The 230686-nt window shown below is 54.2% G+C and carries 221 protein-coding genes and 1 other annotated feature (1 of these 222 running past the window's edge); of the genes, 36 read left to right on the top strand and 185 right to left on the bottom strand.

What is annotated here, in order from left to right; translation table 11 throughout:
- Nucleotides 1-53: 53 nt before the first annotated feature.
- Both MKY74_RS16590 and MKY74_RS16585 read left to right on the top strand, forming a co-directional pair.
- Nucleotides 54-566: a TetR/AcrR family transcriptional regulator gene (locus MKY74_RS16590; RefSeq protein ID WP_076167639.1), complete on the top strand. Its 513-nt coding sequence runs from the start codon at nt 54-56 to the stop codon at nt 564-566.
- 169 nt (nt 567-735) lie between these two features.
- Nucleotides 736-1635, top strand: coding sequence for a hypothetical protein (locus tag MKY74_RS16585; RefSeq protein ID WP_076167641.1), 900 nt, complete (start codon nt 736-738; stop codon nt 1633-1635).
- A 10-nt stretch (nt 1636-1645) separates the two neighbouring features.
- Here MKY74_RS16585 and MKY74_RS16580 read toward each other — a convergent pair whose 3' ends face one another.
- Nucleotides 1646-2134, bottom strand: coding sequence for a DUF1259 domain-containing protein (locus tag MKY74_RS16580; protein ID WP_076167644.1), 489 nt, complete (start codon nt 2132-2134; stop codon nt 1646-1648).
- A 160-nt stretch (nt 2135-2294) separates the two neighbouring features.
- Between MKY74_RS16580 and MKY74_RS16575 the strand changes: the two genes are divergently transcribed.
- Nucleotides 2295-3545, top strand: coding sequence for a methyl-accepting chemotaxis protein (locus tag MKY74_RS16575; RefSeq protein WP_076167646.1), 1251 nt, complete (start codon nt 2295-2297; stop codon nt 3543-3545).
- Nucleotides 3546-3683: 138 nt separating this feature from the next.
- Here MKY74_RS16575 and MKY74_RS16570 read toward each other — a convergent pair whose 3' ends face one another.
- Nucleotides 3684-5453 (bottom strand): SgrR family transcriptional regulator, encoded by a 1770-nt coding sequence (locus tag MKY74_RS16570; RefSeq protein ID WP_084203750.1) that lies wholly within the window; start codon nt 5451-5453, stop codon nt 3684-3686.
- Between the two features lie 155 nt (nt 5454-5608).
- Here MKY74_RS16570 and MKY74_RS16565 point away from each other — a divergent pair, with 155 nt between their 5' ends.
- Nucleotides 5609-5809, top strand: coding sequence for a hypothetical protein (locus MKY74_RS16565; protein ID WP_076167649.1), 201 nt, complete (start codon nt 5609-5611; stop codon nt 5807-5809).
- Nucleotides 5810-5922: 113 nt separating this feature from the next.
- On the opposite strand, the gene MKY74_RS16560 is transcribed toward MKY74_RS16565, so the two are convergent.
- The 16 genes from MKY74_RS16560 to MKY74_RS16485 all read right to left on the bottom strand — a co-directional run bounded on the left by MKY74_RS16560 (nt 5923) and on the right by MKY74_RS16485 (nt 22920).
- A complete protein-coding gene (locus MKY74_RS16560; protein WP_084203751.1) occupies nt 5923-7404 on the bottom strand; it encodes a sensor histidine kinase in 1482 nt (493 codons plus the stop codon).
- Nucleotides 7383-8078 (bottom strand): response regulator transcription factor, encoded by a 696-nt coding sequence (locus MKY74_RS16555; protein ID WP_076167651.1) that lies wholly within the window; start codon nt 8076-8078, stop codon nt 7383-7385. Before MKY74_RS16555 ends, MKY74_RS16560 begins: the two co-directional genes overlap by 22 nt.
- 24 nt (nt 8079-8102) lie before the next feature.
- The gene (locus tag MKY74_RS16550; RefSeq protein WP_144025350.1) at nt 8103-8876 is read right to left on the bottom strand and encodes a hypothetical protein; all 774 of its coding nucleotides are present in this window, start codon (nt 8874-8876) and stop codon (nt 8103-8105) included.
- Nucleotides 8877-8885: 9 nt separating this feature from the next.
- A complete protein-coding gene (locus MKY74_RS16545) occupies nt 8886-9731 on the bottom strand; it encodes an ABC transporter permease (protein ID WP_076167656.1) in 846 nt (281 codons plus the stop codon).
- Nucleotides 9728-10465: an ABC transporter ATP-binding protein gene (locus tag MKY74_RS16540; RefSeq protein WP_076169489.1), complete on the bottom strand. Its 738-nt coding sequence runs from the start codon at nt 10463-10465 to the stop codon at nt 9728-9730. The genes MKY74_RS16545 and MKY74_RS16540 overlap by 4 nt, the downstream gene beginning before the upstream one ends.
- 240 nt (nt 10466-10705) lie before the next feature.
- Nucleotides 10706-11842 (bottom strand): zinc-dependent alcohol dehydrogenase, encoded by a 1137-nt coding sequence (locus tag MKY74_RS16535; RefSeq protein WP_076167659.1) that lies wholly within the window; start codon nt 11840-11842, stop codon nt 10706-10708.
- Nucleotides 11843-12077: 235 nt separating this feature from the next.
- A complete protein-coding gene (locus tag MKY74_RS16530) occupies nt 12078-13274 on the bottom strand; it encodes a GTP-binding protein (RefSeq protein WP_076167662.1) in 1197 nt (398 codons plus the stop codon).
- A 25-nt stretch (nt 13275-13299) separates the two neighbouring features.
- The gene (locus MKY74_RS16525) at nt 13300-14355 is read right to left on the bottom strand and encodes a metal ABC transporter solute-binding protein, Zn/Mn family (protein ID WP_076167665.1); all 1056 of its coding nucleotides are present in this window, start codon (nt 14353-14355) and stop codon (nt 13300-13302) included.
- Nucleotides 14352-15254, bottom strand: a complete 903-nt coding sequence (locus tag MKY74_RS16520) for a metal ABC transporter permease (protein ID WP_076167668.1) — start codon at nt 15252-15254, stop codon at nt 14352-14354. Before MKY74_RS16520 ends, MKY74_RS16525 begins: the two co-directional genes overlap by 4 nt.
- Entirely contained in the window at nt 15191-15898 is a 708-nt protein-coding gene (locus tag MKY74_RS16515; protein WP_076169492.1) for a metal ABC transporter ATP-binding protein, read from the bottom strand. Before MKY74_RS16515 ends, MKY74_RS16520 begins: the two co-directional genes overlap by 64 nt.
- A 386-nt stretch (nt 15899-16284) precedes the next feature.
- A complete protein-coding gene (locus MKY74_RS16510; protein ID WP_076167671.1) occupies nt 16285-17211 on the bottom strand; it encodes a DMT family transporter in 927 nt (308 codons plus the stop codon).
- 80 nt (nt 17212-17291) lie between these two features.
- The gene (locus tag MKY74_RS16505; RefSeq protein WP_076167673.1) at nt 17292-17774 is read right to left on the bottom strand and encodes a hypothetical protein; all 483 of its coding nucleotides are present in this window, start codon (nt 17772-17774) and stop codon (nt 17292-17294) included.
- Between the two features lie 104 nt (nt 17775-17878).
- Nucleotides 17879-18748, bottom strand: coding sequence for an MBL fold metallo-hydrolase (locus MKY74_RS16500; RefSeq protein ID WP_076167675.1), 870 nt, complete (start codon nt 18746-18748; stop codon nt 17879-17881).
- 45 nt (nt 18749-18793) lie between these two features.
- Nucleotides 18794-20077, bottom strand: a complete 1284-nt coding sequence (locus MKY74_RS16495; RefSeq protein WP_076167677.1) for an MFS transporter — start codon at nt 20075-20077, stop codon at nt 18794-18796.
- Nucleotides 20067-21119 (bottom strand): ArsR/SmtB family transcription factor, encoded by a 1053-nt coding sequence (locus MKY74_RS16490; protein ID WP_076167680.1) that lies wholly within the window; start codon nt 21117-21119, stop codon nt 20067-20069. The genes MKY74_RS16495 and MKY74_RS16490 overlap by 11 nt, the downstream gene beginning before the upstream one ends.
- A gap of 199 nt (nt 21120-21318) precedes the next feature.
- A complete protein-coding gene (locus tag MKY74_RS16485) occupies nt 21319-22920 on the bottom strand; it encodes an S-layer homology domain-containing protein (RefSeq protein WP_244169192.1) in 1602 nt (533 codons plus the stop codon).
- A gap of 287 nt (nt 22921-23207) precedes the next feature.
- Here MKY74_RS16485 and MKY74_RS16480 point away from each other — a divergent pair, with 287 nt between their 5' ends.
- Nucleotides 23208-23777: a GNAT family N-acetyltransferase gene (locus tag MKY74_RS16480; RefSeq protein ID WP_076167682.1), complete on the top strand. Its 570-nt coding sequence runs from the start codon at nt 23208-23210 to the stop codon at nt 23775-23777.
- Between the two features lie 197 nt (nt 23778-23974).
- A complete protein-coding gene (locus tag MKY74_RS16475; protein WP_076167685.1) occupies nt 23975-24721 on the top strand; it encodes a hypothetical protein in 747 nt (248 codons plus the stop codon).
- Nucleotides 24722-24811: 90 nt separating this feature from the next.
- On the opposite strand, the gene MKY74_RS16470 is transcribed toward MKY74_RS16475, so the two are convergent.
- From MKY74_RS16470 to MKY74_RS16450, 5 genes are all read right to left on the bottom strand, one after another.
- Nucleotides 24812-25375, bottom strand: a complete 564-nt coding sequence (locus MKY74_RS16470; protein ID WP_076167687.1) for a GNAT family N-acetyltransferase — start codon at nt 25373-25375, stop codon at nt 24812-24814.
- 79 nt (nt 25376-25454) lie between these two features.
- Entirely contained in the window at nt 25455-27179 is a 1725-nt protein-coding gene (locus MKY74_RS16465; RefSeq protein WP_076169497.1) for a proline--tRNA ligase, read from the bottom strand.
- Between the two features lie 413 nt (nt 27180-27592).
- Complete coding sequence (locus MKY74_RS16460) at nt 27593-28261, bottom strand: class II aldolase/adducin family protein (RefSeq protein ID WP_076167690.1); 669 nt, start codon at nt 28259-28261, stop codon at nt 27593-27595.
- A gap of 200 nt (nt 28262-28461) precedes the next feature.
- Nucleotides 28462-29958: a rhamnulokinase gene (locus MKY74_RS16455; RefSeq protein ID WP_076167693.1), complete on the bottom strand. Its 1497-nt coding sequence runs from the start codon at nt 29956-29958 to the stop codon at nt 28462-28464.
- A gap of 27 nt (nt 29959-29985) precedes the next feature.
- Entirely contained in the window at nt 29986-31776 is a 1791-nt protein-coding gene (locus MKY74_RS16450) for an L-fucose isomerase (RefSeq protein WP_076167696.1), read from the bottom strand.
- A gap of 502 nt (nt 31777-32278) precedes the next feature.
- Between MKY74_RS16450 and MKY74_RS16445 the strand changes: the two genes are divergently transcribed.
- The 3 genes from MKY74_RS16445 to MKY74_RS16435 are packed head-to-tail and all read left to right on the top strand — an operon-like array spanning nt 32279 to nt 35167.
- Nucleotides 32279-33283: a LacI family DNA-binding transcriptional regulator gene (locus tag MKY74_RS16445; RefSeq protein ID WP_076167698.1), complete on the top strand. Its 1005-nt coding sequence runs from the start codon at nt 32279-32281 to the stop codon at nt 33281-33283.
- Nucleotides 33284-33320: 37 nt separating this feature from the next.
- Nucleotides 33321-34682, top strand: coding sequence for a TrkH family potassium uptake protein (locus tag MKY74_RS16440; protein WP_076167701.1), 1362 nt, complete (start codon nt 33321-33323; stop codon nt 34680-34682).
- 59 nt (nt 34683-34741) lie between these two features.
- Nucleotides 34742-35167, top strand: coding sequence for a cytidine deaminase (locus MKY74_RS16435; RefSeq protein ID WP_076167703.1), 426 nt, complete (start codon nt 34742-34744; stop codon nt 35165-35167).
- Nucleotides 35168-35233: 66 nt separating this feature from the next.
- Here the strand turns inward: MKY74_RS16435 and nagE are convergent, their stop codons facing one another.
- From nagE to MKY74_RS16395, 8 genes are all read right to left on the bottom strand, one after another.
- Nucleotides 35234-36700 carry an N-acetylglucosamine-specific PTS transporter subunit IIBC gene (gene nagE, locus MKY74_RS16430; protein ID WP_076167706.1) on the bottom strand — a complete coding sequence of 489 codons (1467 nt, stop codon included), beginning with the start codon at nt 36698-36700 and terminating at the stop codon, nt 35234-35236.
- Nucleotides 36701-36733: 33 nt separating this feature from the next.
- On the bottom strand, nt 36734-37228 hold the full coding sequence (locus MKY74_RS16425; protein WP_076167708.1) for a PTS sugar transporter subunit IIA: 495 nt from the start codon (nt 37226-37228) through the stop codon (nt 36734-36736).
- Nucleotides 37229-37634: 406 nt separating this feature from the next.
- On the bottom strand, nt 37635-38852 hold the full coding sequence (locus MKY74_RS16420; RefSeq protein ID WP_076167711.1) for a GerAB/ArcD/ProY family transporter: 1218 nt from the start codon (nt 38850-38852) through the stop codon (nt 37635-37637).
- On the bottom strand, nt 38845-39099 hold the full coding sequence (locus MKY74_RS16415) for a hypothetical protein (RefSeq protein WP_076167713.1): 255 nt from the start codon (nt 39097-39099) through the stop codon (nt 38845-38847). Before MKY74_RS16415 ends, MKY74_RS16420 begins: the two co-directional genes overlap by 8 nt.
- Before the next feature lie 10 nt (nt 39100-39109).
- Complete coding sequence (locus MKY74_RS16410) at nt 39110-40327, bottom strand: Ger(x)C family spore germination protein (protein WP_076167716.1); 1218 nt, start codon at nt 40325-40327, stop codon at nt 39110-39112.
- A gap of 64 nt (nt 40328-40391) precedes the next feature.
- Entirely contained in the window at nt 40392-42185 is a 1794-nt protein-coding gene (locus tag MKY74_RS16405) for a spore germination protein (RefSeq protein ID WP_076167719.1), read from the bottom strand.
- Nucleotides 42186-42312: 127 nt separating this feature from the next.
- The gene (locus MKY74_RS16400) at nt 42313-42990 is read right to left on the bottom strand and encodes a response regulator (protein ID WP_076167721.1); all 678 of its coding nucleotides are present in this window, start codon (nt 42988-42990) and stop codon (nt 42313-42315) included.
- Entirely contained in the window at nt 42987-43823 is an 837-nt protein-coding gene (locus MKY74_RS16395) for a sensor histidine kinase (RefSeq protein WP_076169499.1), read from the bottom strand. The genes MKY74_RS16400 and MKY74_RS16395 overlap by 4 nt, the downstream gene beginning before the upstream one ends.
- 172 nt (nt 43824-43995) lie before the next feature.
- Between MKY74_RS16395 and MKY74_RS16390 the strand changes: the two genes are divergently transcribed.
- On the top strand, nt 43996-44733 hold the full coding sequence (locus tag MKY74_RS16390; protein WP_076167724.1) for a polysaccharide deacetylase family protein: 738 nt from the start codon (nt 43996-43998) through the stop codon (nt 44731-44733).
- A gap of 7 nt (nt 44734-44740) precedes the next feature.
- On the opposite strand, the gene MKY74_RS16385 is transcribed toward MKY74_RS16390, so the two are convergent.
- Entirely contained in the window at nt 44741-45409 is a 669-nt protein-coding gene (locus MKY74_RS16385) for an HD domain-containing protein (RefSeq protein WP_076167727.1), read from the bottom strand.
- Nucleotides 45410-45513: 104 nt separating this feature from the next.
- Here MKY74_RS16385 and MKY74_RS16380 point away from each other — a divergent pair, with 104 nt between their 5' ends.
- The 3 genes from MKY74_RS16380 (at nt 45514) to MKY74_RS16370 (ending at nt 48663) form a co-directional block, all read left to right on the top strand.
- Nucleotides 45514-45777, top strand: coding sequence for a YolD-like family protein (locus MKY74_RS16380; protein WP_084203754.1), 264 nt, complete (start codon nt 45514-45516; stop codon nt 45775-45777).
- Nucleotides 45778-45899: 122 nt separating this feature from the next.
- A complete protein-coding gene (locus tag MKY74_RS16375; protein WP_076167733.1) occupies nt 45900-46427 on the top strand; it encodes a YfiT family bacillithiol transferase in 528 nt (175 codons plus the stop codon).
- Nucleotides 46428-46509: 82 nt separating this feature from the next.
- Entirely contained in the window at nt 46510-48663 is a 2154-nt protein-coding gene (locus MKY74_RS16370; protein WP_076167736.1) for a YhgE/Pip domain-containing protein, read from the top strand.
- Between the two features lie 83 nt (nt 48664-48746).
- Here MKY74_RS16370 and MKY74_RS16365 read toward each other — a convergent pair whose 3' ends face one another.
- From MKY74_RS16365 to pfkB, 10 genes are all read right to left on the bottom strand, one after another.
- On the bottom strand, nt 48747-49853 hold the full coding sequence (locus MKY74_RS16365) for a Gfo/Idh/MocA family protein (protein ID WP_076167738.1): 1107 nt from the start codon (nt 49851-49853) through the stop codon (nt 48747-48749).
- Between the two features lie 14 nt (nt 49854-49867).
- Nucleotides 49868-50590 carry a ThuA domain-containing protein gene (locus tag MKY74_RS16360; protein ID WP_076167741.1) on the bottom strand — a complete coding sequence of 241 codons (723 nt, stop codon included), beginning with the start codon at nt 50588-50590 and terminating at the stop codon, nt 49868-49870.
- Nucleotides 50591-50657: 67 nt separating this feature from the next.
- Nucleotides 50658-51821, bottom strand: a complete 1164-nt coding sequence (locus tag MKY74_RS16355; protein ID WP_076169501.1) for a Gfo/Idh/MocA family protein — start codon at nt 51819-51821, stop codon at nt 50658-50660.
- Between the two features lie 49 nt (nt 51822-51870).
- Nucleotides 51871-52944 (bottom strand): LacI family DNA-binding transcriptional regulator, encoded by a 1074-nt coding sequence (locus MKY74_RS16350; protein WP_076167743.1) that lies wholly within the window; start codon nt 52942-52944, stop codon nt 51871-51873.
- Between the two features lie 134 nt (nt 52945-53078).
- Complete coding sequence (locus MKY74_RS16345) at nt 53079-55853, bottom strand: CHASE3 domain-containing protein (RefSeq protein ID WP_144025351.1); 2775 nt, start codon at nt 55851-55853, stop codon at nt 53079-53081.
- 361 nt (nt 55854-56214) lie between these two features.
- Entirely contained in the window at nt 56215-57009 is a 795-nt protein-coding gene (locus tag MKY74_RS16340) for an ABC transporter ATP-binding protein (RefSeq protein WP_076167745.1), read from the bottom strand.
- Nucleotides 57009-57932 carry an ABC transporter permease gene (locus tag MKY74_RS16335; RefSeq protein ID WP_076167748.1) on the bottom strand — a complete coding sequence of 308 codons (924 nt, stop codon included), beginning with the start codon at nt 57930-57932 and terminating at the stop codon, nt 57009-57011. Before MKY74_RS16335 ends, MKY74_RS16340 begins: the two co-directional genes overlap by 1 nt.
- 63 nt (nt 57933-57995) lie before the next feature.
- Nucleotides 57996-59054, bottom strand: coding sequence for an ABC transporter substrate-binding protein (locus MKY74_RS16330; RefSeq protein ID WP_076167750.1), 1059 nt, complete (start codon nt 59052-59054; stop codon nt 57996-57998).
- A gap of 234 nt (nt 59055-59288) precedes the next feature.
- Nucleotides 59289-59948, bottom strand: coding sequence for an HAD family hydrolase (locus MKY74_RS16325; RefSeq protein ID WP_084203755.1), 660 nt, complete (start codon nt 59946-59948; stop codon nt 59289-59291).
- Nucleotides 59949-60108: 160 nt separating this feature from the next.
- Nucleotides 60109-61041, bottom strand: coding sequence for a 1-phosphofructokinase (gene pfkB / locus MKY74_RS16320; RefSeq protein ID WP_076167753.1), 933 nt, complete (start codon nt 61039-61041; stop codon nt 60109-60111).
- A gap of 314 nt (nt 61042-61355) precedes the next feature.
- On the opposite strand from pfkB, the gene MKY74_RS16315 reads away from it, so the two are divergent.
- The gene (locus MKY74_RS16315; protein WP_076167758.1) at nt 61356-61688 is read left to right on the top strand and encodes a DUF3889 domain-containing protein; all 333 of its coding nucleotides are present in this window, start codon (nt 61356-61358) and stop codon (nt 61686-61688) included.
- 26 nt (nt 61689-61714) lie between these two features.
- Here the strand turns inward: MKY74_RS16315 and MKY74_RS16310 are convergent, their stop codons facing one another.
- Genes MKY74_RS16310 through MKY74_RS16300 form a run of 3 tightly spaced genes read right to left on the bottom strand, consistent with a single transcriptional unit; the run spans nt 61715 to nt 63782 of the window.
- Complete coding sequence (locus tag MKY74_RS16310; protein ID WP_076167761.1) at nt 61715-62299, bottom strand: histidine phosphatase family protein; 585 nt, start codon at nt 62297-62299, stop codon at nt 61715-61717.
- Nucleotides 62296-62733: a metallothiol transferase FosB gene (gene fosB, locus MKY74_RS16305; protein WP_076167763.1), complete on the bottom strand. Its 438-nt coding sequence runs from the start codon at nt 62731-62733 to the stop codon at nt 62296-62298. The genes MKY74_RS16310 and fosB overlap by 4 nt, the downstream gene beginning before the upstream one ends.
- 53 nt (nt 62734-62786) lie before the next feature.
- Complete coding sequence (locus tag MKY74_RS16300) at nt 62787-63782, bottom strand: tetratricopeptide repeat protein (protein ID WP_341012507.1); 996 nt, start codon at nt 63780-63782, stop codon at nt 62787-62789.
- 195 nt (nt 63783-63977) lie between these two features.
- Between MKY74_RS16300 and MKY74_RS16295 the strand changes: the two genes are divergently transcribed.
- Nucleotides 63978-64748 (top strand): MBL fold metallo-hydrolase, encoded by a 771-nt coding sequence (locus MKY74_RS16295; protein ID WP_076167766.1) that lies wholly within the window; start codon nt 63978-63980, stop codon nt 64746-64748.
- Here MKY74_RS16295 and murI read toward each other — a convergent pair.
- The 6 genes from murI to MKY74_RS16265 all read right to left on the bottom strand — a co-directional run bounded on the left by murI (nt 64745) and on the right by MKY74_RS16265 (nt 68027).
- Complete coding sequence (gene murI, locus MKY74_RS16290; protein ID WP_076167769.1) at nt 64745-65551, bottom strand: glutamate racemase; 807 nt, start codon at nt 65549-65551, stop codon at nt 64745-64747. The two genes, MKY74_RS16295 and murI, sit on opposite strands and share 4 nt — an antisense overlap.
- 97 nt (nt 65552-65648) lie before the next feature.
- Entirely contained in the window at nt 65649-66158 is a 510-nt protein-coding gene (locus MKY74_RS16285) for a GNAT family N-acetyltransferase (protein ID WP_076167771.1), read from the bottom strand.
- Between the two features lie 26 nt (nt 66159-66184).
- Nucleotides 66185-66652: a DinB family protein gene (locus MKY74_RS16280; RefSeq protein ID WP_076167774.1), complete on the bottom strand. Its 468-nt coding sequence runs from the start codon at nt 66650-66652 to the stop codon at nt 66185-66187.
- Between the two features lie 99 nt (nt 66653-66751).
- A complete protein-coding gene (locus MKY74_RS16275) occupies nt 66752-67162 on the bottom strand; it encodes a VOC family protein (RefSeq protein ID WP_084203757.1) in 411 nt (136 codons plus the stop codon).
- 35 nt (nt 67163-67197) lie between these two features.
- A complete protein-coding gene (locus MKY74_RS16270; protein ID WP_076167779.1) occupies nt 67198-67833 on the bottom strand; it encodes a pyridoxamine 5'-phosphate oxidase family protein in 636 nt (211 codons plus the stop codon).
- On the bottom strand, nt 67830-68027 hold the full coding sequence (locus MKY74_RS16265) for a hypothetical protein (RefSeq protein ID WP_076167781.1): 198 nt from the start codon (nt 68025-68027) through the stop codon (nt 67830-67832). The genes MKY74_RS16270 and MKY74_RS16265 overlap by 4 nt, the downstream gene beginning before the upstream one ends.
- Before the next feature lie 163 nt (nt 68028-68190).
- Here MKY74_RS16265 and pepT point away from each other — a divergent pair, with 163 nt between their 5' ends.
- Complete coding sequence (gene pepT, locus MKY74_RS16260; RefSeq protein ID WP_076169509.1) at nt 68191-69429, top strand: peptidase T; 1239 nt, start codon at nt 68191-68193, stop codon at nt 69427-69429.
- A gap of 2 nt (nt 69430-69431) precedes the next feature.
- On the top strand, nt 69432-70253 hold the full coding sequence (locus tag MKY74_RS16255; RefSeq protein ID WP_076169511.1) for a class I SAM-dependent methyltransferase: 822 nt from the start codon (nt 69432-69434) through the stop codon (nt 70251-70253).
- A 141-nt stretch (nt 70254-70394) separates the two neighbouring features.
- On the opposite strand, the gene MKY74_RS16250 is transcribed toward MKY74_RS16255, so the two are convergent.
- The 8 genes from MKY74_RS16250 to MKY74_RS16215 all read right to left on the bottom strand — a co-directional run bounded on the left by MKY74_RS16250 (nt 70395) and on the right by MKY74_RS16215 (nt 76532).
- Entirely contained in the window at nt 70395-71093 is a 699-nt protein-coding gene (locus MKY74_RS16250) for an ABC transporter permease (protein WP_076167783.1), read from the bottom strand.
- Nucleotides 71086-72009: an ABC transporter ATP-binding protein gene (locus MKY74_RS16245; protein ID WP_076167786.1), complete on the bottom strand. Its 924-nt coding sequence runs from the start codon at nt 72007-72009 to the stop codon at nt 71086-71088. Before MKY74_RS16245 ends, MKY74_RS16250 begins: the two co-directional genes overlap by 8 nt.
- Nucleotides 72010-72155: 146 nt before the next feature.
- Entirely contained in the window at nt 72156-73091 is a 936-nt protein-coding gene (locus MKY74_RS16240) for a sensor histidine kinase (RefSeq protein ID WP_076167789.1), read from the bottom strand.
- Nucleotides 73092-73093: 2 nt separating this feature from the next.
- The gene (locus tag MKY74_RS16235) at nt 73094-73789 is read right to left on the bottom strand and encodes a response regulator transcription factor (RefSeq protein WP_076167791.1); all 696 of its coding nucleotides are present in this window, start codon (nt 73787-73789) and stop codon (nt 73094-73096) included.
- A gap of 49 nt (nt 73790-73838) precedes the next feature.
- Nucleotides 73839-74267 (bottom strand): threonine/serine exporter family protein, encoded by a 429-nt coding sequence (locus MKY74_RS16230; protein ID WP_076167793.1) that lies wholly within the window; start codon nt 74265-74267, stop codon nt 73839-73841.
- A gap of 12 nt (nt 74268-74279) precedes the next feature.
- Nucleotides 74280-75038, bottom strand: coding sequence for a threonine/serine exporter family protein (locus MKY74_RS16225; protein ID WP_076167797.1), 759 nt, complete (start codon nt 75036-75038; stop codon nt 74280-74282).
- A gap of 128 nt (nt 75039-75166) precedes the next feature.
- A complete protein-coding gene (locus tag MKY74_RS16220) occupies nt 75167-75982 on the bottom strand; it encodes a class I SAM-dependent methyltransferase (RefSeq protein WP_076167799.1) in 816 nt (271 codons plus the stop codon).
- Between the two features lie 43 nt (nt 75983-76025).
- Complete coding sequence (locus MKY74_RS16215) at nt 76026-76532, bottom strand: GNAT family N-acetyltransferase (RefSeq protein ID WP_076167801.1); 507 nt, start codon at nt 76530-76532, stop codon at nt 76026-76028.
- A gap of 191 nt (nt 76533-76723) precedes the next feature.
- On the opposite strand from MKY74_RS16215, the gene MKY74_RS16210 reads away from it, so the two are divergent.
- Nucleotides 76724-77194: a DinB family protein gene (locus MKY74_RS16210; RefSeq protein WP_076167803.1), complete on the top strand. Its 471-nt coding sequence runs from the start codon at nt 76724-76726 to the stop codon at nt 77192-77194.
- Nucleotides 77195-77263: 69 nt separating this feature from the next.
- Here the strand turns inward: MKY74_RS16210 and MKY74_RS16205 are convergent, their stop codons facing one another.
- The 6 genes from MKY74_RS16205 to MKY74_RS16180 form a co-directional block, all read right to left on the bottom strand.
- Nucleotides 77264-77569 carry an antibiotic biosynthesis monooxygenase family protein gene (locus MKY74_RS16205; RefSeq protein WP_076167805.1) on the bottom strand — a complete coding sequence of 102 codons (306 nt, stop codon included), beginning with the start codon at nt 77567-77569 and terminating at the stop codon, nt 77264-77266.
- 51 nt (nt 77570-77620) lie between these two features.
- Nucleotides 77621-78067, bottom strand: coding sequence for a GNAT family N-acetyltransferase (locus MKY74_RS16200; RefSeq protein ID WP_076167807.1), 447 nt, complete (start codon nt 78065-78067; stop codon nt 77621-77623).
- A gap of 15 nt (nt 78068-78082) precedes the next feature.
- Entirely contained in the window at nt 78083-78295 is a 213-nt protein-coding gene (locus MKY74_RS16195) for a hypothetical protein (protein ID WP_432206594.1), read from the bottom strand.
- The gene (locus MKY74_RS16190) at nt 78292-79053 is read right to left on the bottom strand and encodes a DUF3891 family protein (RefSeq protein ID WP_076167810.1); all 762 of its coding nucleotides are present in this window, start codon (nt 79051-79053) and stop codon (nt 78292-78294) included. The genes MKY74_RS16195 and MKY74_RS16190 overlap by 4 nt, the downstream gene beginning before the upstream one ends.
- 204 nt (nt 79054-79257) lie before the next feature.
- Complete coding sequence (locus MKY74_RS16185) at nt 79258-79545, bottom strand: hypothetical protein (RefSeq protein ID WP_076167812.1); 288 nt, start codon at nt 79543-79545, stop codon at nt 79258-79260.
- Nucleotides 79546-79692: 147 nt separating this feature from the next.
- Nucleotides 79693-80154 (bottom strand): GNAT family N-acetyltransferase, encoded by a 462-nt coding sequence (locus tag MKY74_RS16180; protein WP_076167814.1) that lies wholly within the window; start codon nt 80152-80154, stop codon nt 79693-79695.
- Between MKY74_RS16180 and MKY74_RS16175 the strand changes: the two genes are divergently transcribed.
- On the top strand, nt 80141-81586 hold the full coding sequence (locus tag MKY74_RS16175; protein ID WP_341012501.1) for an MFS transporter: 1446 nt from the start codon (nt 80141-80143) through the stop codon (nt 81584-81586). The genes MKY74_RS16180 and MKY74_RS16175 overlap by 14 nt on opposite strands.
- Nucleotides 81587-81638: 52 nt before the next feature.
- Here the strand turns inward: MKY74_RS16175 and MKY74_RS16170 are convergent, their stop codons facing one another.
- The 3 genes from MKY74_RS16170 to MKY74_RS16160 all read right to left on the bottom strand — a co-directional run bounded on the left by MKY74_RS16170 (nt 81639) and on the right by MKY74_RS16160 (nt 83983).
- A complete protein-coding gene (locus MKY74_RS16170) occupies nt 81639-82325 on the bottom strand; it encodes an HAD family hydrolase (protein ID WP_076167816.1) in 687 nt (228 codons plus the stop codon).
- 14 nt (nt 82326-82339) lie between these two features.
- Entirely contained in the window at nt 82340-82936 is a 597-nt protein-coding gene (locus MKY74_RS16165) for an AAA family ATPase (protein WP_076167818.1), read from the bottom strand.
- A gap of 174 nt (nt 82937-83110) precedes the next feature.
- On the bottom strand, nt 83111-83983 hold the full coding sequence (locus MKY74_RS16160; protein WP_144025352.1) for a CAP domain-containing protein: 873 nt from the start codon (nt 83981-83983) through the stop codon (nt 83111-83113).
- 153 nt (nt 83984-84136) lie between these two features.
- Between MKY74_RS16160 and MKY74_RS16155 the strand changes: the two genes are divergently transcribed.
- Genes MKY74_RS16155 through MKY74_RS16145 form a run of 3 tightly spaced genes read left to right on the top strand, consistent with a single transcriptional unit; the run spans nt 84137 to nt 87898 of the window.
- Entirely contained in the window at nt 84137-85603 is a 1467-nt protein-coding gene (locus MKY74_RS16155) for a spore germination protein (protein ID WP_076167821.1), read from the top strand.
- A gap of 28 nt (nt 85604-85631) precedes the next feature.
- On the top strand, nt 85632-86768 hold the full coding sequence (locus tag MKY74_RS16150; protein WP_076167824.1) for a Ger(x)C family spore germination protein: 1137 nt from the start codon (nt 85632-85634) through the stop codon (nt 86766-86768).
- A 44-nt stretch (nt 86769-86812) separates the two neighbouring features.
- Entirely contained in the window at nt 86813-87898 is a 1086-nt protein-coding gene (locus tag MKY74_RS16145) for a GerAB/ArcD/ProY family transporter (RefSeq protein ID WP_076167826.1), read from the top strand.
- A gap of 16 nt (nt 87899-87914) precedes the next feature.
- On the opposite strand, the gene MKY74_RS16140 is transcribed toward MKY74_RS16145, so the two are convergent.
- From MKY74_RS16140 to MKY74_RS16110, 7 genes are all read right to left on the bottom strand, one after another.
- Complete coding sequence (locus tag MKY74_RS16140) at nt 87915-88688, bottom strand: class I SAM-dependent methyltransferase (protein WP_076167828.1); 774 nt, start codon at nt 88686-88688, stop codon at nt 87915-87917.
- A 33-nt stretch (nt 88689-88721) separates the two neighbouring features.
- On the bottom strand, nt 88722-89192 hold the full coding sequence (locus tag MKY74_RS16135; RefSeq protein WP_341012496.1) for a GNAT family N-acetyltransferase: 471 nt from the start codon (nt 89190-89192) through the stop codon (nt 88722-88724).
- Between the two features lie 57 nt (nt 89193-89249).
- A complete protein-coding gene (locus MKY74_RS16130) occupies nt 89250-90068 on the bottom strand; it encodes a GNAT family N-acetyltransferase (RefSeq protein WP_341012494.1) in 819 nt (272 codons plus the stop codon).
- 116 nt (nt 90069-90184) lie between these two features.
- The gene (locus tag MKY74_RS16125) at nt 90185-93364 is read right to left on the bottom strand and encodes a bifunctional cytochrome P450/NADPH--P450 reductase (protein WP_076167830.1); all 3180 of its coding nucleotides are present in this window, start codon (nt 93362-93364) and stop codon (nt 90185-90187) included.
- A 276-nt stretch (nt 93365-93640) separates the two neighbouring features.
- Nucleotides 93641-94042: an RDD family protein gene (locus MKY74_RS16120; RefSeq protein WP_076167832.1), complete on the bottom strand. Its 402-nt coding sequence runs from the start codon at nt 94040-94042 to the stop codon at nt 93641-93643.
- A 195-nt stretch (nt 94043-94237) separates the two neighbouring features.
- A complete protein-coding gene (locus MKY74_RS16115; RefSeq protein WP_076167834.1) occupies nt 94238-94798 on the bottom strand; it encodes an AAA family ATPase in 561 nt (186 codons plus the stop codon).
- Nucleotides 94799-94989: 191 nt separating this feature from the next.
- Nucleotides 94990-95367: a DivIVA domain-containing protein gene (locus tag MKY74_RS16110; RefSeq protein WP_076167836.1), complete on the bottom strand. Its 378-nt coding sequence runs from the start codon at nt 95365-95367 to the stop codon at nt 94990-94992.
- 271 nt (nt 95368-95638) lie between these two features.
- Here MKY74_RS16110 and MKY74_RS16105 point away from each other — a divergent pair, with 271 nt between their 5' ends.
- Together MKY74_RS16105 and MKY74_RS16100 are read left to right on the top strand one after the other, a co-directional pair.
- Nucleotides 95639-96589, top strand: a complete 951-nt coding sequence (locus MKY74_RS16105) for a cation diffusion facilitator family transporter (protein WP_076167838.1) — start codon at nt 95639-95641, stop codon at nt 96587-96589.
- Between the two features lie 105 nt (nt 96590-96694).
- Nucleotides 96695-97264 (top strand): TraR/DksA C4-type zinc finger protein, encoded by a 570-nt coding sequence (locus MKY74_RS16100; protein WP_076167840.1) that lies wholly within the window; start codon nt 96695-96697, stop codon nt 97262-97264.
- A 107-nt stretch (nt 97265-97371) separates the two neighbouring features.
- On the opposite strand, the gene MKY74_RS16095 is transcribed toward MKY74_RS16100, so the two are convergent.
- From MKY74_RS16095 to MKY74_RS16075, 5 genes are all read right to left on the bottom strand, one after another.
- Nucleotides 97372-98376: a Gfo/Idh/MocA family protein gene (locus MKY74_RS16095; protein WP_076167842.1), complete on the bottom strand. Its 1005-nt coding sequence runs from the start codon at nt 98374-98376 to the stop codon at nt 97372-97374.
- Between the two features lie 27 nt (nt 98377-98403).
- Nucleotides 98404-98766, bottom strand: coding sequence for a helix-turn-helix transcriptional regulator (locus MKY74_RS16090; RefSeq protein WP_076169519.1), 363 nt, complete (start codon nt 98764-98766; stop codon nt 98404-98406).
- Between the two features lie 550 nt (nt 98767-99316).
- The gene (locus tag MKY74_RS16085) at nt 99317-100480 is read right to left on the bottom strand and encodes an acyltransferase (protein ID WP_076167844.1); all 1164 of its coding nucleotides are present in this window, start codon (nt 100478-100480) and stop codon (nt 99317-99319) included.
- A gap of 166 nt (nt 100481-100646) precedes the next feature.
- Nucleotides 100647-101429 (bottom strand): pirin family protein, encoded by a 783-nt coding sequence (locus tag MKY74_RS16080; RefSeq protein ID WP_341012490.1) that lies wholly within the window; start codon nt 101427-101429, stop codon nt 100647-100649.
- 135 nt (nt 101430-101564) lie between these two features.
- Nucleotides 101565-101954: a DoxX family protein gene (locus MKY74_RS16075; RefSeq protein ID WP_076167846.1), complete on the bottom strand. Its 390-nt coding sequence runs from the start codon at nt 101952-101954 to the stop codon at nt 101565-101567.
- A gap of 328 nt (nt 101955-102282) precedes the next feature.
- On the opposite strand from MKY74_RS16075, the gene MKY74_RS16070 reads away from it, so the two are divergent.
- Together MKY74_RS16070 and MKY74_RS16065 are read left to right on the top strand one after the other, a co-directional pair.
- The gene (locus MKY74_RS16070) at nt 102283-102576 is read left to right on the top strand and encodes a hypothetical protein (protein ID WP_144025353.1); all 294 of its coding nucleotides are present in this window, start codon (nt 102283-102285) and stop codon (nt 102574-102576) included.
- Complete coding sequence (locus MKY74_RS16065) at nt 102530-102817, top strand: hypothetical protein (RefSeq protein WP_076167850.1); 288 nt, start codon at nt 102530-102532, stop codon at nt 102815-102817. Before MKY74_RS16070 ends, MKY74_RS16065 begins: the two co-directional genes overlap by 47 nt.
- A gap of 44 nt (nt 102818-102861) precedes the next feature.
- Here the strand turns inward: MKY74_RS16065 and MKY74_RS16060 are convergent, their stop codons facing one another.
- Complete coding sequence (locus tag MKY74_RS16060; protein WP_373309538.1) at nt 102862-103431, bottom strand: general stress protein; 570 nt, start codon at nt 103429-103431, stop codon at nt 102862-102864.
- A gap of 89 nt (nt 103432-103520) precedes the next feature.
- On the bottom strand, nt 103521-106028 hold the full coding sequence (gene hrpB / locus MKY74_RS16055) for an ATP-dependent helicase HrpB (RefSeq protein ID WP_076167852.1): 2508 nt from the start codon (nt 106026-106028) through the stop codon (nt 103521-103523).
- Between the two features lie 178 nt (nt 106029-106206).
- Between hrpB and gluQRS the strand changes: the two genes are divergently transcribed.
- Complete coding sequence (gluQRS, locus tag MKY74_RS16050; RefSeq protein WP_076167855.1) at nt 106207-107187, top strand: tRNA glutamyl-Q(34) synthetase GluQRS; 981 nt, start codon at nt 106207-106209, stop codon at nt 107185-107187.
- Nucleotides 107188-107338: 151 nt separating this feature from the next.
- Here gluQRS and MKY74_RS16045 read toward each other — a convergent pair whose 3' ends face one another.
- The 10 genes from MKY74_RS16045 to MKY74_RS16000 all read right to left on the bottom strand — a co-directional run bounded on the left by MKY74_RS16045 (nt 107339) and on the right by MKY74_RS16000 (nt 119249).
- The gene (locus tag MKY74_RS16045) at nt 107339-108145 is read right to left on the bottom strand and encodes an SDR family oxidoreductase (RefSeq protein WP_076167858.1); all 807 of its coding nucleotides are present in this window, start codon (nt 108143-108145) and stop codon (nt 107339-107341) included.
- A 134-nt stretch (nt 108146-108279) separates the two neighbouring features.
- Entirely contained in the window at nt 108280-109089 is an 810-nt protein-coding gene (locus MKY74_RS16040) for a hypothetical protein (protein ID WP_240913011.1), read from the bottom strand.
- Between the two features lie 13 nt (nt 109090-109102).
- Nucleotides 109103-109858 (bottom strand): vWA domain-containing protein, encoded by a 756-nt coding sequence (locus MKY74_RS16035; RefSeq protein ID WP_076167860.1) that lies wholly within the window; start codon nt 109856-109858, stop codon nt 109103-109105.
- A gap of 47 nt (nt 109859-109905) precedes the next feature.
- Nucleotides 109906-112041, bottom strand: coding sequence for a hypothetical protein (locus MKY74_RS16030; RefSeq protein ID WP_076167862.1), 2136 nt, complete (start codon nt 112039-112041; stop codon nt 109906-109908).
- 120 nt (nt 112042-112161) lie between these two features.
- Nucleotides 112162-112437 carry a WXG100 family type VII secretion target gene (locus MKY74_RS16025; RefSeq protein ID WP_076167864.1) on the bottom strand — a complete coding sequence of 92 codons (276 nt, stop codon included), beginning with the start codon at nt 112435-112437 and terminating at the stop codon, nt 112162-112164.
- A gap of 83 nt (nt 112438-112520) precedes the next feature.
- On the bottom strand, nt 112521-112805 hold the full coding sequence (locus tag MKY74_RS16020; protein ID WP_076167866.1) for a DUF4176 domain-containing protein: 285 nt from the start codon (nt 112803-112805) through the stop codon (nt 112521-112523).
- 127 nt (nt 112806-112932) lie between these two features.
- Entirely contained in the window at nt 112933-113988 is a 1056-nt protein-coding gene (locus MKY74_RS16015) for a WXG100 family type VII secretion target (RefSeq protein WP_144025354.1), read from the bottom strand.
- A 6-nt stretch (nt 113989-113994) separates the two neighbouring features.
- On the bottom strand, nt 113995-114822 hold the full coding sequence (locus MKY74_RS16010) for a hypothetical protein (protein ID WP_076167870.1): 828 nt from the start codon (nt 114820-114822) through the stop codon (nt 113995-113997).
- A 16-nt stretch (nt 114823-114838) separates the two neighbouring features.
- Entirely contained in the window at nt 114839-118828 is a 3990-nt protein-coding gene (gene essC / locus MKY74_RS16005; protein ID WP_076167872.1) for a type VII secretion protein EssC, read from the bottom strand.
- Between the two features lie 88 nt (nt 118829-118916).
- Entirely contained in the window at nt 118917-119249 is a 333-nt protein-coding gene (locus MKY74_RS16000) for a hypothetical protein (RefSeq protein ID WP_076167874.1), read from the bottom strand.
- 524 nt (nt 119250-119773) lie between these two features.
- On the opposite strand from MKY74_RS16000, the gene MKY74_RS15995 reads away from it, so the two are divergent.
- The gene (locus MKY74_RS15995) at nt 119774-120013 is read left to right on the top strand and encodes a hypothetical protein (RefSeq protein ID WP_076167876.1); all 240 of its coding nucleotides are present in this window, start codon (nt 119774-119776) and stop codon (nt 120011-120013) included.
- A 21-nt stretch (nt 120014-120034) separates the two neighbouring features.
- Here MKY74_RS15995 and MKY74_RS15990 read toward each other — a convergent pair whose 3' ends face one another.
- The 3 genes from MKY74_RS15990 to MKY74_RS15980 all read right to left on the bottom strand — a co-directional run bounded on the left by MKY74_RS15990 (nt 120035) and on the right by MKY74_RS15980 (nt 121679).
- Nucleotides 120035-120700: an S-layer homology domain-containing protein gene (locus MKY74_RS15990; RefSeq protein ID WP_244169193.1), complete on the bottom strand. Its 666-nt coding sequence runs from the start codon at nt 120698-120700 to the stop codon at nt 120035-120037.
- A gap of 216 nt (nt 120701-120916) precedes the next feature.
- Nucleotides 120917-121054, bottom strand: a complete 138-nt coding sequence (locus tag MKY74_RS15985) for a hypothetical protein (protein ID WP_167372839.1) — start codon at nt 121052-121054, stop codon at nt 120917-120919.
- Between the two features lie 97 nt (nt 121055-121151).
- Nucleotides 121152-121679 carry a hypothetical protein gene (locus MKY74_RS15980; protein ID WP_076167878.1) on the bottom strand — a complete coding sequence of 176 codons (528 nt, stop codon included), beginning with the start codon at nt 121677-121679 and terminating at the stop codon, nt 121152-121154.
- A 211-nt stretch (nt 121680-121890) separates the two neighbouring features.
- Between MKY74_RS15980 and MKY74_RS15975 the strand changes: the two genes are divergently transcribed.
- Entirely contained in the window at nt 121891-122517 is a 627-nt protein-coding gene (locus tag MKY74_RS15975; protein ID WP_076167880.1) for an FMN-dependent NADH-azoreductase, read from the top strand.
- 79 nt (nt 122518-122596) lie between these two features.
- Here MKY74_RS15975 and rsgA read toward each other — a convergent pair whose 3' ends face one another.
- Complete coding sequence (gene rsgA / locus MKY74_RS15970; RefSeq protein WP_076167882.1) at nt 122597-123685, bottom strand: ribosome small subunit-dependent GTPase A; 1089 nt, start codon at nt 123683-123685, stop codon at nt 122597-122599.
- Nucleotides 123686-124121: 436 nt separating this feature from the next.
- Nucleotides 124122-124457 (bottom strand): DUF2087 domain-containing protein, encoded by a 336-nt coding sequence (locus MKY74_RS15965; RefSeq protein ID WP_244169194.1) that lies wholly within the window; start codon nt 124455-124457, stop codon nt 124122-124124.
- A gap of 388 nt (nt 124458-124845) precedes the next feature.
- Between MKY74_RS15965 and MKY74_RS15960 the strand changes: the two genes are divergently transcribed.
- Together MKY74_RS15960 and MKY74_RS15955 are read left to right on the top strand one after the other, a co-directional pair.
- Nucleotides 124846-125835, top strand: coding sequence for a YpdA family putative bacillithiol disulfide reductase (locus MKY74_RS15960; RefSeq protein WP_076167886.1), 990 nt, complete (start codon nt 124846-124848; stop codon nt 125833-125835).
- A 73-nt stretch (nt 125836-125908) separates the two neighbouring features.
- Entirely contained in the window at nt 125909-126361 is a 453-nt protein-coding gene (locus MKY74_RS15955) for a DUF441 domain-containing protein (protein WP_076167888.1), read from the top strand.
- Nucleotides 126362-126444: 83 nt separating this feature from the next.
- Here the strand turns inward: MKY74_RS15955 and MKY74_RS15950 are convergent, their stop codons facing one another.
- Together MKY74_RS15950 and MKY74_RS15945 are read right to left on the bottom strand one after the other, a co-directional pair.
- Nucleotides 126445-128193: an ABC transporter ATP-binding protein gene (locus tag MKY74_RS15950; RefSeq protein ID WP_076167891.1), complete on the bottom strand. Its 1749-nt coding sequence runs from the start codon at nt 128191-128193 to the stop codon at nt 126445-126447.
- Between the two features lie 88 nt (nt 128194-128281).
- Nucleotides 128282-128440, bottom strand: coding sequence for a hypothetical protein (locus tag MKY74_RS15945; RefSeq protein ID WP_167372840.1), 159 nt, complete (start codon nt 128438-128440; stop codon nt 128282-128284).
- A gap of 133 nt (nt 128441-128573) precedes the next feature.
- On the opposite strand from MKY74_RS15945, the gene MKY74_RS15940 reads away from it, so the two are divergent.
- A complete protein-coding gene (locus MKY74_RS15940; RefSeq protein WP_076167894.1) occupies nt 128574-129089 on the top strand; it encodes an ADP-heptose synthase in 516 nt (171 codons plus the stop codon).
- A gap of 148 nt (nt 129090-129237) precedes the next feature.
- On the opposite strand, the gene MKY74_RS15935 is transcribed toward MKY74_RS15940, so the two are convergent.
- The 6 genes from MKY74_RS15935 to MKY74_RS15910 all read right to left on the bottom strand — a co-directional run bounded on the left by MKY74_RS15935 (nt 129238) and on the right by MKY74_RS15910 (nt 139166).
- Nucleotides 129238-129972: a DUF1961 family protein gene (locus tag MKY74_RS15935; protein ID WP_084203763.1), complete on the bottom strand. Its 735-nt coding sequence runs from the start codon at nt 129970-129972 to the stop codon at nt 129238-129240.
- Between the two features lie 54 nt (nt 129973-130026).
- Nucleotides 130027-132630 (bottom strand): exo-rhamnogalacturonan lyase family protein, encoded by a 2604-nt coding sequence (locus MKY74_RS15930; protein WP_076169526.1) that lies wholly within the window; start codon nt 132628-132630, stop codon nt 130027-130029.
- Nucleotides 132631-132919: 289 nt separating this feature from the next.
- Nucleotides 132920-135265, bottom strand: coding sequence for a helix-turn-helix domain-containing protein (locus MKY74_RS15925; RefSeq protein WP_244169235.1), 2346 nt, complete (start codon nt 135263-135265; stop codon nt 132920-132922).
- A gap of 297 nt (nt 135266-135562) precedes the next feature.
- On the bottom strand, nt 135563-137161 hold the full coding sequence (locus tag MKY74_RS15920; protein ID WP_076167898.1) for an extracellular solute-binding protein: 1599 nt from the start codon (nt 137159-137161) through the stop codon (nt 135563-135565).
- Nucleotides 137162-137293: 132 nt separating this feature from the next.
- Complete coding sequence (locus tag MKY74_RS15915; protein ID WP_076167901.1) at nt 137294-138178, bottom strand: carbohydrate ABC transporter permease; 885 nt, start codon at nt 138176-138178, stop codon at nt 137294-137296.
- Between the two features lie 25 nt (nt 138179-138203).
- Nucleotides 138204-139166, bottom strand: a complete 963-nt coding sequence (locus MKY74_RS15910; RefSeq protein WP_076167903.1) for an ABC transporter permease — start codon at nt 139164-139166, stop codon at nt 138204-138206.
- 214 nt (nt 139167-139380) lie between these two features.
- Here MKY74_RS15910 and MKY74_RS15905 point away from each other — a divergent pair, with 214 nt between their 5' ends.
- Nucleotides 139381-139968, top strand: coding sequence for a Beta-galactosidase C-terminal domain (locus MKY74_RS15905; RefSeq protein ID WP_076167906.1), 588 nt, complete (start codon nt 139381-139383; stop codon nt 139966-139968).
- Here MKY74_RS15905 and MKY74_RS15900 read toward each other — a convergent pair.
- Nucleotides 139889-140209 carry a HesB/YadR/YfhF family protein gene (locus tag MKY74_RS15900; protein WP_076167909.1) on the bottom strand — a complete coding sequence of 107 codons (321 nt, stop codon included), beginning with the start codon at nt 140207-140209 and terminating at the stop codon, nt 139889-139891. The two genes, MKY74_RS15905 and MKY74_RS15900, sit on opposite strands and share 80 nt — an antisense overlap.
- A gap of 525 nt (nt 140210-140734) precedes the next feature.
- Between MKY74_RS15900 and MKY74_RS15895 the strand changes: the two genes are divergently transcribed.
- Both MKY74_RS15895 and MKY74_RS15890 read left to right on the top strand, forming a co-directional pair.
- Complete coding sequence (locus MKY74_RS15895; RefSeq protein ID WP_076167914.1) at nt 140735-142480, top strand: ABC transporter ATP-binding protein; 1746 nt, start codon at nt 140735-140737, stop codon at nt 142478-142480.
- A gap of 17 nt (nt 142481-142497) precedes the next feature.
- Nucleotides 142498-144582 carry an ABC transporter ATP-binding protein gene (locus MKY74_RS15890; protein WP_167372841.1) on the top strand — a complete coding sequence of 695 codons (2085 nt, stop codon included), beginning with the start codon at nt 142498-142500 and terminating at the stop codon, nt 144580-144582.
- A 257-nt stretch (nt 144583-144839) separates the two neighbouring features.
- Here MKY74_RS15890 and MKY74_RS15885 read toward each other — a convergent pair whose 3' ends face one another.
- The 14 genes from MKY74_RS15885 to MKY74_RS15820 form a co-directional block, all read right to left on the bottom strand.
- Nucleotides 144840-146708 carry a sensor histidine kinase gene (locus MKY74_RS15885; protein WP_084203764.1) on the bottom strand — a complete coding sequence of 623 codons (1869 nt, stop codon included), beginning with the start codon at nt 146706-146708 and terminating at the stop codon, nt 144840-144842.
- Entirely contained in the window at nt 146708-148273 is a 1566-nt protein-coding gene (locus tag MKY74_RS15880; RefSeq protein WP_076167922.1) for a response regulator, read from the bottom strand. Before MKY74_RS15880 ends, MKY74_RS15885 begins: the two co-directional genes overlap by 1 nt.
- A 204-nt stretch (nt 148274-148477) precedes the next feature.
- Nucleotides 148478-150157, bottom strand: coding sequence for an extracellular solute-binding protein (locus MKY74_RS15875; RefSeq protein ID WP_076167924.1), 1680 nt, complete (start codon nt 150155-150157; stop codon nt 148478-148480).
- 61 nt (nt 150158-150218) lie between these two features.
- Nucleotides 150219-151085 (bottom strand): carbohydrate ABC transporter permease, encoded by an 867-nt coding sequence (locus MKY74_RS15870; protein WP_076169528.1) that lies wholly within the window; start codon nt 151083-151085, stop codon nt 150219-150221.
- A 70-nt stretch (nt 151086-151155) separates the two neighbouring features.
- The gene (locus MKY74_RS15865) at nt 151156-152046 is read right to left on the bottom strand and encodes an ABC transporter permease (RefSeq protein ID WP_244169236.1); all 891 of its coding nucleotides are present in this window, start codon (nt 152044-152046) and stop codon (nt 151156-151158) included.
- A 263-nt stretch (nt 152047-152309) separates the two neighbouring features.
- The gene (locus MKY74_RS15860) at nt 152310-153266 is read right to left on the bottom strand and encodes a protease complex subunit PrcB family protein (protein ID WP_076167930.1); all 957 of its coding nucleotides are present in this window, start codon (nt 153264-153266) and stop codon (nt 152310-152312) included.
- 88 nt (nt 153267-153354) lie between these two features.
- Nucleotides 153355-153837 (bottom strand): hypothetical protein, encoded by a 483-nt coding sequence (locus MKY74_RS15855; RefSeq protein WP_076167933.1) that lies wholly within the window; start codon nt 153835-153837, stop codon nt 153355-153357.
- Nucleotides 153838-154133: 296 nt separating this feature from the next.
- On the bottom strand, nt 154134-154709 hold the full coding sequence (locus MKY74_RS15850; RefSeq protein WP_076167936.1) for a hypothetical protein: 576 nt from the start codon (nt 154707-154709) through the stop codon (nt 154134-154136).
- Complete coding sequence (locus tag MKY74_RS15845; protein WP_076167939.1) at nt 154706-155659, bottom strand: ABC transporter ATP-binding protein; 954 nt, start codon at nt 155657-155659, stop codon at nt 154706-154708. Before MKY74_RS15845 ends, MKY74_RS15850 begins: the two co-directional genes overlap by 4 nt.
- A 30-nt stretch (nt 155660-155689) precedes the next feature.
- A complete protein-coding gene (gene argS / locus MKY74_RS15840) occupies nt 155690-157390 on the bottom strand; it encodes an arginine--tRNA ligase (RefSeq protein ID WP_076167942.1) in 1701 nt (566 codons plus the stop codon).
- A 58-nt stretch (nt 157391-157448) separates the two neighbouring features.
- Nucleotides 157449-157699 (bottom strand) — a binding site (T-box leader).
- 83 nt (nt 157700-157782) lie between these two features.
- Complete coding sequence (locus MKY74_RS15835; RefSeq protein ID WP_076167945.1) at nt 157783-158181, bottom strand: PqqD family protein; 399 nt, start codon at nt 158179-158181, stop codon at nt 157783-157785.
- 4 nt (nt 158182-158185) lie between these two features.
- Entirely contained in the window at nt 158186-160099 is a 1914-nt protein-coding gene (locus MKY74_RS15830; RefSeq protein WP_076167948.1) for an OPT family oligopeptide transporter, read from the bottom strand.
- Nucleotides 160100-160267: 168 nt separating this feature from the next.
- Nucleotides 160268-160606, bottom strand: coding sequence for a four-helix bundle copper-binding protein (locus MKY74_RS15825; RefSeq protein WP_076169531.1), 339 nt, complete (start codon nt 160604-160606; stop codon nt 160268-160270).
- Between the two features lie 77 nt (nt 160607-160683).
- Nucleotides 160684-161769: a CobW family GTP-binding protein gene (locus tag MKY74_RS15820; protein WP_076167951.1), complete on the bottom strand. Its 1086-nt coding sequence runs from the start codon at nt 161767-161769 to the stop codon at nt 160684-160686.
- A gap of 207 nt (nt 161770-161976) precedes the next feature.
- On the opposite strand from MKY74_RS15820, the gene MKY74_RS15815 reads away from it, so the two are divergent.
- Entirely contained in the window at nt 161977-162498 is a 522-nt protein-coding gene (locus MKY74_RS15815; protein WP_076167953.1) for a MogA/MoaB family molybdenum cofactor biosynthesis protein, read from the top strand.
- 78 nt (nt 162499-162576) lie between these two features.
- Here the strand turns inward: MKY74_RS15815 and MKY74_RS15810 are convergent, their stop codons facing one another.
- The 65 genes from MKY74_RS15810 to MKY74_RS15490 all read right to left on the bottom strand — a co-directional run.
- Nucleotides 162577-163086 (bottom strand): hypothetical protein, encoded by a 510-nt coding sequence (locus MKY74_RS15810; RefSeq protein ID WP_076167956.1) that lies wholly within the window; start codon nt 163084-163086, stop codon nt 162577-162579.
- Nucleotides 163087-163185: 99 nt separating this feature from the next.
- Entirely contained in the window at nt 163186-164196 is a 1011-nt protein-coding gene (locus MKY74_RS15805; RefSeq protein ID WP_076167959.1) for an acrylyl-CoA reductase family protein, read from the bottom strand.
- Between the two features lie 387 nt (nt 164197-164583).
- The gene (locus MKY74_RS15800; RefSeq protein WP_076167962.1) at nt 164584-166035 is read right to left on the bottom strand and encodes a nicotinate phosphoribosyltransferase; all 1452 of its coding nucleotides are present in this window, start codon (nt 166033-166035) and stop codon (nt 164584-164586) included.
- Nucleotides 166036-166100: 65 nt separating this feature from the next.
- Nucleotides 166101-166649 carry a cysteine hydrolase family protein gene (locus tag MKY74_RS15795; protein WP_076167965.1) on the bottom strand — a complete coding sequence of 183 codons (549 nt, stop codon included), beginning with the start codon at nt 166647-166649 and terminating at the stop codon, nt 166101-166103.
- Nucleotides 166650-166663: 14 nt separating this feature from the next.
- Complete coding sequence (locus tag MKY74_RS15790; RefSeq protein WP_076169533.1) at nt 166664-167416, bottom strand: NUDIX hydrolase; 753 nt, start codon at nt 167414-167416, stop codon at nt 166664-166666.
- 192 nt (nt 167417-167608) lie between these two features.
- On the bottom strand, nt 167609-168010 hold the full coding sequence (locus MKY74_RS15785) for a PaaI family thioesterase (protein WP_076167968.1): 402 nt from the start codon (nt 168008-168010) through the stop codon (nt 167609-167611).
- A 316-nt stretch (nt 168011-168326) separates the two neighbouring features.
- Nucleotides 168327-168770, bottom strand: a complete 444-nt coding sequence (locus MKY74_RS15780) for a RicAFT regulatory complex protein RicA family protein (RefSeq protein ID WP_076167971.1) — start codon at nt 168768-168770, stop codon at nt 168327-168329.
- Between the two features lie 32 nt (nt 168771-168802).
- Nucleotides 168803-170365, bottom strand: a complete 1563-nt coding sequence (gene miaB, locus MKY74_RS15775; protein WP_076167973.1) for a tRNA (N6-isopentenyl adenosine(37)-C2)-methylthiotransferase MiaB — start codon at nt 170363-170365, stop codon at nt 168803-168805.
- A 231-nt stretch (nt 170366-170596) separates the two neighbouring features.
- Nucleotides 170597-171169, bottom strand: coding sequence for a phosphate propanoyltransferase (gene pduL / locus MKY74_RS15770; protein ID WP_076167976.1), 573 nt, complete (start codon nt 171167-171169; stop codon nt 170597-170599).
- Nucleotides 171170-171354: 185 nt separating this feature from the next.
- Nucleotides 171355-172350, bottom strand: a complete 996-nt coding sequence (locus MKY74_RS15765) for a dipeptidase (protein WP_076167979.1) — start codon at nt 172348-172350, stop codon at nt 171355-171357.
- Between the two features lie 162 nt (nt 172351-172512).
- Nucleotides 172513-172773: a stage V sporulation protein S gene (locus MKY74_RS15760; RefSeq protein ID WP_006286829.1), complete on the bottom strand. Its 261-nt coding sequence runs from the start codon at nt 172771-172773 to the stop codon at nt 172513-172515.
- A gap of 131 nt (nt 172774-172904) precedes the next feature.
- A complete protein-coding gene (locus MKY74_RS15755) occupies nt 172905-173699 on the bottom strand; it encodes a TIGR00282 family metallophosphoesterase (protein WP_084203849.1) in 795 nt (264 codons plus the stop codon).
- Between the two features lie 70 nt (nt 173700-173769).
- Entirely contained in the window at nt 173770-175311 is a 1542-nt protein-coding gene (gene rny / locus MKY74_RS15750; protein WP_076167981.1) for a ribonuclease Y, read from the bottom strand.
- A 326-nt stretch (nt 175312-175637) separates the two neighbouring features.
- A complete protein-coding gene (locus MKY74_RS15745; protein WP_084203766.1) occupies nt 175638-176414 on the bottom strand; it encodes a regulatory protein RecX in 777 nt (258 codons plus the stop codon).
- A gap of 159 nt (nt 176415-176573) precedes the next feature.
- A complete protein-coding gene (recA, locus tag MKY74_RS15740; RefSeq protein WP_076167984.1) occupies nt 176574-177635 on the bottom strand; it encodes a recombinase RecA in 1062 nt (353 codons plus the stop codon).
- Between the two features lie 337 nt (nt 177636-177972).
- Nucleotides 177973-179259, bottom strand: a complete 1287-nt coding sequence (locus MKY74_RS15735) for a competence/damage-inducible protein A (protein WP_076167987.1) — start codon at nt 179257-179259, stop codon at nt 177973-177975.
- Nucleotides 179260-179387: 128 nt separating this feature from the next.
- Nucleotides 179388-179975 (bottom strand): CDP-diacylglycerol--glycerol-3-phosphate 3-phosphatidyltransferase, encoded by a 588-nt coding sequence (gene pgsA / locus MKY74_RS15730; protein WP_076167990.1) that lies wholly within the window; start codon nt 179973-179975, stop codon nt 179388-179390.
- Between the two features lie 255 nt (nt 179976-180230).
- Nucleotides 180231-180722 carry a YajQ family cyclic di-GMP-binding protein gene (locus MKY74_RS15725; RefSeq protein ID WP_076169539.1) on the bottom strand — a complete coding sequence of 164 codons (492 nt, stop codon included), beginning with the start codon at nt 180720-180722 and terminating at the stop codon, nt 180231-180233.
- A gap of 240 nt (nt 180723-180962) precedes the next feature.
- Nucleotides 180963-181133: a hypothetical protein gene (locus MKY74_RS15720; RefSeq protein WP_163872676.1), complete on the bottom strand. Its 171-nt coding sequence runs from the start codon at nt 181131-181133 to the stop codon at nt 180963-180965.
- Between the two features lie 100 nt (nt 181134-181233).
- The gene (locus tag MKY74_RS15715; protein ID WP_076167993.1) at nt 181234-182340 is read right to left on the bottom strand and encodes a RodZ domain-containing protein; all 1107 of its coding nucleotides are present in this window, start codon (nt 182338-182340) and stop codon (nt 181234-181236) included.
- Between the two features lie 25 nt (nt 182341-182365).
- Nucleotides 182366-183133, bottom strand: coding sequence for a DUF3388 domain-containing protein (locus tag MKY74_RS15710; protein ID WP_076169541.1), 768 nt, complete (start codon nt 183131-183133; stop codon nt 182366-182368).
- A 189-nt stretch (nt 183134-183322) separates the two neighbouring features.
- The gene (locus tag MKY74_RS15705; protein ID WP_076167995.1) at nt 183323-183577 is read right to left on the bottom strand and encodes a DUF3243 domain-containing protein; all 255 of its coding nucleotides are present in this window, start codon (nt 183575-183577) and stop codon (nt 183323-183325) included.
- 103 nt (nt 183578-183680) lie between these two features.
- Entirely contained in the window at nt 183681-184454 is a 774-nt protein-coding gene (gene ymfI / locus MKY74_RS15700) for an elongation factor P 5-aminopentanone reductase (protein WP_076167998.1), read from the bottom strand.
- Nucleotides 184454-185734 (bottom strand): EF-P 5-aminopentanol modification-associated protein YfmH, encoded by a 1281-nt coding sequence (gene yfmH, locus MKY74_RS15695; RefSeq protein ID WP_076168001.1) that lies wholly within the window; start codon nt 185732-185734, stop codon nt 184454-184456. Before yfmH ends, ymfI begins: the two co-directional genes overlap by 1 nt.
- Nucleotides 185735-185737: 3 nt before the next feature.
- Complete coding sequence (gene yfmF, locus MKY74_RS15690) at nt 185738-187018, bottom strand: EF-P 5-aminopentanol modification-associated protein YfmF (RefSeq protein ID WP_076168004.1); 1281 nt, start codon at nt 187016-187018, stop codon at nt 185738-185740.
- A 181-nt stretch (nt 187019-187199) separates the two neighbouring features.
- Nucleotides 187200-188024 (bottom strand): spore cortex-lytic enzyme, encoded by an 825-nt coding sequence (gene sleB, locus MKY74_RS15685; RefSeq protein WP_076168007.1) that lies wholly within the window; start codon nt 188022-188024, stop codon nt 187200-187202.
- Between the two features lie 220 nt (nt 188025-188244).
- A complete protein-coding gene (locus tag MKY74_RS15680; RefSeq protein WP_076168009.1) occupies nt 188245-190923 on the bottom strand; it encodes an FtsK/SpoIIIE family DNA translocase in 2679 nt (892 codons plus the stop codon).
- A gap of 78 nt (nt 190924-191001) precedes the next feature.
- A complete protein-coding gene (locus tag MKY74_RS15675) occupies nt 191002-191220 on the bottom strand; it encodes a YlzJ-like family protein (RefSeq protein WP_076168012.1) in 219 nt (72 codons plus the stop codon).
- Nucleotides 191217-191978, bottom strand: coding sequence for a ClpP family protease (locus MKY74_RS15670; RefSeq protein WP_076168014.1), 762 nt, complete (start codon nt 191976-191978; stop codon nt 191217-191219). The genes MKY74_RS15675 and MKY74_RS15670 overlap by 4 nt, the downstream gene beginning before the upstream one ends.
- Nucleotides 191979-192180: 202 nt before the next feature.
- Nucleotides 192181-193860 (bottom strand): ribonuclease J, encoded by a 1680-nt coding sequence (locus tag MKY74_RS15665; RefSeq protein WP_076168017.1) that lies wholly within the window; start codon nt 193858-193860, stop codon nt 192181-192183.
- Nucleotides 193861-194164: 304 nt separating this feature from the next.
- Nucleotides 194165-195052 carry a 4-hydroxy-tetrahydrodipicolinate synthase gene (dapA, locus tag MKY74_RS15660; RefSeq protein ID WP_076168019.1) on the bottom strand — a complete coding sequence of 296 codons (888 nt, stop codon included), beginning with the start codon at nt 195050-195052 and terminating at the stop codon, nt 194165-194167.
- A gap of 50 nt (nt 195053-195102) precedes the next feature.
- Nucleotides 195103-196320: an aspartate kinase gene (dapG, locus tag MKY74_RS15655; protein ID WP_076168022.1), complete on the bottom strand. Its 1218-nt coding sequence runs from the start codon at nt 196318-196320 to the stop codon at nt 195103-195105.
- A 458-nt stretch (nt 196321-196778) separates the two neighbouring features.
- Complete coding sequence (locus MKY74_RS15650) at nt 196779-197375, bottom strand: dipicolinate synthase subunit B (RefSeq protein ID WP_076168024.1); 597 nt, start codon at nt 197373-197375, stop codon at nt 196779-196781.
- A complete protein-coding gene (gene dpsA / locus MKY74_RS15645; RefSeq protein ID WP_076168027.1) occupies nt 197372-198271 on the bottom strand; it encodes a dipicolinate synthase subunit DpsA in 900 nt (299 codons plus the stop codon). Before dpsA ends, MKY74_RS15650 begins: the two co-directional genes overlap by 4 nt.
- A 238-nt stretch (nt 198272-198509) precedes the next feature.
- Nucleotides 198510-198956 carry a dUTP diphosphatase gene (dut, locus tag MKY74_RS15640; protein ID WP_076168030.1) on the bottom strand — a complete coding sequence of 149 codons (447 nt, stop codon included), beginning with the start codon at nt 198954-198956 and terminating at the stop codon, nt 198510-198512.
- A complete protein-coding gene (locus MKY74_RS15635) occupies nt 198931-200160 on the bottom strand; it encodes a M16 family metallopeptidase (protein ID WP_373309585.1) in 1230 nt (409 codons plus the stop codon). Before MKY74_RS15635 ends, dut begins: the two co-directional genes overlap by 26 nt.
- Nucleotides 200161-200350: 190 nt before the next feature.
- Nucleotides 200351-201340, bottom strand: coding sequence for a polysaccharide deacetylase family protein (locus MKY74_RS15630; protein WP_144025355.1), 990 nt, complete (start codon nt 201338-201340; stop codon nt 200351-200353).
- Between the two features lie 257 nt (nt 201341-201597).
- Nucleotides 201598-203694, bottom strand: coding sequence for a polyribonucleotide nucleotidyltransferase (gene pnp, locus MKY74_RS15625; protein WP_076168037.1), 2097 nt, complete (start codon nt 203692-203694; stop codon nt 201598-201600).
- A 150-nt stretch (nt 203695-203844) separates the two neighbouring features.
- Nucleotides 203845-204114 (bottom strand): 30S ribosomal protein S15, encoded by a 270-nt coding sequence (gene rpsO / locus MKY74_RS15620; RefSeq protein WP_076168040.1) that lies wholly within the window; start codon nt 204112-204114, stop codon nt 203845-203847.
- Between the two features lie 161 nt (nt 204115-204275).
- A complete protein-coding gene (locus MKY74_RS15615) occupies nt 204276-205256 on the bottom strand; it encodes a bifunctional riboflavin kinase/FAD synthetase (RefSeq protein WP_373309536.1) in 981 nt (326 codons plus the stop codon).
- Nucleotides 205256-206176, bottom strand: coding sequence for a tRNA pseudouridine(55) synthase TruB (truB, locus tag MKY74_RS15610; RefSeq protein WP_076168045.1), 921 nt, complete (start codon nt 206174-206176; stop codon nt 205256-205258). The genes MKY74_RS15615 and truB overlap by 1 nt, the downstream gene beginning before the upstream one ends.
- Entirely contained in the window at nt 206173-207150 is a 978-nt protein-coding gene (locus MKY74_RS15605; protein ID WP_076168048.1) for a DHH family phosphoesterase, read from the bottom strand. The genes truB and MKY74_RS15605 overlap by 4 nt, the downstream gene beginning before the upstream one ends.
- 25 nt (nt 207151-207175) lie before the next feature.
- Nucleotides 207176-207529 carry a 30S ribosome-binding factor RbfA gene (rbfA, locus tag MKY74_RS15600; protein WP_076168050.1) on the bottom strand — a complete coding sequence of 118 codons (354 nt, stop codon included), beginning with the start codon at nt 207527-207529 and terminating at the stop codon, nt 207176-207178.
- Nucleotides 207530-207543: 14 nt separating this feature from the next.
- Nucleotides 207544-210168 carry a translation initiation factor IF-2 gene (gene infB / locus MKY74_RS15595; protein WP_076168052.1) on the bottom strand — a complete coding sequence of 875 codons (2625 nt, stop codon included), beginning with the start codon at nt 210166-210168 and terminating at the stop codon, nt 207544-207546.
- Nucleotides 210161-210484, bottom strand: coding sequence for a YlxQ family RNA-binding protein (locus tag MKY74_RS15590; protein WP_076168054.1), 324 nt, complete (start codon nt 210482-210484; stop codon nt 210161-210163). Before MKY74_RS15590 ends, infB begins: the two co-directional genes overlap by 8 nt.
- Nucleotides 210477-210785 carry an RNase P modulator RnpM gene (rnpM, locus tag MKY74_RS15585; protein ID WP_076168056.1) on the bottom strand — a complete coding sequence of 103 codons (309 nt, stop codon included), beginning with the start codon at nt 210783-210785 and terminating at the stop codon, nt 210477-210479. Before rnpM ends, MKY74_RS15590 begins: the two co-directional genes overlap by 8 nt.
- Before the next feature lie 25 nt (nt 210786-210810).
- Nucleotides 210811-211908: a transcription termination factor NusA gene (nusA, locus tag MKY74_RS15580; RefSeq protein ID WP_076168058.1), complete on the bottom strand. Its 1098-nt coding sequence runs from the start codon at nt 211906-211908 to the stop codon at nt 210811-210813.
- Between the two features lie 38 nt (nt 211909-211946).
- A complete protein-coding gene (gene rimP, locus MKY74_RS15575) occupies nt 211947-212408 on the bottom strand; it encodes a ribosome maturation factor RimP (RefSeq protein ID WP_076168060.1) in 462 nt (153 codons plus the stop codon).
- A 195-nt stretch (nt 212409-212603) separates the two neighbouring features.
- Nucleotides 212604-216920 carry a PolC-type DNA polymerase III gene (locus MKY74_RS15570; protein ID WP_076168062.1) on the bottom strand — a complete coding sequence of 1439 codons (4317 nt, stop codon included), beginning with the start codon at nt 216918-216920 and terminating at the stop codon, nt 212604-212606.
- 197 nt (nt 216921-217117) lie between these two features.
- Nucleotides 217118-218566: a proline--tRNA ligase gene (gene proS / locus MKY74_RS15565; protein WP_076168065.1), complete on the bottom strand. Its 1449-nt coding sequence runs from the start codon at nt 218564-218566 to the stop codon at nt 217118-217120.
- Nucleotides 218567-218618: 52 nt separating this feature from the next.
- Nucleotides 218619-219890 (bottom strand): RIP metalloprotease RseP, encoded by a 1272-nt coding sequence (rseP, locus tag MKY74_RS15560; protein ID WP_076168067.1) that lies wholly within the window; start codon nt 219888-219890, stop codon nt 218619-218621.
- Nucleotides 219891-220106: 216 nt separating this feature from the next.
- Entirely contained in the window at nt 220107-221246 is a 1140-nt protein-coding gene (locus MKY74_RS15555) for a 1-deoxy-D-xylulose-5-phosphate reductoisomerase (protein WP_076168069.1), read from the bottom strand.
- A gap of 18 nt (nt 221247-221264) precedes the next feature.
- On the bottom strand, nt 221265-222065 hold the full coding sequence (locus MKY74_RS15550) for a phosphatidate cytidylyltransferase (RefSeq protein WP_076168071.1): 801 nt from the start codon (nt 222063-222065) through the stop codon (nt 221265-221267).
- A gap of 21 nt (nt 222066-222086) precedes the next feature.
- Nucleotides 222087-222854, bottom strand: coding sequence for an isoprenyl transferase (locus MKY74_RS15545; RefSeq protein ID WP_076168074.1), 768 nt, complete (start codon nt 222852-222854; stop codon nt 222087-222089).
- A gap of 71 nt (nt 222855-222925) precedes the next feature.
- A complete protein-coding gene (frr, locus tag MKY74_RS15540) occupies nt 222926-223480 on the bottom strand; it encodes a ribosome recycling factor (RefSeq protein WP_076168076.1) in 555 nt (184 codons plus the stop codon).
- Entirely contained in the window at nt 223480-224208 is a 729-nt protein-coding gene (gene pyrH, locus MKY74_RS15535) for a UMP kinase (protein WP_076168079.1), read from the bottom strand. Before pyrH ends, frr begins: the two co-directional genes overlap by 1 nt.
- A 200-nt stretch (nt 224209-224408) precedes the next feature.
- Nucleotides 224409-225059 carry a translation elongation factor Ts gene (tsf, locus tag MKY74_RS15530; protein ID WP_076168081.1) on the bottom strand — a complete coding sequence of 217 codons (651 nt, stop codon included), beginning with the start codon at nt 225057-225059 and terminating at the stop codon, nt 224409-224411.
- Between the two features lie 151 nt (nt 225060-225210).
- Nucleotides 225211-225909 (bottom strand): 30S ribosomal protein S2, encoded by a 699-nt coding sequence (rpsB, locus tag MKY74_RS15525; protein ID WP_076168084.1) that lies wholly within the window; start codon nt 225907-225909, stop codon nt 225211-225213.
- Between the two features lie 206 nt (nt 225910-226115).
- The gene (locus MKY74_RS15520) at nt 226116-226751 is read right to left on the bottom strand and encodes an endolytic transglycosylase MltG (protein WP_076168087.1); all 636 of its coding nucleotides are present in this window, start codon (nt 226749-226751) and stop codon (nt 226116-226118) included.
- Nucleotides 226748-227341, bottom strand: a complete 594-nt coding sequence (locus tag MKY74_RS15515) for a hypothetical protein (protein ID WP_208629253.1) — start codon at nt 227339-227341, stop codon at nt 226748-226750. The genes MKY74_RS15520 and MKY74_RS15515 overlap by 4 nt, the downstream gene beginning before the upstream one ends.
- Nucleotides 227342-227386: 45 nt before the next feature.
- Nucleotides 227387-227698 (bottom strand): hypothetical protein, encoded by a 312-nt coding sequence (locus MKY74_RS15510; RefSeq protein WP_076168090.1) that lies wholly within the window; start codon nt 227696-227698, stop codon nt 227387-227389.
- Nucleotides 227699-227806: 108 nt separating this feature from the next.
- On the bottom strand, nt 227807-229216 hold the full coding sequence (locus MKY74_RS15505) for a DUF342 domain-containing protein (protein WP_076168092.1): 1410 nt from the start codon (nt 229214-229216) through the stop codon (nt 227807-227809).
- A 30-nt stretch (nt 229217-229246) separates the two neighbouring features.
- The gene (locus MKY74_RS15500) at nt 229247-230035 is read right to left on the bottom strand and encodes a FliA/WhiG family RNA polymerase sigma factor (protein WP_076168095.1); all 789 of its coding nucleotides are present in this window, start codon (nt 230033-230035) and stop codon (nt 229247-229249) included.
- Nucleotides 230036-230047: 12 nt separating this feature from the next.
- Nucleotides 230048-230446: a hypothetical protein gene (locus MKY74_RS15495; protein ID WP_076168097.1), complete on the bottom strand. Its 399-nt coding sequence runs from the start codon at nt 230444-230446 to the stop codon at nt 230048-230050.
- A 2-nt stretch (nt 230447-230448) separates the two neighbouring features.
- On the bottom strand, nt 230449-230686 hold the 3' portion of the coding sequence (locus MKY74_RS15490; protein ID WP_076168100.1) for a chemotaxis protein CheD. The gene runs 260 nt beyond the window's last position; only the last 238 of its 498 coding nucleotides appear in the window; the start codon falls outside the window, past its right edge — the gene reads right to left on this strand; its stop codon occupies nt 230449-230451.

Below are 230686 nucleotides of genomic sequence, written 5' to 3'. Positions count from 1 at the left end.
CGATGGTGAAGCTATTATTTATTTATTTATCAATAAATAAGGGAGTAACGAAGATGGTCATCCGGCAGGATCGCAAAGAACAAATTTTAGCCAAAGCAGTCGATGTATTTGCCGAACTCGGGTATTACAAAGCAACAACGGCGCGGGTAGCCAAGGAAGCTGGCGTTACGCAGCCGTATGTGTTTCATTTTTTCAGCAACAAGGAAGAGTTGTTTATCGCTGTCATCGATCAAGCTATCGGGCGGATCGCCGATGCCTTTTCACGGGTAGAAGCGCCCGCCGATCAGCTTATGGAAACGATGGGGCAAGTATTTGATGACGTAATGAGCAGCTACCGGGCAGAGACGCTGCTCGTCATGCAGGCGCATACGATCCCCGAACCGGCGATTCGTGAGCATGTGCGCGGGCTTTTTTCCAATATATTCAGTTCGGTGCTGGAGAAATTTACCGCCGCCGGTTTGCCGGAGCCCGAAGCCGCAGCAAGCCAGTTTATGGGCATGGGGTACCTGATTACGGTGGCTGAAGTGCTGGATTTACCGCAAATGCTTTGCTTCAAGGATTGTTAGAGTGGTACTTATTTGAGCATGGGGACTAAACGCTAGACGCTTCTAGATGGTTCAAATTCCAGCCGGTCTGGAGCAAAACAGAGAATACAAAAAGGCAGTTACAGACTGCCTTTTTTGTAGCCTATATATTTATTTATCAATAAATAAAAAACAGGAGGTTTGAGGATTGATGGAAAACTATATTCGTTTGGCTTTGCGGGGCGCCGGACGCCTTTTTGCGGAGGAGAAGCTGCTTGCTTGGCTCGGTGTTGCGGGGTTTGTCCTTGCCGCGGGCATCGCTGCATATATCGGCATGTTCGGCCCGATTGTACCGCCGGAGGGCAATGTCGCCAGTGCCTTTTCGTTCAATGCGGCGATCGGCGTATTTATGCTGTCGATTGCCATGCTGCTGCCGCTGTCCGGCTTTAAGGCAAAGGCACGGACGGCCATCCGCCGGGTGTTTGTTCCGATCGTCGTCTATGCATACGCCGTGGAGACGATCCAGCATTTTCGGGGCGTGAACCCGCGTTTCTCACAATCCGGTTCAATCATCGATACGATCGCCGGAACTGCGTTTGGCCTTGCGTCCTTCATCCTTATTATCGTGACGACCGTTGTTGCCGTTGCCTTTTTCCGCCGCAAGCTCCTGGCCGCACGCCCGCTGCTGATCCTCGGCATCCGCTATTCATTTGTGTCGGTGACGCTTAGCTTTGCGGCCGGCTTGTGGATGATCGCCCTGAACGGGCGCTTTACAGGAGCAGGCGGCAATATCATCGTCCTGCACGGCCTTGGCTTTCATGCGCTGCAGGTTCTGCCGCTGCTCGGCTGGTTGTTGGAGCGCTCACGGGCCGAAGCCCGGCGCGCACAGCTGCTGTTGCATACAGGCAGCGCCGCTTGGATCGCATCCGTTGCCGCGGTCGCTATTCAGACCGCCGCGGGCCGCACCATTTTCGAGTGGTCAGCGCTGCCCGTCGTGGCGGCCGCCGGATTGCTTCTTTGCCTGGCATCCATTGCAGCCGCGGCGGGCACCGAGTTGTTAAAGCCGCGCTTCGCCCCTGCTGTTCCGTCCTTCACTGATCTGGAGCGGTAAACAAACAGTTTTAATGGACCGTGCCTTGGTGTTTCACCGCTTCCATGGCATGGTATACCGTATGACTGAGGGAGGCGAGGTCTCCTTCCGCCTGAAAATGAAGGTACAGCACCTCCGGCTCCTGCTGCATCCAATGGTTATGCACAGCCGAGATGTTGATCTGGCCTTTGCGGAGTGCATCAATGACCGGATTGACTTCGTCCTCCAGCAGCGCGAATTCACCGGTCACCACTCCCTTTGCCCCTTGGGGGTCCGTGTGCTCGAAAGTGGCACCCAGGGCAAGATCCATCAGCTCCGGCGACAGGTGACGGCCCATAAGCGACACCTTCAGGTCGCTGCGTTTGATATGCACGTCGCAGACGTTTCCTTCCTGCTGGACGTTTGATTTAAACAGACTCTTCTCGATTTTGCAAACATCGGCTGGCTTTGCTGATGCAGCTCCTGCCGGAGCAGCCGCTGCCGCCAGAACCATCATCCAAATCATCAACACTATACGCATCGGTAATAACCTCCTGACAACTCACTTTTTTGGTTTATTATGGCTTCATGGAATCACTTTCATGTAGTGAATCGACAAAAATATTCATATATAGACCTTTTGCTCATATCGATGTTATAATATGGTAAAATTTGCTCAATTGAAGGAGGTCTATTTTCCTATGTCTTGGCTGAAGAATCTTCCTCTGTCCCAGCGGGTCATGGCCGGATGCTACTTGGTGGCCGCATTGTTCGCACTCCCAGCCCTGATTATTTTCATTCTGATCGGGGAAATCCTGATCGGCGCGGCGTTCGTCATCATCTTTGCCGCACTGACTTACCCTTTAGCCCGCTACATCGAGAAAACGCTTACATCTTCGTTTGACAGCATTGCTAACGCCACAGCCAGCATTGCCAAAGGCGATTTTACGAATCGTGTCGATGAATCGGGTTCCATGGGCGACGTCAGCCGATCGTTTAACAGCATGGTGGACAAGCTGAAGAAAATTTTGAACGACGCGTCAAGCATCACCCGCCAGGTGATGGATTCGAGCCGCGGTATCGCAGATAAAAATCAGGAGCTTAAAACCGTCATGGCGACAGTCGCCACTTCGGCCAACGAGCTGGCCGTCGGCGCAAACGAAATTTCCTCGGACGTCGCCGGCATGACCGAATCCATCCAGGCCATCGAGCTCAAAGTCGGCAACTATGCGGCCTCAACCAAAGAAATGAAGCAGCAGTCCGAAATTACCTTCAGCCTCGTAGAGAAAGGACGCCAGTCTGTGGAGAAGCAGGCGGAAGGGATGCGGCAGAACGTCGAAGCAACGGAGAATGTGGCCAAGACCATTGACACGCTGTCCAAAAATGCCCAAGGCATCACGAAGATCACCAAGACGATTTCCGAACTTGCCGAACAGACCAACCTCTTGTCCTTAAACGCTTCGATCGAGGCGGCGCGGGCAGGCGAGCATGGGCTTGGCTTTGCCGTGGTTGCCCAGGAAGTCCGCAAGCTTGCGGAGGAATCAACTGCGTCTACACAGGAAGTATTCAGCCTCGTTAAAAGCATTGAGCAGAGCATTCACCAGGCGATTGACAACATCAAGATCAACGAGGATGTGGTGCAGCAGCAAAATGAACGGATCCGCGAGGCCGAGCAGATCTTTGCCCACATCGTCGAAAGCGTACAATACATAACCGAGCAAATCACTTCATTCTCAAATGAAAGTGACCTGATGCTGGACAGTGCCCGTAAAATATCGGCGGCCATCCAGAATATTTCGGCCATCACCGAGCAGTCCTCCGCCGGTACGGAGCAGGTGTCCGCCGCCATGAACGAGCAGATGAAGTCGATCGAGGCGGTCGTCGATGAGACCGAAGCGATGAGACAGGCCGTGTTCCAGCTGCAGAAGACGATCCAGATTTTTAAATTCTAATCGGTATATATGAATAAAGCAGGCATACAGTGGGGTTCATCCCGCGGTATGCCTGCTTTTATGATTAAGCAACAGATTAGTCCTAAGCCTCACAAACGTTTCATACTTGAGCACGAGCTTCGCTTTTGCAGCCTTTCGTCATGCCTGTTCCAGCCATACATCCTTAAAGTCGATCCACCCGAGGGGATTCAGGCTGACACCGCGTACCGAGGGATGCAAAAAGGTGCTCAGCCTCCGGTGGTGCAGAAAAATGACCGTCGCCTCATCGCGGAGATGTTCCTCAATCTCCTTCAAGAACATCCGCCGCTGGTCCGTAGATTCGGCCGCCACGGCCGCATCGATCCGGCCAGTAATCCATTCCTTCCGTTCACGGTCAAAATAAGCCTGCATGACGCAATCCCGGTGTTCATAAGCTTCAATTTCGCATACCTCGTCTTCAGGAAATACCAGGCCGGAGATAACGAAATCCGATTCCGGCCACTGGTCATAATCCAGGGTCTCGATTTGGATTCCCCAGGCAGCCAGCCGGTTTACGACCCACATGCCGTCTTCCCCATATTTTTGGTGGCATGCAAAGCGGAGGACCTCTCCGTTATAACCCGATTCTTCCAGCGCCCTCCGGACGCGATCGGGACGCGTCGGTTCCACCGCGTGGGAACGGCTCGCGTCAGGACGGAACCCAAAAGCCGGCAGCGCCCGTTCGCCGCCCAGCTCCGCAACCATATCACCAGGATGCAGGATCATCCGCACGGCCCGCCGGAACGCCTCCGACTGCTGCACACCTTCACGTGATACGTTCCAGGTAAGCAGCGTACAGCCCTGGCACAGTTTCTCGATCTCCTGCCAGGTATCCTCCGGCGTACTCCGGTCCATACGCATCGTATCCAGGCTGTGGTGAACCTTGGCGATTCCGTCCATTTCCGTGCTGCATTCTTCCGGCATGATCACGATGTCGACGCCGTCCAGATACGGCCTCCCCTGAAAATAGGCGTCAAACGCCGCCATCTCGATCCGGCCGCTGGTCCAAGTGACCAGACGGAATGGGCCTGTTCCGAGTGGATGGCTCCAATAGCTGTCTTCTTCCATGCCTGCGAAGCCGAAGGGCAGAATCGAAGCCGCCGCCGAGCACATGAACCGGTCAAACATCCAGTTAGGCCGGTTCAGCTTGACCCGCAGAACCCGGGGTCCGATCGTTTCAACACGCTCTACGCCTCGCATCAGCCATCCGTTGGCCGTCCCGTCCTTAAGGCGTTCAAGCGTGAACTGCACATCGCGTGAGGTCAGTTCCTGCCCGTTATGGAAGCGAACCCCCTTGCGCAAATAAAACGTCCATTCCGTGGCGCTGTCGTTCGATGACCAGGTATGAGCGATCATCGGCGCAATCGTGCCGGTCTGTTCATCAAACCTCAGCAGCCGGTCAAAAATTTGCCGGATCAAATGCGAATCGAACGCGTACAGCAAATCGGCGGGATCCAGCGTATGCGGAGATTTCAGCACGGGAAAGATCAGCGTATCATCGGGGCCGCCTTCTTCCCCTTTTTTGTAGCCGAAGTGGTTATCCAGCCATTCGAGAAATTTCGGCTTGGCGTACGTTCCGTTTCCAAATTCCCCGATCAGGTCGAAGGCGCGTTTGTAATCGCCGTTCTCCACAAGATGCTGGGAATACTCGATCAAATAGGCTTCCTTGTCGGCTTTGAACACGATCCTCGACCGGTTCCCCCGGCCCAGCCCGGGCAGCCACTCGATCAAATGCTCGCTTTCAAGTTTTCTTAAAATCAGCTTGGCGTTACGGCTGGTACAATACAGCGCATCGGCCAGCTCATCCAGCGTCACTTCGATAGGTATCCCCAGCTCCGTGCCGCCGCCAAAGCGCTCATGCAGCAGCAAATACCTTTCATCCAACAGCATACTCAGCCCTCCTTGCCTGACGTCCCAAATAAAAGAGGAAATCCTTTTGCGCAAGTATACACTTTTTATCCCCTTTTGAATAGATCATAATGGCATTAGACAGAGAAAAGACAGATTCATCCAATACCGGAACATTTATTCGAGGAGGAGAACACATGCTGGAACATCATTATGTGCAAGAAAAGTTGATGGAATACCGCCAAGCTGAGCATCACCGCAAGCATGCCGGCGTATCAGAAACTACGGAATCAGCCGATCGTTATAAGTCCGTCAAATCCCATAAAAACACGCGTTGGATGCTCGCCATCACTTCAAGCCTGTTAAGACGAAAAAAAGGGAAGCATCCTTTCGCATAAACATCGGTTAGGAGGTCTCATTCACCGTTTCGTTGTGAGACCCGCCGCCGACAAAACAAAAGACAGGATGAACGCATCCTGTCTTTGCCGGTGCCTTTATAGACGCTTTCCGTTCATTGCCCCGTTTCACCGTTATGCATGTCCGTCCGAACCGTAAACGTAATGCAGGCCCCGCCCTCCGGCCGGTTGGAAGCCTGAATGCCTCCCCCATGCTTATCGCAAATGACGCGGGCTGTATACAGGCCAAGCCCGGTTTGTCCCTTGTCGCCTTTGTAAAATTTTCGGAACAGATTCGGAATGTCCGCTTCGTTGAAACCAGGCCCCGTATCACAGATTTCGTACCGGATGTCCTTCTCGCGAATGGTGAAGGATACGCTGAGGCTCCCCTTCTCCGGAACATACCGGAGGCTGTTCGTAATGACGTTATCCAGAACCTGCCCGACGCGCTGGACGTCCATATAGACGGGATACGGCTCCGGCCGCTCATCGGTCACCGTATATTCCAGCCGGATCTGCTTGCCTGCGCACAGATAGCGGATCTCTCGTTCTTTGGCGCCTGCAAACTCCGCGACATCCGTTTCCTTCACATACAGCGGGAAATATTCCATATCCTTCTCGGAAGCCACCTGAATATCCTGAATCAGCCGGTTGACCCGTTGAATGTTGCCCTCCACGACGCGCAGGCGTTCTTCCAGCTTGTCACGCGGAATCACTCCTGCGGTATCCGTCAGCATTTCTACATTGCCCTGAATGATCGTCATCGGTGTCCGGAGGTCGTGGGCGATGGCATCCATCATATCCCGGCGCTCCTGCTCGAGCTTCCATTCCCGGAGCAGGGAGTCTTTTAGAGCAGCCCGCATCTTTTCAAAAGAATCGGTGAGCAGTCCCAGCTCATTGGCCGCCTTGTAAGTGATCGTAAAATCAAGGTCCTGCCTGCGGATCCGTTCGGATGCATCGATGAGCTCGTGAACGGGACGGCTGATCCGCCTTCCGAACCGGGCTGCAAATATATACGTAAAGAGCGCAATGTAAATAAAAGGCGCCGCAAGAAAACAAATATTCAGGGCGAACTTGAGAATGTCCGCTGACCCTGGGCCACCGTTGGAAGTCACCTCAAGCTTGTACTCCAGCGCGATGGCGCCGCGCAGCTCTCCTGAGGAAGACGTCACCGGGACGATCTTCGTAATGACGCCGCCGAACCCGATGCTGGGCTGCCGCGAAAAAGAGGTATTTAAGCGTTGGACCAAATCCCCTTTTTGCTTAAAAACCGGTCCGGTCAGCGTTCCGTATAACGCCTTGCCTCCGGCGTCCATCACTTGATACTTGATCCCTTCTCCGGGAATCTTCTCCTCCAGTTTCGGCCGGCTGGCAGGATCCAGCACCGCTTCTCCCAAACTGCGCGAGTACGCGGCAATCGCCGGAATCTTCTGTTCGTAGTGATTGGCCGGATTGAACCAGCTGCTGCTCGTGAGCCACCAGAAGCCAACAATATAGGTTACCGCCGTCAGCACCAGACTGAGCAGCATGATCAGGATGAACGTAGAGATCAGCTGCTTTTTAATGGAAAGCCGCTCTATAAAGCCGATTTTTCCCATTTATACCCGACCCCCCAAACCGTCGTGATGTATGGGGTATCCGGATCCGTACCGGTCAGCTTCGCCCGGATTTTCTTCACATGCTCCGTTACCGTGCTGGCATCGCCCATCGCCTCAAGCCCCCACACTTTGTCATAGATCTGCTCCTTGGAAAAAACCTGGCCGGGATGCAGCGCAAGCAGCTCGATAATGTCGAATTCCTTCGCAGTCAGCGGAATCTCGGTCTGCTTGTAGGCGACGCTCCGCCCTTTCAGATCGATATGCAGCAGCCCGTACCGCAAGGTGGACCGTTCCGCCTGCTGGCCGGCAGCCCTCCGGCTCCCCCGGAGATGGGCCGCGACGCGGGCCTTCAGCTCCCGGATGCTGAACGGCTTCGTAATATAGTCATCGCCGCCGATGGACAGCCCCTGGATCCGGTCTGCTTCGGCCTGCCTCGCGCTTACGAACAATATCGGGCAGCCGACTTCCTCGCGGATCATTTGGCACAGCTCAAAGCCGTTGACGTGCGGCATCATGACGTCCAGAATAATCAAATCCGGCCGGTCGTGGATCCGTTCCAGCGCCTCACGCCCGTCTGCGGCGGTCATCACCTCGTAACCCTCCATCGTCAGCGCCTGCTCCAGCAGGGCGGCAATTTCGGCTTCGTCATCCACGATCAGTATTTTGTCGCTCATTCCATGTACCTCTTTCTTCTCTCTCTATTTGGTCCAGCCTCTCCGCTGCCATATTCCCATTGTAACGGCAAAACCGAATCCAAGACACACCAGAAGCGGCAAATAAAAAGGATGATGGTATAATCCCGCCGTCAATTTAAAGATCGTATTCATTCCCATCAGAAGAAACCCGAATGAATCAGAGACATACAAAGAACCGGCTGCGACCGCAATCCACCCCAAATAACTGAGCACAACGCCCGGCAGCAGCGTGCAGATCAGGCTGGTCAGACTCAGCTGCGCCAGCAGGATCAGATAAAAATGGCCGTAAGACTTCAAGCAGTAGAAGAACGCCCCAGTCGGGCCGTATTGCTGTTCCGGATTCAAAAACACCACGGTATCCGCGCCGGGCAGAAAAGCATAGCCGAAGGCTTCGCCGACGGCAAACGTTACAGCCGTGAACAGCAGCAGCATTCCCGCCAGGTTCATCCATTTAGCCAGGAACAGCTTGACGAAGGATACCGGTCGAATCAGCACCATCCGCAGCTGTCCTGATGTGTACTCCCCGTTCATGCTGTCGATGATCAGCATCGGTCCGATAATGAGCACGAGGAAGAACGACACCTCTTTTAACAAAAACAAAGCGAAATTTTCCGACACAAGCGGAACGGTTGATACGTTATCGAACGCCCCCAACTTCTGCATGCTTAAAAAAAGACAATCCAATCCTATAATCAAGGCAAAAATCAGCAGACTGACGAGCGTCTTTTTCCGTCTCCACATCCGTTCCCAGTCGCTTAACATCATCGCAAGCATCATTTATCCCCCTTACATCCACCGGTCCGATTTTGAAAATACAAGCAGCGATCCCACGCCGAAAACCGCGGCATATCCTAAGCCCACAAGCAGCGCGGTCAGGGCTGCGGCTTCCGAACTCACCGCCTGGGCCTGACCCAGCATAACCGCGATTCCGCTGTACTGAATTTCAGTCAACGACAAATACTTGAGCATCGCCGGCAATCCCAGGCCGCCAACCCGGTTGGCCAGCTCATAAATCAGCGGAAATCCGAGTGAGCACAGCAGAAATCCGAGCCCCAAACCGACGGCGCCCGTCGTCGTTCGTGAAATGACGGCCGCCGCCATGAAGACACTCCCGATTGCCAGCACGCTCAGAAACGCAAGTCCATAATACAACAAGGTGTAGCCGATCATCCCTTTTAAGGGGACGGTATGGTCATGGTAAAACAGCTGAATGTGTTCATGAGGCTCGAAGAACAGCAGGCCGGCGGCCACCGACAACAGCAGGTATACGGTAAAATACAGCGCCATCACCGCCATATGGGCCAGCCATTTGGCGCGCAGCAGCTGCCCTGCCGTGAACGAACGGAGCATGACCATCCGGATCTGCCCGCTGCGGTATTCCTCCGTGACGGAAAGCGTGAGCAGGATCAGAGACATCACATTGAACACAACGATCAGCTGCTCGATCAAGGCCATCACCGGAAAATTCCCCGCCCAGGTATACTCCGCACTCGCGGGTGAAATTCCCCGATTGTGGCCGGCATAATATTTGGCGGTAGCCGCGACGACAGCAGGCATGGCGATCAGGAACAGCCAGGTGATTTTGCGCTTCCACATCCGTTCCCACTCGCTTAGAAACAAGGCGCTGTTCATGAGGTCATCATCTCCACAAAGTGATCTTCAATCCCCTTCGCCCCGGCCACCTCCTGCCACTCGCGGCTTGTGCCTTCCCAGACCAGCTTGCCTTCCTTGATGATGACAAAGCGGCTGCAAATCCGCTGCAGCTCGTCCAGCAGGTGGCTCGAAACCAGAAACGTAATCCCGCGCTCCTGGTTCAGCCGCTGGATCAGCTGGCGCAGCTCGCGGATGCCCATCGGGTCAAGGCCGTTCGCCGGTTCGTCCAGAATGATCAGCCGCGGATCCCCAAGCAAAGCCTGGGCGATGCCGAGCCGCTGCTTCATGCCGAGGGAGTAGGTTTTTACTTTGTCCGAGCCCCGTTCGCTCAGCCCAACAATCGACAGAACCTCCTCCACGCGTGCTTTCCGCTCTGTCCCCGGCACATTCGGATGCAGCCTTGCCAGGTTCAGCAGGTTGTCCCTGCCTGACATATAAGGAAAAAAGATCGGCGATTCCACAATCGCCCCGACCCGGGACAGCGCCTTGACCCGCTCGCGCCCCACATCGGTTCCGTCAATACGGATGCTCCCGCCCCCCGGCTTGATCAGTCCTGTCATCATCCGGATCAGCGTCGTTTTCCCGGCTCCGTTCGGACCGACAAAACCGCATACATCCCCCGCCTGTATGGAAAAGGACACGTGGTCCACCAAGGTACGCGCCCCCGCTTTTTTCGATACGTTCAATACTTCCAGTACGTTAGTCTCGTTCATTTCGTTCATATGATCTCCTCCTGCCAAGAAGTATAGGAGGCAATTCTAAAGAATTTATAACGTCGGCAAAAAAACCTTGAAAGCAGGGGGGCTTCCTCACTGCAAGAGTCAGAAGCTGTTCAGGTATACGAAAAAAAGGAGGGCGGCAGGATCATTCCTGCACACCGCTCCTTTTTGGACGCGTGATTCGATGATTCGCTTATATCACGGGATGTGCTTCTGAACCCGCTTGATATCTCCCTAGGGCTTCAGCACGACCTTGATGCAGCTCTCATCCTTGTTATCGAAAATTTCGTAAGCTCGCGGCGCATCGCTAATATGCAGCCGATGCGTAATGATGTCGGTCGGGTCGATTTTCCCAGTTTGGATCTGCCGGAACAGCTCGGGCATGTAATGAATGACGGGGGCCTGCCCCATTTTCACCTGCACGTTGCGCTCAAACAGATGGCCGAACGGGAACATGTTGTATTTCAGTCCATACACCCCGATCACCTGAATCGTTCCGAACTTGCGGACGACATTGGCGGCCGTGTTAAAGGCACCAAGCGATCCTCCCTGCAGCATCAGGGCTGTCTCGACCTTCTCCATAGCGGTCCGTTTGGCATCCAGTCCCACACAGTCGATGACAACGTCCGCTCCGCCCTTTGTCGCCTCCAGCAGCGTTTGGTCGATGTCATGAGTCTTCTCGAAGTTGTACGTCTCCACGTTGTTTGTCCGTTTGGCATGCTCCAGCCGATAGTCCACATGGTCGACCGCGATGACGCGCTTGGCCCCTTTTTGCCAGGCGAATTTCTGCGCCAGCAGGCCGACCGGGCCGCAGCCGAGAATAATGACCGTATCGCCGTTCTTCACGCCGGCATTGTCTACCCCCCAATAGGCGGTCGGAAGAATATCGGAGAGGAACAGAATTTTCTCGTCCTCCACCTCGGCATCCTCCGGTACCTTGAAAGGCACGAAATTGCCGAAGGGCACCCGGAGCAGCTCCGCCTGCCCTCCCATGTAACCGCCGTACGTCTCCGAGTAGCCGAAATAACCGCCCGTATCCTTGGCGTCATTGGCGTTGTCGCATTGGCTTTCCATCTGGTTTTGGCAGAAAAAGCACTCTCCGCACGCAACATTGAACGGTATGATGACCCTGTCGCCTTTTTTGACGCGGGTGACATCAGGTCCGGTCTCCTCAACGATCCCCATCGGCTCATGACCGATGACATAATCGTCGTACATCCCCGGAATCAGCCCGTGGTAAATGTGAAGATCCGAACCGCAGATCGCGGTGCTCGTCACCCGGACGAGAATGTCATCCCGCTTGACAAGCTTCGCGTCACCGACCTCCTTCACTTCCACCTTCTTTTTGCCCTGATAGGTTACAGCTTTCATGCCAGCATCGTCCCTCCTTGGATTTGACCGTAGTGTCTCCCCGAACCTGCGTTTTCACGCATGGGCGGCGGGTGAAGTCCCTTATCCTTTACACGCAATCCGGCAAATTCAAACGCGGGACGGGCTTGTGATGCTCCATAGAGCCTCGGAAGGCGTAACTTGGCGAATTACGAAAAAAAAGCCGCCCGAATGAACCCTTTTTCGGACGGCCAAGCTCTGTACGTAAGTACCTATGTTACTGGATTTCGATCCAAGGCAGCGGATTTCGAAACTCCGCCCAGTTCATTTCCATCTCTCCGCTGGTCAGCAGGCACTCATCGAGGCGGCGGGTGATGCCTTCCCGGTCCATGCCGATCCCGATCAACACAATCTCGTTCATCTGGTCACCCCAGGTTTCGTCCCATCTGCGCCGGAGATCCGGCTCCTGTGCCAGCCATTCCCGCTGCTCCGCCTCCGGAAGCGAAGCGACCCAATAGCCTGCCGGGCCAAATTGGATCGACGGCCCAGCCTGGCTGATGCTCGCCGCCATGTCGCCGCGGACGGCCAACCAGACCAATCCCTTGGCGCGGACGATCTCCTCCGGCCAGTCCGACAGCTGCGCGGCAAGCCGCTCCGGATGAAACGGGACCCGCCGGCGGTATACGAAGGAGCCGATGCCGTATTCCTCCGTTTCGGGCGTATGATGTTCGCGCTGCAGCTCCTGAATCCAGCCGGAAGACTGGCTCGCCGCATCAAAATCGAACAGGCCCGTGTTCATGATTTCACCCGGTGCGACCTCCCCGTTCACGGTCCGGATGATTTTGGCTGAGGGCTGCAGCTTCCGGATCAATCCCTCCAGCTGGTTTAACGCCTCTTCTTCCACCAGGTCGCATTTGTTGAGGAGCAGCACGTCGCAGGTTTCGATCTGATCGATGAGCAGATCGGCCACATCGCGGTCATCCTCCTCCCCGGCGCCTTCCTTCCGGTCGAGCAGCGTCTCCCCTGAGGCAAAATCATGCCAGAAGCGGTACGCATCGACTACGGTAACCATGCAGTCCAGCCGGGCGTATTTCGTCAAATCGATCCCGGAGGCCTCGTCCTGGTAATGAAACGTTTGCGCAACGGGGATCGGCTCGGAGATGCCTGTCGATTCGATCAGAATGTAGTCAAATCTCCGCTCCTCCGCCAGCTTGCGGACTTCCTGCAGCAGGTCGTCCCGCAGCGTGCAGCAGATGCAGCCGTTGGACATTTCGACCAGCTTCTCGTCCGTGCGCGACAAGGAAGTCTCCGATTGAACGAGCCGCGCGTCTACGTTAATTTCGCTCATATCGTTCACGATGACGGCGACCTTAACGCCTTCGCGGTTGTTCAGCACATGGTTTAAAACCGTCGTTTTGCCAGATCCGAGATAACCGCTCAAGACGGTGACCGGAATGACGGATGATTGGTTCATAAGAGCAAGTCCTCCTGTCATGGGATTATTCATTCAGCGCCTTCACCAGCGCCGTTAAGTTTGCCTGCATAATCTGGAGATAGTCGAGGTTATTGGCTTCGTCTTCGGCGGTCAGCCCCTCGATCGGATTCAGCACGGCCGACTTCGCCCCGACCTCTTTGGCGATCGTATCCGCTACACTGGAGGATACCAGCGTCTCGAAGAAAATCGTCTTCACCTGATGAGCCTTGGCGAACTTCACGACCTCCGCCATCGCCTGCGCCGACGGTTCCTGTTCGGGAGAGAGACCAGCAATCGATACCTGCGTCAGTCCATACGTGTGGGCCAGGTATCCGAAAGCTGCATGCTGCGTAACAAAATCTTTGCGCTTTGTGCCCGACAGCTCTTTCGTGTACTGCTCGTCCAGCTGCTGCAGCTTGGCTATGTAGGCAGCGGCATTTTTTTCAAACTGTGCCTTGTGCTCCGGCGCCTTCGCGGACAGCGCTGCTTCGATTGTGCGGACTTCTCCGATGGCAAGCTTCGGCGACAGCCAAACATGGGGATCGAAAGCGCCGTGATCGTGCTCGTGTTCATGCTCATGAGCAGGCTCCTCTTCGTGCCCGGTTTCCGCTTCAGCCGCATGCGCGTCTCCATCTGCAGCGTCATGGTCATGGTCATGATCGTGGTCTTCTTCTTCCGTTCCCGGGATCAGCTCCAAGCCCTTGCTCGCTTCTACCGCCGTCATCCCCTTGCCGTCCGAGCCGGAGACCACCTGATCCACCCAGCTTTCCAACCCGGCTCCGTTATAGACCAATATGTCCGCCTGCTCGATCGCGGCCATATCCTTCGGCGTTGGTTCCCAATCGTGGGGCTCGGTGCCTGCAGGAACGAGCAGATGCACATCCGCCAAATCGCCGGCAACCTGGCGGGTAAATTCATACATCGGGTAGAAGCTCGTTTCGATTTTGAGTTTGTCCTTGCCGGCCACGGTCGCTGCAGCCGGCTCCGCGCTATCATTCTTCGCTGCCGATCCGCATCCGGCCAGGACCAGGATCATCGAACTTACGATAAGTGCAGATAGAAAGGGTGTTCTTTTATTCATGATACGTTTGTCTCCTCTTCTTGATATGATGTGCTCATTACCTGCCTGGATGCGGACGGAACAGCCCTGACCGCTTCTCCCAAGTGGCGCTGTCTGCGGCGCTGGCCGACCTTCTGGACGGCAATGCCCGCAAGAAGGATCAGCAGTAGCGTCAGCGCAATCGTGCCGCCTGGCGGAGTATCCGTGTAATAGGAAGCCGTCAGGCCGCCGAACACGCCGGTCAGACCGGCACAAACCGCCAAGATGCACGCCTGCAGAAAGCCGCCGGCAAAGCGCAGCGCAAATGCGGAAGGCAGCACGATCAGTGCCGAAACCAGCAGGACGCCGACAATCGGCATCGCCGCAGCCACGATCAGTCCCGACATGACCGCGAATGCGAACGTCAGCAGCTTGACCTGTACGCCACCCACGGCAGCCGTCTCCTCATCGAATGTCAGCGTATAGAGGTGGCGCCGAAGGACGGCGAAGAAGATCAGTCCACCCGCTGTCACCGCGGCGATGATCATCAGCTGCAGCGGATTCACGGCCACGATGGAGCCGAACAGGTAGCTGCTGAAGCTTTTGCTCAGGCTGCTCTTCATGCTCATCAGCACCATCGCCAGCGCCAGCCCGGACGTCATAATGATCGCAACAGGAACCTCGCTGTATGCACGGTAGGACCTCCTGAGCTGTTCAATCGCAATCCCGCCGATCACCGCGAACAGGAATCCCGCCAGTACAGGGCTCATATGCAGGACGCTCCCAAGCGCCACGCCCGCCATAGATACATGCGACAGGGTGTCCGCCATCAGCGACTGCCGCCGCAGGACGAGAAACACGCCGAGGATCGGGGCGATTAATGCAATAAGACCTCCTGCCCAAAAGGCGCGCTGCATGAATTCGAAGTGAAGCATTGGCAGTCCTCCTCCTTTCCTTCCAACCGGATGACCCGGTCTAAATAGGGACGGGCTTCATCCAGTCCATGCGTCACCATGAGCACGGTGCGTCTGGCATCCGCGGATACATAGTCCCTCATCCATTGGTAAAATTGCAGCCTGCTGCCTGCATCCATGCCAGTTACCGGCTCGTCCAGGACGACCAGATCGGGCTGCTGGGCCATGACGCGGGCGATGCATGCCTTCTGCTTCTGGCCGCCGGATAACCCGCCGATTTTTCTGGTGCGGTATTCCCACATTCCCGCCCGCCGGAGGCTCCATTCCACGAGTGCATGCTGCTCGGCGCCGAAGCGGCGGAACAATCCAAGCTTCGGGTAGCAGCCGGAACGGACCAGCTCGATCACCTTGCTCGGAAATCCGCTGTTGAACGAAGCTGCCTGCTGCGGCAAATACCCGATGGCCTTCCGGTTAAAATCCGGGGCGTAGCTGACCTCGCCGCTCCACGGCTTTACCAAGCCGAGCAGCAGTCTCAGCAGCGTCGACTTGGCTGCACCATTCGGCCCGCTGACCGCGATAAACTCGCCGGATTCAATCCGAAGCGAGACGTTATGTATGACGGGGACCCCATCATAACCGTATACAACGTTGTTCATTGCTGCGATATTCATCCCGTTTTCTCCCTCCTCATCGTCAAGGGAATGAATCATTCCCCCTCGAATTTATTCGTAAATATTACGATTAATTCCAGACAAAAAATTTTTGCCCTTTCTGCAGCTTATGGAGTTTCAAAGCGACTGCCGTTCCTGTGGCTTGCTTATCATCTTACTTATCATCCATTCAGTCCGATCTATTCGGGGAATAGGATGGCAAATATTCAAATCGGTACATTATATAGATTATTAATCGTAATTATTACGCTTTAACGATTAAACCATAAAACACCCAAGCTGGCAAGTAAATCGTAATAATTACTATTAAATTTTCTGTATAAAGGGTTTCATCGCAAAAAAAGCGGCTCCGACCATAGGTCGGAGCCGCTTCGTAGTTGGTCAAATCATGGCGCCGGATGGGCCGGCTCGACGGGAATATCACTTTTCGGCCGGCTTTTGAACTTCCCGGCGTTCAGAAATACGATCAGGCCGGCAATCGCCAGCAGTCCCCCCGCCAGCTGAAACAGCGTGATCGCTTCACCAAGGATCAGGAAGGCGAGCAGGCTCGCGCCAACCGGTTCTCCCAGGATGCTCATCGAAATCGTCGATGCGGGCACGTACTGCAGCAGCCAGTTAAACAGCAGATGGCCAAATACCGTCGGGACGACGGCCAGCAGCAGAAATATTCCCCAGTCCCGTCCCGGGTATGCCGTAAAAGACACCCCGGCCGCCGCGTTATATACGGCAAACACGACCGCGGCCGAAAGAAACACGACAAAGCTGTACACAAAGGATGGCACGCGAGCGACCATTTTTTGCCCGATCAGCATGTGCACGGACACCGCGAGCGTGCCGAGGACGGACAGCAGATCGCCAAGCAGATTGTCACGGGATACGCCGATATCGCCGAGTCCGATCAGAACGGCTCCGGCAATGGCGACCACCATGCCCGAAATGGCTGCAGCCGACGTTTTTTCCTTATAAAAGAAGAACGCCCCGATGACGATAAAAACCGGCTCCAGCGCTAATATAATCGTCGAGCTGGAGACGCTCGTCAGCTTGAGCGATCCCATCCAGAGCAGGAAGTGAAGCGCGAGGAAAAAGCCGGACGTCCCGAGGAGCAGCCAATTTTTTATGGATAGTGCCCGTAATTCCTTCCAATGGGGCTTGAGGAAGGGAAGCATCAAAATCGCGGTAAACAACAGACGGTACATGCCCTGCACCGACGCAGGCGCGGACGACCATTTTACGAAGATGGAAGAGAACGATATCGCCGTAATGCCGATCAGTAATGGAATGAATGTAGGTAGGGGGGCGGATGTTTTTCTCATGGATGTTCCTTTCAACTGACATAGGGTGCGTTACAACATGTTATTGTAGCACGCCTTCTCCGCCCCGTCATGCCGAAAGTTTAGTACGGGCGTCTGGATACGACCCACCATCCGCATAGCATGGCCGCCGATACACAGAATAACAAAATATGGGCATTGTAATAGAGCGAATTATTATACGGATTTAGAACACCAAGGAATAGTGGCGAGCCAAGCCTCTCCGTCATCTGGCGGTAAGTATCCACCCACTGCATGATTTTGCGGTATTGGAAATAAACGGACAGTAGCAGGGCTAGCAAGGAAAAAAGCGGTAACCAGAACCGGTAAGCCTTCTTTACGATATGGTCGCTGAGATCGTCAAAATATTTAACGGCCATAATAAAGGTCGCGATCATCAGCATCAGCGCGGCCGTCCAGGCCGGAAACAAAAACAGCAGTCCGGGATTACCGTTGCCGGATATCGTCCTCCCGTTGTAACGAAAGGTCGTCAGGTCGACGAGATACACGAGGAGTACGCACAGCAGCACAAGCACGGCATACCATTTCACCGATTTTACGGACAAGAGTTCGGTTCACTTCCTTTCTTCAAACGGTGTACTTTTGATAAAAAAAGCCGTATTCCAGGAGTATGGCCCCCCGTTGTACGGCTGATCGTTCTAAGCTGCGATTAATGTTCGTACCGTTTCACGTAGGTCCCGTGATCCGGAATGGCCAAGCTGTCAAATTGTTCCACCAGCCTCTTCAATCCCGCCGCAAGCGTCTCGCCGGTTACGGGCTCTCCGTGCCCGGTGACGGCTGCATCCGGGTGCAGAGCCTCCAGCCGTTTGACCGACTGCCAGGCCGCAAACCAATCCGGCGTAAAATACCGCGGCGGTCCGCTAATTTCGACCTTCTGGGTCAGCACTTTGTAGAGCTCATCCTGCCGGACGGTCGTAAAGGCGTCCCCAGCAATCAAAGTCCGGTCCCTTTCCCGGAACAGGGATACATGCCCGGGCGAATGTCCCGGCGTAGGAATCCACCTGTATTCCGGCATGCCCGGTACGCTTCCGTTATCCGGCAGCGGCTTGACCCATGGTCCCACGTTGACCGGCTCGTTCGGAAACGCAAAGGACAGCTTCGCGAGCACTCCGCCTTCCACGGTCGGGTCGGGCTTCGGATAGCTTTCCTGTCCCGTCAGGTATGGCATCTCCAGCTTATGGGCATATACCGGGACTTCCCAGTGCTTCACCAAATCGATCAGTGCGCCCACGTGGTCAAAATGGGCATGGGTCAATATAATCGCTTCCGGACGGCGGTCGGACCCGAAGCGCTCTTCCACCATCCGGATGATGTCATCCGCCGAACCCGGCATCCCTGCATCGATCAATACGAACGATCCAGCCTGCGGGGCACCGGCCAGCACAATATTTACGATTTGCACCGTGTAGCTGTATACGTCCGGGCGAACCTCCACGCCCTCACCGCTGGCCGCCGAGGTGGCAGGAATATAATGATAGTCTGATCCGTAAGACAGCTCTTGATCGGTACCTTTCTCCATAGTCAACCTCTTTTCCTTCATGTGGTATGTAAAACGGTTGTTTTCCTATGGATATTTTCTCAATTCACCTGCCGGATTATGTCTGAAAATCATCGTCCAGGCCACACCGATTCCCGTCACAGCCATAATGAGCAGTCCGACCGTCAAGAAAAGACGGGGAATTCCGTACGCCGCGGCGCAAAAAGTGCCGTAGAGGATACCAAGCGGCCCGGCAAATTTGACAAGCAGCAGCCGCATCGATAAAACCTGCCCAAGGACCTGCTCAGGGACCAGCCTGTAGAAAGCATTACTGCTGAAGACATTCCAGAACGGCATCGCGATCCCCGCAGCCAGCTCGATCACCAAGGCAGCAGGCAGGCTGCGAACGAGCGACAGCCCGACGTAAGTCGCCCCGCCGGTCAGGAGAGCGGTGAGCATGGTGCCAAGCATCGGTGAGGTTCCCTTTATTCTGCCGGCTGCCCAGCTGCCCAGCACATACCCGCAGGGAAATGCGGCCGTAAACCAGCCATATTCCGCCGCGCCGCCGCCAAGCACCTCCGAGACGTACGGGATATACATCGCCTGCGTAGCCGCTACGCCAAAGCTTGTAACGGAGACAAACATCGCGAGTGCAACCAGCAGGCGGTTGCCCGAAAATACCCTCCATCCGGCCCGGACCTGACCGAACCAAGCCGCTCCCGCGCCTGACCGGCCTTGTTCAGGAGAAGCAGCGTAGGCAGGTGGCCCCTCCCGAATGCAGCAGATGCACAGGAAAGAGCCGGCAAACAGCAAAGACAGGATCAGAAGGAGTGCTCCCGGTTCAAGGACCTGTACGCCAAGACCCGCCAGCGGGAAGGCTAAAGTTCGCATCAGCTGCACGCTTCCCGACATCCATGCATTTTTGCGGGTCAATTCTTCCGGCCTGACCAGCTTCGGAAGCAGGGCACCGGAAGCAAGGTCGTACATGACAAACGAGCTGATCCAAGATGCCGTATACAATATATATGACTGTCTTTCCCCGGCTATCCACATCAGGCCCGCGGCAAGATATACCGCAGCCCGGACGGCTTCCGACAGCTTCATGACCGCCGTTCTTTTCCATCGGTCGATCAGGGGACCGGCAAGCAGCTGAACGCCCCATTGGGAAGCGAAGCTGATCAGCCACAGCCCTCCCATCGCCACTGTGGAGCCTGTCACCTCATACAGCAGCCAGGAGAGGATAAACGTACCGCAGGTGCCAGCGAACATGGACAGCAGCTGGTCCGCATACAGCCATGCGAAATTTTGCGGCCACTGCCTCGGCTGTGCGTAATCACCCTCCGCTTGTTCCGGGTTCTGCCTATTGATCATGGCTGCCAGTCAAAAATTCGTTCAGCTCCCGTTCATGATGGTGAAGTGACTGCGGATTCCAGGCATAGCTGCCGCCCTTCACCCGGATGAGCCCGGCTGCGCGCAGAACGGCCAGATGATGATGCACCGTCGTTTTCCCCAGCCCAAGGGCGTCGGTCAGCTCCTTCAGCGTCCGGTCCTTCCCGGCGATCAGCTTCAAGGCGCGGAGCCTTTTTTCATCTCCCAGCGCCTTGTAGATCTGCACCAGCCTGGACGGCGGCTCGTAAGGATCCCGGAGCCCCGGCAGGCTGGTATCGCTGACAGGATAATAGAATACCTTCGTTTGCGGCAGTGAAGCCTCGACCGTAAACGGCCTATAAATGATATGAGGAATGAGCAGCACCTGCTGAACCCCCGGCTCGGGGGCATACTCCACACCGGTTGCCCTCAGGACAGCCTCCTCAGGTGAAAGCGTCCGAAGCCAGGCCTCCTTCTCCTCCGCATCCCGCTTCAGCACGGCCGCCGTTATCTCCCGCTCGCGTTCCATAAACTCCGCGTCCCACAGCTGCAGCAGAGCAATCAGATGGTCCCTTAGCGTATCGGCATCCGTCGTCATCACATCATGAATCAATTGTGGAAAAAAACGGTGTCTGCGGCAGGCATCCATCATCTCTTCCGCACCAGCAGTGTCTCCTTCCGCCGCCCGTCTGCGGGCTGGCTCCAAAGCTGTCTCCAGGTATGGGAGCACAAGAAAGCGGAACTCCTCCCTGCTTAGAGCATGAGTCTCCATTGCAAAGCTTTCAATCGTCTCGCAGTTTAAGGAATGCAGCAGCTGGAGCAGCATTTTCCAGGTGTTATGCTCCTGGCAGAACTCAAGCTCGGCTTCGAGCCGGCTGCTGGCTCTTTGACGCAGCTGGGCATAATATTCTGCGGGCTTGTCCAGCGACCCGTGAAGCTTCGGGTAGGTCAGCACGGCTGCACCCAGCGCGCACTCATACCAGATGGAGGACAACACTTTGGCCTCATAGCTCGTTCTTTTAAAGGAAAGATCCAGCAAGTTCATCCCAATTCTCCTTCCAAAATTCCATAGTATCGATACCGGTGAATTCCAAAATCTGGACCAATATGTTTTTATTCTAATCGATCAGCTTCATATATTCAATAATTATAGAATATATAATTCTAATTTAATTGAATATTAATGTAAAAATAGAGCCTGATCTATCCCAAGATCAGACTCCACTTATTTTACTGGTCATGAATTAGTAGGAAGCATACCTTGCCGCATTGGACATCGCCGTCCATACGTCAGGCGTCTCCGCCCCCATATACCAGAAAGCGTAACCGGCTACTCCCCGGTCGGCTGCCATGACATATTTTTTCGTGATGGACCGGCTGTCCTCAATCCATATTTTATGGGTATATCCCTGTTTTTGATATTTGAAAACGTACTGCCCCAGGTTGTCGTCCCAGGTGCGGTTATAGGCCACAGAACGTGTTCGGACGCCCTGCTGTGCCAGGTTCAATTCTTCTGAAGTGGCTCCTCCTTCTTTCAGCGTCCAGTCCCGGGTATAGAATGGAAGGGCCAGGATCGTCTTGGACGATGGCACGGAGCGAAGAAGCTTATCCAGCGCGCTTTCCACCCACGGGTAAGAAGAAACGGACCCGGCGATCGGGTCGCCACCCCAGTGCTCATCGTAACCCATCAGAATGATATAATCCGCCGCCTGTCCCAGCGCCTTGTAATCAAAGGCTTCCGTCCAGTCGGTTCCGAGGTCCGGCGACACGTCGATCGATACGACGCCGCCCACGGTACGCAGGCTTTGGTCCAGCTCCGTCACGAACGCCGTCAGCGCTTCACGGTCCTGAGGGCTGACATTTTCAAAATCGACGTTGATGCCGTTCAGACCGTACGATTTGACATAAGCGGCCAGCTGTTTGATCAAGCTGCTTTTCTTCGCAGGATCGGTCAAAATATCGTCCGTCAGCTCGGGATCCGAATGATTGCCGAGGAGCGCCCACACTTTTTTATGATTCTGCTTCGCCCAGTTCAACAGGCTGGCGTCTACGTGGTTGGACAAGGAGCCGGTCCCCTCCTCCAGAAAAAACCAACGGGGTACGATCGTGTTGACGTTGGATGCCTTCACCTTGGCGATAAACTGGGAGATGGTCAAACCGTTCTGCCATCCGACCTGCAGAGAGGACGCCGGCGTGGAATGGATCGCCTGATCCCATGACGAAATTTGCAGCACGCGGTCAAGCACGGCCGCCGTTTCTTCGCGGGTCATATTAGCTTTGGGGCGGAATTTTCCGTCCGCTCCTTCCATCAGGCCTAGTGAAGCCGCGGCTTTGACATAAGGGCGCGCCCATGCGGAAATGCTCGCGGCATCCTGATACGGCAGCTGCCCTGCGCTGACCGCAGCCGGTTCCTTTTTCAGCGCGCGAACGATCAGGACTGCGGCTTCCTCCCGGGTAATATTCGCCTTCGGCTCAAAGGTGCTGTCGCTTTTCCCCTGAACAATGCCAAGGTTCAGTCCGGCCTGCACCCAGCCGTAATACCAGGATGTGCGCGGAACATCACGAAAAGCCGGGATGTCCCCGTCCACTTCCTTCAATTTAAGCAATCGGTCCGTCATGGCGGTAAACTCGGCACGCGTCACCGTTTTGCGCGGTTCAAACGCTCCCCCTCCCGTTCCTTCAACAACGCCCTCGTGAACGAGGTCGACGATTTCATCCCGGGCGAAGCTCCCCGAAATGTCATGAAAAGGCAGACTCGAGCTGCCGGATGCGGCATATACCGGTCCAGTACTTGCGGCCAGCATGAATGCTGCAAATAAGGTTACTAACTTTTGCGGTTTAATCAAGGGAGGGTGCCTCACTTTTCATAGAATAGATTTTCTTTCATAGAATGCTTACTCTTATCCTATCAAAAAGATGCGGACGATTTGATCGCTAAATATTGGTAGATATGGTATAAAAACTGTCACAGTAAAGTGGAATGAAAACGGGAAGATACGACAGCATTTGCCATGGACAGGCCTGGAAATTAGACTTATATTACTGTAAGCAGGCATCCAGATTGCCGATATGAAGCGGCCGGAAATATAGTTGGAATGCCATCGACCGATATTATATTTAAGGAGGGATTGTAATGCTGCTGGATCAGCATGAGGCCATTTATTTAAGAGAGCTGGTGGAAGAGGATGCAGAGGCGCTTTTTACGCTGCGCCGAAATAACCGCGACTTTCTTCAGCCCTTCGAACCGATTCGTCCCGAATCGTTCTGGACGCTGGAAGGACAGGTCAAGGACGTGTGGAACGGCATCACGGGCGCTGAGCTGGATCAGGCTTGTGTATTGGGCATCTTTTTAAAGGAATCGGATCGGCTGATCGGCCGGGTTGCCTTGACGGCATTTGCGCGGGGCGTATTTCAAAACGCCAACATCGGCTACTTTATGGCCCAGGATCAGAACGGAAAAGGTTATATGACCGCGGCCGTCCGCATGAGCGTGGATCATGCGTTTCGAAGCCTCGGGCTGCACCGGGTGCAGGCAGGCGTCATGCCGCGGAACCTGCGTTCGCTGCGCGTGCTGGAAAAAGCAGGCTTCCGCCGGGAAGGCCTTGCGGAGCGGTATTTGCAAATCAACGGCGTGTGGGAGGATCATGTCCTGCTTGCCGTGACGGCGGAAGAATGGCCGGGCATCGAGCAGTCGGCGGAATAGCAAAGAGCTTAGAAGGAAGGCTTGCGATTTGCCGGACGATCTTGAGTCCTTCGTGAGGCTTTTTCGCGTTTCTTTTGTGCGGCATTTGGGCGGAGACCCTTCCCGTGCTACAATGTTACCAGTTACATAGAATGAATAACTACTATACTTTCTTTCTTAAAAAACGCAAACACACCAACGGCTGAAAGGTAAACGATATGGAATACTTGTATGAAACAAAAGCGGACAGCTACGAGGACTACGCCAGCGGCAGGGTACTCTATAATGCCCCCGGCGTGACCTCCTTCCCGGTGCGGCTCGGAAGCGAAATCGTCCAGCGGTGCTTCGGCATCCTGGAGGATCGGGGAATTTCCGGCCCTTATACCCTATACGATCCCTGCTGCGGCGGAGCCTACCTGCTGACCATAACCGGTCTTCTTCACGGAACTAAGGTCCGGCGGATGTATGCCTCGGATGTCGATCCGAACGCCCTGTCCGTCGCGGGCAAAAATTTGGCGCTCCTGACGAAGCAGGGGCTCACCGAACGGGAGCTCCAACTGCGGGAGCTGTACGGAAACTACGGCAAACCTTCGCATAAGGAAGCGCTGGAGAGCTTGGCCCGCCTTGAGTCTGCAGTCTCGGGCCTGACTTTGGACGCAAGCGTCGTTTTTCAGGACAATATTACGGAGCCGCATCACCTGGATCACGTCGATCAGCCGATCCATCTCGTGCTGACCGACCTTCCCTACGGGGATCTCGTCAGCTGGGAAAGCGGCGACGCCGACCCGGTGTCCGCTTTATTTGAGCATATCTATCCGCTGCTCAGCAGCGAAGGTGCGGTCGTCGCGATGATCGCGGACAAAAGCCAGAAGCTAGGGCATGCCCGTTATAAGCGGCTTCAGCATTTCAAGGTCGGCAAGCGGCAGGTGGCGATCTTTGAACCGATCCGGGAAACGAAGGCTTGATGTGCCTGAAATGACCGCTGCCAGTATATAAATGCAGCAAAGGACAGCCCGCCGGCTGTCCTTTTTCTGTTCATTCTTCGTGGGCTGACTTCAGCCCAAATGTTTGACCATATGATAATACACATGGCCGTTAATCATAATGTTTTTATCGGTCTGATATCCGAGCTTCAGGTACAGCGAATGGGCCTTCGTGTTATCCGTGACAACCGCCATGGCGATTTTAGCGTATCCGTATGCACTTGCCCGTTCCTCGGCTGCCCGAATCAGGGACGTGCCGATCCCCCGTCCGCCATACTCCGGCGAGACCGAAAGCGTGTCGATGTAATATTCGTCGAGGTCCGCTTCCTTATCCAGCTGCAAATCCGGGTTCTGCTTCATGGTACGCAGCCTCGCAAGGATGGGCCGGTCCAGCTCCGCCGCCTGATCGCCTCCATATGCCACCACAAGGCCTACCGGACGTTCATCCAGTTCTTTCACCAGCGTCTGATTGTAGCTAAGACGGCCTTCCTCGGCGGCAAAATAGGCTTCAAGCGCGGCCAGCACGGATTCCTCGCTGTCCTCTCCGGTTAATTGATGCGCAACATCGTGCAGCGCATCGTACAGCAGCCGGGCGGCATGATGCGCGTCTTCTCGTTTTGCGGGTCTGATTGTCATAGCTTCCTCCATCATAGCAATACATAGGGTTAATCTGCCCAGGAAATTCCATTCCTGTGTGCAGGCACAATCCCTTCTATTATAGAGTTTCCCACGACGCGGAACAAATTTCAGCAGCCAGCCGCGCAGCCTCCTGCCACGCTACCTCAGTCCGTCCACCGGCCCTGCGGTCTGTCCACTCGACGACGCCTTCCCCGGCCCGTTTGCCTACGACAATGCGAAGCGGCAGGCCGATCAAGTCGGCATCCTTGAACTTCACACCCGGCCGCTCCTCCCGGTCATCGACGAGGCATTCCACGCCCTGCCGCGCAAACTCCTTGGCAATCTGGTCCACAACCGCCGCCTGATCCGGATCCTGGGCGGAGACGGGAATCAGATGCACAGAATACGGGGCAATGCCGAGCGGCCAGCACATCCCTTGTTCCGCGGGCGATTGCTCGGCCACTGCCGAAAGGAGGCGGGAAATCCCGATGCCGTAACAGCCCATGATCATCGTCTGCTCCCGGCCGGCTTCGTCCGTATATCCGGCATCGAGAACGCTGCTGTATTTGGTGCCCAGCTTGAAGACGTGGCCTACTTCGATGCCTTTGGCAAAATGCAGCGTCTCCCCGCAGTTCGGACAGCGGTCCCCCTCCTGCACGCTGCGGTAATCGCCGATATGCGCCGGCTGAAAATCCCGGAACGGCACCACGTTCCGCAAGTGCGCATGTTCCTCTCCCGCTCCGGCTGCCGCACCGCCGTGCAGCACGGCATCGCGATCCAAATATACAGGAATATCATGGCCGACAGGTCCAGCATAACCGTGAGGTGCTCCCGTCACCTTCAGCACCTCCTGCGGGTCGGCGAGTTCAAGCGTCACACACCCAATCGCTGCGGCCAGCTTATTCTCGTTGACTTCATGATCTCCCCGTACGACGGCAGCGACTGGCTTATCGTCAGCCATATAAATCATCGTCTTCAAAATATGTGATGAAGGCACCCCAAGGAAGGCGCTCACTTCTTCGATCGTCCTTGTGTTCGGCGTGGCGACTTTTTCGATGGCGGGAGCTTGGCGTTCCGCTTCATCCGCCGCACGTTCTCCGGCAGCCGCAGCGGCCTTCTCCAGATTGGCCGCATACCCGCAGGCCATGCAGCTGACGATCGTATCCTCGCCGATTTCCGCGGGCGCCATGAACTCGTGCGTTTCCCCTTCACCGCCGATGGCTCCCGCCTCCGCTTCCACCATGCTGAACTTCAGGCCGCAGCGGGTGAAGATGCGGCGGTAAGCATCCCGGACCGCCTGATAGGTCCGGTCCAGCTCCTCCCAGCTGCGGTCAAACGAATACGCATCCTTCATCAGGAACTCGCGCCCCCGGAGCAATCCAAAGCGCGGACGCCGCTCATCCCGGAACTTCGTCTGGATTTGGTACAGGCGAAGCGGGAGCTTGCGGTACGTATTCACCTCGCTCGCAGCAAGCGCCGTGATGACCTCCTCATGCGTCGGTCCGAGCACAAAATCGCGCTCATGCCTGTCCTGCAGGCGGATCAGCTCCGCCCCGTAGGCCCCGTACCGTCCGGAGCGCTCCCACAGCTCGGCCGGCTGCATCGCCGGCAGGTGCAGCTCCTGGAACCCGGCCTGGTCCATTTCTTCGCGGACGATTGTCTGAATCCGGCGCAGCACGCGCCAGCCAAGCGGCAGGTAGCTGTAAATCCCCGCAGCCAGCTGCCGGATAAAGCCCGCCCGGAGCAGCAGCTGGTGGCTTCGCGCTTCCGCTTCGGCAGGCGCTTCGCGCAGCGTTGGGATCAGCAGGGACGTTTGCTTAATAATATAACGGCTCATCGCCGATCAGCCTCCTCGTATCTTTTAATGCAGCACATATTCGCGACAAACACAAACTCAATCTCAAACAACAAAAAACACATCCGTCCTGAAGGGACGAATGTGTTCGTGGTACCACCCTGTATTCAACCGCCGCAAGTACGGCAGTCCTTAATTGGCAACATAACGGGATCACCCGGCCATGAGTACTCGAACCTGCAGATTCTTTCATCACGGCAGCTACAAGACGGGAAGCTCATGTCCGTGTGCGGAAACCTTTCAGCCAGGGGTTTCTTCTCTGGAACACGCCGGTCTTCATGAACTGTTACTCTTGATTATCGCTTTGGAAATTTGACAAACCATGGTTTGTTTTTTCCATACTTTACAGGATGATCAAGACCTATGTCAAGAGCCGGATATCACTTCATTTTCTGCAGGAGCTGCACCCGGTAGGCTTCGCTTTCGAGCGACTGAATCTCTTTGTACTCGGCGTCGGTCAGCACTTTCGGCTCGCCCACCGCCTTGGCGGCGAGGTACACCTTCGCGCTTTCCTCCACTACCTCGGTCCGGTAGTACGCTTCGCGCAGATTTTTCCCGGTCGTCACGAGTCCATGATTTTCGAGCAAAATCGAGTTGTGATCCCCGACTTTCTCCGCGACCGCATTGGCCAGCAGATCGGTCGTCGGCAGCACGTAGGGCACAAAGGCGATGTCGCCAACAAGCGCGGCCTGGTCCGGGAACAGCATCGGCAGCTCCTTCGAGACCAGCGTCAACGCGATGCAGTGGGCCGGATGGGTATGCACGATCGCCTGGATATCCGGATTCACCCGGTAGGCAAACAGATGCATCAGTACCTCTGATGACGGCCGCACCTCTTGATCCAGCACGTTGCCGGAGTCGATCTCCACCCGGATCCACTGCTCCGGCTCAATGTCTTCAAGTGCAAACCCGCTCGGAGACAGCAGCATGATGTTACCCGCTTTCGCGCTAATGTTCCCGCCCGGTCCCACTACCAGCCCTTTGGCTACGGTTTTCCGGGCATACTTGGTCAACTCTTCCCTGACTTGCTGTTCAAGTTGCACAGTCATTTCTCTCCACTCTCCTTTATAGAGGTTGTTCAAAAAGTCCGCTTTTGATCACGAAGTAAATCGGGAAGCTGGTTCGGCATCGAATCTTGAATTCAGCCGGGCCTTCCGGTGCTCACGTACCCACACGTACGCTCTGCTCCTCAGTCCCTAGCTTCATCCAATCTTCTCGGTGCTGAAAACCGACCTTTTTGAACACACACTTATACCGTCTCTTGACGTTTAAAAAGCTTCACGTACTGCTGGTAGCGTTCCTCCCACATCGCCGCATCCTCCGGCAGATAGGTTTCCGGCGGAAAGGATTCAAGAACGACCTGCCGGATCTCGGCAAGGTCCTTCACTTCGCCGTGCGCCAGCGCCTGCATCATCAGATTGCCGATGGCCGTGGCTTCCACCGGCCCGGCAATCACCGGACGGCCGGTAACGTTGGCCGTCAGCTGGCACAGCAGCCGGTTCTGAATGCCGCCGCCGACGATATGAATATGCTCCATCCGCTCTCCGGCGAGCTTCTCGATTTCGTCCAGCGTCTGGCGGTATTGAAGCGCCAGGCTTTCGACAATGCAGCGGACGATGGCCGCGCGGGATTCCGGCACCTTCTGCCCGCTGTCCCGGCAGTATTCGCGGATCCGCTGCGGCATGCCGCCCGGCGGCAGGAAGACGGCGTCGGCAGCGTCGATATAGCTGCCGTTCTCCGGCGCCGACAGCGCCAGCTCGGTCAGCTCGTCGTACGTGAGCGGCGTGCCTTCCAGCGCCCACGTGCGACGGCACTCCTGCAGCAGCCACAGCCCCATGATGTTCTTGAGCAGCCGGATTTTGCCGCCCGCTCCCCCTTCATTACTGAAAAGGCTGTCCCGGCTGTAATCGCTGAGCGCCGGCTGATCGAGCTCGATGCCCATCAGCGACCAGGTTCCGGAGCTGATGAAGGCATACGGGGCAGCCCCCGCCGGAACGGACGCCACCGCGGCCGCCGTGTCGTGGCCCGCCGCGGCGATCACCGCCATGTCCGGCACCTGCAGCTCCTCGCGGATGTCCTGCCGCAGCTGTCCCAGCATCGTTCCCGGCATCACGATCTCCGAGAACAGCGATTCCGGAATGGACAGCGTGTTCAGAATGCCGCTATGCCATGTACGGCTGCGCGGATCGAGCAGTCCGCTCGTGCTGGCAATTGTATATTCATTGGCCATGACGCCAGACAAATAGTAATGGAACAGATCCGGCATCATCAGCATTTTTAACCCGTCCGCCCCATAGCCGGAGCGGACCTTCTCCTCGGCATACAGCTGATAAATCGTGTTGATCGAGGAGGAGCGGATGCCGGTCATCCGGAACAATTCTTTTTCCGGAATCGCTGAGAATACTTCCGGCATGACCTGCTCTGTCCGCAGATCCCGATAATGATAAGGGTTGCCGGCCAGTCTCCCCTTGGCATCCACCAAGCCGTAATCAACGCCCCAGGTGTCCACCGCCACCGATACCGGGGCACCGCCCGCCATCCGCCGGGAAGCGTGAATGCCCTGCTTCAGCTCATGGAATAGCCGCAGAAAATCCCAGTGGAAATGCTCCCCGAGGCGAACCGGTTCGTTACTGAAACGATGCACCTCGTTAACGGTCAGCGTTCGGCCATTGAATGCACCCGTCACGGCGCGTCCGCTGCTTGCCCCGAAATCCACCGCCAGCATGTGTAAGGATTGCGAACCCATTAGCCTCACCTCGCCCGTAGAAAATGCTTACTTGTACAGCGGTCCGAAGTTTTGGCAGGCCCGGAAGTCCGCTCCCTCCGGATCGCTTGTTCCGAACAGCCCCCAGGCTCTCGGACGGAATACCTGCTCCTCCGAAACGTTGTGCATGCTCACCGGAATGCGCAGGATCGAAGCCAGTGTGATCAGGTCCGCGCCGATATGTCCGTAGCTGATCGCACCGTGGTTGGCTCCCCAGTGATCCATCACGGAATACACGTCTTTGAACGCTCCCTCGCCCGTCAGGTTCGGGGCAAACCAGGTGGTCGGCCACGTCGGGTCGGTCCGCTGATCCAGCTTGTCATGCACTTCCTCAGGCAGGTCGACCGTATATCCTTCGGCAATTTGCAGGACAGGACCAAGCCCTTTGACCAGGTTCAGCCTGGACATCGTTACCGGCATGCCGCCGCGCGTCAGGAAGTCGGACGAGAAGCCGCCTCCGCGGAAATATTCCACTGCCGCCGGGCGCCAGGACGTGGCCTTGAGGCAGTTGTCCGCGTCCTCCTGCGTAATTTCCCAGAACGGCTTCAAGGCAGGCTTGCCGTCCTTCATCTGCTCCCCGGTACCATCCAGCGCCGCCGGTCCGGAGTTAATCAAATGCAAGAGGCCGTTCGCCGCGGCTCCGCCGAGCTCATGACCGGTCACCCGTTTCACCGCGTCGGGACTCCAGTATGTACGGACGTCGGCAAAGATTTGGGCGGTATTCGTCAGCAGGTATCCGAAGAGCATCGATACGCCGTTCAGGCTGTCATTTTCGGTAGCCACCAAATAAGGCGCCCGGATGCCGTTCCAGTCGAACGAGGAATTCAGAATCGCTTCATGGAAGTCACCGTTCGGGAAGTGGTCTGTCCACTGCCGCTGTCCCTGGAAGCCGGACACGATCGCGTGATGGCCCATGGCCTCTTCTTCAAAGCCAAGCTCAGCCAGACGCGGATTGCCCACCATCAGGTCGCGTACGATCTGCGTCATTTTGACAACCGTCTCCCAGTCCTTATCCTTCTTCTCGCGCGAAGTCCGGATCGCTTCAGGATTGTTGTCCGGCCCTTCATTGCAGTTCTCCTTCACCCAAGCCATGGCCAGCTTGAACTCTTCCGGATCGTAAATCTCCTCTTCGATCCGCCGCGTAATCTCCGACATGTCCACGTACTCGTTGCGCATGCCCAAATATTCCTGGAAGAAGTCCGGATCGATCATCGAGCCGGCGATGCCCATCGACACCGAGCCGATGGCCAGGTAAGATTTGCCCTTCATCGTTGCAGCAGCCAGACCGGCTCTCGCAAAACGCAGCAGCTTCTCCTGCACGTCGGCAGGAATCGAAGGATCGTTCAGATCCTGCACGTCACGCCCGTAAATGCCGAACGCCGGAAGTCCCTTCTGCGCATGGGCAGACAATACGGCGGCCAAATAGACCGCTCCCGGTCTTTCCGTACCGTTGAATCCCCATACTGCCTTCGGAATCGAAGGATCCATGTCCATCGTTTCCGTACCGTAGCACCAGCATGGCGTCACGGTGATGGATACGCCTACGCCGGCTTTGGCGAATTTGTCGGCGCAAGCCGCCGCTTCCGCCACGCCTCCGATGCAGGTGTCCGCAATGACGCATTCCACCGGAGAACCGTCAGGGTAGCGAAGCTGTTCGCCCAGAAAAGCAGCGACCGACTTCGCCAGATTCATCGTCATATCCTCCAGGGACTCCCGAACCCCCTTCCGTCTGCCGTCGATCGTCGGCCGGATGCCGATCTTGGGGAAGCCGTGCTTCCATCTTTCGTTCTGGTTGGACATCGTTTGTTTCCTCCTCAGCTTTTCTTATGATTTTTCATTGCTTACGATTGGGGTTACCGGTAACCCTAAAATAAAAAAATATACAGCCTTCCAATCCGTCGTTCCTATGAAAAACGTCAATCGGCATGCATTTTGGGAATACAGAACAAGCCTGAAGGAAAGCGACATGGATCGATCGGAGCACCGTCACTAAACCGAAACACGTGCTGATCTCTTCAAAAAAAAGAAGACTGCTTTCCTGAAATTTCAACGCTGCTGCTCTATATAACATACCGGTCCCGCTGCCTCGTCCGCTCTTTAGATCGTCCTCAGCTCCAGGTACAAAACGCCTTGCATGATTGCTTGAATTGGATCTGCTGCATTGATGCTGGGTCAAATGCTAAAAAAAATGTATAATGAGTTATCGGTAACTTTAAAATAACAATGAAAGCGATTACTGTCAATCCGTATTTTCTTTTATCCGGGCGGTTCTGATAGAATATACAGCAAAGAGGGGTTTACATTGGTAACAATTTACGATATAGCGCAAAAGGCCAACGTCTCGGCCATGACGGTCTCCAAGGTCATCAACAACACCGGGCGGATCAGTGAGGAGACACGCCGCAAAGTCAAAAAAGTGATGGAAGAGCTTAATTACATACCGAATTCAAATGCCCGGAGCCTTGTCCTGCAGCAGACCCAAATTCTGTCCCTGCTCATCACGGACATCACCAACCCGTTCTATACGAGCCTGGCCCGCGGTGCCGAAGACGGTGCCAAACAGTACGGCTACCGCCTTCTGTTCGGCAACAGTGACGAGGATTACGCGAAGGAAAAGGATTATGTCGACATGATCCTGTCCACGCGGGTCGATGGCGTGCTGTTTGCTCCTGCAGGGGACCTGTCACTGAAAAATCTCGAGAAACTGCGGGCTCACAACATCCCGTTCGTCATTATGGACCGGGCGGTGCCCGGAATCGAGTCGGATATGATCTGCGGAGACAGCAAGGAAGGCGCCCGGAAGCTTGTCGATTACCTGATCGGGCTGGGCCATCGCCGCATCGCGCTTGTCAACGGCTCCCTCGACGTCTCTACGGCCCGGCTCCGTTATGAGGGATACGCGGAGGCGTTGGCCCTTCAGGGCATCCCGTTGGATGAGACGCTCATCATCCACCAGAACTACCGCGATTACCATGCGGATGATCATCTGGAGCAGCTGCTCGAGCAGCCTTCCCCTCCGACCGCGATTTTTGCGGCCAACAACGTATTGGCGGTCGGTGTAATCCGGGATCTGCGTGAGCGCGGCATCCGGGTGCCGGAGGACATCTCCGTCGTTTGCTTTGACGACCTCGATCTCTCGTCGGCGCTGGACCCGTTTCTAACGGTGGCGGCACAGCCGGCTTACCAGTTTGGCGCCATGGGCATACAGCTGCTGGTAGAGCGGATTCGGGGCAGCTCGGTTCCGGAGTCCCGCAAGGTAATTTTGCCGTCGGAGCTGGTGATCCGCTCGTCTGCCAAACCTATCTAAGTCACAGCAAGAGGTGAGTTTCATTTTACAAAAAAGCATGACCCGGGGGCATTGGTCCAAACGACTGCTCACGCCCCCTAAAATTCTGGTATTCGGGTTTCTGATCATGATCGCTGCCGGGACCCTGCTTCTGACGCTGCCGGCAGCCTCGGCTACCGGCATCTCGATCGGGCCCCTGAACGCGCTGTTCACGGCAACTTCAGCCGCCTGCGTGACCGGCCTTACAGTCGTCGACACGGGAACGGCTTTTTCCGTGTTCGGACAAACCGTCATTCTGCTATTGGTCCAAGTCGGCGGCATCGGCTTCATGACGATGGCAACGCTGATCGCGCTCGTGCTGAACAAGCGGATTTCGCTGAGAGAGCGGCTGGTTTTGCAGGAAGCGCTGAACCACGGCACCATCGACGGCGTTGTCCGGCTGGTCAAGAAGGTTATTCTGTATTCCCTGCTGATCGAAGTAGCGGGGGCACTGCTGCTTGCGGTCCATTATGTCTTCTCCCTTTCTCTGCCGCCGGGCAAGGCCGTCTATTTCGGTGTCTATCACAGCATCTCGCTGTTTAACAACGCCGGATTCGATTTGATGGGAAGCGTGCAGGGACCGTTCAGCGGTATGGCCTCCTTCGTGAGCGACCCGTTTATGAATATCGTCCTGATGGCACTTATTTTTCTGGGTGGGATCGGCTTTATCGTGCTGTCAGACCTGCTGGAATACCCGAAGGTCCGCAAAATTTCACTGCACAGCAAGGTTGTGCTCAGCGCGACCGCAGTGCTTGTCTTCGTCGGCGGCCTCATCATTTTCCTGATGGAGGTCAACAATCCGCGAACGTTGGGTCCGCTTAATACAGGCGGCAAGATTTGGGCTTCGCTGTTCCAATCGGTGACGACCCGCTCCGGCGGTGTCAATACGGTCGATATCGGCGGCCTTCACCAGTCAACGCAGTTCTTCATGATCCTGTTGATGTTCATCGGCGCAGCACCCGGCTCGACCGGAGGCGGCATCAAAATTACGACGTTTGTGCTGCTCCTCGGTGCCGTGCATGCGATGATCCGCGGCCGGGAGGATGTCGTCCTGTTCCGCAAACGGATCGCCAAGGATGTGGTGTACAAAGCCATCACGCTGACGCTCCTTTCCATTCTGCTGATCATCCTGTTTGCCATGCTGCTGTCGGTGACGGAAGACCATGATTTTATGTCAATCCTGTTTGAATCGGCTTCGGCCTTCGGCACGACAGGCATCTCCATGGGACTGACCACCGAGCTCAGCCCCTTCGGTAAGGTATGGGTGATCTGCCTGATGTACCTGGGCCGATTGGGTCCGCTTACCCTTGCGTACGCGCTGACCCGGGACAACAAGAAGGAGCCGTACAATCATCCGGAAGGGAAAATCATTATCGGTTAAACCCGTTGTGGGTCTCAACTTATGCGGGGATTGCAATTTTTTGAAATGAGGCTGTCAATATGAGTATTGAGCAACAAATGTATGATGAAGTTATTGAACTTATCAGAAAAAGGTATCCGACAGGCTGGGGCGGCGCTGCAGCCGTCCGTCTTATAGACGGAACGATCCTCACCAGCGTGGCTCCCGAAGTCATCAACGACTCCACTCATCTGTGTATGGAGACGGGAGCTATATTGGAAGCCCACAAGCTGAACAAGAAAGTAACGCATTCCATCTGCTTGGCACGGGATGACGAGATGTCGCCGTACAAGGTGCTCTCTCCTTGCGGGATCTGCCAGGAGCGCTTGTTTTATTGGGGACCGGGCGTGAAATGCGCCGTCACCGTCCCTGGTAACGAGCTCGTCTTCAAAACGTTGGCGGAAATTCAGCCGTATCACTGGAGCACTGCTTATGACGATCTGAAAGAAAAATGGACGACGTCCTGATACACTGCCGAATGCCAAAAGAGGCTCCCCTTCATGGGGAGCCTCTTTGTCATACCGCCGACTTCATTACATCAGCTTCTGAATTTCATCCTTCAGCACCTCGGACTGCGGTCCGAACACCACCTGGACGGCGCCTTTGCCGAGCCGCATGACGCCGGAAGCGCCGAGCTGCTTCAGTCCTTGATCGTTGACGACCGACTCGTCTTTGACGACAAGACGCAGACGGGTAATGCATGCATCGATACTCTCGATGTTGTCCGTGCCCCCGATATTTGCGAGCACTCTGGCTGCCTTGCTGTCCGATGCCGCAACGCCCGCATCTGCTGCACCGCCTTCTATTGCTTCGTCCGCCACCTGAACATCATCCTCCCGACCCGGCGTTTTCAGGTTGAGCTTCACGATCAGCACCCGGAACAGGACGTAGTACACGACCGCGAAGACCAGACCTACCGGAATGAGCAGCAGCGGCTTGGTGGACAGCGGATAGTTCAGCGCATAGTCGATAAAACCGGCCGAGAATCCGAAGCCGAGCTTCACGCCCAGCGCATACATCACGTAACCGGCCACCCCCGCCAGCACTGCATGTATACCATATAGTACAGGAGCGACGAACATGAATGCAAATTCAAGCGGTTCTGTGATCCCTGTCAGGAATGAAGCGACTGCGGCACCGATAAAGATCGAGGCCACCGCCTTGCGCTTCTCCTTCTTGGCGGTATGGATAATAGCTAGTGCCGCTGCCGGCAGGCCGAACATCATAATCGGGAAGAAGCCGGTCATGAACATGCCCGCGGATTTGTCTCCCGCAAAGAACCGGTACAGGTCGCCGTGAACGACTTTTCCTGCCGCATCGGTATAATCCCCGATCTGGAACCAGACGATCGAGTTGATAATATGGTGCAGGCCGAACGGAACGAGCAGGCGGTTTGCGATCAAATATACCGCGCTGCCGATTCCTCCGAGGCTGACGATCCAGCGGCCGAACGTATCCAGCACGTCCTGGATTGGCCCCCAGATGAGGCCGAGAACGATGCCGACGAATACCATCGTGACGGACGTAATAATCGGCACAAAGCGTTTGCCGCCGAAAAATCCGAGCCAGTCAGGCAGCTTGATTTTATGAAAACGGTTGTATAAAAAGGCGGAAATCAGACCGACGATGATGCCCCCGAGAACCCCTGTGTTAAGCTCCGCGCCTTTATCCATAACAGTCGTAAACGCAAGCGGTACCTTAACCAGCACCTTTAAGAGAATAATGTGGCCGATGACGGCAGAGAGCGCAGCGACAGCGTCACCCGTCAATCCGATAGCCACCCCGACGGCAAAGATGAGCGGCAGGTTATCGAAGATCGTCGATCCGCCGGCATCCAGAAACGGTGCAATGTAATGGTTCAGGAACCATCCCACCTGGTTGCCCAGGTGGAAGTCCTTAATATAGTCGATGTTGCCAAAACGCATCAGAATCGCCGCCGCCGGCAGCGTCGCCACCGGAAGCATCAGCGACTTCCCGATTTTTTGCAGAAATGCTAGCATGTTCTGTCATCCCTTTCTCGTTCGAAAGTAGCTTTAGGATTTAAGTGTAACGCTCAGGATTTCGGTCTGTCCGGCGGTTACCGCCCCCAGCTTCGTTTCCATCTGCTCCACTTTGTCTTCGCTGTTCGTGATAATGATCGGCGTTACGGTAGGCAGACCGGCTGCGCGAATTGCCTCCATGTCGAATTCGATCAGCGTTTGCCCCGCCTTCACCTTGTCTCCCGTGTTGACATGGCTTGTAAATCCGCTGCCTTTCAGCCCTACTGTGTTAATGCCGATATGAAACAGAAACTGCAGGCCGTTCTCATGCTCTACAATGACCGCATGCTTGGACTTGATCACGTGAGCCACGACGCCGTCAAACGGAGCGATCAGCTTGCCGTCGGCAGGCTCAATGGCGAGCCCTTTGCCCATATGTCCGCCTGCAAAAGCTTCATCCGGGACCTGATCAAGCGGTACTGCCGTACCCGTAAGCGGGGACGTAATCTCTAACGTTTGCTGCTTTTTGGATTTCCATTTTGAAAACATGAATATTCCTCCTTGACGAAATCTGCGTGAATCTCCGATCGGTTGTCATCATCCGGGCTATGAAAAAAGGATCTTTTCCATTATGTCCAGGAACGGATGAACTATGTGGAACCTGGTATATGCTTGCGGTTGGAAGCTGCCTGAGAACATAACCTTTGAAACGGAAGCGATTTCAAAACGTTGGGAGCTCCCTTCAATGCCACACACTCCTCCCCAAAAGACCAACAAAAAAAGCCAAGAATAGACTCCACGCAGGAATCGATTCTTGGCTCATGCCCAATGTTAAGGTAACACGCCAATTTCAAGTATTCACTTATGTGCCTATATTAAAACAAGATACAGCGATACGTCAATAGCCAATCTATTCAATTTTGTATCCTGGTCGATAAGCCCTTATTCTGGATTGTTACTCAGGCTGTGGATACGGCTGCGACTGCGACTGCATCTGTGACTGAGGCAGCGACTGCGACTGCGACTGTGATTGCGGTTGTGATTGCGGTTGTAACTGTGACTGCGGCTGTGTCTGCGCTTCCGAACCTTGCTTATTCCGACTGCGGAAATTCCCAACGATCAGCAGCGCTGCCGGTATAACGAATCCCGGGAACACCGCCATCATCGGGTAAACAATTCCAGACCATTCCAGCTCCGCCGTATTCCGAAGAACCCAAAGGGACAACGGCAGCAGCAAAAAGAAAAAGGGAATCACCAAGCTCTTGTAATTTATTACGTCAAAGCACTGCACGGTTGTAATCACAGTACCATAGAAGCAAATCAGAAGCTTCATGAACGATGTAATCAGCCAGATAATGCCCACAATGACCTCTGCCCGTTCCAACACCCGCTCAATCCGGATCTCGCGTGCCACGTCATAGACAGCATAAGGAGATCGGGCCGTCATGTCCACGCCAAGCACCATGATCGTGATTACGCTGAGCAGTGCGCCGGAGATCAGAGTCCCCACGCTGGTGACATAAAAATATTTTTTAATTTTTTGCTGGTTTTGTACAAACGGGATGAGCAGGAGGCAGATGGAAATTTCCAGCGAAGGGAAACCTAGCAGCGGATAACCCGCCTTAATCGCCGGCATTACCCCTTCGGGAAACATCGGAAACAGCTCGCCCGGATGCATTTTAGGAATCAAGAGCAGCGCTGTAATGACAAAAACGCCCATCGCCCACGGATACAAAATTTCCCCTGTCCTTCCAATAACTTCAATCCCTAAATAGCAGCCGTAAAGCACCGGGATTAAGATAACCACCATATTAACAACCAGCGGCGTTTGAGGGAGTACGACCGAGCCGATAAAATTGCCGATATTCCGTGCCACATAGGCGGTCAAAATCAAAAAATAAAACATATATACGACTGCTATGGCCGAACCGAACCATTTACCCGTCAGTATGCGGCCGTACTCGATAATCGTCTGTTTCGGATACCGGAAGCCGAGTTTCATATAGAGCGTAATGAGACCGAGCTGAATGATTCCAACAATGATGACGCTGAACCAGGCGTCTTGTCCAGCAATGGACACAAGCGTATGCGGCTGAACGAGCGCGGCCGTGCCGATAATATACAAATACATCAGCAAAGCAAACTGCAGAGCCGAAATTTTGCCCTTATCCATGGATCACCTTGCCCTCCGACACCCATTGCATGACCGGCTTGGCGATAGGTCCGAAAACATGGCCCATCACGATCACAAAAGACGGCAGCGGGATGTCCATGATCAGCATGATATACAAAAACCCACCGAACAACATGATCGTCGTTGAAATCCATAGTTCCTTTTTTGACGCCTTCCGCCTGAGCGCAATAAAATTCAAGATCACAGCTGCAAAGGTTGCTGCGGTAATGATATAGTCGGGACCCACAAGAAACACCTCACTTCATATTTTGCAGATAGGATTGATTGCGGACTCCCGTCGAATAGATCTCCACATCGGCACTTACGACCGTCCGGATTTCGGGGAACAGCGTGTCCCATTTTTTCTTATTGGCTTTCCAGTATGACGGGCTGGCCTTATATACCAGGTTTCCGTAACCCAACGCATCGCTGTCCAGTTCATGCTGAAGGGTCGAAATGGTGCCGTTCACCATCTTGATGACCTGCTGTTCGGCTTCTTTTTCCAGCCAGCTGATCGTTTCCTTTTTATCCACCTTGACTTTGTGGCTGTTCACATCAAACACATTCGCCTTCTGCTTGATATGGATGACGACTTCAGGCTTGCCCCGGCTGAACCGGGCTTTCACCGAGGCCTTGCTGTGAAGGATCGCGACATGTACCTTTCCGTCCTCAACGGGAATCGGCACGACAAGCCGCTGCACTTTATTTTTGATGATGGCAAGCCCCTTGGATTCGCTTTGGTTTAAATAACCCACCAGCTTTCCGTTTTTGAACACAGCCATATTTCCGATTCGCAAATAGCCGTCAGGTGAAATCTTCTCTACATTTTCCTTCGTTCCCGCCTTTTCAGGATCACCGACAAACTCAACGCTGCCGGTGACGGCCATTGCCATGGGATTGTCCAATGTGAGAATAAAATCCTTCATACTGACGGGATAGGCTGCGCTGGCCCGCTTATTGTAGCTTTCTAGCGTTTTGTACATTTGCTTCACCGGCAATTTCTCCATGTTCGTCAAAGTTTCCAATACTTGGGCCGCTGTCCCGTGTTTCGCGACAAGCATAGAAAAATCGATCCGGATTTCCGGGTCCCGGTCAATCAAATCGAATAAATCAAAAACCCCTTTTTTGGCCAAATCTTCACCGATAATCATCATTTGGTTGTGGGCGAAATAAAAGCGGCGCGGTGCGACGTTGTCCATATTCTGCAATGCGTCCAGCATAGTTTTTCCCCTTCCGATATATTTCGTCACCGGAATGCCGCTGGTTCCACCGCCTCCGCCCGGACTGCTCTCTGAAGCCTGGCTGGGCACCACCACCTGCAGAGTCACGAGTATGTTATCCGGATTGTCGGGATCTTCGTCCAGTCCAATGCCCAAAACGATGGAGAGCTGGTCCAGAAACTTAATATCCCAGCAGCCTGACAGGGACAGCAAGAGCACCAGACATATAGTGATATGGCAGATCCGTTGAAACATATCAGCGCTCTCTCCCTTCATGGCTAAATCTCGAATACATTTTGACTATTCACATCATATCCGGTTACACTTCGCTCGGATCCTGTGTTTGATGCGGCTCATTCTCATCCCGGTCCGCCTGTTGATTGCCCATCGCGCCTTCCCGGAACCGGACCGGGTTATTCCTGCTGATCAGCTTAGGTCTCTTCTTCATATAATCCTGAGGCATGCGCAGCATTGAATCTTTCATATCCGGATAGATCATCGGCGCATACGGAGCCATATAAGGAACATTCAGAGACTTAAGGCTGCATAGATGCAGAACAAGGATCAGCAGCATACAGGCAATCCCGTAGATACCAAACATCGATGCCGCAATCAGCATGACAAAACGGAGCATCCGTGCGGCAATCCCGATGTTATAGGCCGGGGACACGAAACTCGCAATGGCCGTCAGCGATACGACGATAACGACGACCGGGGAGACGATCCCGGCTTCGACTGCGGCCTGCCCCAGTACCAGGCCCCCCACGATCGAAATGGTGTTCCCGACGGACCGGGGCATCCGCACGCCGGCTTCCCGCAAAATTTCAAAAACCGTTTCCATGATAAAGGCCTCGACAAAGGCGGGAAAAGGAACCCCCTCCCGCTGCACTGCCAGCTTCAGCAGCCAGGAAGTCGGAATCATCTCTTGGTGAAATCCGATGATGGCCACATAAAAGGAAGGCAGCAGCAGGCCGATGAGAAACGAGAAGTATCGCAGAAACCGAATTAAACTCCCCACATCAAACCGGTTGTAATAGTCTTCCGCCGCCTGAAAGAACATATTAAAGGTGGAAGGAAGCAGCAGAACAAACGGGGTTCCGTCAACTAGGATCGCTATCCGGCCTTCCAGCAGGCTTGCGGCGATCACGTCAGGACGTTCGCTGTGATAGATGGTTGGAAAAATCGTCTTATTCGTATTTTCGAGAAGCTCCTCAATATACCCCGACTCCAGGACGCCGTCGATATCAATGACCGAGAGACGTTTCCGGACCTCGTCCACATTTTTTTCGTCCACGATACCGTGAATATACATGATGCCTACGTCGGTTTGCGTCACTCTCCCCAGCTGCATTTCTTCCAGCCACAGATTGGGACTTTTGATTTTCCTTCTGAGCAGCGCCGTGTTCGTTCGAAGCGATTCCGTAAAGCCTTCGCGCGGGCCTCGGATGACCGTCTGCGACTCCGGCTCGGTGACGCTCCGCCGTTCTCCGCCTTTGGTGCTGGCGATAACCGCACTGCCAATCCGATCGATAAAAAGCAGCGTATCTCCGGACAGCAGATGCAGGTACAGCTTGCTCCAATCAGAGATCTGGTAAATCTCACCGGCGGCCAGCGCCTTTTCCTTGAACTGCTGCAAAAATTTCCTGTCTTCTTCTGACGTTATGCCTCTATACCCTCCATGAGAATCTTCTCCGAGCTCGTCTTCGGCCTCGTATCGGGCTTCGCCTTCTTTTCGTCCTTCCTCCGCATCCCGCTCCAATTCCCATGCTTCTACAAGCTCTGCTTCCGATGCGAACTGCTTGATTTCGTTCAAGACAGTTTCAATCGCAAACTCCGAAACCGATGTCGGGTCTACCAGACCGTCAACATATACAAAAGCAACTTTCCTGCCGAAGTTCCGGGCAAGGATTTCACGGATGACTATATCACCGCTTCCTCCCATGTCCCTTTTCAAACGATCCAGATTGCTTTTTAAATCAGAGGACAGCCTGTCCGGGTGCAGGTCTGCCGGATCCGTCCCCGCAGATTCCTGATACGGTGAGCCGTTCTTCCCAGCCTGGCTTGAAGGCTGCTGTTGTGTTGAAGCATTGCGGGATTTCTTTTTGCCGACCATCCGGGTCTCCACCTTGTCCATTTATGATGCTTATACTTTCCAATTCAGGGTAATTTCATCCAAGTCGGTCTCCATGCAAGCACAAAAAAACGCAGGGTTTACACCCTGCGCTGCTTAAAAACGGCAACTACTCTTTTTTCAATTTCTGGAACAAACCCTGCCGCCGGCTTACTAAGCCTTTCTCCAAGGCATAACGCGTCAGCTGAACCCGGTTCTCCAAATGAAGCTTCTGCAATATGTTTTTCAGGTGGTTTTTAACCGTCTGGTCAGAAATCTTGAGTTCTGCGGCAATTTCCTTGTTGGTAAGCCCCGAAGCCACCCAATTTAAAATTTCGCGCTCCCGCGCGGTCAACGTCTCATGATGCTCCGGACTCTTGGGGGCAAGCGGAAATTCCCTTAAAATTTGCGTGGCAAGTTCCCGGCTGAGCGGCGCTTCGTCGCTCATGATCCCCCGTAAATACTCAAGCCATGTCGACGGGGATAAATTTTTGAGCAGATAGCCCTGCGCTCCCTGCTTTAACGCCTCGAACAAATGCGTCACATCGTCCGACACCGTGATCATAACGATTTTGACGTAAGGATACTGCAGCTTGATCTGCCTTGTCGCCTCCAACCCGCCAATGCCCTGCATTTGGATGTCCATCAGGATCAGGTCGGGCATCAATAACTCGGTCATACTTACGGCTTCCTCGCCGCTGTGGGCCATGCCGATCACTTCAAACGCCGGGTCAGCCGACAGGATATCGGTCACCGCTTCGCGCGCATGAGCGGAGTCATCGGCAACCAGCACTCTGAACGTATTCAATGGTTATGGGCCTCCTTTCTGATCTCCACCCGGCTGCCCCGCTGCATCGGCAGAATCAGCATTTTCCAGCCAAGCTCCTCGGCGCGCTCCTTCATGATCCGAAGGCCGTACCGGTCCTTCAAATGAAATGGATCCGTATGGATCCCCCTGCCGTTGTCATCGACGAAAACCGTCCAGCCCCGGCCGTCCAGCGTGCCTTTGATCGTCACCTTGGTGGCATGGGCATGCTTGTGAATGTTCAGCAGCGCTTCCCGGATGCAGGCCAGAAGCTCCACTTTTTCCTTGGCGCTCAAGGCCGCATCCGGAATGGACCATTCGATCCAGGGCTGGATCAGCGTTTCCTTGGCTGTATGTTCGATCCTTGAACGCATCGAAGCCTGATACTCCCGCTCCTCCGGCGATTCCGGATAGCGAAGATTGGCGATCGCCTGCCGCACATACCGGTTCACCTCATGAACCGATTTGCGCAGCTCCTGGAAGTCCGCCGATTCCCGGGCTCCCCGGCCGCGCGACTCCGCCCGGTCCATCTTGACCGACAGCAGAAACAGGGACTGCGCGATGCCGTCATGCAGTTCCCTGGCAAGCAGATCCCGTTCTTCCAGGGCTGCTTTTTCCGCCCGCTCCCGGTTCAGCTCCTCCTGCACCTGTTCCAGCCTCCGGAACAGCATGCTGAGCAGGGTCATGCTGATAAAGAACAGAAACACCGGCGTAAGAAAATTACCCACCTTCATCGATATATAAGGCATCAAAAACGCATGCCTCGCATATTCCCATATCCCTACGGCCAATGTAGGAATAATCAATATCATCCATTTGATTTGTTTATAGGACATGCCTTGATCCGCACCTTCCCCGGGCACTCCCGGCATATTCAGACTTGTCTCTATTGTATCACGGCCTGCCCGGCGTATGTTAGAACGGTTCGTGTCACATACTACGAAGCGAACTTGTCTTTGTTTGGACGTCTGAATGGAAGCATCGACAACGAACAACCGGGAGGACCTTATGCGCACAAGGCTTTATGCAACGCTATCCATGCTGCTTTTGACGATTTCGGTGACGGCTGCTCCGGCAGCGGGGGCTTCTCCCGTAAACCAAGGCAGAGAGTACTATGAACAAAGGGGAGACGTCATCTGGGAGATTCCGAACCGGGAAAAGATTATAGCACTGACCTTCGATGACGGACCGGATCCTGAGGATACGCCGCAGATTCTCGACCTGCTGAAGCAGTATCACGCAAAGGCAACGTTTTTTGTCGTCGGCAAACAGGTTCAGGAGCACCCGGAGCTGGCCAAGCGGCAGGTGGCCGAAGGCCATGAGCTTGCCAACCACACCTTCGACCATATGTATTTTAACCGCCGAAGCTCACCGGAGGTCATCGTGCGGGAGCTGCGGGAAACCCAGGAAGCCATATACCAGATTACCGGTAAAAAAACCTACCTGTTTCGCCCACCCGGAGGATATTATAACGACCGTATGATCCAAATTTGCAAGAAGGAGGGTTATCTCGTCGTTATGTGGTCCTGGCATCAGGACACCTGGGACTGGAACCGGCCGGGCGTCGCTAAGATCGTGAACAAGGTGCTGAACAACGCGCGCAACGGCGACATCGTCCTGATGCACGACCACGTGGAGGGCAAGTCCCAAACGGTCGACGCGTTAAAACAAATCCTGCCTGAACTGCAGAAGCGCGGATATCGCTTCGTTACCGTATCGGAGCTGGTAGAGTACAACATTCCTTAAGGGGCGTTTAATCGCGCCCCTTTTTTGGCGTTTCCTCCCCGGGCCATTCACAGTGGAACTGCGCAAGAAACTGCTCCATAAATGCGTGACGGGCAGCAGCCTCCCGCTGGGCCGCCGGCGTATTCATCAGATCTTTCAGCTTCAGCAGCTTCTCGTAAAAATGGTTCACCGTCGTCCCCTGCCGGCTGCGGTACTCCTCCTGTGTCATACTGTTCCGCGGCGGCTCGGCGGGGTCATACATGAGTCTTCCCCTTGATCCGCCAAAGGCAAACGTGCGGGCAATACCGATCGCTCCGATGGCGTCCAGACGATCTGCGTCCTGCACGACCCGCCCCTCCAAAGTCGACATGGGCCTGCCGCCTCCGCCGCCATAAGACATGGTCCCGATAATCTCCAGCACATGATCCACGAGCGCTGCATCCGCCCCATGTTCCGTGAGCCAAGAGGAAATAGCTGCCATGCCCTCCTCTTTCGAAGCTACGATTTTCTCGTCGGCCAGGTCATGAAAAAGGGCCGCCAGCTCGCAGACGACCGGGTCGGCACCTTCCTGCTCCGCCAGCCTCTTCGACCACTCCGCCACCCGGTAAATATGCCACCAATCGTGGCCAGACGGCTCAGACTTTAAACGATCCTTCACGTATTCCCTTGCTTCCATAATCATTCGGTCGGTCCCCATATGCTTTCCTCCAAACAGCTTTATTTTTCTGAACAATCGCGGTTGAATCCGAACATATATTCGCCTATAATACAATGCATAGCTCTTTTAATAAATGAGGTGAAATGATGATTAACCGAACCTGTGAACCGTCGGCGAGTTTCAATTCTACCATGAAAGAGGCTGCTTGGACACAGACCAGCCGCTTGCTGGAGGAATCCCTCCGCCGTCACCTGAAAGTAACCCTGCACCTTACCGGTGCCGGACCCGAACAAGAAATCCGGGGCTTCGTCACCGTGATTAACACCTATCTGGAAGAGATCAAGTTTAGAGCTGAAGACGAATGGCTGTGGATCAAATTCAGCGAGATCATTTCCGCGCATACATAAAGCCGGCTTGGAGGAAGACAAGGAACCCTTAGCGAAAATGTTACAAGGGAAACAGGCTTATTTCATATTGGAATGCAATGGTTTCCCGTACACATATTACTGAGCAAACGGAGGGGTTAGCTATGACCGATAATTTGAAATATCCTATCGGACTTTGCGTAACGAATAAAGAACTGAGCGGAGATGAGCGGACAGCATTAATCGGCGAAATCCGCAGCCTGCCTTCGAAACTGCGGCAAGCCGTCAGCGGATGGTCCAAAGAGCAGCTGGACACGCCTTATCGGCCGGGCGGCTGGACCGTCCGTCAAGTCGTGCACCATGTCGGAGACAGCCACATGAACAGCCTGATTCGGCTTAAACTTGCTTTAACCGAGGATAATCCGGTGATAAAACCTTATGAGGAGCAATTATGGGCTGAACTTGCGGATTCCGCGCTGCCTGATCCGGAGATTTCCCTGAATCTGCTGGAGGCGCTGCATGAACGGTTTGTGCTTGTTCTGGAAAGCTTGAACAGCGACCAGTGGCTCAGAACATACAACCATCCGGCGAACGGAGAAACCAATTTGAACGAGCATCTATGCACGTATGCTTGGCATGGCAACCACCATCTTGCGCACATCACGACCCTCAAAGAACGAATGGGCTGGTAAGGCGGGATTCAGGTTCTTCGGTATGACGCCCTTCCTCAAATGAAATACTAACCAAAATGGTATGATTGAGGCAGGTGTTCTCATGAGTAAAATCTTGTCCATCTACGGCAGAGATGTGAAAAACATTGTCACGAACTGGGCCGCGCTCGTCATCATCGCCGGCCTTGTTATGCTTCCTTCCCTGTACGCCTGGTTCAACATCAAGGCATCCTGGGATCCCTACGGCAATACCGGCGATATTGCGATTGCCGTCGCGAACAACGACAAAGGGACGACGATGAAGGGACAGTCGCTGAATCTCGGCAAGGAGGTCGTCGCCTCGCTGAAGGACAATCATAAGCTGGGCTGGAGGTTCGTCTCCGAGGCGGACGCCATGAGAGGCGTCCGGCACGGGGATTACTATGCGAGCATCATCATCCCGGACAATTTTTCGGCCTCGATTGCCACGGTGCTGTCGGACAACCCGACCCACGCCGAAATTTTGTATTATGTGAACGAAAAGATCAATGCGGTATCCCCGAAGATTACATCTTCCGGAGCCAGCGGCATCATCCAGGAAGTCAGCAAAAATTTCGTCAAAACCGCCAACGGCACGATTTTTAAAATTTTCAACGAGCTTGGCATCGAGCTGCAAAATCAGCTGCCGACCATTGAGAAGGTCCGCTCGCTGGTGTTTGAGCTGGAGAAAAATTTCCCGGAAATCAACCAAGCCGTAAACACGGCGGCGCAGGACATCCATACGACCAACGAGCTGGTATCCAAAGCTCAAGGGGCGCTGCCCATAGTGACCGACCTGGCCAAGAACGGGCAGCAGTTGGCGGCTGGTCTGGACGATTTTATGGGCAAGGCTTCCACGGCTGCCAAGGATATCGCGCCGAACGTAAAGCAGGATCTGCTGCTTCTGCAGCAGACTTCCATGGCTACGGAGCAGCTGACCGCGCTCCTGAAGGATCCCGACGTCGATCCGAAGACTGCGCTTGATGCGCTGGACCGGATATCCTCCAGGTTAACTACCGGCCTGGAAGTGCAGGAAGCGCTGATCAGCTGGTTCGACCGGCTGAACCAGACCGCAGGCGGCCGACTGGATTTCGTCAGCTCCAAGCTGAAGCAGGTCCGGGACAAAATGCAGTCTCAGCTGACGCTTGTCAATCAAATCCGCAGCGGGGTAAAGAAAGGCGAGAAACCGGCCATGGATCTGGTGAATAAGCTGAACACAATCTCCGGCGACGTATCCGATCTGTTAGGGGACATCCTCGGGCGGTATGACAGCGAAATTCAGCCGGCGATCGAAAGCGGGCTGCAGAAGGCGGTCAAGTCCGCCGCCGAAGCGAAGAAGGTGATGGATTCTGCCGTTCAGAGCCTGCCGGACGTCAAGAAGGTGCTGTCCGACGCTTCCAAGGGATTGGCGATCGGCACGCAGGGCATTTCCGTCATCCAGAAGGAGCTTCCGGGCGTGGAAGCCAAAGTCAAGGAACTGGCGGACCGGATGCGCAAATTCGAATCGGAGGGCAACCTGCAGGAAGTCATCGACCTGCTGAAAAACAACTTCCAGCAGGAAGGACAGTTCTTCGCCGAGCCTGTCGTGCTGAAGGAGAATCAGCTGTTTCCGATACCGAATTACGGATCCGCCATGTCGCCCTTCTTCTCAACGCTGGCCCTCTGGGTCGGAGCGACGCTGCTCGTATCCCTGGTGACGACGGAAGTGCATTCGCCTGCAGCCGGAACGGATTATAACAGCATCCAGATTTATTTCGGGCGGTTTCTGACCTTCCTGACGCTGGCGCTGCTGCAATCGGTCCTCGTCACGGCAGGCGATATCTTCCTCTTGGGAACCTATGTGGTGGACAAAGGCTGGTTCATCTTATTCGGATTGGTCAACAGCGCTGTCTTTATGCTGATCGTCTACACCCTCGTTTCCGTGTTCGGCAATGTCGGCAAGGCGCTTGCCATCGTTCTGCTGGTGCTGCAGCTTGCTGGATCAGGCGGAACCTTTCCTATTCAGACGACACCGCCGTTCTTCCGGGCGATCCATCCGTTCCTTCCGTTTACCTACGGCATCAGCATGATGCGCGAAGCGGTGGGAGGCATGATCTGGAGCGTCGTTCGCAGCGATCTGCTCATCATGTGCGTGTATGTCGTGATCACGCTCGTGATTGGTCTTGCGCTGAAAGGGATCATCAATCAGCTTGCCGCTGGCCTCGTCAAGAAAGCGAAGGAAAGTAAACTGATTCATTGATCACGGTATAAAGGTATAAACCAAACAAGCCTCCCCAGCAGTCAAGCTGCTGATGGGAGGCTTTATGATTCATGCCTATTTCATTATTGATCCAATGTATAAGGTGCAAGGCCGGTAGGCATCGGTGCAGGAGGCGTGCAGGTGCTTTGCATCTCGTAATGCTTTTTCTCATCCGAAGCATCATGGAACGCCCACATGGCTTCCAGCACATGGTACGCCAGCTCACCGGAAGCCCGGTGAGGACGACCGCTCTGCAGCGCGTACGCCATGTCGGCTGCGGCGATGCCGCGTGTATTCTCCGCGTAGCCGAACAGCAGCGGCTGTTCCTTCCACTCGGCTTCGCCGGCAATCCGGTACTGCACCTTGCCGCCAAAGTTGTTCGGATCGGGTACGCGCAGCGTTCCTTTCGTGCCGTAAATTTCGATGTTCGGCAGATTGCTGCCGCCGAATACGTCAAAGCTGGTGATGATCGTTCCAATCGCACCTTCGGCGAACTGGATCAGCCCAGCGACGTGGGTAGGGATTTCCACCGGTATTTTTTGACCGTATTTTTTGGAACTGGTGATCGTTCTTTCTTCCAGCGCCTTGCCGGTCATACCCGTGATGGTCTTGATCGGACCGAGCAGCTGCACGAGTGCGGTCAGGTAGTACGGCCCCATGTCGAACATCGGTCCTCCGCCGGCCTGATAATAAAATTCGGGATCCGGATGCCAGGTCTCGTGACCTCCGCCGAGCATAAATGCCGTGGCAGCGACCGGACGTCCGATCAGCCCATCCTGGATCACTTTGAGGCAGGTCTGAATTCCGGCGCCATAGAACGTTTCGGGCGCGCAGCCCACGCGCAGGCCTTTTTCCTTGGCGAGCTGGAGCACCTTCTGTCCATCTTCACGGGTGACGGCCAGTGGCTTTTCAACGTATACATGCTTACCGGCCTCAAGAGCCTGCAGGCAGACCGACGCATGCGCAGCAGGGATCGTCAGGTTGATCACGATTTGAATTTCGGGATCCGCGAGCAGCTCTTCAGGGGAATACACTCTGGGTATGCCGAATTCGGCTGCTTTTTCTGCGGCACGCTCCTTATCGATGTCAGCGCAAGCTACCAAATCCAGCACATCGAATTTTTTGCAGTTTTCCATATAAATGCTGCTGATTTTCCCGCAGCCGATAATGCCTACTTTGATCTGCTCCAAGAATAACCCTCCCCTTAATATTGGCTGTCTGCCATGCCGTTATATGCTGTCTCCGGCTTCCAGTCGGAGCCGGCTTCTTTGCCTTCGGCGGCCCATACGAAGCCGCGTCTCATCATTTCCTTCACCTGTGGCATGTCGACGATATCCGCATGGTGCCCGAGCGAATTGTAGAAGACGCGTCCACCGCCCCAGTACTTCGTCCAGACTACCGGCATGTCAACCGGTTTGTTGGCCGAATGCGGGCCATGAACGACCGGGAAGCGGGTCGTGGCGTGAACTTCCACCGCAGGATCCACATGCAGGTAATACTGCTCGCTCGCGACCTCGAAGTCCGCGATCCCCTGCAGCAGGGAGCCTTCCTCTTCGTCTGTCACGTTAACCATGTATCGAACCCCGTCATTCCCCGGGTGGGCGACCCACTGTCCGCCAGTCATGAACTGCCAATCGACCTGCGTCCGGAAGGAGTCGCACATGCCGCCGTGGCAGCCGGCAAGGCCCACACCGCTCTGCACGGCCTCCGACACGTTGCTCACCAGCTCATTCCGGATTTCTCCCATCGTCCAGCAAGGGACGATCAGATCAAGACCGAGGAGCTTCTCCTTGTCGGCAAACGCTTCCAGCGTATCCGATACTTCTACTTCAAACTGCTCGGCTTCCAGCACGTTTTTGAAAATCTCTGCCACCTGCTTGGGCTCATGGCCATCCCATCCGCCCCATACGATCAGTGCTTTTTTCATGCGGCACGCTCCTTGTCTATGCTTGATATGCTCGCTACTCGTTATTCAATATCTTCGCCTGATTGGCTTACATTTCCGAAATTTCCACCCAGCGCCGCTCCTCGACGGAACGCTCCACCGCCTCAAGCACCGCCTGACATTTCACACCGTCGTGGAAGTTCGGGGAAGGCTGTCTGTCCTCGTGAATCGCTTCCATCAGCTCCAGCATTTCATGCGTAAACGTGTGCTCAAAGCCGATGGTGTGTCCGGCAGGCCACCAAGCATGCGAATACGCGTGAGCGGCGTCGGTCGCAAGCACCCGGCGGAAGCCCTGCACATCCTCCTGGTCGTCGGTAAAGTACACTTCCAGCTCGTTCATCCGCTCAAAATCAAACTTGACACTGCCTTTGCTGCCGTTGATCTCGAACGAGTTCGTGCTGCGGTGTCCCGCCGCAAACCGGGTCGCCTCAAAGCTACCGAGCGCGCCTCCTGTGAACCGGGCCATAAACAGGGTTGCATCATCGACGGTCACTTTGCCCATCGGTCCGCCCAGACTGCCTTTGGCGCTGAGTCCGGTCATATTTTCTGCGAGCGGTCTCTCCTTGATAAACGTTTCGCTCATGCCGATGACTTCCTGGATATCGCCGACGAGGTAGTGGGCCAAATCGATCAGATGGGCCCCAAGATCGCCGTGAGAGCCCGAACCCGCGATATCTTTCTGCAGCCGCCATACTAACGGGAAGGCAGGGTCCAGAATCCAGTCCTGCAGAAACCAGGCGCGGAAATGATAGATCTGTCCCAGCCGGCCGCTTTCGATCAGATTTTTGGCCAGCCGGACCGCAGGCGAGAACCGGTAGTTAAAGCCGACCATGTGCTTCACTCCCGCCTCCTCTGCAGCCTTCAGCATTTCACGGGAGTCGGCAAGCGTCAGGGCTAGCGGCTTCTCGCAGAAAATATGCTTCCCTGCCTTGGCGGCAGCCAGCGCGATGTCCTTATGCGCATCACTCGGCGCGTTGATGTCGATCAGGTCGATGTCATCCCGCGCCACCAGGTTTCGCCAATCCGTCTCCGTTTCGGCCCAGCCGTACTGCCCGGCCGCCTGCTGAACCGCATCGGCATCACGGCCGCAAATCGCCGCCATCTGCGGCTGAATCGGCGCCTCCGGGAAAAACATGGGCAGCGCCCGGTACGCATTGCTGTGGGCCTTCCCCATAAATTTGTAGCCTACCATGCCAATTCGCAGCGCTTTCATTTCCATCCGAATTCCTCCATCTCTTTGGTATATTGGACTTTCTGGCTCATTAGAGCCGCAGATTCTGGGACGATGCCCGGATGACCAGCTCCGTCGGAAGCATGATCCGAAAGGGTTCACCCGAAGCCGATGCTCCCTGCTCCAGCCGCTTCAGCACTTCAGCGACCGCAATTTCCCCCATTTCATAAAAAGGAACCTTTACGCTGCTCAGTTCAGGCGTCGTTACCTGTGAAGCATCCGAATTGTCATAGCCGAACATGGCCGGAAAACGCTCTTCAGACAGCCCAAGATCCCGGAGCCCCTGCATCAAGCCGATGGCCATCCGGTCGTTTGCGGCAAAGACGGCATCCACCTGATCGATGACCTTCATTAATTCGGAAGCAGCGGTGATGCCGCTGCTGCGGCTGAAGTTTCCGCTGAAGATCAGTTCCTCCTCCAGCACCAAACCCGCCTCGGCCAGCGCTTTCTCGCAGCCTTGAAGGCGATCCCGGCTGTTGGAGTAGGTCAACGGCCCGTTCATGAACGCGATCCGGCGATATCCCTGTTCGATCAGATGGCGGACCGCCATATAGCTGCCCTGTACATGGTCTGCATCGACCTCACTGAAGGGCTCGCCTTCAAAGTGCTGATTGATCAGGCAGAAAGGCAGTCCTTCCTCTGCGAGACGGCGAAGGGCCAGCAGTTCTTCCGGATCATCCTTCGCCCCCAGGATGATGCATGTATCGATTTTATGCGCATGAAACCAGCGGACATAATCCATGGACTCGCCGGGCGTCTGAAACAGCAGCAGGATATCATGACCCAGCTCCCTCGCTTTGCTGCCGATTCCGCTTAAAATTTCCGAGAAGAAAAAGCTCGAAAACATATGCACCTTCGGCACATATGGAAGAACGACACCAATGTTGCCGCTGCGGCTGGTCGCAAAATTACGGGCCAATGCACTGGGAACGTAATTCAGCTTCTTGGCAGCTTCCATGACGCGTTGTCTCGTTTCTTCTTTCATGGGGCCAACTCCGTTGAGCACCCGCGACACCGTCGCTTCCGATACCCCGGCTAGCTCGGCCACCTCTTTGCGGGATGCGATGGCAACTCCCCCTTTTCCGAATGATGTACGCGCGTACATTTTCTCACCTAACCATCCTATTGTCAAGGCAAGTTTTTCAAAAAAACGCTCCGATTTCGGCGGTTTAACCAAATAAAAAGCGACCGAACCGGAGACTTCCCGCTGGGTCGCTTTTTATTGAATCGATGACTATATCAAATTTCCGATCTCGTCAGCCAAACTTTAATTCTGGCAATCACTTCATTGATGTTCAGCGGTTTGCTCAAATAGTCGGAAGCGCCGGCCGCCAAGCACTTATCCCGATCCTCTTTCATCGCCTTGGCGGTCAACGCAAGGATCGGCAGATCGGTCATCTCCAGCGTCTGGCGGATATTCCGCATCGTCTGGTAACCGTCCATTTCAGGCATCATAATGTCCATCAGGATCATATCGATATCCGGTTCGGCCTGAAGCAAGTCCAGGCACTCGTATCCGTTCTGTGCGGTGAGCACCTGCATATTATATCTCTCCAAGGCATTGGCCAGCGCATATACGTTTCGAATGTCGTCGTCAACAACGAGGATTTTCTTCCCATCGAACAAGGCCGAGTCTTCCAGGAACATATCCTCTGCGGCCGGCGGATCGGTGGCAGGCTCCTCCGCATAAATCCGACTTCCCACAGGACGCGCAGCCTGCGCCGAAGCCGTACTTAACGGACCGGAGATGGCTGCCGCTGCCTCGGCTTGCATCACCAGCATCGGCGACTCATCGACATACTCGGTCTGGTAAGGGAGGTAAAGGGTGAACGTGCTTCCTTTGCCGGGTTCGCTCTCCACGACCAGCTCTCCTCCCAGCAGTTTGGCGAATTGAAGCGAGATGGACAGTCCGAGTCCTGTGCCGCCATATTTCCGCGCCGTTGCTCCATCCGCCTGTTTAAAGGCCTCGAAGATCACCTGCTGCTGCTCCTCGGTAATTCCGATTCCGGTATCGCGAACCGCGAAGGCCAATGTCTCATAAGGCATGGAAAACTGCGGGGTCGAAACCGAGTCGAGCTTGTATATGCTTAAAGACACTTCCCCGCGTTCGGTAAATTTGAACGCATTGGACAACAGGTTCCGCAATATTTGATGGAGTCTTAACTCGTCGCTGAAAAAGACGTCGCCTACGTTCGGCGCGATTTCGACTTTGAAGTCCAGCGACTTGGCCTCGGCCGTTTTGGCAAAGTAGCGGTACATGATCTCCGGCAGTTCACCCGCGTTGATCGAGCTGATATCCAGCTGGATCTGTCCCGATTCTACCTTGGACAAATCCAAAATATCGTTGATCAGCCGCAACAGGTCCGTACCGGAGGAATGGATGACGTTGGCGTAATTGACCTCTTCCTCCTGCAGCGTTCCGTTCTTGTTCTCCGACAAAATCTGGGACAGAATAAGCATGCTGTTCAGCGGAGTGCGCAACTCGTGCGACATGTTGGCCAAAAACTCGGATTTATAATTGGAACTGAGCTTCGCCTGTTCCGCGTATTTTTCCATCTCGGCCGCCGCTTCCTCCGCCTGAGCTTTCTGATACTCCAGTTTATCATTCAAGCTTTGGAGCTCGTCGGTTTGCATCTGCAGCTCTTCGGACTGAACCTGCAGTTCTTCCGTCTGCACCTGCATCTCCTCAGACTGGGCCTGGAGCTCTTCATTCATCGTCTGGGCTTCCATATACAAGCGCTGGATTTGCGCTCGGTTGATCACGCTGTGCATCGTGACGCCAACCGTATCCAAGAGCTGCCGCAGCATGTCCAATTGGTGCTTGCTGAACGTCACCAGCGCGGCAATTTCGATCACAGCCAGCGTCCTGCCCTCGAACACGATCGGAGCAACAGCAAGATAGGTCGGAACGGCGCTCCCCAATCCCGAGGAGATGTGTATGTAGTTGTTCGGTACCCGGTCCAGTGTGATCATGCTCTGATCGGCGGCACACTGGCCGACAAGTCCCTGACCCCAGGCGATGACCGATTTGCCTGCCTCACCCTCGTGTTCTCCTGCATAGGAAGCGAGCCGCACCAGCTCCTCCTCCTTGGCTTCGTACAATACGATATAAGGCACCTGGAAAATCGAAGCGAGCCGATTGACAAACACGCGGCTTAGACTGGCCAGGCCCGCTTCGTTCTGAAGCAGTGTAGCGGTGGCGGCAATCTGCTCCTTCATTTCATTCTGCTGCTGCACTTCCCGAAGCAGGTCGTTCGTTGCACTGCCGAGTTCTGCGATTTCATCGCGCGTGCGGGTATGGATGCGCTTGTTCAAATTGCCGCCTGAGGCGATTTCACGAATTGTGCCCGTAACTTCCTTGATCGTCGTAACGATATTTCTTGAGATCAGCACGGCTGCTGAGATGGATATGGCCGCGAGCACAATCCAAAGAAGATAGATGATCGTGATCAGTCTGCGGTTATTGTCCTCAAGCGTCTGCACCCGCTCGCTCGTCAGCCCTTTCTCCGTGTCCAAAAACGCCGTTAATTTTTCCCGCATGGCGTCCATTTCCGGCTTGCCCGGGTCACGTTGGAAAAATGTCCGGACTTCAGCATCCTGACCGCTGCGCTTCATCTCAATGGACGGCTTGCCTGCGATCTCAATCCATCGGTCGATATTCGCCTTGATGTCCTCCAGATTTTTCTGCTGCTCAGGGTTGTCCGCCAGCAAACGATACAGCTGGTTGTACTCGCTCTCCCATTTCGAGCTGGCCGCCGTGTACGGCTCCAGATAGCTCGTGTCTCCCGTGATCATATATCCGCGCTGGCCTGTCTCCATGTCCAGCAAGGACTTTTCAATGTTGTGGGCCAGGTCATGGACCTCGATGTCATGCTGGCTGATAAAATCGGTTTCCCGCTGCAGCGAAGCAACCCGGCTCGAAATCACTCCCAGGAACACCACAACGCACACGAGCACAAAAATATATCCAAGAATAATCTTGGACCGAATGCTGAGCCTCATCTTTCCTAACAAAATCGAAACCTCCATCCAACGGGTGTTCTCTTTCTTCTAATAACTATAGAGTGACCAGTTCATTCAATATAGTATTTTAGAACTTGTTGGAACGAATATCAATAACTAGAGTTATCATCAAGGCAGGATAAACCGTTGACGGGCGGCATCGCTGAAGCCCGCTGCAGGTGGTTTCCAGTGGATCCGCCAAAGCAGTCCTTTGTATATTCGTATGTAAAACGTATGGATAACAACTGTGTCCATTATCGTCTAATCGATGATTCTCCTGCTCGGATTCAATAGATTCCCCACGTTGCTTCAGCAAAAAAGAGGCCTCCGCGGCTTTAACCGCGAAGGCCCTCTTCCCCTCATCTTCAAGATATTATCCCAGGACAACCCTGTCGTCGGACAGCTTATGTCCGCTGATTTGCTCGAATTCAGCCAGCAGCTCTTCGACGGTCAGCGTCTTTTTTCGCTGTTCGTTGATGTCCAGAATGATTCTGCCTTTGTCCATCATGATCAAACGGTTGCCGAGCCGGATCGCCTGCTCCATATTGTGCGTGACCATCAGGGTCGTCAGGTTCAGCTCCCGAACAATCCGGTCGGTGAGCCGCGTGATCAGCTCCGCCCTTGCAGGGTCCAGCGCCGCGGTATGCTCATCCAGCAGCAAAATTTGCGGCTTGGTGAACGTGGCCATCAACAAGCTGAGCGCCTGACGCTCTCCTCCGGACAGCAAACCGACCTTCGCCCGCAGCCGCCCTTCCAGGCCGATGCCGAGCTTGGACAGCTCTTCCTTGAACATCGCCCGCCGGCCGGACTTGATGCTCAGCCCCAGTCCTCTCTGCTTTCCTCTCGTATAAGCCATTGCCAGGTTTTCCTCGATCGTCATGTGGGGAGCGGTGCCCGCCATCGGATCCTGGAATACGCGGCCGATCCAGCGGCTCCGGCGGAATTCCGGAAGCTGGCTGATCACCGCTCCCTCGATCCGCACATCCCCTGCGTCGGGCTTCATGACGCCGGAAATGATGTTCATGAGCGTGGACTTGCCCGCCCCGTTACTTCCGATCACCGTGACGAAGTCGCCGGGATTCAGCTTCAACGAAATGTCGTGCAGCGCAATTTTTTCATCCGGCGTGCCCGGATTAAACAGCTTCGATACTCTGCTCAGCTCCAGCATCAGAAATCACCTCCAACCGTCCGGCCTGTTCTGCTGCCCAGCTGGCTGGACAGCTCTTCCGTTCGGCGCTTGGCCAGCTGCTTCTGACGAAGAGCGCGCCTTGCGGTTGGAAGCACCAAAGCGATGATCACGATGATGGCTGTGATGAGCTTCAGGTCGGACGTATCGAGCCATTCCACCCGGAGCGCGAGCGCCACGACGATCCGGTACACGATCGCCCCGAGCACGACGGAAATGGTCGTATGGATCACATTCGTCGCTCCGAATATCGCCTCACCGATAATGACGGAAGCCAGCCCGATGACGATCATGCCGATCCCCATGGAAATATCCGCGAATCCTGACTGCTGGGCAACCAGTGCGCCGGAGAGGGCGACCAGTCCATTGGCCAGACTGACGCCGAGAACCGTCGTCGTATCCGTGTTGGCGCCGAAACTGCGGATCATCCGTGCGTTATCTCCCGTTGCGCGTAATGCAAGCCCCAAATCGGTCCGCAGGAACAGATTCAGCAGAAGCAAAATCAGGATCACCGCGATCGGCATCGTAATGAAAGCGTTCACGGATGAAAAAACGGTGCTTTCCCCAAGCAGGGACGTGTTCGGTTTTCCCATAATCCGCATGTTGATCGAATACAGCGCAATCATCATGATAATACCGGATAACAGTGCATTGATTTTCCCCTTGGTATGGAGAAGTCCCGTACAAATTCCCGCGAGAAGCCCGCCGCCGAACGCCGCCAGGCTTGCCAGCCAAGGATTGTAGCCGTGGGTAATCATCACGGCGGCGATTCCACCGCCGGTGGTGAAGCTGCCATCCACCGTCAGATCCGGAAAATCAAGAATGCGATAAGTGATATATACGCCGAGCGCCATCAGCGAGTACAGCAGCCCGAGCTCAAGTGCTCCCAGTAGTGAATCCAGCATGGTGTCAGCCTCCCTTATGACGAAGGGAGTGGACGAAGATTCCGGCCACTCCCCATCGCTCGATTACTGAATAATATCGTTTTCTTTGTCCGTTACTTTGTCTTTCATGGCGTCGGTTACTGTGATTCCTTGCGCTTCAGCCGCCTTCAGGTTCAGAATCAGGTCCAGCTTCTCCTGCATCGTCACTTTCATATCGCCCGGCTTCTTGCCGTTCTTCAAAATATCGACCGCCATCTGGCCTACCTGGTAGCCATGGTCATAGTATTTAAAACCGACCGTAGCAAAGGCTCCCTTCTCGACCGTATCCCGGTCGCTGGAGAAGAACGGAATGTGCTTCTCGTTCGCCAGCTGGATAATGGAATCCACGCCGTCAACGACGGTGTTGTCCAGCGTAATGAACAGCGCATCCACCCGTCCCACCAAGGACTCGGCAGCCTGCTTCACTTCCGATGTGTTCGTTACTGCCGCGCGCACCAGCTTGATGTTATGCTTTTTCAGCGTTTCCTCGGCATTTTTGGCCATCACGATCGCGTTAGGCTCGCCTTCGTTAATGACGATCCCGACGTTCTTCACGTTCGGGAAGCTCTCAGCGATGAAGTCCATCAGCCGTTGAACCGCTTCCGGATTCGTGTCCGAGCCTCCGGTTACGTTGCCCCCTGGCTGATCCAGATTCGAGACGATCTTGGCATCCAGCGGGTCGGTAACTGCCGCGAACAGCACCGGCGTATCTTTGACCTGCTGTACCAGGGCTTGCGCCGAACCGGTAGAAATACCAAGAACGAGATCATTTTTACCGGAGGCGATCTTTTGGGCAATGGAAAGGTTGTTAGCCGGATCTCCCTGCGCGTTGTTGAAATCGATCTTCAGGTTATCGCCTTCCGTAATCCCCGCATCCTTCAATGCGGCGATGAAGCCCTCGCGCGTGGCATCCAGGGAAGGATGCTCGACGATTTGCGAAATGGCTACGGTGTAGGTCTTTTTGTCTGTGCTACCTGCATCGGTCCCGGTCCCGCTACCTGACCCGGCTTCACTGGACTTGGTGCCCGAGTTTCCGCAGCCGGCCGCCATGGTTACGAGGAGTGCGGACATCACGACGGATAATAGCAAATTTCTCTTTTTCATGTTCATAACCCCTTCCGATTCTCTTCTTTAGCACTTTCATATACGAAAGCATTAAAGTAAATAAGTGCGAAAAATACCGTATCGGGCGGACACACGGGTGCATGAACTGCCTGCCCGGATATTTTTCATAGAATTAAATAACCACTGGATTATTCATTATCATAAGGGGCACTGCCAATATACGTCAATCAATAAGTTGCAAAAAAGTACAGGTTTTTCCGGGCTTTTGCAGCCTTACGCTTCCAGCTCCCGGACAAGATCCTGCAGCTTCATCTCCGACATGCTGGGAATCATCATATCATAGCCTTCAAAAGGGAAGGTCTGGGTCATCGAATTAGGCACGATCACCGTATGTACGCCTGCTCCTTTGGCTGCAATAAAGCCGTTAAGCGAATCCTCAAAAGACACCGCCTGATCCGGGGTTACTTCCAGCTTCTGCAATGCCAGCAGGTACAGCTCGGGATCCGGTTTGACCTTGGACACGAGGTCCGCCGTACAAATAACATCGAAGTAAGATTCCAATTCGAATTTGTTGAAATATGGCTCAATCCAGTTGTAATAAGAGCTTGATGCCAGCGCGATCTTCAGCCCGAGCCGTTTGGCCTCCGCTAAATAGTCCTCAACCCCCGGTCTGACTTCAACATCCTTGAGCAGCTCCCGGTAGATGACATTGACCTGTTCCTTGACCAGGGCCGGATCCACTTCCCTGCCCAGGCACTCGGACAAATACGTATACGGATTAAATACATCGAAATTGGTGCCGACGCACTTCGCGTACGTCTCCAGCGGCAGTTCTGTGCCATGCTCCCGGTAAATCTCACAGAAAGCGTGATAGGCCGGCGTTTCGGTATCGACGATGAGACCGTCAAAATCAAAAATCAATGCTTGAATCAAGCCGTTCACCCCTTCTTTATCTTAGTCGATGGGCTGTAAAGCCGCATTAATAGATTCGCCTTGCGGCAGGGCTATTCCTCCCTGATATCACCATGTAGTCAAACAGGCCGCGATTCAGGAACCGCAGCCTGTGCACAAATATAAAGCTGTCATTCGGAGCTTACATTCTGCTGATCTCCACTTGGCCAAGCAGCCGGCGGAAGGTGTCCGGATCGACGCTGCCGGCCATGGCCGATAAGGCGTTCGCCGTCCCCGCGGCAGCGGCCATAGCGATGCCCTCCTCGGCGGGGAGCTGCTTCAGCAGCGACACGGCCATGCCCGCCACAAAAGAATCACCGCAGCCTACCGTATTGACCACCTGAATCGGAGGAGTCACGGCACGATAACGTCCCTGCGAAGTGACGGTCAGGGATCCGGCACCCCCGAGCGACACGCAGACGCGCTCCATCCGGTACTCGCGGAGCAAGTCTTCCATCGCCCGGAGCAGCTCCTGCTCATCCCGGATGCCCGTGCCAAGCAGAGCAGCAACCTCTTCTTCGTTGGGCTTGATCATATCCGGATTTGCCTGCAGTCCGAATCGGAGCGCGTCACCGCTGGCGTCAAGAATCACATATGCCCCTTCCTTCTTGGCCGCGCCGACAAGACGGATGTAATAATCGGCCGGGGCCCCGGCCGGCAGGCTGCCGCTGATGCAGACGACTTTCGATGTACGTGCCAGTGCGGACATCGTCTGCACCATCGCGTCAAGTGCCCGGTTATCCACCACCGGACCGGGCTCCAGAAGCTCTGTCGACGACCCGGTCTCTTCATCGATGATGTTGAGGCATAGTCTCGACTCCCCTTCCACGGCGACAAATTGATGCGCAATGCTCATATCATCCAGCTGCTTCTTGATGATTTCCCCGTTCATGCCGCCGACGATGCCCGAAGCGGTAACCTCTGCCCCGAGCTGTGCGGCGACTTTCGCCACATTAATGCCTTTCCCCCCGGGGGCTGCCAGATATTGTCTGACCCGGGATACCTTCCCGTGCGGAAATGCCGGCAAGTAGTATGTTTTGTCAATGGCTGCGTTCATCGTTACGGTCGTTATCATAAGATCCCATCCCATCTATGGCTTGATTTCGCAAGGCAGCTCCGATGCCTGTATCTCCGCCGTGTGGTGCCATCTGCCTACATATTTCAATGTTTGGAAAGCTTTGTTCCAGCTTGGGGTTGACGAATGCAGGCTTCCGGACGAGCCCGAAACCACGAGCACGATTCCTCTATATAGCACGACCCTGCCGATTTCATTGCGGATAAACCATGGCTGCATTCCTCATAGACCTGCAAAACATGGGAATTCTATGTATGCCGGCACCTCACGCTGCAGGTGAACGGTCAGATTTATACTCAGGAGGCAATAGAGCTATGAAGTGGATGTCCGCCGTATTCGTCAAATCCGTCGCCTTGTCCCTCGCGCTGTCTCTCTCGCTGCTCGTTGCCGAGCCGGACCCTTCCGTTGATCCTCCCTACGCCAAGTGGGGCCTGATCGCCGTGAAGGAAGCCCAGAAAAAATACAACTCGGAAATTACGGATTACCTGCATATCGGACGCATCAATCTGTCGCCGACGGAAGCGGAAGAAACGTTCAAGCTGCTCCTTAGCCGGCAGGGCATGCCGGCAGCTGTGCTCGCTACCGTCCGGTTTAACACGGTGACCGAAAGACTGATCTCCATTAAGTTCAGAGATACACAGCCTTAAAACCGATCCTTAACAGGCAGGCTCGTTCAGATCGTCAGCTGCTCCAAATGCTTGACGCAGTTGAATAGCCCGCATTCCCAGCTCTCTTCGATCTTTCGGATGACGGTGATGGATGTGTTATGCAGATGCTCGGATGTGTCCGTGTGCGGAATCAGAACAGGAAGCAGCGTGCCGATCAGCGCCCCATGACTTACCACGAGGACGCGATCTTCAGGATGGCTGGCGCAAATGTCCATGACCGCTTCCATTCCTCTGGCAATCATCGAGTCGTCGGTCTCGATCCCGAGATCCAGCGAAGCCCAATCATAACCCCATCGAAGCACCCGGTCTTCCTCGACCGTCCCTTCAATCTGACCGCAGTGGATTTCCCGCAGCCGCGGATCGACCTGGACGGTGAGCCCCAGCGCGGCCGCAATCGTTTCGGCGGTTTCCCGCGCCCGCGACAAATCGCTGGCATAGACGGCGTCCCACCGCTCTTTCTTCAGCCGTGCAGCCAAGGCTCTTGCCTGGGCCCGCCCGGTTTCGTTCAAAGGGATATCCGTCTGGCCTTGCGCCCTGCGCTCGATGTTCCAATCCGTGATGCCGTGCCTTACAAATCCGATCGTCGTCATTTGCCAACATCCTCCTTGTCGTAAAACTTCATATGGCCCTTCGTCTCCCGATAATAGGCGAGCCGATCCGCAAGCGTGCCGGTATGGAGCTCAAACCGATGCCCGTCCGGGTCCAGGAAATATACCGAGAGCTTGTCCCGCTCATCCCGCTGCCTGCCCTCAAGTATGCGAACGCCGTAACTCTGCAGTCGGGACAGCCAGGCTTCGAAATCCTGATCTTTCACCGTAAAGGCGATATGAGTATACGTCGATGGTGTATCCCCCCGCTCCGCATCCTCCTGATTCAGCGCAATCCAGAGTCCGGCTAGATCAAAGTAAGCCAGCTTCCGGCCCTGCACGAGCAGCTGGGCGCCCAGAACGTCCCTGTAAAAAGCGATGGACCGATCCAGATCCGAAACGGAAAAACAAAAATGATTCACACCCTGTATGTTCATGATTCCTCCTGCATTCAGCCTTTTCGTACCCACACAGCTGGCCGTTAACAAGGCTAATCCCACACCTGATCCAGCTTATCGGCATAAAAGGCAATCGCCTTCCGGTACGCTTGGATCCCGTTGTCCGCGCTGGTTTCCGCAAGCTGCCCGAGGAGCTCCTCCATTGCAGCGGCATGCTCCCCTAAATTGTAAAGAGCCATGGCGTAAAAAACAGAAAACTCCCTGCGTTCGGGAAACTTCTCCATCGCCTGCTTCAACAGCGACTTTGCGTCCTCATATCGTCCCAGCGTACGGTATGTACTGCCGAGCCCAAGCATCGCCCCCGCCAGCTCTTCGTCCTGCAGTCCGAGCGAAATCGCCTTTTCATAATAAGGCACGGCTTCCTTCTCCAAGCCAAGCACGTCGTGGGTCCATGCGGTCTGATACAAGATCTCCGGCTGCTCAGGCTGTTCCGCCAGCAGGGAAAGCCAAATTTCCCTGGACTGCTCGGCATTCCCTGACTGCCGGAGCGTTACGGCGTTCCTGAAGGTGCGGCGCCCGGCAAAATCCTCTCTTCCGGCCCTGAAAACGATCAAGTGGCCGTCCCGCAGGTGGTTCTCCCGAAAACCGAGCCTTCTCAGAACCTTTTGCGATCGAGGATGATCCTGCTCCACATGGGCTTCGATCTCATCCAGCTTCATCACTTCAAAGCCGGCCTTCATCAATTCTTCAAGCGCCTCAGGCATATAACCGCTGCCCCAATACTCTGGTGACAGATCATAGCCCATTTCCGCCCTTGCTCTCTCGCCGTCCTGGACCCAACAATGGAATCCGCAGGTGCCCATAAACGTATCGTTCTCACGGTCAAATATGGCATACCTGCAGCCGGAACTGCGGGTGAGCGCAATAATTTCGTCCGCTTCCTCCAGGCTCACCAAAGGCTCAATATCCATGAACCGGGTGACTTCCGGGTTGGAGAACAACCGAAAGACGTCTTCCCGGTCCTCCGGCTCAAGCGGCCTCAACCTCAGCCTTTCCGTATGCAGGATAGGGTACTGTACATCACGCATCGCTGGGCCCCCTTCATGTTGATATTTTTGCAAAAAACGCCGGATTACCATACTGCATATAGCACCAAAAATATATATTGACAAAATAACGGTTTTGTGTTATAATAAAATATTTATTTTGACAACTTAGTTCCCTGTCCGTAATATAGACTCTGTCTTGAAATCCATGAGTTGGAATTAGGGAGGAATCGAAGGATGAGTACGAACCAAGCTGCCACAAGCGTGTTAATGCTGGACGTATCCGCCGTCATGATGGGCAGCGTTAACACCGTTCACCCTGCGGTCATTACGGATGGAAACGATACGCTCCTGATTGACACCGGCTACCCCGGTCAGTATCCCCTCTTGCGGGAAGCGATGAAGTCCCATGGCCTATCGATCGATTCGATTACCCATGTCATCATTACGCATCAGGATCTGGATCATATCGGCAGCCTGCCGGCCATACGCCAGCACGCCCCTCGTCCGGTCGAAGTCATGTCCAGTCAAGAAGAAAGGCCCTATATTCAGGGTGAAAAGCGTTTGATCAAGGTAACCACGGAGGCGATCGAACGGGCCAAAGCGTCTCTGCCTCCGGAAGTACCTGCTGAGTGGCGTAATGCCTTTATTTCTACGCTGGAGAATCCACCCCGGTCACCTGTCGACACAATCATCCATGAAGGGGAAGAGCTCCCCATCTGTGGCGGCATCGTCGTGATTGGCACACCGGGGCACACTCCCGGGCATATCAGTTTATACCATCGGCCGACCCGGACGCTGATCGCGGCCGACGCCCTCCGGGTCGTTGACGGAGAGCTGCATGGGCCGGATGCCGACACGACCGTCGATATGCCGCTTGCGACGCAGTCCATCGCCCAACTGGCCGCCTACGACATATCATCCGTTATTTGCTACCACGGCGGAAAACTTGAAGGACCCGTTGTACAGCGGCTACTGGAGCTAAGCGGAACGCAGCGTTCCCTTTAGAAAGAAGGATCAGCGGCCCGTTCGAAGCCGGCGACCTGAGTGCTGTAATAGTCGTAAGCTCTATGCATTTTTGCCATATATTCCGGATCCCCGCTGGAACAGGCAAAACGGATATCTCCTCCGCGCTGCGTTCCGGACGTTCCCGTTTTCTTAAGAATATAGTCCAGCCTCCGCACCGTCCCGGCGCTCCCGTCAATGATCTCAATATGCGGCGGCAGAATCTGCCTCAAGATCCGGGTATAGAAGGGATAATGCGTGCATCCGAGCACTAGGGTTCCGTATTCCTCCAGCCGGTAATCGGCAAATTTATCCAGAAAATACCGTGTCATCCGGTCCGGGTCGAACTCCAGCGCTTCGCAGTATCCGACCAGCTCGGGGAGCGGCAGGGAGTCTACGATGCTGTGGTCATCCACCCTGGAAACGAGCTGGGTGTATTTAGACTGGTGCAGGGTCAGCGGGGTTGCCGCCACCAGCACCCTTTTCCCGGTCAGCCGGTTCATTTCAACTGCGGGCTTAACCGCAGGCTCCATCCCGATGATCGGAATGTCGTATTCCCGGCGAAGCTCCTCCGCCGCGGCGCTCGTCGCCGTATTGCAGGCAATGACAAGCGCTTTGATCTCGTCCTGCAGAATCATGTCCACGGACTGGCGGACATAATCCAGAACCTGATCCTTTGTCTTGGTTCCGTAAGGAACGTGAAGCGTGTCTGCAAAAAATAAAAAGTCTTCGTTGGGCAGCTGCTTTACGGCTTCAGACAGCACGGTCAGTCCGCCGAGGCCTGAATCAAAAAGCGCAATTCGCATGTTGTTCACCTGATTTTTCTTAATAATTGCTCCGGGCGCATATCCATGGCTGCCCGGCGATGTTCCATCCGGGGCCGTCAGCCCCGGAGTTATTATATCATGTTGTCCGGGCATCATCGGGAAATCTGTAAACCATGCCGATAAAGAGCACGTTCCGCCCCCCCACCATCGAGGAGAACTCGCAGGTCTCCCTGAATCCTGCCCTGCTGTATACCTTTGCAGCACGCTGATTGAATTTGGCCACCGCTAGGCGGATTCCCTTCCCGGGAAACTTATCGGAAACATAAGCCATGCCTGCTTTTACAAAATCCAGGCCTGCACCCTGCCCCGTCAGCTCGGGATTCATGCCCAATCCGTAATCAACGCAGGTATCATCTTCGTATAGACCGGCCCCATAACCTCCGGCAACACGGGCTGAATTGCCCGTGCAGTAAAAACCGACCAAATTTCCGGCGGAGTCCGACGCTGCTGCATAATCCCCGTTCATCAGCTCCAATATATCTTCTTCATCTGCTGCCATACTATAGAAGTCATACGGAGCCGGATAGCGCCATGTCGATATCCGGGCGGCAGCTTCCCGGGTCATCGGTTGAATCTGTATTTCCATGCCTAATGGTTACCTTCCTTCAAGTTTTACTGCTCACCAAGTCCACGGCCGATAAAATTGGCCGAAACCCTTGGCACATGAAGCTCTTTGGCCCAAACGGACAGCTGGCCCATATGATGAATTTCATGGGCGATGACGTGCTTTGCGACCTCTCCGTAACGCAAGGGTTCGGCATGCCAGGCGGCCTTGACGATTTCCCCGTCCCGCTCAGGACTCCGGCTCAGAATCAGCGGACGAAGCTCTGTCACGTAGCTGTCGGACAAGGCTCTGACTTTGCTCAGGGTCGCGAAATCCTCGAATTTTGGTTCTGCAGCCTCCTTGCCTTCGGCAGCCAGCATCCAACTGTACTCGACGTCAGCGATGTGGAACAAGGTTTTCAGGATGGAGCCAACTCCGCCCGTTCGCTCCTTCAGTAATTCTTCATGACTCAACTGTGCGCAGACATCAAACCATTCATCGCGTACCTGCCAATTATATAGAAAAAGGGATTTCATCATTTCCTCCTGGCGCAGTGTTCCTGCGCTCATTGTTCATGTTATGAACCCGACGCTTGCCCCGACCGGGCGGGCTCCCGGGAAAATTGTTCGGCAGTTTCAATTTCCTTGAATTATTTTTTTCTGCGGTACGGTCTTCAAGGGCTCGGCAATCATCCAGACATGGCCGAACGGATCCTTGATCTTCCCAACCAAGTCCCCGTGAGGCTGTGCGGCAACCTCCCTAAGCATGGCCGCTCCAGCCGCAAGGGCGTTGTTCACTGTTTCCAATGCATCCTCAACGGTGATATACAAAATCACCGGCGTTCCACCGAGCGTTTCCGCTGCGGTATTATGCTCGGGAAATTCGTCCGCGACCATGAACCGCGCATCACCGACCCGGATTTCAGCATGCGATGTTTTCCCGTCTTCCGTAACCATCCGGTTCGCTTCCGTCGCGCCAAACACCGATTGGTAAAAAGAAATGGCAGCGGCAGCATCATGAACGGCCAACATCGGAATGATACTCAAAGCCAGCCCCCCTATTAAAGATCATATCCGTTCTATTAATATAATCGCTTTTCGTAGCTTTCCGCCAGCGACCGTGCGACCTGCTCCTCCGTAACCTTTAATCCGCGCACATGATCCGCGATGATGGCGGCAGGATTTGGCAGGTTCTCCCGCTTCGGCCATTGTTCCGGATCCCACAGCTTGGAGCGCTTGAAGGCTTTGGCGCAGTGAATATAGCACTCCTCGACCTCCACGCCGATGCCTATTTGCGGGATTTTCCCCTGGGCGGACAGTTTCTCCATCAGCTCAGGATCCGCAGTAATGCAGGCCTTTCCGTTAATCCGGAGCGTCTCCTCCAGCCCTGGAATGATAAAGATCAGCCCGGCACTCGGGTTCTGCAAAATATTTAGCAGCGAATCATACCTCCGGTTACCTGGTCTTTCCGGAATGACCAGCCGCGTATCATCCAATATGTATACAAAGCCCGGTGCATCGCCGCGGGGTGATACGTCGCAGCTGCCCTCCGCGTCACTCGTGGACAGGAACAGCAGCGGAGACTTGGAAATAAATTCGCGGCAGTGGGAATCCAAACGCGTGATAACCTTGTTCCTGACCAGTTCGCTGGGAGGACTGCTCAGTAATCGAAGCTCCTCCTCCGATTGAATAATTGCCTTAAAAGGACTTGCCGTCATCGCTCATCCCCCTGTTTCTCATTCATTTTGTATATAATGTAATCCAGCTTCTCCTCAACTCTCCTCAAGGCGGCATCGGAATTTCTGACATGCCTGCTGCCGTTGGATACGTATTTGAACAAGCCGAAGAAAAACAAAAGGATCAAGCCGATCACGACAAGCGAAAATACAAGGCTGAACACGTTAACCGACACTTCCAACGCACCTCCATGAACCTATTATAATCGTTTTGGACAGGGAAGACAGCCGGACGGGCGCTAATCACTTCGGCTTTTCGGATCAAGCTTGTGATTTTGCCCCTTGCCCATGATATCATATCAAGTAGTACACCATTTACATAAAGGGAGATGAAGGATGTTGAAACAGGAACTCACGGAACGGTTAATCTCTTACGCCAGGGTGGAGACCCAATCGAATGAAGAAAGCAGCACCACGCCTTCGACTCCGGGACAGCTCACCCTTGCGCGCATGCTGGTGGAAGAGCTGAATTCCATCGGCATGAAGGACGTCACGATGGATGAGAACGGCTATGTCATGGCCACGCTTCCTTCCAATACGGACAAGGATGGCGTGCCGACGATCGGCTTCCTCGCCCATGTGGATACCGCAACGGATTTTACCGGCAAAGGCGTCAATCCGCAAATCGTCGACAACTATGACGGAGGCGATATCGTTCTGAACGCGGGACTAGGCGTCGTCCTTTCCCCAAAGCTGTTTCCTGAGCTGCCTCAGTACAAAGGGCACACGCTGATCACGACGGACGGAACGACCCTGCTTGGCGCAGATAACAAAGCCGGCATAGCCGAAATCATGACTGCGATGGCTTACCTGATCGGCCATCCGGAAATCAAGCACGGGACGGTCAGAGTCGCGTTTACCCCCGACGAGGAAATCGGCCGCGGCCCCGAGAAATTCGATGTTGCGGCTTTCAACGCCGATTTTGCCTACACCGTGGACGGCGGTCCTCTTGGCGAGCTGGAATACGAGAGCTTTAACGCAGCCAAGGCAAGCATCACGATCCAAGGCACCAACGTTCATCCGGGCACGGCGAAGAACAAGATGGTAAACTCGATCAAAATCGCCATGGAGCTGAATTCCATGCTTCCACCGGAGCAGGCGCCCGAGCATACGGAAGGCTATGAAGGATTCTATCATCTGCTCTCGCAGAACGGAGATACCGAACGCACAAAAATGGAGTACATCATCCGCGATTTTGACCGGACGGAATTTGCCGCCAAGAAAGAGCATCTGACCCAGGTCGTGAAGCAGCTTCAGGCAAAATACGGCGAGGAGCGCGTCATCCTGGAAATGCGCGATCAGTACTACAACATGAGGGAAAAAATCGAGCCGGTAAAAGAGATCGTCGACGTAGCCTACGAAGCGATGGAAAGCCTGGGCATCAAGCCGATTGTCAAGCCGATCCGCGGCGGAACGGACGGTTCCCAGCTCTCCTATATGGGGCTGCCGACGCCGAATATTTTTACGGGCGGTGAAAACTTCCACGGCAAGTTCGAATACATTTCCGTCGACAATATGCTGAAGTCGGTACAGGTTATCATCGAAATTCTGAAGCGCTTTGAAGCAAGAGGCGTATGAGCATCGTTCCGGAGGGAAACAACCAGCGCAATATCGAACGTTTTTCCGGATACGGGGATACCTACGACCGCTACCGGCCCGCAGCGCCTCCCCTGGTGACGTCCCTCCTGACTGGGTACCTTCAGCGCAAGCCGGAACTGGTGCTCGATCTGGGCTGCGGCACCGGGCTGTCCACGCTTGTCTGGAAAAAGCACGCGGACCAGGTTATCGGCATCGAGCCGAATGACGACATGCGCAGCGTCGCGGAGTCCAAGCTGGAGCAGATGACGGATGCAGCCCACATCCGCTTTATGGCAGGCTACTCCAACCAGCTTGCCGTCGGCAGCGAAACCGCCGACATTATTACGTGCTCGCAGTCTTTTCACTGGATGGAGCCGGCAAGCACGCTGCTGGAGGCTGCCCGGGTGCTGAAGCCCGGCGGCATCTTCGCCGTCTACGATTGCGACTGGCCGCCGACGCTGTATTGGCAGGTGGAGCAAGCCTACGAAGAAGTGATCAACCGGGCCGACGGCATCATCCGCGAACAGCTCAGCCAAGAGAAGCAGGCTGTCAAAAGGGATAAGGAAAAGCATCTCGCGGCCATTAAGGACAGCGGCCATTTCAGGTTCGCCAAGGAAATTGTGTTCCATCATGCGGAGGATTGCGATGCTGACAGGTATTTCGGCATCGCAATGAGCCAGGGCGGAGTTCAAACGGTCCTCCGGCTAAACCCGAAGGAGCTGGATGAAGACATTAAGCGTTTCAAACAAGTCGTCGATGACTTCTTCCAGGAAAGGACGCTGCAGGTTTTGTTCAGCTACAGGATGAGGCTCGGCGTAAGATAAACTTGAAAATGACAAAAAAATCAGGCCAAGCAGCCGGTTTTACTTTCCTCCTCAGATAAAGAGAAGTACATCGAACCGCTGACGCCTGATTTTTTTGCCTGCTTCTTCAGCCCTGATCCCCTTAAAAGTAATTCTTCATCGCTAAATATCCCCCACTTGATTCACTTTAGCAATTGACAAGTAGACACTGACCAAGCCAATCAGGCCCAGCACTGCGTATAACATGTTCGTGTTCAAAGGAATATGAAGCAGTCCTGCGAAATTCGGGAACTGCATGAGAAAAACGGAGCAAATCACGGTCGGAATGACCGCCCTCTTCCAGATCCCGAACAAAAACAGCGGAACAAAGCTGATCACCGAGACAACCGCGGAATGAACGATCGACTTGACCGTAAACGAAATGATGTCCGCGAGGGTTGGCAGTCCGTGAATGACGTCGATGAACAAATCGAACACATAGGTGGTAATTCCGGATAGAACAAAAGATATAAGCGTACACAGGAAAACCGCCAGGAAGATAAACCAAACTTTGGCCATAACCAGTTTTTTGCGGCTAATGGGATATCCGAATGAAAGGGACATCGTTTTATTCTTATATTCCTCGATAAATACGTGATTAATCATGGAGGCGCCGAACAGAACAAACCCCATTTGGATCGCCGACATCAGCTCCATCGCGCTTGAATAACTCTCCTCAAAATCCGTGAACGCTAAATCAGCCATGACCACTTTTAAAAAGAAAACGGGAAGAAACATAAGGATCACCCAATAGATCATCACTTCACCGATAACCTTTTTCTGCTCTAATTTTCTCCACTCGAGCTCAATCAGTTTAGTCAAACTTATCGCCCCCCTGGATTTGGTGGTAAAAATAGTCTTCCAGCGTACTCGTATGCTTCTGAATTTCCTCAATTTCAATATCGTTCGATATCAATGTTTTCGAAATATCGCTTGTGGATCGGGCCGTGTCGTATACACGAATCCTTGTATCCTTCACAATTTTGATGTTGGAAATTCGGAGCTTATGTTCAAGCAAATAGACCGTTTTCTGCACATTCGAAGTGACCAGTTCGATATAATCGGTCCGCAACTTCTGAATGTCGGCCAGTGCGACTTCATTCACCAGTTTCCCGTGCTGAATCATCCCGATTCGGTCAGCCATCTGCTCGATTTCACCCAGGATGTGACTAGACAGGAGAAACGTTATGCCATATTCCTTGTTTAACATCCGGATTAATTCCCGCATATCTTTAATCCCGATGGGATCCAGCCCATTGGTGGGTTCATCCAGGACAATCAGCTCAGGCTTCGTAATCATGGCACGGACGATTCCCAGACGCTGTTTCATGCCAAGCGAGAAGTCCTTCACTTTCTTGTCATCAATCCCATGCAAATTGACCATATCCAGCGCTTGGGTGATGGCCTTTCCGTCATAAAAGCCCAGATATTCACAGTGAATCCGCAAGTTCTCCATGGCTGTTAGATGTTCGAAAAATATCGGATATTCAATGATGCTCCCGACTCGCTTTAACCCGTCTTTTGCAGATTCCGTAAACATCTTGCCAAATAGCATGATTTCTCCCGATGTGGGGATGATGAGTCCCGTGAGCATTTTCATGATCGTCGTTTTACCGGCACCGTTCGGTCCAAGCAAGCCGTAAGTTTCTCCTCTTTTTACCGTGAGATTAACATTCGAAGTAATCGTTTTTCCTTTTACCGTTTTGGTAAGCTCATAGGTTCGAATGACGTCGCTCATTTGAGTTATGATCCTCCCGTCTATATTCATCCTTTGAATTACTTCTATCGTAAAGCAAGGAATGGATCATTTTTCTTACTCAATCCTTACAAGTTTCTTAAGTTCGTAAAAAGAGGCGTTCAGACAGAACACCTCTTGTGGGAGATCTAATGTGGCACCTGTTTAAAAATGCATGTAAACGTCGTTTTCTCAAACGGTGTGCTCGTAAGCCGAATCGATCCTTTCATCGCCTCCGTTAAACGTTTCGAAATACTAAGGCCTAGTCCGCTACCCTGAAATTGCGGGTTTCGGGCGTCATCTAATGTGTAAAGTCTTTCAAACACGCGGTCCTGGTGGACTTCTGTAATGCCTTTTCCGCGATCCCAGACGTCGACAGCAACCGATTCGCCTTCTTCCCGAAGCGTTAAACCAAACACGCCTCCGTCGCTTCCATACCGGATTGAATTTGATATTAAATTGTTTAATATTCGTTGCAGCGCATGCTCATTACCGAGTATGTAAAGGGGACGCTCCGGAATTTCAAGCTCCACCCGAAGACCTCGGGATGTCAGAAGCTCATAAAATTCAAGCACGCTTTGGCGGCAAATCTCATTGAGGGAAATTTTGCTGAGCGGGATTTCGTAGTCTTCCGACTCGATTTTAACGAGATCAAAAAACTGGTTAAGCAATGCGACCAGACTGTTCACTTTATCGTTTAGCCGCAGAATTACCTGCTTTCTTTCTTCTTCGGAAATCGATTCTTCCTGGTTCAGCTTTTCGGCATATCCCAGAATGACCGTCAGGGGCGTTTTCAAATCGTGGGACATGTTGGATATCATTTTCTTCAGACTATCCTTGGTTCTGGCATAATCCGCAATCACTCTTTGGTTGTAATCCAGCAGACGGTTGATTTGGATCAGCAACTGCTGCACGGCTTGCTGGTCGGTTTGGAAAAGCACCTTCTCGGCGGTTTGATGTTCGATGATCTCCATGATTTTATTCGATATTTCCTGTACATTCCGATTCCATGTTCTGCGGGAAACAAACTGCCAAATATTCATGAGGAGCAAAACAGCAATGGCCGCGCTTAGAAAAATAACCATGGCTACCCTCCCAATTTATATCCGATGCCCCAAACGGTACGAATAAACTGAGGATTGGAAGGATCTTCCTCGATTTTTTCTCGAAGCCTGCGGATATGAACGTTAATCACGTTTTCATTCCCATAATAATCGTCTTGCCAGACGAATTGATAGATTTGCTCCTTGGTGAACACCCTGCTCTGATAAGTTAAGAATAATTTCAGAATATGAAACTCCTTGGAGGTGAGCGTAACACTCTGACCTCGGACCTGCACAGAAAACGTGCGTAAATCAAGAGTGAGGTCCTTATAATGAATCCGATCCTCCGTCGGCTGATGATCCGTCCGGATATATTGTGTTGCCCTGCGTATGGCAGCTTGCACTCTGGCGGTTAGCTCAATCATGGAGAACGGCTTGCTTAGATAATCATCTGCGCCAAAACCAAGTCCTAGAGCCTTGTCAAGGTCGCTGCCTTTTGCGGAAATAATAACGACGGGAACGACGCTTCTTTCCCTGATCTGCTTGAGCACATCCATGCCATTTACTTTAGGAAGCATTAAATCCAGCAAAACCAGATCAAACTCCTCCTTATCAATAAATGATTCCGCTTCTTCCCCATCCAGCGCGACAAACACTTCATAGTTTTCCTGCTTTAAATGACTCTCAATCAGCTGGCTGATTTCCTTATCGTCTTCGATTAGCAGAATGCGCTTTGGCACGCAGATCCCCCCGAGCTCCTCGTATTTTGACCGGTGAAATTTCCAACACCTACACTCTCCACTTCCGGATGAGCTGATTGGTCACTTCCGACAACAGCAGGCCAAGGGCGATCGCCCCCGAAATCATAAAGGCTTCGGCTCCCAGCTGGACGGCCTGGTCATACTGGTTCTCAACTGCGTTGCGCATCGCGTCATAAGCCGTTCCGCCGGGGACCAGCGGAATGATGCCCGATACGCTGAACACGATGATCGGCGTGCGGTACCTTTTGGCGAACAAATGGCTGATCATCGTGACGCAGTAACTGGCGACCACGGTGGCTGTAATCCGCAGCACGTGCATATCCTGAAGCCATATATACAGCAGCCAGCCGACCATCCCGGCAAATCCGCACTGCAGCAGCGCCTTTTTCGGGGTGTTGAAGAGCATGCCAAACGCAGCCGATGCGACGAAGCTCGTGACGAGTTGTTCAATGTACATACGGCATCCTCCTCATTGAAATGACAGCATAAATGCGATGCCCGCCCCGATCGCAAAAGAGGTGATGAACGCCTCGGCCCCCTTCGACAAGCCGGAAACCAGGTGGCCTGCCATCAAATCGCGGATCGCATTAGTAATCAGCAGCCCCGGTACGAGCGGCATGACCGAGCTGATGACGATAATGTCCAGGTCCTGCCCGAAGCCGAATTTGACGAACAGGATCGAGCAGAGGCCGATGGCCAGCGCTCCCGAAAACTCGGCGAAGAACTTGACCGGAATCATCCGCTGCAGCATCAGCGTGCAGTAATATCCGAGACCTCCGGCCACAGCCGCGGGCAGGAAATCGGGCCAGATGCCTCGGAACATGATCAGGAAACAGCCGCTGGCCAGCGCCGCCATCAGCAACCGCAGCCACAGCGGGTAAATATCGCCTGTCCGCTGGATGATTTCCAGCTCCCGGCGCGCTTCAGCGATGGTCAGCTCCCCTTTGCTGATGCGGCGGGATACGCTGTTCACGCGGTCGATTTTATGCAAATTCGTCGTCCGGTCCGAAATTCGGTTCAGCCTCGTGATCGGCTGCGGATCCTCCATAGAAAAAATGAGTCCCGTAGGGGTCATGTAGCTATGCGTTTTATCCACGCCAAAAGAAGCGGCAATCCGTACCATGGTATCTTCCACCCGGTACGTCTCCGCTCCGCTCTGCAGCATGATTTGCCCGGCCAGCAGGCATACCTTCATGATTTCGTGCTCCCTCTGCACCAAGTCTTCCAAAGCTCTTCCTCCCGTATGCGCATAACCCTATGTTAGTTACAGTATAATCGGTTTGCCGGACAAAAACACGGACAAGCGTCACTTCCTCATAATAGAGCGGAATCCTCCGGAGTAAGAAGTACCTTCGGTTATTGTGGCTTGACTCCGATATACAGCAGATGAGAGGAAGCACCTAGGATATATGGGTCTTCTGCAGCCTCCATGATACGGTTCAGAAACCGCTGATATTCCTCTGGACCGCGGCCCCGCCAGTATGCCCACTGTTCCTCGTTCATAGACTGCACCACGCTGCCGGATGCGATCAACTTCACGCTGTCGAAGCCGTGCTGCTCCATGAAGGGACGGATCTCATCAATCGGAAAATAATAAGCTCCCGTAAACCGGCCATCATCGCTGTGGTTGAATACACCCGTTCTCATAAACTCATCAATGCCGTCCATTGTATCATTCGGCTTCCAGAACTGCGGATGCAGCAGCGAATTTATTAAATGCCTCGTCCGGGACATAAAGGCGACAAATACATGTCCGCCGGGTTTGACCACCCGGAAGAGCTCCCGGGCCGCCTGCTTCCGGTCTTCCTCCTGCTGGAGATGGTACAGCGGCCCAAGCATCAAAACGGCGTCAAACCGCCCGTCTTCAAATCTTCCAAGATCTCTTGCATCGGCCACGTGTATCCCCTGGAACCGTTCCTCCAGCTTGCATTCCTTCACTTTGCCGGCCGCGAGGCCGACGAGGCGTGGAGACAAATCGGTCAAGGTCACGTCATAGCCTTCCTGCGCCAGCGCAACCGCATATTTGCCCGGCCCCGCTCCGTTGTCGAGGACATGTGTTCCCGGCTTCAAATACCGCTTAATGAAATGGAAGTTGACCATAAATTCGACCGGCTCCCGCTCCAGTCTCCCCCATTCATCAAACTGATTATAGTAATCGATTATGCTGCCCATCTTTCCGCTTCCTTTCCATAGACGGATTCCCGTCCTTCATATTTCAGAGCTTATCCCAAGCCAAACCGGTTTCCAGAACGGCCTGGCCGGCGATATCCAGCGTTTTTTCAGAGACAGGACTTCCACCCATTTTTATATAAAATTGACGCGCCGGATTATCCTTGAGCACCCACAAGTACATGGAACCGAAGCCGTTCTCCCGGAAGGCTTGGATCAGCGTGTTCACCAGCAATTTTCCATGTCCCTTTCCCTGATGTTCCTGAAGTAAATACAAGGCGTAGATTTCCGCATCATACCCGGCAACTTCCTCCCGGCATTTTCCCCCTTGTATAAACCCGAATACCCGTCCGGCTTCATCCTCGGAAACGAATGTCCACAAGTCCTTATCCTCCCGGCTTAGAAGCTGCTTCCACCGCTCCATCCGGCTCTCCACCGTCAGCTGATCCAGATAGGCGTCTGCAATCATGCCTCTGTAGGTCGTTTTCCAGCTTTCCACGTGGACCTTGGCCAGCACCGGGTAATCATCATAAGCAGCCTGTCTGATGCTCATACGGAAAATCTCCTTTCGCATAGTGCATATTCCAATGCATCCATTCGCACTAGTGTTGATCAGCCTCGAAAAAACTTGATCACCGTCTGAGTTGCCATTATAATAAAAAAACAAGAACAAATGTTCTTGTTCGAAATTCTTCGATCATCGCTATGTAACTACTTACCTGTAATAATGGAGGAGATAAAACCATGAATCCCTGCTGCCAAAGCGCGCTGCATCATATAAATGTGGCAATCCGTTCCATTCTCGAGATCATGGACGGTCTGGATGAATGCGATCTGCCGAAGCGGCCCACTCCCGGCAAATTTTCCGTAGGTGAGCTGCTGGAGCATCTCGCCATGCTGCCGCTCGCCGATTTGATCATTTCGGACGGTGCCTCACAGGAAGAGATGGCTGCATTTTACAGCAGGACATCGTATTCGACGAGCGAGCGCATCCGCCAAGCCTTTCAAGATAACTATGAATCCCTTGTACAAAAATACGGCTCGCTGACGGAAGCCCAGCTTCAGGAAGAGGTTTCCTCCTACTGGGGGGCATCATATACTCGGTTCGGCTGGCTGCTGGAAATTTTGGCGCATTTATACCATCACCGGGGTCAGCTTCATTCCATGCTCGTGCATGATTTGGGACATGACCCGCGCGTTTCTTTATTTGAGTAATACATCACTTTTCATTCGGCTGCCGCGTTGGAACATGGGCTACTCCCGTTACGTTCTAGGAGTATCCCTTCAGGATGTGCCCGGTAAGGTTACTTTCTCAAAATGTTCAACGACCGGGAAAGGGTCGTAATAGTGATGCAGCAGCCCTTTCCACCGAGCATAAGATTCGGACTGCCTGAATCCTTCCGTATGGTCCTCAAGGGTTTCCCACTTCACGAGGAGGAGATATTTGTTTGGAACCTCCATACAGCGCTGAAGCTCATGTCCGATGTACCCTTTCATGGAAGATATAATGCCCGAAGCCTCCCGGAAGGCTTGCTCAAATGCTTCGCCCTGCCCCGGCTTCACCTGCAGCATCGCGGCTTCCAAAATCATATCATTTCCTCCTGACTCTCTGCCAACTTTATCACGCGTCCTGAGCCGCGCCTATACTTCGAGGTCAAGCACAAGCTCCCCATTTATGAATTGACCGGTCTCTTTAAAACCCAGCCCTTTGTACAGCCGGTTTGCGGCTGTATTGTCGGGAACATGCGAGATTCTGATAACAGAACAGGCCGGATGCTCTTTTTGCTTGCGAAGGACGGCGGATAATCCCGCTTTGCCGTAACCTCTGCCTTGATAATTCCGGTCGATCATGAACCTGACGATCCAGAAGCAGCCGTCTTCCGGATACGGCTCCTCATCGAACAGCGCAAATCCTACCATGAAATCACCTGCATAAATCGCGTAGGGATAGCAGGTTTTCTCCTCGGCCGCCTTTTGCAATGAATTTAGATTTGAAGCCACAAAACTCAACTGGTCATCCCTGGGACGAAGCTCGATGCACTGCTGGCGGATATCGTCGGTAACAGGTTTTAAATATACAGGATCCATACAGACACCTCCTGTCTACAGCTTCTTGACGGATTCCGCCATCGTGATCTGTTTTTCCTGATCCCACACATCATGGATTTCAAAGGTTCCCTCCTCGAAGAAGAGCGGAAATCTCTTGCGGAACCATGGCTGCATTGGCAGCTCCAGCGCATCTTCGATCGTTACCCAACGGAGCTCGCCTTCCGGCGGATCGGCGAGGAGTTCTCCCTCGTATCTTCTCTTCCTCATTTATTCCGGAATATAACATCCTGCGTGATTTCCGGGGCCATGTCGTAGGCTGCACCCAATCCTTTTTCCTCAATAGCTTGTCTCGATACCCGCTTTAGCGTAATCGACCCGGTAAACTCCGATCGGAACAAGGGCAGGCTGACCGCCACGCAGCCTTCGTCCACCCATCGGGCCTGCAAATGCTTGAGCCCGGCGATCTCCGTCTCGATCCCTTCACGGTACCATGGATGCTCCTCATCTTCGGACACTCCTGGCTCATTGAGACATACGTACAGCGACAGGCTGTCGCACAGCTTCAGCAGGTTAAAATGGCGCTCCACCCGGCTGGCGTCCAATCCGCTGAGCTGACTTTGAATCCGTTCCTGCCGAAGGAGCTCTTCCTTGTAAAACCGGGCGGCTTCCGGTTCTTCCGCATAACGGATCTGCTGGAACGACGCATAATGCTTGCTGCAGAGCAGACCTGCATACGGATCCATCTCTTCCGCCTCATCCAGGCCGGCTCGGTACGAAGACAGCTTGGGCTTAAGCGGATAGTTGATAAAGGAAAACGGGCTGCTGCTTGCTGAATCCCATAGCGGATTCTCGTCCAAATATCTCCAGCCGCGATCATGCTGGGTAATGGCCAGCACCGCAGCTTCACGATCCGATCCTGTCGGCATCCACTCCGGCAATAAATGCTCTGCAATCTGTCCCGATAACTTGGCATGATCATGCTGGCGAATCAGAACGAAGCCTTCCGGTTGTTCTCTGACAATCATCACATTCACCCTCCATCGGTTGATGTTTTACCTAATATTAACTTTTTCCAACCCATTTTCCCAGCAAAAATTCACGTGTGGATCGACAACCTTCCCCGGCCTTGCACCACCAGCAGAAAAAAACCTCCAACCGGAACATTCCGGCTGGAGGCTCAATATCACATGGGGAAGGGGAAGAGCTGGTGCTGATGTTGGTATTGCCAATTAGAAATCAGAGGTAGCGATTTGAATCGTACCGAACACCGGACCGGCAGCTGAAGCCAGTAGTGCGGCGACAAGCAGACGTTCCACTGAGAGCGTCAAGCTGTTTGCCGCCGGGATCGTATAAGTGACAACAGGGGCGTTGACGCGGGTGATGACAAGGTCAACCGGAAAAGCCGACGTGTTGTTCACCGTGACCGCAGCATTGATTCCGCCGGCAAGATTCTCATAGAACGACTTGCCGACACCAGCGGCTAGCGAGTAGAACTGCTCTGGTAACAAAATAGCCATGTGACATGACCTCCTTTACCATTTGATAGATTATCCTATGCCTGAAATCTATCAATGCAACGTTACTTGCCGCTAGATTGAAACACATTTTAATAGACGCCCCAGCCCTGCAGTGACGATTCTGACCGCTTTCTGCAGCTCTATTCTTTATATCAAATCCAGACGGAGCCGGACCATATCCTGCACTTGGATTCCGTCTTCATAGAATACTTCCTCATAGTGTCGGATAAAAAAGCCCGGGTCCACGCCCACGATCCGGAAACCGCAGCGTTGATAGAGTTTCAATTGAGGAAAGCTGGAGTTGGCTGTGCCGATTTCCACCGCATGCGCTCCCTGCCTCCTGGCTTCTTCGACGGCGTTTTCGATCAGCATTTTGCCGATCCCTTTGCCCTGCAGATCTTCCCGTACCGCAATATTGACGATCTCAACCGTTTTCGGATGCGTATCGATCAGTACATACTCTCCCGCTAATTCGCCGTTGAGGTAAGCTCCATACCCCCTGCCCCTTGCGACGTAATCCTCAACCATCTCTTTGGATGGATCAGCAAGCAACAGCAGGTCATAGGGGATATCCTCGCCGATTCCCCACGGTTGAATGGTTATTTCCATCTTGCAAATCACCTCTTTCGTTCTCATGAGCCAAGCTTCTGATTTGGCATATGCCATATGTAAAGTTTTCCTTTCCACCCTGGGGGCCGCTTGCTACAATAGAGAAGCTAATGCATCAGGACGGAGGATTAATCAAACCATGCGGTTACTGCATCAGGTCTCGTCAGAATGGAATCGCCTCAACCGGAATATCCGGCTCTTTTTTCTTGCCAATTTACTGTATCAGATCGGGACAGGCATGTTCTCGGTGCTTTACAATCTTTACGTGCAAACGCTGGGTTACCCCGATACGATGAACGGCACCTTGGTGAGCGTTCAGTCGTTTGCAACGGCGCTTATTTTCATACCGATCGGACTGCTGGGGGACCGTACCAGCCATAAGCTGCTCTTAATGACCGGCGCATTGTTTACAGGTCTGAGCTTCATGGGCAGGTCGCTGGCCAGCGGTGAATCCGCCCTGATCGTCCTGTCCGCTGCAGCTGGCCTTTTTGCGGCCTTCTTCCAGGTGATCGCCGTCCCGTTTCTGGCCGGGAATTCGGACAAGAAGCAGCGGCTGAAGCTGTTCAGCTACCACTTCTCCCTCGTGCTGGCCGCCCAGGTCATCGGCAGCAGCGGCGGCGGTTACCTGGCCGATATGCTCCAGTCCGCCGGCTGGAGCAAAATCCAGAGCCTGCAGGCTGTGCTGTTCACCGGAGGAGCGGCGAGCGTGCTTGCCTTTGTGCCCTTGCTGCTAGTCCGGCAGAAGCCGGCTGTTCAAAAAGACGTTTCGGCCGCTCCCCCGGGGCCTGCCCTGTCCCATCCGCTTCCATCTTCAGCGCGGGAGGACTGGAGCGCCATCGCCAAATTTACGCTGGCCCAGCTGATTGTCGGCCTTGGCTCGGGACTGGTCGTGCCTTATCTCAATCTGTACTTTACAAACCGCTTTGCCGTATCCCTTACGGCCGTCGGCATCCTGATTTCACTCGGCCAGATCATGACGATCGTGTCGATGCTGATCGGCCCGTCGCTGGCAAGCCGCGTCGGACCGGTCAAGGCCGTGGTGCTGTTTCAGATGATGTCCCTGCCTTTTTTGCTGCTGACCGGTTTCACCAACCTGTTCGCAGTCGCTTGCTTCAGCTTCCTCTTCAGGCAGGCACTGATGAATGCGGCCAATCCCATCCAGTCCTCGATCACGGTTGACCGGGTATCCGATGCCCGCAGAGGGATCGCCAACTCGATGACGCAGACCGCATTCATGCTCGGCTGGGCTACAATGGGACCTGTCCAATCCCATTTGCTTACCGCATATGGGACGTACTGGGGCTATGCGCTGACTTTCAGCATGACCGGAATCCTATACATCAGCGCATCGGCCATCTATTACTTTATGTTTAACGAGCGTAAGCAGAAATCCGCTTCTCCGCAGGCGGCTAACCAGAACGCTCCGGCCTGAATGCCAATCCAACGATGCCTGCAGGAGCCTTCCAGCTACCATCACCGTCCCCTCAAAACCGCAAGAATGGGCCGGTACATAGCGGAAGGAGCTCCTGCAGTTTGTTTATCGTCAGCGTCCCTTCCGGCAGGAGCGGACCCGATTCAGCAGGCGCAGTGAGCAGCAGTACGGGACGCAGACCTGCCGCAGCGGCGCCCTGCGCGTCCTTTTCGGGATGGTCACCCACAAACCAGCAGTTCTCCGGACGGGCCTGCAGCCTGCTCAGCGCCATTTCGTAAATTCGCCGGTCCGGCTTCTTGACCCCCGCCTCTTCCGAAACGATAACCGCATCGAAATAGCCTTTGAGCTGCACCTGGTCAAGCTTGGCATACTGGGCTCTGGCCGAGCCGTTCGTGACGCACCCGATCCGGATTCCCCTGCTTTTCAGTTCCTGCAGCACCAATTCCGCTCCGTCCATCGCTACGGTGCAGGAGGGAAACTCAGCGAACCAATAAGCGAGCAGGTCTTCGGCGGTCGTCGCCTCATCCCTCATTGGCAGTGTCCGCCTCATTTCCTCATACAGCTCCCTTTTTTCCCGATAGCCATTCCGGTCTGCGGCACGCAGCTGTTCCACCAGCCTCAGGCGATGCTCAGGATTGTGCGCGGCGGCAAACCTGTCGATAAATTTTCGCGAAAACTGCTCAAACGCCTGTTTACGGTTCACCAGCGTATTATCCAAATCAAATAGAACGGCTTCCATAACCTCTACTCCCCCTAGTTAAAAAATCGGAAATGATCCAACTGGGTTTTGATCTGGTCGAATTTCTTCCGCACCGAACCCCTGTGATCGGGCAGCAGGGGAATATGGGCCATGTCCGCAATCCGCTCCGCTACCTGGCTTACCGACAGCTCAACGGTATCGATATGCTCCCGGAATATGTCTTGGGATAGACCTTCAATACAGCGTTCGGCCTGCTGAGCGCCCCATGAGTTTGATCGTTCCCCCCGGCTTTTCAAGCGCTGCAGGATGACTTCGCGCGGAGCGCATAACGCAAAATGCTTCACGGTCATGCCGTCCGTGCGCAGCCGGCCAACGATTTCTTCAAAATATACCGGATCGACCACGGTCATTGGAGCGATGATGACTCCGTCGTATTCACAAGCGATGTGCTTCAGCATGGCATAGTTGAATTCCCGCCATAACGGATATTCCTGAAAATCGGGCTTCTTGATGCTGGGCGGAATATTTTTGCGGATAAAATACCCTGCATTCTCTGGATCGTACACGAAAGAATGCGGTATCCGGCGGTGAAGCTCGAAGGCGGTCTGCGTTTTTCCTGCACCAAACGCGCCGTTTATCCATAGGATCATCCATCATCCCTCAACTTTGACGATATTTTGGAGATTTGCTTCTCGCATCCGTTCCATTATACACCAAAAAAACCGGCGGAGCGCCCCGCCGGTTTTTCCCCAACCCTATGCCACAGCATCCCTGGATCATCCTGAAGAGCTGTGGTTCACTGCACTATGCTTCACTTACGCTGCTCATCCTGTAAATTCCTGCACCCACTCGTTATTGTAAAAGGCGATCCCGATATGGGTGTAGCTTTTGTTCAGGATGTTGGCTTTGTGTCCCGGGCTGTTCATCCAGTCCTGCATCACCTGCTGAGGGGAGGTCTGCCCGTTGGCGATATTCTCTCCAGCCGAGTTGTACGTAATCCCGTATTCCTTCATCATGTCGAAGGGAGATCCGTGAGTCGGGGAGTTATGGTCAAAATACTTGTTGTCATACATGTCTTTGGCTTTGGCCATTGCCATGTTGGACAGTTTGGAATCCATGCTGAGTGCACCCAAACCTGCTTTGGAGCGTTCCTGATTCACCAGATCGAGCACTTGTTGAGCATATGCTGAGGCATCGCCACTCGCAGAGGTCTGCTGATTGTTTGTACCCGAAGGAGCCTGGTTCCCGGTTCCTGCGGAAGGAGCCTGGTTTTTGGGGGTACCCGCAGGGGCCTGATTGGCCGGCGTTCCCGTTGGTGTTCCCGTTGGCGTACCGGTTGGCGTTCCCGTTGGAGTTCCCCCTGGGGTGGTTGGAGCTCCGGTCCGCGTCCCGGATGGCGTTCCCGCAGGCTGCTGCGGTGAAGTTCCGGGTACCGCCCCTGGCTGCTGAATCAAATTAAGCAAATCCGAGGTCAGGTCATTTTGATTGACTTGTTTGACCGTCAAATGGGATTTACCCGCTCTGTCCGTAGACGTTGATGAGGCTGAAGTGACGATTTTTCGGGTCGGAGCCGCTTGATGGATATGGCTTGCACGGTTTGCCTGCTTGGTGGTCACCTGCTGGCGCGCCGTTGAAGCGCCGTGATCCGCGCAGCCTGTAATCAATATCAGAACGGCGATCATAACGATTTTTTTCATATGACGAGTGCTGCCTCCCTAATACGGTTGAATGTAAGATACCGACTTAATTTTTCCGCATCAAAGAGGATTTATACCGGCAAAGTATGCTTATCCGGCGTATGGGTATAGTAACTAAAATATAATAATTATTCCAACGGAGAAGAACCTGACATGAATTCATCTAACCAGAAACCGACAAACATCGATCCGAATCTGCCGCTAAGCCGTCATCTGGTAGATAATGAGCACACGCTAAAAATGATGTTCGAGCGCTGCTCGGATGTCATATTCCGGGACGTTACCCTGCAAGGAGACACCAAGCTGCTGTTTATTTACGTAGACGGCATGATTGACAAGGATATTATCCAGTCGGTCATCCTGAAGCCTTTAATGTACGAAGGCATCCCCCAGGGGATCGGCCCCATTGACAGCATTGCGCAAATGTGTGATCAGCAGCTGTTCGCGGTACTGCAAACGAAGAAGGTCAACACGTTCCACGATGCGGCAGATGATATTTTAAAAGGTAACTTGGCCATTCTGGCGGACGGGGAAGCTTCTGTCCTTCTAACAAATGTCTCACAATTTGAAGCAAGATCGATCGAGGAACCGTCTACGGAAGCATCTCTGCGCGGAACGCGGGAGAGCTTCACCGAAACGCTCCGGACGAACACGACGATGCTGCGCAGAATCATCGTCACGCCAAACCTGAAGATGGAATCCTTTCACATCGGTAAACTGACCCAAACCGAGATTGTACTTGCCTATATTGAAGGAATTGTATCCGCTTCGATGCTGGATGAAATTCGCTCAAGGGTTGAGCAGATCGATCTTCAAGACGTGCTGGAATCAGGCTACATCGAAGAATCCATTGAGGACACCAACTTCTCTCCTTTTCCGCAAATGCAGAGCACCGAGCGGCCGGATGTCGTATCCTCCGGTCTATTGGAAGGACGGGTGGGGATCTTGGTGAGCGGGTCGCCAATCGCTCTGATCGTGCCGATGACGTTCTGGGACGGTTTGCAGGCACCTGACGATTATTACGAACGGTTTATGTATGTCACCATGAATCGGTGGATCCGTTATTTGTTCGCCCTGTTTGCCATCCTGTTTCCGTCAGTTTACATTGCGCTGACTACCTATCATCCGGAAATGGTTCCGCCCAAGCTGATGCTAAGCATTACGGGACTCAGGGAACAGGCTCCATTTCCAACCGTCATCGAAGTATTTATTATGGAATTTATGTTTGAGGGATTGCGGGAAGCCGGAATACGGTTACCCCAGCAAATTGGTCCGCTCGTCAGCATCGTGGGGGCGTTGGTCATTGGACAGGCTGCGGTACAGGCCGGGATCATCTCGGCGCCGATTGTCATCGTCGTATCCGCCGCCGGCATATCGTCGTTTGTGATCCCCCGTTACCGGTTCGGCTACCCGATGCGGATGCTGCGCTTCCCGCTGCTCGTGTTGTCCGGTATTTTCGGACTTTTCGGCACGGCGATCGGCATGATCGCCATTTTGTCCCATCTGATCCATCTCACTCCGTTTGGATCGCCGTATCTTCAGCCCGTTGCTCCAACCAGGAAAAGCCGGGCGAAAAATGTATTTTTGCGTTCGCCAAGAAAACGGGCGAGTAAGTCTTGAACTTTGAATGGATAGGGCGGAAGGTACAATGAAAAAAAATTTGCTTTTTTTCTGTTTACTGTTTCTGTCAGCTTCGTTGACCGGCTGCTGGAACCTGAAAGAGCCCAATCAACGTGCTTTTATTATCGGCGTCGGAATGGACATGACTGAGGACAAAGAGTTGGAGATCAGTTCCGAAATCGCCGTACCCGCGGGTTTGGGCAGCAGCCAGGTGACGGGTGCGGGCAAGAAAAACACATTTACGGTCGCGAGTGCAAAAGGAAAAGATTTTATGGATGCCGGGCAGCATCTGCAGGCTGAGCTGTCGCGCTCCTTGTTTTATGCTCACCGTCAAACAATCCTGATCGGTCATCGTATGGCTGAAGAAGGGCTGGGTAAGTATCTCGACATGATTTTTCGCAACCCGAAATCGGAATTGCGTTCCGTCATCCTTGTGGTCAAGGATGGAACGGCAAAAGAAGTGATCAAAGCCGAGCCTACATTTGATCCGTTCATTAGTACGACACTTGGCAGCCAGCAATATGCTCTTGGTATGAAGCCCTACTACTACCGGATGTTATTATGCGATGCCTTCAGCGAAGGAACCCAGCCGATTGTGCCTGCCATCACAGCCGATCCTTCCCGAGGCTATATATATGCCGGCTCTGCCATCCTGGACAAAGACCATGGAATTAAACTCGTCGGTTACCTGGATCCCGAGGAATCAATGTACAATAACTGGATGATGGGTAAGCAAAAAAACTTCACGTTCACCACTCTCATCGGAAAGGAGAACGAGACGATCAGTTTAGCCGTTCAATCCCTGAAGCACCGCACACAGATCAAAATAATTAAGCACCAGCCGCAGATTTACATATCGCTGCACGGCACCGGCAGCATTGTCGAAAACAATTCGTCACTTGATCCTTCAAAGGACGATGATCTAAAAATAATCCAAACCAAGTTGAGCCAAGAAGCGGAGGAGAAGGTTCGCAAACTGATCGATAAGGCGCAGCACCAATATAAAATCGACATATTTGGAATCGGGGAACAAGTCCACATGCAGCACCCGGAGATATGGAAAACGCTCAAGCCTCATTGGCACGAAACGTTCCCCGAACTGCCGATCACTGTATCGGTTCATCTCCGGTACAGGGATCCGGGTCAAACCAATTCCTCGCTGTAAATCATCAGTAATCAGGGGAATTCTATCGGAAAGGAGGAGAAACTATGAAGTTGACCGGATCGCAAATCTTTTGGACCTTAAGCACGGTGGAAGTCGTTATGGCCGTCTGGTTAAGAGTGTCGCCTGCCATTGAAATAGCCAAGCAGGACGCGTGGATGTCCATGATCATTGCGGGTGCGATCGGGCTTGCCATCACGTATCTGGTCATGCATGTCAGCCTACTCCATCCCGGAGAAACCCTAACGCAGTTCAGCCGTAAGCTGCTTGGCGGCTGGATCGGAAGAATCGTGATCCTTCCCTATTTCGTGGCCTGGCTCCTGTTATCCGGAGATGTGCTCCGCTCCTTCACGGATTTTATCCATCTGACGATCCTTGACCAGACTCCTATCTGGATTCTCATGGTCATGATACTGGCTTTGGCCGTTTATCTGACCGGCATCAGCGGGATTACCGGCATCGGCCGATTTTGCGAACTGGCCGGACCCGTGACGTTCATTGCGCTGGTCCTCACCTTTTTGCTGAACGTCACGAACACGAAGCTCCTTCACATCCTGCCGATCGTCGGTGACTCAAGCTGGCAAGAGGTGTTCAAGGCGTCGCTGTCGCCCGCTTCTTTTTTCGGGGAATCGTTTATGCTGCTGGTCCTTCTCGCGTTTATATCCAGCAACAAAAAAATAATTGTCAAAGCACTGTCGAGCATCGCGTTCACCGCTATCATGGTCACGTTGGCCACGGTCATGGTGCTGCTCGTGTTCGGCCCCTACGTTGGAATGGAGCTGAGGTTCTCTTACTTTATGCTGGTACGTACCATAAACATCCTGAACTTTATTCAAAATGTCGATGTGCTCGTGATTTTCATTTGGATTTTTGGCGTCTTCGCCAAGATCTCCCTTTACTTGTTTATTACGAGCTATGAGATGGCCCAGTGGCTTCAAGTTAAAAATTGGAAAAAACTCATATGGATTTGTGCACCGGCCATCCTCATCATCGCGCTGCTGATTCCGAATGAAGCCGCCATTATCATGATCCAGAAGCTGTGGGAGCGGATTATCATTCCGGTCTGCGCGATCGCCATTCCGCTCTTTCTGTGGATGATAACAGTCATGAAGCGTAAAATCGCGAAACAATGAAATCTGCTCGCTCCATCTAGGACTTGGCTGCCGTCACGATCGGCTGATAAAACCCGGACTGCTCGGGCATGACCCACTCCACACGCTGGAATCCAGCCTGCTGCAAAAAGCTGTTCAGCTCGCTTCGCTGAACTGCCCGGTACACGGCTGCATAGCTCTCCGTCTTCCAAGACTCTAACTGATCCTGCAGTATAAACTGCCGGGTCGTATATGACGATCCGTCTTCCGACCAATCCCACACCTGGAACACGATTCTCTTGCCATGATCCAAAATTCTGGGCTGGGTCGCACGGGGCCGCTCGCGGATCAGGCTGTCATAGTCGCGGATCGTGATAATGACCATGCCGCCTGTCACACATTTATTGTAAAATTGCCGGCAGGCGTTCAGCAGGTCTTCGTCCGTAAGCAAATGCGGCACCGCATTGTCGGCGGAGAAGACGACGTCAAAGGTACCGGCGACATCCTGATCGAGCGTCCTGAAGTCCGCTGTTCCGAATTGGATCGACAGTCCCATAGCCTCCGCTTCCCTTTTCGCTCGCGCCACGGAGTCCGGACTAAGGTCGGTTGCCGTCACATCGAATCCGTGCCGTGCTAACCCTAAGCTTTGGGTTCCGATGCCGCATGAGGCGTCCAGCAGCCGAATCTTGCTGCTTCCCGGACGATTCAACCGGGAGCGGATCCACCGGTCCCAAAATTGTCCCTGACTGGACACCGTATGTTTCCAATCTTCGTAAATCAAATGGTATGATTCAGACATACCGTCATAGAAATGCTGCGTAGACGGCCCCATTCATGATCCCTCCTTATTGTCCCGTGATTCATCCTAATCCAGCGTTGTTAAATCATAATGGATAAACTGTTCGTCCCGAACGTATCCGCTTTGTTCGTAGAGCTGCTGGGCACGTACATTCGTTACCGCCGTGGACAAGGACAGCCCCTTCGCCCTGGCCAGCTTGGCGTACCGCTTGGCGGCTTCAAGCAGCAGACGGGCGATTCCCTGCTTGCGGTATTGCTCCCGTATGTACAAATCGTTCAAAATATAGGACCGTTTCATAGAGATGGAGGAAAACACCGGATACAGCTGGGTAAACCCAGCGATCCGGCCCTGCTTCACGTCCTCGGCGATCAGGATGACCGATTCCCGGTGCTCCATTCGTTCGAACAAGAAGGCGGCCGCCCCTTCAACGTCCGTCTCCTGACCATAAAATATCCGGTATAAGTCAAAAATGGCGGCAAGCTCGTGCAGATCCTCGAGTCCCGCCTCCCGGATCGTAATGCTTCTTTGGGACATCATCTGCTTCCTCCTCATTGTGTATTACTTATACGTCGTATGGCCGTTCCATTCGTAATCCTAAGCAAGCGTCCGGTCCCCCCGCGAATTAGGCTGGGAGTAGACCATAAATTCGACCGGCTCTGCCGATCGGTTCATGACCTGGTGCACCGCTCCCGGCTGCACCCTCATTCCCTGATGGGCAGATAACGTATGCACCGTACCTTCGACTTCAATATCGAGTGTGCCAAACAACACGAAGAAAAACTGCCCCGCTCTGGCGTGATAATGCCTTTGCTCACTTGTCCCCGGCGGCATCCTCTCGTGAATGATGCTTACCGTCTCTTCATCAACCAGCCGCCATCCGTCACAATCGTTCCCCCATACATAATGCTCCGCGTTGTCTTTGCTGATCATACCGTATTGACTCCGCACATGTTTGCTCATGATGTACCAGCCATCCGTTCGTTCAGGATATTCATGCTCCTCAGCGATTTCATAGCCCAGCTTCCGGTAGAACCGGAGGTTTTCTGGAAGCGACAACCTGACTCCCAGCCGAATCTCGGAATAACGAAGCTGAGTAGCGAGTTTCTCGAAATGCTTCATGATGGCCTTGCCCAATCCCCGGCCGCGGGCTTCAGGAATGACGGATATCCTCCCGACGTACAAAAAGGATTCACGGAAGAAATACTGCGCCGATCCTACAGCCTTGTTACCGGACCAAACCAGGAGGGCTCCGCCCCCATGTTCGCTGATTTTGCTCAGGATCGTTTCGGTATTTTCCGACAGAGCGCCTGAGGGCGGATGGAGCCGGCCCCGATATTCTTCAAAAGCCAGCATCATCGTCTGGTGAACGAGCTCTATTTCATCCGTGCTCGCGGTTCTGATTTCATAATTCACCTGGTTTGCTCCTTCCTGATCGTCCTTACCCTCGCTTTCATCATATATTTGCGGACGGCTTGGAAGCAATCTGCAAAATGAGGCATGCCCCGAAATCCGACCGCCGGGAGTTGAGTTCAACCTGCCCATACGTCCTTCACATAGTTTCCTGCCGATTCGAGCCCGGCAAGCCACCCGGCTGCTTCTTCAGGGTTCGCTCCGTGTTTGTCCCGATAGGAGCCCATCAGCGTCTCTTCCACTTGGGGTGCCATCCGGGAGCCGTCGCCGCAAATGTACAGCTTAGCCCCGGCCTCGAGCAGCTTAAGCAGCAGCTCGCCGTCCTGCTTCATCAGATGCTGGACATAGCATTTATCCGTGCCCTCCACTCTGGAGAAAGCCGTATGAAGCGTCACCACACCGTCCTTTTCCGCCTGCTCAAACTCCTCACGGTATAAGTAATCATGCTCCGGATGTCTGCAGCCAAAGTACAGATGAGCTTCGCCCAGTACCTTTCCTTCCGTTTGCAGGGCCCGTCTCGCCTGGATAAAGCCTCTGAATGGAGCCACGCCTGTGCCCGGCCCTACCATGATCATCGGTGTGGCGGGATCCTCCGGCAGCACAAAGCCGGATTCAGGAGATCGGACGAACATCAGCACTTCGGCCCCAGGATCCTGTTCGGCCAGGTAGTTGGAGGCGATACCGCGGTACTCTCCCTTACCGCTCCATGCCTCACCCCGAACGACACCGACTGTAATGCTGGCTGTGCCTGGGCTTACTTTGGGCGAGCTGGAGATGGAGTAATATCTCGGCTTAAGCGCCGGCAGCAGCTCCAGAAAACGCGCAAACGGCAGCTCGCAGGCTTCATACTGCTCAAGCAGGTCAAGCATCGTAACCCGCTTCGCCCGAATGTTGGTTTGGAACGCGCCTTCCTCAAGCATGGCCTCCAGTTCCTTAGCATGCGGCGGACATACCGTGTACGATGCCAGCTCCCGAATTTGGGCACGGGAGGCCGGCTCCTGCAGCTCGACGCTGCGTGCCAGCAGTTCGTCCAGCCGGATCGGCACTCCTGTCTTCAGGTGAGCGCTGTGTTTTCCGTCTGCCGTCAGAATCAGGTGCGCCGAGCCGTCCAGCTGGAATCGGCGGAGCACCCGCCGCACCAATGACTCAGGATTGACCGGGAGCACGCCCAGATGATCCCCTTCGCGATAAGCTGTACCCTCCGGCAGCGCAATTTCAATGTGCTGCGTGACCCTTCCGCTGTCTGCTTGCTGAAGATTGCAGCTGCGCACGATCCGACCGGATACGGCATGGTAGGTCTCCGCAAGAGGCACGGCAGCCACGCCCTGGACAAAGCGCAGCGACAGCGTGCTCCGCTTGGTGTCGCGGACGTCCGAGACCGGGAGTCCCAGCGCTGGCATCAAATCCGGCCATAAGCGCTCCGTCCAGTCGTCCACTTCCCGTTCAAAATCGCCGCTGGCATCGCTCTCCCCGCGCGGAAGGAGCCGCTTTCCCCCTTTGGCGGCCAGCTGCTCATCAATCAGGCGCGGGATCCGCTGGTACGTGCTGGCCCAATTGTGATCCCCGCAGCCGAATACGGCGTAGCGGACGTCCCGGATGGCGGAAGGATCGGCGGTTTCCAGCCATTCCATAAACGACTTGGCGTTGGAAGGGGGCTGGCCGTTATAGGACGCCGTTACGATAATGACCGCCCCCTCCTTCGGAAGCGCGCCGGCATAGTCGTCCAGGGGACCGACCTGGCTGTCGAATCCCTGGTACCTCGCGCGGTCAGCCACCTCCCTAGCGATGCCTTCCGCGGTGCCCAGATTAGAGCCGTACAGGACAAGCAGCGGCGTATGATGTTCATTTGCAGCAAGGGATGCCGGCTTGGTGGATTCGCTGACAGCGGCTTCCACGGTCTCGGCGCTCCCGTAACCCACTGGAATCAATGCGCCTTTGCGGCTGCGGACACGGATCCGGAATCCATCCGGTTTTAGCGTAAGCGTCTCTTTAACCTTGAGTTCGTAGTGGCCGGCGTCCGCCAGGTCAAAATACTTCAGCACCAACCCCAGCACCAGCGTGGCTTCCTGCAGGGCGAACTGCTGGCCGATGCACGCCCGCTGGCCGTTGCCGAACGGCTTATACGCATCATGCGGAACCTTGCTAGGATCCTCGAACCGCTCGGGTTTGAATACCTCCACGTCATCGCCCCAGACGCGCACGTCCCGGTGAAGTCCCGGAATGAGCACCGTCACGCTGTTGCCCTGCTGGATCGGATAGGTTCCCCCAATCATCGTATCTTCTTTAGCGTACAGCGAGAAAGCCGGTGCTGTCGGCCATAAACGCAGGGACTCGCTAAGTACCATCCGGACATATTTCAGATCCCTTACCTGTTGATACGTCGGTACGGGATCTTTCAAAACCCGGTCCACTTCTTCCACAGCCTTGCGCAGCTTATCGGGGTTTTTCATCAGAAAATAGATCGCAAAGGAGAGCAAACCGCTGGTCGTTTCATGCCCCGCGATCAGGAACGTGATCATCTGATAGCGGATATTTTCATGATCCAGCCGCTCCCCCGTATTTGCATCAACACCGTCCAGCATATGTGCAAGCAGGTCATCCTCATCCCCGCCATGCGCCTTACGCTCCCGGATCAGTTCATCGACGAGGGAAAACATCGTCTGAATATCTTCTTGAAACTGCCGCTTCTTCCGGATCATAAACATATCCTGGATGCCCAGCCGGTGAAGCTGGTTCATCCCTTCGTCTAGCGCCCGTACCATCGCATCGATAAAAGGGTGATTGTTTTCCCGGTAAAAGCTGTTAAAACGGTAACTAAACCCGCACAGCCCGATCGTGTCGAGCGTCAGACGGGTCATATCGGCAGGAACGTCCACCGTTTCGTCCGGGTTCAGCCTTCCCCATTTTTGAATCAACTGCATGGCGATATCCAGCATTTTCGTATGATAACCCTGCATGGCCCGCTGGCTGAAGCTGGACAGCAGAATGTTATGGGCTTTTTTCCAATTGGGTTCCTGGGTTGCGCTCGTAAAGAGGCCGTCACCGGCAAATGCGCGCACGTTCTGCAGCGGAGCCCAGATCCTTTTGTCAAAACGCTTTTCGTCGCAGGCGTCCTTCACATATTCATGGCCGGACACGTACAGCTCCCTGCGGCCCCCGGGATATTGGAACTGAAAGATCGGCCCGAGCTCCGCGGCGACCTTCACCAACGATTGCACCGGTGCGGCGGAATCCAGCAAAGGCAGATTGCCTAAAGGTCCGTAGGTTTTAGGTTGAGGCACCTGAATGGTTTGCGTCATGGTTATTCCCTCCATCATCCTTGTTTTTTCTCTTTAATCCAGCCCGATCGGCGGACCGGTAACCGCTCTGAAAAATACCAACTGACCAAAATAGTAATCCGGTCATTTTATAAGAAAAAAGGAGGATTTGACGGCTGCTGGCTGCTTACGCCTGACAACGCTGTCCTATCCTACCTTTTACCCTATCATGATATGATTGTCCCGCACATCAGCCAGAGGTCCGGAATTCACCGGCAAGGCTGCGTGCTTCCTGTTACTTTTCAGCCAGGACATCGTTCAGTCATATACGACTTCCGTCCCGGCAATAAAGTCATGAATCGACCGTTTGTCTTCACGCAGCCCCACCATAAAAGCACTGACGATCGCGCAAATGCCGAAGCTTAGACCATACACGAGGCCGGCGACGACGTTCCGCAGCAGCATGGTCCCGATTCCGGGAGGCTGGTGATCGCTCACCTTGCGGATCCGGATGTTGCATATCCTTTTGCCCACCGTATAACCGTTCCAGAATACAGGAATGAGCAGTGTGTACAATCCGCTGATCGTATCGGAAATCCACTCCTCGTTTCCCCATTTTCCCGTAATCATCCACACCACAATCATGATCGGCAAACCAACGAGCAGCCCATCCACCAGCGATGCCCCAAGCCTGATCCAAAAACCCGCATTCCGATTCATTCCGCCTCCTCCTTCTCGTACCCCAAGTTTTATTCATCGTACTTCGGCGCTTTGGCGGTACATTCTTTACTTATGCGACGGCATGACCATTGTTTCTTCCATGCGCCCTTCCAGCAATATGCTGCTTATATTTAAAGAACGTCACGGAGAAGAAAAAGTTACTGGATTGCGGCAGCTTGCAGCCGTAGTGAATCATTATAACCCGAATTCATGCTTAATCTGGCGCGCCACTTCTTCTGCGCTCAAATCCGTATTGTTGATTCTCAAATAGTTCTCCCGCTTGATCTCGCCATCATATGAATTTAGCCGGTATTTTTCCATCGATGTCTTCAGCTCATTTTCGGACCACTCCGTGTTCCGTTTCGTTGGCTTATGCTGCAGCCGGTTTGGGCTAAGATTGCGGGAGAGCCGCTCGTCTAGATCAGCCTCCAGCTCAACGAAATACACTTCCGCGCCCCTGGATTCGAATATCCCGCAGACCTCCTCCACATAATCCCAATCCGCCTTCATGTCCAGCGCCCATACAAACGTGAAAATAAGGCCGGCAAGGTCGCTCTTGGCAACCTCTTCAAAGATCTCCCTCCGGAACAGTCCAACCAGCCGTTTCCCGGCTTCCGAACCGTAGCTGAAAAACGGCGAAACCAGCTCAATCGTCATATGGTTATGAAAAAGCTTCAGCTCCGTTATTTTTTCGAGTTCCTGTCCTACGGTCATTTTGCCTACGGCCTGCGGGCCAAAAATAAGGATGAATTTCATACGGTCCCTCTCCTTTACATTTCGCGTGGTTGGATGAATTCAACAGGGACGGCTCATTTTCCTTGACTATCGGAGCATAGATGCAAAAAATACACTTCCCGTTTTGAGCGCAAACATAAAAAGCCCTCCGAATCATGATTTCTGTCCATGATATTCGGAAGGGCTCTCGCAGTATGTCTGTATGTAATGGGTTAATCGACGAAAAAGTCAGGATCCGGCCTGATCTTGCTTTTGAGCTGTCTAAGGTTGTACTCCATTTTCAATACGATATCCTCTATCACCTTCGGATCGATGGCAAAACGGTCCGGTTCCGGCCGTGAGCCTGCCTTCAAGTCGCGCAGCGTGATTTGCTGCTCCTGCCATTTATCCATCAGATCGGAAATGATCGCATAAAACCGCTCGTAATCGCTTATGACTTCATCCAGGTAGGCATCCACCTCTTCCGGATCGTAACCCCGAAGCTTGTTGCTGAACACCTTTTCATGGATGGAAAGTGCATCCAGATGAATGCCCAGCTGCTTGAACAGCTTTTTCTGTTTATCCAATCGGCGCTGCATATGTTCATCCATTTGACGAATACCTCCAAATCTCTAGCCCCGCAAAGGGAGGATGTCCTGTATTACTCCCACACCCTATATTTTTTATATCACATCCTTGCCTGGGATGAAAACCGTTCCCCGCTTTTTTGGAGAATGTTCCAAAGAAAAATGGCCATCCTAAAGGATGGCACAAATTGACACAAGCGTGAAATATGTTATTATATGAATAGATGCTCATACGTTAATATTAATTAAAACCATGGATGCAATTTCGCTTTGTATTCAAAAGGAGGAGCCGCTTATGGCACAAGGTCATCATCACCATCATTCCCACTCAACCACTCACGAACATTCACACTCGCATTCGCATGCACACGGACCGGCAGATTATAACCGTGCCTTTCTGATCGGTATCGTGCTCAACACGGCCTTCGTCATTTTGGAGGCGGCTTATGGCCTGATCAGCCATTCCCTTTCGCTCGTAGCCGATGCCGGACACAATTTAAGCGATGTCCTCGCTCTCGTGCTGGCCTGGGTCGCCAGCCTCCTCGTCCGAAAGAAAGCGACGGAGCTGCGCACGTACGGTTACCGCCGTTCCTCCATCCTCGCCGCCCTCTTCAATGCCCTGTTCCTGCTCGCGGCGATCGCGCTCATCGCTTGGGGCTCGATCAGCCGCCTTATCCACCCGCAGCCGGTCGACGGCGTGGACGTCATCTGGGTCGCGGCTGTCGGCATCCTCATCAACGCGTTGACGGCGCTGCTGTTCGTTTCCGGACGCCGGGGCGATCTGAACGTCCGGGGGGCGTTTCTGCATATGGCTGCGGACGCCGGCGTATCGCTCGGCGTAGTCATCGCAGGTATCGTCATTTCCGCAACGGGCTGGCTGTGGGTCGACCCGGTCGTCAGTCTGCTGATTGTGCTTGTTATCGGCATCAGCACCTGGGGGCTGCTGAAGGATTCGCTTAATATGGCTCTCGACAGCGTGCCTCCGGGCACAGACATTGCGGCCATCCGAAATTACTTGACTTCCCTGCCCTGGGTCAAAAGCATGCATGATCTGCACATCTGGGGCATGAGCACCACGGAAACGGCGCTCACGGCGCATCTCGTGGTGACGGAGCCCTGCAACGGCGATGAATTTCTGCAGCAGGCAGCCGCCGAGCTGCGCGAGCAATTCGGTATCGGCCATACCACCTTACAGCTCGAGATCGGTGATCTGCCCTGCGCTCTGGACGGAACGGATACCGTCTAGACTGTTCAGCTGGAGCTGACGGACACGGCATGATTGCTCCCCGCGCCTTTAGGGTAAGAAAAGAGTACAGATACCTTATTCTACTGTCAGAAGGGAGTCTTATCCATGAGTCATTTAACCCATGATCAGCAGCAGGAGCTCAAATCAGCACTGCTGGAACGCAAAAAGGAGCTGGAACACCACTTTCACGCGAATGGTGAGGACAATGCCCTGCTGGGCGACTCGCTCGCCGATTCCACAGGCGAGCTGTCCTCTTACGATAATCACCCCGCCGATGTAGGCACGGAGGTGTTCGAACGCGGCCGGGACCTGGCCGTCAACGACACGCTGCAGGATGAATTGGAACAGGTCGACAGTGCCCTTGGGCGCATGGACCGCGGGGAGTACGGCCAATGCGTCGAATGCGGCCGGGATATTCCGTTCGAACGTCTGCAGGCGATCCCGTACACCGCTTATTGCGTGGAGCATACGCCGAATCGGGACGTCAGCAGCGACCGGCCGGTCGAGGAAGAGGTGATCACTCCGCCGCCATCCGGCGCAGGCGAGAACCGGCAACGCTATGACGGCCGTTTTGATGATGCGGACGCATGGGAGTCCGTCGAAGAGTACGGCACGTCTAACACGCCGGCCATGGCAGCCAAGCGTGACGTCACCGATTATGATGAAGGCATGTAAAGCCGGTACACACGAACCGAAGCCCCGGGGATCTCCACCAGAGAACCCGGGGCTTTTATTGTCCTGTGTCTTGTGTCTCGCCTACCGAAGTGCTTGCAGATGAACGCTTACTGCAGGAAAACCTTCTGTTTCGTCTCGGCTGACTTCAGGCACGCTTCCACAACCTTCATGTTCCGTACCGCATCTTCCGGAGGATAAGGGAGCGGCGTTCCGTCCAATACCGCTGCGGCAAAGGCGTCGGCCTCCAGCATGAAATGGCTCAGCACACCGAAGCGTTCCTCCCGCCGCTGATCCCCAACATGGACGATAATCTGGGCAGGCTCCTCGCTCTGCTCCCAGCCAAATGCAACCGGCAGTTCAATCCGTCCTTGCGACCCGACGATCTCCAGCGTGCACCGGGGCGCGGCCCACATGCCGCAGTCAAAGGTCAGCCCAACGTCGTTCGGGAACTCCACCAGACCGGTTGCCATGACGTCCACATGATCGTGTTCCGCCGAAAACAGCGCCTGGACCGACACGGCCAGCGGCTCCTCGCCAAGGATCATGCGAGCCGCCGAAATCGGGTAGCCGCCAACATCATAGATGGCCCCGCCGCCCATCGTTTTTTTATACCGCACGTTCTCCTTATTTTCGATGTGGTTGTACGTGAAGCACCCGTGAATGGCCCGGATCTGGCCGATTTCGCCTTCCTCGATGATTTCCCGGACCCTGCGATGCTTCGGATGATACCGGTACATAAACGCTTCGGAGAAAATCACCCCCGCTTCCCTGCACGCTTCGACCATTTCGGAAGCTTCTTCGGGGCTGAGCGCAGACGGCTTCTCGCACAGCACGTGCTTGCCGGCTTTTGCCGCCTTGATCGTCCACTCTTTATGCAAATGGTTGGGAAGTGGAATATAAACCGCATCAATATCGGGATCCTTCAGCAGTTCTTCATAGGTTCCATACGCCTTCGGTATATTAAACTGTTCCGCCGTATCTTTGGCTTTGGCGTAATCCCGGCTGGCCACCGCCGCAATCTCGGCGCGTCTGGCGTTCTGGACGCCGGGAATAAAAGCGCTTCTCGCGATACTGGCCGTGCTTAAAACCCCAAAACGCAGCTTTTCCTGCATCCCCTACGCCTCCTTCCCTTCCGGGTCTTATTGGTAATTGTCGTTAACCGCCTTGTGCAGAATGCCAAGACAGCGGTCCAGATCGGTTTTGACCTGTTTTTTATACAGCTTGGCCTTCTCGGCTCCATCGTCTGTAAAGTGGTACAATACAATTTCCTGAAAATCCACCCGCGGATCGCTGCCCTTCAGCTGCTTGGTCCGGTAGAAAATGCCCTCCTGCACCAGTTCATGCAGGGCACGGTAAATTTCGCTCTGCGGGGGAGAATAGCCGTAGCTCTTAAACTCCTGTCTCAGCTCCTCCAGCATCTGATAACCATATCCGCGGTGCTGCTCCACCATCGTAATCAGGTAAGCTTTAATAAATGCCCGCTGGGCAATCATAAAGGCCATGCCAGCTTCCTCGCTTTCTTCCCTATTTCCTTCATTAACCAATTTACCTCCATTATAAACGACTATTTTCCAAATCGCATAGCATGAAGGTTTCACTTTGGGAAAATCTGCGGCAAATTAAATACAACGGGCTTACTGAGAATACCGTGGAACGGGATTGAACCGTTTTCCGGGTCCGTTCTGGATCAGAGTAGATCGGTCTGGAACGGTCTAAGTCGGTTTGGCGCCTTCCTTTTTACTTGGACTTGGATGAGTTAAGTACGCCGGGCATGGCAGAATAGCTCCAAAGGTGCAAGATTCGGTGCGCGTTGGGCTTATTCTATTGTGAATTTTTCATATGTTGAAATTGTATAATAATGAGGTTGGCAAATAAGTAAGCCTTGGATCCGCCGGGGCAGAACTCAAGGCTTTTTGAGAATTCAAAGCTTTTTTTAATGATACAAGGTGTTTAAGCGATTGGGTCAAAAGGTGCGATTTATCGCGGGCGATGCCGGGCTGCTGGGATGCTTGTCCACTCGCGTTGGTGGATCGCTGGATCAGTTTACTGGAATCAGGCTGCTTTTGGCGGGCTTGCTTTTTTTCTCAAGGAAGTGACCCCGGCCGTCCACTTGCCGAATGGCAGGTAAGATAAAACCACGATGAGGAGATAAGACAGCAGCACGCAAATGATGAAAGACATCAGCATCCGCACTGCCACGTTCCATCCGGCAAACCACCAGGCATCAAAGGAATACGTATAGCGCAGCATGAGGGCATGAGCCAGATAAGTGCCGTACGAATATTTACCGAGCAGTGACATCGCCCGCTGCGCCCGCGGACCTGCCTGACGAGTCCATTGGAGCGCGTATCTGTAAATGACGAAAACCGAGCTTACCAGAAACACGGCAATCAACGGACGCAGCAGCGAAACTGCATTAAAATTGATGTTCAGCCCGTCCGCCGTTTGGAAGCTGGCCACCAGCTTATAGGTAAAATATCCGAACAAGATCCAAAAGACAGCCGTATAAATAACTCCGCCTTTCTCTACCGCCCATCTCCACCGTTCGGGGTACATCCCCGCTGCCGCCCCAAGAATAAAATAAAACATGAAGTAGACGAAGTTACGATCGGCGTAGGCCGTAAAAAACGACGTCAGAAACGGGATATCCGCTTTTGTCAGCAGAGCGCTGATATCCGGCCGGAAGTACAGCAGCACCAGATAAGCCAAACCGCTGAGCACCAGCAGGGCCGTCCACAATCGATGCGGAGCAGCCTGCATGATCCGGCGGATCAGCATCCGAAAGACAGGGAACAGCAAATAAAACTGCATGATCATGACCACGTACCATAAATGATAACTATTCTTACCGGTGAACAGCATCATCGCCCATTTCCCCCATTGTTCGGGAGACCCGAAGTTCCACTGCTGACTGATGCCAAAATAAACAGCCGACCACAGGATGTAGGGAACCAGTACATCGCTGAACCTTTTTCGCATAAAAACGCCATACCGCAGCGGTCCGTCATAATTGTAGAACAGCACCATCCCGGTGATGAAAATGAAAACGGGCACCGCAAACTTAGCCGCCATCAGCAGCAGCGTCATGATAACCCCGTCCTCCATGGCCACCCCGCCGACGATAGAGTAGTGGGCGATCGCATGCTGCATGGCCACAGCCAAGAAGGCCAGCCCCCGCAGCAGTTCTATTTCCTGTATTCTCGCTTTCTTTGACATACCTTCCTCCTGGTGCTTAAAAAGGTCACTTTCCTGACCACAGCTCATTTTCTTTACTTTACCCTTTTCCATCCTAAACGAAAAAAAGAACGCCTGCCAGAAAGAATTGGCAAAGCGTTCTTTGGAACTTACAGCCTGGCTGATAATACGTACCGAGGCCGCATCGTTAATAGCGTTTAGGAAGCAGCGCGTAATCCACCCGTTCCGGAACTTCAATCAGCAGCATCCGAAGCGGGCCTTCCAGGGCCTGAACCGTGATTTCTTCGTCATGATCTGTGCTCAGCAGCATAAAGTCGCGCGGATCAAACGTTTCGTCATGTACGCCCGGAAGCTCACCGCTCCAGCGGCCGCCGCCCCGAAGCGCGAGCGCAGCCAGCGCACGCCCCTTATGAAGGAGCTGGCTGTAGGTGCCGCCGGCTTCCAGCTGAACGTCCCACATTCCGGCATCCACGCTGAGCTTAAGCGGAGCGTCTCCCCCTACGATCTGCTTCACGGTGCCGCCGGCGGTTTCCGTTACCGGAAACTGTTCGTGCTCCCATTGCTCGTAAGACGGTTCCCGCTTGTTCGATACTTTCAGATCCGGCTCAAACCAAATTTGAAAGCTCTCCATATCCGGACCGATCAGACGCTCTTCATGGCTGACTCCGGACCCCGCCCGGATGAGCTGGGCTCCGCCGGAACCAACCGTGCTGCGGGTACCGAGGGAATCCCCGTGTTCAGCCTTCCCTTGGATGACGTACGTCATAATCTCAAATCCGAAATGGGGATGAAGAGGAATATGTCCTTCCTCCGGAGTGTGGGCCCATGCCCAATAAAACAGCGGTCCGATCCGGTTTATGACCGACCCCTCCCCAGAGAAACCGATCGGCTTCTGCTCTGTGATCTTTCCTCCGTCAAATGCTCCGCGTCCCTGCATCGAGGGCAAATAGCGCCGTACATGCATGCTCATCCCATCCTTTCCTACCTTGTGTTAAATTTACATCCATCACGATTCATCTAAATGATTGACTTGCATATCCGTTACATCCAATTCAATGGAGTACACACCCGACCACCACACTTATATATTTTACGATAGCTGTCCTTACTGGAACAGGCTGTATGCACCCGGACCGGTCAATGCCACGCCGACGACCGCGGCGATCAGGATCAGATTATACTCAAACCCGTTCGAGGTCGCCCAAAATCCGTTTTTGCCATGGACGGTGACGATGGCGCCGATCATCGTTACAGCAATCATGATCGCCGCGAGCGGAGTCCAGATCCCCGCAGCAAACAGCAATCCACCTGCAAATTCAAAGATTCCCGTAATCAGCGCCAGTAAGAAAGCCGGCTTCAAGTTCATCGATGCGAGCCACCCGGCTGTCCCTTTTAAGCCGCCTCCGCCAAACCAGCCGAACAGCTTCTGCGCGCCATGCCCGGCAAACGTAAGTCCAATCACCAAACGAATAATCAACAATCCCCATGCAACCATTTTTAACAGCCTCCATTTTTTAAATTTAATTTTCTTAATATTGAGATAATATTTTAAAAAAAAGCATCGTCCTTTCCAAACAACCCTCCGCTGTAACTTCTAACAAACTTCCTTCATTCATCCCACTAATATCGGCATAACCGCTGCATTAGATCAGCCTCATTTCTGTTTGGTAAATATCTTAAATTTAAGATAATTCATAATTCGTTTTTTGTCAACACCTGATTTACAAGTTTCTTTGCGCCTTAGAGTCTATACTAAGTGAACCTATCCGATGCATAGCATCTTAAGATCCAGACAACAATATTCCAAAAAGACAGGGGGTGTAATGATGGACAGCAGCCGTAAGATGGCCGGAAGTCCCGCTCCGAACGCCTCCTTGCAAAAACTGATCAGGCATGAGACGCTGGGCATCATCAAGTCCGAGACCTTGGCGCAGCTCGTTTCCGACTCCGCTCTCATCGATCTGCTGAAAATCAGCGCCCAAATGCGCAAATCGGTGCTCGAACAGCTTCACGACGTTTTTTACGGGCAATCCCAAGCGATTTCATCCTCATTCCAAGCAGGTGACGACCATGAATCCCCTCCTGGAGAGCCTGACCGGCCTAAAGGCGCTCAATGACCAATATATTGCAGCCGACCTGATGCAGGATACACAAGTCCGGATTTCTCTACTTGCCCAGTGCCTGTTGGAAAATCCGCCGCTTATTCAGGACAGTATAGCCAACGAGCTGCAAACGGCTATTGAATTTTTGCAGCGGCTTACGGAGTACTGCGTCCGTAAAGCCTGGATTCTGCCGGACGCTTCGGCACAGTGGGAGCAGGACCTGAAGTGGGCTTATAAGGCCGTTAAAATGGTCTGAACGTAAAAAAACGGCCCCCTGAAGGAGCCGTCTTTTTTATGCCATTACGGGCGAAGGTGATCGTTATCGGTCAAGGAAGCGGTATCGTCGGTCACGAGTCCGAGATCCCTATTATAGCGCTCGGCATTCAGCGAACGGTTTCGGTTGAATACATCGTAGATGTCACGGTCGCGGCCTCTGGCATCGACGATAACCAAAATTTTACCCTTATCCACATAAGTTTCGTATTCTTTGGCCTCGTCCTCCGGAATACCAAGGCCGATCAAGCCGCCGACGAGTCCGCCGGCACCGGCACCTACCGCAGCACCGGCCAGCGTCGCGGCAATCGGGCCTGCCGCAAGAATCGGCCCGATTCCCGGGATGGCCAGTGCGCCGATCCCCGCCAGCAGCCCGGCCACGCCGCCAAGCATACCGCCCGTGGCTGCACCGGCGGCCACGCCTTCCGGCGCCTTCGTACCGGTATCTTCCGTAATCGTCTGCAAATCTTCCCGGTCCCTCGTTACGACGGAAATATCCTCAGGCGGGAAACCGAAATCCTGCAGTTCGGTGATCGCCCGGGACGCTTCCTGCTCACTCTCAAAAACGCCAACAATTTTTTTGCCATGATCCATCATGTTCACCCTCCATTCATTGTTGTTATGCCTTCTATTACCCCTGCCCAGAGGTTTGCAAACAACAATGAACCGATTGTGAGACCATAACATTATTGGGGCCTGGTTCTCCTTGTCGGTACGGCCTCGAGCGGGTCGTCCGGCCAGTAATGCTTGGGATAGCGGCCCTTGAGATCCTTTTTGACGTCAAAATACCCCTGCTTCCAAAAGCTGGCCAGGTCCGAAGTCACCTGCACCGGCCGCTGAGCCGGGGACAGCAGGTGCAGGGTTAGCGGCGTCTTCCCCTTGCCGATGCGCGGCGTTTCATGCCATCCGAACATTTCCTGAAGCTTCACGGCAAGCACCGGCTTGGCCGGGTCGCTGTAGTCCACCGGGATTCGCGAACCGCTCGGAACGGTGATGTGCGTCGGCGCCTCCTCATCCAGCTGCTTCCGCTGCTCCCACGTCAGGCTCTGTTCAAGGACGGCGGACATATGCAGCAGCTGCAGATCGCTCTTTTTCTTCATCCCGTGCAGGTATGGCTGAAGCCACTCCCGCAGGGTCCCGGAGAGGGTCTCTCCGGAAAAATCCGGCCAGTCGGCATGCATCAGATGCATGAATTGCAGACGCTGTCGAAGCTGTGTTGACGACTTGTTCCACGGCAGGATATCCAGACCCTCGACGGCAATGCCGTCCAGCAGCGCTTCGGCTACGGCCTCTGACGGCGGCGCGGGGTCCGGCGATTCACGGAGGATGACTGCTCCCAGTTTCGTCACCTGCCTTGCTTTGACCCCCTGGATTTGCCGGTCCCAGGCGATCGCTCCTTCCCGGATGATGCCGTCCTGATGAAGAGCGAACAGCTCCTCCTCCGGAAGAGGTGCGGCCAGAAGCACCCGGCCCTCCGCCCCTTTGACGTCATCCACGCTGGCTGCCACAATATACGGCGCACGGCTCAGCAGTTGAACCTGCCCGATCTCTACACCCCTTCCCGAAGTCAACAGAAACCTGCCGTTACCCCGGTTCTGTCCGATCCGGTCGGGATAGGCCAAGGAGAGCAGCGGACCCGCGTATTCTTCGTTGATCGCTGCATCGGCATCCAGATCCATTGAAGCGCGGATACCGCGGATTTCCTGCTCAATACGGCGGATTCGCCCTTCGTCCGCAAGGCCGGACAGTGTACCCCGGCCGCCGCGCATCCACGCAGCTACGGCTTCGGCCCGCTTTCGGATATCGACGTCCCGGTCCATACTTTGTCCCTGGAACAGGTCCCGTTCCTGCAAAAGGGCTGCCAATATGGCCGCCAGCAACCCATGTCCCTGCGCGGCACCCAGCAGCACCATCCGCGACAGACGGGGATGCATCCCGGCTGCGGACATCTTTTTCCCCAGTCCGGTGATCCCGCCTCCGCTATCAAGAGCTCCCAGGCGCTTCAACAGCTCTACCGCCTGCCCATACGCCGCTGCGGGCGGCGGATCAAGCCACTGCAGGCTGAGCGGGTCTTTCACCCCCCAGGCTGCAAGCTCAAGCGCCAACGGGGCGAGATCGGTCTGCAGAATCTCCGGCGTACTCCGCTCTGGGAGAAAGTCCTGCTCTTCCCGGCTCCACAGCCGGTAGGCGGTCCCCCGCATCGTCCGCCCGGCGCGGCCTCTCCGCTGATCCGCCGATGCCTTGGACACCTTGACCGTTGCGAGTCCGGACATGCCGGTCCGCGGAGAAAACATCTGCGTCCGCATCAGCCCGGCGTCGACCACGATCGTGACCCCTTGGATCGTTAAACTCGTTTCCGCGATCGAGGTGCTGAGGATGATCTTCCGGCGCCCCTGCCTGTCCGGAGCTACGGCTTCATCCTGCTCCTGCTGCGGGAGCTGGCCGTGCAGTGGACGGATCACACAGCCCGCGGGCAGCCCCCTCTGCTCGAGTTCCCGGCGAACCTGTCCGATCTCCCTTGCGCCGGGAAGGAACACGAGCATGTCCCCGTCATGGACGGACAAGGCCCTCGAAACGACCGCAGCCACGGCCTGATGAAGCGGGGTGCCCGCCGCCGGCGGGGCATAGACCGTCTCGACGGGATACTGCCTGCCCGCGCAGTGAACGACCGGCGCTCCGCCCAGCAGCGCGGCTACCGGCTCCGCTTCCAGCGTGGCCGACATGATCAGCAGGCGCAGGTCCTCCCGCAGGACCGCCTGGGATTCCAGCGCAAGCGCCAGCCCCAGGTCGCCATGAATGTTTCGCTCATGGAACTCGTCAAAGATGATCATGCCGACGCCGCCAAGCTCCGGATCGCGCTGCAGCATGCGCGTCAATATTCCTTCCGTCACGACTTCGATCCGTGTGGACGCGCTGGTCTTGCTGTCCATCCGGACCCGGTAGCCGACGGTTTGGCCGACCTTCTCGCCCAGCTGCGAGGCCATATAAGCAGCAGCCGACCGGGCCGCAAGCCTGCGCGGCTCCAGCATGACGATTTTTTGGCCGTCCAGCCAGCTTTCATGGAGGAAGGCCAGCGGGGTTTGTGTCGTTTTGCCTGCTCCCGGCTCGGCAATAAGCAGCGCCGACGTGCGGCGGTTCAATATTTCTTTCAGCTCCGGCATGACCTGAAGTACCGGCAGCTCCAATTCTGTCATAATTCCACCCGTTTTCTCTTTATGTAAGGTAAAGATCGGGCCCAGACGATCACCCGACTAACGCTGTATCCCTCTATTATAAAGCCTGCATGCGCTGGATATCTATTCAGGTTTGCTATAAAATGTATCCATTCGGATTGACCGACCTGACTGATGATTGGGGAAAGGAGACAGCATCATGAACCCAACCAACCCGAAGCTGCGCGGACGGTTTGCCCCGACCCCCTCCGGGGAAATGCATATCGGCAATGCCTGGACAGCCCTGCTGGCCTGGCTGCAAATCCGCTCCGGGCACGGAAGCTTCATCCTCCGCATGGAAGACATCGACAAGCCCCGGTCCAAGCCGCATTTGGCCCGGCAGATCCTGGACGATCTGCGCTGGCTTGGCATCGACTGGGACGAGGGCCCCGACGTCGGCGGTCCCTATGCTCCCTATACGCAAAGCGAACGGCTTCAGCATTACGAGGATGCCTTAGGCAAGCTGCAGAAGCAGGGCGCCTTGTACACCTGCTTCTGCAGCCGGGCCGATCTCCTGTCCGCGGCCAGCGCACCGCACGGACTCGCCGCGGAAGGGCCTGCCTATCCCGGCACCTGCCGGAATCTCAGCCCGGAAGAGAGGGCGGCCAAGGCCAAGATGAAGCAGCCGTCCATCCGGTACCGGGTCGGGGAGGTGCCGGTGGCGTTCATCGACGGCGTCAGCGGACGGCACAGCTTTGATCCGGCAGCCACCGGCGACTTTATCGTTAAGCGGGCGGACGGCATGTTTTCCTACCAGCTGGCTGTCGTCGTGGACGACGCCATGATGCAGGTCACGCACGTTCTGCGGGGCGCCGACCTGCTGGATTCAACGCCGCGGCAGATCCAGCTCTACCAGGCGCTGGGCTGGGAGATTCCTGCCTTTGCCCACGTTCCCCTGTTTATGGGAACGGATGGCAAACGCCTGGCGAAGCGGCACGGGAACACGAGCCTGGCGGCGCTTCGGGAGCAGGGGGTATCCCCGGCCAAGCTCACCGGCTGGCTGGCCTGGATCGGCGGACTCGTGCCCACGCCGGGCCCGGCCGCTCCCCAGGAGCTGATCGGCCGGTTTGATTTGAGCCTCATTCCAGCCGAGCCGATCGTCATTACGGAAGACCTCCTTGCCCGGTTGTACGAAAGTTAAAGGGATGCCTGTCCTGTTAAGCAATGCTCCCCGCGGCCGCAGCGCCCGCTTGCTTTCGCTTTCGCACAGATCGCACGATACGGGCGCAACAAAAACGGCAGGTCAAGGGCATTCACCGCTTGAGCTGCCGTTTTATATATCCGAAAAGCTGTTAAACCAACAGCGATTCCGCACCGTCGATAATGATTTGCGCCCCCGTAATATGCTTGGACTCGTCTGAAGCCAGGAAGGCCACCAGATCCGCCACGTCTTCCGGCTGACCCGGCCCGTCGGCGAGCGGTTGGCTTCCTTCCGGAAACTTGACCGGGATGACGATTTCCTTCAGCTCTTCCGTTTTCTCCGTGCTTTGATCGATGTTGGTCGAAATCGCACCGGGGCAAATAACGTTGACGCGGATTTTGAACTTGGCCAGCTCCAGCGCCGCCATTTTGGCGAATGCGACCTGCCCGGCTTTGGACGTGCTGTAAGCCGACATGCCGAAGTTGGAAAAGGTGCGGTTACCGTTAATCGAGCTGGTGATAATGACGCTTCCGCCATTTTTTTTCAGATGCGGAATCGCGTATTTTACCGTCAAAAACGTACCGTTCAGATTGACGCTCAGCGTCTGCTGCCAGTCTTCCAGCTGCATTTCCTCAATCGGGGCCAGCACGCCGTTGATGCCAGCGTTCGCGAACACCACATCCACGGAGCCGAACAGCTCGGCGGTTTCCAGCACCGCCTTCTCCACGCGTGCCGCATCCGAAGTATCTACGTCAAAAGCGCGGGCCGCTCCTTCGCGGATCGCGTTGATTTCCGCTTCCGTCTTGGAAGTCCGTTCATTAATCAGATCAAATAAGGCCACGTTAGCGCCTTCCTGCGCCAGTTTGATCGCTGCCGCTTTCCCGATGCCGGAGCCTGCGCCGGTAACAATCGCCGTTTTCCCTTCGAATCGCTGTCTGTTGTATTGCTGCTGACTCATCGCTATCTCTCCTTTTTCATCCTCATCAAATATAGTTATCTGTCTCAAGATTACCCATAAAGGAGGTCAGCTTAATCATCGCGCAGCAAACAAATTTTATACCCGCAAAGGGTCAACCGGCAGCAAGCCGTTCATTACGACCACTGCAATTCAAGAAAAGCGGCATCATCCTGAAGCCCTTCGGTGTGGGGCGCATCGAGCAAAATCTGGATCAGCTCGTCCGGCAGCACCTGATGGATCGGGTCCAGATCGGCGAGCCCGTCGGTATACAGCTGCAGGCGCATCGGCATGCCGTAATCCAGACGGGTTTGGTACACATGCGGTTTGCCGCCGACCGGACCGGTTAGCGTGGACCACCGCTCATTGGTCCGAAAGGTGTCATCAAAGTGCTCGCTGACTTCCAGACCGTCCTTCCAAAAGCGCAGCCGCGAGTCTCCCTGCCACGCCATCCACAGTCTCCCCTGCTTCTTTCTGCTTATAGGCAGTTCAATCCGCCCGCAAATATACATGGATTGGCTGCCCATACGCTGCTTGTCCTCCAGCACCTCCCGCAGTAAGGAGGGGACCCCACCCGGTGGAGCTAACCGCCGAAGCTGCGCCGAAGCCGATTCGGTGATGGACGTCATGAAATCCGTAAATCCGGCCGAAGACCAGTCCCGCGTATGGTCCAGCCAATCCAGCAGCGTGTTGCCGAGAAAACGGGCGGCAAAATCACCTTGATAGCTCATACTGACGCCGTCACACAGCACAAAGTTGCACACGTCACCGTACGTCTGCACACCGACGAAATCCTGTCCGTTCTCTCCCTGCAGCAGCGTCTCCATCGCCCGTCCGTAAGCGTACCTGCACAGTACCCGTCCCGAATGGGAAGCGAGCGGCTGCTCCTGGGCCTGGGAGCTGATAAACGTAAACATGTCACCGGTTGCTGCCGAGTTTATTTTCACAGGCGGATCCCTCCTAAGCTCTTACCGGCGTGGCCGCCGACATTTGAAAACCGATGGATACCAGCTCCGCACAACTTCCCGGAAGCATCATCAGCGCCCCCGGGGCAAGCAGATAATCGGCTTCGACCAGCATGTCCCGATAGCTCTCCGGAAGCGGAGATGACATGTTTCTCAGCTTCACCGCATGCTCATCGTGAAGGAGGGTATCTGGCAGGATGCCTCTCCAGCGGCGCGGCTGGGCAATCGGCTGATCGAGCATGTGATCGGAAATGAAGATGTTCTCCACAAGCACGTTTCCGTCAGGCACGCTCATGCTCATGATGCGCCTTGCGATCGGCTCGGGATCCTCTCCGGTCGTCACCCCGTCCGTCATGTGGCAGACGAGTGGAGCCGGACAGTCCTGCATGCGCGGCAGCTCGGCCTGCAATATTTTCTCTGCCTGTTGAAAAGCTTTGGCCGAATCCGAAAACCGCTTCGGGGTCAAGTCCGGCAGGGAACCGACCGCTGCAATTTCGTCGATCCCTTTGATCCCGTTTAGCAGATCGTACACGTCGTCACTGTAAGCCAGGATGGCAATCCGGTACCGGGGCGTCAGCCGGTTCCCTTTCGTGGACCGGTACACCATTTGGCGGATTGCAAGCGACAGTGCTTCGTACACCACGTCGATGCGCCGTTTGCCGTCCATAAGCATATTCATGGATGCGCTGATGTCGATCAGATAGATGATCAGCGCCGGAGTCCGCTGGGAAGCCTGGATCGTATAGTTCATCAGTAAACAACTCCCCTTTGTAAATAATCCTTGGTCATTTTCTATGTCTAAACGTCAGGCAGCGAGTAAGAGCCATTGGACAGGAATTTGTAGATGGCCGACGCCCGGGTTCCCACCTTGCCGACGGACTTGAAATACGCCGCATCCTGTTCATACAGGCGGGCGAAATCCTTGGCATAGGAGCGCGCCCGTTCAATGTTGCCGCCCCGCTGGGCGTTAAAGGCCTGATTGTAGTAAGCGATCAGCTGGACGACCTGGCCGGAGCGCTTCTGCTTCAGCTGCTGCGCCTTCGCCTCGGCCGCTTTACGGGCCGCTTCCACTTCCGCCCTCGCCTTCGCTTCCTTCTGCTGCTGATAAGCAAGATAGGCTTCGTACTGAGCCTGCTTCTGGTACATTTCCTGCAGCTTTTTCCGCTCGGCAGCCTTTTTCTTTGCTTTTTCCTTCTGCTGCTGCAAATAGGCGTCATATTTCGCTTGGACCGCGTACTGATCCTGCAGTTTCCTGCGCTCTTCGGCTTTGCGCGCCTCCTCAAGCTTTTGCTGCTCGGCCTGCAGGCGCTGTGCTTCCGCCTGTTTCCGGGCTTCTTCCTGTTTTCGGGCTTCTTCCTCTTTCCGCGCGGCTTCCTGCTTCTGCAGCTCGGCCTGCCGGTCCGCTTCCGCCTGCTTTTGATCCGTTTGCGCTGTATCCGGGACCGCAGGAGCTTTCTCGCCGCCTGGCTTCGTGCCGGCTCCCGCCTCCATGTGCTTCCCTGGCGAATGGTCGGCAACGATTTGGTTAACGGCAAACGCCGTCCCGGCGAGAAGCAGGATAACAACCACCGCGGAAGTCAGCCATTTACGCGACTGGTAAAAAGGGACCTTGGCTTGTTTACGATCGGGGCCTGGCGGATTCAGCTCGGATTCCAGTCCGCGTATCGCAGCTTCCAGCTCGATCTCCATCGGTGAGCCATCGCTGACAAAATGGTGGGCGGATTTGTACACCTCCAGAGCACCGTTTAGATTTCCACTCGATTCGAGCTCTCTGGCCTGGTGAAACAGCCTGTTGACGACATCCTGATCACCGGACGCGGCTTCTTCCCCCTTCGTCAGGGCAGCCGCCCGCTCAGCGGCCGCTGCCACGAATCTTCTCGCAGTGGGCGCCGCCGGCGGCCGCAAAGCTGGGGAGGAAGCGGAAATCAACGGCTCCGGAGACTGCGCCGGTTGAACCGCATCCTGTTTCTCCGTAACGCTTTCATCCGCGTTTTCGCTGTTCTCCGTCATCGTCGACAGCAGCACCAGCCACTCGCCGAACGTCGGGCAGCTGCTCAAATCCTGGCTTTCCCAGACCCGCGCAAACAGTTCCGCCGTCTTCGCTCCCCAGTTCCGTTCCAGGGAATTTTTCAGAATAAAGTACCGCTCGCACGGATTTTGCAGTTCAGGCTGATCAAAATAACTTTCCCCCCAGGCCTTCTCCACGACTTGGGGATCGCACCAACCCAGCATTTCCGCAATGATGACCGCACCGGCGAACCGGTCGGCATAACCGCTCCACAACCCGCTTTGCACCGTCCGGTGCGCGGCATACCCCGGTGAACCCGCCAGCAGCACATCAGGCCTGTCCAGCTTCGGGCTGTACATCTGCTCAATGTCCACCAGTTCGACCACGCTTCGCGGTTCCGGCAATTCCACTTCAGAAAAAAACGGAAGCATGACATTGGGTGCCGACAAATCGCAGTGGGCCAAGCCGCGCTGCTCCATCCCCGATCCGATGGCCGCCAGCCCTTTGGCCAGCGCGAGGCTCTCCCCGCGAAGCAGCCGGCGCTGATCGGTCATAATATCGAACCAGGTATGCCCGTATATCCAGGGCATGAGCACCGCATACAGCAGGTCCGGATGCTCGGCAATCAGGCTTTCGTTTCTTTCGGGAGTGAGCACGTCTCGTCTGCAGACCTGCAAGCCCGGACTTTCGCTGTACATTTCCATCATTTCGGACTGGTACACCATCGCAGGAATACGATACTTCGGAAAAAACACTTTTAATGCTTTGGCTTCATGAAGCTGCCCGCTGGCAGGAATCAGCTGATAGACGATTCCCTGCCTTCCTGCCTGTGCATAAGCTAACCCGGGAGCGGCAGGATGCTGGCCAACGCGGTACAGCACCCCGTTAATAACCATCTCATCTCCCGCATTCGGTTGAAAAGACATGGACACCCCCCTTTCACTTAAACTTTGTGGACTGCAAGAAAACCGGGAGTAAATACACCCGGTTGATGATTCCTACGATCTCATTCTACTGTAAACGAACCGTAACTTGAATGGCTAAAATTATCTCGTTTCATCGATAGAGCGGAATTTCTGGGCAATGGCCCCGAGCTCATGGCTGATGCTGTTCAGAATCTGGACAAATGACTGCATCTGTCTGCCGGCTTCTTGAAACTCCTGGAAAAACCGCTGCTTCGTCAGGCCTTCCCATTGTCCCTCCATCCCCTGGATCGCTTGGGACAAGCTCGCTACGAGCTGCTGGCTCTGCTCTCCGCTCTGCTTAAATTGATTGGCGACCGCCTCCACCTGTTCCGGTGAAATCAAAATACGTCCTGACATGATGGTCCCTCCCCTTTTATCGGTTTCCTATGCTTTCCTCGGGTATCTTAAACTCTGGCTACACATCACAAATGCCATTTGGCTTAGCTTGTCGCGGATACCTCCGACAGTATTTTTTGAAACTTTTCCTCTTCGCTGTTAAAAAAGCCTTTGAATTCAATACTGTCGATATCTTCATGATTAAATAAAAATGTATAATTCGGATCAATATATCCTTCCGGGTATACGACCCCCAAATAATCATACATCTGATTGTTTTCCTGATGAATCTGCTTACGTCCATAAATCATCAGCTTCTTCTGTGCTCCTCTGAGAAGAACCACAGATCCGAGCGGAAGTAAAGCTTGTGAAGGAGTCCCATTATCCATCGCTTGTCCGTCCTCTCATTTAAGTATGTATTCTTCATGGGTAAGCAGCCGGTCATCACGATCCGGTGATAGAATCAGATGCAGATAGAAATCACTGGGTACTTCACGTCTACTGCTGGATCCGGTTTCAGGCAAAACGCATGCCCAGCGATTTCAGCTTGTCCTTCACCTGGTCCGCCAGTTTGCTCGCCCCATGGGTAACCGCCTTGACGGAGTCGGACACCAAATCCATCCCGCCTGAGGCATGCGTTCTCAGCGTTTTACCGGCGACTTCGATGTCGGTTACAGCCGAAATGACAAGACTCGAGGCCAGACCGACAAATGCTCCCACAGCAGTTCCGGCTGCCGGAACGACGGATCCGACCGCAGCCCCGATAGCCGTACTTCCAGCTATCGCACCCAGACCTATACCGTTATTGATCATGAGATGGCCGGGGGCCCTGTCCTCTTCCCCGCTCTCCTGCTGCAGCTCACGCTTTGTTCCGGTTCCCGGAGGGCCTTCATTTCCCGAATGGCCGCCCGGTCCTTGTCCCAGGGTTCGAATTTTGCCCGCTGCCTTGGGGTCGATGAACCTCCAGGCTGTAGGATTGTTAGCGGCCCGCTCCAGCAAAAACTTGGCACTTCCGGCATGCTCATTTTTGTTTAAACCCAAGCGCGCGTCTTTAGCAGCAGGAAGTACAACTCCAGCCATCAAAGTCGCTAACCCAGCCGCCGCTCCGGCGGCAGCCGTCCCGTGGCTGTTCCAACCCGAGTAACTGCCCCCCGCTTCGGCATGGACGGCCTGAACAGCGGATAACGGATTGGAGACCGTCCCGTCTGTCAGCCCATATCCAGGCAGAATCGGTTCTCTCCCGGAGACGGCCGCCGATTGGAACATGAGTGCGGGGCTTGAGTACATCAAGGTATCGTTCAGAATGGAATGATGCTGCTCGTCTGCGGTTTGAAATTCGGATGCCTTGGATTCGATCCATTTGCCGATATCCTTCAGCATGGCATAGATCTGTTCTCCCTGCCGGTGTGCGGACTGCCATTCGTCCATTACGGATTGCGGGAAAGCCGCTTCTCCCCTAAAGTTCCCAAGTGCCTGATTCAAGGCGAGCGTCATTTCCCGAATTTGTTCACTGCCTCTATCTAACTGACGGCTTAAAGACCGGAGTGACTCCGGTTCAACAGAAATACGCACGGACTCTCACCTTCCATTTAATTCTGCAGGCTGCTTCAGCCACTGAAGCAGCATTTCCTCAAATTGCTCCCTGCTCGCCGGAATGGCCGTCAGCCAGTCCTGATCCCCTTTGATGCTCATACGTACGAGCCAGTTCATCGTGTCATTTACCATAAACGCTGCATTTTGCGACTCCCAGCCGCTGCCGGTCCAAGTCGACAATTGCAGCTCACCTTCACCCGTGCGGTATTTCATGCATTTGGCAAGCGCGATCGAACCTTCCACATCGTTTGTTGCCTTTACCAGCTGGTCGCCGAGCTCTTCGAACGGAATTTCCGAGGTATGGCTGAAGAGATGGGCAAACTTCTTTTTAGAGAGAAGCAAAGCCGGCGCTTCCATCGGCGCGAAGTTTTTCAAGTCCATTTCCTCCACCAGCGTGCGGCAGGCCTCCTCGACGGTCCCGAGCTCATCCAGTTTGTACTGGCAGTCCTCTGCGGATTTGCATACTTGTACGACACGCTCGTTGGTCACATGAAGATAGCCTTCGAACGTTTCGTCGTTTTGAACATATTTAAGCCAGCAGGACCGCTGCGCCAAGCCGGCAATCGCCACTCTGGAAAAGATTTTGGGCGGCATAGACAATTCTATGCCGTTCTCTTCCTCAATGAGGTAACCCTTTTCCAGCAACGAGTCTTTCACAATATCCCATTCTTCCGAGATCTCTTCGGCCAGATATCCTTGAAATGGGTCTTCCACGCCGAGAAGCCGGTCCGAACCGAGAATCCCGGCAAGAAAAAAGAATTCTTTATTATCAAGTGTAATGGTGTCCTGTCTGGAAGCATGAATCGTCAACATTATGAGCCACCTCCCCTCAAACGACAACATGCCATCGGTCGCGAATTTCGGCAACCCAGCGATGGCTGTTCCAATAGTCATCAAACGGAATTGCGGCCTTAACCCTGAAATATTTCCGTTTAATATAGTACCCTTGTCCCGGCGGAAGGATTTTCAAGCTCCCCTGGGTATGACTCGCTTCCGAAAACGGAATACGAAAGAACGATAAATCGTTAGGGTCTAAAGTCCCGAACAAAAATCCGCTTTGGCAGGATTTAATATCGTTAAACCAGTCTGCGCCGAACGTCGGTAAATCAGCGGGCACGCCTGAAACGATCACATGCACATTTCGGTCGCGGCCCTGGCGGACGATCGCCGTCAGCTGCTCTTTCACTGTAAAATCCTGGAGCTGTTTCGCCAGCAGGTCCGCATCATCGATCACAAGCACAGCAGCCGGCGCTTCCTGGCCTGGACTCCGCGCTTGGACCAGTTCATACAGCCGCTGAATCAGCGGTCCAAGCTCTTCCTCGCGGCTGGCGCTAGCCTGAATATGCGGAAGTTCCGCCAATTGGCTAAGCCCGCGGTTCCCATAACGGGTATCGATGGTATACATCTGCAGCATTTCCGGCGGATAGCGGTGTGCGAGGGACAGCATCCAGCTCAGCAGGAAGGAGGTTTTTCCCCCTTCCATTGGGCTTGCTACGATAAAGTGCGGACCTTCCTGCAGGTCGACCCCGAAAGGGTCCAGGTCATCGGTTGCCAGCCCGAGCGGCACCTTAAGGCTGCCGCCGTTCAATAGATCCCGGTCGTAACCGGCTGCCGGCGGGAGCAGCTCCCTGAGCGTGACACGGTCAGGCAGCTTCCCGATCTCCGGAGCCTGCTGCTCGGGGTACAGGGAGCGGATCAGCTGGATCCGGTTTCGGAGCGCTTCCGTACGCTGTACCTCATCTTTTCCAACGGCCGGCAAAGCCGCCTGAAATTCCAGCGGCGGCTGGTACCCCTTCACCAAACCTCTTCCCGGCGGCAGACTGCCCGGTATCCGTCCCGGTCTGCCGACAGCATAATAATAATCGGCGGAGTCGGCCAGCTCGAAGGTCAAAGCGTTCGTCAGACTGCTCCGCACTTTCTCGAATATATCAGAAATCCGGTTGGCCGTAACGACAAATGTCATGCCTAGAGCCGCTCCTTCACGAAGGAGAAACTCCAGCGTTTCGTTTTCCTCAGGGTAAATGTTGCGGAAGTTCAAATAGCCGTCAATGACGATGACCAGTTGAGGCAGCAAACCAGGACGGAACGGTCTGTAAGCGGCTGCCGTCTTTACGCCTGCTTCAGCGAACAATTCTTTCCTGTGGGCTGCCGTCTTCATCAGAAACCGGAAGAGCCTCTTGATCCGGTCCTCCTCTTCGGCCGTCATGACCGCCCCGATGTGGGGGAGCCCCGCAAAATCGCGCATGACCCGGCCCATGTCCACAACGTAACCGTTCCAATCCGCCGGCGAGTACAATGTTGCCAGCGACATCAGAAGGGACTGGACAACGGTCGATTTGCCGAGGCCCGGCATTCCGTACACAGCCCAATGTCCTTGCTGCATCGGGATGGTCAGAAGCCTCTGGCTTTGGTTCGGCAGATCGTCCATCAGGCCGGCTATGCCGGTGATGTCATCAATATTGTCCGCATCCGTCCCTTGCATGACGGCGTCCAGCTCCAAATGCTCCGGAAGCGGCGGAAGCCACGGGCCCTGCAGGCGGATAATTCCCTCTTCTTCCGCAGTCCGGGCGAGCTGATCTATAAATACCTGCAGCTGTCGCTTCGGCTGCTGCATCAGCATTTCGGCCGCGTTCATGCCTCCGGACAACAAGCATTCCCGCTTGCCATTAAGCCCGACTTCGCTTACCGCCCGTTTCTCAAGGGAGGCCTCAGGGTCCAAATAAGGCGCCCCGCTCCATGCAAACTGCATTTCCTCGAACACTTCGTCACTGCCAACCTGAAGGTAGCCCCTGCCCGGTTTGGTGATCCAGGCGGCATTGGGAATTTTCAGCATATCCCGGCTGTCACTTTCATCCTGAACGCGGAGGCAGATGCGGAACCTCGCATTGCTCCATATTTTCTCGTCAACGACTCCCGCCGGCTTCTGGGTGGCCAGAATCAGGTGAACGCCCAGCGTGCGGCCGATTGCCGCTATACTGATCAATTCATCCATAAACTCGGGCTGGTCCCGCTTCAGCTCGGCGAATTCATCTATAATAATGACCAGATGCGGTAGGGGTTGTCCCTGCCGCTGTCTAAGCAGCTTATAATATTCATCGATATGCTGCAGATTGCCCGATTCGTTAAGTATTTTCTGGCGTCTGACCAGCTCGGCCTTCAGCGAGACCTTGGCTCTTTCGATCAGGCTGCTGTTCAAATTCGTGATCGTTCCGACAACATGCGGAAGATGATTAAACGTGTTGGACATGCCGCCGCCCTTATAGTCGATCAGCATGAAAGCCAGGTCATGCGGGTGGTATTCCGAAGCCAGGGAAGCGACGATCGATTGAATCACTTCGCTTTTGCCGGATCCCGTCGTGCCTGCGATCAGACCGTGAGGGCCGTGACCGTTCCGTTCGATCTTATCGTGAATGTTGAGCATGACTTTTTTGCCTCCGGCCCGGACGCCGATCGGAACGGGAAAGCTCTCCGGATAACGGTTGTGCCTCCACCTGCTGCGTACATCCCACGCCCGGATGTCTTCCAGGCCAAGCATGTCGAACAAGGACAGCAGGGATGGAATCTCCGAAGCCGACGAACGCTTAAGCCGGATCGGGGCCATATAGCGGGCGAGCGCGTCCGCCTTTTCCAGCGTAATCGTATCGGCTTCAAAGCTTTGCAATTCAAAAGAACCGTCTTCCCGTTTCAGCGAATACTGGCCGCTCCCCTGGGACATATCAACGATCAGCTGGCACTGCATCGGCAGCTTCTCCTTGCGGTCCGATATAATGATCGTGCAGGCATCGACGTCGGCAGCGTCCTCCAGCAGCAGCGGCAGGAGCGGTTCTTCTTCGATCAGCCCGCTCCCCGCCAGAACGACAACGTAGGCCGGCAGCTGGGCTGCGATCTTCCGGCCGGAAAAAGCACGTGACGTCTTGCGCCTTACCAGCCGCTGAAACAATTCATCCGCCAGCTGGTGGGCGCTGCTGCGGCGGTCAGCCATATAACGCGATGATCTGTCCTCATCCCAGACATGGGGCAGCCATCTCATCCAATCCCAGTCTCCGGCATCCTTCTCCTCATAAAACGCCGCCAGTTTCACCTCATCCGGCGAATGCCGTACGGCCAGCTGGACGGCGACCACCCGAAGCGCGTTCATGACGGACTCGCGATCGCCGACGATCCCGACGACTTTAGCCTGAAACAGCGGCAATACGATAGAGGATCCCGGCACAGTCTGAAACTCTTCTTCGAGCGACTGCGCCGCTTCGAGAAGCGGATCCTTGACGTAGCCTTCGGGCTTCGGCGCCTTTACCTTTGTATGAAACGGCAGGCTGCCGGTACCAATCCGCGTATGCAGAAAGTCGTCATCTTCCGGTGAACGTTCCCACAAGGAACTGTTCCGGTTTTTTACGATATGAAAGCAGACATCGGGGTCTCCATGGATATCGTATAGCACGTCCACTTGTTCCTTCTGCCCTGCGGCAAGCTCCTTCCTGAGCTTGTCCAGTTCCGCATAATACATGCTGATGCGTTCGTTCAGCTGTTCTTTATATTTCCTTTTGTTTCCCAGATAAGCGATGAAAGGGATCGTATATGATGTAAGCATCATGACAACAGAAACCATTTGAAACATGACATACGTGTTGTTCGCTATATTCCCTGTAAGGTTCATGTAGATAAACAAACCGATGCTGAAGATGGTCATCACTGCCGGGAGGATGATCGAAACCAAAGAAAATGATGGTTTACTCGGCTCGCCCGGCGGCCTCAGGATGTCCAGCCGCTGTTCCTTGATCGTCGGTTTGATTCTGGGCGAACGTTGATATAACACATTCATAATGCGTCAACCCCTCTTTTGGCATCCAAAATCCTTCAGGTTACCCATGCAATAAGTACTAGTGTTCAGGAATCCAAAAAAAACATTTTTAACTTTCCATTACCCGATTCCATTCATATTGAAACAAATTTCTTCTGCCAAAGCTCGGCGCCTCTTCCGTCGTGGTCGAAAAGGCCCGCTGGATTCGAACCATACAGCCTTCCCTAAGTCCTGCTTCAGCTACATCCTGGGCATCCTTTACCGGGAACCAGAGCCCCTCGGGAAATTTGCCTTCTAATATATATTGCGAGCCTTCAGGCGGAGCCTCCCCATAGATTCGAACGCCCAGCATGTCCTTTAGGTGGGCCGCCGGGCAGTCATCCGGCACTTCGACATCAAACCAGTCTCTTTCCTGGCCGCTGATCATCACGGTTAGAATCAAAGGTGTCCACTCCTTCTTGCCATAGTAGAAATAGCTTATTTATTGTAGTTGAAGTAACATTCAGCAGACCCAAGCGAAAATATGAAAACTTTGTAACCTTATGATAATGTAACATCAGTGCATAATCCTGTCAATTTGTGACATTTTAACTAGTTTAATTCTCGGTGTTCCATAGTTTTATAGTTCTTATGTACTATTTCTAGATGGATTTATCTGTATGTAACTGATTTTATATCCATTTTTAAGGAGATACTGGTCCTATTTTATCACTCCGAAAATAATACCTGATACCCAGTTTCACAGGCAGATGCAAGAAAGGCAAGTTCCCTCTTAAAAGATTTATAGCCTTAGGCGTATTTTTAGGGCCGCAGGTTTTGAAAACACACAAAAAATCGGAAGCCTCTAATTATATTCACTTCCGAAAAATTGTGTGCAATTTAACTATTTATAAGTTTTCTTTAAGGTTTTTTTAATATTTGGCAGGTAGAATACAGGTATGGAATAACACGAATGAGGTGATTTCTATGAGAATACTAATTAACTTCCAAAACAAAGTAGTTCCCGTATACTTTACAACCGACTGCAAACAACCTGTATCGAAAATAATGAAGCTGCTGAGTGGCACCTTGGAAAATAAAATTCAAAACGGAAAAAGAGCACTTCAGAAATGCTTGAATTCGCTGATCAGCATTGAAATTGAAGGTTCCGAAGCCATTCTTCACAGCAAGAGCGAAAATGACACCCTCGCACTGTCCCTCTATTAAGAGGGATGGTGTTTTTTTATATTATGGCTGGGACTTCACCTGCTGATGGGACTCCACAAAAGCAACCGCCTCGTAGATCATGGCTGCCGCCTCGGCACGGGTTATCGTTGTCTTCGGATGGATGTTTCCCTCGGGATCCAAAGCCGCAACCTTATACACCAGAGCCCGCTCGATCGTCCCCTGATAAGCTCCGGTAATGCTCGCCTCGTCTTTAATTTGAATGTATATTTTCGGCAAAGGATATGCTCCGGTACGCTCGATGCCCTGAACCAGATAGTGAATAAACTCTTCACGGGTCAGCGTCCGGCCGGGTTCGATGCTAGTCGGGATATCCAGTTCATTATAATGGGCGACGATAAAAGGCTGCGCGTACCAGGCGTCATTGGCGACGCGGGTGAACACGTCTTTTGCCTCCGGCTTCTTAATAAATGCGATGCCATCCAGATTCAGCATCAGCGACTTGACGATCATCGTTACGCCTTGCGACGCGGTCAGACCGGCTTGCGGCCGGAATTCGTCGCCAGTCATCCCCTGTACCAATCCACGGGCATGAAGGCTCTCAATTTTTTCTTTCTCCTGGACTCCGGTTAAATCCTTAAAGGAATCGTCCGCGTAGATTTGCGACGGTGAAGCGGCCAGGCCGATCAGCGCCGCGATCACAACGGCTCCCTGCAGCAATTTGTTCACGATGCATCCACTCCATGCGTAATATTTTCCAATCTGATCTGTTTGACGGCTTGGTGGATAGAAAGGTTGCACAGACGGGTAAAAGGGCACAAAATAACCCCACAACGTGGGGCTCCTTCATTAAAGGTATTTCGGCATTTTCGGGGGACCTTGCAAAAGGATAAAGATCGATATCGTAAACCAGTATTCCGTGAAGGCTCCCCTGATCGTCATGAACTAGTGTCTGCCCATATGGAAACCGGTTGCTCTTTCTGCTTTCTGGATGCGGATTCTGAACAGCTGCACTAGATTGGCGCGCGTATGTTCTTCTTGGCAGGAGTCCAATTTTTTTAAAATAAAGCGGTCAATGGACATGCCCATCCTCTCCTTGTCATTGAATTTTCCTTATAAACCCAGGAAGTTTCTTCCTGTTTTGAATATATACCCAGCCGTTTCCGCCTTTAATCAGCGCCTAGCGGCGCAGGTGATGCTCGGCTTCCCTCATCAGCAGCATCATTAGAACATTTATGACAAAAGACGCCACAATCAGCACGAGCCCGAGAATGAGCGCCGCAGCTGGCAGCAGGGCAGCGATGAGCAGGACGACGAACATCGCGGGCACGAGCAGTAAATACCACCGCCAGCGCTGGAGAGCCATGCTTTGAAACTGATACAGACCTCTCCTTCCAGCCAAAGCGCCGATTCCCTGACAAATATGAAACACCATGTACAAATTCAGAAGGAGGATGACCAGGCCCAGCGGAATTCCGATCGCAGCGGAAGCACGGGGCAAGACCGACAAAACAAGGGCAAGAGCGGACACACCAAGCAGGACAGCCGCCGTGTTCCCGGCTTTGCGAAAATGCTCGGAGCGCCGGTTCAGCTTGGCCAGCCCGACATAGAACAGCAGATAGCCGATCACGTCGGGTAAAATGTCAAAACCGTTGATTTGGAAATCAAACAAAAACAAAAATCCCCAAAACAGATGATAAAAGCCCATCCTTCCCCCACCTCCCTGTTCCTTACTATTATATATTGGAATGACTAGTCCCATTATGACCAGGAAAGAAAGCGCTTTTACATAAAAATATTTTCGTCATCATTCGACATCTGTTTCTGCTCAAAAAAATATTTTTTTGACTTTTTAAACATTTTGATCTACTATATTTATCATAGTTAGTGACTATTTTATACTTAAAGGAGTTTACATCATGTCTACTGTACTTTTTATCAAAGCAAATAACCGTCCCATTGACCAGGCGATCAGCGTGAAGCTGTATCATGCTTTCAAGGATTCCTATACGGCAGCTCATCCGGAGGACGAAATTGTGGAGCTGGACCTGTTCGCCGAGCAGCCGCGTTATTACGACCATACGACGATTACCGGCCTGTATAAAACCGCTAACGGCATCGAAACGACACCCGAGGAACGTGAAGCGGCAGCGATCGCCGACCGCTACCTCGATCAGTTCCTGGCCGCCGACAAAATCGTCTTCGGCTTCCCGCTGTGGAACATGACTGTTCCGGCCGTGCTTCATTCGTACCTGGACTACCTGAACCGTGCAGGCAAAACCTTTAAATATACGCCGGAAGGACCTGTAGGTCTGGCTGGCGATAAGAAAGTCGCTATCCTCAATGCGAGAGGCGGCATCTATTCCGAAGGCCCTGCCGCTGCCAGCGAAATGGCCGTCAACTTCGTTTCGCGCAGCATGGGTCTGTTCGGGGTCAAAGATGTAACGACCATTATCGTTGAAGGCCATAACCAGCTTCCGGATCAGGCTGCCGCATTGGTTGAAGCCGGTGTAGCCAAAGCTGCCGAAGCCGCCAAGAACTTCTAATCCTGCTTATAAAATGATTTGCACTGAAGCTGGACAAGCCCAAAAACCACGATGGTATCCATCGTGGTTTTTTGCTGACTTATTCATCCATCAGCTGCTTCGTCCAATAGGATGAGGATTTGCGCGGGGCCCCACTTTTGGATCCCCGCCCCTTCGGATCAGCCTTGCGCCTGCTTCGTGCTTCTTTTACCGCTTGAAACTTCAGCTCCCGCTGCGTCTTGTGGTAATTGGACAGCCGCCGCTCCTCCAGTACGCCTGCTTCCACCGCTTCCCGGACGGCGCATCCCGCCTCGCCTTCATGCTTGCAGTCCGCAAAGCGGCACTGGCTGCCGATCTCCTCGATGTCGGAAAACGCTTGGGCCAGGCCTCCTTCGTCTTCGAACAGCCGCAGTTCCCGCATGCCGGGCGTATCGGCCATGATGCCCCCTTGGGGCAGCAGGAACAGCTGGCGGTGCGTCGTCGTATGGCGCCCGCGGCTGTCATCTTCGCGGATCCCTTGAGTCTTCTGCACGCCGGCCTCGGACAACCAGTTGACGATGGTCGATTTGCCGCAGCCGGACGAGCCGGTCAGCGCCACGGTGATCCCTTCTCCCAAGTAAGCGGAGACGATGTCCCGTCCCATATCTTCCAGCGCGCTGATGGCGTGAACCGGCACCCCCGGCGCCGCCCCTTCCATCTCAGCGACCTTCAGCTCCGCGTCCGGGCATAGATCGGCCTTGCTGAGCAGTATAACCGGGGTCACGCCGCTGTTCCAGGCCATGATCAAATACCTTTCCATCCGCCTGACGTTAAAATCGTCATTGAGCGAGCTGACCAGAAACAGCGTATCGACGTTGGAGGCGATGACCTGCTCATTCACGGTGGCGACTCCTGCGGCCTGCCTAGAGATACAGGTTTTACGTTCCAAGACGCTGTGAATGATCACCCGCTCCTCCTGCTCCAGCACCTGAACTTCCACCCAGTCGCCCACAGCCGGCAGCTCACTCCGGTCCTGATGCTCATGCTTCAGCTTGCCCGATACTTCTCCCCATACTTCCCCGGCTGAGGTCCAGACCCGGTACATTTGACCGAAGTCGCTGACGATGCGGCCGGGAACGTGCTGTTTGCGATCTCGCTGCAGCCATTTCTGCTGCCAATCCGTATTCCATCCATAATGCTCTAAATTCAAGTAAAAATCCCTCCAATTTGTGAATGAATGACAAAAAGCCCCCGAAGCTTAGGCTCCGGGGGCATGACTTCTGAATCAATCAGAGAGCATTTCCCTTTGATGCGCAAAACGAAACGTCCGGAAAAAGGCATACCAAATCTGTGATGCCATACCGAAACGTTACCGAGCGCAAAAAAGCCGCGGCAACCCATGTAGGTCTCCGCGGCTTATTCGGCAAACATGAAACCATGCCTGCTGATGAAATGCCATATGATCAGACGTGAGTCCTCAAATCTGATCGATTATCCAGCCGTCAAAGGAGACCATATATAAAATGTTAAAGGGGTCCAGTTCCATACAATGCTCTTCATCATTTTATATCGTCTCCTTTCCTGTCATTTGCTGCCATCATATACGGAATGCTTGTTTCATGTCAAGCCTTAATTTCCGGACGGGATCAAACCTGCTCCCACTTTGTCCATTGGTCCCGGGGGTTCATTTCATAAATGTCGTTATCCCGAGACATGTACCGGTGAATGATAAACTCGCGACGGATCGTTGCGTAATCATCATGAAACTGCTGTATAAACGCGTTGATTTCTTTCTCAGTGTAACGGCGCCCCGGCTCAAGCTTCTCCACCAGATGCTGCATGGCGATCAATTTCTTCTTGTACTGGGCTGGTATTTGCGCCAGCCTCCCGTCCGCCGCAAAAAAGTTTCTCAACACCGCCGCCTTCATGGTCTCGTTCACCGGATCGGAGGTTCCCTTCTGCATTTCGTCTGCTTTACTCATATACATGTCATCTCCCTTCATTGCTCATTCGATGTTCGGCCGGACCTCCTTTGATAAATCCCGTGAAAGGTTGGGTAAAATATACCGAGCGCTTTCCGGAAGGAACCGGGCTGCAAATGATCTCCTCCTATCTAGCCGGATAGCCCGCCGAAATACCGAAATTATAATTTTAATAAACATCTAATTTAATATGTATCTAATATTATGTCGCTCAAACGAATTTGTCAACGGCACATGTAAAAAACTCTATTTTTGCAGCCTGTTCACGTAAAAAGATCAGTCATGTGCCGCCTTTTGCGGATCTCTATTGGCTGTCCATGGTGGTTTTTACCGAAAATTTGCGATACGATTAAACGTGAGTGGTTTATAGACAGAGGAGGAGAAATTCATGCAAGACGTCATTATTATCGGAGCCGGTCCATGCGGACTATCGGCCGCCATCGAATGCGGACGCCGCGGACTATCAACACATATTATTGAAAAGCACTGCTTGGTCCACTCCATTTACCTGTATCCGACCCACATGCAGTTTTTCAGTACGGCGGAGCTGCTGGAGATCGGTGATGTGCCGTTCCCTTCCCCGAACGAGAAGCCTTTTCGGTACGAGGCCCTGTCCTACTACCGCAAGGTAGCGGATCATTACGACTTGTCCATCTCCCAGTACGAAGAAGCGCTGTCCGTGGAGCGGCAGCCGGATCATTCCTTTGTGGTACATACCGTTGACCGCAGCGGACAAAAACATCAATATGAAGCCAGAAACGTCGTGATTTCCACCGGTTATTTCGACCACCCGAATTATATTGGCATACCGGGGGAAGATCTGGATAAAGTTACACATTACTTCCGTGAAGCCCATCCCTATACCGGGATGAACGTGGCGATCATCGGCGGCAGCAACTCGGCAGTTGACGCAGCCATGGAACTGATTCGCGTTGGGGCGAACATCCATATGGTCTACCGGGGCGAGGAGGTTTCCGAGAACATCAAGCCGTGGGTGCGCCCGGTGTTTGAAGCGATGGTGAAAAAGGGGAAAATAGAGGTCCACGTGCAATCCAAGGTCACCGAAATTCGGGAGTCGTCCATCACTATCCAGGATAAAGACGGGCATACGACCGAAATCGATAACGATTTTGTGCTTGCCTTAACCGGATTCCGGCCGGACCGGAAGCTGCTTGCTTCCTGCGGCGTCGAGCTGGACGGGGATATGGAGAAGCCGCTGTTTAACCCGGAAACGATGGAGAGCAATGTGCCCGGACTCTACGTGGCAGGCGTCATCGCGTCCGGCCGCAATGCGAACGAGGTCTTTATCGAAACCGGCCGCAAGCACGGCGGGCTGATTGCCGAGCATATCGCCGCTGTTCGGGCTTCTCATCAATAACAATTTTCACAGCAGACAGTCCGCGTCGTCATATACATCAAAAAAGGCTACTTTCGGCTGCCAATGAAAGGAGATGTTCCGTACGGATTTTACATCACTGATCCTGCTGATTCTCGCTGCCCTCGGCATAATCAGCAGCAACACGACCATTACCGTGGCGATGACCATCCTGCTGCTGCTGCGGGTGCTGCATTTACAGCAGGCGTTTCCCTGGCTGGAGAAGTACGGGCTGACACTGGGCATCATTATCCTGACCATCGGCGTCATGACACCGGTGGCCAGCGGAAAAATGAGCCTGCAAATGCTCGGAAGCTCCTTTCTGAACTGGAAGTCCCTGCTGGCGATCGCCATCGGGATGCTGGTCGCTTATCTTGGCGGCCGCGGTGCCTCCCTGATGTCGGCCAATCCGACCATCGTCGCCGGCCTGCTCGTCGGAACGGTACTTGGCGTCGCCTTGTTCAAGGGCGTTCCGGTAGGGCCTTTGATTGCGGCCGGGCTGCTGTCCCTGCTGATCGGCAAAAGTTAAAAAAAGAGGCGCCCGCTATGGACGCCTCTTCCGAATGTTAAGAGACCCGGTCTTTTGGAGACACGGGTTTCTTCTTTTTTTGTTTAAACCTCCAGGTGCTGCACATTATACAGCCGTGCATAACTTCCGTCCAAAGCCATCAGTTCGGCATGCGTTCCCTGCTCCGTAATCATCCCGTGCTCCATCACGACAATTTGGTCCGCGTGGGTGATCGTGGAGAGCCGGTGGGCGACGATCAGCGTCGTCCGGTTTGAAGCCAACGATTGCAGTGCCTGCTGAATGAGATGCTCGGACTCCAGGTCCAGTGCGGAGGTTGCCTCGTCCAGCACCAGAATTTCCGGATTTTTCAAAAAAACGCGGGCGATGGCCAGGCGCTGCTTCTGCCCCCCGGACAGCTTGACGCCCCGTTCCCCGACTTCCGTCTCATACCCGTCCGGCAGATTCATGATAAAGTCATGGGCGTTGGCCGAAACCGCAGCCGCTTGAATCTCGTCCATACTCGCCTCGGGGTTGCCGATCAGAATGTTGTCCTTCACCGACCCGCTGAACAGGAAGTTATCCTGCAGCACCATACCGATTGAACCCCGCAGGCTTTCAAGGGTCAGCTTCCGGATATCCTGCCCGTTAATGGACACGCTGCCCTGCTGAATGTCATAAAATCTCGGGATCAGCGAAATGAGGCTCGATTTGCCGCCTCCGCTCATACCGACGAAAGCGACGGTCTGTCCGTGCTTGATATCGAGGCTGATATCCTTGAGCACCCAGTCGCTGCCCTCATTGTATTTAAACCACACCTCGTCAAACGAAATATGCTGAACCGGCCCCTGAAGGGTTTTCGCGTCCGGCGCATCGACAATATCGTACGGCTCCTTCAGCAATTCCATCACTCTTTCCAGCGAGGCGGAGGCCTGCGTCAGCACCGAGGAGGAGTTAATCAAACGCTTGAGAGGCGCATACAGCCTGTCCAGATAGCCGAAAAAGGCGACAAACGTGCCCAGGGTCAAATCATGATGGATCACCCGGTAGCCGCCGTACCCGATCACAAGCAGCGGGGCGATATCCGTCAGTGTGTTGATGATCGAGAACGTCAGCGCGTTCCATCTCGTCTGCGCCAGCGCTTTGTTCAGGAAATTCTGGTTGATGCCCGTAAACTGCTTATGATCGAAGCGCTCGAGGGTAAAGCTGCGGATCACGGAAATCCCCTGAATCCGTTCATGCAAATACGCCTGAATGCCGGCGAGCGCCTGAGAACGGTCCTTGGTGAGCTTCTTGAGACGCTTATACAGCACATTGACCGCGATCCCGTAAAGCGGAAGAATGGCGATGGACACCAGGGTCAGCACCGGGTTCAGGTACAGCATCACCCCCAGCACAATCAGCAGCGTGAACATGTCCAGCCAGATGTTCATCATGCCGACCTCAACGATATTTTTCGTCTGCTCCACGTCGTTGATAAAACGAGAGATGGCCTCGCCTACCTTTGTATTTTGGTAGTAGCGGAGCGACAGGCGCTGCAGGTGCGCATACAGGCGGTTCCGCATGTCGAACAAAATCCGGCTCGTGATCAGTTGGGCAAAATACTGCCGTAAATATTCGACCGGCCCCCGCACGATAATAAACAGGACGAGCGCGCCCCCTAAAATGAGAAACAACCGGGTAACCTGCTCCGATACCGACATTTTCGGGTTAAGCAGCAGGTCATCCACTACATATTTGAGAATCATCGGCAGCGTCAAAGGGATGCCGAATTTGATCATGCCGATGATCAGCGTACAAATAATCCATTTCGTATAAGGTTTAACAAACCGGTAATAAGCTTTCCAGTATTCCAAAAAACATTCCCTCTCCTTTCTGGCTGTCAATCAGGCTAATGGCGTGGGTAGAGGCGAATATGCGCCGGCAATCCGGACGCCTCTTATATCATACCTTGTTCAGGTCAGCCGCATCCGCTGCTTGGCACCAGGACCCCCTCCGCCCGGCCGCGGCATGCGGCAAACCGAAGCGCTCCTCTCCCTCGGCGGGAAAGCAGCGGCCATAATCGGTCCGATCCGGGCTGAATTGCCTTTTCCTGACGCTCATGAGTTGACATTTCCCCCCTTCAATGATTAGATATCCTTAAATGTAAGATCGGACTTTGTTCCTGTATCGATCATTATACATTATCCCGGCAAGGTCAGCTTGGGTTAGATACTTAGGATTCAGGAGGTTCTTGATGTCTAGACAATTCGTTACAGAAGCGGTCATGGTGGCGATCTATGGAGAATTGCTCCAGACGAGCGTCCCGGTTGAATATATCGTGCCTTATACCAGCCTGCTGGAGCTGTATGAGCTTCAGGACAGCGACGAGCCGCTGATGAGCTCTGCGGAGGATGACAGGTACGTGAAGGCCAGAATCAAGGAGCTGACCGCCTATTTCGAGGAACCGCTGAACAAGAAAAAAATTCAGAAAGCGCTCCATATGCCTTGGGCCAAGAGTCCTTCGATCCTCCTTGGCGAATCGGCGCGGATTACGGTCATCAACGCGATGGACACCGCTCCCTATGGTGAGCTGTTCGACCCGGTTGAGACGGAGCTGCTGCTGTCCTCGCAGCGGGAGGAAGCCCCGGTGCTCACTGATCAGATCGAGCTGATCCAGCGGATCGTCGAGGCTGCTGTGCCTGTGCATGTTTTTGATATCGAGGATTTTCAGTTTGCGGTGGAAACCGATAACTATACGCAGCACATTTAATAAAGTCTCGATCAGCAGCAAAAACTCCTTTCCAGGCGGAAAGGAGTTTTTGTTTTGTCTGGATTTGCGCCGCCCCAATTTTACGGTCAGCCCTCCATAAAACCGAATCCATAAGCATCCGGCGGCCTGATCTATCAGGATGCGCCGGTTAAGGATCGCTTTTGGCATATACGGTTAAATTGGCATACTCGGCAATCAGCGGCGCCATCTGGCGGAAGCCAAGCTTGCCTCCTCCAAGCGGCGGTCCGTAGGACACTCCGTCGTCTTCCCACACGAACAAGGGGAGATCGTTGACGGCAAAGGTAATGCGCCTCCCCTCCTTGACGATCAGCATCCGGTAAGGGCCGGCCGCATCCATCACGCCTGGAATGGGGTCGGCCCCTTGCGCGACTAGATGAAAGCCGTAGCTTTTGCGCAAATTGCATGTCTGAAACCTTCGCTCCTCCGTCCATTTCCTCCGGAAGTAAGACACGTGAAAGGCGTTCAGATCGCCATGATGATACTGATCGTATTCTCCCGTTCGCGGCTTGAACGAAGGGTCGAACAAATCCATGCCCTCCCTGCCGCTTGCGCTGAAAAACATGATCGCGAGGCCCGGCTCGCGCACCGGCCAAAAATCCCAGGACATGGCGGCCTCTGCCGGAAAATCCTCCGGGCACCACAGCACAAAATTGGCGCGCTGCCCCTCGGCCTCGTCCAGCACACTCTCGAGCCGCATCCGGCCCAACGGAAACGTGACGGCAGCCTCTCCCTCCATGCGAAACCCGGCAGCATGCTCCGGCTTCGCGAGCGGATTGTTGTAAATCCTGTCCCACCCTTCAGGAATAAGCGGGCTGCGGGTGTCCTGTGTGTTCCCGCTCCCGGTCGATGGATCCGTATGCATCGAATGTGCGTACCTCCTTCCAAGGGAGGCCGGAGTGGCCTCCTCATTGAGCCGTCATACCTGCGCTTTCTGCCCGGCCGATACCGCCTCCTCCGGGAGAGCGTCAGGGATCAGCGCCAGGCTGATGATCGTATTCAGCGACCACTGCGACGCCTCGTTCGTGTTCATCCAGTCAAACTCGCGCAGCTCGTAAACGTAAGTGACGGCAGCGGCGTCTTTCTCAAGGTCCGTACAGGCAAACCGGTGCGCCAAGAGCGTCGACCAGGCAAAATCAGCCGTCCGTTGATCCTTCCGGTACCAAGCCCCATACGCAACGAGCGCCAATGTCAGCACCGGATGCTCAAACCGCTGCGTGCTGATGGCCCCGCCTGTGATCTGGTCCTTTTCATCCTGTGAGAGATTATAAAAAATGCCGAAATCGGCCATCATTTCGTTCCACTCTTCATCCTTCAGCATGGCGGACAGTTCGAACCACACCTGCGGCGCTCCCATGCAGAGGGCCAGATGGCGGCCCCAGTTGTCGTCGCCCATCGGCGTCAGCACGCCGGTTTGCGGATCGTAGCCGTAGGTCGGGCCGGAAATCAGGCCGTAATTGGCCTGCTTGATGCATGCAATGCCGGTCAGCAGCTTATCGCGGTAGAATGAATCCTCCCGCCGCTCCCAGCGGGTCATCCAGTTTGAACTGAAGGCGGCCCAGTCCGGACCGACCCGGATATGCGTCTTGTGCTCGTCTTTCGGAAAATAGGCCCGCATCGGGTCGATGTTAACGGTCGTATAATCGGCGTCCCTCGCCTCGTCCATCATGTCTCCGATCCGCTCGTCCCCCGTCAAATAATAGTAGTACCTGTGAAGGCCGGCCATGCCGATCCGGGCTTCCTTGCAGCCGCAGCCCCAATGGACGACGTTGTGCCGGGAGCCGAGCCCGGCGTATTCGCCAAAATGGTATACGTCGACCTCGCTCGTATGCCGCGTCATCGCTTCCGCCATCCGGAAAATATCTTCGCGTCCCGATCGTAAAAACATCAGCCACAGCCACATGTTCGGAACCAGCTCCGTATTCTGCCACGCGCAGCCGCCCAGGTCGTAGTTCCAGACGTGGCGGGCCGGATCGTAGCTGTGCATGAAATCGCCGTAATCCCAGAACCCGTACCAGCGCCGCTGTTCCACCTCCCTTTGGTAGAAAGCGATGATGCCGTCCAGCCTCTCTTCAAGACGTGCTTTGACCGGTGTCCCCCGGTCCGGCAGACTCCAGATGCCGAATGCACCCTGGCTGTGCAGGTAATCGGGGTCGCACGCAAGCTGCGGAGGTGATTCGTTATACGCTGCGTAAGCCTCCAGTTCCGTCGGCGAAGGAGTCGATTCGCGGCACCAGATCGTCAGCTCACTCGTGTTCGCGACGCCGTAAGGGGTCGCCCTCATCTCCTCCGCGCCTTCGTACGACGATTCGACATGCGTCTTCGTATCGTAATGGCGCATGTCCATGGCGGGAGCTTCGTGCGACCAGAACCAGGCGGTCAGCTGCGCCTCGTCTCCCGTCAGCCCGTGCGCTTCCATGCCGGCGGGGTGCTTTTGCCAAAAATGGCGCATGGCCAGCGCCAGCCCCCCGCCTGGACCGCCGACGTAGGCGACGCCTCGCGCTCTGCGGCCTTCGGCGGCTTTGACCCAGCTGCAGCCGGGCTGCGTCCGCTTGGCCATCCGGTAATGATCGGCCGAGAGCTGTGCCAGCTTAAAGCCGTCCCAGCAAGCCGATTCGTCCAGCAGGTTCATAAAATAATCGTCGTCCATTTGTTCACCGGTCAGCGGATGGCCATCCAGCTGTCGCTTGAACAGCTCCATGTATTTGCCTTTCGTCCGGCGCGTATGCAGCGTCTTCGGCGATTCGCTCAAAAAGCCGGTATCACCGGCGAACCGAACATGGCGGTTATAGAGCTTCTCCCGCATCGGCAGCGCGAAACGGATGCCGAGCCCCTTCACGAAGTCTTCGTTCGGATTGCCGTCGTAAAAAAACGTGTGCACGATCCGGATGGACTCCAGCCCCGCGTAAGCGTATAGCCGCAGCGAAAACGGCAGCCACTCCCCGGTCCCGTTGACGGCGCGGTGCCGGCCCGTCAGCTTGACGACCGCTCTCACCGGACCAGCCTGCTCTACCTTGGCTGAATAAATCCGGGATTGATACCGCTCCTCCCGGATCGTGCGAACGCCGGTCAGCTCGCTCACGCTTTCCTTGATGGCGACCAGTTCGCCGCCGGAGCAGACGAGAATCCCGCCCCGGTGTATGCTGCCTATAATCCGGCTGCCGCTCTTCGGAATATGAAAAGAAAACGCCACCGTGTCCACATGGATGCCTTCATCCGTCTCGCTAACCGACAACGAGGGTGCTGATGCCGCTTGTCCGGCTCCCCCTTTCACGACGGCATAGCTAGAGCGTACTCCCGCGGGAAAAACGGCCGCATGTGCCGTCCATTTGACACTGCCGTCCGGCCAATACGCGGCCGGCCAGCTCTGCAGGGTGGGAGCTTCACCACCCTCTTGAGCCTGCAGCGCCAGCGGCTCGTCTCTCTGCAGCTGTCCTTCCTTCCACGGCATCCCCCAGGTCACCCCGGCCGGAACCGTCGGGGCGTCCTTCAGCCAACGTACGTTTACTCCGGTTTCGTTCATGGACTCATCTCCTTTTGGCAATTCGTTTGCTTCCGCTTTTGTCATCACGCCTTCAGTGTAGAGAACGGCCGTTTTCCCGGCAATGACACTTTCTTGGCGGGCCTGATGCGGCAGCATTGCACGTTTTCACCCGGCTTGCACATTCTTGCTGGAGGGCGGGCAACCGGGGAATGCATCCTGAATAGTGTGCTTGGCGGGGTTCTTCAAACTGTCAGCAGCAGCATAAAAAGCCGGCAGCGGTTTCCTGTTGAACCGCTGCCGGCTTCCTCCCGTACTGCATCGCTGACGCCTATTCCGCCCGGCTCAGCTCACGGTAGCGGGTTGGCGTCATCCCTTCTAGCTTTTTAAATATCCGGTTAAAATAGCTGTGCTGGTAGCCGACCTGCTCGGCGACGGTGTTGATCTTCAGCTCCGATTCCCGCAGCAGCTCCTTCGCTTTTTCCAGGCGCAGCTCGGTCAGATAATCGATAAAGTTTTTGCCGGTAACCCGCTTAAACGACTTGCTCAGAAAAAAAGGATTCGTGCCGATATGGTCGGCACAGTTATCGAGCGAAATATCGAGCATGTAGTTCTGCTGCATATAGATCATCGCCTGCTCCATCAGCTGTTTGACCTGGCAGTCCGACCGGTTCGTCAGCTCCTGCATGAACGGAGCGATGACCTTCGCCTCGAACCAGTCCCGGAAGGCGGCCGGCTCTTTCATCTGCGAGAGCTGCTCATACAAGTTGGCGCCTTTGAACAGCCGGTTCGGCTGGATGCCGGATACAAGGATTGCATGTTGTACGGATCCGAGCAGATGGAGCATTCCCTGCTGGACATCGATCGCCTTCGCTCCTTGTACGGACAGCGCATCCTGAAAGTCGGCGAGCAGAGCCCGTGCATCCGCTTCCTGTCCGGTGCGAAGCGCCTGCAGGAACTCCCGCTCCAGCGTAAACGGATACGGAGGCTCGGCCCCGTCTTCGTAGTTCAGCTGTTCCATCTCGATGATCTGATTGTCATGCTCGAAGTTGCGGAAGCTTGCGGCATGCTTCACCCCTTCAAAGGCGAGCGGAATGTCGCTGATGCGGTTCATGGTCCGGCTGACGGCGATGGTGACGCGCATGTTGAGCAGCCGGTTGACCGCTTGCGTCAGCTCCTCGCTAAACACCTTGATCGGCTCTGTGCACGGCTCGCCTTCCGGCAGGATCAGCAGCACGCCCGATCCGAGATCGTGGAAATTGATCGTACTGCTCTGCTCGAAATGCGCGGCTGCCAGCTCTTCAATCATGTTGACTGACGCAAAAGTGACCAGTCCCTCATCCCCGAACTTGAATTTCCCCTCCATGGCAGCAATGCCCGTCAAATGAACGTACAGCACGACGAACTGCTTGCCGTGCACCTGCCATCTGTATCGTTCCATACGCGAGCGCAGATCCTCCTCCGAATAGGCGTACAAATACCCCTGCAGCAGCTGATGGAGAAAGCTTTCCTTCACATGGGGCAGCTGCTCGAGCAGCTTGGCGTTGAGCTCCCGGCTCTCCCGGCTTAAGTGCTGCCACTGCCGCTCGATGATGGCAAATTCGTCGACGCTGCCCATTCCCGCTAAGGAAGCGTTCGGCTGCAAATTCGCCATCAGCCGTTTGACCGGCGAATACATCCGCTTCGAGGCGAGCCACGCCAGCAGCACCGCCAACAGGAGAGCACTTGCGCTGACGGCCAGAATGACTTTGGATATCAGCACGACCGGGGCCGTAATGTTCGTAATCGGCGAAGCCGACACGTACAGCCAGTTGTCCATGATGCGTGCGAAATAACCGTACGTGACCGCATAGGTTTTGCCGTTCCATTCAAAGAGGAAGGACCCTCGGGCCTTCCCCTCGGATTCCACTTCACCGCGGACCACCTTGACAAAAGGCGAATCCATCCGGTTGCCGTTAGCGGAAACGTAGAGGCCGCCGCCCGCTTCCATCAGAAAGTTCTCCCCGTCAGCATAAGGAGTCAACGTCCTCAGCACCTCCGCGACTTGATCGTTGTCCAGCCTCACGATCAAAGCCCCGAGCGGATTTGAGCTGCCCCCCGGGATGAGATGCACAAACGTCAATTCCCGCTTTTCCTGCTGATCAGGGTCAAGCGCCTGCTGTGTCCAATACGTCGTCTTTCCTGCGTCCATCAGACGTTCGTACCGGGAGATGAGCTTCCGGTCATTCAAGGCGGAGTATTCCGGATAAAACAATATCGGCTGGTCTCCGCGCAAATAAAGGCTGACGTTATGGATCATCGTATTGGAGCCCTGCATCACCAGCAGCGTGTTCGTGATGTCCCGCGTTTTTTCAAAGTCGCGCACGAAGTCGTGGCCCCTCAGCGATTCATCAAAGCGCGAGTCGAACGCCCAGTGCGCCAGCATCATTTCCAGGTTGGACAGCTGCTTATCCATGTTCAGCGACCGCTGTTCGATCTGGTCATTATGGAGCTTCAGCAGTTCCTTCTCCAGCCTTCCGCCAGCCATGGAGTACACAAGAATCCCGGTGATGATCCCGGGGATGCCAGCCACAACCAAGAACATAATCAGGCTCCTTCTGTAAAAGCTGCCCGATCCGCCGCCAGATAAGCGGGCCATTAGCGACTTCCATCCATTCATCGTCAGCTCACCAACCATATCCAAAATTTGTTGTCCCCGCCTTTATGGCGAGCCTTGTGCCCTTCAAATATGTAAGCGTATACAATTAACCATACATAAAAAACCTTTAGAAAACAGTACCCTCTGCACCACGGGTATGTCCAGCATGAAATCCGAGAAATTCGTTCAAATAACCGGGGATACGGAAATAACCCCACGACGTGGGGCTTTCTGCTTGTTGCTGTGAAATCAGCCTCCGCCGACCACTGCTCGACCTATGTATCCCAGGCGGCCGTCTCTTGGGACAGCCGCACTGGTCTCATACACTGGGGCCGGTCAGGACTTCGAGGCGGCGTACAGCTCGTTGATTTCCTTCACATAATCGTCGCCGCCCGATTTTTTCCACAGCTCGATCGCATCGCGCCAGCCCTTCTCGTCGATCTGGCCGACGATAAATTTGATCCGGGCATCGTTAATGATGTTGCCAAGCTGCTGCCCTTTTTGCGCGTACACTTCGGAAATGAACGGCTCCGCCGGATTGGCGACGATCGTGTCCCGGTTTTTCAATTGAACCTCCGTCTGCTTCAAGCGAAGCGGCGTTTGGGCCACCTGAAGCCCTTTGCCTTCCGGAATGTACGGCACCATCTGATTCAGCCCTTCGACTTCCGACTCGAGCAGCACCGAGTCCGAGCTTCTCTCCAGCGTCTTGTCGTCGATCTTCTTGTAATGTTTGCCTTCAAGCCCGAAGCTGGTCAGCGTCTGCAGGTCCGGTTCGTTCAGCTGGTCGAGAAACTTCAGGATGCGGTCGACCTCTTCTTCGCTCTTTACGCTCGATTTCGGAATGGCCAGCAGCCCGGCAAAACCGGAAGTCGGCAGCGTATGAATTTGTCCGTCCGGACCGGTGACGGCCCCGAACACGTCCACGTACTGCTCCCTGGAATCTTCTTTGCCCGCGTCCTTAAGTGCGGCATGAATCTTGTCGTCGGCGCGGGCCGCTCCGTCCACGACGTCGATAATGGCGCCGGCTTGGCCATTCACCAGCGGATCCGTCCACTTGGCCGAATCCATCACGGCGAAATCCTGATTGACGAGCTTCTCGTCGTACAGCTTCTTCATAAACTTGAGCGCTTCGAAATATTCGTCGTATTCGAATTCCGGCACCAGCTTGCCGTCCTTTTCGCCCCACACGTTCGGCGCGCCGAACCACAGCTTGATCTGGTCGAAACCGGCTCCCCAGCCTGCCGTCCATTTGACCATCACCAGACCGTACGTGTCGTCCTTGCCGTTGCCGTCCGGATCTTTCTCCTTAAACGCCTTCAGCATGTTATAGAAATCGTCGATCGTTTTCGGCTGCTGCAGGCCCACCTTCTCCAGCCAATCCTGGCGGTAATATACGCCGTTGCGGCCAAGCTCGCGCCCGCGGTAAATACCGTACGTTTTGCCGTTAATCGAGGAGTTGTTCAGAATGACTTCATTGGCCTGACTGAGGTTTGGATAATTTTTCAGCTTGTCGGTCAGGTCCCAAAAAGCCCCTGATTTTACGGCGCTCACGAAGCTCGGACCCTTCGAATCGGGCACGTAAATGATTTTCGGCAGATTTCCGGAAGCAAGCGTAATGTTGAATTTATCGCCGTATGAAGCGTTCGGCACCCATTCGAAATGGATGTCCGTGTTCGTCAGCTTCTCGAGCTCGGCGGCGACGGGGCTGTCATCCTTCGGATAATTCGTTTTAAAAATCGGGAGCATAATGTTCAGCTTAAGCGGCTTCTCCGCCTCCGCGGAAGCGCTTGCAGAAGGAGCTGCGGACGAGCCGCCCGAGGCGCCTTCGCTGCTGCTGCCGCTGCCGGATGAGCAGCCTGCGAGCGCTGCGGCGCAAACCGTGCTTAAAATGAGAAATGTGGACACGCGTTTCGCTTGCTTTTTCTTTTTCTTCACGAAAATAGCCTCCCTTTAACGTTAGATCATATTGCAAAACCGCCCGGGCTCCAAGCGAAAAATCAGTGCTGATGTGTATAAATTCCGGAGCATTTCGGCGGGATCACACGGTGGACAGCCTGACTTTTACCTTTAACCTTTGACCGAGCCCAACAGAACCCCTTTGGCGAAGTGCTTTTGCAGGAACGGATACACGCACAGAATCGGAATCGTGCCAACAACGATGACGGCCATTTTGATCGATTGGTCCGGCGGTTTCACAAAATTCGGGTCCATCGAGTTCAAATCGCCCGCAGCCGCCTGTGACAGCAGGACGATCTGGCGCAGCATGACCTGCAGCGGCCATTTTTCCGGATCGTTAATATACAGCAGCGCTGCAAAAAAATCGTTCCAATGCCCCACGGCGTAAAACAGGGTGAAGGTGGCGAGAACGGGCATCGAAAGCGGCAGCACGATCCGCCATAACAGGCCCAGCTCGGAGCAGCCGTCGATGCGGCCCGCTTCCTCAATTTCCTTCGGAATTTCCTGAAAAAAGTTTTTGACGATGATCAGGTTAAACGCGCTGATTGCACCAGGCAGCATGAGCGCCCACAGCGAATCGAGCAGGTGCAGCTCCTTGACGACCAGGTACGTTGGAATCATCCCTCCGCCGAACAGCATGGAGAAGATGACGAGATTCAGCACCAGATTGCGGCCGTAAAGTCCTCTCTTGGCCAAGGAATAGGCCATCGTGACCGTAAAAAACAGATTGACGAGCGTACCGATGACGGTGACGTAAATGGAAACGCCGATGCTTTTGACGATCGTGCCCGTCGAAAAGATAAACTCATACGCCGCTAAGGTGAAGGTTTTTGGGATAAAAAACACCGCCCTCTGCGTCAGCTCCGCGTCCGAGGCGAAGGAACCCGCGATGACATAAACGAAAGGAAGCACGGCGGCCAGCCCGAACAGCGTCAGGACGATATAGTTAGCCACGTCGAACGTGACGCCGGCCGCGGTCCTGTATTGCTTGGCCATGGATGGATTTCCCCTTTCTGAATGGTTAGTACAGTCCGGACTCGCCGAATTTTTTTGCCAGCCAGTTCGTGCCGAGTACGAGCGTGACGCCGACGATCGATTTGAACAGCCCGACGGCCGTACTGTAGCTGAACGCGCCCTGCGTAATGCCCATCGCGTACACGTAAGTGTCGAACACTTCGCCCACCGTGCGGTTGAGCGGATTCAGCATCAAATAGATTTGCTCAAAGCCGTTATCCAGCACGCTGCCCATCCGCAGGATCAGCAGGATCACGATCGTGCTGCGGATCGCCGGCAGCGTCACATGCCAAATTTGCCGCCAGCGGTTCGCTCCGTCGATCGTCGCGGCCTCATACTGCTCCACGTCGACGGCCGCCAGCGCCGCCAGGAAAATAATCGTTCCCCAGCCGCATTCCTTCCAGATCGTTTGCAGGATGATCATCGGCCTGAACCATGACGGATCGGACAGAAACTGGATTTTGTTGCCCGTATATTGGAAGAGCAGCTCATTGACGGTGCCGCCCTCCGTCGTCAGAAACACGTAAGTCAAGCTCGCCACGATAACCATCGAAATAAAATGCGGAACGTAGATCATCGTTTGAATGGTCCGCTTGAAGAACGCAAGCCTGACTTCGTTCAGCAGGAGCGCCAATATGATCGGAGCCGGGAAGAAGAAAACCAGATTGTAAAACGACAGCAGCAGTGTATTGCGCAGCAGCATAAAAAACTCGGGGTTTTCAAAGAAAAGGCGGAAATGCTCGAAGCCCACCCATTCGCTTTTCCAGAACCCGGTGAATGGCTGATAGTTTTGAAAGGCCAGCAGCACGCCCCACATGGGCACATATTTGAAAATCAAAAAATAAAGCAAGCCGGGGAGCATTAACAGGTATAACCATTTGTCCCTGCGCAGCCTGGCCGCGATGCTCGTGCGGTAAACTGCCGGCTTGGACGCTTGCGGAAGATTCCCTTGGGCCGTCGCCTGCTCCATCGCTTTCCACCTCCATAAGTGTTCATCGCCTCGCGAGCGTTGTGGCCTAATTATGAGTCGGCACTTTCTTTTCCGGCAATGAGACATTTTTGAAGACTCCCGGAGCGCGGGTTTACGGCATGTTTTAAAAAAGTGCAAAGCCGGCAAAAGAGTGTTATACCGCCATATTCGCGCATGCAAAAATATCCGATTGCCTTCACCGCCGCCCCCTTCTATGTGGAGCTCCGTATATGCGCCGGCGGAGGCGAAAAGCGTCGGCACGCTCATCGGCGGTCCATCGCCGGGCTTGTCCTTCCTGACGGAAATGAAGCGGGGGCAAGGCAGAATCGTGCTGCTTGGCACGCTGCCTGCAGGAGACGAAGGCAGCGAGATGCTGGAGCGGATGCTGATCCATTACGGGAAAGAAGCGAATGTAACGCGGATGACGGAAGTGACGACCGGCACGATCGTGGCGCCGCGCGAATCGGAGACGGAGGAGTTATGGGTCATCGTCAACATGAACGGAGAAGGCGGGAGCGTAACGCTGCCTCGCGAAGGATTCGACAAACTGAGCGGCGAGCGTGTCACCGCAGGCCGGATGGAAGTGGGCCGCTATGAATACCGCATGATCGCCTTCCCTCCGGCTTCACCAAGAAGTGACGTAAATGGCCCCATGCCTTGCAGCCTTCAAATAGAAAAAGCCGCATTCGCTTGGTTTAGCGGATGCGGCCGGTTCAGCAGCATTATGAAGTGGCGGAAGTGTTATGTTCCCGCTCCGCTTCATATACATATTCAATGTCATCGTAAGCTGCCAAATAATTGACGACCAGATCGTATCCTTGCAGATACCAGGTGTCCTGTTCCTCTATAAAAAAGGCGACGCCCTCAAGCTCTTCCTTCAGCACCGGATGCTCCGGGTTCTCCACGGAAATGCCGAGCGAAAATCCGGGATGCAGTCCGCCGCCCGAGCTGTAGCGGGGAAAAAAGCGAAGCGAAGCGCCCTCTGCCAAATTCAATTCTCGTTTGTACCAGCGTGCAGCGTCTGGGCTGATCCGCAGTTCCATCTGGTTTCACTCCCTCTCTCTAATCTGTATGTTCATAAGTACATCATAACATTTTTTTGCTGATTCCTGAAAATATAAATTGACAGCTCTCTTGACACGATGATAAAATTTTCTGCATACGAGATCCGTTTTCAATTTATTCCCAAATGAACCCGGCAAGGTCGTGTCCTTGATACGCAAGTGCTCCCTGTTCGGGCTCAAGACCAACATCAACAAGAAAGGGTGAGTTCTGTGTTCAATATGATAAATTTTCATCCACGCAACCATCATCAAGATCTTTATCAATTGAATACTGGAGCAGCCCTGCTGGTGAGGCCTTCTTAAGGAGCGCGATGAAGTCGTGCCTCTTGGAGCCATTGAATATTAACCTTCCGCGGTACGGCTGCTCACACTCAACCGTACGCATGATAAATGTAGGATTGCAAGGCATATCGTCCGTTTACGGATGGTATGCCTTTTTTAATTTTCCATGAACTCCGCAAGCAAGAACTGCCGGCATTTTAGACATGAGAGGAAGTGAAAGTTTTGTTTTCCGTACTTAAAAACCTGGGCTGGTTTTTCCGCCAGGAAAAGAAGCGTTACCTGATCGGTTTGATCATGCTGATCCTCTGCGGAATCGGCGAGCTGTTTCCCCCGCGTTTTCTCGGAAACGCCATCGACGAAATCGTCCGCGGCTCGATTACCTGGACTTCGCTGACACGGTATATTGTGCTGATTCTCGGTACGCTCACCGTGATTTACATCATCACCTACATATGGATGCACAAGCTGTTCGGCGGCGCTAACCTCGTGGAGCGCATCCTGCGTTCCCGCTACATGAACCAGCTGCTGCGCATGGTCCCTCCGTTCTTCGAACGGAACCGGACGGGTGATTTGATGGCCAGAGCCACCAACGACCTTCGTTCCGTCGCCAACACGGCGGGCTTCGGCATGCTTGTGATGACAGACTCGACGGTGTACCTCAGCGTCGTGCTGCTGGCGATGGGCTTTCTCATCAGCTGGAAGCTGACGCTCGCCGCCATCCTGCCGCTGCCGTTTATCGCCTTGGCCATGAAAATTTACGGCAAGGTCATCCACGAGCGGTATACGGCCGCTCAGGACGCATTCGGCGATATGAACGACCAGGTGCTGGAGTCGGTCGCCGGAGTGCGTGTCATCCGGGCGTACGTTCAGGAGCGTGAGGACCAGCGCCGGTTCAAGGAAATTACGGACGATGTGTACCGCAAAAATATGCGGGTCGCCAAGCTGGACGCCCTGTTCGAGCCGACCATCCGCTTATGCGTAGGCGCAAGCTACGTGATCGGCCTGGCTTTCGGCATTTATCTCGTTTTTAAAAATCAAATTACCCTGGGGGATCTCGTATCGTTCAATATGTACCTTGGGATGATGATCTGGCCGATGTTTGCGATCGGTGAGCTGATCAATGTCATGCAGCGGGGCAGCGCCTCCCTCGACCGGGTCAATGAGACGTTATCGGTCGTGCCGGATGTTCAGGATGCGCCCGATCCGGTTCGGTTAGAGCGTCCCAACACGATTGAGCTGCGGGATGTCACGTTCCGGTATCCGACCTCATCGGTCGACAATCTAAAGCACATTAACCTGACCTTGCATAAGGGTCAGACGCTCGGCGTCGTGGGACGCACCGGCAGCGGTAAGTCGACGCTCTTGAAGCAGCTGCTGCACGAGTATCCGACGGGAACAGGCGATATTCTGATCTCGGAGGTTCCGATCGAGCGCATTACCCAAAACCAGCTTCACAGCTGGATCGGCTATGTTCCGCAGGAACAAATCCTGTTCTCTAAATCGGTCCGGCAAAATATCCAGTTCGGCAAATTCCAGGCCGAAGACGACATCATTATGGAAGCAATCGTGACAGCTGCGTTTGACAACGACCTGCATACGCTTGCAGCCGGACTTGACACCCTCGTCGGCGAGAAAGGCGTATCCCTTTCCGGCGGCCAGAAGCAGCGCGTATCGCTGGCCAGAGCGTTCATCTCCGATCCGGAGATCCTGATTCTTGATGACGCCCTCTCCGCGGTCGACGCCCGGACCGAGGCGCGGATCATCGAAAATATCCGCAAGCAGCGCTCCGGCAAAACGACGCTGATCTCCACGCACCGCCTGTCCGCCATCGAACATGCGGACTGGATCGTGGTGCTGGATGAAGGAGCCATCGTCGAACAAGGAACCCACGCGCAGCTGCTCTCCAAAGGCGGCTGGTACCGCGAGCAGTTTGAACGGCAGCAGGTCGAAAACAATTTGTCCACTTAAAAATGAGGTGTAAACCTATGAATTCCAAAGCTAGCGTAGGCAAGCGGCTGTTCCAGTACGCCCTATGCGCCAAAGGCATCTTTATCGCGGCCATCATCGCTCTTGCGATCGGCGTCGGCGCCGAGCTTGCCGGCCCGTTCATCGCCAAGACGATGATCGACGATCATATGCTGGGTATTGAAAAGCCATATTTTGAAACGACATCATCTGAAAACGCCGTATCCTACAACGGCCATTATTACAAGCGCGGCGACCGGTTCGGGGAAGGAGAGGCAAAAGGCCAGGAAGTCCGGCTGCTGCAAACCGGACGGGACTTTTATTTTGTCAGCCAGCCCGTAGCCAATCCGGACGGAGAGCGCAAATTCGAGAACGGACAGCTGACGATCAGCCGCGGCGGCGCTGTGGAAACCTATCCTGCCGCCAAGCTGTCCGCGAGTGAGCTGTATTCCTTCTACAAGCTGGAAATTCCGGGTATTTTGAAGCTCGTCGGACTGTACTGCATTTTCCTGGTGATCAGCATCTTTACGGAATTCGGCAAAACGTACTGGCTGCAGTCTTCCGCCAACAAAGTCATCCAGAAGCTGCGGACCGACGTCTATGCGCACATGCAGCGGCTTCCGGTGTATTTCTTCGATACACTGCCGGCCGGCAAGGTCGTCTCCCGCATCACCAATGACACCGAAGCGGTCAAGGACCTGTTTGTGGCGGTGCTGTCGAACTTCAGCTCGGGGATCATCTACATTACCGGGGTGTATATCGCCTTGTTCCTGCTGGACGTCCGGCTCGGCCTCGTCTGCTTGTTCGTCGTCCCGCTGCTGATCGTATGGATCGTGCTCTACCGGAAATTCGCGACCAAGTACAACACGATCATCCGGTCGCGCTTAAGCGAAATTAACGCCATCATCAATGAGTCCATTCAAGGGATGTCCATTATCCGCGTATTCCGCCGGCAGAAGCAGACGTCCGAAGAGTTTGAAGCCTTGAACGACGATTATATGAAGCATCAGAACAAAATGCTCAATTTGAACGCATTAACGACACACAATCTGGTCAACGTGCTGCGCAGCTTTTCCTTCGCCGTGATCCTCTGGTACTTCGGCTTTGGCACGCTGACCGGGGGCAGCGCCGTGTCGCTCGGCGTGCTGTACGCCTTCGTCGACGTGCTGGGGCGCCTGTTCCAGCCAATCACCGGGATGGTCAATCAGCTCGCCGCCCTGGACTCTTCCATGGTCTCGGCCGGCCGCGTATTTACGCTGATGGATGAGCCGGGCGAAGACGTGACAGACGGAAGTATGCCGCGGTACAAAGGCAACGTCGAGTTCAAAAACGTCTCCTTTGCCTACAAGGAAGACCATTACGTCTTGAAAAACATCAATTTTGAAGCGAAGCAGGGGCAGACGGTCGCTTTGGTCGGCCATACCGGTTCCGGCAAAAGCTCGATTATCAACCTGCTGTTCCGGTTCTATGATCCGCAAAAAGGGACGATCACCATCGACGGCCAGGATGTGACCGCACTGCCGAAGCAGTGGCTGCGCCATCATATGGGCATCGTCCTCCAGGATCCGTACCTCTTCACAGGTACGATCGTCTCGAACGTCAGCCTGGGCGACGCCAAAATTTCGCGCGAGCAAATTGAAAAGGCGCTGCGCGATGTCGGCGCCGAGCGGATCCTTGCGCATCTGCCGCAGGGCTTCGATGAGCCTGTCGTCGAGAAGGGCAGCACGCTCTCGGCGGGGCAGCGCCAGCTGATCTCGTTTGCGCGCGCGCTCGCCTTCGATCCGGCGATCCTCATCCTCGACGAGGCCACGGCCAACATCGATACCGAGACGGAGAGCCTGATCCAATCCGCGCTGGAGGTGCTGAAGAAGGGCCGTACGACGTTCATCATCGCGCACCGTCTCTCGACCATCCGCAGCGCCGATCAGATTCTGGTGCTGCACCGGGGCGAGATTGTCGAGAAGGGCAGCCATGACGAGCTGATGAAGCTCGGCGGCAGATATTATCAAATGTATCAGCTTCAGCAGGGCTCGGGTGCAGCCGCACCTGCCCCGGACAGCGGAATCCAGGCACAGCCGCCGGTTCAGGCGCCTTCACCGGTGTAATTCTCTGGGCGAAGCCATGCAGACTGCAATTCTGCTACTCTCAACCCGTGGTCATCCTGCCGCCATATGACCAGCATGGGGTTGCCGTGAAAAGAACGTAAACGAAAAACACTAAAAGGGAGCGAATCCGTGATCGGATCGCTCCCTTTTTAATGCCATGAGCCTGCACCAAGTAACCAGTCTATTACGACTTCCTGTTCGGCAGATTACTGACGCATATGATGTTGTGCCAGCTGCATCTCCCGTTTCTCTCCTGCTCATCCGGTCCTCCCAATATGGTCATGACCGTTCTGCCGTTGTTCCCCCCGGCTGCGCGGCTGCACCGGAATCCGGATCGTCACGCAGGTTCCGATCCCCGGCCGGCTGTACAGGGAGACGCCGTAATCGCTGCCGAAATACAGCTTGATCCGGTCGTTTACGTTCCGGATGCCGTAACCTTTGCGCTGCTGCGAGGTGCTTGACCCTGCCGCGCCAGCACCCTGGCCTGAGCCTGAGCCGGACATCTCCTCCACCCGCTCCCGTGTCATCCCGCTGCCGTCGTCGATGATCTGGAAGACGATCGAGCCGGTCCCGGCATCCATCCGCCCGACAACCCGGATATAAATCCGGTCCCCGCGCCAGGCATGCTGCAGCGCGTTCTCGATGAACGGCTGAAGAATCAGCTTGACCGTCATAAACTTGACGATCTGCGGGTCGATGTCAAAATGAACCTCCATCCGCTCACCGTACTTGACCTGCTGGATATCGATGTATGCCTGCGCCTGCTCGATTTCGTGATAAATCGAAATGACGGTCTGCCCTTCATTCAGCGACAGCCGGTAAAACTTCGCCAGATTCATCACCATCTGGTGCTGCTTATCCACTTGCCCGAACTTGGCCAGCCGGCTGATCGATGAGAGCGTATTGTACAGGAAGTGCGGGTTGATCTGGGCCTGCAGCGTCTCCAGCTCCGCTTCCTTTTTCTTCAGATTCGTGACGTACACTTCCTGGATCAAATGCTCCGTCTGCTCTCCCAGCTTGTTCAGCGAGCCGGCGATGATCGTAAACTCGTCGTTCCCCCGGTAATGGATCCGCTTGTGGAAATCGCCCTGCTGAAACCGCTGCAGCACCGATACGACCTTGGACACCCGCCTGGAAAAGAAGCGGGACACCCCGTAGGCGACGATCGAGATCAGACCGACGCTGAGCAGACAGATAATTAGCGTCAGTAGATTCACCTTGCGCGTGTCCTTCTCTATCACGCTGTTCGGTACGTAGGCAGCCAAGTTCCAGCCGAGCTCCGGCAGCGTTTCCTCCAGCATCGTATAGCGGCCTAGATCGAATTCCGCCTTGCTCCCGGGTTCGGAAGCCAGCAGCAGACCGCTTTCGCCGGAAGCGAACATTCGCCGGCCGCCCTCTCCGCTGACCGACAGCATGCTGCCGCTGCCGATTTTGCCCGCATCGACACTCCGGAAAATTTCGGACAAATAAACGCTGATCCGGATAAACCCGATCGTCTCCAGCTTCATTGGATCGCGGGTATCGACCAGCCGCCGCAGCAGCGAGATCCGCCCAAACATGCCGTCGTCTTCCACCTGACGCCATACGACGGTTTTGCCGTATTCCTCCGGAGGAAAGTCAGCGTACCACGGTTTGTTCTGAATCCGGTTCAAGTGGTACAAATCCCAATGATTCCCCCTGGTCAATGGGTCCGTCCCCTGCGGGTCGGCGTTATAGATTTCGGGCAGCGTTTCGTTTTTTAAATAAATGCTCATCCAGATCCGCAGGTTGCTCGAATCCGTGACCTGGCGGAACTTTGGAATCAGGAGCTTTTTTGTCGTCTGGTAGCTGACCCAGCCCTCCTCGTATCGCATCAGCTCCAAGGGCAGGCTTTCGTCAAAGTACAGCAAGTCCGACAGCCGCTGCGTGTCCTCCATTTTATAGGCGATGTTGTCGCGGATCTGCTTCAGCGTCCCGGTCAAATTCGTGTTCATTTGCTCGCGGTAGGAGTTGACGAGGATTGTATTGGCGATATAACCGAACATAAAAATCGGCACGATGATCAGCACCAAATAGGAGATAAACAGTTTGACGCCAAAAGGCAGGAACAGCTTCCCGCCTGGCGGCCTCATTGCCGCGCGCCTCATTATACGTTTCTCCGGAACTGGCCCGGCGTCATGCCGAACACTTCTTTAAATTGCCGGCTGAAATAGGGCATATACCGGTACCCGACCCGGTCGGCCACTTCGTAGACCTTCACTCTGGGATCCCTGAGGAGCTCGCCCGCTTTCTCCATCCGCAGGTGAATGACGTATTCACTGAAATTCGTGCCCATCACTTCCTTGAAGAGCGTTCCCAAATAGTTTGGGGAAAAGCACAGGTGATCGGCGACCTCCTTCAGCGTCACATTTTCGTGCAGCTGCTCTTTTACGTACCGGATCATTTCGTCAACGAGCTTCGAGCTTTTCTTCTGCTTACGGCGCTGAATAACCTCTGCGGCGGCAAAGAGCCGTTTTCGCAGCCAGGAACGGATATCGTCGATCGTCTCGAGCTGCAGCATCACATCCGGACTGCCTCCCGTTTCCTCTTGAAGGGCGTTCGCAAGGCTCTCGTTGATCGCCCGGAGGTGATGCTCGAGCCCAAGCAGGATGTGCATGACGAAATATTGGATTTTCAGCTTCGACCTCATCCCGGCCGCAGCGGCAAACAGCCGGTCGATTTCGTCGCTGACCGTGACGAGATCGAAGTTCACTACAGCGGTATACAGCGGCTCCAGCGGCAGAGCGGTTTGGGAAGGCTGCTCGAGGGCATCGTCCCATTTCAGTTCCCCATGGCGGATGACCCGGCCCTTGCCGGCAATCAGCTTGCACGACAGCGCCTCCAGAGCCTCACCGTAAGAACGGCGCAGCCCGGTCAGATTTACCGCTTCTTCTCCTACACCAACCGTGACGGAGAAGGGATGCAGCTCTTGAATCCGATCCGCCAGAGCCGACAGCGCTTGTAAATCCACCCCGTCCTCGATCAGCACGAAAATCCGCCGTCGCGAAGTTTTGCACACATGCCGGATCCCGGCCTCGGTGAGCAGCGGAACCAGCGAATCGTAAAATCGGTTGAACCATTCCTGCTGGCGGTGTTCCGGCATCGGGTCGAGCTTCCAGCTGAGGTCGTCCAGCTCGACAGCGGCCGCACGCACAGGCCATCCTAAACGGTCAAACCCGTAGCTTTCCTGCAGCACCCCGGCAGCCTCTTCGGCTTCCGCGCCTTCGAGAAGCTTCAATAGATAGTCGTTTTTGGCGATTTCCCGGTAAGCCTGTTCGTTCTGCTGCCGCCGTTTCTCCTGATCAAGCTGCTGCACGACGGTGCGCAGCGCATCGGTCAGCTCCTTATCGTCCATCGGCTTCAGCACGTAGCTGAACGCATTCAGGGCAATCGCCTCTTTGACATAGTGAAAATCCTGGTAACCGCTCACGAAAATAACCCGAAGCCGGCCCGCGAACTCCCGTGCCTTTCTCGCCAGCTCCAGGCCTGTCATGCTAGGCATATGTACGTCTGTTACTAAAATATCGACCGGCTGGCGTTCCAGCAGTGCCAAGGCGTCAAACCCATTGTTCACCGCGCCTGTCACTTCCAGCCCCAGTTCTGCCCAAGGAATAAAAGAGCGCATACCCTCCAGATCAAGAATCTCGTCATCCACGATCAACACCTTGTACATGAGCTCATCTCCTGATCATTAAAATGAATACTATGGCCAGATCCCGGCTTCAGACCAACAGCCGTACATCCGTCCCACGCGATCATGCCGTCTACCCTGAATACGCCCCGGACGCTGGAGAAGCGAGCAGCCGCCCCGGGTCGGGACGGCATCCTCGCGAATAGAAGAATTAGTATCATTATACTAGAACATGCTAGATTTGGATTATTGACCGCCGATTTTTTTCAGGTTCTCCTGCCATTTCTGCGTCTTGTATTCGAGCAGTTTGTCGTATCCGACCGCCACTGCGTCCTTCTGCGCCTGGTCCAGAATCGCCAGCACCTCGTCGTCGCTCTTCGCGTACAAAGCCTTGGCGCGGGATTCGGAGAAGATTTCGTCCACGCTCTGCTGAATGATACCTTCCTCGGTATCCGGCATCGGGCTCAGGTTGACGAAGGCGGTGGCGTTATACTGCGTTTTCCACGTAATTTCGGATTGGTAGCGGCTCTCCCAATTCTGTTTTTCCGGCGGGAGCGTCTTCTCGAATTTCATCTTCGACTTGTCGATATAGACGGTATTGCCGTTCCACTGGAGATTCACCGTCGCATCCATAATATCGCTGCGCTTTTGGATGTCGTTAGTGTATGTGTCGGTAAAGACCGGATATCCTTCTTCATCCGTGCCCTGCCACAGCGTTCCCTCAGGTCCCCACATGATGACCCGGCTTCCTTCCTCTCCGGTCAGCCAGTCAAGGAACGCAAAGATCTTCTCAGGATCCTTGGCGGACTTCGTAATGACGGCCACGTTCCAGCCCAGCTGATTGTAGGTTCCCGTCCAAATCTTGTTTTTGTCCAGCCCTTCCTTGTGCACAGGCCAGATCATTTCGTAGCCGGAGGTCGGGTCCTTTTTCTTGAGCTCCACGTCGCCCTTGCTGCCGTATTCCGTCGGGCTCGCTCCTGCTGCGATGGCAAAACGGCCGTTGTACGCTTTTTCAAGAATCTGGTCTTTCGTTTGGGTTAATGCGTCCTGGGCCATCAGCTTTTCGCGGAACAGCTTGGAAGCAAACTGCATGGACTCGCGGTAGACTGGATCCTGGAAAATGGACGTCAGCTTATTGTCCACCGGTACGGCTCTCTCTTTCAAATACACCGGCGGATGGTCTTCCCCGAACGCCCCGTACAGAATATCAAGCCCCTGCCCGTCCTTGGCCAAATCCGGCTCAAACGGCACCATATTCGGATACTTGGCCTTCACGCTCTTCAGGTAGTTATACAGATCGTCAGTTGTCTCCAGCTTTGGCGAGCCAAGCTCTTTGTACACCTTGCTGTTCATCAGGTATCCGGCATTGCCCGCAGGCTGCGAGGTATACCAATTCGGGAATTGGTACAGCTTGCCGTCACTTGAGCGGAGCATGTTGAGCGTCGAGTCACCGGCCCATTTTTTCAAATTCGGATATTTGTCCAGATAGTCGTCATAAGGCACCAGCATGCCTGCCGCGCGCAGCCGCTCCACATCGGCGCCGCGCTCCATCCAGATCACGTCAGGCAGCTCTTTGGACGCGATCATCGTATTGAGCTTTTGGGCCGCATTGCCGCCGGAGTTGATGGCCGTGACATTGACCTTTTTGTTATCCTGAATCCATTTGCTCGCAACGTCCCCGCCCCAAGTCGGCATCGTATACCAGTCATAGTGGCCGTAGAACGTAAAGTCGACGGGCGCGCTGCCGAGCTGGAAGAGCTCCGAAGCGCTGCCGCTTCCTTCTTTCGTTTCGGTTTTGTTCTCCGCCTTCGGTGCAGCGCTGTCGGCCGTTTTCTCTCCGCCGCCGCCTGAACAGCCCGCCAGTGCCGTGGCTGTCGTGCACAGGAACACCAAGGCCACGAGCAGCGATCTTCTCCAACTTTTCATGCGTGATAACCCCTTTTCCCTATTGTCAAATTTATGTTCAAAGCAGCAATCGCTCCAAACCCTACTCCTTTAACGATCCCACCATGACGCCCTTCACGAAATACTTCTGCACAAACGGGTACACGGCGATAATCGGCAGCGTCGCCACCATCATCGTCGCCATTGAAAGCGACTTGGTCGTCACGCTTTTCATCGTTTCGAGCCTGCTCTGGGCAGCCGAGTCCAGCTTGGACATCTGCTCGGTCATAATATTCGTGCTCAAGATCTGCTGAAGCATGGATTGGATCGGCAGCAGCTTCTCGTTGGTGATGTAAATGCTGGGCAGAAACCACTCATTCCAATGAGCGACTGCGGTGAACAGCCCGAGCGTGGCGATGACCGGACCCGACAGCGGCAGGATAATCCGGAAAAAAGTAGCCCAGTTGCCGCAGCCGTCGATTTTGGCCGATTCCTCCAGTCCTCCGGGAAGCCCCATGAAAAACGTCCGGAAGATGATCATGTTCCATACGCTGATCAGACCCGGGATGATAAACACCCAGAACGAATTCATCAAGCCCAGACCGCGGACGACGAGAAACGTCGGAATGAGCCCGCCGCCGAAATACATCGTCACAACGCACATCAGCATGTAAAACTTGCGGCCGATCAGCTCCTTCTTCGTCATGCCGTAGGCGAAGATGGCGGTGCACAGCACCGACAGAATGGTGCCGACGACCGTCCGGAGCACGCTGATCAAAAACGCGTTGGCAATCCGGTCATCCTGAAAGACGACCTGGTAATTTTCCAGCGACCATACCCGCGGCCAGAATGTGATTCCGCCGAGTGCCGTGTCCATGCCGTTGTTCAGCGAAATGACCAGTCCGTTCCAGAACGGGTAGAATGTGCTGAATCCCAGTAAAATAAGCAGCAAATAAATGAAGAACATCATGATCCGGTCACCGGTACTTGTATATTTCACAATACTGCAGCCTCCCTGTTTCCTGCGGTGTCTCCCGAGCTTACCACAAGCTGTTTCCCGACCTGCGGGCAAAGTAGTTGGCAAAGGTCAGCAGGCCGACGCTGATCACAGCCTTGAACAAGCCAACCGCCGTGGCGTACGAGTAGCGCTGGTTCGTGATGCCCACCCGGTACACATAGGTATCGATGACGCTGGCCACATCCCGCAGCACCGGATTTGCCCCGAGCAGGAGAATGTCTTCAAAGCCGGCGCTCAGCAGATTGCCAATCGCCAGGATCATAAAGATGACGACCACCGGCATGATGGATGGGATTGTGATCATAAACACCTGCTTGACCCTTCCCGCTCCGTCGATGGACGCCGCCTCATACAGGCTGGGGTTGATCCCTGCGATCGCCGCCAGATACACGATCGAATTGAATCCGATCTCCTTCCAAACGCTGGTCGAGACGATAATGCCCCAGAAATATTCCGCCCGTCCCAAAAAGCCGATCGGCTCCTTAATCAAATGCAGCTTCTGCAGCAGGATGTTCAGGCTGCCGTTATCCGTGGACAGGATCGACATGGCAAACCCGGCTACGATCACCCAGGACAGAAAGTGCGGGAGGTAACTGATCGTCTGAACCACCCTTTTGAAGAACATTTGCCTGACTTCGTTCAGCATCAGGGCCAGAATGATCGGCGCGGGAAACCCGATACCAAACTTCAGCAGGCTGATGATGATCGTATTGCGCAGAATCGTCCAAAACTCGGGTGCATGAAAAAACATACTGAAATGCTTGAATCCTACCCAAGGACTGTTCCAAAACCCGTTAAAAATGTTATAGTCCTGAAAAGCCATCAGTACGCCGTACATCGGTATGTATGAAAAAATAAAAATCAAAATGAGCGCCGGTATGACCATCAGCTGAATATCCCACTGCCTGAGCATCCGGTAAGCCAATCCCCGCTTTTTCCTCCTCTCGGTGATGGGCACGCTGTTCGCAAGCTGCGACATTCTCTTCCCCCCTTGCCAACATTGTAAACGGGATGGGTGCCGCGATACTATTTGCCTCGTCAACGAAAAATGATACTTTTAACCGGAATACTCCTATTCTTGATTCAGCCGCAAAAAAATCCCCCTGTCTCCGGTAGTCCGGAAAGCAGGGGGATCCAGAGTATCACCGCGATGTGCGGACGATACGATTCGTTGTTTTATTGGGTAACGGAAGGCATCTCTTCGAGCGATCCCTTCAGGGAAATGCCTGTACCGAGGCCGCCGCCGGTTTGCTTGACGCTGACCTGAATTTTGCTGTCCATGTAAAAGGAAGCCTTGGCCGTGGAAATGACCTGCGGATACATCATGCCGGGGGCGGGTTTCGTGACGGTGTAATAGGCGACAGCCTTTCCTTCCGAGACGAATTCGATCCGGTCGATCTTGAGGCCGTATCCCGGATTCGGCATGTCCTCTTTGGTAAGGACGATCCGGTTCACCTGGTCGTTCACCTTCTCTACACTGACAGCGACCTGGTCATCGTTCTCCGGCTGATTTACCGGCTGATGCGAAGCAACGAAATTCATGGCGTGATAGACCATCTCCGCCGCCTCCATCCGGGTGATGTTGTCCCTTGGATGGAATTTCTGCTGCGCATCTAGTTCGGCTATGTGGGTAAGGAGCAGAAACTGGACGGCTTCCCGCGATCCGGAAGCCATGTCGTTCTCGTCCTGGACCGTGACGTACATTTTAATCAGCGGGTAGTCACCGGTAGCGGTGACGGCTTTGTAGAGCATCTGCGCGAACTCTTCCTTTGTGACCTTGTCGTTCCAGCTGCCGATGCTCGATGCCACAAGCCCGTGATCCAGCGCCGTTTCGGCTGCTTGAGCATACCAGGCTGTGGATGGAACCGCCAGCGTCCCGGCGTTCGCTGCACCTGCATCCGGCTGAAGCTTCATGGCTTTCACCAGCATCTGCACGCTTTGGGCTGCCGTCAACGGCTCGGCAGGACCGAACCGGTCCGCGGAAATGCCGTGAATGACCCCTTGCGTTTGCAGCGCTTCGGCGATACCCTCCTGCTGCTTATTCGGCAGATCCGAGAACGCATACGCGGAAGACGCCGACACCAGACAGCCTGCCGCCACCATGAACGCAGCCCATTTCTTTGTGATTTTCATCCAAATCACCTCCTCAGCCTCTCTGACGGGGAACCTCCCGCAAATGTTTCAATATGCCCGTAGGCCGGAATGCCTATTTTATGACGAGTCAGTGCGGATTGGAAACTCCCGGCTGATCATTCTCCAGCCCCAGCTTGACGTATAATTCATTCGTATACCCCTGCAGCTTCTGCTCGAGCTCCTGGGCTTGATCCCGAAAAGCGGTCAGCTCGCGGATCATCCGTGCGCGCCCGTTCGGCGTGAACGTCTCCTTGATCCGTTCCTTGAAATAATCGTGAACGATATAATTCCGCTGCTTCCATACCTCTTTTAATAGAAGCGTCTCTTCTTCCGTAAAAGGAAAGTGATGCCGGATTTCGTTGACGAGCTGGCCCAGGGAACTGCTGAGCTTGCGGCGGTACAGCTCGGTCAGTTCCTCTTCGGAGGGAACCTCCCCCTTCGACAGCTTCATCAGCATCAGCAGATTGGTCAGCTGCTGCTCCAATGCCTGCGAATAGTATACGGCCAAGCCGAAATACGCGAACAGCTCCTTCGATTGCTGCTCGATACCTTGTAGACCGACTGATTTCATGCTTTTCCTCCTGACTCCTGCTGCCGAGGTTCAACCTCTTATGTAAAAATTCCTGATCGGACAGACCTATCTCCATGTTACCGTGCTTACGGCCCAATCACAACCCGGGGGTAGAAGGAAATCAACAGTTCCAATGTTCTGAGAAAAGCCCAATGTATCAGCCTATGTTCTGGCATCACGGTATGCGGAGAATATCCAATAGGCTGCGGCCAGAGCAAAAGCATACAGGTACGTATACCCGATTACTCCCCATACGCCTGTAAGAAGAGCGGTATCACTTCGCATCAGGGTGTCGATCATTTCAGCCACTGGAGGGAAGGCCCAGCGGATCCAGATAAGCCTTCGGGCAGCTTGGCCGCAATCTGCCTCGCCCCAATCGATAAAATGACGATGATCAGCAGAATCGCCGTCGCGCGGCTGATATTGCGGATGTAAGCGGCTTGAAGGAAATAGCTGACGCCTGCGCCCAGCATGCCCAATGCCAAATGCCCGGAAGAAGCGATAAGCCACTGCCGTGCGCTGACCGTTTCGGCGAACATGTTCATCACCACAGGATACAGCAGGAAAAAGGCGCTTAAAAAGACGATGACGGCGAGCAGAGCCAGCATTTGGCTTGCGGCATATTTTCGCATGCTCCCTGCGTGAATCACGCTGAGCTGTTCCAATACGGCGCCCGCATGATTCAGGAAGCTGAATGACAACCATGCCCCGCCGACAAACAGAAATGCGGAAGTGACCGCATAGCTGTCCATCACCGGGTTCGGCTTGTAGGAGTACAAAAGCATCATCGCAATCAGCATGCTCCCCACAGGAGCAAAGTATCGGTAAGACCGGATGTAACTGGCAAGTAAAAAAGTAGCGAGACGGATCATAGCGCTCCTCCTTCTGAGGCAGCCGCCGCAGTTTTGAGCAGCTCGCCTAGATCCACTTCGGACGGTTCGTGCTGCGAAACAGATACGATATGACCGCCGCCGTTAAGGATCCGCTGCAGCACATGATCGCTTAAGTCCGTTCTTACATGAATCACGGATTCCGCCCCCTCTTTTACCCAAGCCACTTCCCTATCGCCGATCCCCTCTAAAGACTGGCGGACGCGCAGCGGATCACCATGAAAAAGAATCGTCGCATACCGGACCGTTTCTATGCGGAACCCGCGTTCCTCCTTCACGATCTTTCCGTTCTCAAGCAGTACGATGCGATCGGCTATTTGGTTGATCAGCTCCGGCTCATGGACGGACATGACCATCGCGGTCCCCATCCCCTTGATGTCCATCAGCAGGCGGACCACCTCTTTCTGCGAGGGGGTGTCGATCCCGGACAAAGGCTCATCCAGCAGCAGAAGCCTTGGCTTCCCCATTACCGCCTGAACCAGATTGATCTTCTGCAGCATGCCTTTCGAAAAATGGCTCATTCGAACATCCCTATACGAATCCATCCCCAGTCGCTTGAGCCATTCGGATATTTCCGACTGGACGGTCCGCTTGTCCATCCCTCGCGTAACGCCCATGCTCATCAAAAACTCGCCCGGCGTAAACGGCAGCGCCGGAAACTTCTCGGCGACAAGTCCAATCGTGGGGCTTCGGACGTCCTCCACCCGCCGTCTTCCCTCGGTAGGACGGGATAATCCGGCCAGCAAGCGAAGCAACGTGCTTTTGCCCGAGCCGTTTTTCCCGACCAGCGCCGTACACTCCCCTTTGGCGATCTCGAGCGTCATATGCTCAATCACTACCCGGCGGTCGTAGCGTTTGCTGACATCCTCCAGCCGGAGGATGATCTCCGCCGGCGTGTTCCGCCGGCCGGTTCCTTGCTGATGTACAGCCAACCAACTCTCCTCCCCGTTCAACAAATGGCGTCACATCCGCTGCGGCGTTTTTAATCCGAGCAGATGCATCGTTCTCGCTAATGAAGCGCCCGTCAGCTCCGTCAGCTTCAGTCTCGCTTCCCTCAGGCTTCTGTCATCGGTGACAATCCGTTCCTTGTTGTAAAAATGGTTGAACGCTTGAGCTACATCCAGCGCATACCGCGCCATCACCGACGGCTCGTTGTTCTGGATACCGCGCTTCAGCTGGTCCGGGAAGCGGGTCAGCAGCTTCAGCAGCTCCCATCCGGAATCTCCGAGCTGGCCGTTTACCGCTTGGTCTGGCCCGGCCGTTCCACTCTCCGGTTCCCCGGCCGCGCGTCCTTTGGACAGCACGCTTTGGGTACGCGCATACGTGTACTGAAGATACGGCCCTGTCTCCCCGTCGAAATTCAGCGCTTCCTCCAGGGAAAAATCCACTTCGTTCAGGCGGTTGTTTTTCAAGTCCCCGAAAATTATCGCCCCGATGCCGACCGCCTCCGCGACCTCCTCCTTATGTTCGAGGCTGCTGTTTTTCTCTTCAATGATTTGCAATGCCCGGGCAACCGCCTCATCCAGCACTTCCTCAAGATAAACGATCTTGCCGCGGCGGGTCGACATTTTCTTTCCTTCAAAGCGCATCAGGCCAAACGGCACATGCTCGCATTGATCCACCCAGTCTGCTCCCATGCGGCGTAGCACGGCAAATACCTGCTGGAAGTGCAGCCTCTGCTCGCCGCCCACGACATACAGCAGCTTGTCGCCTTTCAAGACATCGTGCCGGTAAAGGGCGGTTGCCAGGTCACGCGTCGGGTAGATGGTCGTTCCGTCCGTTTTGATGATCAGGCAAGGCGGCATCCCCTCTTCATCCAGGCGCACGACCAGCGCGCCCTCGCTCTCTTCGAGCAGATGCTGGTCGCGCAGCTGATCCACGACGGCATCCATCTTGTCGTTGTAAAAGCTTTCCCCGAGCGTATAGTCGAAGCTGACGCCCAACCGGTCGTACATCCGCTGAAACTCCTTCAAGCTGACGTCCACGAAATATTTCCAGAGTCGGTAAGCTTCCTCGTCCCCGGACTCCAGCTTCCGGAACCAGTCCCTGGCCTCCGGCTCCAGCGTCTCATCATGGGGTGCTTCCTCATGAAACTGAACGTAGAGCTTCAGCGATTCTTTGATCGGATGGGCCGCAATGGCTTCATCGTTCCCCCAGCGTTTGTATGCGGCGATTTGCTTGCCGAACTGCGTGCCCCAGTCTCCCAGATGGTTGATGCTGGCCACGTCATACCCCGCCAGTTTGTACATGTTGTACAGGGCGGCACCGATCATGGTGGAGCGCAGATGCCCGATGCCCATCGGCTTCGCGATGTTCGGCGAGGACATGTCGATGAGCACTTTTTCTCCTTTTCCCAGGTTCGGTCTCTGATCTGACGCTGTTAACTCGTCCATGATTTGCTGCTCGTAGCGCTTACGGTCCAGCCTGAAGTTGACATAAGGGCCGGCGGCCTCCGCCTGTATTCCGTCTCGCCCGTCAAATTGGGCTGCCAGCTCTTTGGCGATGTCCACAGGCGATTTTTTAAACGTTTTAGCCAGCGTAAAGCATGGGAATGCGACATCCCCCATCTGCGGCTGCGGCGGGATTTCCAGCAGGTCCACTATTTGCTGCTTCGTCCACGGCACGTGCGGCTCGAGCGCCGACGCGATCCATTCCTGTAACATAACAATCATCCTTTCCATATCGTGACGACTATCAAAAATAAAAAGCCCCCGTCTCCATAATAGAGACGAGAGCTGAGTTCCCGCGGTACCACTCTAAGTAAACGGCCCATGCGCCAGCACAGCATCCGTTTCCCTTGAAGCCTGTAACGGCGGCTAACCGGACCTCTCTACTCCGCACCCATCTTGCGGTTATCGTTCAAAAGGCCATCTCCCGGGTGCGCTTCATGAAGGCGCGGCATACCGGCTTCCACCATCCCCGGCTCGCTTGATGCCCTGACGCTTCACTACTCTCCCGTTCCATGACGTTCAATTTTCAATAGTATACACGGCGGACAGCAAAGAATGCAACACCCCAATTTTCTGCCGCAGGATTGCCTGTTCATGCTTACCTCTTATGCATCCTGTGCCCGTTGGCAGGAATCACCCGGACGGCATACGGCCAAATCGTTCATTTCCAGCAGCTCGATAAACTTGGCCAGCCTTGGCAGCAGCGGCTCCGCCTGCTCACCGAACCGGGCATGGAGCTTGCCTGCGATATCCGCCACCGAGTGGGAACCGTCGCAGCAGGCGGCCACTTCACTGCCCAGCGCATCCAGCCGGATTTGGACGATCGCCGGCTGTTTCAGCCATTTGACTGACTGGCGGGCCAGCCACCCCTCCCGCGGCACGAACAACGTCACGATCCCTTCGTTCTTTTCCGCCTTCACCTTCGAATGCAGCACCGGAACTAAGTCCAGCAAGTTGATCGGTATTTCCGCGGCGTCCTTCCGCTTTTTCCGGTAGCCCAGCATGTTGCTACACCTCCCGCTTCGTCACGACGGACTCTTTCTTTTGCCGGAGAGAGATCCATGCCAGCATCACGACGACAAGCAGGAAAACGACCAGCGGAAGCACATTGCTGGAGACCAGGACGTCTTCCGGAATCGGAACGCCGAGCCAGATCAGGATCGCAATGATCACCCCGATCAGCGATTCGCCGGCGATCAGGCCCGAAGCCAGCAGCGTCCCCGTTTCCACCCTGGCTTTGAGCAATCCGGCGTCCTTCCGTGATCGCCATTCCACAAACCAGCGAACGATACCGCCGACCATGATCGGGGTGCTGACATGAATCGGCAGGTAGATGCCGACCGCTACGGTCAGCGAGTTGAGACCCAAGAACTCGAACACAACCGCCGAAGCCGCACCGATAAAGATCAGCTCCCACGGCAAATTGTTCGACATGATCCCCTCCACGATCAGCCGCATCAAAACGGCCTTCGGCGCAGGAAGCTGCTCCGATCCTAGTCCGTAGCTTTCGTTCAGTACGGATAGAATGAAGCCGATCACCAGGCCGGATACGAGTACCCCGATCATCATGGCCACCTGCTGCTTCCAAGGCGTCCCGCCCACCAGGTAACCTGTTTTCAAATCCTGGGAAATGTCCCCGGCCACAGCCAACGCGACGCAGACGATCGCTCCAACCGTCAGTGCGGCGATCATTCCGCCCATGCCTGATAACCCGGTCATTTTAAAAATAAACGTTACGATGAGCAGCGTCGCAATCGTCATGCCGGACACGGGTGAAGAGGAGCTCCCCACCAGGCCAACAATCCGGGAAGCGACCGTTACGAACAAAAAGCCGAAAATGGCGATGGCGATCGCGCCAATGATCCCCACGTCGGTCAGCGGGGCAAACGCGATGATAATGACGAGAAGCGCAATCATGATCGTCACCCAAAAGCCGGGAATATCAAACTGGGTGCGGTCAAGCGTCACCTTCTGCTCGTTTCGTTTGCTCAAGCCGGACAAAGTCGCCGCCAGCGAGCTGAACAGCATGGGCAGAGTCTTGACCAGCGTAATCAATCCCCCTGCCGCCACTGCGCCCGCGCCAATGTAGCGGATGTAGCCTTCCCAGATGCCCCAGGCGTCCAGCTGCGGGATCGGCGCTTCGGCCGGTGACAGCACAGCCTGTGCGCCTCCGCCGAAAAAGCCGATCATCGGAATCATCACGAGCCAGGCCATGATCCCGCCGGCAAGCATCTGCCCCGAAATCGCCGGACCGATAATGTAGCCTACGCCAAGCAGCGCAGGGTATGTATCCATGCCGATGACCGCGTTTTTAAAACGGTGAATGCCTGTCTCGATCTCGGTCTTGAACCACTTGAAGCCATCACCCAGCGCTTTCACCAGGCCGCCGGCGATAAATCCGTATAGCACCATTTTTGCGCTCTTGCCCCCGGTTTCTCCCGATATGAGCACCTCGGCACAGGCGGTGCCTTCCGGGTAAGGCAGCGTCTGATGCTCGTTGACGATCAGCAGCCGGCGCAGCGGAATCATCATCGCGACGCCCAAAAATCCCCCGACGAGCACGATGAAGCTGACGGTTCCGATGCCCGGGACTTGATTCCACATGTAAAGGGCGGGCAGGGTAAAGATCGCCCCGGCTGCCACCGCCTCGCCCGCTGTCGTCATCGTTTGCACGATATTGTTTTCCAGAATCGATTTTCGTTTGAACAATCCTCGCAGGACACCGAGCGATATGACGGCGGCTGGAATGGATGCGCTGACCGTCAGCCCGATTTTAAGTCCCAGGTAGGCGTTGGCAGCCGCAAATACAACCGCCAGGATGATGCCCAGAATGACGGCCAGCACCGTAAGTTCCGGCAGCGTTCTGGATGCAGGTATGTAGGGGATGAAACTTGAAGATTCCTTGGTCTTTTGCTTGTCCATGTTGTTCTCCCTTCTGCCGATACAGGTTGTAGTAACCATCCATATGTTACCCGGATCCATGGAAAAACAATCGCATAGACGGATGTGTAACCCTGAAACGAAAAAATGCCTGACCGCCGGGTCATCCCCCGGCAATCAGGCAGTCGTTCAATGCTGTATAATGATCGGTCAGGCCGCGACGAGCATTTGCCGGCAGGCTTCGGCGCAGCGGCGGCAGGCCTCGGCGCATGCTTGGCAGTGATCGTGCTCGTGCTTGCTGCATTCTTCGGCGCACGCTTCGCAGGCCGTGATGCACAGCTCGCAGATCTGCGTCACAAACGGGCTGTGGCGAAGCATCGATTGCGCCGCCAAATCGCAAATATCCGCGCATTCCCGGTCCAGACGGATGCATTCACGCAGCATGGCGAGCTCATACTCCTTCAGACTGGACACATAACACACATTACAGGCATTCATGCACTGCAAACAGGCTTCGATACAATCCTTGTACTGTTGTTCCTGATTCATCATGATCGATCTACCTCCCGTGATTGATTGCTCTGCACATCTATTAACCGTTTGGGAGGCGTTATAACCAGGAAAATTCAGTCTGTCTCCCGCAGCCCGCTTTGTTCGAGGCTGAGCAGAGCCTGTTCGAGCTCACTCCGCGAAAAGTGCTCGCCGATGAAAACCGCAACATCCGGAACATTTCCCTGCGGGGTGATTTTCATAAAATCGGACTCCCGGAAGGCATATTGGAATAGGAAGCGGCTGGCCGTATCGCTGAAGGTCAGCACACCTTTGGCCCGGTACACGTCCCGCGGAAGATTGGCGATCAACCGTTCAAAGGCCATGCTCTCAACGGGACCTTTAAAATAATGGGTGTAAACCATAACATGATCATGCGATTCATGGGCATGTGATTCATGGTGGTGCGATTTATGGGCATGATGCGGGTGGTGCAAAGGTTGCGATTCACCGTGCGGTTCGGCCTTCTGCTCCCGGCCATTTTGCGGTACAAGCTCTCCCGCAGCCTGCTTGCTCTCATTGTCCGCCGCGCGAGTCCAGTCTGCCTTGACTCCTCCCAGAGCATCAAGCAGCGCCGGGATGTCCACCCGGCACCGGACCGCCTTCCACACCCCAGCGTATCCGTTCCACCGTTCAACAATGCTTTGCAGCAGGCCTTCCTCATCTTCTGTAACCCTGTCCATTTTATTCAGGATCAATGCCGATGCACAGCGGATCTGTTCCTGCATGAGCCGGTAGGTTTTGCCCTTCTGAACGTTGTAAAGCTCCAGCAAGTGAGCGGAGTCCACGACCGTCATGATGCCCCTCAGGTCAATCGGCAAATAGAGAGCTGCTTCGGACACCCCCTCCAAAATTTCCATCGGATTGGCGATGCCCGTCGCTTCGACCACGATGACATCCGGTGCCTCGCGCTGGATCAGACCGGCGATTTCCCCGCTCAAGTCCCCGCGGATCGAGCAGCAGATGCAGCCGCTCAGCATTTCCGTCATCGGGACCTGCTCCTGCACCTGCAGCCCGTCAAGGTTCACGTCACCAACCTCGTTCATGATGACGGCCGGCAGCAATCCCTCGCCCTGCCAATGGTCTATCAGCTGCTGCAGTAATGTCGTTTTTCCACTACCGAGAAATCCGGACAATATGTAAATTGGCGTCGTTTGGCTCATATGATATCTCCTCCGTTATCCTTCCTTGCATGACTAGCACAGTGTACTACAGCACCCAGCACTGCCGCAAGGCACTCCGTTTCCCCCTGCCGCCCCCTGCAGCTTACCACTGCTCAGTCACTGCGTTGTCACCTTCAGCTTGCAAGGCATTCTGGAAAAGACTATCCTAGTGAAATAGCGAGAAAAGATCGTAGGAGTTGATAACGTATGAACATGAAGTCAGTGGACGAGCATCGAAGCCAGGCACCCGAGACCGTGTCCTGCATGGTCGTGACCGTCTCGGATACCCGTACCAAAGAAACCGATACCGGCGGGCAGCTGATGATCTCCCTGCTGGAGAAAGCGGGCTACCGGATTGCCGATTATACCATCGTGGCGGACGATTACGAGGGAATCCGCGAGCTGGTGCACGCAGCGTCAGCGCGTCCGGATGTCGAGGCTCTGCTGCTCACCGGGGGAACCGGCATTTCGCCGAGAGACACGACGTACGAGGCGGTCTCTTCCCTGCTGGACAAGGAAATGCCCGGCTTTGGAGAAATATTCCGGTACCTGAGTTATACGGAGGATATCGGGGCGGCAGCGATTCTGAGCCGGGCCATCGCCGGTACGGTCGGTAAGACCGCCGTCTTTTCCATGCCGGGGTCCAGAGGGGCCGTCAAGCTGGCGTTGGAAAAGATCATCGTGCCGGAGCTCCGGCATGTCATGCGGGAAATTTACAAGAAGGAATAGACTGCGGGTAAACGAAACGCAAACACAAAAATGCCGGACTCATCGCGGATGAGCCGGCATTTCGTTTTTTTTCCTGAATTATTTCATCCGCTCGATCAGGGAATTAAACACCTTTTTCACTTCCGGGTCGTATTTGCCCTTCTCTTTGCCGGAGGACGTGTAAATCAGCGAAGCGGTAGAATAGTTATAGATGACCGTCCGGGACCGCGGCGTATCGATCAATTTTTGGTCACCGTACCAGTTATGAATCCGCTCGATCCGCTCCGCTTCGTTTGAAAAGACATGCAGCGTAATATACTGCAGCGGATTGCCGGCGATCATGTACATATAACTGATATTGCCTCTTCCGTCCTCCGCGTACATCTCATGGGTCAGAGGGACCCCTTCATGCCCGAACTGAATCTGCATCTCCTTCAGAAACTTGCCGTTCAGCCCTTTGCCTTGGGATTGCGCCCGAAGGTTTCCCTCCGAATAAGACTGCATATTATATAGTTTGGTTTCTTTTTTGACGACTTCATGCGAATCGCATCCGGCCATGGCGGCTGTAACCAGCACACCGGCCAGAACTCCCGCTACCCGTTTCTTCATGATGGTTCATCCCTTCCAGATTCCTGTTGCCGATTGTAGCGGCACTAAGCTGATATAGGGTTAGAATGCCATCAAAGCATACGGTTTATGCAGCACGGTTCACTCGGACAAAGATTCCAAGCGGAGCAGCGTCCGCCCCACAGCTTTCCCGCGCAGAATAGCCTCCAGGACGTCCGGAAGGTCGCGCAATCCGCATTCGGTTAATCCCTGGGACAAAGCCGTCTCTGGCTTCCACGCCGATCCGAGCAGCTTCCAGACCCGGCTCCGGGTTTCCATCGGACAGAAGACGGAATCGATCCCGAACAGGTTGATGCCGCGCAGGATAAAAGGATGAACCGTACTGTCGAACGCCGTTCCTCCGGTCAATCCGGAAAGGGCGATGCCGCCGCCGTATTTCACGCTTTTCAGCAGCGTCCCCAGCTGTGGACCCCCGACAGGGTCGACCACGCCGGCCCAGCGGCTCTTGGACAGCACGCCTTGAACCGGGGCGGAAAACTCTTCCCTCCCGACTACGGCGCTCGCTCCGAGCCCGGTGAGCCATTCCTTCTGGGCTTCCAGCTTGCCTGTGCTGGCAGTCACTTGATATCCGAGCCGCGACAATATGCTGACGGCAAAGCTGCCGACACCGCCCGTCGCTCCGGTCACCAGCACCTCCCCGCTGTCCGGCGTGAGGCCGCTCCGGATCAACGCGTCCACCGATAAGGCGGCGGTAAACCCGGCCGTCCCGATTCCCATAACCTCACGCATGCTGAGTCCCTCCGGAAGGTGTACGAGCCAATCACCTTTCAGGCGGGCGTATTCGCTGAATCCTCCAAAGTGGTCGGTCCCTACACCGTTCCCCGTGCACAGCACCTGGTCCCCGGGCCTAAACGCCGGGTGCTCCGAATGCGTGACTTCGCCAGCCAGGTCAATGCCCGGCACCATCGGATACCTGGAGATGACCTTCCCATCAGGCAAGCTTGCCAATCCGTCCTTGTAATTCACCCCCGAATAATGAACGCGGATCGTTACATCCCCCGGCGGCAGCTGACCCTCGGTCAGCGTTTCGATCCCGCTCCGGAATCCGCCATTCTCGTCTTTTCGGACCATAAAAGCCTGAAACTTATCCATTTGCGTCGTCCCTCCTTAAGATTGTCCATATTATACCTCTCAGCAGAGACTCTTTCAAAATATAAGGACGCAACCCGATGCCCTGTCCTCCCAGTATCAAATAGTTCATGGCATGAAATGTTGGGAGCTTGGCATGGTCAAGCCAGTCATCAACCTATCGCGTGATAGACAACTGTCGAATAATCGGGAAGTGCATCGGAGTATGCCTGATTGTGCGCTTTCCCGAGAAATAATGCCCTGCTTCCTACCCTAAATATCCGCACGAGAAGAACCCGTCTCGATACTAATATTGGTTAAGCGGTAAGACTGGCGGTCTCCAGAGACTGATACAATCTAATATATAAAAAAGGGGCGACCCTTGGTCCCCCCTCATCGGCTCGTTCGCAGCTACTCATCCTGCTGCATATATTCGGCCACCATCTTTTGCTTCAAGTCCCATACTTTCTCGCTAATGTTGATGCGGTAAATTTCCGGGTTCAGCTTGCGTAAATATTCCGGCCAAAATAAATCCATCTGCTCCCGGTGGTATTCCCGGATTTCATCCAGCGACGGCAGTTTGTACACCAGCAGGCCGTTCTCGAACACCGGTGTGAGCATTTCGATGGCATCGTAGTTTTTTACGTATTTCTGCAAGTACGGGTGCTGCGGATTAAACAGCTTCAGACGGAGGCCGTCATGCGGCTTCTCCTCGCCAGGGAAGGCGATGTAATCCGCCGTTGCTTTCCCGCTGACCCGGTCCACGATCCGGTAGACGTCCTTTTTGCCCGGCGTCGATACTTTTTCGGGATTGCCCGATATTTTGATCGTCGGAACCATCTCGCCTTTAATCTCGCGTTCCACCAGCTTATAAACACCGCCCAATGCCGGTTGGTCGGCTGCAGTGATCAGCTGGGTGCCTACGCCCCACGTATCGATCCGCGCCCCCTGCGCCTTCAGGTTAAAAATGGTGTTCTCGTCAAGGTCATTGGAGGCCACGATCTTCACATAGTTCAATCCAGCCTGATCGAGCATCTCGCGCGCTTTGATCGACAGGTACGCCAAGTCACCGCTGTCCAGGCGGATGGCGTTCATCTTCTTGCCCATTGCCTCCAGCTTCTTGGCTGTTTCGATCGCATGCGGCACACCGCTCTTGAGCGTGTCGTACGTGTCCACGAGGAGCGTCACTTGATCCGGCATAACCTTGGCATAGACGTCGAACGCCGCCTGTTCGCTTTCGAAGGTCTGCACCCACGAATGGGCATGCGTACCTTTTGTCGGGATGCCGAATTTCTCTCCAGCGAGCATATTGGAGGTTGCGTGAAAACCGGCCACATAAGCGGCCCGTGCCCCCCATACCGCCGCATCGGCTTCCTGCGCACGGCGCGTGCCGAATTCGAGCAAAATATCGTCGCCGGCGACCTGCTTGATCCGTGACGCCTTCGTGGCAATCAGTGTCTGGAAGTTCATGAAATTGAGCAGCGCCGTTTCCACCAGCTGGGCTTCCATAATGGTGCCTTCCACGCGGACCAACGGTTCGTTCGGAAAGACGAGCGCGCCTTCCTTCATCGAGTGCAGTGTGCCGCAAAACCGGAACTGCTTTAATTCCTCCAAAAACGCCGAATCGTAATTCTCTTCCTGCTCGGATAAATATTTAATATCCTCATCGGTAAACCGGAGATTGGCTATGTAATGCACGATACGCTCCAGGCCGGCGAAAACCGCATACCCGTTTCCGAAGGGAAGCTTGCGGAAGTACGCCTCGAACACCGCTTTTTGCCGGTGCGAGCCATTCACCCAATGCGCGTACATCATGTTGATTTGGTATTTATCCGTGTGTAAGGCCAGACCCATCGTCTGCATCCCGAGTTCCTCCTTGCTGATACGCCTGTCATATCAGGCAGGCCCGGTGTCCCGGGCCATCGTCTTTACTGCTCTGCTCCTTTGACAACCTGCGCACCCAAACTGTTTTTAAAATGCTGCAATGCCCACGTATGCCCATCCGGGTTGAAGCTGGCTACAGCGTCTTCGTACACCGTAATGCCGAAGCCCTTATTGTACGCCTCTACAGCGGTGTGCAGCACGCAAATATCGGTACATACCCCGATCAGATGCACTTCGGTGATGCCGCGCTCCCTCAATTTGAGTTCGAGATCCGTTCCGCAAAAAGCGCTGTACCGCGTTTTGTCCATCCAGTAAATCACATCGCGATGGTCGTTGTATACCTTCTCCAGCGGACCGTACAGTTCTCTTCCCCGCGTGCCGCGAAGGTTGTGGGGAGGAAACAGCTTCGTCTCCGGATGATGAGGATCGTCCTTCTCATGCAGATCCACAGCCATGACGACCCAGTCGCCGCGATCGATGAAGTCTTTAGTGATGGCGGCTACCGCCGGTGCGATATCCACCGCAGGCTGGCCTACAGGCAGGCTTCCGTCGACAAAATCATTCGTAAAATCGATAACGATCAGTGCTTTCATCTACCTTCACTCCCTTAGGTATAAATGGACAGCAGCGGTACGTAATCGGTGAACCGGTACAGTTGTGCCGGTCGCTGGGAATACTGGTTGGAGCTTAGCGGCTTTCCGTTCTCGTCGCGTACTTCTTCGAGGATCCCCTGCCGGCTGCGCGTAGACGTAATTTTACGGATAAAATTCGGCTCGCTGAATTCCGGAACGACGGTCTGGATGACCTGGTACAGCTCGCTTAACGTAAACTGCTCGGGCAAAAATTGGCGCGCAATCGTGGAATGCAGCATCTGCTGCTGAATCCGGTGGTACGCATCCTGGATGATTTCCCGGTGGTCAAAGGCCAGCTCCAGCTCGTTCAGCACCTCATCGATGCCGAACAGGCCAACCTCGCCGGCATCGTCCGCCGCCTGTCTGCTCTCCAGCATCCATTCTTCCACCAGGGCGAAGAAAGCGTTGCTGATAATCCAGCCGCGCGGGTCTCTTCCCGGCTTGCTGTATACGCCTAAATACTCGAGGTGTCCGCCGTCGACGCCGGTTTCTTCCTTGAGCTCACGCTTCGCCGCGTCGTAAATCGATTCGCTTTCCTGGCAGAATCCTCCGGGCAGCGCCCACATCCCCGCGAACGGCCACGACTTCCGGCGGATTAACATGACCTTGAGCTCCCGGATCGGCAGCGTTTTGGTCACGGTCTTGCGCTCGCGCTTGGTCAGCGTAAACATCACGATGTCCGCGGGTACACCGTCAGGCGTGCGGTACTTCTTCGGGGAGTACCCCATCTCCTCGGCGGTCTTCTCTTTCGGTCTGCCGCTTGCTTTCTCATTATCTGTCATCTTATCACCACATAACATCTTTTTGATACTTTCATTATGAACTATTGATAAAAAAAGTCAAGTCATTCTGTCTATGTTGTGTAAGCCGCGTTCTGTTTGTTTGGTCCTGCACAAGAAAGCAAGGATCCCCCTTAATCGCTACTTGCGGTTTACTACCCGAAACGTAGCCGTCGCCATACAAGCCAAAGTGCCTTCACTGTCGTTAATTTTTGCTTCGGTGACGAGAGACCGGCCCGCTTCGTGCAGCACCTTGGCCGTGACCGTCAGCCTTCCGGGAACCATCGCATTCATAAAGTGTACGTTAATGTCGGTGGTAACGCAGCTGTCGATATTTTTAGCCGCCGTCGCTACCATCCCCATCGCCTGGTCCATCAAGGATGTCAGCACGCCCCCATGGATGATGCCCATGGAATTGGTGTGGTGCTGCTTGGCATCGAGCGCAATGACCACTTCTTCCTTACTTGCGGATACCAGCTCGCAGCCGAGATACGCCCAGAAGGAATCCTGTCCCCGGGCCACCATTTGTTCCAATGCGTTCATTGTCGTCTCCCCCATGCTGTCATTTTCGCCTACTTCCCCCAGCATCCTTTGCCGGAGGAGCCTTCGTTTCTCTATGTTGTCAGCGATAACTGTTTACGTTCATGTTTAACCAAATTCGTCTGCTCTATCCCACAAGTCGGCTGGATTGCCTACCGCCTGGCTTGATTCCCCCTCGTTTGCCGATGACGAAAAATAACCCCACAGCGGCGTGGGGCCTTCGCTCCGATGTTATTCTGGTACTCAGCGAAACCACGAAAGCCATGCGATCTGCATTTGAAAAAAAGGCGCGGACGTCTCGTCCGCAGCCTTGTAAAGGTTAGCCGCAGCTGGAAGGAGGCGCTTCCGTTCCCGCTTCCACGTTGACCTTTTCCGATACCGTATCATGGATGACGGAAATGACCAGCTGCAGCAAATAGTTAATATCGCTTTGGCTTTGCTGAAATTCGTTCACGAGAGGAATCGCATCGATCTCATCCTGCAGCGCTTCGATTTCTTTCTCGATTTTAGCAACCATTTCCTGATTTTGGAAGGATTCGAAGGCCACGATCTCTTTCTGCTTCTTCTTGATGGTGGCAATGAGGCTTTGTACGCGCTCATGATTGCGGATTTTCTCCTCCGCCTTCTGGAATTGCTGCACTTCTTCACTTCCGGAAATCAGTTCGGCCAGTTCCTTGGCCTTGGACATAATATCGTCGCGGATCACAAGATCCTTCGTATCATAGGACATCATGCCGTATTTATTGATATGACCCTTCTCCATCTCGGTTCAATACCCCTATTCTGTTATGGAATTTACTGAGTTATCGCTGCTTCGGCCTGCGGCACATCCACGACTTCGCCTTTGATGTACCAAGTCATCGCATCCGTAATTTTGACGTTTACGAAGCTGCCGATCAATTCCTTGCTGCCTTCAAAATGGACAAGCTTGCTGGTGCGCGTTCTTCCTGCCAGGATGGAGGCGTTGTTTTTGCTCTCGCCTTCCACCAGCACCTCGACGATCTGCCCGCGAAGATTTTCGTGGCTCTTGCGGCTGTACTCCTCAATCGTCCGGTTCAGGCGCTGCAGCCGCTCGCTCTTCACTTCCATGGACACATTGTCTTCCATGACGGCCGCTGGCGTACCTTCCCGAGGGGAATAAATAAAGGTGTACGCCGAGTCAAAGCCGACTTCGCGCACCAGGCTCAGCGTATCCTCAAACTGCTCTTCGGTTTCGCCCGGGAAGCCGACGATGATGTCGGTCGTCAGCACCAATCCTGGCACGGTTTCCTTCAGCTTGCGAACCAGCTCCAGGTAAATTTCGCGGGTGTACTTCCGGCCCATGATTTTGAGAATTTCGTTGTTGCCCGACTGCACCGGCAAATGGATATGCTCAACGAGGTTGCCCCCTTTGCCGAGGACCTCCACCAGATGATCGTCGAAGTCGCGCGGATGTGACGTTGTAAATCGGACGCGCGGGATATCGATTTTGCGGATATCGTCCATCAGGTCGGCAAACGTGTACCGGATATCGTCAAAATCCTTTCCGTAAGCGTTCACGTTCTGGCCGAGAAGGGTAACCTCCTTGAAGCCCTGGCGCGCCAAATCACGAACCTCGGCGATCACGTCTTCCGGCCGGCGGGAGCGCTCTTTCCCCCGGGTAAACGGAACGATGCAGTATGTACAGAACTTGTCGCAGCCGTACATAATGTTGACCCACGCCCGCAGTCCTTCACGCTTCTTCGGCAGGTTCTCAATGATGTCGCCTTCCTTGGACCACACTTCCACGACCATCTCTTTGCTGAACAGCGCTTCCTTGATGAGCATCGGCAGCCGGTGAATATTGTGCGTACCAAAGATCATGTCCACGAAGCCATGCTTCTGCATAATCCGGTTGACGACGCCTTCTTCCTGAGACATACAGCCGCAAACGCCAAGCAGCATATCGGGCTTCTCCGTCTTCAGGTGCTTGAGATGGCCGAGCTCGCCGAACACTTTGTCTTCTGCATTCTCACGGATGGCGCATGTGTTCAGCAGAATGATGTCAGCTTCCTTGCGGTCTTCGGTAGCGGTGTAGCCCATCATCTCCAGCATGCCCTTGATCGTCTCGGAGTCATGCTCGTTCATCTGGCAGCCGAACGTGTATACGATATAATGCTTGCCTGCTCCAATCCCTTGAAGCTCTTCCGGCACCGCGTTCTCATACAGCACTTGAACATCTTCCTTGCGCCGTTTCTTGCTTTGTCTATGGTTAGGCTCCGAAATAATATGAATCTCACGGCCCTTGATCCGGATCTTCTTTCCGAATTCGTCCTCTGACAGAACTTTGGCATCGGAGAAATCAAAATATTTGGAGTAATCCTTCGTTTCCTTTGCCATGCTGTTGACCACTCCTTTAATCCAGGGAACCCCTGTTAAACGACATTCTAATAAATTATAGCATGAACCTAATGGCATATCTACTGATTGCCGGGACTTCCATCTTTGTATAAGCATAGCCGAATCGTTGCATCGAAAGACATCTTTCGTGCATCACGCCACTGATTGAACAACAAAAAAACGGAGGATCGCTCCCCCGTTCTACAGGCCTGCCGGCCTGGTCAGTCGTTGTTAGTCAATGATTTCAGCCGTATCTCCGGTTTTGGCGCCGGCTGCGTTGGCCTCGTCCGTGTCGATATGCATGTCGAGCGCAAACGAATCGGATACGCGCGCAATGACGTTTTCAAACACCAGGCCGCGCTCGCCGCCGATGCGCACTTTCAGATGCTGCTTGTCGGCAATGCCCCAGCCTTCCGCGTCGCTCGTGTGAAAATGGATATGACGAGCAGCAACGATCACGCCCTTCTCCAGTTCGATCTCACCTTGCGGACCTTTTACCTTGATGCCTGGGGTTCCTTCAATATTTCCGGACTCACGGACCGGAGCTTTTACGCCGATGGCGAAAGAATCCGTACGGGAAATTTCCAGCTGGCTTGCCGAACGGGCAGGCCCTAAAATTCTAACCTTATCAAATTGACCCTTCGGACCGATAACGGCCACCGTTTCATTGGCGGCGAATTGTCCGGGTTGGGATAGCGGTTTAAATTCGGTCAGCTGATAGCCTTGACCAAACAAAGCTTCAATATGTTCTTGGGTAAGATGGATATGTCGTGCGGACACGCCTACAGGTACAGTTTTACTCACGTGGATCACTCCTTAAATTTTCTCTATGTTCTGTACAGGCCAGACTCATTATACATCCTTTTACCCAAAAAAGAAAAAGACGTCACCGCTTTCATTCCAACTTTCATGCATTTCCTGCCATTCTGCTACAAGATTGTCAAAATGTCTGCTCCGTATTGCCAAAACATGGTTTAATTCCACTCGAATCAAACCGGTTTAGCCGGAAGATGCCTGCTCAGAAAAGAGAGCGCATTGCCCGACATCCATCCTTTGACCAGATCCTCCGGATAGCGGGTAAGCAGCAGATCGATAAACGCCGGATAGCGTCCGGGATGCTCCAGATCCTGAATCCATGTTTCGATCCCGTCAAAATCGGAGCCGAACATGAGCATGTTCCCCGCTCCCTGCTCGCACATCCGCTCAATATGGGGAAGAACATCTGCAGGAACGACCGGCCCTGGACCTTCTTTTACAAAATACGGCACAAACGTAATTCCGATGCGCCCGTCCATCGCTGCGATTGCCCGGATCTGCTCATCGTTCAAATTACGGGGATGCGGGCACACCGCCTTTGCATTGGAGTGGGAAGCGATAAACGGCCGTTTCGATCGTTCGGCCAGCTCCCAAAACCCGGCCTCCGATAAATGGGATACGTCCAGCAGCAAACCGGTTTCGTTGCACAGCTCAATGAGCTGTTTCCCTTTTTCGGTAAAGCCTCCCTTGCGCTTCTCCATCACGCCGTCGGCAGCCCAGTTCGCATGATTCCACGTAATCCCAAGGAACCGCACGCCCAGATCATAGCACACTTTGACATAAAACAAGTTTCCCTCGAATCCGTCGGCGCCCTCCACGGACAGAAGCCCCCACGGCTGAAGGGCGTGGCTTTGAGGCGGGTGCTGCTCCGCCGCCTTTACGGCATGCTCCAGCGAGGCTGCGTCTTCTCTCCATTTCATCCACCGGACGCCTTCCTGCACGGGAACGACGCGGGAGGTAAACACGTCGATCTGATCCAATATATGCTCAAAGCGGGGAATCCCCCGTTCCTCAGACAAAAAGATGGCGAAGGTTTGCAGCGCCACTCCTCCTTCCAGCAGACGCTTGTAGGTCACATCCAGCATCGGATCGTCCACAAAGGAGATGCTTTTATCCTTCACCATTTTACTTAATACATCACAATGATAATCCACCACCGGAATTGTCATGCTTATGCCTCTCCTTTCCGCGGTACGCAAGCAAAAAAACCTGTCTATCCCATATAAACTGAATCAAAGTCCGGGTACTCACCGAGCACCTCTAATCCGGCTTCATTCAGCTTATATCAATAAACAGGTTTCATCAAATGATGGCATATCCTGCCATTTCCCTTATCTGGGCTCTACGATCAGCTTGATCGCCGTTCGGTCTTCCCCGTCAATAACGATATCCGTAAAGGCTGGAATACAAATCAAGTCTACTCCGCTGGGTGCTACAAATCCCCGGGCAATGGCTACCGCTTTAATCGCTTGATTGAGTGCGCCTGCTCCGATGGCTTGCAGTTCAGCCGCCCCGCGTTCACGAAGCACGCCTGCCAGAGCACCGGCAACAGAATTTGGATTGGACTTTGCTGAAACTTTTAATACTTCCATGGTAAGTACCTCCCCTGGGAATGATGATAAGCTTCCACATACTAGATGTTATTCGGGAGTCCGGAAATAATTCCTTCTTTCTGACAATTTTTCAGCCATAAATCCGCCAATAGTCTCAGAGGAAAACTCGGTCAATCCATGATCCAATCGTCCTCGAGAATCCGAATTTTTTCCATTTTCAGCGCCTTGCCGGTTGCATCGTCCAGCTGGACAAATACGCCGTGGAAGTGCCATTTTCCGTTGTCGACCTGGAACCGGACCGGCAGCTGTGTTTTGAATTTGCGGAGTACCGCATCGCGTTCCATGCCTAAAATGCCTTCTCTAGGACCGACCATGCCGGCATCCGTGAGATAGGCCGTTCCGTTCGGTAAAATAGTATCATCATTGCTCTGCACGTGGGTATGTGTTCCTACGACGATCGAAGCACGGCCGTCCAGATGCCAGCCCATGGCGATTTTCTCGGATGTGGCTTCGGCATGAAAATCAACAAGAATATGCTTGTGCTTCTTGCGGAGCTGGTCGACAATGTCGTCGCTGGCCCGAAACGGGCAGTCAATGGCCGGCAGAAACGTACGTCCCTGCAAATTCACGATGGCCAGTTCTTTGCCGTTCGCTTTAATGATCGTATGTCCCAATCCCGGCGTCCCCGGCGGAAAATTGGCCGGTCTCACCATGCGCGGCTCGTCGTCGATAAAGTCAAAAATCTCCTTGTTATCCCACGTATGGTTTCCCAGCGTAATCCCATGGACACCCCAATCGAAAAAGTCTTTGGCAATCGACTGCGTGATCCCTCTGCCGGAAGCGGCATTTTCGCCGTTCACAATGATGATATGAGGGTTATACTTCGTTTTTAACGAGGGCAGTGTCGCTTTAAGCGCCTTTCTGCCTACACTGCCCACGATATCTCCAATAAATAATACGTTAATGTTGGTCTCCCCCTTAAGATGAACAAATATGAAAAGTGGCCCCCAAAGCGGCCACTTTTCATCATTTACATTATTTCGCGTATTCAACCGCGCGAGTCTCGCGGATGACCGTCACTTTGATATGCCCCGGATAGTCCAGTTCATTCTCAATCGTCTTCGTAATATCCCGAGCCAGGCGGAATGCTTCGGCATCATCGATCTTCTCAGGCTGTACCATGACGCGGACCTCGCGTCCTGCCTGAATCGCGAACGATTTCTCGACGCCTTCGAACGATTCGGAGATTTCCTCCAGCTTCTCCAAACGCTTGATATACGTTTCGAGCGTTTCGCGGCGCGCTCCCGGTCTTGCAGCTGACAAAGCGTCGGCTGCGCCAACCAGCATCGCGATGACCGAAGTTGCCTCTACATCGCCATGGTGGGATGCGATACTGTTGATAACCACCGGATGTTCTTTGTATTTCTTGGCCAGCTCCACGCCGATTTCAACATGTGAGCCTTCCACTTCATGATCCAGCGCTTTACCGATGTCGTGCAGCAAGCCTGCACGCTTGGCCAATACGATATCCTCGCCGAGCTCTCCGGCCATCAGCCCGGACAGATAAGCCACTTCCATGGAATGCTTCAGCACGTTCTGACCATAACTGGTGCGGAATTTGAGCCGTCCCAAAATTTTGATCAAATCCGGATGCAAACCATGTACACCCACTTCGAATGTCGCTTGTTCGCCATACTCGCGAATCCGCTCATCAACCTCTTTACGGGATTTCTCCACCATCTCTTCAATCCGAGCGGGATGAATGCGTCCGTCTGCCACCAATTTCTCCAAAGCGGTCCGGGCAATTTCCCGGCGGATCGGATCAAATCCCGACAAAATTACAGCTTCAGGCGTATCATCAATAATGAGGTCAATACCGGTCAGAGTTTCCAGTGCACGGATGTTCCGGCCTTCACGCCCGATAATCCGTCCCTTCATCTCCTCATTCGGCAGCGTCACCACAGATACGGTGGTCTCCGCCACATGATCTGCAGCGCAGCGCTGGATGGCGAGCGTTACGATTTCACGGGATTTCTTGTCAGCTTCTTCTTTCGCCTGCTGCTCAATATCTTTAATCATTTGAGCGGTTTCATGGCGAACTTCCTGCTCTACATTGCTCAAAATAATGCTTCGTGCGTCTTCCATGGTCAAACTGGAAATGCGTTCCAGCTCCGTGACCTGGCTTTTGTAAATCAAATCGATCTGCTGTTGAGTTTCTTCGATGCGTTTCTCCTTGTTGGCCACTTGCTCTTCTTTACGTTCAAGCGATTCAATTTTTTTATCCAGCGACTCTTCTTTTTGCAACAATCGTCTTTCCTGCCGTTGAATTTCATTTCGACGCTCACGAGTGTCTTTTTCAGCTTCGGTCCGGATTCTGTGTACTTCGTCTTTAGCCTCCAGTACCGTTTCCTTCTTCAGTGCTTCTGCTTCCTTACGCGCGTTTTCCACGATCTGTACAGCAGCTTCTTCAGCACTAGAAATTTTAGCCTCTGCAAGAGATTTGCGAATAAAATATCCAATCACGAACCCCAAGAACAATGCGGCAACAACGAGAACGACCCATAGCCATATAGGCATTCAGTTCACCTCCTCGTTGGTTCCTCCAAGGTATTCCTTGGGATCTTCTACAGTTGTCCATTCATTTCAATTCATCATACGTACTTCAATCATTTTCCATCTGCACAACTTCCCCATGGGAAGGTTGTACAAAACCCGTGCTACCCTAGAGGCGGGATAAGGCGGGGGTAGTTCATATGAATTGGAGAGAAATTAGAATCTTTCATTAAAAAACCTTTTTTTGGAAGGAAAAAAGATCTTTTTACAGGAATAGATTCATCTTCATTTTAGTATTTGTGAAAAGATATTGTCAAGAGAGGGCATTTCATATTGTGTCAACTTCTTCCTCAGTCGAATGAAAAATATTCCTCTTCATCCTCGGGATAAGCATCCTCCTTGAGCAGCTGATTAATGACCTTTCGGACCAGCTCTCCGGAGTATCCCCGCCTCATCAAATAAGCCCCCGTTTTGCGCTTGCGATCGGCGGCTTCGCCCTTCGTCTGGTTCCATTTCTTTCGGCCGGCTGCCAGGGCTGCCTCAAATTCCTGATCGGAACTGACTTCAGCCAGCGCCTCGGATATAATCGACTTATCGACGCCTTTCTGCTGAAGCTCCTGCCTGATCCAGGCCTTGCCTTTGCGGTGGTTCCTGATTCGCTGCTGCGCCCACTGCCTGGCATAGCTTTCGTCGTCCACCAGCCTTTCTTCCACCAGCCGGTTCAGCGCATACTCAATCGATCCCGTTTCGATGCCTTTCTGCCGTAGTTTCATTTCAATTTCCTTGCGTGTCCGTGGCTTCCGCTCCAGCGCCTTTAAGCCTTCGACATAAGCCTGCTGCCGCTCGTCCGCTACGACGATTTCCTCCAGTTCCTGCTTCGTAAAGGCGTTCCCCTTGACCATCCGGTACTTCACGAGGACGTCTTCGTGGACGGAAAGGGTGTAGGGTCCGAACGATATCAAATAACGCCCTCTCGGCTTGGCCAGACGCTCTACCTCCGTGATCCAAAGGGTTTCATCGTCCGGGAACCCGGCCAGTCCTTCATGAATTCCCTGTTCTTCATGGATTTCCTGCTCTTCATGAATCCCTTGCCCTTCCTGATGTTCATGGCTATTTCCTTTTCGCATCTCTCTCACATCCCATCACGTGTTCAATGTAAGTCGTATAACTGAACCGCATTCTTAACGTACTCTCTATATGAGAAAAGACGCCCAGTGACAGGTCATCACGGAGCGTCCTCATTATAGTCTCAATTCATTCACGGAATACGATTTCAAACGATAACCCTATTCCAGCTCTAACAATTCCTGTTCTTCGCGTTCCTCGGCCGCTGCTTCCTCTGCGGTCGGCGCGCTCACCGTCGTCGTCAAATTGCTTGCCTCACGGATCTTGTTCTCGATCGCTTCCGAAATAGGCTGATTTTCTTTCAGGAACTGCTTCGCATTCTCGCGGCCCTGACCCAAGCGCTCGCCTTCATAGGAGTACCAGGCACCGCTCTTATTGACGATATCCAATTCCGTACCGATATCGATAATGCTGCCTTCCTTGGAAATGCCTTCGCCGTACATGATGTCGATCTCCGCCTGCTTGAACGGAGGAGCCACCTTGTTCTTGACGACCTTGATCCGCGTCCGGTTACCCACGACATCATTGCCCATCTTGATGCTCTCAATACGGCGTACATCCAGACGAACGGAAGAATAGAACTTCAGGGCACGGCCACCCGGAGTCGTCTCCGGATTCCCGAACATGACGCCGACTTTCTCACGAAGCTGGTTGATAAAGATCGCGATCGTCTTCGACTTCGCAATCGCACCGGACAGCTTACGCAGTGCCTGGGACATCAGACGAGCCTGCAGACCTACGTGGGAATCACCCATTTCGCCTTCAATTTCCGCTTTCGGTACGAGCGCGGCAACCGAGTCCACGACGATAATATCAACGGCGCCGCTGCGTACGAGGGCTTCCGCAATTTCCAACGCCTGCTCACCGGTGTCCGGCTGAGACAGCAGCAGCTCGTCAATGTTGACGCCAAGCTTGTTGGCATACGACGGATCAAGTGCATGCTCCGCATCGATGAAAGCAGCTTGTCCACCGACCTTCTGTACTTCAGCGATGGCATGGAGGGCCACCGTCGTCTTACCGGAAGATTCCGGTCCATATACTTCAATAACGCGGCCTCTTGGAAGTCCGCCAATACCAAGTGCTATATCTAGAGCCAGGGAGCCGCTGGGAACAACTTCCACCTGCATATGTGTCGACTCACCGAGTTTCATGATCGAACCTTTACCGAATTGTTTCTCTATTTGACGAAGCGCCATTTCAAGCGCAGCACGACGATCTGACAATAAACTCACATCCTTCACCGTTTATACTATTATGATACCTTGTTTTGGAACGTTTGCCAAGCATTTTTTCGAACATACATTCGTTTTTTTTTGCCGGGCATTCTCCTCTCATCATCATGCCGCCGTACCTTAAACCAACCGCCGCAAGGAAAACCCGCCAAATGTGGGGGTCCCCTGTGGGCGTTTGTTCTTCTATGATGATCGGATGCAAGAGTCCGAACTGGAACAGGCTTCCACCCCTATTCCAACCATAAGAAAAAGAACCGCGGCAAACTTATTTTTTGCACGGTTCTTCCGTATGGTTATATTATACCGCCTGGCCAGCGGCTGCACAACTTCAAACCTGATCCTTGGACTCCCCGGTGGCCCGATCGGTAGATACCAGTCTTTGCCACAACCGGTACAGCAGCGTTTTGACCGAGCGGACTCGGATCGTTTCGCGGTTGCCGTTCAGCTTCAGCTCAAACACTTCGGTCTTCTGCCCGCGCTGGGCGATCCCGACGTACACGAGGCCGACCGGTTTGCGTTCGGAATACCCCGGCCCCGCGACACCCGTAACGGATAAGCCGAAGTCGCTGTCCGTGATCATCCGCACGTTTTCGGCAAGCACTTCGGCCACTTCGGCGCTCACTGCTCCCGGTGCGTCGTCTCCCTCCAGCAGCGCATGCGGGACATGCAGCAGCTTCTCCTTCATTTCGTTGGAGTAGCAGACGATCCCTCCCACGAACATGGTGGCGCTGCCCGGAATGGATGTGATGCTCTCCATCAGCATGCCTCCTGTGCAGCTCTCAGCGGCGCTCAGCGTAATCCCGCGGTCCGCCATCATGTCAACGATGATCCGTTCGATCGGCACGTCCATGCTGGCGTACATATGGTCTGCGAGACGGCTTTGAATTTGCCCCTGCATCGCATTCAGTTTCTCCATGGCTTCCTGCTCTGTAGGCGCTTTGGTGGAGATGCGGACGGTCACTTCACCCTCCTTCGCATAAGGAGCGATCGTTGGATCGGTCTGTCCGTCGATCAGGTCCAGAAGCCGATCCTCCAGCAGCGATTCGCCGATGCCGGCAAACTTGAGCATTTTGGAGTAAATCGGCATTTCGTCGGTCAGGGCATGCTGAAGGAGCCACGGCTTCGCCTGCTGGTCGAACATCGGCTTCAACTCTTTTGGAGGACCCGGCAGAACGATGTAGAAGTTATCCTCCTGGGCAAGCGCGAGTCCGACGGCCAATCCTGTTTCATTCGGCAGCGGCGTGCTGCCGTCGATGACGAGCGCCTGACGGCGGTTGTTCTCCGTCATGTTGATCCCCCGCCCTGCGAAGAATCTTTCGATTTGATCCATCGCCAGCCGGTCAATGTGCAGGGAGCGGCCGACATGCGCGGCCAGGGCATCCTTGGTCAGGTCGTCCTGGGTCGGGCCGATGCCTCCGGTCAGGATCAGGATATCCGCGCGCTGCGAAGCAAGCTCAATGGCGCCCTGAAGCCGCGAGGCGTTATCGCCGACGACCGTCTGGTAATAGACGTCTATTCCCATTGCCGCAAGCTCCTGCGACAAGTACTGCGCGTTGGTATTCACGATTTGTCCAAGCAGCAGCTCCGTACCGACTGCAATGATTTCTGCTTTCATCCTTGATTGGCCTCCCTGTTATCGTAAAGTAGAATGGATATACCTATATTGAACACTTTACACGTTTTTAGCCTATCCGTATCACAGCGTTTGGTGGAAAGAAAAAGCAATAGGATATCCCTATTGCCTTACACATTGGAAAGCTGAAGCAGTTTTTTGTTTTTGACAAAATAATCGATCCCCGAGTATATCGTGATCAAAGCCGCTGCCCAGATGGCAATATCGTCAAACGGCAGGCCGATCATCTCGAACGGGAAGTTGTTGATCAGAATCGCCACGATGGCGACAATCTGAATGACTGTCTTCACCTTGCCCCATTTGCTGGCCGCCACGACAGCCCCGTCAAGCAGCGCAATCTGGCGCAGGCCGGTAACGGCAAACTCGCGGCTGATAATAACCACAGCGATCCAGGAGTCGCACTTTCCCATTTCGACGAGCGAAACCAGCACCGCTGTAATAAGCAACTTGTCGGCCAGCGGGTCCAGCAGTTTTCCGAGATTTGTAACCAAGTTGTTTTTGCGCGCCAAATAACCGTCTATACCGTCTGTGCTTGCTGCCAGAATAAAAATAATTACAGCGATCAGCTGATTGTACGGCAGCTCGAATGAATTCCAGGTAATCGGTTCCGGATAGAACTTGAAGTCGACCAGAAGAAACACCATCATGACCGGAATCAAACAGATTCTTGAAATGGTAATACGGTTGGGCAGATTCACTGTAAACCCTCCCCGGATAAATCAAACTAAGAAACGACATTCACATGCACGGCAGGCCGAAAATGAATAATAATGCACCCAGACCATCCATTATGTATGAATCCTCTACTTTGGGGCAGCAGGCACAGTTTGCGCCAGGCCGGCAACCCCGCCAAGACAGCGGGACAAGTTACAGTATAATATATCAATTTATACACTGTCAAAAGAGGAGTAAGCTCCTCTTCCAGCCCGTTTGCCGTGCGGTATACGCCCGCATTACTTCAGATTGGTAAACTGCAGGTCCAGCGGCAGATCCGCCTTGCGGAGCAGTTGCATGACCGCCTGCAGATCATTTTTGCTCTTCCCGGTCACCCGGATCTGATCGCCTTGGATTTGGCTTTTAACCTTCAGCTTGGAATCCCGGATCAGCACGTTGATTTTCTTGGCGTTGTCCTGATCGATTCCCTGCTTCAGGGTGATCCGCTGGCGGACGGTTCCCATCGAAGCTGGCTCGACCTTGCCGTAATCTACGTTTTTGAGCGACAAACCACGCTTGATCATTTTGGACTGCAAAATGTCAATTACCGCATTGAGCTTATACTCGTCATCGGAGGTAATGACCAGCGTCTCCTTCTCCAGCTTCAGGCTGCTCTTGCTCCCTTTAAAATCAAAACGGGTTTCGATTTCACGCTCCGTTTGATTGATCGCGTTGATCATTTCCTGGAAGTCCAATTTGGAAACAATGTCAAACGAATTTTCCGAACTCATCATTACACGCCCTTTCAGTTCCTTTTCATGTCATATTATATGAAATTAACCGGGACAAGTCTAATCCTAAACAGCGTTCCTACCGTTCACAGATATTATCTCACGGCGTTCGGTACTGCTTAGGCAGGGCTTAGGCAGAAGACAGGACGCGATTAGCGGAAGCTTACAAGCAATGAACACGGACTTCAAAAAAAAGACATTCGCCGGCTCATGGGTCCCCGGGAATGCCTTGTTCTTATTTTACGATCGGCTGCGGTCACGGGTTGGCTGGCGGAACATATCCAAAATGCCCAATACGATCCATGCCAGTCCAAATCCAAGAATACCGTACCCCCAAGCGCTGGGAGTGAGGTAATAACCGAGCAGGCTGACGATAATCCCCACAATCGTGGTGATCCAGCTGACAGTCATAACCATACACCTCATTTCTATCCGGAATAAGAAGGACTTAAAGCTAGAACTATTGTCCCCTGGAGTGTATGGCATTATTCAGCCGAGCCTGTCCCGCCGTTTAGCCGTTGCTGTTATCCGATTGATCGGAGGAATCCCCGGTCGACGAATCATTACCGGTTGTCGTACCGCCCGTACCGGAATCGTCCAGCTTCAGCAGAATGCGCGAAGTCGATTTGCCGTCCTCCACCGTCTGCCCTGCTACCGTAATCGTCGTTGCAGGAGAATATCCCGATTTAATGTACATGCCGGAAGAATCGAGCGTAAACGTCAGGGTATCCCCCTCCTTCGTTTTACCGAAAGAAAGCTTCTCGCCGGACGAATTTTCGCCTTTGTACACTTCAAGCCAGCTCTCGCCCGTCGCTTTGATTTCCACCTGAACCGGTGTTCCCTGGGCTGCTGCAACCTTGAAGATCGTCGTTTTGCCCCTCTTGCCGTCCGGAGCTACGGTTACGCCTTGATTGCCTTGGTTCGTCGTATCCGTCGAGTCCGTACCGGTTCCCGAAGGATCTGTTCCGGTGCCTGAAGGGTCCGTGCCATTTTGATCCGGCGGTGTGGTTGTGTCCTTGCCCCCGGTATTTCCGCTGTCCGTGTTTGTGTTATCCGTCGTTGTGGTGTCCGAATTTCCGGAATTGTCCTTGCTGCCGTCATCCCCCGGATTGGTGGCATTGTCCGGCGGCGTAGTTGTTGTTGCGGGCGGATCCTGATTTTGCGCCGTTGCCGGATCCTGCTGCTCCGTAACCTTGGACGAATCGATGCTGTTGTCTTTCTTTGGCGAACTTGCGTTGTTCGCATACAAATAAATAACGACAATGATCAGAATCGGGAACGTCCACATCAGCACGGTCGACAGCCACTTCACGTTTCGTTCAGGCGACGAGGAGCGGCTGCTGGACCGCTTCTGAATGACCGGCTCCATCGTCGCTTCCGGCTCCGGAGGAGCTTCCTTCTTGTGGCCTTCGAGCAGAACGTCCGGATCGAGTCCCACGGTTTCGGCATATGTTTTAATAAAAGCCCTCACATAAAAACTGCCGGGGAGCACCTTGTAGTCCCCTGCTTCGATGGCTTCCAAGTATCTTTTGCGGATTTTTGTCATTTCCTGCACGTCGTCCAGGCTCATGCCCTTCTGCAGTCTGGCTTCTCTTAACTGTTGACCCAGTTCAGACAACACCATCACCTCCTCATCAAATTACTTACAGATCGTCGTTGTATGTGCTTGTGAAAGTGTCATAAATAATTTCTTCATTCGGATTGTTGCGCAGCTCGATAATAATATCGAAATGATCGTACGTATACTCGGACTCCTGCACGAATACATCGGGATGCTCGATCACTTTCGTGCTCGGCATGTTCATGATATCCTGCAGCAGGTTGTAGTGGCGTTCGTTGGAACGGATCGTGCTGACGATTCCGTCGATAATAAACACGTTGTTCCGGTTCATTTCGTCTTCAGAGAGCTGGCTTCGGACCGTCTGCCGCAGCAGTGTCGAGGATACGAACGTCCAGCGCTTCATGGCGCACACGCTCCCCGCGATGATGGACTCGGTTTTGCCTACGCGGGGCATCCCGCGAAGCCCGATCACCTGGTTTCCTTCCTTCTTAAATATTTCACCCAAAAAGTCAACCAGTAACCCAAGTTCGTCACGCGTAAAACGGAATGTTTTCCGGTCATCGGAATCGCGGTCGATGTACCGGCCGTGGCGCACAGCCAAAATATCGACAAGCTTCGGCGTCCGCAGCGCGGAAACCGTTATGCTGTCGACCTTTTTCAGCATGGCACCCATCAATTGGATCTTCTCATCATCATTGGTTTCCAGCAGCATTCCCCGCGTTTTGCCTTCAACCCCGTTAATTGTCAATATGTTAACCTCCAGCATACCGAGCAGGGATGCAATATCCCCGAGCAGACCCGGACGGTTCTTATGTATCTTATACTCCATGTACCATTGTTTCGCTTCCACTTCGACACCCCATCTGACCTTTTCCCATGTTTTCCAATAAAATAAACCTGCAGCCCTTTCGGGTGAGGCTTCCAAAAAATCGCCTTTATTTCATGGGTCACGTTAATGATATATAAAATACATATGAAAAACAAGGTCAACTCTGTAAACATTAGAGAAAAGCCCCCAAATGGGGGCTTTTTCCTAATGTTAAGCGTTTTTCTTGGCTAATTTAACCATCAGCCGGGCAATCGTCTGGCGCTCTTCACGGTTGCCCACTTCCCACAGCTCCTTCAGCGCACGGTTGGAAGCGTTGGCCGGATCGACTTTCTCATCGAGAAAATCACCGATCTCGTAAGCCAGCTTGGCGATGGTGTCTTCGCTCATCCCCATTTTTTCGGCTTGTGCGACGCGTTCCCCAAGAAACTTTTTCCAGGCATCAAAGTTCTTTACTACTGTTGACATATTGATAAGTCCTCCCTTTGCTGTGGCGCATGAGATTTGAAATCAACAGTTGTAATATAACCTGTTTGGGGCGCGCCTATGCAGGGAAGACCGTCCTGGCGGCTCAGGTAATCCATCCACCGTTGGGGCTTATTACCTGACCGTTGATGTAGCCGGATTCGGGCAGCGCGAGAAAATAAACGAGGGACGAAATTTCGTCGGGTCTGGCCAGCCGTCCGGCCGGAATTTCATCCTCGAGCATCCGTTTTTCCTCGTCGTCCAAATGGTTCAGCATTTCGGTATCCACCGCGCCCGGAGCTACCGCATTCACCGTGACGCCAGAAGGGCCAAGTTCTTTGGCAAGCGCTTTGGTAAAAGCGTTAATACCGCCTTTGGTGGTCGAATACAGCACTTCGCAGGAAGCGCCCGAAATCCCCCAGACGGAGGATATGTTGATAATGCGGCCGCTCCGCTGGGAAATCATGTAGGGCATAAAAGCTTGTGTACACAGAAACATGCCTTTTAAATTAACGGACATCACTTCGTCCCATTCTTCCTCGGTCACGTCCGAAAGAAGGCCGTAGTGAGAGACGCCCGCATTGTTCACCAAAATGTCCGGCAGCAAACCGTGGGTATCCAGCTTGTCGCGCATGCGCAAAATCTGGTCTTTATCCCGCAAATCGGCGGAGACCGTCATGACTCTGGCTCCGGACTGCATGCAGCGCCGGGCCACGTCATTGGCGGCTTCGTGCGATGACCCGTAGTGGATTACCACGTTCATCCCTACCGCTGCAAAACGCTCGGCGATGGCGGCACCGATGCCGCGGCTCGCCCCGGTGACGAGCACCGTCGTCTCTCCGATCGGCTTGTGCAGGCTCTCCTCTCCCCTATGCTGCATTAAGGATTCACCACGACCGATACCGCTAGCTGTTCCCAATCCACATGCTCTTTCAGGCGGTTGTTCACATCGCTGAGCGTAATGGACTCATACAGCTGAATCACGCTGAAGAAGTCGCCGCCGCGGAATTGGTAGCGGGTGAATTCATGCGCGATATTTTCCGGAGAATTCAGCATGCGCAGGTATCCGCCGATTTTTTTCTTGCGGGCGCGCTCGAAATCTTCTTCCTTGAAGCCGGATGCCAGAATGCCGTCGACCTCTTCGCGGATCCGGGCAAGAAGCTGGTCGGGATCACGGGTGTCTCCGCCCGCGGCCGAAAAGGCATACTGCGGAGAACTGCTGTATTCATGCGAGAAGCTGTCGGAGATCAGGTCCTCGTCGTACAGCTTTTGGTACAGCTCCGTACTTGACCCGAACAGCAAATCAAGCATGAGCTTTGTTGTCAGGTCGCGCTTCAGCAGCTCCTTGCCGGTCAGTCCCACTTCTTTTTCCTTAAACCCGAACAGGCATTTCGGCATGGACACCTGCAGCTTGTTAACCCGGCGTTTTTCCGCAACACCGACCGTCTCCGGCTCAAAGATACGCTCGATTTTGCCTTGAGGCGGATAATCTTTCTTCGCCTGGTTGGCACGGACGAGGTCGAACACTTCTTCCGGCTTTACTCCGCCGACGACGAACAGCAGCATGTTGCTCGGATGATAAAAGGCGTTATAGCAAGTGTACAGCGTCTCCTTCGTAATCGTGCTGATGGATTCCACCGTACCGGCAATATCGATGTGCACCGGATGGATTTTATACATCGCTTCGATCAGGCCAAAATAGACGCGCCAGTCGGCGTTATCCTGGTACATGTTGATTTCCTGCCCGATAATCCCCTTTTCCTTGTCGACGTTCTGGTCGGTGAAATAAGGATTTTGCACAAAGTTCACGAGCGTCTCCAGATTCTCGGGAATGTGCTCGGTTGCTGAAAACAGGTACACGGTCTGGTCGAAGCTCGTAAATGCGTTGGCGGATGCGCCGTGGGAGGCGAATGTGGCGAAAATGTCGCCTTCCGGCTCCTCGAACATTTTATGTTCCAGGAAATGGGCGATCCCGTCAGGAACCGATATTTCGTCCTGTCCCTCCACCCGGAAGTGGTTGTCGACAGAACCGTATTTAGTGGCAAACGTCGCATAGGTTTTCTGGAAACCCGGCTTCGGAAGCACGTAGACGTGAAGGCCGTTATCCATCACTTCATAATAGAGAGTCTCCTGCAAATTGTCGTACTGAAGTTTTTCCACCGGCTATTCCTCCTTCTGACCCTTCAGAAAATAAATCGTATCCAAATCAAAAGTCGACGCGGCCGCCTGAACATCCGCGACTTGAATATCTTCCACCTGCTGCAGCAGCTCTTCTCTTGACCGGTCTTTGCCGGAGAATTGACGGTTGAAGTCGTAAGCGATCATTTCAAAAGCCGAATCCTCAATTTCAAGAAGCAGATTCCGGATCATCGCCTTCGTCTGCGACATCTCCAGATCGGTAATGCGCCCGGAGCGCATTTCCTCGAGCTGGCCCTTGATAATATCAAGCGCTTTTTCGTAGTTCTGCACTTCAATGCCGGACTGGATCGTTCCAATTCCCTTGTGCCCGTCATAGCGGGAAGAGCAGTAGTAGGCGAGGCTCGCTTTTTCCCTTACGTTCATGAACAGCTTGGAATGCGGGTATCCGCCCAAAATGCCGTTGTACATTAATGCTGCCGCATAATGATCATCCCCATAAGTGATGGAGGTGCGCAGCCCCAGATTCAGCTTGCCCTGGCTCACTTCCATTTTCTCCACTACGGTACGAGGCTCGCCCGACTGACGCACCGGCGTCTCGGTCTTGTACGTAATACCCGGTTCAGAACCGAGATCAAAGTGCGCGTTGACGAGCTTCTCCACTTCCTCGAGCGTCGTGTCCCCGACCACATACAGGTCCATGCTGGCTTCGCTCAGCCATTTGCGGTACCCGTCGTGCAGGCTCTCCGGCGTAATTTTCTCCAGGTCCTGACGCTGTCCGAGCGCATGAAGACGGTAAGGCTCGTTGCGGCACATCTCCTCGATGCAGCGCTCGGAGGCGTAGCGGATCTTATCGTTGACGATGGATTCCAGCTTCTTGCGGACGTTCTCCTTCTCCGCCTGAACGTAAGAACTGCGGAAACGGCCTCCCTCCAAAACGGGACGCGTCACCACTTCGCCGAGAAAAGCAAATGAGGATGCGAGCAGGCTCTCCTGGCTCTTTACGAACGAATCGTTAATTGTGTCCATCCGGAAGTGCACCATCTGGTAGTTGCCTCTTTTATACACATCAAAACCGAAGCCGGCCCCGTACATTTGCTCCAGCTGCTCGCGGAACTGGCGGGTCTCCGGATATGTAACGGTACCCCGGCGGAGTACAAAAGGAGTCAAGGCCGTAGGCGTTACGGTGTCCTCTGCAAGCGGGATGCCTGCGTAGAGCGATATTGCAAACGTCTTAAAGCGTTTCGTCGGCAGAACGTGAATCCGGATCCGCTTGGCGTTTCCATGTTGAAAAGCAGTTGTATTCAAGGTCCAAAACTCCTTTAGCCATGAATTTATAAAGCGTCACGCTTTTGATTAAGTTCCATTCTATACCATTGGAAAGTGAAGAAGCAACCGAAGACAAACCCTCCGGTTGCTGTTTTCCCTCATGCGCAATCTGCTTCGGGGAACGAACGAAGTTACGGTGCCAAACTTACGTTCAATCCTTTTACATGCAGAAAATATGCTGCCCGATCGTCAAGACTTGAGGCCGGGACCAGATCCACTTCGAAGTGGCTGTTTTCGGGTTAAAGTAGTACAGGCATCCCCCGGTCGGATCCCAGCCGTTTAACGCCTGCTGCACCGCTTTGCGGGCCGTTTCGTTCGGCGTGAGATAAATTTGTCCGTCGGCTACCGCCGTGAATGCGCCCGGCTGAAATATAACGCCATGGGGCGTATTCGGAAAGCTTGGCGATTTGACACGGTTCAGAATTACCGCTGCCACGGCAACCTGTCCTTCAAACGGTTCACCGCGGGATTCGCCGTACACCGCATTAGCCATAATTTTCAGATCGTTTTCGGACAGGCCCATCGTGTTGGCCGAGGCCATCGGTTCGCTTGTGTTTTTCTGATTGCCGCTTGTGCTCGGTTGTTTGCCGGCGGCGTTTCCGGACTCGGCTGCGGATGGCTGCCAATTTTTGGTGGCATTGTACAGCTTCAGTTTGGTTTTGGCTCCGACCGTTCCGTCCACCTTCATCCCGAATTCGGACTGGAACCATTTGACGGATTTCAACGTGCTCCATCCGTATTGTCCGTCAATCTTTCCGTTATAAAAGCCCAAAAATTTCAGGCGCCCCTGCAGTTCATACACATCCTGGCCTGAGGATCCATACTTTAAAACCGTTGATCCGAATGTAGGTATGGTTTGTTCCGCAGGCTCCACCGCCGCTTTGGACGAAGCTTTGGAATCCGTATGGGGTCTTACACCTGCATAGACCGCCGCAGACAATAGAAACACCAAACCGATGATGATCCATAATTTTGCGTTTTTCATGGGTTAGCTCTACCTTTCTCTTGTGGGTTTGACAGGATGGCTACGGTTATTATGACAACAGGCCCCATTTCCTATACACCCTGCCCAAGAGAAAGAATGTGTACCGCCGATAGAAGCTTTCAAGCGTATTCCCATGCAAATCACCGCCAAAAAGGCCCCTCATGAACGATCATGAGAGGCCTCCAAGGAAGATATAGCACATCCGGCAATAATTACCGGACTATGAGCTGATGCGGTTCTGCTGCTGATACTGCTCCAGGGAGACGAGCACCTCACGCGGTTTGCTTCCCTCGTAAGGTCCGATAATTCCCCGCGCTTCCATCGAATCAATCAAGCGGGCTGCACGGGTATACCCCACCCGCATCCGGCGCTGCAGCAGCGACACGGATGCCTGTTTGGATTCCAGCACGATCTGAACGGCCTGATCGTACAGCTCGTCCAGCTGGTCGTCAGCATCCTGCGACGTTTCCTCCACTTCGGGAACGAGACTTTCATCGTATTTAGCTTCCCCTTGGTCGCGGACATAGTTAACGATGATCTCGACTTCCTGATCGGTCATAAATGCCCCCTGCACGCGGATCGGCTTGGACGCTCCCATCGGCATGAAGAGCATATCCCCGCGGCCCAGCAGCTTCTCGGCGCCCGCCATGTCGAGAATCGTTCGGGAGTCGACCTGGGACGATACCCCGAAAGCGATCCGCGACGGGATATTCGCCTTGATAACACCCGTAATGACGTCGACGGACGGCCGCTGGGTGGCGATGATCAAGTGAATGCCCGCGGCCCGCGCCATTTGGGCGAGGCGGGTGATCGCTTCCTCGACGTCATGCGCGGCGACCATCATCAGGTCGGCCAGCTCGTCGACGATGACCACGATATAAGGCAGCACCGCTGCCGGATTGTCCTTCATCAAGTTGTTGTAGCCTTCAATATTGCGCGTGCCGGATTTGGAAAACAGCTCATAGCGCTTTTCCATCTCGACCACGATCTTCTTCAGCGCCAAGGAAGCACGCTTCGGATCGGTCACGACAGGCGCCATCAAATGCGGAATGCCGTTATACACGTTCAGCTCGACCATCTTCGGATCGACCATCAGAAATTTCACTTCATCGGGCTTCGCCTTATACAGGATGCTCGTAATGATGCCGTTAATACAGACCGATTTACCGGAACCGGTGGCGCCGGCGACGAGCAAATGGGGCATTTTTGCCAGATTGCCGACGATCGTCTGTCCCGAAATGTCCCTGCCGAAAGCGATCGACAGCTTCGACGAGGCGTCTTGAAAGACCGGCGTTTCCATAACTTCGCGCATCGTCACGAGTGAAACTTCATTGTTCGGCACCTCGATGCCGATGGCCGATTTGCCCGGGATCGGGGCCTCCATCCGGATATCCTTCGCGGCCAAAGCCAGCGCGATATCGTCCGTAAGCCCGACAATCCGGCTGACCTTCACGCCGATATCCGGCTGGATTTCGTACCGCGTCACCGCTGGCCCGCGAACGACCTCAAGCACTTTCGCCCGTACGCCGAAGCTCTCCATCGTCGCCTCCAGCTTGCGGGCGGTTTGCTTATAATCGTTCTGATCGCCTGCCTTGCCGCCATTCTGGGGCTTGGAGAGCAGCCTGAAGGGCGGGAGCTTGTACGGCTTCGGTGGAGGCGCTGGCGGCGTCATCGCAAGCTCCAGCGCCTCCGCCGGCTCAGCCGGACTTCCCGCGGATTCTCCCTGGAGATCCGCAGCGGTTACCCGCACCCCGCCGTCCGGCGTCCCAGCGGGATCCTCATGGAATTCCGCGCTGATGCCTTCAGGCGGAAAAGCGGCCCCGGCAGCTCCCGCGTAGGCTTCGTCCAATTCCTCCGGATCGACGTTGCCTTCGGATTTCACATGCTCGAAAAAGTCGCGGATGATCGGCGAAGATTCGTTCCGCTTCGGTTCCGCCCACAGCGGCTCCTCGTGCAGGTCGAATGCATCGTTCTCCTCCGGCTCCACCGCCTCGCTGAACCGCCCGCCTGCTGCGGGACGGGTGTCCCTGACCGGTTCAAGAATATCGCTGCCGTCCAGCTCATCATCAGCAAGCGGCGGCTGCGCTTCGTTCTTGGCAAACCTGCTGCCGAACAGCTGGAAGAACACCGGGGCGCTCCGCTTCGGCTTCGGCGGCATGAAATCCTCGTCCAATTCATCCTCATCGTCGTCAGCCGGGAGCGGCTGCGGTTTCTTCTGCCTGGACGAAGCCGCTCGTTTGGAAGCGACCTTGGCCGACTGGCGGCGGTTGTCCATCCGCTTCTGGACATTCTCGCCGGCCTTCACCAGCCTGCTGCGGAAGATTCGCATCAGGTCGACATACGACAGATTCGTAATCAGCATAAAGCTGATAATAAACATAACGATCATCATCAGCTTCGAGCCCAAGGTCCCAAACAGCCAATAGAGCGCCGCAAACTCGATGGCGCCGATGTAGCCTCCACTGATGTCCTTATTCAGCATGGAGTGGTCGCCGCGGGCCGATGGCGACAGCAGCGCTCCCTGCAAGTCCGTATGTACCTGGGATAATATGTTCCCGGTGCTCAATGCGCCAACCGGACCCAGTTTCTTTTCCAATGAAGAAATGCTGCTCATAAGTACCAAGGCCAGGATCAACAGCAGAATTCCGCTTCTCCGCGTATTCCACCGTTTCGGCCATTTTCGCTGAATCATGACGCTGAGGCCCAAGTAGATTCCCACCAGGGGGATCACAAAATAAAACCGCCCTAACAGCAGTCCGAACATTTTGGATAATGACCACCCTACCGTCGCTTCACCGGATAAGGCGATAACGGAAAGGGTGATCAGTATAATTCCGTATATTTCGTATTTCAGCACATTGGTCAGTACTGCCTTCTTCTTCTTTCTTCGCTTAGCCAAAATGTCACCCCCGGCCAATATTATACCATATAATACCGTGGGGCACCTATGTTCTGTTTCTGCTGCTAAAGGTCCATTTTACAGTGTCGGAATGTAGCGTATTACCTGTCCTGGGGCAAACGCCGGGTTGAGGTACGATTCAAGCGGGCAGTCGAGCAGCCGGACGATTTCGGCCCGGCCCGCATCAAGCGGTTTGACTTCCATCAGGACGCCCTGCAGCCTTACCTCCGCCGTTTGGACGGGGGTAAAGCCCTCCTCCCACACAGCATCAAGCGGCATAATGGTATGAAGCGTCATTGAGTAATCCCCTCCGCCTCAATCGGTTGTTTACGCTCATCGATCAGCTTGTTCAGCTTGGCCAGAGCCTGGCCTATGCCTCCTACTTCGTCCATCAGGCCGTATTTGACGGCATCCAGTCCGCCCACCGCCGTACCGATATCCCGGTTCAGCTCGCCGGTGCGGAACATTAATTCTTTAAACCGCTCCTCCGTAATTCGCGAATGGGAGGTGACGAAGCGGACGACGCGCTCCTGCATTTTCTCCATATATTCGAACGTCTGCGGCACACCGATCACAAGTCCGTTCAGGCGGATCGGGTGAATGGTCATGGTGGCGCTCTCGGCGATAAGCGAGTACGTCGAAGCTACCGCGATCGGCACACCGATGCTGTGCCCGCCCCCGACGACGACGGTGACGGTAGGCTTGGTAAGGGACGTGATCATTTCGGCGATGGCCAGTCCAGCCTCCACATCACCGCCTACTGTATTGAGAATAATCATAATTCCGTCCACTTGTTTGCTTTGCTCCGCAGCAACCAGCTGGGGAATAATGTGCTCGTATTTCGTCGTTTTGTTCTGCGGCGGAAGGACCAGATGCCCTTCGATTTGCCCGATGATCGTCAGGCAAAAAATGTTCGACTCGGTTCCCTGCGGCACGTTCATTTGTCCCAGCTGCTTCAGCGTATCCAATGCCGTCGGTTCCGGGTTTACAGCAGGGGCTTGTTCCGGCGCCTCCGTTTCGCTCATCGGCGCACGGCGTGTATTTTGTGTCATCATGTCCTCGTCCTTTCCTAACCATATAATTTCCTGTCATTGTAGTATGGTGGAGGAAAGACATGAATTATACCGAAAAAATAACCCTATTCCTATTACATCGTCATTAAACGACAAAAAGCCCCCTTCCGCAGGAAACCGTCCAATATTGCCTGCGGAAAGGGGGCGACTGTGTGCTGTTCAAGACGCTGGTTTATTCAATTGATTACACTTCCATGATGATCGGCAGAATCATCGGTCTGCGGCGGGTCTGCTCATAGAGGAACCGGCCCAGTGCATCCTTCACGCCTGTCTTCAAGGAAGCCCATTCATTAACATTTTCACTCATCAATTTCTGCAGTGTACTGGAAACAATGCGGTTCGCTTCATCCAACAGCCCTTCCGATTCGCGAACATACACGAATCCTCTGGAGATAATGTCCGGTCCGGACATGATCGTGCCGTCTTGTTTGCTCAGCGTAACGACTACAACCAGAATTCCGTCCTGTGACAGCAGTTTACGGTCGCGGAGGACGATGTTGCCAACGTCTCCAACGCCCAATCCGTCAATCAGCACGTTGCCAGCTGTTACTTTACCGGCTTTACGGGCAGATCCGTTCTGGATTTCGACGATCTCGCCGATATCCGTAATAAAGATATTGTCCGGATCTACGCCGACAGACTCGGCCAGCAGTGCGTGACGGCGCTGCATGCGGTACTCACCGTGGATCGGGATGAAGAATTTCGGCTTCATTAAATTCAGCATGAGCTTCAATTCTTCCTGACTGCCGTGACCCGATACGTGTACTCCGGAATTCGAACCGCTGTAGATGACATCCGCTCCGAGACGGAACAGCTCGTCGATCGTACGGCCGACATATTTCTCATTTCCCGGTACCGGTGTCGCGGCAATGATAACGGTATCACCCGGCAGAATATCAACCTTGCGGTGTGTGGAACGGGCCATCCGCGTCAATGCGGACATTGGCTCTCCTTGGCTGCCTGTGCACAATACGACGACGCGGTCAGCGGCCATCTTGTTAACTTCTTCAGGCTCGATCAGCATGCCGTCCGGCACGTGAAGGTATCCAAGCTCGGCTGCGATGGAAACGACGTTTACCATGCTGCGTCCGATGACGGTAATTTTCCGTCCTGTGGATTCCGCCGCATTGACCACCTGCTGAATCCGGTGAACATTCGAAGCAAAAGTAGCGATAACTACGCGCTGGGATGATTTCCGGAAAATATCTTCAAGGACGACACCCACGTTTTTCTCCGATGGCGTGAAGCCCGGTTTCTCAGCATTGGTACTATCCGACAGAAGCGCCAATACGCCTTCTTCTCCAATAGCGGCCATCCGCTGCAAGTTCGCATATTGTCCGTTAACCGGCGTATGATCGAACTTGAAGTCGCCTGTATGAACCACGTTGCCTTCCGGCGTTGAGATGCAAATCCCGACCGAATCCGGAATACTGTGGTTGGTTCTGAAGAACGTTGCTTTCAGCGTGGAGCCGAGCGCCACTTCGGAATCTTCGTGAATCAGAATCCGCTTCGTTTCGCCAAGGAGATTGGCTTCTTTCAGCTTGTTCTCCACCAGGCCAAGCGTCAGCTTGGTTCCGTATACAGGAACGTTCAGATGCTTCAGCACGTAAGGCAATCCACCGATGTGATCCTCGTGTCCGTGCGTCAGCAAAATGCCTCTCACCTTGTCACGATTCTCCGTCAGGTAGGAAATATCGGGAATGACGATATCGATCCCGAGCATGTCCTCCTCTGGAAACTTCAATCCGGCATCTACGACTACGATGTCATTGCCGTATTGGATGACATACATGTTTTTCCCGATTTCACCGACGCCGCCCAACGCGAAAATCGCCAATTTATCGTTATTATTTTTTTTAGACAAATGAATCTAACCCTCCTATGGTTTTGGACGTCGTACCATTTAATATTTATATTTCAAAAATATACCGCACCCAGTCACTTGACCTCATTATACATGATAAAAAAGTCAAAACACAAGTCACCCTGAAAGTAGGCATTAGAGTTCCCCAAATCCACGCTGTTTATTTGAAATATCCTTATGGACAAAAAGCCCGTTCGAAAGCAGCGTCCCTGCTTAGGCCTTAACCCAAAGGCATGCATCCTAAACACAAAAAAACAGCGCCCTGGTAAGGACGCTGTTTCTGTCAGCTTATAAGAGGATTCAATTATTCCGCAAGCGAATGAACCAACCGTTCGATAAATTCCGCTTCTTTTTCATTCGGTCCGATGAGCGGAAGCCTTACGCCTCCGACGGAGTGACCCAACAAATTGAGCGCATACTTGACAGCAGCCGGATTCGGCAGCGGAGTCGGGGACTCAAACAGGCCCTTGAATACAGGAAACAGCTTCTGGTGAAGCCGTGCGGCCTGCACCTGCTCACCTTCCAAATAGGCCGTAATCATGTCCTTCATGGAAGCGCCGATAATATGTCCGGCCACGCTCACGATACCGTATGCTCCTACGGCCATAGCCGGCAGACCCGATGCATCGTCACCGGAATAAACCCGGAAATGCGCCGGCGCCCCGGCTGCGATCTGGGTTACCTGCTCGAGCGAAGCACATTCCTTGGTGGCGACCACGTTCGGAATTTCAGCCAGTCTAAGCGTCGTTTCGGTGCTCAGGCCTACGACGGTCCGTCCAGGGACGTTATACAGCATAACCGGCAGTTTCGTGCTGCGGGCAATGGCTTCGAAATGACGGTACAACCCCTCCTGGTTCGGCTTGTTGTAATAAGGCACAACGAGCAAAACGCCATCGACCCCAAGCTTCTCGGCTTCCTGGGTCAGATGGATCGAATGCGCGGTGCTGTTACTGCCGGTACCGGCAATAATTTTGCAGCGCCCTTTGGCATGGTCTACCGCAAATTCGAACAGCTTGAGCTTTTCTTCCTCCGTCAGCGTCGGGGACTCACCGGTCGTTCCGCAGACAACCAGTGATTCGGACCGCTGGTCCTCAATTAAGTAATCGATCAGCTTGGCGGTTTCTGTCCAGTTCACATTTCCCTGCTCATCAAAGGGAGTCACCATGGCCGTAATCAACCTACCGAAATCCATCTTGTACAACCTCCTAATAGGACGTAAAAGTGCGTTTTCCAGATTTATGACTACCGATGCAGCTCGAATTTGGCGTGCAGCGCCCGAAGAGACTGTACCATATCCTCTTTTTTCACCAGCACCCATATGGTCGTATTCGAATCTGCCGACTGCAGAATTTGGATATTTTGTTCACTTAGGGATTCGACGATTTTGGCCATGATTCCCGGCACTCCGTTGATCCCGCCTCCGATGACGGAAACCTTGGCGCAGCCGGAAAGGCTCTTAGGCCGGAATCCCAATTCCTGAAGCACCCGGATCGCTTTCTCCGAATCATGGTCAAAAACGGTATAGACCGCTCCTGTCGGGGTAACATTAATAAAATCGACGCTGATGGAATTTTCAGCCATGGCTTTAAACACTCTGAGCTGAAGATTATCTCCTTCGTTCTCGCATTCCACCGTGATTTGAGTGACGTTGCTCACGTAGGCGATTCCCGTCACATACCGGTCCATGAAGCCCAGCTGAACGTCCCTGAAGCCTTCCGGCTGGGTAACCAGCGTTCCTTCATCTTCCGAAAAGGTGGACCGCACCCGCACCGGCACATGCGCCTGCATCGCAATTTCAACGGCTCTCGGGTGGATAACCTTGGCTCCGTATTGGGCCATGTTGCAAATTTCAGCGTAACTTACGACGGAGAGCGGTTTGGCGTCTTCGACGATCCGGGGATCCGCTGTCAGAATCCCGTTGACGTCCGTGTAGATGTCAACCATTTCGGCACGCAGCGCCGCACCCAGCGCCGTTGCCGAAGTATCACTTCCGCCCCGCCCCAAAGTGGTGAAGTCCCCGGTTTCGGTCTGACCCTGAAAACCGGTGACGACGACCACCTGATGTGTTTCGAGCTCCTTCACAATCCGCTCCGGACGGACGTCCTTAATCCGCGCGTTGCCGTATTGATCATCGGTGACAAATCCGGCCTGAGCCCCGGTCAGCACCGTGGAGGTGATGCCTTCATCCTCCAGCAGGCTGCACAGCGTGGCAGCCGATATGATTTCACCGCAGCACAGCAGTAAATCCCGCTCCCGCGACGGGAGAGCGTTCCCGTTCTGGGAGACCCAGTCCAGGAGCGTGTCTGTCGCATACGGCTCCCCCTTGCGTCCCATGGCGGAAACGACGACAACAAGCTGATAACCGTTGTCCAGCTCGCGTCTGATGTGCTTGATGACGAGTTCCCTTGCTTGCGGAGTCGACAAAGATGTACCGCCGAATTTCTGTACTAAGATGCTCATTTCAATTCCCCCATGCTAGATAAGAACGGCAGAACGTTTAGCTGCGTCGATTTCCTGTGACGTGTACAGCCGTGACGGCTGTACCCTTCCTCAGAGCCAAAGCATGAACACATGCGCTTTGGCCAGCAGTTCGTAATCGCAGCCTAGTTTCCTGTTCCCGCCCGAATCGGCATCCTCACAAGATCCGGTGCCGCATCCAACCGGGATAAGCAAAACAGGCTGCGATCACTTCGATCGAGTCGTCCTACATTTACTATTTGGTCTCTACGACCATTTGGTTCATTCAACTTATGTCCTGTACACTGATATTTATCCGATTACGGCGGCCCGGAATAAACGATGCAAACAGCCCCGTGTCTTACGGCATGGGGCGCAAAATTACCGCCCGCAGCATCTGCTAGGGGCTGGACAATGCAGTTTCGGGTGCCGGAACTCGAAACGAATGCAGCCGATCTGGATTACGCGGAAAACATGCGTTGAATCAGCATAGGCTGCAGTTGTCTTCCTTCAAGAGCCGCATCGCACGCTTCGGGGATCAGCTCCATGTTCGCAACCAGCGAATTGGGCTTCTGCACCGGATTATCCTGACCGAACGGAACAAAATAAATGTTCTTGGTCACAAGCAGCTTGGCGATATTCGCTGCGTTTAATCCCAATCCGTCATTGGTGGAAATCGCCAGCACCAGCGGACGCAAATTCCGCATTTGGGCCTTGGCGGCCATCAAGACAGGACTGTCCGTTATGGCATTGGCCAGCTTGCTTGTCGTATTGCCCGTGCAAGGCGCAATGACCAGCACGTCGAGCAGTTTGGACGGCCCCAGAGGCTCCGCATCCACAATTGAAGTGATGATGTCGCTCCCCGTGATGTTCTTCAGCTGTTCCAGCCAGCTTGCGGATGTGCCGAAGCGGGTGTCCGTTACCTGCACCGAATTGGATACAATCGGCACCACTTTGGCACCGGCGTCCATAAATCGTTGAATCTGCGGCATAATTTCAGCAAGCGTACAATGTGAACCCGTAATCGCATAACCTACCGTTTTACCCTGCAAGTTCATTCCCCATCCCCCCGAATCTTGATCTCGTCCGAAATCAACTGTACCAAAGCATTGGCAATAATCATTCCAGCTGTTTTGGGAGCTACGATTCCAGGTAATCCGGGAGCCAGCAAGGCCTTAATTCCCCGCTTCTCCGCATACCGGAAATCACATCCTCCGGGAGCCGAAGCAAGGTCAATAATGACGGCGCTTTGGGGCATTCTTGACAGGATTTGCGCTGTGACTATCATAGTCGGAATCGTGTTAAAAATCAAGTCGACACTTCGCACATGATCCTCCAAATCCCTTGTCAGGAAAGGCTCCCAGCCCATGACCTCCGCTCTGGCAAAATCCTTTTCCGACCTGACGCCGGCCCTCACCTTCGCCCCGAGTCCCTGCAGGCTTTTCGCCATCGTAAACCCGGTTCTACCCAATCCCAGCACAATACAATCCGAACCGTGGATCGTAAACGGCGTATTCTGGATTGCCATCACCAGTGCGCCTTCCGCCGTTGGGATGGAATTAAAAATGGCAACATCATCCCGGTCCAGCAGTTCCAACAGGCGTACCTCGTGGCTTGCGCATAGGCTGCGCAGATAGGGTTTGGCCATTCCCGTATAAACGGTACAATGCGACGGAAGAGCGGCCAAATGCTCATCCAGCAGCTTTAAGGACTCTCCAGAATATGGCGTCTGGATCGCTCCTGTATCATCACACCCGACAACAGGCAGCACGAGAACGTCTGCCGCAGAAAGCAGTTCAGAAGAGAGGCGTTCCCACGAGACTCCCAGGACCCTTTCATTCAGCTTGTCGAATCCGACCACGCTGACGGTGGCATCCATCTCCGAACATTTACGGATCACCTCGATCTGCCGTGCATCCCCGCCTAGGAACACAATATGAACTCCAGTCAGCACAAGGATGTCACTCCTTTCAAAAACACTGTTATGAATCCATCATATGCCGCTGCCTAAGGAGGGGTGAAAGACGCCCGTCAAATAAAAATCGTCTGTAGGCGCACTGTTCAGGGAGCCGGACCGCATGTAACAGCAATTTCCCTTGCGGTATAGGAAGCAGGGTCTCTGAAGTTTATGTAAAAAAGCCTGGAGACCGATCCCTTTCGGGAACGAATTCCAGGCTGTATTGAACTATAAATTATTTGCCGGTGTGTCCGAATCCGCCCTCACCGCGAACGGTTTCGGACAGCACGTCCACCTGCTCAAACGTCACCTGCGGCACTTCCATGAACACCATTTGGGCGATGCGCTCGTTTCGGGTGATCGCAAAAGGCTCCTGGCCGAGGTTGATCAGCAGCACCTTGATTTCCCCGCGGTAATCGGCGTCGATCGTTCCCGGCGTATTAAGGCAGGTGATACCGTGCTTCAGGGCCAGCCCGCTTCTCGGGCGGATTTGTGCTTCCAGCCCGTCGGGCATGGCGATGGCAAACCCGGTCGGGATGAGCCTGCGCTCCCCCGGCTGGAGGACGACTTCTTCTTCAACGGCGGCGTACAGGTCATAGCCGGAGGCGGAGCCGGACATTTTCTCCGGCAGCCGCACATCCTCGTGACCCGGCAATTTATGAATTTGTACGTAGTGTGACAAAATCGTCCCTCCTTAACCCAGCAATAGCGCGGTCCGTCGATCCGACCATCGCCAGCGCGAACGGCTGGCTGAACATCCGGTCCAGCACCGCGTTCACGTCGTTCATCGTCACGTTTTCGATCTTTTCGATCATGTCATCGAGCGAAAAATGCTTGCCCAGCATCAGCTCGTTTTTGCCGAGCCGGTTCATACGGCTTCCAGTGCCCTCAAGGCTCAGGATCAGGCTGCCCTTCAGCTGCTCCTTGCCTTTCCGGAGTTCGTCCTCGCTCATCCCATGAACGGCCACATCCGCCAGCACCTCTTTGGTTAAGCCCATGACCTCATTGGTTTGCTTCGGCGCGGTTCCGGCATAGATCGTAAACAACCCGCTGTCTTCGTTGGAGCTGTGGTAGGAATATACCGAATAAGCGAGTCCCCGCTTTTCCCGGATTTCCTGGAACAACCGCGAGCTCATCCCGCCGCCGATGCTGTTATTGAGCAGAATCATGGCATACTGAAGCGGATCGTGAATCGAGCATCCCGGGAAGGACAGGCAGATATGATTCTGCTCCGTCTTCTTTTTATGATACAAGATCCCACTCTGGAATGAAGGCACGGTCAATTCGCTCACCCGCCCGCTGGTTTGGAAACCGCCGAAATGGCGTTCCAGCAGCTCCACAATGTTATCGTCAATGTTACCTGCCACGCTGATGACGGTGTTCTCGATCGTATAGTGGTCATCCATGTAGGCGCGAAGGTCGGAAGATCCCATGCTTTCCAGCTGTTCCTTCGTTCCCAGAATCGGATAGGCGAGCGGATGATCCCCGTAGACCGCCTTAGCCATCAGGTCGTGCACCATGTCGTCCGGCGTATCTTCGTACATCGAAATCTCTTCCAGAATGACGTTCTTCTCCTTGGCCAGCTCCTCACCGTCCAGCTTGGAACGGAAGAACATATCAGCGAGCACGTCTACGGCGATCGGCAGATGCTCATCCAGCACCTTGGCATAAAAACAGGTATATTCCTTAGAAGTAAAGGCATTCACATTGCCGCCAATGGCATCGAATTCCTCGGCAATCGCCTTGGCGTCAAACCGTTCAGTCCCTTTGAACAGCATGTGCTCGATAAAATGGGAAATACCGTTGTTGGCCAAGGTTTCGTGGCGGGAGCCTGTCTTTACCCAAATGCCAAAGGAAACCGAACGCATCGTCGGAATTTTCTCCATAACTACTCTAAGGCCGTTGCTTAAGTTTATTTTTTTCACGCGAGAGGCCCTCCTAAAATTAATCCAATGAACCTCCAGGCTGCCCCTGTCCAGTTCTAACTAGTAATCCGTTCTTCATGCAAATGATGGCCGAGCCGTAACTTTCCTGACTACAGCCAGCGCAATCCCTATCCTATCAAAAAAAGACGTCTCACTCAACCTTAGGCGCCGTCACCCTCTCGGGGGACAGCGTCTGGCTGACCGTACCCAGTACAAGGCCTTTCGCCTTGATCACCCGGATCATGCCCTTCAGCGCCTGGGAGGAGGAGGAGGTCGGATGCATCAGAATCAAGGTGCCCGGCTCCACCTTGGCCGAGATCTTGTTGACGATGGAATCCGGTGAAGGCTTCCGCCAATCCACCGTGTCCAGTGTCCACAGCACCGTCTTCAGGCCGAGGCTGGCGGCGATTTGGACAGTCTGCTGATTAAAATCTCCGGAAGGCGGGGCAAACCACTTGTTCGTCACACCCAGTGTATCCTTCAACAGCTGCTGGGTTTTACTGATTTCGAGCGTGGCCCGTTCGCGGCTCAGTTGGCTCATGTTGGGGTGCGTATACGCATGGTTCTCCAGCTCATGCCCCCGCTTTTGGATCTCCTTGGCCATCTCCGGATTTTTCTTCAACCAGCTTCCGTCAAAAAAGAAGGTTGCCTTTACGTTCTCCGCATCCAGCGTATCGAGCATCGGAACGATGTACTCGTCCCCCCACGCGACGTTAATCATCAGGGAAACCATCGGCTTTTTCGGGTTCCCTTTATAAATCGGTTCAGCCGCCAAATCGCCCAGGTTCACCCTGGGGGGAATTTGACGGTATACATATGTAATCGGAGCCGTGGCTCCCTGGGCCTTAGCCCGCTTATAGGTCTCATCTACGTCGATCTCCAGGCCGTTGTACCCTGGAATGGCTTTCCAGACGCGGTCCACGACCGCATCCACCGGCGGAATCCTCGTGGCCTCGGCCTTCTCCTGAATCTGCTTGTACAGCGGATCCAGCTGCTTCTCGTCCGTCTGGGGCTCAAACGCGGTTTGAGCAGTCAGGTGGTGCCGTACGTCCTGAAAATAGTCCCCGACCGCACCGGTCTGCGCAAGCCCGACGATGGTGGCAAAACAGGCAAGCACGATGGCTGTCCGTCTCCCGTTCATTTTTCCGCTCATCTCCCTTAACATACTTTGTCCCATCATATGAAGGGACGAGCGGGATTATGAATGGAGGCCGCGAGAGAGCATCCGGAGGTTTTGACCGCATTCAAAGGTAATTTTTCTTGCAATATCAGGAGGCAATGGCTCTGGAGTTTATACTATCTGATATTATAAAAAAAGAGCCAGAAGTGAGTACTTTCTGTCTCTTAGACTGCATATGGTAGCAAGCGTGGCTTCTTGACGAAGCCGCTCCGCTTGATTTAAGCCTTGGATTCTGCAACCAATACCGCTTTGCGCGACAGGTTGATACGCCCCTGCTGGTCGATCTCGGTCACTTTGACGGTGATCGTATCTCCGACATTCACGACGTCCTCAACTTTGCCGACACGCTCGGTCGAGAGCTGAGAAATGTGCACAAGTCCCTCTTTATTCGGAAGCACTTCGACGAAAGCGCCGAATTTCTCGACCCGTTTGACGGTGCCGACATAAATTTCGCCGACTTCGACTTCACGGACGATGCCTTCAATAATAGAGCGGGCTTTCTGGTTCATTTCCTCATTGGACGATGCGATGAAGACGCGTCCGTCCTGCTCGATGTCGATCTTCACGCCGGTTTCCTCGATGATCTTGTTGATGATCTTGCCGCCTGCGCCGATCACGTCGCGGATCTTGTCCGGATTGATGTTCATGACGATGATCTTCGGAGCATATGGAGACAACGTCTCTCTTGGCTTCTGGATCGCTTCCATCATTTTGCTCAGGATAAACATCCGACCTTCTTTGGCCTGCTTCAGAGCGTCGTTCAAAATCTGGCGGTCAATGCCGGCAATTTTGATGTCCATCTGAATGGCGGTTACCCCTTCAGCCGTACCGGCCACTTTGAAGTCCATATCGCCCAGATGGTCTTCCATCCCTTGAATATCCGTCAGAATGGATACATGCTCTCCGTCTTTAATCAGACCCATGGCTACACCGGCAACCGGCGCCTTAATCGGTACCCCGGCATCCATCATGGCCAGCGTGCTTGCGCAAATACTTGCCTGGGATGTGGAACCATTCGACTCCAGCACTTCGGAAACGAGACGAATCGTGTACGGGAACTCGGTCTCCGATGGAATGACCTTCGACAGAGCGCGTTCACCCAGCGCGCCGTGGCCGATTTCGCGGCGTCCCGGTGCACGAAGCGGACGTGCTTCGCCTACGCTGAACGGAGGGAAGTTATAATGGTGCATAAAGCGTTTGGTTTCCTGCAAATCGATGCCGTCCAGAATTTGCACGTCACCGAGCGCACCCAACGTACATACGCTGAGAGCCTGGGTTTGACCACGAGTGAACAAGCCTGTACCATGCGTGCGCGGCAGAATGCTCGTATCGCATTCGATCGGACGGATCTCGTCCAGACCCCGGCCGTCAGGACGGACCTTATCGTGGGTGATCAGGCGTCTTACTTCTTCTTTGACAATATCATGCAGCACTTCTTTGACATCTTTCAAGAGCTCAGGCGTCTCTATGTATTTTTGTTCAAAGAAAGTTACCGTTTCTTCGTTGATCGCATCGATCGCATCCTGGCGCGCATGCTTCTCGGCAATGCGTACCGCTTCTACGAGGCGCTGTGCAGCGAATTCGCGTACTTCGGCATTAACCTGAGCGTCAACCGCATGAAGCTTCACTTCCATTTTCGGTTTGCCGGCTTTTTGCGTCAGTTCGTCAATGACGGACACGATCTTTTTGATTTCCTCGTGACCGAACATAATCGCTTCCAGCATCGTTTCCTCAGGAACCTCGTTTGCCTCGGCTTCAACCATCATGATGGCGTCTCTGGTGCCTGCGACGACCAGGTAAATGTCACTTTTCTCCTGCTGCGCGATGTCCGGATTAATAATAAATTGTCCGTCTACGCGTCCTACGATGACACCGCCGATCGGTCCGTCAAACGGCACATCCGAGATACTCAGCGCTGCGGAAGTACCGATCATGGCCGCAATATCCGGCGAGCAGTCCTGATCCACGCTCATGACAAGGTTCAGCACCTGCACATCGTTACGGAAGCCTTCCGGGAACAGCGGACGAATCGGACGGTCGGTCAGACGGCTGGCCAGAATGGCCTTCTCGCTCGGTCTGCCTTCCCGTTTGATAAAGCCCCCCGGGATCTTACCTACGGCATACAATCTTTCTTCATAGTTTACAGTCAGCGGAAAAAAGTCCAGATCCTTCGGTTCGCTGGAGGCGGTCACTGTACAAAGTACGGCCGTTTCCCCGTAGCGGACCATCACGGCGGCGTTAGCCTGCTTCGCGAGGCGTCCGGTCTCCATGACCAAGGTTCTGCCGCCCAACTGCATTTCAACACGACTTTCCATGAAATCCCTCCTTTATTACTCAATCAGTATTCCCCAGATGGGGATAATTCATATAGTCCTGCATAAAAAGCAACCCGGTTGCCCCGCTGTCACTCCTAGAAGGACAAACGGTGAACAACCAGGCTGCTTTCCGTAGAACAATATGGATTATTAACGACGCAATCCAAGTTTTTCAATCAGAGCGCTATAGCGTTTAACATCCTTGTTTTTCAAGTATGCCAACAGCTTACGGCGTTGACCGACCATTTTCAAAAGACCGCGACGGGAATGATGATCCTTCTTGTGCGTACGCAGGTGGTCTGTCAAATTAACGATGTTCTCCGTAAGGATAGCAATTTGCACTTCAGGAGATCCTGTATCGGACTCATGAGTTTTGTGCTCTTCGATCAGTTGTTGTTTGCGTTCTTGAGTCAATGCCATCCTGTTCACCTCCTTAACATAAATAATCGCCGTTAGCCTAGAAACCGTCGGTGAGATCGTGTATCCAAGCTAAGGTTTCCTTCAGCCCATGGGCATCCAGCAACGTTTATCAGTATAGCATACTTCACCGGCAAAAGTAAATGTTCGCCAGCGCGTAAGCTTTAGCGGCCCGACTTCAAAAGTTCTCTGGCGCGATCCGCGTCCGCCTGGATCTGGGCGATGAGTTCCGGTACGGAAGGAAACTTCCGCTCATTCCGGATAAAATGGACCAGTTCCACCGAGACATGCTCGCCGTAAATTTCCCGGTCAAAGTCAAACAAGTGAACCTCAAAGCTTGGCACCGTTTCGTTCTCATGAAACGTCGGTTTGACCCCCACATTCATGACGCCGGGAAAAATCCTTCCGTTCAAAAAGGCTCGTACCGCGTACACACCCTTAACCGGAATGACAAACTTATCGTCCAGTTTCAGGTTGGCCGTCGGAAAACCGATGGTACGGCCGCGTTTTTCTCCGCCGACAACGGTTCCGCGCAGCCGGTAGCTGCGGCCGAGCAGACGGCCGGCCCGCTCCAGGTCACCCCTTTGCAGCGCTTTGCGAATTTCCGTACTGCTGACCTTGCCGCCTTCCAGTTCGAACGGCGGGATGACTTCGACGTTCAGCCGGCCGTCCCCCAGCAGGCGGAGCATCTCAGCATTGCCTTCCCCCTTGTGGCCAAAGCGGAAATCGAAACCGACCACGGCCGCCTCGATGCCCAAGGGAAACAGCACACCTTCCACAAATTCCTGCGGACTTACATGGGAAAAGGAATCGTTAAACTCAACGACGTATACGATATCGACCCCCAGGCCGGCCAGCAGCTCCTGCTTCTCCTGCAGGGGCGTCAGGCTGCCCTCGTAGTCCCCTTTCTTCATCACGTCCTTCGGATGCGGATGGAATGTCATGACGGCCGAAGGGATGTGCTTGCCCTTTGCCAGATTCACCGCAGAAGAGATGACGCTGGCATGACCAAGGTGCACTCCGTCGAACTGTCCGATGGCTGCGACCTGCGGCTGGGTATGCTCCCGGATGACCTCCGCAGGCAGCGGGTACGATAAATATACGGTCTTCACTGTTCTTTCACCTGCAATTCCATAGATAATCATTATGACTCTGGCAGAAATACCTTGACCGGAGCGATGGCCCCCGTCTCTGCCTGTTTTTCGAAAATGCCGAGAAACGTTCCCTTTGGATCATACAGTCGTATGCATCCGGGCAGCATGACCTCCGGCGTTACCGCTCTGCCCGAGAGCCTCTGACCCTGCAAGGCGGCAGCCGCCTTGTCCTCGGCCACGGTATGTGCCGGAAGATGCCGGACCGCTTCGTCGACCGGAATCAAATGCTCGTCCAGCTCACCCGTCGCCGTCAGGCGCTCGATATCTTCGAGCGTGAGGCACTTCGAAGCTGGAATTCCTGCCGACATCGTGCGCTCCAGCTTCACCATCGTTGACGGCAGATGCAGAGCCCTCCCGATATCTACGCATAACGTCCGAATGTACGTCCCCTTGGAGCACAGAACCCGAAAGGAAATGTCCAGATAAGGCCCTTGCCAGGCCGAGCCGGTCATTTCAATTTCGTGAATCGTCACCTCGCGGCTTTTGCGCTCAACCGTCTTGCCCTCCCGGGCCAGCTCGTAGAGCCGTTTGCCTCCGACCTTGACCGCAGAGTACATGGGGGGCACCTGGGAAATCGTCCCTTCAAAAGAGTGGAGCACCTTCTCCACATCTTCCGGCGTGACATGGACACCGTCCACAGATTCCGTGACCGTACCGGTCAAATCCTCCGTGTCGGTGGCAATGCCCAGCCGCAGGGTAGCTGCATATTCCTTCGGAAGCTCCTGCATGTACTCCACCACCCGGGTCGCCCGGCCAAGGCAGAGCGGCAGAACACCGGTAACTTCGGGATCCAAGGTTCCGGTGTGCCCAATCCGCTTCATTTTCAATATACGGCGCGCCTTGGCAACGACATCGTGCGAAGTCATCCCCGCCGGCTTGTCGATGGCCAATACACCTTCTAAGCTGCTCATAAAAATTGTCTCACCCGTTCTATAACCTGAGGAATAATCGTATCCAATGTTCCTTCGATCCGGCACCCCGCTGCGCGGACATGCCCGCCGCCACCAAACGTCTGCGCCAGGGCAGCCACGTCAACTTTACCTGCAGAACGCATGCTTACTTTGACCGCTTGGTCATTAATCACTTTGAATAAAATGCCGACCTCGACGCCCTGAATATTCCGCGGATAGTTCACGATTCCTTCCAGGTCATCGTTGGCCGCGCCTGCCTCCACCATATGCTCGGGAGTGACGTATACCCAGCTGATTTTGCCGTCCGGCGTCATCTCGAGTGTATTCAACGCTTTGACCAGCACCTTCATCTGGGGCAGGGTCATTGCTTCGAGCAGGGTCTCCGACAGCTCCGGCCCGTTGACCCCATAGCCAAGCAGCTCGGAAGCCGCCGCCATCACTTTAGGGGACGTATTGGAATAACGGAAACCGCCGGTGTCCGTCAGCAGCCCGGTGTAGATCGCGGTCGCAATCTCCTTCGTCCATTGAAATCCGAAAGCATGGATCAGATCATACAATATTTCGGCCGTCGCCGCGGCGTCCGGCTTGATCAGCGTCGCGCTCCCGTAACCGTTGTTGGTCGGGTGGTGATCGATGTTCAAGATCAAGGCATCCGGAGCGAAGCATTGCTGCGTCAATCCCACTCTCCCAAAATCGGCGCAATCCACACAAATGACATGCTTGAATGAACGTTCCGGTGGATGAAGCTCCATATTCACGATCTGCTCTGACAGGCATAAAAATTTCATCCGTTCAGGAATCGGCCCTTCATTGATCAGAGTAAATTTTTTGCCCAGACATGAGAGAAGCCAGCCCACGGCAACTGTGGAACTGACTGCATCTCCGTCCGGCTGAATATGAGACACTACAAGATAATCATCATGCGTCAGCAAAAACTCCTTTGCCTGCTCAAGCGATTGTTCATAGGTCTGCATTGGCCGTCTCCTTTAAATCTTTTATTTAGTTATCTTCGTTTTTTCCGATTTCACCGAGGAGCTTCTCGATGTGACTGCCATACGCGATGGATTCGTCAAACTTAAAAATCAGCTCCGGGGTATGGCGCAGCCGGACTCGCTTGCCGAGCTCCGAGCGGAGAAAGCCGTTCGCCTTCTCCAGAGCCTTCAGCGTGTTGTTCTTCTGCTCGTTATCCCCCAGAACGCTTAAATAAACTTTCGCCTGCGACAAATCGTTTGTCACATCCACACCGGTTACGGTAACGAAACCGATGCGCGGGTCCTTCAGTTCGCTTTGGATCAGCTGGCTCAGCTCTTTCTTGATCTGCTCTCCAACCCGTCCAGCCCGAATTTTAGCCATGCCTGTTCACCTCTCTACTTGCGCTCCACCGTTTCCATGATGAACGCTTCAATAACGTCGCCTTCCTTGACGTCATTATAGCTTTCCAAAGTAATGCCACATTCATAACCCTGTGCCACTTCTTTAGCGTCGTCCTTGAAACGTTTGAGCGTATCGATCTTACCTTCATGGATGACGATGCCGTCGCGGATCAGGCGAACTTCGGCGTTACGCGCGATCTTGCCTGACGTAACCATACATCCGGCAATCGTACCCACTTTGCTGATTTTGAAGAGGTTGCGCACTTCCGCGTGGCCGATAACCACTTCTTTATATTCCGGATCCAGCATGCCCTTCATGGCCTGCTCGATTTCTTCAATGACGTTGTAAATGACGCGATGCAGGCGGATATCCACTTTCTCCTGCTCGGCGGTTGCGCCGGCCTGCGGATCTGGACGGACGTTAAAGCCGATAACGATCGCATTGGACGCCGCTGCCAGAATGATATCGGACTCGGTAATTGCCCCTGCGCCGCTGTGGATGATTTTGACGCGAACGCCTTCCACTTCGATCTTGGAGAGCGAGCCTTTCAGCGCTTCGACCGAACCCTGCACGTCGCCTTTGATGATGACGTTCAGGTCCTTGATCTCGCCGTCCTTGATGTGCTTGAACAGATCGTCCAGCGTGACGCGGACGTTGCTGCCAAGATCGGACTGACGCTGGGTGATGGCGCGTTTCTCGGCAATCGAACGGGCCTTGCGCTCGTCTTCAAATACCATGAACGGATCGCCGGCAAGCGGAACCTCGGTCAGACCGGTGATTTCCACCGGCGTAGACGGTCCGGCTTCCTTCAAACGGCGTCCCTTGTCGTTGACCATCGCCCGGACGCGGCCAAAGCAGTTGCCTGCCACAAACGCATCCCCGACTTTCAGCGTACCGTGCTGTACCAGCACGCGGGCTACCGGTCCGCGGCCTTTATCCAGCTCGGCCTCGATCACCGCACCGCGGGCGCGTTTGTCCGGATTCGCTTTGTATTCGTTCACTTCGGCGACCAGAAGGATCATCTCAAGCAGATCCTCAAGCCCCATTCTTTGCTTCGCGGATACGTTGACGAAAATCGTGTCTCCGCCCCACTCTTCCGGAACGAGACCGTATTCGGTCAGCTCCTGCTTCACTTTATCCGGATTAGCATCCGGTTTGTCGATTTTGTTCACCGCCACGATGATCGGCAGCTCGGCTGCCTTCGCGTGGTTGATAGCTTCCACCGTCTGCGGCATGACGCCGTCGTCGGCAGCGACCACAATGATCGTAATGTCGGTAATTTGCGCACCGCGCGCACGCATGGCCGTAAACGCTTCGTGGCCCGGCGTATCAAGGAAAGTAATCTTCTTGTTGTTGATTTCCACCTGATAAGCACCGATGTGCTGGGTGATGCCTCCGGCTTCGCCGCCGGTTACGTTCGTGGAACGGATGGCATCCAGCAGCGTCGTTTTACCATGGTCGACGTGACCCATGATGGTGACAACCGGCGGACGCGACTTCAGATCAGCCGGATCGTCGTTCTCTTCGACGGTCTCGAAGCGATCGTCCTCGACCACGATCTTCACTTCGACTTCGACGCCGAATTCGCCGGCAAGCAGCAATATCGTATCGATGTCGAGTTCCTGGTTGATCGTTGCCATGACGCCCATCTGGATCAGCTTCTTAATGACTTCGGAAGCATCCTTATGGAGCAGTTTGGCCGTTTCGCCAACGGTCATGTTGCCGCGGACGATAATCTTCTTCGGCGTGTTGTCGATCTTCTCGCGCGGCGGCTGCTGAGACTGTTGTCTGCCGCGGTTGTTCTTACCGCCGCGATTGTTCCGGTTAAATCCTCCGCCCTGGCGGTTGTCGTCAAAGCGTTTCGAACCGTTGTTATTGCCGCGGTTCTGACCGCGATTGCCGCCGCCGCGGTTATCGTTGCTTCTGGAGAAGTTGTTGTCGCCGCCGGCGTTTCCTTGAGGACCGCGGTTTCCGGTGGATTGCTGCTGCGGGCGTCCTGCGCCCGAGCGCTGGCCGCCACCCTGCTGCGACCCTTGAGGGCGATTGCCGCCTTGACCGGATCCTTGGGGGCGATTGCCGCCCTGGCCGGATCCTTGCGGACGGCCTCCTTGAGAACCTTGATTCCGGTTATTCGATCCGGCACCCGCGCCTTGCGGACGGTTGCCCGATCCATTCGATTGACCTTGCGGTCTGCTTTGCTGAGATCCTGAGTGACTTCTGCGGGAATCTTGCCCGCCCTGCGGTCTTTGCGACCCTGTTTGTGTGGTGTTATTCAATTTATTATTCATACCTACCTGCTTTTCCTGTTGTTTTTGTGATGGGTCCGATCCGGCTGCCCGGCCGCCCTGGTTACGCTGAGTGCCTGCCTCGTTTCTGACCGCGGAAGTGCTCGCCACGGTCTGGCGGTCTCCGCCTTCCCGCTTGGCGGCCGCATTCGACTTAATATCCTTGAAAAATTGTTCCACCTTCGAGACCGCATCATTCTCCATAACGCTCATATGATTGTTAACGGGAATATCAAGCCTTTTCAAAATGGTTATGATTTCCTTACTGCTCATATTAAGTGATTTTGCATATTCGTACACGCGCAGCTTATCTTTACTGTCCTGTTTACTCAATATACTCCACCTCCGAATTATCTCCAAGACTCTTGGAGATCATTTCTGCGAATCCTTGATCCGTAATGGCGAGCACAACCCTTTCGGGCTTTCCAATGCTTGTGCCCAGGCTTTCCCGGTCAAATCCGATCACCAGAGGAATGTTGTATGTTCCGCATTTGTCGCGGAACTTTTTTTGTGTATTGGCTGAGGCGTCAGCCGCCAGCATGACCAGTTTCGCTTCGGAAGACCGGATCGCTTTCAGGACGATTTCGTCGCCGGTGACCACTTTCCCCGCCCGCATGGCAAGACCCAGGCGGGATAAAGTTTTACTCATCAACCGAACGTTCCTTTACGGCCAAAAATTCGTCTTCCACGAGCACAAAGTCATCTGCGAGCTGTTCGTAAATTTCCGGTTTGACATGATGCTTCAGAGCCCGATCCAGTGATTTGTTCTTCTGTGCCAGTTTAAAGCAAGATACTTTGCCGCAGAGATAAGCCCCCCGGCCCGACTTCTTGCCAGTCAGGTCGATCAGCACTTCATCTTCCGGCGTTTTGACAATACGGATCAGTTCCTTCTTGGGCATCATTTCCTGGCATGCCACGCATTTGCGCAGCGGGACTTTTCTTTGTTTCATGCCGCGACCCCCGTCCTGTTTGGAATTAATCGACGGAGACGGAATCTTGGTGCATTTCACCCGAGGATGTTTTCGGTCTGCCGAATTCCTGTTCCGCCTGGCTCTCACTCTTAATATCGATCTTCCACCCTGTCAGCTTGGCTGCAAGGCGGGCGTTTTGCCCTTTGATCCCGATGGCGAGAGACAATTGATAATCCGGCACGATGACACGTGCCATCTTCTCGTCTTCAAATACAATCACTTCCAGAACCTTGGAAGGGCTGAGGGCATTGGCCACATACTCTTCCACCTGTTCGGAATAACGGACGATGTCGATTTTTTCACCGCGCAGCTCATTGACAATGGTCTGCACACGCAAGCCCTTCGGCCCGACGCAGGAGCCGACAGGATCCACTTCCGGGTTGCGGGAATACACCGCGATCTTCGAGCGGAACCCGGCTTCTCGGGCGACGGAGCGAATTTCCACGACACCGTCAAAAATTTCCGGGACCTCCAGCTCAAACAATCGCTTCAAGAGCCCCGGATGCGTCCGGGACAGCATAATTTGCGGCCCCTTGGTCGTATTCTCCACCTTCGTGATGTAGGCTTTGATCCGGTCGCCGTGCTTGAACTTTTCGTTCGGCATCAGCTCGTTGAGCGGCAGCACCGCTTCCACCTTGCCCAGATCCACGTAGAAGTTGCGAGGATCCTGGCGCTGGACCGTACCGGTCACGATATCCTCTTCTTTGTCAACGAAGGCGTTATAAATCAGGCCGCGCTCCGCCTCGCGGATCCGCTGCGTAACGACCTGTTTGGCCGTCTGGGCGGCAATCCGTCCGAAATCCCGGGGAGTGACCTCGATTTCCGCAATATCGTCAATTTGGAAATGCGGATTGATCTCGCGGGCGGCAGGCAGGGAAATTTCGGTGCGGGGATCCAGCACCTCTTCCACGATCAGCTTGCGGGCAAACACTTTGATAACCCCGGTATTCCGGTTCATGTCGACGCGAACGTTCTGCGCCGTGTTAAAATTCCGTTTGTAGCTGGAGATCAGCGCCGCCTCAATGGCTTCGAACAAAATGTCCTTGCTGATTCCTTTCTCTCTTTCCAACTCATTCATCGCTTCAATAAAATCCATACTCATTGGAAATCAATTCCCCCTTTCAAAGTGCAGCCTTGTATTTAAAAAATAATCGCCAGTCTGGCGCTGGCAACTTTTGCATACGGGATGCTGTATTCCTTCTTGCCCGCAGAAATGACAAGAACGTCGTCCTCGAACGAAAGAAGCCGGCCTTCAAATTCCTTCTGGCCTTCTACCTGCTCGTAAACCGTTACAAAAACATCTTTGCCGACGGCTTTGGCTACGTCTTCCTTCTTCTTGAGCGGACGTTCGGCGCCAGGGGAGGAGACTTCCAGAAAGTAAGCTTCGGGAATCGGATCGTTCTCGTCCAGCTTCCCGCTCAGATACTCGCTGATCATCCCGCAGTCATCAATGTCGATGCCGCCTTCCTTGTCAACAAAGACGCGAAGAAAGTAGTTGCTGCCTTCCTTCACGTATTCGATGTCGACAAGCTCGAAGTTATGCTCATCCAAATAGGGCTGTACCATTTGTTCCACAATTCCTTTGATCTTCGGTGTGCTCAAAGATTATAACCTCCAAGGCTTCAAATATCCTATATACCAAAGAGTAAAGAGTGGGTCGCCCCACTCTTTAAACAACGGTTTTATCTACATGATTACCAAAAAAATTATAACATAGTCTGGCAGTACTGACAAGTATGATGCCTTGACTAAACCTTGTGCAGCAAGGGGTTAGGGCGTTGCACACAAAAGACGGAATTAAAATAACGAAAGCTGGTTGCTCTCCGGAAGCCCCCTGAAGCAGCCCATTCCCGTGAGCAGCTCGATGATCGTCTTGCTCGCTTTGGATTTCTGCTGGAAATCCTCAATGGAGAGAAACTCCCCGTATTCGCGGGCGGCGGCGATGTTCTTGGCCGCGTTATCCCCGATACCGGCCAGCGCCGAGAACGGTGGAATCAGCGATTCTCCGTCCACCGTAAACCGGGTCGCATCGGAACGGTACAGATCGATCGGCTTGAACGTAAAGCCGCGTGCGGTCATTTCCAGCGCCATCTCGAGGATCGAAAGCATGCTTTTTTCCTTGGTCGTCGCCTGGAAGCCCTTCTGCTCGATCTCTTCGATTTGCCGGTAGATGGCCTCATAGCCCTGGCAGCACAGCTCGATATCGAAGTCTTCTGCCCGGACCGAGAAATAAGTGGCATAATATTCGATCGGATGGTACAGCTTGAAGTAAGCCGTACGCACCGCAGAAATAACATATGCAGCGGCGTGCGCTTTCGGGAACATGTACTGGATTTTCAGACAGGAATCGATATACCACTGCGGCACCTTGCACCGCTTCATCTCCTCGATCCATTCCGGCGTCAAGCCCTTGCCCTTACGTACGCTTTCCGTAATTTTAAACGCCAGGCTCGCATCCATGCCGGCTTTATAAATCAGGAACAGCATGATGTCGTCACGGCAGCCGATCACCGTTTTGATGTTGCAGGTGCCGTTCTTGATGAGCTCCTGTGCATTGCCGAGCCATACGCCCGTTCCGTGGGACAGGCCCGAGATTTGCAGCAAGTCGGCAAAGGAGGATGGCTTTGACTCAATCAGCATCTGGCGGACGAACTTCGTCCCCATCTCCGGCACGCCGTAGGTGGCCACCGGTGTCCGGATTTGTTCGGGCGTTACCCCGAGCGCCTCCGTTGAGTTGAACATGCTCATGACCTTCGGATCGTTCATCGGAATCGTCGTCGGATCGACCCCTGTCAAATCCTGCAGCATCCGCATCATGGTCGGATCATCGTGCCCCAGAATATCGAGCTTGAGCAGGTTCGCGTCGAAGGCGTGATAATCGAAGTGGGTCGTCTTCCATTCCGCGTTCGTATCGTCAGCAGGGTATTGAACCGGCGTGATGTCTTCCACTTCCATGTAGTCAGGGACAACGACGATACCGCCCGGGTGCTGGCCCGTGCTCCGCTTGACGCCGGTGCATCCGGCGGCGAGCCGGTTCAGCTCCGCTCCGCGCCACTTTTTATGGTATTCCTCTTCGTATTTCTTTGTATAACCGAATGCCGTTTTTTCCGCCACGGTACCTATCGTTCCTGCACGGAACACACATTTTTCGCCAAAAATCTCTTTTGTATAGTTGTGTGCCGTCGGCTGATATTCCCCGGAAAAGTTCAAGTCGATATCGGGAACCTTGTCGCCCTTAAAGCCAAGGAACGTTTCGAACGGGATATCCTGGCCTTCGCCCTTCAGCATTTGGCCGCAGTTCGGGCATTGCTTGTCCGGAAGGTCAAATCCGCTCGGCACGCTGCCGTCCAGGAACCATTCGCTGTGCTTGCATTCCGGATTTTTGCAAATATAATGCGCGGGCAGCGGGTTAACCTCGGAAATGCCGAGGAAGGTCGCGACGACGGACGATCCGACGGATCCCCGCGAACCGACAAGGTAGCCGTCCTGGTTCGACTTTTTCACCAGCCGCTCGGAAATGAGATAGTTGGCGGAGAAGCCGTATTTGATAATCGGCTCCAGCTCCTTCTCCAGCCGTGCGACGACAACTTCCGGCAGGTCTTCGCCATAAATCGACCGCGCCGTGGCATAGCAAGTGTTGCGGATTTCCTCATCCGCCCCCTCGATAATCGGCGTAAACAGCTTGTCCGGGAACAGCTCGTATTCCTCAAAGCGGTCGGCCAGATCGTTGGTATTTTTCACAACCACTTCCATCGCCTTCTCCGGACCAAGGAACTCGAATTCCTCCAGCATCTCTTCCGTTGTCCGGAAATGGGCATCCGGCTTGCGGATATCTTTCAGCGGGCTGAAGCCTGTGATGCCGTGAATCGTAATGTCCCGGAACAGCTTGTCCCGCGGCTCCAAGTAGTGCACATTGCCGGTGGCGATCACGGGCTTGTTCAGCTTTTCCCCGATCTCGCACACGGTTTTGATGGCGTTCTTCAGCTCTATTGTGCTTCCGACGAGCCCTTTTTCTACAAGGTGCATGTACATCGTCAGCGGCTGAATTTCCAAAATATCATAAAACTCCGACACCTCGGTCGCCTCCTCCACCGTCTTGTTCAGCACGGTTTCGAAGAACTCGCCCTTCTCGCAGCCGGAGATGACCAGCAGCCCTTCGCGCATCTCCTCCAGCTTCGATTTCGGGATGCATGGCACCCGTTTGAAATATTCGGTGTGCGACATCGACACCAGCTTGTACAAGTTTTTCTTGCCGATCGGGTTCAGCGCGTAGATTCCGCAGTGGAACGGACGAGAATTGGATAGATCCTTGCCGACGTAATCGTTCAGGCGTTCCAGGCGGGTCAGCCCTTTGATCTTCTCGGCATCGGCCAGCAGTCCGTCCAGAATGCCGGCGAGGGCAATCGTATCGTCAATCGCCCGGTGGTGGCTTTCCAGCGCCACTTTATACTTATCCGCCAACGTGTTGAGGCGGTGGTTTTTCATCGTCGGGTGAAGCAATCTGGCCAGCTCCAGCGTATCCAGCGCCGGGTTGTCCAGTTCCGGCATGCCGAGCCCCTTCAGGGCAGCCTGGATGAAGCCCACGTCAAACCGTGCGTTGTGAGCAACAAGTACGCCGTCACCGACAAACTTGACGAAGTCCTGGATGACGGGCTCAAGCTCCGGCGCATCCTTGACCATCTCGTCGTTAATGTTTGTCAGCTGCTGGATGTGATACGGTATTTTTTCATGCGGGTTAACAAACGTAGCATAGCGGTCGACTTCCTTGCCTTCATGCATTTTGACGGCCGCAAGCTCGATGATTTTGTTGTTCGTGATCGACAGGCCGGTGGTCTCGATATCGAATACGATGTATGTCGCAGACTTCAAGTCCATCGGCTTCGGCTGCATGACGACCGGAACGGAATCGTTCACCACGTTGGCCTCGACGCCGTAAATCATCTTGATCCCGTTTTTCTTCGCGGCTTTCGCCGCTTCGGGATAACACTGCACGCCGCCGTGATCGGACACGGCAATCGCTTTGTGGCCCCACTTGGCGGCTGTCTTGATGTACTGGTCGATTGGCGTCACGGCGTCCATCGTGCTCATCGTTGTATGCAGATGGAATTCCACCCGCTTCTCCGGAGCGTTATCCTTGCGGGTAGGTGGCGCCTGGACTTCGATCAAATCCGAAGGGATCATGACCAGCTCGGGAATCGTCATAAAGCGGTCCATCTCGACGCGTCCGCGGGCTTTCACCCATTTGCCGTTGGCGAGCAGGCTCAGAACTTTGACGTCTTCCTTCGTCTTGGCAAACATTTTCATCTGCAGGGAATCCGTAAAGTCCGTCAGGTTAAACATGAACAGCGTGCTGCCGTTGCGCAGCTCTTTGCGGTCCAAGCCAAAAATCGTGCCCTGAACCGTAATTTTCTTCTCTTCGTCCTGGATTTCCTGAATCGGAACCGGCTGCTCCTTGATATCGTAACCGACCTGAAGAAAGACTTCCTCATCGTCACCCTCGGCTGCGCGCGATTCCGCCTCCATGCTGGAAATCATCTTCTGGATAACCTCACGCTCTTCCTCGAGCTTCTTCTGCTCGAACTCCTCGTACATTTCCCGCTGGATTTCGCCGACTTGAATTTTGACGCGGAGAGGAACCTCGAAGTAATGCGCGAAGAAACGAGTGAGCGCCTGGTCGATCTGCTTCTTTCTCGCCAGCTCCAGCGACGTATTGTCGGACATCGTGACCATCAGGGTTTCCCCGTCCAGCTCATGCTTAGCCCTGGCCATCCAGCCGTTGACGGAAGGTATTTCGCGGTGAACCCACTCCAGGAAAAGGTTCCAGTATGCGCCAACGATGTCTTTGCGGTCTACTTCGTCTGCATATCTGAACACAAACGACAGCTTTGCAATATGCTGCATTTTCTCCTGAAGCCTCAGACAGAACGTCCGGTACACCTCACCGGGGACCAAGGTTTCCTTCCAAATGGTGATTCTCCATTCCTGATTGCTCCGGCTGATCTCCACCTGTTCGATATGACCATCCAGAAAATAGGGATCCACGATCGCGGGCGGTATTTCCCCCTGCTTCATCAGCAGCTCGAACCGTTTTCTCTTTTCCCCCACGTTTTCCATGCTCTCCTCCCCCTTTAAAGCGCTAATCCATAAACATGAAGAGCCTCTGTTCACAAAAATGTCTCGATCTCGTGCACCGACTCATTTCTGGCAGAAGCTCCTCATTCATTATTTCATCCGGCCTCTCTACCGATCCGCCGGGTTCTTCCCTGCTTATGCGGGAAACGAATCAAACTCGCAGCTTGGCTGCCGCAGTCTTAATACGCTCTGGCAAAAACGACGGTGTGCTTGGCAGGCTGCCCGCATACCAGACAGGTATGCTTCTCTTCCGCAGGCTCGAAAGGAATGTTCCGGCTGGTTGCCCCGGTCTCTTCCTTCACCTTGCTCTCGCAGGCTTCCGAACCGCACCATCCTGCCAGTGTAAATCCGCGCTGCTGTTCCATGCTGCTCTTCATTTCCTCCAGCGTATCCACCGAATAGAAATGGTCGTTCATAAACTGCTTCGCACGATCGAACATTTCCTTCTGGACCTGATCCAGCATCGTCTGAACTTCTTCAACCAGGTTGGCCTGCTGAACGACCTTCTTCTCGCCGGTAATCCGGGAGACGAGCACGCAGACGCCGTTCTCCATGTCACGTGGACCGATTTCCAAACGGACCGGAACGCCGCGCATTTCGTATTCGTTGAATTTCCATCCCGGGCGAAGGTCGCTGCGGTCGTCCACGCGCACGCGGATGCCTGCCTGCTTCAGCTCGGCGAACAGCTCGTCCGTACGGCCAACGACGGCATCCCATGTTTTCGGCGGGCCGATCGGAATCATGATCACCTGCGTCGGAGCCACCTTAGGCGGCAGCGCCAGGCCGCGGTCATCGCCGTGCACCATAATCATCGAGCCGATCAGGCGCGTGCTAGTGCCCCAGGATGTCGTATGCACGTATTCCTGCTTGTTGTCTCTGCTTAAGTATTGAATGTCAAACGCCACCGCAAAGTTCGTGCCCAGGTAGTGGGAGGTTCCCGCCTGAACCGCGCGGCCGTCCTTCATCATCGCCTCGATGGAGAACGTCTCCACCGCACCGGCGAATTTCTCGGAAGGCGTCTTCTGGCCGGTAATGACCGGAATCGCCAAAAACTCTTCCACGAATTGACGGTACACTTCCAGCATCTTCATCGTTTCTTCGCGTGCTTCGGCTTCCGTCTCATGAGCGGTATGGCCTTCCTGCCACAAAAACTCGCTCGTGCGGAGGAACGGCAGCGTGCGCTTCTCCCAGCGGACGACGTTGGCCCACTGGTTTATGAGCACCGGCAGGTCGCGGTAGGATTGGATCCATTTGGCGTACATGTGCCCAAACATCGTCTCCGACGTCGGACGGATCGCCAGACGCTCCTCCAGCTTGTCTCCGCCTGCCTCAGTTACCCAGGGAAGCTCGGGATTGAAGCCTTCGACATGCTCTTTTTCTTTTTGGAAAAAGCTCTCCGGAATAAAAAGCGGAAAATAGGCGTTGCGATGACCCGTTTCCTTGAAACGGCGGTCCAGATCACGCTGGATGTGCTCCCAGATTTCGTAGCCGTCCGGACGGAAGACGATGCAGCCGCGGACCGGCGAATAATCCATCAGATCGGCTTTCTTGATCACATCAATATACCAGCGGGAAAAATCTTCTCCCTGCGGCGTAATCTCCGTCACAAATTGTTTATCGTTTGACATAAAAATGGACTTCCTCCCAAGTTCACCCCGTTCTAGCCGGGGACATCATTAGTTATCCGTTAATCAATCGTAATATATCATTGTAGGTTACGGCAATCATTAATAGGAACAGCATGGCGAAGCCCACAAAATGGACCATGCCTTCACGGCTCGGATCGATCGGCTTGCCCCGCAGCGCTTCGACACCGAGGAACACCAGCCGGCTTCCGTCCATCGCCGGAATCGGCAGCAGGTTGAAGATCCCCAGGTAGAGGCTGAGAATCGCCGCCCAATACGTCAGCTGCACGATGCCCTGCTTCGCGATCTGGCCCGTCACCTCGAACGTCCGGACAGGTCCGCCCAGATCGTCCATGTTAAACTGCTTGATCAGCTGGCCGAAGCCCTCGAAAATAATTTTGGTCGTATCGACCATCGCGACTCCCGCTCCGCTGAACGTTTCGCCGATCGACGCCTTGCGGCTTGGCAGCTGCGGCGTAATGCCTACCTTGCCGCCTTCCTGGCCTTCCATTGCACGCGGAGTCAGCGTCACATTAAATACCTCGTCTCCCCGGCGGATCGTCCATTCCATCGGCTTGTCCTTGGATTTGGAGGTCAGATCGATCATTTTCTGATAATCCGCGCCGATCTTCACGCCATCGATCGAATCGATGATGTCGCCCTTCTTCAGGTTCGCTTCATAGGCAGGCATTCCTTTGGAGATGTCGCCGATCTGCACGTACGTCGGATTTTCCAGCGGAATCCCCGCCATCTGCAGATGGACCCCGAAGAGTACGAAGGCCAGAATAAAATTCATCAGCGGCCCCGCAAAAATCGAAAGCGCGCGTTGCCCCACCGTCTTGCTGGCAAACTGGCGGTCTCTCGGGGCTATTTGCGTCTCATGGGATTTGGCGACCAGCATCGCCTTCGGATAAATCGGATACTGCTGGCTCTCACCGTCCACGTTCAGGCGAACCTTCAAATCATCGACCATATCGATGAATTCCACTTCTCCGCGGATGACGTTCTTTCGGTTGTCCAGCTGATCCAGATATATTTTCTTGACTTCGCCGCCGCTGACGCGGACCGCGATAGTCTGGCCGGGGTGAATTTCCACAATTTCAGGATCTTCCCCCGCCATCCGGGCATAACCGCCAAAAGGCAGCAGCCGCAGCGTAAACTGCGTTTCATTCCGTTTATAAGAAAACAGTTTCGGACCGAAACCGATCGCAAATTCCCGTACCAGTATGCCGGCGCGTCTGGCAAAGTAAAAATGGCCCCATTCATGCACCGTCACGATGACGAAAAACATGAGTACCGTCAAAAATACTACCTGCACCATTTCCAAGCGTCGCATCCCCCTTAATTTGTCTGAGACCGAAGTTTCTGTCGCATCTATATCATCAGATGGATTAAAGCCCACAGCGCGAAAAGAAGCTCGTCTTTAATTCAGTCTATATAGATTATCATTATTCTCCGGTCCCGCACAAGAGAATCACATTCTCGTCATTTTTTAAAATCAGGGGAGTAGAGTGATGTATTGTTATGCCGCTTGCGTGCCCGCTTACAGCTTGGCAGCAAGAAGCCGCGTATTCCGGTCGCACTCCTCAATGTCCGCCAGCTGCGGATTCGAAATGTTGGCGTGCCGGTCAAGCACTTCCTCAATAATATCCTCTATTTGTAAAAACGAAATCTCCCTGTTTAGAAACCGGCCTACCGCCACTTCGTTGGCTGCGTTAAAAGCGGTGGTTGCTGTACCACCCATTTTACCACATTCAAAGGCAAGTCTTAAACAAGGGAACCGCTCCATGTCCATTTCTCTAAAATGCAGCTTGCCCACTTCGGCCAGCGACAGCCGTTTGGCAGGCGAATGCCAGCGTTCCGGGTAGGTCAGTGCGTACTGGATCGGTACGCGCATGTCCGGATTGCCCAGCTGGGCGATGATACTCGTATCGCGGAATTCCACGAAAGAATGAATGATGCTTTCGGGGTGAAGCAGCACGTGGATCTGCTCATACGGAAGGCCGAACAGCCAATGGGCTTCAATCACTTCCAGCCCCTTGTTGACCATCGTCGCCGAATCGATGGTGATTTTCGCCCCCATCGACCAGTTGGGATGCTTCAAGGCATCCTCCACGGTCACCGCTTGGAGCTGCTCCCGGGTCAAATCCCGGAACGAACCGCCGGAAGCGGTCAGCGTGATGCCGGCCAGGTCATCGCGGCGTTCACCGTTCAAGCATTGAAATATAGCCGAGTGCTCACTGTCGATCGGCAGCATATTCACGCCTTTTCGCTTAATGGCCTCAGTGACAAGATGTCCTGCGGTTACAAGCGTCTCCTTGTTGGCCAGTCCAATGTGCTTCCCGGCTTCGATCGCCGCCAGCGTGGAATGCAGCCCCATGCTGCCTACCACTGCCGTTACGACCGTATCGGCGTCCGTGCCGGCCGCTACCTCCACCAGCCCTTCATTTCCATAGAAAATTTCCGTACTTGGCGAAACCTGCGTCTTCACCTGTTCAGCCAGTTCTTTGGTCGCGACCGAAACCTTCTTCGGTCTGAACTGATGAACCTGCCGGAGCAGCAGCTCCACGTTCGACCCGGCCGCAAGCCCTTCGATTTGAAAATGCTCCGGATGCTTCGACACGACATCCAGCGTCTGCGTGCCGATCGAGCCGGTAGAGCCGAGAACGCTTAATTTCTTCATATTGAACCTTCTCTCGTATTAATAAGGCATCAGCATCATGATATGTACGAACGGAAATACGATAATCCAGCTGTCGCAGCGGTCCAGGATTCCTCCATGACCCGGCAGCAGATTTCCCGAATCTTTGATGCCGTATACACGCTTGTACGCCGATTGGACCAGATCCCCAAGCTGACCGGCCACCGCGCATGCCAGGCCGATCGCCAGGGCTCGTCCGATCGTGAGCAGACCGCCCGACAGAAGCGCAAAGACCGCCGATGTCAACATGGCGATGATGACACCGCCAAGGGCGCCTTCGATCGTTTTATTCGGGCTGATTGCCGGCCACAGCTTGTGGCTGCCAATCCATTTGCCCACGAAGTACGCTCCCGCATCGCTCGCCCAGATCGACACCAGCAGCAAAAACGTCCAAAACACCCCGTGCCCGTCCGGGGCGCTGCGGGATTCGGCAATGTACGAAAAGCCGACGCCCACATAAACGGCTCCCAGAAAGAGCAGGGAAGTCATCTGAATGTCCACCTTGTTTTTGGTAACGACGGTTACCAGCAGGAACAGGAACAGAAGCAGCCAGATGACGTGCCCGAGTGGAAGCGGAAAGTTGATATCCAGCAGCTTCCACGGGAACATAAACACAAGCACGCCCAGGTATCCCAGCATGGCCGTACCGCTAAACGGGGATACCCGGGTCATTTTTACAAATTCATAATATCCGATCATTGCCATCGCCAGGACTAGAATGTGGTACGGCAGGCCGCCAAGCAGGCAAAATCCCAGAAAAACGACACCCGCAACAATTCCTGTGATCAGTCGTTGTTTCAACGGTATTCATCCCCCATCAGGCTAAGTCAGTCCGCCGTATCGACGCGTTCTGCGCTGGTATTCAGCAACCGCTTCGTATAAATGATTTCGGTTAAATTCAGGCCAGTAAATATCGGTAAACCACATTTCGCTGTACGCGAGCTGCCACAGCATGAAATTGCTGAGCCGCATTTCGCCGCTCGTCCGGATAATGAGGTCAGGATCCGGCATACCTCCCGACAGCAGATGACGGTCAATCAGCTCAGGGGAAATCTCGTCAGGCGACAGCCTGCCTTCCTGAATCTGTTTGCCCAGCTCCTTCATGCAATCCGTCATTTCCTTGCGGCTGCCGTAGTTGAGGGCGAAATTGAGGACAAGCCCGTCATTGCCGGCCGTCCGGCGCATCGCTTCCTCCATGGCATTCAGCGTGTGCTGCGGCAGACCGTCGCGGTCACCCATCATGCGGACCTGCACATTTTTTTGGATCAATTCGTCCAACTCGATCGCCAGAAATTCCTGCGGCAGACGCATCAGAAAGTCGACTTCGTCTTTGGGACGCTTCCAGTTTTCCGTAGAGAAAGCATACAGCGTTAAATATTTAATGCCCAGCTCGTCGGCAGCAATGGTTGCCCGCTTCACTGCCTTCATCCCGGTCTGGTGCCCGACGATTCGCGGCAGCCCGCGACTTTTGGCCCAACGCCCGTTGCCGTCCATAATGATGGCCACATGCTCAGGAACGTTGTCCATGGATCGCTCTGGCAAAAGCTGCGGGTCCTTCTGTTTCCACCACGATCGAACTCGTTTGATCATTCTAGTTCCTCCAAGCGGGTTTCTGCAAAAAAGACACAAACCCCACCATAAAAGGAGGGGCCGCAAGTCTCTTATACTTCCATGATCTCTTTTTCTTTAGCTACGAGCACCTTGTCGACTTCCGCAATAAATTTATCCGTCGTCTTCTGGATGTCTTCCTGATGACGGTGCGATTCATCCTCAGAAATATCGGTTTTCTCCATCTTTTTGATGTCGTCGTTGGCATCTCTGCGAATGTTGCGGATCGCCACTTTCGCCTCTTCGCCGAACTTCTTCGTCAATTTCACAAGTTCCGTGCGGCGTTCTTCGGTCAGCGGCGGAATCGAAAGACGAATGATGTTGCCGTCATTGGCCGGCGTAAGTCCGAGGTCGGACTTCATAATCGCTCTTTCGATATCGGCCAGCGAAGATTTGTCCCAAGGCTGGATGAGCAGCGTGCGCGGATCCGGCGTGCTGATGTTGGCCAGCTGGTTCACCGGTGTCATCGCTCCATAATACTCCACTTGGATCCGGTCAAGCAGTGCCGGGGCGGCGCGGCCGGCGCGCAGTGTGGCGAGGTCTCTCTTCAAAGCGCCGATGGCTTTTTCCATGCGTTCTTCTGCGTGTTTTTTTACCGTTTCTGGCATTAGTCTACGCTCCCTTTAACAATCGTTCCGATTTTTTCACCCAAAACGACCCGTTTGATGTTCCCTTGCTCGGTAACAGCAAATACGATCAGCGGAATGTTGTTGTCCATGCAGAGGGATGATGCCGTGGAATCCATCACACCCAGATTCTTGTTCAGCACGTCCATGTAAGTAAGCTGTTCATATTTCTCGGCCGTACTGTCTTTGAACGGATCGGCGGAGTACACGCCATCCACTTTGTTTTTGGCCATCAGAATCACTTCGGCCTCGATTTCAGCCGCACGCAGGGCAGCGGTTGTATCCGTCGAGAAGAACGGGTTACCCGTTCCTGCGGCAAAAATGACCACGCGGCCTTTCTCCAGATGGCGGATCGCTCTGCGGCGGATATAAGGCTCTGCAATTTGCTGCATGGCAATCGATGTCTGTACGCGCGTCGGCACGTCGATTTGCTCCAGGGCATCCTGAAGCGCCAGCGAATTCATGACCGTCGCGAGCATCCCCATGTAGTCGGCTGTCGCGCGGTCGATCCCGCTGGAACTGCCGGCGATGCCGCGCCAGATGTTGCCGCCGCCGCAGACGATTGCAACCTGAACGCCAAGATCCACCACTTCTTTGACTTGCTCTGCAATGGATCCGATCGTTTCCGCATCGATACCATAACCGTTCTGACCTGCGAGTGATTCCCCGCTGACCTTCAAGACAACTCGTTTAAATACAGGCTGTTCCAAATGTTTACCCTCCACTTTAAAGACATCACCATATGGCGCCAGTTGCTGCAACTAACGTTCGGCGGGCCCTATCCGGTAAACACCACACCAAACCGATGTCATTCTCTTCAGAAAAAAACGTCTGCTCTTTTAAAAAAGAGGGAACACTGCGTGTTCCGCTCTTCTCTTGTTCTAGTTATAGATGCCGCAAAAAAGGGCTCTTATTGTTTAACTTGCGCCATAACTTCTTCAACGAAGTTGTCGACTTTTTTCTCGAGACCTTCACCCAGTTCGTAACGAACAAAGCGGCGGATGGAGATGTTTTCGCCAATCGTGCTGATTTTTTCGTTCAGCAGCTGAGAAATCGTTTTGTCCGGATCCTTAATGAAGGATTGCTCCAGAAGGCAGAATTCTTCGTAGTATTTGCCGATGCGGCCTTCAACCATTTTTTCAACGATTTTTTCAGGCTTGCCTTCGTTCAAAGCTTGGGCTTTCAGGATTTCTTTTTCTTTCTCTACTTCTGCTTGAGGCACTTCTTCGCGGGAAACGTAACGCGGGCTCGAAGCCGCGATATGCATCGCGATGTCGCGTGCGAACTCTTTGAACTGGTCTGTTTTACCAACGAAGTCGGTTTCGCAGTTGATTTCAACCAGAACGCCGATTCTTCCGCCAGCGTGGATGTAAGCTTCTACAACGCCTTCTGTAGCTGCGCGTCCAGCTTTGTTTGCTGCTGCAGCCAGACCTTTTTCACGAAGGAGTTCTGTTGCTTTGGTGATATCACCGTTTGCTTCTTCCAGCGCTTTTTTGCAATCGAGCATACCTGCGCCTGTTTTTTCACGAAGTTCTTTTACCGCACTAGCACTTACTGCCATCGAATATTCCCTCCAAATAGGATGCTAATTTTTCAGCCAGGCGTCACACCTGATCTTTGTTTTCATCTTAAAAAAAGGGCAGTGAGAGGTTATCCACCTACCAACCACCCTTTTCATTTAATTCATGTCTATATTACGTAACTGTTGAAACTTAGGCAGAAGTTTCTTCGCCTTGGTGAGCTTCCACCACAGCGTCAGCCATTTTGCCAGTCAACAGCTTAACGGCACGGATCGCGTCGTCATTACCAGGAATAACGTAGTCGATTTCGTCCGGATCGCAGTTCGTGTCAACGATACCTACGATTGGGATACCCAATTTGCGGGCTTCGGCAACCGCGATGCGCTCTTTGCGCGGATCGATGATGAACAGGGCGCTTGGCAGGCCTCTCATGTTCTTGATGCCGCCCAGGAATTTCTCAAGACGATCTTTCTCTTTGCGGAGAAGGATGACTTCTTTCTTAGGAAGAACGGAGAATGTGCCGTCTTCTTCCCATTTTTCGAGTTCTTTCAAACGGTTGATCCGTTTTTGGATCGTTTCAAAGTTAGTCAGCGTTCCGCCGAGCCAACGTTGGTTGATGTAGTACATGCCGCAACGTTCTGCTTCTTCTTTGACGGAGTCTTGGGCTTGTTTCTTCGTGCCGACGAAAAGAATTGTTCCGTTCTCTTCTGCCACGCTTTTCACGAAGTTAAAAGCTTCTTCGACCTTTTTAACTGTCTTTTGCAGGTCAATAATGTAAATTCCGTTTCTTTCAGTGAAGATATATTTATCCATTTTCGGGTTCCAGCGACGTGTCTGGTGACCGAAGTGAACGCCAGCTTCGAGAAGCTGCTTCATGGAGATAACTGCCATCTTCACACACCTCCTAAGTTTGGTTTTTTATTGTGTCCTCCGCTGCTTTCATTTCCCGTCAAGACTCCCCATATGGAAAGCACCCTTTACGAAATCCGACAGCGTGTGTTTTAACACCGTCATTTAATATACCATATCTAAAAGCTCGATGCAACGCCTAAGGGACGGCTTTTTTTACATGCAAAAAACCGTCCAGCCGATTGTCGTTAGCGTGACGGTTTTGTCGTAATTTTAGCGATGATGGAACTGAATTCCTCGCCGGGTGAAAACGTGTATTGGCCGGTCTGGATTTTCGTGCTGATCTTGAGCGATCTGCCTTTTTGCACGAATTGGTCGGCGTCGGCGATGACCCCCGCCTTCTCCAGCTTGCCGGCAACGTCTTCCAAGTTGTTCCCGCTGGCGATTTTCACTTCAACCGCTTTGGCCGCCGGCACAGAAGGCGTTTGCGGCTGCTTGGCTGCTGAAGCCTCACCGGATCCCGGAGTGACCGACTGCGGCTGCTTCGAAGCGTCAGGCTGCTGCGGCTTATCCGGCTGAGCCGGCTGTTTACCCGCGTCCGCGGCCTTCGGCGCCTTCGCTGCGTCACCTTTGGGAACCGAGCTCTGCTCAACCATCTGCTGCTTCCATTCCTCCTCGGTCATCAGCTTGTCCTCCTTGCCGACGACCTTCAGGTCCATCGTCTCCGCCTGCTGCTCAAGCTCTTCCTTCGTCAGGCTGGCAGCTGACGGGACCTCTCCGGCCGGGCGTCCGGCACCCTGCCCAAGGATCATCAGCTGCAGCAGGAGGGCTCCAAGCAGGAGACCGAGGCCAAGTCCCATCATGAATGTCCGATTTCTGATCACAGCGTCTCCTCCTGTTTCGCAAGCTGAAGAATCAACTGGATTTCGCCGCGGTGCATACCGGTCATTTTTCCGATCGCATCAATGGATTTGCCAGTGCTGTACAACTCGAACAGCTCCGGGTACCTGTCCCTGATCGATGGCTGCTGCTCAGGCAGCGTCGATTCCGTTCCATCCTGACCCTCTGAATCTGCACCAGCCGCAGCTGCTGACCCCAGGAAAGCTTCCGGCTCCACGGCCGCGGCCGTTTCACGGCTAACCGTGGCCTGTCCGGCAGGCAGGCTCTCCATTTGCGAAAGCCTGGCATCCTGCTGCGCAACCTGCTGTTCAAGCGAAACGAGCCGCTGACGCATCTCCGACAGCTGTTCCTGCTGGGACAGCTGCTTGGCCGCCATATCCTGCTTCATTTGGGAAACCAGCTCGACGAGCTGGACGTTTTCATTTTCAATTTCGGCCATGTACTGCTCCAGTGTAGCCTCGACCTGCTTGACCACGCTGCCCTGCTGGCTCTGCTCCTCCTTCCGTTTAGGAAGCATCATGGCATATACCAACGCGGCAGCGCCCAATATAACGACGATTAACCAAGGTTCCAAGTAACGGCTCTCCTTTGACTGTGATATTCATGACGGGGCATCGCATCATAGGGACACATCCAGATGATGTCCCTTGAAGGGGTGCTGCGCATTTTGCAGGTCCTCATGCTCCTCTGCCGATGTGCTTGCGGTTTGATTTCGCCGTTGCCTGTTCCGTCCGCCCTCATCCCGGACGGCGGCATCCGCCGCTTCGTCCACCGATTCGCTGCGCTTGCTCATTTCCGCCGTTTTCTTAAGCTGCTGTTCAGCCAAAAACTGCTGATCCTGTGCAGGCCGGTGCTGGAGCTCATTTTGCACCTTCCCGACCTCGCTGGTCCGTGGGATCGCAATTTGCATTTCAACCGCCTTCATACTCATTCGTCTTCCCCCTCTTATCGATAGGAATCGTATCCAGAGTACTTTGCTTCTTTTTAGAGATTGTTCAAAAAGACCGCTTTTGACACCTTTTTGAACTCGCACTTTATATTAAATGTACGGAGCCATCGTAATATCGCCATCATGGTAATAAAATGAAACCCGTTCCGCCGGGTCCTTAATAAATCTGGTGTATCTGCCGATAACTATTTTAGAGCCTCCGTAGACCACTTTCACGACGTCGACGCGGGCCCTCACCGAATCTTCCAATGTTTTCTCGATTTCCAGTATACGTTCTTTCGCTTCCATCTGCTCCCGGTCATTCGATTTCTTGGTGGCGTTCAGTTTAAGCCTAAGCGCCATCTTGTCGGGTGGCAGCTGTCCTGAAGCAGCCAGCTGATTCAACAAATACAATGCCTTGTCCGTCTTGTCCTGCGCCTCCACCAGCTGCCTGATCTTGCCCCGCAGGTCGGCCAGCTCGTTTCTAAGCTCGGGCAGAACCCCCACCTCAATCGTCGTCATGGTGGACATGCTGTTGCCGATGGTTCTGGCAATGACCCGCTCTCCCGCCTGAATGACGCCGCCGACGATCAGCCCTTTGGTAGCGTTGCACAGTACGTTTCTTCCTGCCCGGATGTTGGAGTGCATGATGCTCTGCGAGACGATGACATCTTCCCCGGCGATGACGTTGCCGTCCTGGATGAAAGAGCTTTTTACATGTTGGCCCGCTTTCACATAACCTTTGTTGTATCCGATGATCCCGCTCGTAATTTCAATGGACCCTTCCGCTTCCAGCTCCGCGCCCTCTACACCGCCGACTACCCGGATATCCCCTGCCGCTTTCACACGGAATCCGGTCAGAACGTTCCCGCGGATGACCACGGTACCGACAAAGTCGATGTTGCCCACGCTGTAATCCACGTCCCCATTCACCTCATAGACGGGAAAAACGTTGATTTTTCCTTTATCCGTCGTGGCGATCAGGCCGTCGATGGCGGCATACATGGCTGTGTTTTCCGGGTCGACCACCACATTTTTTCCTACCTTAAAATAGGCTTCTTTGCCGGGCTTGAACGGAATCATTTCCCCGGTAACGCTGAGTCCCGGTTTGCCAGGTTCGGGCGGAATCCGTTTGGCGATCAGCTGGCCCTTAATGACATTGTTAAGACTGATCAGTTCTTTATAGTCCACTCTGCCGTCTTCGGTCTCGAGCGGCCTATGCTCCTTGTCATCTCTGAGGTTGAAGGCAAACTCAATCCGGCCGTCCTTGCCGCTGACCGGCTGCTCACCGAAGGCAATCGCGGTCCGTCCAAACATGTACTCCTGAGGATGGCTGCAAATCCGGCTCAAGACCGCCTGGTCCATGCCGAACTGGACTTGATGGCTCCTCAAAAAGAGCTGAAGCTCTTCCTCCGTCACCTCAAAATCCTCGGAACGCTTGGAGAATTGCAGATAGGCGACGCTTTTATCCTCCGAAAAGGTAATATCCAAATAAGTTTCAAGCGCAATTGGAGCTGTCAATCGTTTTCCTCCTTTCTACTCGTGCAACGGTTAATCGTTTTGCATCAGTAAATCCCGGTGCTTCTCCAGCGTTGCGCGCAGCCGCAAAATGGCCTTAGAATGAAGCTGGGATATTCTTGAAGGTGAAAGAGACATGACTTCGGCGATTTCGCTTAAAGATAAGTCCTCATAATACAGCAGGGATACGACGGTTCTTTCTTTCTCGGTAAGTTTCTCAATTCCTTTAATGAGAGACTCCCGCAAATAAAACTCGTTGACTTTGTAATCCGGATTTTTGGCCTTGTCATCGACCATCACGGAAAGACGTGTCTCGGATTCCTCCTCGCGAATCGGGTCTTCCAGAGAGCAGAGCGACATCACGGCAACTTCCTGGAGCATTTGGTGAAAATCTTTCTCGGACACGTTTAAATATTCGCTCATCTCCGAGTCCGTCACCGTCCGCAGGTGCCTCTGTTCAAGCTGCTGATAGGCGTCCTCGATCCGCTTGGCCTTCTCCCGGACGGAACGGGGCACCCAGTCCCCCTGCCGCAGAGAATCGAGAATAGCTCCCCTTACCCGGAAAGAAGCGTAGGTCTCAAACTGCAGTCCGCGTTTATAGTCAAATTTGTCAATAGCATCGATCAGCCCCATGACGCCGTTGCTGGCCAGATCATCCTTGGAAACATTCCTTGGAAGGCCGATGGCAAGGCGGCTGGAAACATAATCCACAATGTGGAGGTGTTTCTCGATCAGGGACTTTTTTGCTTCAATATTTCCGTGTTCTTTCCATTGCTCCCAGAGCTCGGCATGATTCAGGTGAGAAGCTTTGCGCTCGCTCATTTCCCCCACCCCCTATTTTTCTGACAGGTGTCGAACGGCTTTCGCCAGTTCTTCCGGATCTTTCGCCGAAACCAGCTTCGGCGGATTGAGTGGTGTAAAGCCTCCCCCATCCTCTTGAACGGAGGCAGGCTTCGGCGTCAACAGATCATTTAACTCATCGCTCTCATCCGGGGTCGTCACATCGAACCGGGCACCCCGCTCCTGCTCGGCTGCTGCCTCCTGCTCCGCTTCGGGAACGCTGACCACACCCCATACCCAGCGGAGCAAAAAGGCGAGCAGAAACCAGATGACAAAGGATATCAGCCCTCTGATCAAGCTGGTCATAAACAGGTTGTTTCCCATCGAGATCAGCAGCGTCAGCACGAATCCGACAGCACCAAACACAAGGTTAAACAACAAATTTCCTTTCATGGCTACAATTCCTTTATACCCATTTGTACACTGCGCACGGACAGGATTCCGCTGCCTGAATCCAGTTCAATGGTTCGTCCGTGACTTCCGCCCGTGTCTTCGGCGATTAACGGGATATGAAGATTTGACAGCATCATTTTGCATGATTCCACATTCCTGGGACCGATTCTCATCGTATCCCCGGTACCGGCCATCAGGAACATTTGCGATCCTCCGGCCATCTTGGCGACAATTCTGGAA

The sequence above is a fragment of the Paenibacillus sp. FSL R5-0378 genome, from assembly GCF_038009285.1.
Classification (GTDB): Bacteria; Bacillota; Bacilli; order Paenibacillales; family Paenibacillaceae; genus Paenibacillus_AQ; species Paenibacillus_AQ favisporus.
The sequence above is the reverse complement of the archived record's forward strand: the minus strand, read 5'-3'. Positions and strand labels throughout refer to the sequence as shown.

Coding starts and splice junctions, on each gene's coding strand:
- MKY74_RS16590 (WP_076167639.1), top strand. CDS start 54: ATGGTCATCCGGCAGGATCGCAAAGAACAAATTTTAGCCAAAGCAGTC.
- MKY74_RS16585 (WP_076167641.1), top strand. CDS start 736: ATGGAAAACTATATTCGTTTGGCTTTGCGGGGCGCCGGACGCCTTTTT.
- MKY74_RS16580 (WP_076167644.1), bottom strand. CDS start 2,134: ATGCGTATAGTGTTGATGATTTGGATGATGGTTCTGGCGGCAGCGGCT.
- MKY74_RS16575 (WP_076167646.1), top strand. CDS start 2,295: ATGTCTTGGCTGAAGAATCTTCCTCTGTCCCAGCGGGTCATGGCCGGA.
- MKY74_RS16570 (WP_084203750.1), bottom strand. CDS start 5,453: ATGCTGTTGGATGAAAGGTATTTGCTGCTGCATGAGCGCTTTGGCGGC.
- MKY74_RS16565 (WP_076167649.1), top strand. CDS start 5,609: ATGCTGGAACATCATTATGTGCAAGAAAAGTTGATGGAATACCGCCAA.
- MKY74_RS16560 (WP_084203751.1), bottom strand. CDS start 7,404: ATGGGAAAAATCGGCTTTATAGAGCGGCTTTCCATTAAAAAGCAGCTG.
- MKY74_RS16555 (WP_076167651.1), bottom strand. CDS start 8,078: ATGAGCGACAAAATACTGATCGTGGATGACGAAGCCGAAATTGCCGCC.
- MKY74_RS16550 (WP_144025350.1), bottom strand. CDS start 8,876: ATGATGCTTGCGATGATGTTAAGCGACTGGGAACGGATGTGGAGACGG.
- MKY74_RS16545 (WP_076167656.1), bottom strand. CDS start 9,731: ATGAACAGCGCCTTGTTTCTAAGCGAGTGGGAACGGATGTGGAAGCGC.
- MKY74_RS16540 (WP_076169489.1), bottom strand. CDS start 10,465: ATGAACGAGACTAACGTACTGGAAGTATTGAACGTATCGAAAAAAGCG.
- MKY74_RS16535 (WP_076167659.1), bottom strand. CDS start 11,842: ATGAAAGCTGTAACCTATCAGGGCAAAAAGAAGGTGGAAGTGAAGGAG.
- MKY74_RS16530 (WP_076167662.1), bottom strand. CDS start 13,274: ATGAACCAATCATCCGTCATTCCGGTCACCGTCTTGAGCGGTTATCTC.
- MKY74_RS16525 (WP_076167665.1), bottom strand. CDS start 14,355: ATGAATAAAAGAACACCCTTTCTATCTGCACTTATCGTAAGTTCGATG.
- MKY74_RS16515 (WP_076169492.1), bottom strand. CDS start 15,898: ATGAATATCGCAGCAATGAACAACGTTGTATACGGTTATGATGGGGTC.
- MKY74_RS16510 (WP_076167671.1), bottom strand. CDS start 17,211: ATGAGAAAAACATCCGCCCCCCTACCTACATTCATTCCATTACTGATC.
- MKY74_RS16500 (WP_076167675.1), bottom strand. CDS start 18,748: ATGGAGAAAGGTACCGATCAAGAGCTGTCTTACGGATCAGACTATCAT.
- MKY74_RS16495 (WP_076167677.1), bottom strand. CDS start 20,077: ATGATCAATAGGCAGAACCCGGAACAAGCGGAGGGTGATTACGCACAG.
- MKY74_RS16490 (WP_076167680.1), bottom strand. CDS start 21,119: ATGAACTTGCTGGATCTTTCCTTTAAAAGAACGAGCTATGAGGCCAAA.
- MKY74_RS16480 (WP_076167682.1), top strand. CDS start 23,208: ATGCTGCTGGATCAGCATGAGGCCATTTATTTAAGAGAGCTGGTGGAA.
- MKY74_RS16475 (WP_076167685.1), top strand. CDS start 23,975: ATGGAATACTTGTATGAAACAAAAGCGGACAGCTACGAGGACTACGCC.
- MKY74_RS16470 (WP_076167687.1), bottom strand. CDS start 25,375: ATGACAATCAGACCCGCAAAACGAGAAGACGCGCATCATGCCGCCCGG.
- MKY74_RS16460 (WP_076167690.1), bottom strand. CDS start 28,261: ATGACTGTGCAACTTGAACAGCAAGTCAGGGAAGAGTTGACCAAGTAT.
- MKY74_RS16455 (WP_076167693.1), bottom strand. CDS start 29,958: ATGGGTTCGCAATCCTTACACATGCTGGCGGTGGATTTCGGGGCAAGC.
- MKY74_RS16450 (WP_076167696.1), bottom strand. CDS start 31,776: ATGTCCAACCAGAACGAAAGATGGAAGCACGGCTTCCCCAAGATCGGC.
- MKY74_RS16440 (WP_076167701.1), top strand. CDS start 33,321: ATGACCCGGGGGCATTGGTCCAAACGACTGCTCACGCCCCCTAAAATT.
- MKY74_RS16435 (WP_076167703.1), top strand. CDS start 34,742: ATGAGTATTGAGCAACAAATGTATGATGAAGTTATTGAACTTATCAGA.
- nagE (WP_076167706.1), bottom strand. CDS start 36,700: ATGCTAGCATTTCTGCAAAAAATCGGGAAGTCGCTGATGCTTCCGGTG.
- MKY74_RS16425 (WP_076167708.1), bottom strand. CDS start 37,228: ATGTTTTCAAAATGGAAATCCAAAAAGCAGCAAACGTTAGAGATTACG.
- MKY74_RS16420 (WP_076167711.1), bottom strand. CDS start 38,852: ATGGATAAGGGCAAAATTTCGGCTCTGCAGTTTGCTTTGCTGATGTAT.
- MKY74_RS16410 (WP_076167716.1), bottom strand. CDS start 40,327: ATGTTTCAACGGATCTGCCATATCACTATATGTCTGGTGCTCTTGCTG.
- MKY74_RS16405 (WP_076167719.1), bottom strand. CDS start 42,185: ATGGTCGGCAAAAAGAAATCCCGCAATGCTTCAACACAACAGCAGCCT.
- MKY74_RS16395 (WP_076169499.1), bottom strand. CDS start 43,823: ATGTCCTATAAACAAATCAAATGGATGATATTGATTATTCCTACATTG.
- MKY74_RS16390 (WP_076167724.1), top strand. CDS start 43,996: ATGCGCACAAGGCTTTATGCAACGCTATCCATGCTGCTTTTGACGATT.
- MKY74_RS16385 (WP_076167727.1), bottom strand. CDS start 45,409: ATGGGGACCGACCGAATGATTATGGAAGCAAGGGAATACGTGAAGGAT.
- MKY74_RS16380 (WP_084203754.1), top strand. CDS start 45,514: ATGATGATTAACCGAACCTGTGAACCGTCGGCGAGTTTCAATTCTACC.
- MKY74_RS16375 (WP_076167733.1), top strand. CDS start 45,900: ATGACCGATAATTTGAAATATCCTATCGGACTTTGCGTAACGAATAAA.
- MKY74_RS16370 (WP_076167736.1), top strand. CDS start 46,510: ATGAGTAAAATCTTGTCCATCTACGGCAGAGATGTGAAAAACATTGTC.
- MKY74_RS16360 (WP_076167741.1), bottom strand. CDS start 50,590: ATGAAAAAAGCACTGATCGTATGGGGCGGATGGGATGGCCATGAGCCC.
- MKY74_RS16355 (WP_076169501.1), bottom strand. CDS start 51,821: ATGAAAGCGCTGCGAATTGGCATGGTAGGCTACAAATTTATGGGGAAG.
- MKY74_RS16350 (WP_076167743.1), bottom strand. CDS start 52,944: ATGTACGCGCGTACATCATTCGGAAAAGGGGGAGTTGCCATCGCATCC.
- MKY74_RS16340 (WP_076167745.1), bottom strand. CDS start 57,009: ATGCTGGAGCTGAGCAGAGTATCGAAGCTGTTTAATCCGGGCACGCCG.
- MKY74_RS16335 (WP_076167748.1), bottom strand. CDS start 57,932: ATGCTGGATTCACTACTGGGAGCACTTGAGCTCGGGCTGCTGTACTCG.
- MKY74_RS16330 (WP_076167750.1), bottom strand. CDS start 59,054: ATGAAAAAGAGAAATTTGCTATTATCCGTCGTGATGTCCGCACTCCTC.
- pfkB (WP_076167753.1), bottom strand. CDS start 61,041: ATGATAACGACCGTAACGATGAACGCAGCCATTGACAAAACATACTAC.
- MKY74_RS16315 (WP_076167758.1), top strand. CDS start 61,356: ATGAAGTGGATGTCCGCCGTATTCGTCAAATCCGTCGCCTTGTCCCTC.
- MKY74_RS16310 (WP_076167761.1), bottom strand. CDS start 62,299: ATGACGACGATCGGATTTGTAAGGCACGGCATCACGGATTGGAACATC.
- fosB (WP_076167763.1), bottom strand. CDS start 62,733: ATGAACATACAGGGTGTGAATCATTTTTGTTTTTCCGTTTCGGATCTG.
- MKY74_RS16300 (WP_341012507.1), bottom strand. CDS start 63,782: ATGCGTGATGTACAGTACCCTATCCTGCATACGGAAAGGCTGAGGTTG.
- MKY74_RS16295 (WP_076167766.1), top strand. CDS start 63,978: ATGAGTACGAACCAAGCTGCCACAAGCGTGTTAATGCTGGACGTATCC.
- murI (WP_076167769.1), bottom strand. CDS start 65,551: ATGCGAATTGCGCTTTTTGATTCAGGCCTCGGCGGACTGACCGTGCTG.
- MKY74_RS16285 (WP_076167771.1), bottom strand. CDS start 66,158: ATGGAAATACAGATTCAACCGATGACCCGGGAAGCTGCCGCCCGGATA.
- MKY74_RS16280 (WP_076167774.1), bottom strand. CDS start 66,652: ATGAAATCCCTTTTTCTATATAATTGGCAGGTACGCGATGAATGGTTT.
- MKY74_RS16270 (WP_076167779.1), bottom strand. CDS start 67,833: ATGACGGCAAGTCCTTTTAAGGCAATTATTCAATCGGAGGAGGAGCTT.
- MKY74_RS16245 (WP_076167786.1), bottom strand. CDS start 72,009: ATGAGCGACGTCATTCGAACCTATGAGCTTACCAAAACGGTAAAAGGA.
- MKY74_RS16240 (WP_076167789.1), bottom strand. CDS start 73,091: ATGGTTATTTTTCTAAGCGCGGCCATTGCTGTTTTGCTCCTCATGAAT.
- MKY74_RS16230 (WP_076167793.1), bottom strand. CDS start 74,267: ATGTACATTGAACAACTCGTCACGAGCTTCGTCGCATCGGCTGCGTTT.
- MKY74_RS16220 (WP_076167799.1), bottom strand. CDS start 75,982: ATGGGCAGCATAATCGATTACTATAATCAGTTTGATGAATGGGGGAGA.
- MKY74_RS16215 (WP_076167801.1), bottom strand. CDS start 76,532: ATGAGCATCAGACAGGCTGCTTATGATGATTACCCGGTGCTGGCCAAG.
- MKY74_RS16210 (WP_076167803.1), top strand. CDS start 76,724: ATGAATCCCTGCTGCCAAAGCGCGCTGCATCATATAAATGTGGCAATC.
- MKY74_RS16205 (WP_076167805.1), bottom strand. CDS start 77,569: ATGATTTTGGAAGCCGCGATGCTGCAGGTGAAGCCGGGGCAGGGCGAA.
- MKY74_RS16200 (WP_076167807.1), bottom strand. CDS start 78,067: ATGGATCCTGTATATTTAAAACCTGTTACCGACGATATCCGCCAGCAG.
- MKY74_RS16195 (WP_432206594.1), bottom strand. CDS start 78,295: ATGAGGAAGAGAAGATACGAGGGAGAACTCCTCGCCGATCCGCCGGAA.
- MKY74_RS16190 (WP_076167810.1), bottom strand. CDS start 79,053: ATGATTGTCAGAGAACAACCGGAAGGCTTCGTTCTGATTCGCCAGCAT.
- MKY74_RS16185 (WP_076167812.1), bottom strand. CDS start 79,545: ATGGCTATTTTGTTACCAGAGCAGTTCTACTCGCTAGCCGCTGGTGTC.
- MKY74_RS16175 (WP_341012501.1), top strand. CDS start 80,141: ATGGTTATTTCCATCTTGCAAATCACCTCTTTCGTTCTCATGAGCCAA.
- MKY74_RS16180 (WP_076167814.1), bottom strand. CDS start 80,154: ATGGAAATAACCATTCAACCGTGGGGAATCGGCGAGGATATCCCCTAT.
- MKY74_RS16170 (WP_076167816.1), bottom strand. CDS start 82,325: ATGGAAGCCGTTCTATTTGATTTGGATAATACGCTGGTGAACCGTAAA.
- MKY74_RS16165 (WP_076167818.1), bottom strand. CDS start 82,936: ATGATCCTATGGATAAACGGCGCGTTTGGTGCAGGAAAAACGCAGACC.
- MKY74_RS16160 (WP_144025352.1), bottom strand. CDS start 83,983: ATGAAAAAAATCGTTATGATCGCCGTTCTGATATTGATTACAGGCTGC.
- MKY74_RS16155 (WP_076167821.1), top strand. CDS start 84,137: ATGAATTCATCTAACCAGAAACCGACAAACATCGATCCGAATCTGCCG.
- MKY74_RS16150 (WP_076167824.1), top strand. CDS start 85,632: ATGAAAAAAAATTTGCTTTTTTTCTGTTTACTGTTTCTGTCAGCTTCG.
- MKY74_RS16145 (WP_076167826.1), top strand. CDS start 86,813: ATGAAGTTGACCGGATCGCAAATCTTTTGGACCTTAAGCACGGTGGAA.
- MKY74_RS16140 (WP_076167828.1), bottom strand. CDS start 88,688: ATGGGGCCGTCTACGCAGCATTTCTATGACGGTATGTCTGAATCATAC.
- MKY74_RS16135 (WP_341012496.1), bottom strand. CDS start 89,192: ATGATGTCCCAAAGAAGCATTACGATCCGGGAGGCGGGACTCGAGGAT.
- MKY74_RS16125 (WP_076167830.1), bottom strand. CDS start 93,364: ATGACGCAAACCATTCAGGTGCCTCAACCTAAAACCTACGGACCTTTA.
- MKY74_RS16120 (WP_076167832.1), bottom strand. CDS start 94,042: ATGAATCGGAATGCGGGTTTTTGGATCAGGCTTGGGGCATCGCTGGTG.
- MKY74_RS16115 (WP_076167834.1), bottom strand. CDS start 94,798: ATGAAATTCATCCTTATTTTTGGCCCGCAGGCCGTAGGCAAAATGACC.
- MKY74_RS16110 (WP_076167836.1), bottom strand. CDS start 95,367: ATGGATGAACATATGCAGCGCCGATTGGATAAACAGAAAAAGCTGTTC.
- MKY74_RS16105 (WP_076167838.1), top strand. CDS start 95,639: ATGGCACAAGGTCATCATCACCATCATTCCCACTCAACCACTCACGAA.
- MKY74_RS16100 (WP_076167840.1), top strand. CDS start 96,695: ATGAGTCATTTAACCCATGATCAGCAGCAGGAGCTCAAATCAGCACTG.
- MKY74_RS16095 (WP_076167842.1), bottom strand. CDS start 98,376: ATGCAGGAAAAGCTGCGTTTTGGGGTTTTAAGCACGGCCAGTATCGCG.
- MKY74_RS16090 (WP_076169519.1), bottom strand. CDS start 98,766: ATGGCCTTTATGATTGCCCAGCGGGCATTTATTAAAGCTTACCTGATT.
- MKY74_RS16085 (WP_076167844.1), bottom strand. CDS start 100,480: ATGTCAAAGAAAGCGAGAATACAGGAAATAGAACTGCTGCGGGGGCTG.
- MKY74_RS16080 (WP_341012490.1), bottom strand. CDS start 101,429: ATGAGCATGCATGTACGGCGCTATTTGCCCTCGATGCAGGGACGCGGA.
- MKY74_RS16075 (WP_076167846.1), bottom strand. CDS start 101,954: ATGGTTGCATGGGGATTGTTGATTATTCGTTTGGTGATTGGACTTACG.
- MKY74_RS16070 (WP_144025353.1), top strand. CDS start 102,283: ATGATGGACAGCAGCCGTAAGATGGCCGGAAGTCCCGCTCCGAACGCC.
- MKY74_RS16065 (WP_076167850.1), top strand. CDS start 102,530: ATGAATCCCCTCCTGGAGAGCCTGACCGGCCTAAAGGCGCTCAATGAC.
- MKY74_RS16060 (WP_373309538.1), bottom strand. CDS start 103,431: ATGATGGATCATGGCAAAAAAATTGTTGGCGTTTTTGAGAGTGAGCAG.
- hrpB (WP_076167852.1), bottom strand. CDS start 106,028: ATGACAGAATTGGAGCTGCCGGTACTTCAGGTCATGCCGGAGCTGAAA.
- gluQRS (WP_076167855.1), top strand. CDS start 106,207: ATGAACCCAACCAACCCGAAGCTGCGCGGACGGTTTGCCCCGACCCCC.
- MKY74_RS16045 (WP_076167858.1), bottom strand. CDS start 108,145: ATGAGTCAGCAGCAATACAACAGACAGCGATTCGAAGGGAAAACGGCG.
- MKY74_RS16035 (WP_076167860.1), bottom strand. CDS start 109,858: ATGAACTATACGATCCAGGCTTCCCAGCGGACTCCGGCGCTGATCATC.
- MKY74_RS16030 (WP_076167862.1), bottom strand. CDS start 112,041: ATGTCTTTTCAACCGAATGCGGGAGATGAGATGGTTATTAACGGGGTG.
- MKY74_RS16025 (WP_076167864.1), bottom strand. CDS start 112,437: ATGTCAGGACGTATTTTGATTTCACCGGAACAGGTGGAGGCGGTCGCC.
- MKY74_RS16020 (WP_076167866.1), bottom strand. CDS start 112,805: ATGGATAATGGGACTCCTTCACAAGCTTTACTTCCGCTCGGATCTGTG.
- MKY74_RS16010 (WP_076167870.1), bottom strand. CDS start 114,822: ATGTTGACGATTCATGCTTCCAGACAGGACACCATTACACTTGATAAT.
- essC (WP_076167872.1), bottom strand. CDS start 118,828: ATGAATGTGTTATATCAACGTTCGCCCAGAATCAAACCGACGATCAAG.
- MKY74_RS15995 (WP_076167876.1), top strand. CDS start 119,774: ATGAGAATACTAATTAACTTCCAAAACAAAGTAGTTCCCGTATACTTT.
- MKY74_RS15985 (WP_167372839.1), bottom strand. CDS start 121,054: ATGTCCATTGACCGCTTTATTTTAAAAAAATTGGACTCCTGCCAAGAA.
- MKY74_RS15980 (WP_076167878.1), bottom strand. CDS start 121,679: ATGGGCTTTTATCATCTGTTTTGGGGATTTTTGTTTTTGTTTGATTTC.
- MKY74_RS15975 (WP_076167880.1), top strand. CDS start 121,891: ATGTCTACTGTACTTTTTATCAAAGCAAATAACCGTCCCATTGACCAG.
- MKY74_RS15965 (WP_244169194.1), bottom strand. CDS start 124,457: ATGAGTAAAGCAGACGAAATGCAGAAGGGAACCTCCGATCCGGTGAAC.
- MKY74_RS15960 (WP_076167886.1), top strand. CDS start 124,846: ATGCAAGACGTCATTATTATCGGAGCCGGTCCATGCGGACTATCGGCC.
- MKY74_RS15955 (WP_076167888.1), top strand. CDS start 125,909: ATGTTCCGTACGGATTTTACATCACTGATCCTGCTGATTCTCGCTGCC.
- MKY74_RS15945 (WP_167372840.1), bottom strand. CDS start 128,440: ATGAGCGTCAGGAAAAGGCAATTCAGCCCGGATCGGACCGATTATGGC.
- MKY74_RS15940 (WP_076167894.1), top strand. CDS start 128,574: ATGTCTAGACAATTCGTTACAGAAGCGGTCATGGTGGCGATCTATGGA.
- MKY74_RS15935 (WP_084203763.1), bottom strand. CDS start 129,972: ATGCATACGGATCCATCGACCGGGAGCGGGAACACACAGGACACCCGC.
- MKY74_RS15930 (WP_076169526.1), bottom strand. CDS start 132,630: ATGAACGAAACCGGAGTAAACGTACGTTGGCTGAAGGACGCCCCGACG.
- MKY74_RS15925 (WP_244169235.1), bottom strand. CDS start 135,265: ATGGTTGGTGAGCTGACGATGAATGGATGGAAGTCGCTAATGGCCCGC.
- MKY74_RS15915 (WP_076167901.1), bottom strand. CDS start 138,178: ATGGCCAAGCAATACAGGACCGCGGCCGGCGTCACGTTCGACGTGGCT.
- MKY74_RS15910 (WP_076167903.1), bottom strand. CDS start 139,166: ATGGAGCAGGCGACGGCCCAAGGGAATCTTCCGCAAGCGTCCAAGCCG.
- MKY74_RS15905 (WP_076167906.1), top strand. CDS start 139,381: ATGTGGAGCTCCGTATATGCGCCGGCGGAGGCGAAAAGCGTCGGCACG.
- MKY74_RS15900 (WP_076167909.1), bottom strand. CDS start 140,209: ATGGAACTGCGGATCAGCCCAGACGCTGCACGCTGGTACAAACGAGAA.
- MKY74_RS15890 (WP_167372841.1), top strand. CDS start 142,498: ATGAATTCCAAAGCTAGCGTAGGCAAGCGGCTGTTCCAGTACGCCCTA.
- MKY74_RS15885 (WP_084203764.1), bottom strand. CDS start 146,708: ATGAGGCGCGCGGCAATGAGGCCGCCAGGCGGGAAGCTGTTCCTGCCT.
- MKY74_RS15880 (WP_076167922.1), bottom strand. CDS start 148,273: ATGTACAAGGTGTTGATCGTGGATGACGAGATTCTTGATCTGGAGGGT.
- MKY74_RS15875 (WP_076167924.1), bottom strand. CDS start 150,157: ATGAAAAGTTGGAGAAGATCGCTGCTCGTGGCCTTGGTGTTCCTGTGC.
- MKY74_RS15870 (WP_076169528.1), bottom strand. CDS start 151,085: ATGATGTTCTTCATTTATTTGCTGCTTATTTTACTGGGATTCAGCACA.
- MKY74_RS15865 (WP_244169236.1), bottom strand. CDS start 152,046: ATGCTCAGGCAGTGGGATATTCAGCTGATGGTCATACCGGCGCTCATT.
- MKY74_RS15860 (WP_076167930.1), bottom strand. CDS start 153,266: ATGAAAATCACAAAGAAATGGGCTGCGTTCATGGTGGCGGCAGGCTGT.
- MKY74_RS15855 (WP_076167933.1), bottom strand. CDS start 153,837: ATGAAATCAGTCGGTCTACAAGGTATCGAGCAGCAATCGAAGGAGCTG.
- MKY74_RS15850 (WP_076167936.1), bottom strand. CDS start 154,709: ATGATCCGTCTCGCTACTTTTTTACTTGCCAGTTACATCCGGTCTTAC.
- argS (WP_076167942.1), bottom strand. CDS start 157,390: ATGTTACAGGAATGGATCGCGTCGGCGCTCGAGCCGCACGTGCCGTGG.
- MKY74_RS15835 (WP_076167945.1), bottom strand. CDS start 158,181: ATGCTGGGCTACCGGAAAAAGCGGAAGGACGCCGCGGAAATACCGATC.
- MKY74_RS15830 (WP_076167948.1), bottom strand. CDS start 160,099: ATGGACAAGCAAAAGACCAAGGAATCTTCAAGTTTCATCCCCTACATA.
- MKY74_RS15825 (WP_076169531.1), bottom strand. CDS start 160,606: ATGAATCAGGAACAACAGTACAAGGATTGTATCGAAGCCTGTTTGCAG.
- MKY74_RS15820 (WP_076167951.1), bottom strand. CDS start 161,769: ATGAGCCAAACGACGCCAATTTACATATTGTCCGGATTTCTCGGTAGT.
- MKY74_RS15815 (WP_076167953.1), top strand. CDS start 161,977: ATGAACATGAAGTCAGTGGACGAGCATCGAAGCCAGGCACCCGAGACC.
- MKY74_RS15810 (WP_076167956.1), bottom strand. CDS start 163,086: ATGAAGAAACGGGTAGCGGGAGTTCTGGCCGGTGTGCTGGTTACAGCC.
- MKY74_RS15805 (WP_076167959.1), bottom strand. CDS start 164,196: ATGGATAAGTTTCAGGCTTTTATGGTCCGAAAAGACGAGAATGGCGGA.
- MKY74_RS15800 (WP_076167962.1), bottom strand. CDS start 166,035: ATGCAGACGATGGGTCTGGCCTTACACACGGATAAATACCAAATCAAC.
- MKY74_RS15795 (WP_076167965.1), bottom strand. CDS start 166,649: ATGAAAGCACTGATCGTTATCGATTTTACGAATGATTTTGTCGACGGA.
- MKY74_RS15790 (WP_076169533.1), bottom strand. CDS start 167,416: ATGGGGTACTCCCCGAAGAAGTACCGCACGCCTGACGGTGTACCCGCG.
- MKY74_RS15785 (WP_076167968.1), bottom strand. CDS start 168,010: ATGAACGCATTGGAACAAATGGTGGCCCGGGGACAGGATTCCTTCTGG.
- MKY74_RS15780 (WP_076167971.1), bottom strand. CDS start 168,770: ATGGAGAAGGGTCATATCAATAAATACGGCATGATGTCCTATGATACG.
- miaB (WP_076167973.1), bottom strand. CDS start 170,365: ATGGCAAAGGAAACGAAGGATTACTCCAAATATTTTGATTTCTCCGAT.
- MKY74_RS15765 (WP_076167979.1), bottom strand. CDS start 172,350: ATGACAATTCCGGTGGTGGATTATCATTGTGATGTATTAAGTAAAATG.
- MKY74_RS15760 (WP_006286829.1), bottom strand. CDS start 172,773: ATGGAAGTATTAAAAGTTTCAGCAAAGTCCAATCCAAATTCTGTTGCC.
- rny (WP_076167981.1), bottom strand. CDS start 175,311: ATGCCTATATGGCTATGGGTCGTTCTCGTTGTTGCCGCATTGTTCTTG.
- MKY74_RS15745 (WP_084203766.1), bottom strand. CDS start 176,414: ATGCGAAAAGGAAATAGCCATGAACATCAGGAAGGGCAAGGGATTCAT.
- MKY74_RS15735 (WP_076167987.1), bottom strand. CDS start 179,259: ATGAAAGCAGAAATCATTGCAGTCGGTACGGAGCTGCTGCTTGGACAA.
- MKY74_RS15725 (WP_076169539.1), bottom strand. CDS start 180,722: ATGAGTTCGGAAAATTCGTTTGACATTGTTTCCAAATTGGACTTCCAG.
- MKY74_RS15720 (WP_163872676.1), bottom strand. CDS start 181,133: ATGACTGTCAGCTGGATCACCACGATTGTGGGGATTATCGTCAGCCTG.
- MKY74_RS15705 (WP_076167995.1), bottom strand. CDS start 183,577: ATGTCAACAGTAGTAAAGAACTTTGATGCCTGGAAAAAGTTTCTTGGG.
- ymfI (WP_076167998.1), bottom strand. CDS start 184,454: ATGCAGCATAGGGGAGAGGAGAGCCTGCACAAGCCGATCGGAGAGACG.
- sleB (WP_076168007.1), bottom strand. CDS start 188,024: ATGAAAAACGCAAAATTATGGATCATCATCGGTTTGGTGTTTCTATTG.
- MKY74_RS15675 (WP_076168012.1), bottom strand. CDS start 191,220: ATGACGCTTCATACCATTATGCCGCTTGATGCTGTGTGGGAGGAGGGC.
- MKY74_RS15670 (WP_076168014.1), bottom strand. CDS start 191,978: ATGATGACACAAAATACACGCCGTGCGCCGATGAGCGAAACGGAGGCG.
- dapA (WP_076168019.1), bottom strand. CDS start 195,052: ATGGATTTCGGTAGGTTGATTACGGCCATGGTGACTCCCTTTGATGAG.
- dapG (WP_076168022.1), bottom strand. CDS start 196,320: ATGAGCATCTTAGTACAGAAATTCGGCGGTACATCTTTGTCGACTCCG.
- MKY74_RS15650 (WP_076168024.1), bottom strand. CDS start 197,375: ATGAACTTGCAGGGTAAAACGGTAGGTTATGCGATTACGGGTTCACAT.
- MKY74_RS15635 (WP_373309585.1), bottom strand. CDS start 200,160: ATGGAGAAAATTCCGACGATGCGTTCGGTTTCCTTTGGCATTTGGGTA.
- MKY74_RS15630 (WP_144025355.1), bottom strand. CDS start 201,340: ATGAACGGGAGACGGACAGCCATCGTGCTTGCCTGTTTTGCCACCATC.
- pnp (WP_076168037.1), bottom strand. CDS start 203,694: ATGGAAAGTCGTGTTGAAATGCAGTTGGGCGGCAGAACCTTGGTCATG.
- rpsO (WP_076168040.1), bottom strand. CDS start 204,114: ATGGCATTGACTCAAGAACGCAAACAACAACTGATCGAAGAGCACAAA.
- MKY74_RS15615 (WP_373309536.1), bottom strand. CDS start 205,256: ATGATTATCTATGGAATTGCAGGTGAAAGAACAGTGAAGACCGTATAT.
- truB (WP_076168045.1), bottom strand. CDS start 206,176: ATGAGCAGCTTAGAAGGTGTATTGGCCATCGACAAGCCGGCGGGGATG.
- MKY74_RS15605 (WP_076168048.1), bottom strand. CDS start 207,150: ATGCAGACCTATGAACAATCGCTTGAGCAGGCAAAGGAGTTTTTGCTG.
- rbfA (WP_076168050.1), bottom strand. CDS start 207,529: ATGGCTAAAATTCGGGCTGGACGGGTTGGAGAGCAGATCAAGAAAGAG.
- MKY74_RS15590 (WP_076168054.1), bottom strand. CDS start 210,484: ATGAGTAAAACTTTATCCCGCCTGGGTCTTGCCATGCGGGCGGGGAAA.
- rnpM (WP_076168056.1), bottom strand. CDS start 210,785: ATGAAACAAAGAAAAGTCCCGCTGCGCAAATGCGTGGCATGCCAGGAA.
- nusA (WP_076168058.1), bottom strand. CDS start 211,908: ATGAGTATGGATTTTATTGAAGCGATGAATGAGTTGGAAAGAGAGAAA.
- MKY74_RS15570 (WP_076168062.1), bottom strand. CDS start 216,920: ATGGAAAACGTGGGGGAAAAGAGAAAACGGTTCGAGCTGCTGATGAAG.
- proS (WP_076168065.1), bottom strand. CDS start 218,566: ATGTCAAACGATAAACAATTTGTGACGGAGATTACGCCGCAGGGAGAA.
- MKY74_RS15555 (WP_076168069.1), bottom strand. CDS start 221,246: ATGAAGAAATTAAGCGTTCTCGGCTCTACCGGCTCGATCGGCACGCAG.
- MKY74_RS15545 (WP_076168074.1), bottom strand. CDS start 222,854: ATGATCAAACGAGTTCGATCGTGGTGGAAACAGAAGGACCCGCAGCTT.
- frr (WP_076168076.1), bottom strand. CDS start 223,480: ATGCCAGAAACGGTAAAAAAACACGCAGAAGAACGCATGGAAAAAGCC.
- tsf (WP_076168081.1), bottom strand. CDS start 225,059: ATGGCAGTAAGTGCTAGTGCGGTAAAAGAACTTCGTGAAAAAACAGGC.
- rpsB (WP_076168084.1), bottom strand. CDS start 225,909: ATGGCAGTTATCTCCATGAAGCAGCTTCTCGAAGCTGGCGTTCACTTC.
- MKY74_RS15510 (WP_076168090.1), bottom strand. CDS start 227,698: ATGAGTATGAAGGCGGTTGAAATGCAAATTGCGATCCCACGGACCAGC.
- MKY74_RS15500 (WP_076168095.1), bottom strand. CDS start 230,035: ATGAGCGAGCGCAAAGCTTCTCACCTGAATCATGCCGAGCTCTGGGAG.
- MKY74_RS15495 (WP_076168097.1), bottom strand. CDS start 230,446: ATGAAAGGAAATTTGTTGTTTAACCTTGTGTTTGGTGCTGTCGGATTC.